Origin of the sequence: Nonomuraea sp. NPDC049158, assembly GCF_040648335.1 — a bacterium.
In the GTDB taxonomy this organism is placed as follows: Bacteria; Actinomycetota; Actinomycetes; order Streptosporangiales; family Streptosporangiaceae; genus Nonomuraea.
In genome coordinates this window covers 19,536-239,871 of sequence record NZ_JBEZDM010000013.1, presented here as the reverse complement: position 1 = coordinate 239,871, position 220,336 = coordinate 19,536, and the positions used below count along the sequence as shown (strand labels likewise).

At 68.9% G+C, this 220,336-nt stretch carries 229 protein-coding genes, 4 tRNA genes and 2 pseudogenes (1 of these 235 running past the window's edge); 125 read left to right on the top strand and 110 right to left on the bottom strand.

Features of this window, described 5'->3' with window-relative positions:
• Window positions 1-1,243: the 3' portion of a prolyl oligopeptidase family serine peptidase gene (locus AB0B61_RS28155; RefSeq protein ID WP_358437696.1), read on the top strand. It extends 524 nt beyond the left edge of the window; only the last 1,243 of its 1,767 coding nucleotides appear in the window; its start codon lies off the left edge, out of view; its stop codon occupies window positions 1,241-1,243.
• Between the two features lie 116 nt (window positions 1,244-1,359).
• Here AB0B61_RS28155 and AB0B61_RS28150 read toward each other — a convergent pair whose 3' ends face one another.
• Window positions 1,360-2,553 carry a GAF domain-containing SpoIIE family protein phosphatase gene (locus tag AB0B61_RS28150; RefSeq protein WP_358437694.1) on the bottom strand — a complete coding sequence of 398 codons (1,194 nt, stop codon included), beginning with the start codon at window positions 2,551-2,553 and terminating at the stop codon, window positions 1,360-1,362.
• 471 nt (window positions 2,554-3,024) lie between these two features.
• Here AB0B61_RS28150 and AB0B61_RS28145 point away from each other — a divergent pair, with 471 nt between their 5' ends.
• Entirely contained in the window at window positions 3,025-7,200 is a 4,176-nt protein-coding gene (locus tag AB0B61_RS28145) for a HAMP domain-containing protein (protein WP_358437691.1), read from the top strand.
• A gap of 3 nt (window positions 7,201-7,203) precedes the next feature.
• Entirely contained in the window at window positions 7,204-7,833 is a 630-nt protein-coding gene (locus AB0B61_RS28140) for a response regulator (protein WP_358437688.1), read from the top strand.
• Between the two features lie 166 nt (window positions 7,834-7,999).
• Here the strand turns inward: AB0B61_RS28140 and AB0B61_RS28135 are convergent, their stop codons facing one another.
• Both AB0B61_RS28135 and AB0B61_RS28130 read right to left on the bottom strand, forming a co-directional pair.
• Window positions 8,000-9,196: an NYN domain-containing protein gene (locus AB0B61_RS28135; protein WP_358437844.1), complete on the bottom strand. Its 1,197-nt coding sequence runs from the start codon at window positions 9,194-9,196 to the stop codon at window positions 8,000-8,002.
• Window positions 9,197-9,401: 205 nt separating this feature from the next.
• On the bottom strand, window positions 9,402-12,695 hold the full coding sequence (locus AB0B61_RS28130; RefSeq protein WP_358437686.1) for a sigma-70 family RNA polymerase sigma factor: 3,294 nt from the start codon (window positions 12,693-12,695) through the stop codon (window positions 9,402-9,404).
• Between the two features lie 225 nt (window positions 12,696-12,920).
• Between AB0B61_RS28130 and pyrE the strand changes: the two genes are divergently transcribed.
• The gene (gene pyrE, locus AB0B61_RS28125; protein ID WP_358437684.1) at window positions 12,921-13,454 is read left to right on the top strand and encodes an orotate phosphoribosyltransferase; all 534 of its coding nucleotides are present in this window, start codon (window positions 12,921-12,923) and stop codon (window positions 13,452-13,454) included.
• Between the two features lie 18 nt (window positions 13,455-13,472).
• On the opposite strand, the gene AB0B61_RS28120 is transcribed toward pyrE, so the two are convergent.
• Both AB0B61_RS28120 and AB0B61_RS28115 read right to left on the bottom strand, forming a co-directional pair.
• Entirely contained in the window at window positions 13,473-13,874 is a 402-nt protein-coding gene (locus AB0B61_RS28120) for a hypothetical protein (RefSeq protein WP_358437681.1), read from the bottom strand.
• Window positions 13,875-13,958: 84 nt separating this feature from the next.
• Window positions 13,959-14,651, bottom strand: coding sequence for a DedA family protein (locus AB0B61_RS28115; RefSeq protein WP_358437678.1), 693 nt, complete (start codon window positions 14,649-14,651; stop codon window positions 13,959-13,961).
• Window positions 14,652-14,767: 116 nt separating this feature from the next.
• On the opposite strand from AB0B61_RS28115, the gene fbaA reads away from it, so the two are divergent.
• From fbaA to AB0B61_RS28100, 3 genes are all read left to right on the top strand, one after another.
• Complete coding sequence (gene fbaA / locus AB0B61_RS28110) at window positions 14,768-15,790, top strand: class II fructose-bisphosphate aldolase (protein WP_358437675.1); 1,023 nt, start codon at window positions 14,768-14,770, stop codon at window positions 15,788-15,790.
• Between the two features lie 34 nt (window positions 15,791-15,824).
• Window positions 15,825-16,235, top strand: coding sequence for a DUF3151 domain-containing protein (locus AB0B61_RS28105; RefSeq protein WP_358437672.1), 411 nt, complete (start codon window positions 15,825-15,827; stop codon window positions 16,233-16,235).
• Window positions 16,236-16,333: 98 nt separating this feature from the next.
• Complete coding sequence (locus AB0B61_RS28100; RefSeq protein WP_358437669.1) at window positions 16,334-17,617, top strand: adenylosuccinate synthase; 1,284 nt, start codon at window positions 16,334-16,336, stop codon at window positions 17,615-17,617.
• A gap of 97 nt (window positions 17,618-17,714) precedes the next feature.
• Here AB0B61_RS28100 and AB0B61_RS28095 read toward each other — a convergent pair whose 3' ends face one another.
• Window positions 17,715-18,365 carry a GNAT family N-acetyltransferase gene (locus AB0B61_RS28095; protein ID WP_358437666.1) on the bottom strand — a complete coding sequence of 217 codons (651 nt, stop codon included), beginning with the start codon at window positions 18,363-18,365 and terminating at the stop codon, window positions 17,715-17,717.
• An 86-nt stretch (window positions 18,366-18,451) separates the two neighbouring features.
• On the opposite strand from AB0B61_RS28095, the gene AB0B61_RS28090 reads away from it, so the two are divergent.
• The gene (locus tag AB0B61_RS28090; protein ID WP_358437663.1) at window positions 18,452-18,868 is read left to right on the top strand and encodes a GNAT family N-acetyltransferase; all 417 of its coding nucleotides are present in this window, start codon (window positions 18,452-18,454) and stop codon (window positions 18,866-18,868) included.
• Between the two features lie 71 nt (window positions 18,869-18,939).
• On the top strand, window positions 18,940-19,848 hold the full coding sequence (locus AB0B61_RS28085) for a glycerophosphodiester phosphodiesterase family protein (protein WP_358437660.1): 909 nt from the start codon (window positions 18,940-18,942) through the stop codon (window positions 19,846-19,848).
• Window positions 19,849-19,867: 19 nt separating this feature from the next.
• Here the strand turns inward: AB0B61_RS28085 and corA are convergent, their stop codons facing one another.
• Window positions 19,868-20,977 carry a magnesium/cobalt transporter CorA gene (corA, locus tag AB0B61_RS28080; RefSeq protein ID WP_358437657.1) on the bottom strand — a complete coding sequence of 370 codons (1,110 nt, stop codon included), beginning with the start codon at window positions 20,975-20,977 and terminating at the stop codon, window positions 19,868-19,870.
• A gap of 372 nt (window positions 20,978-21,349) precedes the next feature.
• On the opposite strand from corA, the gene purD reads away from it, so the two are divergent.
• The 5 genes from purD to AB0B61_RS28055 all read left to right on the top strand — a co-directional run bounded on the left by purD (window position 21,350) and on the right by AB0B61_RS28055 (window position 27,432).
• Window positions 21,350-22,570, top strand: coding sequence for a phosphoribosylamine--glycine ligase (gene purD, locus AB0B61_RS28075; RefSeq protein WP_358437655.1), 1,221 nt, complete (start codon window positions 21,350-21,352; stop codon window positions 22,568-22,570).
• On the top strand, window positions 22,567-23,403 hold the full coding sequence (locus AB0B61_RS28070) for a phosphoribosylaminoimidazolesuccinocarboxamide synthase (RefSeq protein ID WP_358437652.1): 837 nt from the start codon (window positions 22,567-22,569) through the stop codon (window positions 23,401-23,403). Before purD ends, AB0B61_RS28070 begins: the two co-directional genes overlap by 4 nt.
• A gap of 78 nt (window positions 23,404-23,481) precedes the next feature.
• A complete protein-coding gene (gene murA / locus AB0B61_RS28065) occupies window positions 23,482-24,747 on the top strand; it encodes a UDP-N-acetylglucosamine 1-carboxyvinyltransferase (RefSeq protein WP_358437649.1) in 1,266 nt (421 codons plus the stop codon).
• Window positions 24,748-24,948: 201 nt separating this feature from the next.
• Entirely contained in the window at window positions 24,949-26,238 is a 1,290-nt protein-coding gene (locus AB0B61_RS28060; RefSeq protein WP_358437647.1) for a GTP cyclohydrolase IIa, read from the top strand.
• 258 nt (window positions 26,239-26,496) lie between these two features.
• Window positions 26,497-27,432: an EamA family transporter gene (locus tag AB0B61_RS28055; RefSeq protein WP_358437644.1), complete on the top strand. Its 936-nt coding sequence runs from the start codon at window positions 26,497-26,499 to the stop codon at window positions 27,430-27,432.
• On the opposite strand, the gene AB0B61_RS28050 is transcribed toward AB0B61_RS28055, so the two are convergent.
• The 4 genes from AB0B61_RS28050 to AB0B61_RS28035 form a co-directional block, all read right to left on the bottom strand.
• Entirely contained in the window at window positions 27,429-28,265 is an 837-nt protein-coding gene (locus AB0B61_RS28050) for a nitroreductase/quinone reductase family protein (RefSeq protein WP_358437641.1), read from the bottom strand. The genes AB0B61_RS28055 and AB0B61_RS28050 overlap by 4 nt on opposite strands.
• A 374-nt stretch (window positions 28,266-28,639) precedes the next feature.
• A complete protein-coding gene (gene hisC / locus AB0B61_RS28045) occupies window positions 28,640-29,701 on the bottom strand; it encodes a histidinol-phosphate transaminase (protein WP_358437638.1) in 1,062 nt (353 codons plus the stop codon).
• A 79-nt stretch (window positions 29,702-29,780) separates the two neighbouring features.
• Window positions 29,781-30,191, bottom strand: coding sequence for a MarR family transcriptional regulator (locus AB0B61_RS28040; protein WP_358437636.1), 411 nt, complete (start codon window positions 30,189-30,191; stop codon window positions 29,781-29,783).
• A 37-nt stretch (window positions 30,192-30,228) separates the two neighbouring features.
• Complete coding sequence (locus AB0B61_RS28035) at window positions 30,229-31,251, bottom strand: hypothetical protein (protein ID WP_358437634.1); 1,023 nt, start codon at window positions 31,249-31,251, stop codon at window positions 30,229-30,231.
• A gap of 130 nt (window positions 31,252-31,381) precedes the next feature.
• On the opposite strand from AB0B61_RS28035, the gene AB0B61_RS28030 reads away from it, so the two are divergent.
• Window positions 31,382-32,296: a MerR family transcriptional regulator gene (locus AB0B61_RS28030; RefSeq protein ID WP_358437632.1), complete on the top strand. Its 915-nt coding sequence runs from the start codon at window positions 31,382-31,384 to the stop codon at window positions 32,294-32,296.
• On the opposite strand, the gene AB0B61_RS28025 is transcribed toward AB0B61_RS28030, so the two are convergent.
• Both AB0B61_RS28025 and AB0B61_RS28020 read right to left on the bottom strand, forming a co-directional pair.
• Entirely contained in the window at window positions 32,297-33,748 is a 1,452-nt protein-coding gene (locus tag AB0B61_RS28025; protein ID WP_358437630.1) for an SDR family oxidoreductase, read from the bottom strand. It lies immediately after the preceding gene.
• Entirely contained in the window at window positions 33,745-34,218 is a 474-nt protein-coding gene (locus tag AB0B61_RS28020) for a sigma-70 family RNA polymerase sigma factor (protein ID WP_358437841.1), read from the bottom strand. Before AB0B61_RS28020 ends, AB0B61_RS28025 begins: the two co-directional genes overlap by 4 nt.
• A gap of 117 nt (window positions 34,219-34,335) precedes the next feature.
• Between AB0B61_RS28020 and AB0B61_RS28015 the strand changes: the two genes are divergently transcribed.
• Window positions 34,336-35,586: a deoxyribodipyrimidine photo-lyase gene (locus tag AB0B61_RS28015; protein WP_358437628.1), complete on the top strand. Its 1,251-nt coding sequence runs from the start codon at window positions 34,336-34,338 to the stop codon at window positions 35,584-35,586.
• Here the strand turns inward: AB0B61_RS28015 and AB0B61_RS28010 are convergent.
• The 5 genes from AB0B61_RS28010 to AB0B61_RS27990 form a co-directional block, all read right to left on the bottom strand.
• Complete coding sequence (locus AB0B61_RS28010; RefSeq protein ID WP_358437626.1) at window positions 35,583-36,245, bottom strand: NUDIX domain-containing protein; 663 nt, start codon at window positions 36,243-36,245, stop codon at window positions 35,583-35,585. The genes AB0B61_RS28015 and AB0B61_RS28010 overlap by 4 nt on opposite strands.
• Before the next feature lie 53 nt (window positions 36,246-36,298).
• Window positions 36,299-38,083 (bottom strand): DUF4434 domain-containing protein, encoded by a 1,785-nt coding sequence (locus tag AB0B61_RS28005; RefSeq protein WP_358437624.1) that lies wholly within the window; start codon window positions 38,081-38,083, stop codon window positions 36,299-36,301.
• A 49-nt stretch (window positions 38,084-38,132) separates the two neighbouring features.
• Complete coding sequence (locus tag AB0B61_RS28000) at window positions 38,133-39,221, bottom strand: glycosyltransferase (RefSeq protein WP_358437622.1); 1,089 nt, start codon at window positions 39,219-39,221, stop codon at window positions 38,133-38,135.
• A gap of 19 nt (window positions 39,222-39,240) precedes the next feature.
• A complete protein-coding gene (locus AB0B61_RS27995; RefSeq protein WP_358437620.1) occupies window positions 39,241-40,503 on the bottom strand; it encodes a nucleotide sugar dehydrogenase in 1,263 nt (420 codons plus the stop codon).
• A gap of 115 nt (window positions 40,504-40,618) precedes the next feature.
• Window positions 40,619-42,205: a glycosyltransferase family 4 protein gene (locus AB0B61_RS27990; RefSeq protein ID WP_358437618.1), complete on the bottom strand. Its 1,587-nt coding sequence runs from the start codon at window positions 42,203-42,205 to the stop codon at window positions 40,619-40,621.
• A 155-nt stretch (window positions 42,206-42,360) separates the two neighbouring features.
• Here AB0B61_RS27990 and wecB point away from each other — a divergent pair, with 155 nt between their 5' ends.
• Both wecB and AB0B61_RS27980 read left to right on the top strand, forming a co-directional pair.
• Entirely contained in the window at window positions 42,361-43,491 is a 1,131-nt protein-coding gene (gene wecB / locus AB0B61_RS27985; RefSeq protein WP_358437616.1) for a UDP-N-acetylglucosamine 2-epimerase (non-hydrolyzing), read from the top strand.
• 69 nt (window positions 43,492-43,560) lie between these two features.
• Window positions 43,561-45,597 carry a glycosyltransferase gene (locus AB0B61_RS27980; protein ID WP_358437614.1) on the top strand — a complete coding sequence of 679 codons (2,037 nt, stop codon included), beginning with the start codon at window positions 43,561-43,563 and terminating at the stop codon, window positions 45,595-45,597.
• A 3-nt stretch (window positions 45,598-45,600) separates the two neighbouring features.
• Here AB0B61_RS27980 and AB0B61_RS27975 read toward each other — a convergent pair whose 3' ends face one another.
• The 4 genes from AB0B61_RS27975 to AB0B61_RS27960 form a co-directional block, all read right to left on the bottom strand.
• Window positions 45,601-46,290 carry a hypothetical protein gene (locus AB0B61_RS27975; protein WP_358437612.1) on the bottom strand — a complete coding sequence of 230 codons (690 nt, stop codon included), beginning with the start codon at window positions 46,288-46,290 and terminating at the stop codon, window positions 45,601-45,603.
• A 108-nt stretch (window positions 46,291-46,398) separates the two neighbouring features.
• Complete coding sequence (locus AB0B61_RS27970) at window positions 46,399-47,766, bottom strand: SPFH domain-containing protein (protein WP_358437610.1); 1,368 nt, start codon at window positions 47,764-47,766, stop codon at window positions 46,399-46,401.
• Window positions 47,767-47,835: 69 nt separating this feature from the next.
• On the bottom strand, window positions 47,836-49,302 hold the full coding sequence (locus AB0B61_RS27965) for an SPFH domain-containing protein (protein WP_358437608.1): 1,467 nt from the start codon (window positions 49,300-49,302) through the stop codon (window positions 47,836-47,838).
• 11 nt (window positions 49,303-49,313) lie between these two features.
• Window positions 49,314-49,514 (bottom strand): hypothetical protein, encoded by a 201-nt coding sequence (locus tag AB0B61_RS27960; protein WP_225300038.1) that lies wholly within the window; start codon window positions 49,512-49,514, stop codon window positions 49,314-49,316.
• Window positions 49,515-49,646: 132 nt separating this feature from the next.
• Here AB0B61_RS27960 and AB0B61_RS27955 point away from each other — a divergent pair, with 132 nt between their 5' ends.
• Window positions 49,647-51,602, top strand: coding sequence for an NAD(P)-binding protein (locus AB0B61_RS27955; RefSeq protein WP_358437605.1), 1,956 nt, complete (start codon window positions 49,647-49,649; stop codon window positions 51,600-51,602).
• Between the two features lie 67 nt (window positions 51,603-51,669).
• Here AB0B61_RS27955 and AB0B61_RS27950 read toward each other — a convergent pair whose 3' ends face one another.
• Window positions 51,670-52,446 carry an SDR family NAD(P)-dependent oxidoreductase gene (locus AB0B61_RS27950; protein ID WP_358437602.1) on the bottom strand — a complete coding sequence of 259 codons (777 nt, stop codon included), beginning with the start codon at window positions 52,444-52,446 and terminating at the stop codon, window positions 51,670-51,672.
• A gap of 222 nt (window positions 52,447-52,668) precedes the next feature.
• Here AB0B61_RS27950 and AB0B61_RS27945 point away from each other — a divergent pair, with 222 nt between their 5' ends.
• Genes AB0B61_RS27945 through AB0B61_RS27930 form a run of 4 tightly spaced genes read left to right on the top strand, consistent with a single transcriptional unit; the run spans window position 52,669 to window position 56,030 of the window.
• Window positions 52,669-54,711: an ATP-binding protein gene (locus AB0B61_RS27945; protein WP_358437599.1), complete on the top strand. Its 2,043-nt coding sequence runs from the start codon at window positions 52,669-52,671 to the stop codon at window positions 54,709-54,711.
• A complete protein-coding gene (locus AB0B61_RS27940) occupies window positions 54,708-55,115 on the top strand; it encodes a roadblock/LC7 domain-containing protein (RefSeq protein ID WP_358437597.1) in 408 nt (135 codons plus the stop codon). The genes AB0B61_RS27945 and AB0B61_RS27940 overlap by 4 nt, the downstream gene beginning before the upstream one ends.
• Complete coding sequence (locus AB0B61_RS27935) at window positions 55,112-55,477, top strand: DUF742 domain-containing protein (protein ID WP_357957550.1); 366 nt, start codon at window positions 55,112-55,114, stop codon at window positions 55,475-55,477. The genes AB0B61_RS27940 and AB0B61_RS27935 overlap by 4 nt, the downstream gene beginning before the upstream one ends.
• On the top strand, window positions 55,458-56,030 hold the full coding sequence (locus AB0B61_RS27930) for an ATP/GTP-binding protein (protein WP_358437594.1): 573 nt from the start codon (window positions 55,458-55,460) through the stop codon (window positions 56,028-56,030). The genes AB0B61_RS27935 and AB0B61_RS27930 overlap by 20 nt, the downstream gene beginning before the upstream one ends.
• Here AB0B61_RS27930 and AB0B61_RS27925 read toward each other — a convergent pair.
• The 5 genes from AB0B61_RS27925 to AB0B61_RS27905 form a co-directional block, all read right to left on the bottom strand.
• Window positions 56,027-56,404: a DUF742 domain-containing protein gene (locus AB0B61_RS27925; RefSeq protein WP_358437591.1), complete on the bottom strand. Its 378-nt coding sequence runs from the start codon at window positions 56,402-56,404 to the stop codon at window positions 56,027-56,029. The two genes, AB0B61_RS27930 and AB0B61_RS27925, sit on opposite strands and share 4 nt — an antisense overlap.
• Entirely contained in the window at window positions 56,401-58,617 is a 2,217-nt protein-coding gene (locus AB0B61_RS27920) for a nitrate- and nitrite sensing domain-containing protein (protein WP_358437589.1), read from the bottom strand. Before AB0B61_RS27920 ends, AB0B61_RS27925 begins: the two co-directional genes overlap by 4 nt.
• Before the next feature lie 57 nt (window positions 58,618-58,674).
• Window positions 58,675-59,346, bottom strand: coding sequence for a DUF998 domain-containing protein (locus tag AB0B61_RS27915; protein ID WP_358437586.1), 672 nt, complete (start codon window positions 59,344-59,346; stop codon window positions 58,675-58,677).
• Between the two features lie 290 nt (window positions 59,347-59,636).
• Entirely contained in the window at window positions 59,637-59,825 is a 189-nt protein-coding gene (locus AB0B61_RS27910; RefSeq protein ID WP_357957558.1) for a hypothetical protein, read from the bottom strand.
• 58 nt (window positions 59,826-59,883) lie between these two features.
• Complete coding sequence (locus AB0B61_RS27905) at window positions 59,884-60,333, bottom strand: MarR family transcriptional regulator (protein WP_358437583.1); 450 nt, start codon at window positions 60,331-60,333, stop codon at window positions 59,884-59,886.
• A gap of 61 nt (window positions 60,334-60,394) precedes the next feature.
• On the opposite strand from AB0B61_RS27905, the gene AB0B61_RS27900 reads away from it, so the two are divergent.
• Together AB0B61_RS27900 and AB0B61_RS27895 are read left to right on the top strand one after the other, a co-directional pair.
• Entirely contained in the window at window positions 60,395-60,904 is a 510-nt protein-coding gene (locus tag AB0B61_RS27900) for a VOC family protein (protein ID WP_358437580.1), read from the top strand.
• A 98-nt stretch (window positions 60,905-61,002) separates the two neighbouring features.
• A complete protein-coding gene (locus AB0B61_RS27895; RefSeq protein WP_357957564.1) occupies window positions 61,003-61,242 on the top strand; it encodes a hypothetical protein in 240 nt (79 codons plus the stop codon).
• A 218-nt stretch (window positions 61,243-61,460) separates the two neighbouring features.
• Here AB0B61_RS27895 and AB0B61_RS27890 read toward each other — a convergent pair whose 3' ends face one another.
• Entirely contained in the window at window positions 61,461-62,036 is a 576-nt protein-coding gene (locus AB0B61_RS27890; protein ID WP_358437577.1) for an NAD(P)H-dependent oxidoreductase, read from the bottom strand.
• Between the two features lie 97 nt (window positions 62,037-62,133).
• Between AB0B61_RS27890 and AB0B61_RS27885 the strand changes: the two genes are divergently transcribed.
• Window positions 62,134-62,466: a helix-turn-helix domain-containing protein gene (locus AB0B61_RS27885; protein WP_358437574.1), complete on the top strand. Its 333-nt coding sequence runs from the start codon at window positions 62,134-62,136 to the stop codon at window positions 62,464-62,466.
• 12 nt (window positions 62,467-62,478) lie between these two features.
• Here AB0B61_RS27885 and AB0B61_RS27880 read toward each other — a convergent pair whose 3' ends face one another.
• Complete coding sequence (locus AB0B61_RS27880) at window positions 62,479-63,582, bottom strand: hypothetical protein (RefSeq protein ID WP_358437571.1); 1,104 nt, start codon at window positions 63,580-63,582, stop codon at window positions 62,479-62,481.
• Window positions 63,583-63,796: 214 nt separating this feature from the next.
• On the opposite strand from AB0B61_RS27880, the gene AB0B61_RS27875 reads away from it, so the two are divergent.
• Window positions 63,797-64,642: a hypothetical protein gene (locus AB0B61_RS27875; RefSeq protein ID WP_358437569.1), complete on the top strand. Its 846-nt coding sequence runs from the start codon at window positions 63,797-63,799 to the stop codon at window positions 64,640-64,642.
• 7 nt (window positions 64,643-64,649) lie between these two features.
• Here AB0B61_RS27875 and AB0B61_RS27870 read toward each other — a convergent pair whose 3' ends face one another.
• The 4 genes from AB0B61_RS27870 to AB0B61_RS27855 all read right to left on the bottom strand — a co-directional run bounded on the left by AB0B61_RS27870 (window position 64,650) and on the right by AB0B61_RS27855 (window position 67,694).
• A complete protein-coding gene (locus tag AB0B61_RS27870; protein ID WP_358437566.1) occupies window positions 64,650-65,441 on the bottom strand; it encodes an SDR family oxidoreductase in 792 nt (263 codons plus the stop codon).
• 97 nt (window positions 65,442-65,538) lie between these two features.
• Window positions 65,539-65,976 (bottom strand): hypothetical protein, encoded by a 438-nt coding sequence (locus AB0B61_RS27865; RefSeq protein ID WP_358437563.1) that lies wholly within the window; start codon window positions 65,974-65,976, stop codon window positions 65,539-65,541.
• 10 nt (window positions 65,977-65,986) lie between these two features.
• Entirely contained in the window at window positions 65,987-66,415 is a 429-nt protein-coding gene (locus AB0B61_RS27860; protein ID WP_358437838.1) for a DUF6745 domain-containing protein, read from the bottom strand.
• A 10-nt stretch (window positions 66,416-66,425) separates the two neighbouring features.
• Complete coding sequence (locus AB0B61_RS27855; protein ID WP_358437560.1) at window positions 66,426-67,694, bottom strand: cytochrome P450; 1,269 nt, start codon at window positions 67,692-67,694, stop codon at window positions 66,426-66,428.
• A gap of 163 nt (window positions 67,695-67,857) precedes the next feature.
• Between AB0B61_RS27855 and AB0B61_RS27850 the strand changes: the two genes are divergently transcribed.
• The 6 genes from AB0B61_RS27850 to AB0B61_RS27825 all read left to right on the top strand — a co-directional run bounded on the left by AB0B61_RS27850 (window position 67,858) and on the right by AB0B61_RS27825 (window position 72,612).
• A complete protein-coding gene (locus AB0B61_RS27850) occupies window positions 67,858-68,229 on the top strand; it encodes a hypothetical protein (protein WP_358437557.1) in 372 nt (123 codons plus the stop codon).
• A 159-nt stretch (window positions 68,230-68,388) separates the two neighbouring features.
• A complete protein-coding gene (locus tag AB0B61_RS27845) occupies window positions 68,389-68,922 on the top strand; it encodes a DUF4180 domain-containing protein (RefSeq protein WP_358437554.1) in 534 nt (177 codons plus the stop codon).
• A 14-nt stretch (window positions 68,923-68,936) separates the two neighbouring features.
• Window positions 68,937-69,008, top strand: a tRNA-Cys gene (locus AB0B61_RS27840).
• Between the two features lie 125 nt (window positions 69,009-69,133).
• The gene (locus AB0B61_RS27835; RefSeq protein ID WP_358437551.1) at window positions 69,134-71,245 is read left to right on the top strand and encodes a transglycosylase domain-containing protein; all 2,112 of its coding nucleotides are present in this window, start codon (window positions 69,134-69,136) and stop codon (window positions 71,243-71,245) included.
• 163 nt (window positions 71,246-71,408) lie between these two features.
• Window positions 71,409-71,825, top strand: coding sequence for a hypothetical protein (locus AB0B61_RS27830; protein ID WP_358437549.1), 417 nt, complete (start codon window positions 71,409-71,411; stop codon window positions 71,823-71,825).
• 133 nt (window positions 71,826-71,958) lie between these two features.
• Window positions 71,959-72,612: an HNH endonuclease family protein gene (locus tag AB0B61_RS27825; protein ID WP_358437546.1), complete on the top strand. Its 654-nt coding sequence runs from the start codon at window positions 71,959-71,961 to the stop codon at window positions 72,610-72,612.
• A gap of 10 nt (window positions 72,613-72,622) precedes the next feature.
• On the opposite strand, the gene AB0B61_RS27820 is transcribed toward AB0B61_RS27825, so the two are convergent.
• The 3 genes from AB0B61_RS27820 to AB0B61_RS27810 form a co-directional block, all read right to left on the bottom strand.
• A complete protein-coding gene (locus AB0B61_RS27820) occupies window positions 72,623-73,036 on the bottom strand; it encodes a DUF2871 domain-containing protein (protein ID WP_358437544.1) in 414 nt (137 codons plus the stop codon).
• A 33-nt stretch (window positions 73,037-73,069) separates the two neighbouring features.
• Window positions 73,070-73,576 (bottom strand): cupin domain-containing protein, encoded by a 507-nt coding sequence (locus AB0B61_RS27815; protein ID WP_358437541.1) that lies wholly within the window; start codon window positions 73,574-73,576, stop codon window positions 73,070-73,072.
• Between the two features lie 76 nt (window positions 73,577-73,652).
• Window positions 73,653-74,024 carry a DUF4267 domain-containing protein gene (locus tag AB0B61_RS27810; protein ID WP_358437539.1) on the bottom strand — a complete coding sequence of 124 codons (372 nt, stop codon included), beginning with the start codon at window positions 74,022-74,024 and terminating at the stop codon, window positions 73,653-73,655.
• Between the two features lie 228 nt (window positions 74,025-74,252).
• On the opposite strand from AB0B61_RS27810, the gene AB0B61_RS27805 reads away from it, so the two are divergent.
• Window positions 74,253-75,140 (top strand): LysR family transcriptional regulator, encoded by an 888-nt coding sequence (locus AB0B61_RS27805; protein WP_358437537.1) that lies wholly within the window; start codon window positions 74,253-74,255, stop codon window positions 75,138-75,140.
• 68 nt (window positions 75,141-75,208) lie between these two features.
• Here the strand turns inward: AB0B61_RS27805 and AB0B61_RS27800 are convergent, their stop codons facing one another.
• From AB0B61_RS27800 to AB0B61_RS27785, 4 genes are all read right to left on the bottom strand, one after another.
• Complete coding sequence (locus AB0B61_RS27800) at window positions 75,209-75,358, bottom strand: hypothetical protein (protein WP_358437534.1); 150 nt, start codon at window positions 75,356-75,358, stop codon at window positions 75,209-75,211.
• Window positions 75,355-76,092, bottom strand: a complete 738-nt coding sequence (locus AB0B61_RS27795; RefSeq protein ID WP_358437531.1) for an aminoglycoside phosphotransferase family protein — start codon at window positions 76,090-76,092, stop codon at window positions 75,355-75,357. Before AB0B61_RS27795 ends, AB0B61_RS27800 begins: the two co-directional genes overlap by 4 nt.
• Window positions 76,093-76,275: 183 nt before the next feature.
• Complete coding sequence (locus AB0B61_RS27790) at window positions 76,276-77,109, bottom strand: ATP-binding protein (RefSeq protein WP_358437528.1); 834 nt, start codon at window positions 77,107-77,109, stop codon at window positions 76,276-76,278.
• Window positions 77,110-77,283: 174 nt separating this feature from the next.
• The gene (locus AB0B61_RS27785; RefSeq protein WP_358437526.1) at window positions 77,284-77,838 is read right to left on the bottom strand and encodes a TetR/AcrR family transcriptional regulator; all 555 of its coding nucleotides are present in this window, start codon (window positions 77,836-77,838) and stop codon (window positions 77,284-77,286) included.
• Between the two features lie 103 nt (window positions 77,839-77,941).
• On the opposite strand from AB0B61_RS27785, the gene AB0B61_RS27780 reads away from it, so the two are divergent.
• The 4 genes from AB0B61_RS27780 to AB0B61_RS27765 all read left to right on the top strand — a co-directional run bounded on the left by AB0B61_RS27780 (window position 77,942) and on the right by AB0B61_RS27765 (window position 81,391).
• Window positions 77,942-78,598, top strand: a complete 657-nt coding sequence (locus AB0B61_RS27780) for a VC0807 family protein (protein ID WP_358437523.1) — start codon at window positions 77,942-77,944, stop codon at window positions 78,596-78,598.
• 66 nt (window positions 78,599-78,664) lie between these two features.
• Window positions 78,665-79,549 (top strand): NmrA/HSCARG family protein, encoded by an 885-nt coding sequence (locus tag AB0B61_RS27775; protein ID WP_358437520.1) that lies wholly within the window; start codon window positions 78,665-78,667, stop codon window positions 79,547-79,549.
• Window positions 79,550-79,823: 274 nt separating this feature from the next.
• Window positions 79,824-80,432: an RNA polymerase sigma factor gene (locus tag AB0B61_RS27770; RefSeq protein ID WP_358437517.1), complete on the top strand. Its 609-nt coding sequence runs from the start codon at window positions 79,824-79,826 to the stop codon at window positions 80,430-80,432.
• A complete protein-coding gene (locus AB0B61_RS27765) occupies window positions 80,432-81,391 on the top strand; it encodes a CU044_5270 family protein (RefSeq protein WP_358437514.1) in 960 nt (319 codons plus the stop codon). Before AB0B61_RS27770 ends, AB0B61_RS27765 begins: the two co-directional genes overlap by 1 nt.
• Before the next feature lie 78 nt (window positions 81,392-81,469).
• Here the strand turns inward: AB0B61_RS27765 and AB0B61_RS27760 are convergent, their stop codons facing one another.
• The 3 genes from AB0B61_RS27760 to AB0B61_RS27750 all read right to left on the bottom strand — a co-directional run bounded on the left by AB0B61_RS27760 (window position 81,470) and on the right by AB0B61_RS27750 (window position 85,231).
• Window positions 81,470-82,399, bottom strand: a complete 930-nt coding sequence (locus AB0B61_RS27760) for a type II CAAX endopeptidase family protein (protein ID WP_358437511.1) — start codon at window positions 82,397-82,399, stop codon at window positions 81,470-81,472.
• 267 nt (window positions 82,400-82,666) lie between these two features.
• The gene (locus tag AB0B61_RS27755) at window positions 82,667-82,978 is read right to left on the bottom strand and encodes a hypothetical protein (protein WP_358437508.1); all 312 of its coding nucleotides are present in this window, start codon (window positions 82,976-82,978) and stop codon (window positions 82,667-82,669) included.
• Window positions 82,979-83,470: 492 nt separating this feature from the next.
• The gene (locus AB0B61_RS27750; RefSeq protein WP_358437506.1) at window positions 83,471-85,231 is read right to left on the bottom strand and encodes an ATP-binding protein; all 1,761 of its coding nucleotides are present in this window, start codon (window positions 85,229-85,231) and stop codon (window positions 83,471-83,473) included.
• A gap of 472 nt (window positions 85,232-85,703) precedes the next feature.
• Between AB0B61_RS27750 and AB0B61_RS27745 the strand changes: the two genes are divergently transcribed.
• On the top strand, window positions 85,704-85,859 hold the full coding sequence (locus AB0B61_RS27745) for a hypothetical protein (protein ID WP_358437503.1): 156 nt from the start codon (window positions 85,704-85,706) through the stop codon (window positions 85,857-85,859).
• A 61-nt stretch (window positions 85,860-85,920) separates the two neighbouring features.
• Here the strand turns inward: AB0B61_RS27745 and AB0B61_RS27740 are convergent, their stop codons facing one another.
• The gene (locus AB0B61_RS27740) at window positions 85,921-86,253 is read right to left on the bottom strand and encodes a YnfA family protein (RefSeq protein ID WP_358437500.1); all 333 of its coding nucleotides are present in this window, start codon (window positions 86,251-86,253) and stop codon (window positions 85,921-85,923) included.
• 348 nt (window positions 86,254-86,601) lie between these two features.
• On the opposite strand from AB0B61_RS27740, the gene AB0B61_RS27735 reads away from it, so the two are divergent.
• The 5 genes from AB0B61_RS27735 to AB0B61_RS27715 all read left to right on the top strand — a co-directional run bounded on the left by AB0B61_RS27735 (window position 86,602) and on the right by AB0B61_RS27715 (window position 89,990).
• Window positions 86,602-87,015, top strand: a complete 414-nt coding sequence (locus AB0B61_RS27735) for a helix-turn-helix transcriptional regulator (protein ID WP_358437498.1) — start codon at window positions 86,602-86,604, stop codon at window positions 87,013-87,015.
• Between the two features lie 13 nt (window positions 87,016-87,028).
• On the top strand, window positions 87,029-87,835 hold the full coding sequence (gene modA / locus AB0B61_RS27730; RefSeq protein ID WP_358437495.1) for a molybdate ABC transporter substrate-binding protein: 807 nt from the start codon (window positions 87,029-87,031) through the stop codon (window positions 87,833-87,835).
• 108 nt (window positions 87,836-87,943) lie between these two features.
• Complete coding sequence (locus AB0B61_RS27725; protein WP_358437835.1) at window positions 87,944-88,705, top strand: ABC transporter permease; 762 nt, start codon at window positions 87,944-87,946, stop codon at window positions 88,703-88,705.
• Window positions 88,702-89,733 (top strand): ABC transporter ATP-binding protein, encoded by a 1,032-nt coding sequence (locus AB0B61_RS27720; RefSeq protein WP_358437493.1) that lies wholly within the window; start codon window positions 88,702-88,704, stop codon window positions 89,731-89,733. Before AB0B61_RS27725 ends, AB0B61_RS27720 begins: the two co-directional genes overlap by 4 nt.
• Window positions 89,730-89,990, top strand: coding sequence for a hypothetical protein (locus AB0B61_RS27715; RefSeq protein ID WP_358437490.1), 261 nt, complete (start codon window positions 89,730-89,732; stop codon window positions 89,988-89,990). The genes AB0B61_RS27720 and AB0B61_RS27715 overlap by 4 nt, the downstream gene beginning before the upstream one ends.
• Here AB0B61_RS27715 and AB0B61_RS27710 read toward each other — a convergent pair.
• Window positions 89,979-90,350, bottom strand: coding sequence for a hypothetical protein (locus AB0B61_RS27710; RefSeq protein WP_358437487.1), 372 nt, complete (start codon window positions 90,348-90,350; stop codon window positions 89,979-89,981). The two genes, AB0B61_RS27715 and AB0B61_RS27710, sit on opposite strands and share 12 nt — an antisense overlap.
• A 301-nt stretch (window positions 90,351-90,651) precedes the next feature.
• Here AB0B61_RS27710 and AB0B61_RS27705 point away from each other — a divergent pair, with 301 nt between their 5' ends.
• Window positions 90,652-91,038 (top strand): aldehyde dehydrogenase family protein, encoded by a 387-nt coding sequence (locus AB0B61_RS27705; protein ID WP_358437484.1) that lies wholly within the window; start codon window positions 90,652-90,654, stop codon window positions 91,036-91,038.
• Between the two features lie 33 nt (window positions 91,039-91,071).
• Here the strand turns inward: AB0B61_RS27705 and AB0B61_RS27700 are convergent, their stop codons facing one another.
• The 6 genes from AB0B61_RS27700 to AB0B61_RS27675 all read right to left on the bottom strand — a co-directional run bounded on the left by AB0B61_RS27700 (window position 91,072) and on the right by AB0B61_RS27675 (window position 101,133).
• Window positions 91,072-95,244, bottom strand: coding sequence for a molybdopterin-dependent oxidoreductase (locus AB0B61_RS27700; protein WP_358437481.1), 4,173 nt, complete (start codon window positions 95,242-95,244; stop codon window positions 91,072-91,074).
• A gap of 323 nt (window positions 95,245-95,567) precedes the next feature.
• Window positions 95,568-96,848 carry a Gfo/Idh/MocA family oxidoreductase gene (locus AB0B61_RS27695; protein ID WP_358437478.1) on the bottom strand — a complete coding sequence of 427 codons (1,281 nt, stop codon included), beginning with the start codon at window positions 96,846-96,848 and terminating at the stop codon, window positions 95,568-95,570.
• Between the two features lie 61 nt (window positions 96,849-96,909).
• Entirely contained in the window at window positions 96,910-98,178 is a 1,269-nt protein-coding gene (locus AB0B61_RS27690; RefSeq protein ID WP_358437475.1) for an extracellular solute-binding protein, read from the bottom strand.
• A 34-nt stretch (window positions 98,179-98,212) separates the two neighbouring features.
• Complete coding sequence (locus tag AB0B61_RS27685; protein ID WP_225299952.1) at window positions 98,213-99,082, bottom strand: carbohydrate ABC transporter permease; 870 nt, start codon at window positions 99,080-99,082, stop codon at window positions 98,213-98,215.
• Window positions 99,066-100,049, bottom strand: coding sequence for a sugar ABC transporter permease (locus tag AB0B61_RS27680; protein ID WP_358437472.1), 984 nt, complete (start codon window positions 100,047-100,049; stop codon window positions 99,066-99,068). The genes AB0B61_RS27685 and AB0B61_RS27680 overlap by 17 nt, the downstream gene beginning before the upstream one ends.
• Window positions 100,050-100,479: 430 nt before the next feature.
• The gene (locus tag AB0B61_RS27675; protein WP_358437469.1) at window positions 100,480-101,133 is read right to left on the bottom strand and encodes a carboxymuconolactone decarboxylase family protein; all 654 of its coding nucleotides are present in this window, start codon (window positions 101,131-101,133) and stop codon (window positions 100,480-100,482) included.
• Window positions 101,134-101,208: 75 nt separating this feature from the next.
• On the opposite strand from AB0B61_RS27675, the gene AB0B61_RS27670 reads away from it, so the two are divergent.
• Together AB0B61_RS27670 and AB0B61_RS27665 are read left to right on the top strand one after the other, a co-directional pair.
• The gene (locus AB0B61_RS27670) at window positions 101,209-101,850 is read left to right on the top strand and encodes a TetR/AcrR family transcriptional regulator (protein ID WP_358437466.1); all 642 of its coding nucleotides are present in this window, start codon (window positions 101,209-101,211) and stop codon (window positions 101,848-101,850) included.
• Window positions 101,851-101,925: 75 nt separating this feature from the next.
• Entirely contained in the window at window positions 101,926-103,185 is a 1,260-nt protein-coding gene (locus AB0B61_RS27665) for an MFS transporter (protein WP_358437464.1), read from the top strand.
• Window positions 103,186-103,522: 337 nt separating this feature from the next.
• Here AB0B61_RS27665 and AB0B61_RS27660 read toward each other — a convergent pair whose 3' ends face one another.
• Entirely contained in the window at window positions 103,523-103,789 is a 267-nt protein-coding gene (locus AB0B61_RS27660) for a hypothetical protein (protein ID WP_219534557.1), read from the bottom strand.
• Window positions 103,790-104,049: 260 nt separating this feature from the next.
• Between AB0B61_RS27660 and AB0B61_RS27655 the strand changes: the two genes are divergently transcribed.
• A complete protein-coding gene (locus AB0B61_RS27655; RefSeq protein WP_358437461.1) occupies window positions 104,050-104,787 on the top strand; it encodes a hypothetical protein in 738 nt (245 codons plus the stop codon).
• 122 nt (window positions 104,788-104,909) lie between these two features.
• Here the strand turns inward: AB0B61_RS27655 and AB0B61_RS27650 are convergent, their stop codons facing one another.
• Window positions 104,910-105,263 (bottom strand): hypothetical protein, encoded by a 354-nt coding sequence (locus tag AB0B61_RS27650; RefSeq protein WP_358437458.1) that lies wholly within the window; start codon window positions 105,261-105,263, stop codon window positions 104,910-104,912.
• Between the two features lie 62 nt (window positions 105,264-105,325).
• Here AB0B61_RS27650 and AB0B61_RS27645 point away from each other — a divergent pair, with 62 nt between their 5' ends.
• Entirely contained in the window at window positions 105,326-106,231 is a 906-nt protein-coding gene (locus AB0B61_RS27645) for a S41 family peptidase (RefSeq protein WP_358437455.1), read from the top strand.
• Between the two features lie 797 nt (window positions 106,232-107,028).
• Here AB0B61_RS27645 and AB0B61_RS27640 read toward each other — a convergent pair.
• Both AB0B61_RS27640 and AB0B61_RS27635 read right to left on the bottom strand, forming a co-directional pair.
• On the bottom strand, window positions 107,029-108,153 hold the full coding sequence (locus AB0B61_RS27640) for an ice-binding family protein (RefSeq protein WP_358437452.1): 1,125 nt from the start codon (window positions 108,151-108,153) through the stop codon (window positions 107,029-107,031).
• Window positions 108,154-108,523: 370 nt separating this feature from the next.
• Window positions 108,524-108,862, bottom strand: coding sequence for an STAS domain-containing protein (locus tag AB0B61_RS27635; protein WP_358437832.1), 339 nt, complete (start codon window positions 108,860-108,862; stop codon window positions 108,524-108,526).
• 313 nt (window positions 108,863-109,175) lie between these two features.
• Here AB0B61_RS27635 and AB0B61_RS27630 point away from each other — a divergent pair, with 313 nt between their 5' ends.
• A complete protein-coding gene (locus AB0B61_RS27630) occupies window positions 109,176-110,381 on the top strand; it encodes a DUF6328 family protein (protein WP_358437449.1) in 1,206 nt (401 codons plus the stop codon).
• Window positions 110,382-110,427: 46 nt separating this feature from the next.
• Window positions 110,428-110,640: a three-helix bundle dimerization domain-containing protein gene (locus AB0B61_RS27625; RefSeq protein WP_358437446.1), complete on the top strand. Its 213-nt coding sequence runs from the start codon at window positions 110,428-110,430 to the stop codon at window positions 110,638-110,640.
• 87 nt (window positions 110,641-110,727) lie between these two features.
• On the opposite strand, the gene AB0B61_RS27620 is transcribed toward AB0B61_RS27625, so the two are convergent.
• From AB0B61_RS27620 to AB0B61_RS27605, 4 genes are all read right to left on the bottom strand, one after another.
• Window positions 110,728-111,840, bottom strand: coding sequence for a protein kinase (locus AB0B61_RS27620; protein WP_358437443.1), 1,113 nt, complete (start codon window positions 111,838-111,840; stop codon window positions 110,728-110,730).
• A 74-nt stretch (window positions 111,841-111,914) separates the two neighbouring features.
• Window positions 111,915-112,310 carry an STAS domain-containing protein gene (locus AB0B61_RS27615; protein WP_358437440.1) on the bottom strand — a complete coding sequence of 132 codons (396 nt, stop codon included), beginning with the start codon at window positions 112,308-112,310 and terminating at the stop codon, window positions 111,915-111,917.
• A 165-nt stretch (window positions 112,311-112,475) separates the two neighbouring features.
• Window positions 112,476-112,700, bottom strand: coding sequence for an STAS domain-containing protein (locus AB0B61_RS27610; RefSeq protein WP_358437437.1), 225 nt, complete (start codon window positions 112,698-112,700; stop codon window positions 112,476-112,478).
• On the bottom strand, window positions 112,667-112,900 hold the full coding sequence (locus tag AB0B61_RS27605; protein ID WP_358437434.1) for a hypothetical protein: 234 nt from the start codon (window positions 112,898-112,900) through the stop codon (window positions 112,667-112,669). Before AB0B61_RS27605 ends, AB0B61_RS27610 begins: the two co-directional genes overlap by 34 nt.
• Window positions 112,901-113,347: 447 nt before the next feature.
• Between AB0B61_RS27605 and AB0B61_RS27600 the strand changes: the two genes are divergently transcribed.
• From AB0B61_RS27600 to AB0B61_RS27520, 17 genes and pseudogenes are all read left to right on the top strand, one after another.
• Window positions 113,348-113,659, top strand: coding sequence for a UBP-type zinc finger domain-containing protein (locus AB0B61_RS27600; RefSeq protein WP_358437431.1), 312 nt, complete (start codon window positions 113,348-113,350; stop codon window positions 113,657-113,659).
• Window positions 113,660-113,894: 235 nt separating this feature from the next.
• Window positions 113,895-114,068: a CsbD family protein gene (locus AB0B61_RS27595; RefSeq protein WP_358437429.1), complete on the top strand. Its 174-nt coding sequence runs from the start codon at window positions 113,895-113,897 to the stop codon at window positions 114,066-114,068.
• A 132-nt stretch (window positions 114,069-114,200) separates the two neighbouring features.
• Complete coding sequence (locus AB0B61_RS27590; RefSeq protein WP_358437426.1) at window positions 114,201-114,413, top strand: hypothetical protein; 213 nt, start codon at window positions 114,201-114,203, stop codon at window positions 114,411-114,413.
• A gap of 88 nt (window positions 114,414-114,501) precedes the next feature.
• A pseudogene (locus AB0B61_RS27585) lies at window positions 114,502-114,624 on the top strand (LysR family transcriptional regulator); the annotation flags it as partial.
• Between the two features lie 5 nt (window positions 114,625-114,629).
• On the top strand, window positions 114,630-115,109 hold the full coding sequence (locus AB0B61_RS27580; protein ID WP_358437424.1) for a LysR substrate-binding domain-containing protein: 480 nt from the start codon (window positions 114,630-114,632) through the stop codon (window positions 115,107-115,109).
• A 233-nt stretch (window positions 115,110-115,342) separates the two neighbouring features.
• Window positions 115,343-115,639 carry a GlsB/YeaQ/YmgE family stress response membrane protein gene (locus AB0B61_RS27575; RefSeq protein WP_358437421.1) on the top strand — a complete coding sequence of 99 codons (297 nt, stop codon included), beginning with the start codon at window positions 115,343-115,345 and terminating at the stop codon, window positions 115,637-115,639.
• 55 nt (window positions 115,640-115,694) lie between these two features.
• Window positions 115,695-115,997, top strand: coding sequence for a hypothetical protein (locus tag AB0B61_RS27570; RefSeq protein WP_358437419.1), 303 nt, complete (start codon window positions 115,695-115,697; stop codon window positions 115,995-115,997).
• 210 nt (window positions 115,998-116,207) lie between these two features.
• Window positions 116,208-116,807: a hypothetical protein gene (locus tag AB0B61_RS27565; protein WP_358437416.1), complete on the top strand. Its 600-nt coding sequence runs from the start codon at window positions 116,208-116,210 to the stop codon at window positions 116,805-116,807.
• A 6-nt stretch (window positions 116,808-116,813) separates the two neighbouring features.
• Window positions 116,814-117,311, top strand: coding sequence for a hypothetical protein (locus AB0B61_RS27560; protein WP_358437414.1), 498 nt, complete (start codon window positions 116,814-116,816; stop codon window positions 117,309-117,311).
• 118 nt (window positions 117,312-117,429) lie between these two features.
• The gene (locus tag AB0B61_RS27555; RefSeq protein ID WP_358437411.1) at window positions 117,430-118,200 is read left to right on the top strand and encodes a SigB/SigF/SigG family RNA polymerase sigma factor; all 771 of its coding nucleotides are present in this window, start codon (window positions 117,430-117,432) and stop codon (window positions 118,198-118,200) included.
• A 349-nt stretch (window positions 118,201-118,549) separates the two neighbouring features.
• Complete coding sequence (locus tag AB0B61_RS27550; RefSeq protein ID WP_358437409.1) at window positions 118,550-121,042, top strand: LuxR C-terminal-related transcriptional regulator; 2,493 nt, start codon at window positions 118,550-118,552, stop codon at window positions 121,040-121,042.
• 95 nt (window positions 121,043-121,137) lie between these two features.
• Window positions 121,138-121,230 (top strand): annotated as a pseudogene (locus tag AB0B61_RS27545) (Hsp70 family protein); the annotation flags it as partial.
• A 72-nt stretch (window positions 121,231-121,302) separates the two neighbouring features.
• A complete protein-coding gene (gene trxA / locus AB0B61_RS27540; RefSeq protein WP_358437406.1) occupies window positions 121,303-121,737 on the top strand; it encodes a thioredoxin in 435 nt (144 codons plus the stop codon).
• The gene (locus AB0B61_RS27535) at window positions 121,734-123,389 is read left to right on the top strand and encodes an FAD-dependent oxidoreductase (protein WP_358437404.1); all 1,656 of its coding nucleotides are present in this window, start codon (window positions 121,734-121,736) and stop codon (window positions 123,387-123,389) included. The genes trxA and AB0B61_RS27535 overlap by 4 nt, the downstream gene beginning before the upstream one ends.
• A gap of 5 nt (window positions 123,390-123,394) precedes the next feature.
• Entirely contained in the window at window positions 123,395-123,844 is a 450-nt protein-coding gene (locus AB0B61_RS27530) for a DUF1931 family protein (protein ID WP_358437401.1), read from the top strand.
• A 611-nt stretch (window positions 123,845-124,455) separates the two neighbouring features.
• Window positions 124,456-124,758 (top strand): tyrosine-type recombinase/integrase, encoded by a 303-nt coding sequence (locus tag AB0B61_RS27525; RefSeq protein WP_358437829.1) that lies wholly within the window; start codon window positions 124,456-124,458, stop codon window positions 124,756-124,758.
• 70 nt (window positions 124,759-124,828) lie between these two features.
• Entirely contained in the window at window positions 124,829-125,005 is a 177-nt protein-coding gene (locus AB0B61_RS27520; protein ID WP_358437398.1) for a ribbon-helix-helix domain-containing protein, read from the top strand.
• 94 nt (window positions 125,006-125,099) lie between these two features.
• Here AB0B61_RS27520 and AB0B61_RS27515 read toward each other — a convergent pair.
• A tRNA-Arg gene (locus AB0B61_RS27515) sits at window positions 125,100-125,172 on the bottom strand.
• 57 nt (window positions 125,173-125,229) lie between these two features.
• The gene (locus AB0B61_RS27510; RefSeq protein ID WP_358437396.1) at window positions 125,230-125,784 is read right to left on the bottom strand and encodes a hypothetical protein; all 555 of its coding nucleotides are present in this window, start codon (window positions 125,782-125,784) and stop codon (window positions 125,230-125,232) included.
• Between the two features lie 116 nt (window positions 125,785-125,900).
• On the opposite strand from AB0B61_RS27510, the gene AB0B61_RS27505 reads away from it, so the two are divergent.
• Genes AB0B61_RS27505 through AB0B61_RS27475 form a run of 7 tightly spaced genes read left to right on the top strand, consistent with a single transcriptional unit; the run spans window position 125,901 to window position 131,210 of the window.
• Window positions 125,901-127,193 carry a histidine kinase gene (locus tag AB0B61_RS27505; RefSeq protein WP_358437393.1) on the top strand — a complete coding sequence of 431 codons (1,293 nt, stop codon included), beginning with the start codon at window positions 125,901-125,903 and terminating at the stop codon, window positions 127,191-127,193.
• On the top strand, window positions 127,190-127,816 hold the full coding sequence (locus AB0B61_RS27500) for a response regulator transcription factor (RefSeq protein WP_358437390.1): 627 nt from the start codon (window positions 127,190-127,192) through the stop codon (window positions 127,814-127,816). The genes AB0B61_RS27505 and AB0B61_RS27500 overlap by 4 nt, the downstream gene beginning before the upstream one ends.
• A 16-nt stretch (window positions 127,817-127,832) precedes the next feature.
• The gene (locus AB0B61_RS27495) at window positions 127,833-128,141 is read left to right on the top strand and encodes a hypothetical protein (protein ID WP_358437388.1); all 309 of its coding nucleotides are present in this window, start codon (window positions 127,833-127,835) and stop codon (window positions 128,139-128,141) included.
• A 31-nt stretch (window positions 128,142-128,172) separates the two neighbouring features.
• On the top strand, window positions 128,173-128,673 hold the full coding sequence (locus AB0B61_RS27490) for a hypothetical protein (RefSeq protein ID WP_358437385.1): 501 nt from the start codon (window positions 128,173-128,175) through the stop codon (window positions 128,671-128,673).
• A 1-nt stretch (window position 128,674) separates the two neighbouring features.
• Complete coding sequence (locus AB0B61_RS27485; protein WP_357957652.1) at window positions 128,675-129,406, top strand: prolipoprotein diacylglyceryl transferase family protein; 732 nt, start codon at window positions 128,675-128,677, stop codon at window positions 129,404-129,406.
• Window positions 129,403-130,980 carry a radical SAM protein gene (locus AB0B61_RS27480; RefSeq protein WP_358437383.1) on the top strand — a complete coding sequence of 526 codons (1,578 nt, stop codon included), beginning with the start codon at window positions 129,403-129,405 and terminating at the stop codon, window positions 130,978-130,980. The genes AB0B61_RS27485 and AB0B61_RS27480 overlap by 4 nt, the downstream gene beginning before the upstream one ends.
• Window positions 130,977-131,210, top strand: coding sequence for a hypothetical protein (locus AB0B61_RS27475; RefSeq protein WP_358437380.1), 234 nt, complete (start codon window positions 130,977-130,979; stop codon window positions 131,208-131,210). The genes AB0B61_RS27480 and AB0B61_RS27475 overlap by 4 nt, the downstream gene beginning before the upstream one ends.
• Here AB0B61_RS27475 and AB0B61_RS27470 read toward each other — a convergent pair.
• Genes AB0B61_RS27470 through AB0B61_RS27460 form a run of 3 tightly spaced genes read right to left on the bottom strand, consistent with a single transcriptional unit; the run spans window position 131,191 to window position 133,408 of the window.
• Window positions 131,191-131,667, bottom strand: coding sequence for a MaoC family dehydratase (locus AB0B61_RS27470; protein ID WP_358437377.1), 477 nt, complete (start codon window positions 131,665-131,667; stop codon window positions 131,191-131,193). The genes AB0B61_RS27475 and AB0B61_RS27470 overlap by 20 nt on opposite strands.
• 11 nt (window positions 131,668-131,678) lie before the next feature.
• Entirely contained in the window at window positions 131,679-132,926 is a 1,248-nt protein-coding gene (locus AB0B61_RS27465) for a hypothetical protein (protein ID WP_358437375.1), read from the bottom strand.
• Entirely contained in the window at window positions 132,923-133,408 is a 486-nt protein-coding gene (locus AB0B61_RS27460; RefSeq protein WP_358437372.1) for a SigE family RNA polymerase sigma factor, read from the bottom strand. Before AB0B61_RS27460 ends, AB0B61_RS27465 begins: the two co-directional genes overlap by 4 nt.
• Before the next feature lie 218 nt (window positions 133,409-133,626).
• Here AB0B61_RS27460 and AB0B61_RS27455 point away from each other — a divergent pair, with 218 nt between their 5' ends.
• Complete coding sequence (locus tag AB0B61_RS27455) at window positions 133,627-134,808, top strand: ATP-binding protein (protein WP_358437369.1); 1,182 nt, start codon at window positions 133,627-133,629, stop codon at window positions 134,806-134,808.
• A 99-nt stretch (window positions 134,809-134,907) separates the two neighbouring features.
• Here AB0B61_RS27455 and AB0B61_RS27450 read toward each other — a convergent pair whose 3' ends face one another.
• Window positions 134,908-135,699: a MauE/DoxX family redox-associated membrane protein gene (locus tag AB0B61_RS27450; RefSeq protein WP_358437367.1), complete on the bottom strand. Its 792-nt coding sequence runs from the start codon at window positions 135,697-135,699 to the stop codon at window positions 134,908-134,910.
• A 5-nt stretch (window positions 135,700-135,704) separates the two neighbouring features.
• A complete protein-coding gene (locus tag AB0B61_RS27445) occupies window positions 135,705-136,646 on the bottom strand; it encodes a hypothetical protein (protein WP_358437364.1) in 942 nt (313 codons plus the stop codon).
• Window positions 136,647-136,864: 218 nt separating this feature from the next.
• On the opposite strand from AB0B61_RS27445, the gene AB0B61_RS27440 reads away from it, so the two are divergent.
• Window positions 136,865-137,371, top strand: a complete 507-nt coding sequence (locus AB0B61_RS27440; protein WP_358437361.1) for a SigE family RNA polymerase sigma factor — start codon at window positions 136,865-136,867, stop codon at window positions 137,369-137,371.
• On the opposite strand, the gene AB0B61_RS27435 is transcribed toward AB0B61_RS27440, so the two are convergent.
• Entirely contained in the window at window positions 137,328-137,822 is a 495-nt protein-coding gene (locus AB0B61_RS27435) for a MarR family transcriptional regulator (protein ID WP_358437359.1), read from the bottom strand. The two genes, AB0B61_RS27440 and AB0B61_RS27435, sit on opposite strands and share 44 nt — an antisense overlap.
• Before the next feature lie 99 nt (window positions 137,823-137,921).
• Here AB0B61_RS27435 and AB0B61_RS27430 point away from each other — a divergent pair, with 99 nt between their 5' ends.
• Together AB0B61_RS27430 and AB0B61_RS27425 are read left to right on the top strand one after the other, a co-directional pair.
• Window positions 137,922-138,485 (top strand): YceI family protein, encoded by a 564-nt coding sequence (locus AB0B61_RS27430; RefSeq protein ID WP_358437357.1) that lies wholly within the window; start codon window positions 137,922-137,924, stop codon window positions 138,483-138,485.
• A gap of 215 nt (window positions 138,486-138,700) precedes the next feature.
• Window positions 138,701-138,789: transfer RNA gene (locus tag AB0B61_RS27425), tRNA-Ser, on the top strand.
• 430 nt (window positions 138,790-139,219) lie between these two features.
• Here the strand turns inward: AB0B61_RS27425 and AB0B61_RS27420 are convergent.
• The 7 genes from AB0B61_RS27420 to AB0B61_RS27390 form a co-directional block, all read right to left on the bottom strand.
• Window positions 139,220-139,654 carry a hypothetical protein gene (locus AB0B61_RS27420; RefSeq protein ID WP_358437354.1) on the bottom strand — a complete coding sequence of 145 codons (435 nt, stop codon included), beginning with the start codon at window positions 139,652-139,654 and terminating at the stop codon, window positions 139,220-139,222.
• A 164-nt stretch (window positions 139,655-139,818) separates the two neighbouring features.
• Complete coding sequence (locus AB0B61_RS27415) at window positions 139,819-140,316, bottom strand: S26 family signal peptidase (protein WP_358437351.1); 498 nt, start codon at window positions 140,314-140,316, stop codon at window positions 139,819-139,821.
• Window positions 140,313-142,142: an ABC transporter ATP-binding protein gene (locus AB0B61_RS27410; RefSeq protein ID WP_358437349.1), complete on the bottom strand. Its 1,830-nt coding sequence runs from the start codon at window positions 142,140-142,142 to the stop codon at window positions 140,313-140,315. The genes AB0B61_RS27415 and AB0B61_RS27410 overlap by 4 nt, the downstream gene beginning before the upstream one ends.
• The gene (locus tag AB0B61_RS27405) at window positions 142,139-142,651 is read right to left on the bottom strand and encodes a hypothetical protein (RefSeq protein WP_358437346.1); all 513 of its coding nucleotides are present in this window, start codon (window positions 142,649-142,651) and stop codon (window positions 142,139-142,141) included. Before AB0B61_RS27405 ends, AB0B61_RS27410 begins: the two co-directional genes overlap by 4 nt.
• Window positions 142,651-142,833: a hypothetical protein gene (locus AB0B61_RS27400; protein ID WP_358437344.1), complete on the bottom strand. Its 183-nt coding sequence runs from the start codon at window positions 142,831-142,833 to the stop codon at window positions 142,651-142,653. Before AB0B61_RS27400 ends, AB0B61_RS27405 begins: the two co-directional genes overlap by 1 nt.
• A 73-nt stretch (window positions 142,834-142,906) precedes the next feature.
• Window positions 142,907-143,065, bottom strand: coding sequence for a hypothetical protein (locus AB0B61_RS27395; RefSeq protein WP_358437341.1), 159 nt, complete (start codon window positions 143,063-143,065; stop codon window positions 142,907-142,909).
• 348 nt (window positions 143,066-143,413) lie between these two features.
• Window positions 143,414-143,725, bottom strand: a complete 312-nt coding sequence (locus AB0B61_RS27390; RefSeq protein WP_358437339.1) for a hypothetical protein — start codon at window positions 143,723-143,725, stop codon at window positions 143,414-143,416.
• A 129-nt stretch (window positions 143,726-143,854) separates the two neighbouring features.
• On the opposite strand from AB0B61_RS27390, the gene AB0B61_RS27385 reads away from it, so the two are divergent.
• The 5 genes from AB0B61_RS27385 to AB0B61_RS27365 all read left to right on the top strand — a co-directional run bounded on the left by AB0B61_RS27385 (window position 143,855) and on the right by AB0B61_RS27365 (window position 146,985).
• A complete protein-coding gene (locus AB0B61_RS27385; protein WP_358437336.1) occupies window positions 143,855-145,168 on the top strand; it encodes an alkyl sulfatase dimerization domain-containing protein in 1,314 nt (437 codons plus the stop codon).
• Window positions 145,169-145,230: 62 nt separating this feature from the next.
• Window positions 145,231-145,494, top strand: coding sequence for a hypothetical protein (locus AB0B61_RS27380; RefSeq protein WP_358437333.1), 264 nt, complete (start codon window positions 145,231-145,233; stop codon window positions 145,492-145,494).
• A 75-nt stretch (window positions 145,495-145,569) separates the two neighbouring features.
• Window positions 145,570-145,815: a hypothetical protein gene (locus tag AB0B61_RS27375; protein WP_358437330.1), complete on the top strand. Its 246-nt coding sequence runs from the start codon at window positions 145,570-145,572 to the stop codon at window positions 145,813-145,815.
• Window positions 145,812-146,141, top strand: a complete 330-nt coding sequence (locus AB0B61_RS27370) for a hypothetical protein (protein ID WP_358437327.1) — start codon at window positions 145,812-145,814, stop codon at window positions 146,139-146,141. The genes AB0B61_RS27375 and AB0B61_RS27370 overlap by 4 nt, the downstream gene beginning before the upstream one ends.
• 241 nt (window positions 146,142-146,382) lie before the next feature.
• A complete protein-coding gene (locus AB0B61_RS27365; protein WP_358437324.1) occupies window positions 146,383-146,985 on the top strand; it encodes a hypothetical protein in 603 nt (200 codons plus the stop codon).
• A gap of 135 nt (window positions 146,986-147,120) precedes the next feature.
• Here AB0B61_RS27365 and AB0B61_RS27360 read toward each other — a convergent pair whose 3' ends face one another.
• The 4 genes from AB0B61_RS27360 to AB0B61_RS27345 form a co-directional block, all read right to left on the bottom strand.
• Window positions 147,121-147,873, bottom strand: coding sequence for an AraC family transcriptional regulator (locus AB0B61_RS27360; protein ID WP_358437321.1), 753 nt, complete (start codon window positions 147,871-147,873; stop codon window positions 147,121-147,123).
• A 46-nt stretch (window positions 147,874-147,919) separates the two neighbouring features.
• Window positions 147,920-148,222, bottom strand: a complete 303-nt coding sequence (locus AB0B61_RS27355) for an antibiotic biosynthesis monooxygenase (RefSeq protein WP_358437319.1) — start codon at window positions 148,220-148,222, stop codon at window positions 147,920-147,922.
• 143 nt (window positions 148,223-148,365) lie between these two features.
• On the bottom strand, window positions 148,366-148,980 hold the full coding sequence (locus tag AB0B61_RS27350) for a TetR family transcriptional regulator (protein WP_358437316.1): 615 nt from the start codon (window positions 148,978-148,980) through the stop codon (window positions 148,366-148,368).
• Complete coding sequence (locus AB0B61_RS27345; RefSeq protein ID WP_358437313.1) at window positions 148,977-150,344, bottom strand: hypothetical protein; 1,368 nt, start codon at window positions 150,342-150,344, stop codon at window positions 148,977-148,979. The genes AB0B61_RS27350 and AB0B61_RS27345 overlap by 4 nt, the downstream gene beginning before the upstream one ends.
• 238 nt (window positions 150,345-150,582) lie before the next feature.
• Here AB0B61_RS27345 and AB0B61_RS27340 point away from each other — a divergent pair, with 238 nt between their 5' ends.
• Window positions 150,583-151,053 (top strand): hypothetical protein, encoded by a 471-nt coding sequence (locus AB0B61_RS27340; RefSeq protein ID WP_358437310.1) that lies wholly within the window; start codon window positions 150,583-150,585, stop codon window positions 151,051-151,053.
• A gap of 88 nt (window positions 151,054-151,141) precedes the next feature.
• Here the strand turns inward: AB0B61_RS27340 and AB0B61_RS27335 are convergent, their stop codons facing one another.
• Window positions 151,142-151,690 carry a Pycsar system effector family protein gene (locus AB0B61_RS27335; RefSeq protein ID WP_358437307.1) on the bottom strand — a complete coding sequence of 183 codons (549 nt, stop codon included), beginning with the start codon at window positions 151,688-151,690 and terminating at the stop codon, window positions 151,142-151,144.
• 294 nt (window positions 151,691-151,984) lie between these two features.
• Between AB0B61_RS27335 and AB0B61_RS27330 the strand changes: the two genes are divergently transcribed.
• The 5 genes from AB0B61_RS27330 to AB0B61_RS27310 all read left to right on the top strand — a co-directional run bounded on the left by AB0B61_RS27330 (window position 151,985) and on the right by AB0B61_RS27310 (window position 156,604).
• Entirely contained in the window at window positions 151,985-152,551 is a 567-nt protein-coding gene (locus AB0B61_RS27330; RefSeq protein WP_358437305.1) for a hypothetical protein, read from the top strand.
• A gap of 226 nt (window positions 152,552-152,777) precedes the next feature.
• Window positions 152,778-155,198 (top strand): nitrate- and nitrite sensing domain-containing protein, encoded by a 2,421-nt coding sequence (locus AB0B61_RS27325; protein WP_358437302.1) that lies wholly within the window; start codon window positions 152,778-152,780, stop codon window positions 155,196-155,198.
• Entirely contained in the window at window positions 155,195-155,626 is a 432-nt protein-coding gene (locus tag AB0B61_RS27320) for a roadblock/LC7 domain-containing protein (protein ID WP_225301344.1), read from the top strand. The genes AB0B61_RS27325 and AB0B61_RS27320 overlap by 4 nt, the downstream gene beginning before the upstream one ends.
• Entirely contained in the window at window positions 155,623-156,024 is a 402-nt protein-coding gene (locus tag AB0B61_RS27315) for a DUF742 domain-containing protein (RefSeq protein WP_358437298.1), read from the top strand. Before AB0B61_RS27320 ends, AB0B61_RS27315 begins: the two co-directional genes overlap by 4 nt.
• On the top strand, window positions 156,005-156,604 hold the full coding sequence (locus tag AB0B61_RS27310; RefSeq protein WP_358437295.1) for an ATP/GTP-binding protein: 600 nt from the start codon (window positions 156,005-156,007) through the stop codon (window positions 156,602-156,604). Before AB0B61_RS27315 ends, AB0B61_RS27310 begins: the two co-directional genes overlap by 20 nt.
• Here AB0B61_RS27310 and AB0B61_RS27305 read toward each other — a convergent pair.
• The 6 genes from AB0B61_RS27305 to AB0B61_RS27280 all read right to left on the bottom strand — a co-directional run bounded on the left by AB0B61_RS27305 (window position 156,589) and on the right by AB0B61_RS27280 (window position 163,004).
• Window positions 156,589-157,626 (bottom strand): hypothetical protein, encoded by a 1,038-nt coding sequence (locus AB0B61_RS27305; protein ID WP_358437292.1) that lies wholly within the window; start codon window positions 157,624-157,626, stop codon window positions 156,589-156,591. The genes AB0B61_RS27310 and AB0B61_RS27305 overlap by 16 nt on opposite strands.
• Window positions 157,623-159,266, bottom strand: a complete 1,644-nt coding sequence (locus AB0B61_RS27300; protein WP_358437289.1) for a hypothetical protein — start codon at window positions 159,264-159,266, stop codon at window positions 157,623-157,625. The genes AB0B61_RS27305 and AB0B61_RS27300 overlap by 4 nt, the downstream gene beginning before the upstream one ends.
• A gap of 181 nt (window positions 159,267-159,447) precedes the next feature.
• Window positions 159,448-160,401: a DUF3800 domain-containing protein gene (locus tag AB0B61_RS27295; RefSeq protein ID WP_358437287.1), complete on the bottom strand. Its 954-nt coding sequence runs from the start codon at window positions 160,399-160,401 to the stop codon at window positions 159,448-159,450.
• A gap of 53 nt (window positions 160,402-160,454) precedes the next feature.
• Window positions 160,455-161,240, bottom strand: coding sequence for an SDR family oxidoreductase (locus tag AB0B61_RS27290; protein ID WP_358437284.1), 786 nt, complete (start codon window positions 161,238-161,240; stop codon window positions 160,455-160,457).
• Window positions 161,241-161,264: 24 nt separating this feature from the next.
• Window positions 161,265-162,323, bottom strand: coding sequence for a hypothetical protein (locus AB0B61_RS27285; protein WP_358437281.1), 1,059 nt, complete (start codon window positions 162,321-162,323; stop codon window positions 161,265-161,267).
• Between the two features lie 81 nt (window positions 162,324-162,404).
• Window positions 162,405-163,004, bottom strand: coding sequence for a TetR family transcriptional regulator (locus tag AB0B61_RS27280; RefSeq protein ID WP_357962315.1), 600 nt, complete (start codon window positions 163,002-163,004; stop codon window positions 162,405-162,407).
• 95 nt (window positions 163,005-163,099) lie between these two features.
• Between AB0B61_RS27280 and AB0B61_RS27275 the strand changes: the two genes are divergently transcribed.
• The 6 genes from AB0B61_RS27275 to AB0B61_RS27250 are packed head-to-tail and all read left to right on the top strand — an operon-like array spanning window position 163,100 to window position 167,749.
• Window positions 163,100-164,905: an MDR family MFS transporter gene (locus tag AB0B61_RS27275; protein ID WP_358437279.1), complete on the top strand. Its 1,806-nt coding sequence runs from the start codon at window positions 163,100-163,102 to the stop codon at window positions 164,903-164,905.
• Window positions 164,902-165,327: a hypothetical protein gene (locus AB0B61_RS27270; protein WP_358437277.1), complete on the top strand. Its 426-nt coding sequence runs from the start codon at window positions 164,902-164,904 to the stop codon at window positions 165,325-165,327. The genes AB0B61_RS27275 and AB0B61_RS27270 overlap by 4 nt, the downstream gene beginning before the upstream one ends.
• Complete coding sequence (locus tag AB0B61_RS27265; RefSeq protein WP_358437275.1) at window positions 165,324-165,563, top strand: hypothetical protein; 240 nt, start codon at window positions 165,324-165,326, stop codon at window positions 165,561-165,563. The genes AB0B61_RS27270 and AB0B61_RS27265 overlap by 4 nt, the downstream gene beginning before the upstream one ends.
• Before the next feature lie 15 nt (window positions 165,564-165,578).
• Entirely contained in the window at window positions 165,579-166,064 is a 486-nt protein-coding gene (locus AB0B61_RS27260) for a universal stress protein (RefSeq protein ID WP_358437272.1), read from the top strand.
• A gap of 44 nt (window positions 166,065-166,108) precedes the next feature.
• Window positions 166,109-166,867 carry a M15 family metallopeptidase gene (locus AB0B61_RS27255; protein WP_358437269.1) on the top strand — a complete coding sequence of 253 codons (759 nt, stop codon included), beginning with the start codon at window positions 166,109-166,111 and terminating at the stop codon, window positions 166,865-166,867.
• 36 nt (window positions 166,868-166,903) lie between these two features.
• Window positions 166,904-167,749 carry an NUDIX domain-containing protein gene (locus tag AB0B61_RS27250; RefSeq protein WP_358437267.1) on the top strand — a complete coding sequence of 282 codons (846 nt, stop codon included), beginning with the start codon at window positions 166,904-166,906 and terminating at the stop codon, window positions 167,747-167,749.
• On the opposite strand, the gene AB0B61_RS27245 is transcribed toward AB0B61_RS27250, so the two are convergent.
• A complete protein-coding gene (locus AB0B61_RS27245; protein WP_358437264.1) occupies window positions 167,746-168,102 on the bottom strand; it encodes an STAS domain-containing protein in 357 nt (118 codons plus the stop codon). The two genes, AB0B61_RS27250 and AB0B61_RS27245, sit on opposite strands and share 4 nt — an antisense overlap.
• A gap of 24 nt (window positions 168,103-168,126) precedes the next feature.
• Between AB0B61_RS27245 and AB0B61_RS27240 the strand changes: the two genes are divergently transcribed.
• From AB0B61_RS27240 to AB0B61_RS27230, 3 genes are all read left to right on the top strand, one after another.
• Window positions 168,127-168,216, top strand: a tRNA-Ser gene (locus tag AB0B61_RS27240).
• 172 nt (window positions 168,217-168,388) lie between these two features.
• Window positions 168,389-169,912, top strand: a complete 1,524-nt coding sequence (locus tag AB0B61_RS27235) for an ATP-binding protein (protein ID WP_358437261.1) — start codon at window positions 168,389-168,391, stop codon at window positions 169,910-169,912.
• 216 nt (window positions 169,913-170,128) lie between these two features.
• Window positions 170,129-170,449 carry a hypothetical protein gene (locus AB0B61_RS27230; RefSeq protein WP_358437258.1) on the top strand — a complete coding sequence of 107 codons (321 nt, stop codon included), beginning with the start codon at window positions 170,129-170,131 and terminating at the stop codon, window positions 170,447-170,449.
• A 131-nt stretch (window positions 170,450-170,580) separates the two neighbouring features.
• On the opposite strand, the gene AB0B61_RS27225 is transcribed toward AB0B61_RS27230, so the two are convergent.
• Entirely contained in the window at window positions 170,581-172,914 is a 2,334-nt protein-coding gene (locus AB0B61_RS27225; protein WP_358437256.1) for an AAA family ATPase, read from the bottom strand.
• A gap of 114 nt (window positions 172,915-173,028) precedes the next feature.
• Here AB0B61_RS27225 and AB0B61_RS27220 point away from each other — a divergent pair, with 114 nt between their 5' ends.
• Window positions 173,029-173,985 carry an NAD(P)H-quinone oxidoreductase gene (locus AB0B61_RS27220; protein ID WP_358437253.1) on the top strand — a complete coding sequence of 319 codons (957 nt, stop codon included), beginning with the start codon at window positions 173,029-173,031 and terminating at the stop codon, window positions 173,983-173,985.
• A gap of 5 nt (window positions 173,986-173,990) precedes the next feature.
• The gene (locus AB0B61_RS27215; RefSeq protein WP_225301362.1) at window positions 173,991-174,506 is read left to right on the top strand and encodes a bacterial proteasome activator family protein; all 516 of its coding nucleotides are present in this window, start codon (window positions 173,991-173,993) and stop codon (window positions 174,504-174,506) included.
• Here AB0B61_RS27215 and AB0B61_RS27210 read toward each other — a convergent pair.
• Window positions 174,497-175,303 (bottom strand): HAD family hydrolase, encoded by an 807-nt coding sequence (locus AB0B61_RS27210; RefSeq protein ID WP_358437250.1) that lies wholly within the window; start codon window positions 175,301-175,303, stop codon window positions 174,497-174,499. The genes AB0B61_RS27215 and AB0B61_RS27210 overlap by 10 nt on opposite strands.
• A 223-nt stretch (window positions 175,304-175,526) precedes the next feature.
• On the opposite strand from AB0B61_RS27210, the gene AB0B61_RS27205 reads away from it, so the two are divergent.
• Both AB0B61_RS27205 and AB0B61_RS27200 read left to right on the top strand, forming a co-directional pair.
• A complete protein-coding gene (locus tag AB0B61_RS27205; protein WP_043619750.1) occupies window positions 175,527-175,730 on the top strand; it encodes a cold-shock protein in 204 nt (67 codons plus the stop codon).
• A 354-nt stretch (window positions 175,731-176,084) separates the two neighbouring features.
• Window positions 176,085-177,107 (top strand): hypothetical protein, encoded by a 1,023-nt coding sequence (locus tag AB0B61_RS27200; protein ID WP_358437248.1) that lies wholly within the window; start codon window positions 176,085-176,087, stop codon window positions 177,105-177,107.
• Between the two features lie 91 nt (window positions 177,108-177,198).
• Here the strand turns inward: AB0B61_RS27200 and serS are convergent, their stop codons facing one another.
• Genes serS through AB0B61_RS27180 form a run of 4 tightly spaced genes read right to left on the bottom strand, consistent with a single transcriptional unit; the run spans window position 177,199 to window position 181,131 of the window.
• Complete coding sequence (serS, locus tag AB0B61_RS27195; protein WP_358437245.1) at window positions 177,199-178,461, bottom strand: serine--tRNA ligase; 1,263 nt, start codon at window positions 178,459-178,461, stop codon at window positions 177,199-177,201.
• Window positions 178,462-178,502: 41 nt separating this feature from the next.
• A complete protein-coding gene (pheA, locus tag AB0B61_RS27190) occupies window positions 178,503-179,423 on the bottom strand; it encodes a prephenate dehydratase (protein ID WP_358437242.1) in 921 nt (306 codons plus the stop codon).
• A 49-nt stretch (window positions 179,424-179,472) separates the two neighbouring features.
• Window positions 179,473-179,889 (bottom strand): DUF4446 family protein, encoded by a 417-nt coding sequence (locus AB0B61_RS27185; protein ID WP_358437240.1) that lies wholly within the window; start codon window positions 179,887-179,889, stop codon window positions 179,473-179,475.
• Window positions 179,890-179,910: 21 nt separating this feature from the next.
• On the bottom strand, window positions 179,911-181,131 hold the full coding sequence (locus AB0B61_RS27180) for a glycosyltransferase 87 family protein (RefSeq protein ID WP_358437238.1): 1,221 nt from the start codon (window positions 181,129-181,131) through the stop codon (window positions 179,911-179,913).
• A gap of 111 nt (window positions 181,132-181,242) precedes the next feature.
• Here AB0B61_RS27180 and AB0B61_RS27175 point away from each other — a divergent pair, with 111 nt between their 5' ends.
• Window positions 181,243-183,774, top strand: a complete 2,532-nt coding sequence (locus tag AB0B61_RS27175; RefSeq protein WP_358437235.1) for a hypothetical protein — start codon at window positions 181,243-181,245, stop codon at window positions 183,772-183,774.
• On the opposite strand, the gene mptB is transcribed toward AB0B61_RS27175, so the two are convergent.
• On the bottom strand, window positions 183,656-185,296 hold the full coding sequence (mptB, locus tag AB0B61_RS27170; RefSeq protein ID WP_358437233.1) for a polyprenol phosphomannose-dependent alpha 1,6 mannosyltransferase MptB: 1,641 nt from the start codon (window positions 185,294-185,296) through the stop codon (window positions 183,656-183,658). The two genes, AB0B61_RS27175 and mptB, sit on opposite strands and share 119 nt — an antisense overlap.
• 216 nt (window positions 185,297-185,512) lie before the next feature.
• Window positions 185,513-186,403 carry an NmrA/HSCARG family protein gene (locus AB0B61_RS27165; RefSeq protein ID WP_358437230.1) on the bottom strand — a complete coding sequence of 297 codons (891 nt, stop codon included), beginning with the start codon at window positions 186,401-186,403 and terminating at the stop codon, window positions 185,513-185,515.
• A gap of 114 nt (window positions 186,404-186,517) precedes the next feature.
• Here AB0B61_RS27165 and AB0B61_RS27160 point away from each other — a divergent pair, with 114 nt between their 5' ends.
• Window positions 186,518-187,231 carry a helix-turn-helix domain-containing protein gene (locus AB0B61_RS27160; protein ID WP_358437228.1) on the top strand — a complete coding sequence of 238 codons (714 nt, stop codon included), beginning with the start codon at window positions 186,518-186,520 and terminating at the stop codon, window positions 187,229-187,231.
• A 13-nt stretch (window positions 187,232-187,244) separates the two neighbouring features.
• Here AB0B61_RS27160 and AB0B61_RS27155 read toward each other — a convergent pair whose 3' ends face one another.
• From AB0B61_RS27155 to AB0B61_RS27140, 4 genes are all read right to left on the bottom strand, one after another.
• Window positions 187,245-187,706 carry an STAS domain-containing protein gene (locus AB0B61_RS27155; protein ID WP_358437225.1) on the bottom strand — a complete coding sequence of 154 codons (462 nt, stop codon included), beginning with the start codon at window positions 187,704-187,706 and terminating at the stop codon, window positions 187,245-187,247.
• 120 nt (window positions 187,707-187,826) lie between these two features.
• Entirely contained in the window at window positions 187,827-189,332 is a 1,506-nt protein-coding gene (locus AB0B61_RS27150; RefSeq protein WP_358437222.1) for a PH domain-containing protein, read from the bottom strand.
• On the bottom strand, window positions 189,329-189,832 hold the full coding sequence (locus AB0B61_RS27145; RefSeq protein WP_358437219.1) for a PH domain-containing protein: 504 nt from the start codon (window positions 189,830-189,832) through the stop codon (window positions 189,329-189,331). Before AB0B61_RS27145 ends, AB0B61_RS27150 begins: the two co-directional genes overlap by 4 nt.
• A 61-nt stretch (window positions 189,833-189,893) precedes the next feature.
• A complete protein-coding gene (locus AB0B61_RS27140; protein WP_358437216.1) occupies window positions 189,894-190,490 on the bottom strand; it encodes a TetR/AcrR family transcriptional regulator in 597 nt (198 codons plus the stop codon).
• Window positions 190,491-190,621: 131 nt separating this feature from the next.
• Between AB0B61_RS27140 and AB0B61_RS27135 the strand changes: the two genes are divergently transcribed.
• The 4 genes from AB0B61_RS27135 to AB0B61_RS27120 all read left to right on the top strand — a co-directional run bounded on the left by AB0B61_RS27135 (window position 190,622) and on the right by AB0B61_RS27120 (window position 193,736).
• Window positions 190,622-191,221 carry a sulfite oxidase-like oxidoreductase gene (locus AB0B61_RS27135; RefSeq protein ID WP_358437213.1) on the top strand — a complete coding sequence of 200 codons (600 nt, stop codon included), beginning with the start codon at window positions 190,622-190,624 and terminating at the stop codon, window positions 191,219-191,221.
• A complete protein-coding gene (locus AB0B61_RS27130) occupies window positions 191,222-191,947 on the top strand; it encodes a ferredoxin reductase (RefSeq protein ID WP_358437211.1) in 726 nt (241 codons plus the stop codon).
• A gap of 1 nt (window position 191,948) precedes the next feature.
• Window positions 191,949-192,215, top strand: a complete 267-nt coding sequence (locus AB0B61_RS27125; RefSeq protein WP_358437208.1) for a DUF6510 family protein — start codon at window positions 191,949-191,951, stop codon at window positions 192,213-192,215.
• Window positions 192,216-192,329: 114 nt separating this feature from the next.
• A complete protein-coding gene (locus AB0B61_RS27120; RefSeq protein WP_358437205.1) occupies window positions 192,330-193,736 on the top strand; it encodes an LCP family protein in 1,407 nt (468 codons plus the stop codon).
• Between the two features lie 76 nt (window positions 193,737-193,812).
• On the opposite strand, the gene AB0B61_RS27115 is transcribed toward AB0B61_RS27120, so the two are convergent.
• Entirely contained in the window at window positions 193,813-194,409 is a 597-nt protein-coding gene (locus AB0B61_RS27115; protein WP_358437203.1) for a TetR family transcriptional regulator, read from the bottom strand.
• 66 nt (window positions 194,410-194,475) lie between these two features.
• Between AB0B61_RS27115 and AB0B61_RS27110 the strand changes: the two genes are divergently transcribed.
• A complete protein-coding gene (locus AB0B61_RS27110; RefSeq protein WP_358437200.1) occupies window positions 194,476-195,762 on the top strand; it encodes a cytochrome P450 in 1,287 nt (428 codons plus the stop codon).
• Here AB0B61_RS27110 and AB0B61_RS27105 read toward each other — a convergent pair.
• A complete protein-coding gene (locus AB0B61_RS27105) occupies window positions 195,725-195,895 on the bottom strand; it encodes a DUF3073 domain-containing protein (RefSeq protein ID WP_358437197.1) in 171 nt (56 codons plus the stop codon). The two genes, AB0B61_RS27110 and AB0B61_RS27105, sit on opposite strands and share 38 nt — an antisense overlap.
• Before the next feature lie 86 nt (window positions 195,896-195,981).
• Here AB0B61_RS27105 and AB0B61_RS27100 point away from each other — a divergent pair, with 86 nt between their 5' ends.
• The gene (locus AB0B61_RS27100) at window positions 195,982-196,314 is read left to right on the top strand and encodes a metalloregulator ArsR/SmtB family transcription factor (protein ID WP_358437194.1); all 333 of its coding nucleotides are present in this window, start codon (window positions 195,982-195,984) and stop codon (window positions 196,312-196,314) included.
• An 86-nt stretch (window positions 196,315-196,400) separates the two neighbouring features.
• Here AB0B61_RS27100 and AB0B61_RS27095 read toward each other — a convergent pair whose 3' ends face one another.
• A complete protein-coding gene (locus AB0B61_RS27095; protein WP_358437192.1) occupies window positions 196,401-196,973 on the bottom strand; it encodes a hypothetical protein in 573 nt (190 codons plus the stop codon).
• A gap of 76 nt (window positions 196,974-197,049) precedes the next feature.
• Between AB0B61_RS27095 and AB0B61_RS27090 the strand changes: the two genes are divergently transcribed.
• From AB0B61_RS27090 to AB0B61_RS27070, 5 genes are all read left to right on the top strand, one after another.
• Window positions 197,050-197,562 carry a PadR family transcriptional regulator gene (locus AB0B61_RS27090; RefSeq protein ID WP_358203967.1) on the top strand — a complete coding sequence of 171 codons (513 nt, stop codon included), beginning with the start codon at window positions 197,050-197,052 and terminating at the stop codon, window positions 197,560-197,562.
• A 9-nt stretch (window positions 197,563-197,571) separates the two neighbouring features.
• A complete protein-coding gene (locus AB0B61_RS27085) occupies window positions 197,572-198,450 on the top strand; it encodes a 1,4-dihydroxy-2-naphthoyl-CoA synthase (RefSeq protein WP_358437189.1) in 879 nt (292 codons plus the stop codon).
• 53 nt (window positions 198,451-198,503) lie between these two features.
• Window positions 198,504-198,644: a hypothetical protein gene (locus AB0B61_RS27080; RefSeq protein ID WP_358437186.1), complete on the top strand. Its 141-nt coding sequence runs from the start codon at window positions 198,504-198,506 to the stop codon at window positions 198,642-198,644.
• A gap of 195 nt (window positions 198,645-198,839) precedes the next feature.
• A complete protein-coding gene (locus AB0B61_RS27075; protein WP_358437184.1) occupies window positions 198,840-199,985 on the top strand; it encodes a hypothetical protein in 1,146 nt (381 codons plus the stop codon).
• Between the two features lie 245 nt (window positions 199,986-200,230).
• A complete protein-coding gene (locus tag AB0B61_RS27070; protein WP_358437182.1) occupies window positions 200,231-201,256 on the top strand; it encodes an MBL fold metallo-hydrolase in 1,026 nt (341 codons plus the stop codon).
• Window positions 201,257-201,320: 64 nt separating this feature from the next.
• Here AB0B61_RS27070 and AB0B61_RS27065 read toward each other — a convergent pair whose 3' ends face one another.
• Complete coding sequence (locus tag AB0B61_RS27065) at window positions 201,321-201,743, bottom strand: hypothetical protein (protein ID WP_358437180.1); 423 nt, start codon at window positions 201,741-201,743, stop codon at window positions 201,321-201,323.
• Between the two features lie 2 nt (window positions 201,744-201,745).
• Entirely contained in the window at window positions 201,746-201,997 is a 252-nt protein-coding gene (locus tag AB0B61_RS27060; RefSeq protein WP_358437177.1) for a hypothetical protein, read from the bottom strand.
• Between the two features lie 68 nt (window positions 201,998-202,065).
• Between AB0B61_RS27060 and AB0B61_RS27055 the strand changes: the two genes are divergently transcribed.
• Entirely contained in the window at window positions 202,066-202,980 is a 915-nt protein-coding gene (locus tag AB0B61_RS27055) for an aminoglycoside phosphotransferase family protein (RefSeq protein ID WP_358437174.1), read from the top strand.
• Between the two features lie 11 nt (window positions 202,981-202,991).
• On the opposite strand, the gene AB0B61_RS27050 is transcribed toward AB0B61_RS27055, so the two are convergent.
• Window positions 202,992-203,852, bottom strand: coding sequence for an alpha/beta hydrolase (locus AB0B61_RS27050; protein WP_358437171.1), 861 nt, complete (start codon window positions 203,850-203,852; stop codon window positions 202,992-202,994).
• 124 nt (window positions 203,853-203,976) lie between these two features.
• On the opposite strand from AB0B61_RS27050, the gene AB0B61_RS27045 reads away from it, so the two are divergent.
• Entirely contained in the window at window positions 203,977-204,486 is a 510-nt protein-coding gene (locus tag AB0B61_RS27045) for a CGNR zinc finger domain-containing protein (RefSeq protein WP_358437168.1), read from the top strand.
• 12 nt (window positions 204,487-204,498) lie between these two features.
• On the opposite strand, the gene AB0B61_RS27040 is transcribed toward AB0B61_RS27045, so the two are convergent.
• Window positions 204,499-205,467, bottom strand: a complete 969-nt coding sequence (locus AB0B61_RS27040) for an NADP-dependent oxidoreductase (protein WP_358437166.1) — start codon at window positions 205,465-205,467, stop codon at window positions 204,499-204,501.
• Between the two features lie 153 nt (window positions 205,468-205,620).
• Between AB0B61_RS27040 and AB0B61_RS27035 the strand changes: the two genes are divergently transcribed.
• Genes AB0B61_RS27035 through AB0B61_RS27025 form a run of 3 tightly spaced genes read left to right on the top strand, consistent with a single transcriptional unit; the run spans window position 205,621 to window position 213,089 of the window.
• Complete coding sequence (locus AB0B61_RS27035) at window positions 205,621-206,154, top strand: hypothetical protein (RefSeq protein WP_358437163.1); 534 nt, start codon at window positions 205,621-205,623, stop codon at window positions 206,152-206,154.
• The gene (locus tag AB0B61_RS27030; RefSeq protein ID WP_358437161.1) at window positions 206,154-208,250 is read left to right on the top strand and encodes a flotillin family protein; all 2,097 of its coding nucleotides are present in this window, start codon (window positions 206,154-206,156) and stop codon (window positions 208,248-208,250) included. The genes AB0B61_RS27035 and AB0B61_RS27030 overlap by 1 nt, the downstream gene beginning before the upstream one ends.
• 6 nt (window positions 208,251-208,256) lie before the next feature.
• Window positions 208,257-213,089 (top strand): DNA repair ATPase, encoded by a 4,833-nt coding sequence (locus AB0B61_RS27025; RefSeq protein ID WP_358437159.1) that lies wholly within the window; start codon window positions 208,257-208,259, stop codon window positions 213,087-213,089.
• 97 nt (window positions 213,090-213,186) lie between these two features.
• Here AB0B61_RS27025 and AB0B61_RS27020 read toward each other — a convergent pair whose 3' ends face one another.
• Window positions 213,187-213,630: a MarR family transcriptional regulator gene (locus AB0B61_RS27020; RefSeq protein WP_358437157.1), complete on the bottom strand. Its 444-nt coding sequence runs from the start codon at window positions 213,628-213,630 to the stop codon at window positions 213,187-213,189.
• A gap of 84 nt (window positions 213,631-213,714) precedes the next feature.
• Here AB0B61_RS27020 and AB0B61_RS27015 point away from each other — a divergent pair, with 84 nt between their 5' ends.
• Entirely contained in the window at window positions 213,715-214,860 is a 1,146-nt protein-coding gene (locus AB0B61_RS27015) for an FAD-dependent monooxygenase (protein WP_358437154.1), read from the top strand.
• On the opposite strand, the gene dapA is transcribed toward AB0B61_RS27015, so the two are convergent.
• A complete protein-coding gene (dapA, locus tag AB0B61_RS27010) occupies window positions 214,850-215,725 on the bottom strand; it encodes a 4-hydroxy-tetrahydrodipicolinate synthase (protein ID WP_358437151.1) in 876 nt (291 codons plus the stop codon). The genes AB0B61_RS27015 and dapA overlap by 11 nt on opposite strands.
• A gap of 71 nt (window positions 215,726-215,796) precedes the next feature.
• On the opposite strand from dapA, the gene AB0B61_RS27005 reads away from it, so the two are divergent.
• Window positions 215,797-216,666: a LysR substrate-binding domain-containing protein gene (locus AB0B61_RS27005; protein ID WP_358437148.1), complete on the top strand. Its 870-nt coding sequence runs from the start codon at window positions 215,797-215,799 to the stop codon at window positions 216,664-216,666.
• A gap of 54 nt (window positions 216,667-216,720) precedes the next feature.
• On the opposite strand, the gene AB0B61_RS27000 is transcribed toward AB0B61_RS27005, so the two are convergent.
• Complete coding sequence (locus AB0B61_RS27000) at window positions 216,721-217,335, bottom strand: helix-turn-helix domain-containing protein (protein ID WP_358437146.1); 615 nt, start codon at window positions 217,333-217,335, stop codon at window positions 216,721-216,723.
• 83 nt (window positions 217,336-217,418) lie between these two features.
• Here AB0B61_RS27000 and AB0B61_RS26995 point away from each other — a divergent pair, with 83 nt between their 5' ends.
• Window positions 217,419-218,378, top strand: coding sequence for a zinc-binding dehydrogenase (locus tag AB0B61_RS26995; RefSeq protein ID WP_358437143.1), 960 nt, complete (start codon window positions 217,419-217,421; stop codon window positions 218,376-218,378).
• Between the two features lie 126 nt (window positions 218,379-218,504).
• On the opposite strand, the gene AB0B61_RS26990 is transcribed toward AB0B61_RS26995, so the two are convergent.
• The gene (locus AB0B61_RS26990; protein WP_358437140.1) at window positions 218,505-219,458 is read right to left on the bottom strand and encodes a serine hydrolase domain-containing protein; all 954 of its coding nucleotides are present in this window, start codon (window positions 219,456-219,458) and stop codon (window positions 218,505-218,507) included.
• A 606-nt stretch (window positions 219,459-220,064) separates the two neighbouring features.
• On the opposite strand from AB0B61_RS26990, the gene AB0B61_RS26985 reads away from it, so the two are divergent.
• Window positions 220,065-220,336, top strand: a 272-nt coding sequence (locus tag AB0B61_RS26985; RefSeq protein WP_358437137.1) for a hypothetical protein, incomplete at its 3' end; no start/stop codon positions are given.

The window sequence follows — 220,336 nt, the reverse complement described above, 5'->3', positions numbered from 1 at the left end:
TCCGGCGCTCCGCGTCGTACGCCAGAACGGCGACGTCGTCGGCGAGCTCTACGACGGCCCCGACAAGGGCGTGATCGGCCTCAAGTTCGCCCCGGTGCCGGGCGACCGCCGCATGCTCGCCCTGCACGAGCGCCGTCAGCGTCAGGCGCCCCTGGTCTGGGACCCGGTGACCGACGAGCAGCGCGAGATCTGGATGAAGGACTCCGGCGAGCTGACCGCCAGCTGGTACGACGACGGCCGCGGCCTGCTGATCCTGCGCGACAACCGCGCCCGCAGCTACCTGCACCGCTACGACCTCGCGGGCGGCGGCCTGACCCTGCTGGAGACGCCCCACGGCGTGATCGACGCCGCGGCCCCGCGCCCCGGCGGCAACGTCGAATACTCCTGGTCCAGCGCCTCCCGGCCACCGGTGATCCGTTCCAGCAACGGCCAGGTCGTGCTCAACTCCAGCGGCCCCTCGGCGCCGCCGAGCGTGCCCGTCGAGGACCTCGACGTGCCCGGCCCCGGTGGCAGGATCCACGCGCTGGTCTCCCGGCCCGAGTCCGGCGCCGCGCCGTTCCCGACCGTCTTCCTGCTGCACGGCGGCCCGACCACGCACGACCGCGACGCCTTCTCCCCCGAGGTCGCGGCCTGGGTGGACGCCGGCTTCGCGGTGGTGCGGGTCAACTACCGTGGTTCGACCGGCTACGGCTCGGCCTGGCGCGACGCGCTCCACAGCGACATCGGCCACATCGAGCTGGCCGACGTCGCCGCCGTACGCGAGCACGTCGTCGAGCGCGGCATCGCCGACCCCACCAGGATGCTGCTGACGGGCACCGCCTGGGGCGGCTACCTCACGCTGCTCGGCCTCGGCACCCAGCCCGAGCTGTGGACGGCCGGCATCGCGGCGGTGCCGATCGCCTGCCACCAGACCTCCTACGAGGACGAGGCCGAGAGCCTGCGCGCCTACCACCGCGCGCTGCTGGGCGGATCGCCCGACGACCAGCCCGAGCGCTACGCGGCCAGCTCCCCGATCACGTACGTGGACCGGGTGGAGAGCCCGGTGCTGATCCTGGCCGGCGAGAACGACAGCCGCTGCCCGCTGCGGCAGATCGAGAAGTATGTGGCGAAACTGGCCGAGCATGGCCGGGAGCACGAGGTGTACGCCTACGACGCCATCCGTGGCTCGCTGGTCATGTCCGAACGGATCGCGCAAATCGCACTACAGCTTGAATTCGCCCGCAAGCATGTAAATCCACACTGATAATCGACAATTTGTCAGGCCCGTTAGTCAACTGAATTGACCCGTCAAGATCGGCGGGCGCGCCCAATTCAGCGGGCGCGCCCATCAGGATCAGCGGGAGTGAAGGACAACGGGGGTCAGCGGGCGCGAAGGACCACGATCGCGAGGTCGTCCGCGCTCGGCTCCGTGGCGAAGTCGGCCGCCCCTCTGCGGATCCGCTCGGCCACCGCGCGGGCCGACAACCCGGCGCACTCGGCGAGCAGCTTGGCCAGCCCGCTGTCGTCGTCGAGCAGCCGCCCGCCTGAGCGCCGCTCGGTCACACCGTCGGTCACCGCCAGCAGCACGTCACCGTGGTCGAGGTGCAGCGTGTCGGCCTCGAAAACCACCTCGTGGAAGACCCCGAGCAGCGACTGCGGGGTCGTCACCGTCTCGACCACGCCGCTCGGCTTGAGGCGCAGCGCCTCGGGATGACCGGCCGACACCAGGCGTACCTCAAGACCGGTCGGCACCGGCGTGATGTCGCCGTGCAGCAGCGTGAGGAACCTGGCCCGCTCGCCCTCCTCCAAGATCGCCTGGTTGAGCCGGCCCAGCACCGCCGCCACGCCGTAGCCCTCGCGGGCGAGCAGGCGCAGGGTGTGGCGGGCCAGGCCCGTCACGGCGGCGGCCTCCGGGCCGGTGCCGCACACGTCGCCGATCGCGAACCGCCAGGTGTCGTCGCCGGCCTTGAACAGGTCGTAGAAGTCGCCCCCGACCTCGTTGGCCTCGCCGGCGGGCTCGTAGACCACGCCGTAGTCGAGACCGGGCACCTCGGGCTCGTTCGGCGGGAGCAGGCTGCGCTGGAGCGCCCGGTTGGCCGCGGCCTGCTGGGCGTACACGCGGGCGTTGTCAGTGGCCAGCGCGGCCCGCCTGGCGATGTCCTCGGCGAACTGGATGACCTCGTCGGGGAAGCGGTCGGGCCGGCCCAGGCACATCATGCCCAGGCCGCGGCCGCGCGCGGTCAGCGGGACCGCGAGCACCTGCGAGTCGGCCAGGTGGACGGTGGAGGTGACGTGCGCGTCGGAGATCATCGCGTCCATGTCGCCCAGTTGCTCGCGCAGCCCGTCGATCCTGGCCTCGTCGGCGTGCCAGAGATAGACCAGCCGCAGCGGTCCGACAGCGGAGTCAGAGGTGTAGACGGCACACCAGCTCGCCAGTCGCGGCACCACGATCTGGGCGATGATGGCCGGCACCATGTCGGGGTCGAGGGTGCCCGCGAGCAGGTCACTCGCGTCAGCCAGGAACCCCAGCCAATGTGGCCCCCTGGCGCTCTCCTCCAGCCATTCGGATGCCACTCTGTCCGTCGAGCCGGGTAGCGTGAGTCTTGCCCAATGGACACGAGAATCACCTGAGAAGGTGATTCCCCACTCCTCCACCCCCACAGACGGAGCCTTCGGGTCGCCCTGCGAGATGCTCCGCTGTCTCAACTCGACTTGCACGGCGTCGCCAAAATGCTTCCAGATGACTTCGAACGGCTCGTCAACCACCTGTTGTGCCAGGTCACCAGCGACCTGCTCGGCCAGATGCAGCACGCTGCCGACTGCCCACGCGGTCATCACCTCACGGGTGAACCTCATCGCAGCCGTCACAGCGGTGTCGCCGGGCGCGAACGTAGCGGCCAACACCGCATGGGGAGTACCAGTCATCGCATCGTGCCTACCACACTTCCTGCTGACTTGGGGTAAATCCAAGGACGGGACTATGAGCTACTCATCGTGACAGACTTGAATCACTCGCGGTGGCACCCCGGGAGTGAAGGAGGACCCATGACAACGGCCAAGGCCGCACTGAGCTCTGAGGAGAGGACTTACACCGAGTCGGACCTCGTCCCGATCCTGGAGACCCTTTTCTCCTGGCGGGACGGCGACTTTCGCCGCCGGGTCCCGCACGCCCCGGCCGGCATCCTCAGTGAGGTGCGGTTGCTGCTCAACGAAGTGGCCGACCGTCGCGAACATCTCGCCAACGAATTGGTGCGCGTCCGCAAGGAAGTTGTCAAGGAGGGTCGCTTCGGCGAGCGGTTGACGCCGGGGCCGGGAGTCGGCGCCTGGGCGGAGAGCGTCGAATCGGTCAACATGCTGATCGACGCCCTGGTGAGCCCGGTGAGCGGTGCCGCCGACGTGATCGACGCCGTGGCCAAGGGCGACCTGTCGCGGCGGATCGACCTCGACCGCTCGGCCCGCGGCGAGGTGCGCCGCCTGGGCAAGGCGATCAACGGCATGGTCGACCAGCTCGCGCTGTTCAACTCCGAGGTCACGCGGGTGGCCAGGGAGGCCGGCACCGAGGGCCGGCTGGGTGGCGGCGCCAACCTGCGCGGCATGTCCGGCAGCTGGCGCGACCTCACCGAGGCCGTCAACACGATGTCCTCCCGGGTGGCCGCGCAGGTGCGTGACATCGCGGTCGTGACCACCGCCGTGGCCAAGGGCGACCTGAGCCGCAAGGTGACGGTCGACGCCGTGGGCGAGATGTTCGAGCTCAAGAACACCGTCAACACGATGGTGGACCAGCTGTCCGGCTTCGCCGAGGAGGTCACGCGAGTCGCCCGCGAGGTCGGCACACAGGGCCAGCTCGGCGGCCAGGCCCGGGTGTCGGGCGTGTCGGGCGTCTGGAAGGACCTCACCGACAACGTCAACTTCATGGCCAACAACCTCACCAGCCAGGTACGCAGCATCGCGACCGTGGCCACGGCGGTGGCCCAGGGCAACCTGTCGAAGAAGATCACGGTCGACGCCGAGGGCGAGATCCTCCAGCTCAAGGACACCCTCAACACGATGGTCGACCAGCTGTCGTCCTTCGCCGACGAGGTGACCCGCGTGGCGCGCGAGGTCGGCACCGAGGGCAAGCTGGGCGGGCGCGCCGAGGTGAAGGGCGTGTCGGGCGTCTGGAAGGACCTCACCGACAACGTCAACTCGATGGCCAACAACCTCACCTATCAGGTACGCAACATCGCCCAGGTGACGACGGCCGTGGCCAACGGCGACCTGACCCGCAAGATCGACGTGGACGCCCAGGGCGAGATCCTGGAGCTCAAGTCGACCATGAACACGATGGTCGAGCAGCTGTCCTCGTTCGCCTCCGAGGTGACCCGAGTCGCCCGCGAGGTCGGCACCGAGGGGCAGCTGGGCGGCCAGGCACAGGTACGCGGCGTCTCCGGGGTCTGGAAGGACCTCACCGAGAACGTCAACTCCATGGCCAACAACCTGACCTCCCAGGTGCGCCAGATCGCGGCGGTCTCGTCCGCGGTGGCCCAGGGCAACCTGTCGAAGAAGATCACCGTTGACGCGCAGGGCGAGATCCTCCAGCTCAAGGACACCCTCAACACGATGGTCGACCAGCTGTCGTCCTTCGCCGACGAGGTGACCCGCGTGGCGCGCGAGGTCGGCACGCAGGGCGAGCTCGGCGGCCAGGCCCGGGTGCAGGGCGTGTCCGGCGTCTGGAAGGACCTCACCGACAACGTCAACTTCATGGCCAACAACCTGACCTACCAGGTGCGCAACATCGCCGAGGTGACCACCGCGGTCGCCAACGGCGACCTGACCCGCAAGATCGACGTGGACGCCCAGGGCGAGATCCTGGCGCTCAAGACCACCATCAACCGGATGGTCGACCAGCTGTCCTCGTTCGCCTCCGAGGTGACCCGAGTCGCCCGCGAGGTGGGCTCGGAAGGCCAGCTCGGCGGTCAGGCGCGGGTCGAGGGCGTGGAGGGCACCTGGAAGCGGCTCACCGAGAGCGTCAACGAGCTGGCCGGCAACCTGACCACCCAGGTACGCGCGATCGCCACCGTGACCAGCGCCGTGGCCAGAGGCGACCTGACCCGCTCGATCGCCGTCGAGGCGCAGGGCGAGCTGGCGGAGCTCAAGGACAACATCAACTCGATGGTGGCCAACCTCCGCGAGACCACCCAGGCCAACCAGGAACAGGACTGGCTCAAGTCCAACCTGGCCCGCATCTCCCGGCTCATGCAGGGCCACCGCGACCTGTTCGAGGTGGCCAAGCTGACGATGAGCGAGCTGACGCCGCTGGTGTCGGCCCGCTACGGCGCCTTCTACGGCGTCGATCCCGAGGGCGAGCACGAGCTGCTGCTGATCGGCGGCTACGGCGTACGCCCCGACCGCGGCCCGCGCCAGCGCTTCGCGGTCGGCGAGGGCATCGTCGGCCAGGCCGCGGCCCAGGGCAGGCACATCGTCCTCGACGACGTGCCGCCGCGGTTCATCACCATCGACAGCGGTCTCAGCCAGTCGACGCCCGCGCAGATCGTCGTACTCCCGATCCTGTTCGAGAACCGCGTCCTGGGCGTGCTGGAGCTGGCCTCCTTCACCCCGTTCGGCGAGGTGCACCTCGACTTCCTGACCCAGCTCGTCGAGACCATCGGCGTCACGATGAACACCATCATCGCCAACTCGCGCACCGAAGACCTGCTGACGGAGTCGCAGCGGCTCACCCGCGAGCTGCAGGAGCGCTCCGACGAGCTGCAGCGCCAGCAGGAGGAGCTGCGCAGGTCCAACGCCGAGCTCGAGGACAAGGCGGCGCTGCTGGCCAAGCAGAACCGCGCCATCGAGATCCAGAACTTCCAGATCGAGCAGGCCCGTCGCACGCTGGAGGAGCGCGCCGAGCAGTTGGCCGTGTCCTCGCGCTACAAGTCCGAGTTCCTCGCGAACATGTCCCACGAGCTGCGCACACCGCTCAACAGCCTGCTCGTGCTGGCCAAGCTGCTGACCGAGAACGCCGAGGGCAACCTGACCTCGCAGCAGGTCGAGTTCGCCAGGACGATCCACGGCGCGGGCTCCGCGCTGCTCCAGCTGATCAACGACATGCTCGACCTGTCCAAGGTCGAGGCCGGCCGGATGGACATCCATCCGATCCAGGTGTCGCTGCCGAAGATGGTCGACCTCCTGGAGGCGGCGTTCGCGCCGCTGGCCCAGGACAAGGGGCTGGCGTTCGCCGTCGAGGTGGACAGCGACGTGCCGCAGGAGCTGCGCGCCGACGAGCAGCGCCTGCAGCAGGTGCTACGCAACCTGCTGTCCAACGCGGTGAAGTTCACCCCGAAGGGTGAGGTGAAGCTGCGGGTCACGCCGGTGCCCGCGGGGGTCCAGTTCGACGACGACACCCTGCACGGCGCCTACGACCTGCTGGCCTTCCAGGTGATCGACACCGGCATCGGCATCGCGCCCGACAAGCGCGAGGTCATCTTCGAGGCGTTCCGGCAGGCCGACGGCACCACCAGCCGCAAGTACGGCGGCACCGGGCTGGGCCTGTCGATCTGCCGCAAGATCGCCAGACTGCTCGGCGGTGAGATCCACGTCGACAGCGAACTGGGCAAGGGGAGCACGTTCACCCTTTACCTGCCGGCCTCCTACACCGGCCCGCTGGCCGAGACCGACAGCGACGCCGTGGTCGAGCGCAGGCAACTGCTCGCCGTGCCGGTCGAGGAGACGGCGGCCGCGCTGCACGAGCCGCCGATGCCGCTCGACCTGCCGCTGCCCGAGCTGATCGAGCCGCCCGCCGAGAGCAGCCAGTGGCACGGCGACGACCCGCTCAACGGCGCGAAGATCCTCATCGTCGACGACGACATCCGCAACGTGTTCGCCCTCACCAGCGTCCTCGAACGGCATGGCTCCACGGTCGTCTACGCTGAAAACGGTCGGGAAGGAATCGAACAGCTCGAACGGAACGAGGACGTCGCTCTCGTGCTGATGGACATCATGATGCCGGAGATGGACGGCTGGGCCACGACCTCGGCCATCAGGCGCATGCCGCAGTTCGCCGATCTCCCGATCATCGCGTTGACCGCCAAGGTCATGCGGGGCGATCGCGAGAAGAGCATCGCCTCGGGCGCGTCCGACTACGTACCCAAGCCCGTTGACGTCGACCGGCTGCTCGAACGGCTGCGCGGTTGGCTCGGCCGAGGGCGGTCCACCGGCGAATCCACCGCCGAAGGGGCGTGATCCATGCCGGATCGTGCCAAGATCCTCCTGGTCGACGACCGCGAGGAGAATCTGATCGCCCTTGAGGCGATCCTCAGCTCGCTCGACCTGGTGCCCGTACGCGCCAGGTCCGGCGAAGAGGCGCTCAAGGCGCTGCTCAACACCGAGTTCGCGCTCATCCTGCTCGACGTGCGCATGCCCGGCATGGACGGGTTCGAGACGGCCGCCCACATCAAGCGGCGGGAGCGGACCCGCAACATCCCGATCATCTTCCTGACGGTGGTCGACAGCGCGCCCGACTACGCCTTCCGCGGCTACGCGGCGGGCGCGGTCGACTACCTGACCAAGCCGTTCGACCCGTGGGTGCTGCGGGCCAAGGTGTCGGTGTTCACCGAGCTGTACAACATGAACAAACGGCTGGCCGAGCAGGCGTCGATGCTGCGCGAGCGGCTGAGCGGCGAGCTGCCGCCGGGTGCTGGTGACCAGGCGGCGATCCTGCCCGAGCTGTCGCGGCGATTGACGGCGGCGGAGGACGAGCTGAGCAGGGTGCGGGAGCTGGCCAACAAGTCGCACGACCCGACGCTGTCCGTCCCGCTCGCCGACCTCGCCGAACGACTGGCCCATCTGCGCTCCGGCTTCGACGCCCTGTCGTAAGCCGCCGCGCCGTCCCCTAGCCGGTAGCCGTCCCTTGCCGGGGGCGTCTCTAGACCAAGCCCCGAGGCGCTGAGATCGTTCTCAGAGGCCCGCTGACGTCTGGACGTCAGCGGCCTGACCTCTGAACGTCGGAGGCCGAGAGGCACCGGCCTCAGGGCGCGTCAGGCTAATGCCTGGCGCGCTCCAAGGCATCCCAGAAGCCGCGGCGCAGCGCGTGGCGTACCTCGTCGTGCAGCAGGAAGTCGATCGGCAGGGACGACCCCTGGAGCAGGCGGGCCTCCAGGTCGGAGGGCATCCGCGGCTTGCGCGCGAGCACGGCCTCCAGCCACAGGGCCGGCGCGTCGCGGGCAACGGACTCGCCGAAGTCGTGCCCCTCCCGATGGGCGGCCTTGACGGCGTCGGACAGCGTGGTGGCTCCCGCCGTGGCGGCTGAGGGCTGCTGGGAGACCGGCGCGGGCTGCGGGCCGGTGTAGGCGCCGAGCTGCGAGGGCTGGTAGGTCCCGTTGGACTGCGGCGGCGGAGGCTGGTAGGTCCCGTTGGACTGCGACGCGAACTGCCCGGTCGTCGGCGCCTGCGGCTGCTGCGGAATGGGCCCGGTCACCGGGGCGGCCGACGGCGTCGGATCGGGCTGGTAGTTGGCGTAGCTGGGCGGCGGCTGCTGCTGGCCACGCCCCGCCGACGGCATCATGCCGTTGGTGCCGGCCTGGCTCGCCCTGTCGGCGGCGTGGCTGCCTCCGCTCGGCTGGGCGGGCGGCAGCTCCCGCTGCGCGTGGCCGGCGTGACCGTTGCTGACCGGCTGGTGGTGTCCGTTGGACGCCTCGATGGCGCCGGTCACCATGTTGACGTAGGGGCGCATGTGGACGCCGCCCAGCTCGATGAGGTCGTCGCTCTCCTGCATGAGCGTACGGGAGACCGCCCAGCTGCCGTCTACGGCGATGTGCACCACGGTCACCCGGATGCCGAGGTCCTGCGCGTCGCTGACGACCTGGGCGAGGTCCTCGTCACCGCTGACCACGACGGCGTCGCAGATGGCGCTGTTGCGGGCGAGCGTCATCAGGTCGCGGTGCACCTGGGCGTCGACGCCTTCGCGCCGGCCGGGGCGGATGCGGGAGAGACGGAGCTTGAGGCCGGGGATGTCGGCGAGCACGTCGTGCTCCGGTGTGCGGCGGCCTTCGACGGTCGCCTCGTACCAGTAGCACCGGAGCATCGGCAGGCCGGTGCGCTCGCGCGAGAGGTTTGACAGGAGCTGCAAGAGCCCTGGATAGTCCCAGGCCACGGCTTCACGATGGCGGGTGCCATGCACGGCCATCGCGCCGTCGGCCAGCAGATAGCCAGCGTCCACGAACAGCGCGCAGCGATCCACTGACACGGCCCCTTTCCTGGTGGTCCGACCTAGCAGACTGTGCACCGTCAGAGCCGGACTCGCGGGCGGCCCTCTCTCAGGGTAATGAAAGCGGGTGATCGCGCGAGGTTAATCCCGACGATTCGCCCCTGCCCTGACCATACGCCGGTGCATTCGGGCTGACCGTACCAATATGTCGGACTTTGGTCACTATCGTGCACGTACGTCACGACCGTGCACGCACGCTGACGGCGGCGATCGCGAACAACACCACATCCTTCCGCGTATCGATGGCCAGCGCCGGGTCATGGCCGAGTTCGGCGCCGAACGTGTCGACGTCGACACCGAACGTCATCCCTTTGGCACCGTTGGACGAGCCGTCGAAGACGTTGTCCGCGTCATGGTCACCTCCCGCTGGGGTGAGCGGCCCCGACCCCAGAGAGAGCCGGTCACCATCGAGATCGGCATCACCTCCCCAGGCCACCACCTCGATCCGAGCAGGCACCAACCCACCCGACGGCACCCGCCTGGGCGAGCCCCCAGAGGCCGAGCCCCCACCTGGGATCCGCGCACGCACGGCCGCAGGAGCCATGCCGTCCCGCAGACCTCGCACGCGCACGGCCGCAGGAGCCACGCTCTCTCGCAGGTGTCGGGGGCCTCGCGGGTCTCGCGGGCCTCGGGCGGGGACGGCGGCGGGGACCAGGCCGTCCAACGGGATCCGGGTCTGACCTGCCTCGCCGCCGACGACGGTCGGGGTGTCGAGCACTACGGCGTGGCTGTACGGCTCGGACGGGTCGGTCGCGATCACCACCAGGCTCCATCCGGCATGCTGCGCGACCCCTTCCCCCATCGGCGGGTCGGCCGCCCACCACATGCCTTCCTGCCTGACGCTCCCGACCAACCCGGTCACGTCGGCGAACGCCTGGTAGGCGGGCCCAGAGGGCAGCTCGCGGACCGTCACCTGCTCGGGCTTGATGAACAGGTAACGCCGCCGACCCGGCGGCCGCAGCCTGATCAGCCCCGTGTTCTCCCCACTGGCCGACCAATAGAGGCCCGCCCACACGACCCGACCACCCGGAGGCAATCGCAGCGTGGCACCGCTGGAGGCGTAGGTGTCCGGCGCCCTGTCCTCGTCGACGACCGCCATGGGCCACAACTCGTCGTCACGCCTGTCGCCCTCCCGCCGCCGCGCCTCCTCGCAGCCGTCGTCCTCCAGCGGGCAGCTCAGGAGCGAGTTGCCGACCGCCCTGACCGTCACCTTGCCGTCGGTGGCGAACCTGGCAGGCATGCCCTCCCGCCGTACCCCGGCCGCCGACCGCGCCCCGACCCGCAGCGAGCCGGACGTGATCCGTACGGCGAGCCCGTCACCCTCAGGCGCCTGAGAAGCCACCTGGACGCGCAGGAAGACGGCAGTGCGACGGCGCGCCTCAAGCGGCCCCCTGGCGCACACGGCGCCCTGCCCGGCCGGACGACACGCCCAGCCATCCACGGTCCCAACGGGCGTAACCACCGCGACACCGTGCCCATAGCCACCCGGCCGAATCGGCATCCCATCCGCCGCGACACCGTGGCCATAGCCACTCCGCTGGATCGACATCCCGTCCGTCACGGCACCGTGTCCGTAGCCACCGGGTTGGCTCGACATCCCACCCGCTGCGACACCGGGACCGTAACCACTCCGCTGGATCGGTGCGGTGCCGTGGTCGGAGCCGCGTGGCCGGGTCAGGGTTACGCCCGCTGCGGCGCCATGACGGTAATCGCCCGATGGGATCAGCGTGACGCCTGCGGGTAGGTCCACGGTGGCCGTGAGTTCGGCGGTCGGGGCGTTGCCCGAGTTGCGGAGTCGAAGTCCGATGATGCCGGGCTGGTCGCGGACCAGCGCGCCGAGCACGCCGATCGTGGCGTGCAAGCGCGCCCGGTGTCCCCTCGTTCCCGACGGGGTGGCTGGTCGCCCAGGAGGAACCCGAGTGGGCTTGTCGGCCGGCCGTACGGGCGGCGGCCCGGCTGACGCGACGGGCTTGGCGACCGGTCTCGGCATCGGCTCCTCGGCCGAGACCAGCGTGAACGCGGCGGCGGCCGCGACAGCCGCAGCCGTACCGCCCGCCACCGCCGCCTGTGCGTACGTGGGCACGCGTCCAACCCAATCGAACGCGTGCCCAGGCACCCGCCCAACCCAGGCGAACACGTGCCTGGGCACATCCCGAACCCAGCCGAGCGCGTGCCTGGGCACATCCCGAACCCAGCCGAGCGCGTGCCTGGGCATGCGCCGAACCCAGCCGAGCACGTATCCAGGCACGCGCCAGAACTGGCCGAGCACGGACCTGGGCACCCGGCCCACCTGACCGTGCACCTGCCCGGACGGCCGCCACACCCAGCCGTACACGCGCTCCGGCGCCCGCCGCACCCGACCAAGCACGTACGCGGGCACGCGCCGCACCCGTCCAGACGCCCGTTCAGACGCCCGCCCGGACGCCCGCTCAGACCCAGACATCCGCCCCGACAACTGCCCAGACCTCGGCCCGGACACGGGCCCAGACGCCTGCCACACCCTGCCGAACAACCGCCCAGGTGCCCGCCCCAGCCGGCCCAGTGCGCGCGGAAAGCCCTCCGGGTCTTCGCTCGGGGTCCTCTCCTTGGCCAGTGCCGCCGCGTACCCGGCGAAGACCGGCCCGGTGATCAGTGGTCCGATGATGACGCGCAGGCCCCGGCTCACGTCCGTCAGTTCCAGCAGGACCGCGCGGCATTCGGGGCAGCCGCTCACGTGCTCGTCCACCGCCTTGACGTCCCGCCTGGCCAGCACGCCCCGGACGTAGCGGCTCATCCTGCCCAGCGCCAGCCGGCACGTGTGGGGCAGCGGCGCGGCCAGGTGCGTTTGCAGGTACGCCTGCCGTAGGCCCGCGAGGGCTCGGCGGGCGAGGTCGGTGACGCCGTTGGCTGATAGGCCCAGCAGCGGCGCCACGTCGGCGGGTGGGGAGTGTTCGGCCTCGGTGTGCCAGAGCACCGCCCGCCACCGCTCGGGCAGCGACAGGAACGCCTTGGCGATCAGCGACCGTTCGAGGCCGATGAGCGCCGGGTCGATGAAGGGCACACCGGGATCGGGCGACTCGCTCCCGGCCATGGCCGCCTGGCGCTCAGTCCCGCCCATGGCCTCCTGACGCTCGGACCCGTCCGTGAGCGCCTGGCGCTCGGTCCCGCCCGTGGTCAGCTGGCGCTTGGGGCCGCCCATGGGTATCTGGCCGTCGGCCACCCGCGTACGGTCGCAGACGGTGCGTCGCACGGCCGTCAGCAGGTACGTCCTGAAGCCCGCCGAAGGGCCGCCGCCACGGCCGACGAGGTCGAGGATCTTGGTGAACGACTCGGCGACCACGTCGTCGGCCTCGGCCTCACCCCTGACGAGCTGGCGGGCCAGGGAGCGCGCGGCGGCCACGTGGCGGTCGTGGAGCTCGCGATAGGCGGTGGCGTCGCCGGCTCTTACCGCGTGGAGAAGATCCGCATCGCTCTGCGGCGATTCTGCACTCATAGTGACCTCACGATTACCCAGAGTTTACCTCCGAGCATTCCGCAGCCACCGTCCCGGCTAAACCGAAGGATCGGGTTTACCTTCCGCCGGCGCTCCCGAAGCTTCCGACAGTGCTCCCGGATTTTCAGACAGTGCTCCCGGACCTTCCGGCAGCGCTCCCAGCCGGCCGTACCCCGGCCGTACGCGGGCCGCCTGGACATACGCGGGGACCCTAAGCTGGGACGCATGACAGACCGCGACAACCTGCTGGCCGAGATCAAGAAGAAGGCCGTCGTGCACGGCAAGGTCATGCTCTCCTCGGGTCAGGAGGCCGACTTCTACCTGGACCTGCGCCGGATCACGCTCGACGGGGTGGCCGCGCCCCTGGTCGGCAGGGTGATGCTCGACCTGACCAAGGATCTGGAGTACGACGCCGTGGGCGGGCTGACATTGGGCGCCGATCCCGTCGCGACCGCGATGATGCACGCCGCCGCGGCGCAGGGGCGGCCGCTCGACGCGTTCGTGGTGCGCAAGGCACAGAAGGCGCACGGCATGCAGCGCAGGATCGAGGGCCCGGAGGTCAAGGGTCGTCGCGTGCTGGCCGTCGAGGACACCTCCACGACCGGCGCCTCCCCGCTGACGGCCGTCGAGGCGTTGCGCGAGGCGGGCGCGGAGGTGGTCGCCGTGGCCACGATCGTCGAGCGGGGCGCGGCGCCCCGGATGGCTGAGGAGGGGCTCGACTACCGTTCCGCGTTCACACTCCAGGACCTCGGGCTGTAAACACCTACCGCTCCGCGTTCACGCTCCACGACCTCGGACGGTGAACGCCTCCCGCGCGCCGGCCTTGCCCTGCGCGCGGGGCTTGCCGTTCTCGGTCACGATGACCGTGGCGGCGTCGCTGAGCACCACGTCGAGCTCGGGTTCGAAGTAGCTGACCTCTTCACCCCTGCTCATGTCGCGATATTGCAGTACATCGCCGCCCGGTACGCGGACCGTGACGAGGGGGCAGGTGTCCGCCACGCACTCGATGCGGACGGTCGGCACCTGGGCGCTGGCCTGCGGCTGAGCCGCGACCTTCCCGCGTTCGGGCTGCTGCTGGCGCGTGTCGAGCGAGGTGAGCAGCGCACGACCGCCGACGACCAGGAGCGTCACCACGGCCAGCGCCGCCAGAACGGCGAGCGCGAGGCGGGCGAGGCCCATCGGATCTGACCTGTGGCGTCCCACAAGGGGGAGCGTACTCGTAGGCGCGGTCGATCTCGATCACTAACGGATTGCCAGTGTGGATCAGCGCACGCGGTGGTGCTTGCCGTTGGGCTCCGGCAGTTGCTTGCCGGCCCTGCGGGACTTCACGACCTCGACGATGATCGGGATCAGCGAGATGAGCACGATGAGGAAGACGCCGGGCAGGATGTACTTGTCGATCTTGGTCGGATCGACCTGGCTGCCGAGGAAGTGGCCGATCAGCAGCATGCTCTCGACCCACAGCACGCCGCCGACCACGTTCCATATGAAGAACGTGCGGGCCGGCATCTCCAGGACGCCGGCCACCGGATTGAGGAACGTGCGGACGATCGGCACGAAGCGGGCGATGATCACCGCTCTGGCCGGGCCGAACTTCACGAAGAAGTGCTCGGCCTTCTCCACGTACTCCCTCTTGAACAGCCGTGAGTCCGGCCGGTCGAAGAGTCTCCTGCCGATCTTGACCCCTATGAGGTGGCCGAGCTGGGCGCCCGCCACCGCGCACAGCGGCGTGACGATCAGCAGCACGGGGAAGGACAGCGGCTCGATGCCAATCCCCTTCGCCGCGGCGGCGGAGCTGAAAATGCCCGCGGCGACGAGCAGCGAGTCACCGGGCAGGAAGAACCCGATGAGCAAGCCCGTCTCGGCGAAGATGATCGCCAGGACGCCGACGGTCGCGAAGGCGCCGAGCATCGTCAGCCACCACGTCGGGTCCAGGAGGTTGGAAAGCCAGTCCACGGGGTGAGCCTACCTTGGCGCGAACGGCCTCGGCCGCCGCGCGTTGTCTCTACCACGCGGGGTAGCGGACCGGGATACTGGGCTGCGCGAAGCCGTACTTCTCAGGGAGATGAAGCATGCCTATAGCAACCCCAGAGGTCTATGCCGAGATGCTCGACCGCGCGAAGGCGGGCGGATTCGCCTATCCGGCGATCAACGTGACCTCTTCCCAGACGCTCAACGCCGCGCTCCGCGGCTTCGCCGAGGCCGGGAGCGACGGCATCGTGCAGGTGTCGACGGGCGGCGCGGAGTTCCTGTCCGGCGCCACGGTCAAGGACATGGTGATCGGCGCGACGGCGCTGGCCGAGTACGCCAGGGTGATCGCCGCCAAATATCCGGTGACGGTCGCGCTGCACACCGACCACTGCCCCAAGGACAAGCTCGACGGCTTCATGCGGCCGTTGATCGACATCTCGCTGGAGCGGGTCTCCAAGGGTCTTGACCCGCTCTTCCAGTCGCACATGTGGGACGGCTCGGCCGTACCCCTGGAGGAGAACCTGGAGATCGCCAAGGAGCTCATCGACAAGTGCCACCGCGCCAACATCATCATGGAGATGGAGATCGGCGTCGTCGGCGGCGAGGAGGACGGCGTCGTCGGCGAGATGAACGAGAAGCTCTACACCACGACCGAGGACGCGCTGGCCACGGCCGAGGCCGTGGGTCTCGGTGAGAAGGGCCGCTACCTGCTGGCCGCCACGTTCGGCAACGTGCACGGCGTCTACAAGCCGGGGCACGTCAAGCTGCGGCCCAGCGTGCTGAAGGAGATCCAGGACGCCGTCGGCGCCAAGTACGGCAAGGACAAACCGTTCGATCTGGTCTTCCACGGCGGTTCTGGGTCGGCGATGGAGGAGATCCACGAGGCGATCTCCTACGGCGTGGTCAAGATGAACGTCGACACCGACACCCAATACGCCTTCACCAGGCCGATCGCGGACCACATGTTCCGCAACTACGACGGCGTCCTCAAGGTCGACGGCGACGTCGGCAGCAAGAAGGCCTACGACCCGCGCGCCTACGGCAAGGCGGCCGAGGCCGGGATGGCGGCGCGCGTCGTCGAGGCGTGTGAGCACCTCAAATCCGCTGGGACGAAGATCTCCTAGCCACTTCGGCGGCTCGGCGGGTATGACTTGTCCTATGGATAACCTTCTCGCCGGGCCGCCCCCGACTCAACTGCCGGACCTGCCCGAGGCCAGGGAGGCGCTGGAAGCCGGCGCCAAGGCCGCCGACGTGGCGGCCCGTTTCCCCGCCTACCCGGCGGCTTGGGCCACGCTCGCGGAGGAGTACTTCGCGCAGGGCCACGCCGTCACCTCCTACGCTTTCGCGCGCACCGGCTACCACCGCGGGCTCGACCAGCTCCGCCGGAGCGGCTGGAAGGGGCACGGTCCCATCCCCTGGGAGCACGAGCCGAACCGCGGCTTCCTGCGCTGCCTCTACTCGCTCTCCAGGGCCGCCCAGGCGATCGGCGAGAAGGACGAGGCCGAACGATGCTTGCAGTTCCTCAGGGACAGCAGTGAGGACGCCTACGACGCGCTGGCCAAGAACTAGCACTTGGGACGAATAGGCCGACTCGGGTAGTCTCTCTACGCAAGAGCCCCTGTCGCACTTGCGCCAGGGGTTTCGTTTTGTGCTCGGGAGACTGAACCATGCCGGCTGCCGTTCTCGTTGGTGCCCAATGGGGCGATGAGGGCAAGGGCAAGGCCACCGACCTGCTCGGTGGCGACGTCGATTACGTCGTCCGCTACCAGGGTGGCAACAACGCGGGTCACACCGTGGTCATCGGTGACCAGAAATACGCACTGCACCTTCTGCCCACCGGAATCCTGTCGCCGCACGTCGTGCCGGTGATCGGCAACGGGGTCGTGATCGACCCCGGGGTCCTGCTCAGCGAGATAGACGGGCTGGCCGCGCGCGGCATCTCCGCCGAGCGCCTGCTGATCTCCGCCGACGCGCACTTGATCATGCCCCACCACAAGGCGCTCGACAAGGTGACCGAGCGCTACCTGGGCAAGGCCAAGATCGGCACGACGGGCCGGGGCATCGGCCCCGCCTACGGCGACAAGATCTACCGGATGGGCGTACGCGTCCAGGACCTGCTCGACCCCGGCATCCTGGCCAAGAAGATCGAGGTCGCGCTGACCGAGAAGAACCAGGTGCTCACCAAGGTCTACAACCGGCGCGGCATCGAGGCCGAGGCCGTCGTGGAGGAGTACCTCGGCTACGCCGAACGCCTCAAGCCGCACATCGCCGACACCTCACTGGTGCTGAGCCGGGCGCTGGACGAGGACAAGTTCGTGCTGCTGGAGGGTGGTCAGGGCACGCTGCTCGACATCGACCACGGCACCTACCCGTTCGTCACCTCCTCCTCGCCGACGGCCGGTGGCGCCTGCGCCGGGTCCGGCATCCCGCCGATGCGGCTCACGAAGGTGATCGGCATCCTCAAGGCGTACACCACCCGCGTCGGTTCCGGCCCGTTCCCCACGGAGCTCGAGGACGAGATGGGCGAGTGGCTGCGCCAGACCGGCGGCGAGTACGGCGTGACCACCGGCCGCAACCGGCGCTGCGGCTGGTTCGACGCGGTCATCGCCCGCTACGCGACCAGGATCAACGGGGTCACCGACTTCTTCCTCACCAAGCTCGACGTCCTGTCCGGGCTGGAGCGGATCCCGGTGTGCGTCGCCTATGACGTCGACGGCACGCGGCACGACGAGATCCCGATGACGCAGACGGACTTCCACCACGCCAAGCCGGTGTACGAGGAGTTCCCCGGCTGGCAGGAGGACATCACCGGCGCCAAGACCTTCGACGACCTGCCGCCCAACGCGCAGTCGTACGTGCGGGCGCTGGAGGAGATGAGCGGCGCGCCGATCTCCGCGATCGGCGTCGGCCCCGGCCGCGACCAGACGCTGGTGATCCGCCCGCTCGTCTGATCCGCCCGGTTCACGGGTACGGCCGGGTCCGCGTCGCCGGCCGTACCCGAACGACCGTAAAAGCCCCCAGGACCTCAGCCGCCGCCCCAGGAGCCCGTCAGGAGGCCGCCAGGACGGCGGCGGTCATCGGGGTGCGGGTCGTCCAGCCGATGCTCCGGTAGAGGGCCTGACCGGCGGGCGTGGCCACCAGGATGCCCGTCCTGGCGCCACGCGAGGCGGCTGTGTCGGCCAGGGCCGTCATGACCACCCGGCCCAGACCGCGACGGCGGTGGTTCGGGGCGGTCTCGACCTGGTCCACGACCGCGGTACGCCCGGTGACCGCGATCTGCCCCCGGGCCGCGATCTCGCCCGCCGCCGTGAGCAGGCGGGCCACGGTCACGTCCGACCGGGTGGTGACGGCCAGCGTGTAGCCGTCGGGAGCCTCAACCCGGCCCCGCGCCAGCGGCCCCGTCATCATGAACTCCGGCTCGTCGATCGACCACGCCGGCGTGAGCCAGGGGACGACCGCCTCCGCGGGAGCGCAGAGCTTGAGCCAGGTGCCCGGCGTGCTGATCGTCTCGGCCAGCAGCCGCAGGTCGCCGGGGGTGGGCGCGGGCAGCACGTGGCGGGCGACGTGGCCGGGCCGGCCGACGTCCACTCGCAGGCCCCATGGCTCCCGTACGGGCTGCGGGGCGCTGCGCGAGACCACCCAGCCGTCGACCCAGGCCTGGACGATTTCCGGCCGGACCGTTTCGAGTGCCTCCGTCATGACCGCCAGCTTATTGCCACAGAGTCGCATTTATCGACCTAATAAATGCCGTGCGTGGCGCGGCGACCTGCGCTTACTCTCCGGTCATGGACATCCGTCGCGCCACCCGGCCCGAGGACGTCGAGGCGGCCGGCCACCTCTTCGACTCCGCTCCCCTGCCGGAGGCCACCGCGAGGTTCCTGGCGGACGAGCGCCACCACCTGCTCATCGCGTATGTGGACGAGACGCCCGCCGGGATGATCACCGGGGTCGAGACCACCCACCCCGACAAGGGGACCGAGATGTTCCTCTATGAGCTCGGCGTGGACGAGTCCTTCCGTGGCCGGGGCATCGGTGGGTCGCTGGTCGCGGCCCTGGAACGGCTCGCTCGCGAGCGCGGCTGCCATGGCATGTGGGTGACCACCGATGAGGGCAACGAGGCGGCCCAGGCCACGTACAGCGGCGCGGGCGGGGTGCCTGAGAAGGACCAGGTTGTCTATGTGTGGACGTTCAGCCAGGAATAGCCATACACACCACAAAAAGGGCGCGGCGTGGCACGTCGTGCTCGTGGCGCGCGGCAGGTAGTGTCCCCGGTGTGCGCGTTGAGATTCACGGTCATCGGGGAGCGAGGGGCCTCTGGCCCGAGAACACTCTTCCGGGGCTGAGCCGCACGATGGAGCTCGGGGTGCACGCGCTCGAGTTCGACGTCGCGCTCACCGCCGATCGGCGCCTCGTGTTGACCCACGACCTCACGGTCTCGGCCGTGACCAGTGCCGACACGCGGCCGGTCGCGAAGGACGACCCCCACTTCCCCTATGTCGGCAAGCCGATCAACTCGCTTGGGCTGGCGCAGCTGCGCATGCTCGACGTGGGTGTGCGGCTGCCCCGGCACGCCGACGACCCCTTCGCGCTGACGCAGCGGCCGATGCCGGAGACCCGGATGCCCACGCTGGGCGCGGTGCTCGGGCTGGTCAACGCCTACGAGGCCGAGGACGTACGGCTGCACGTCGAGCTCAAGTCCGACCCGACCAGGCCGGAGCTGACGGCCGATCCCGAGCTGTTCACCGAGATGGTGCTCGAGGAGTTCGACCGGCACGGCAGGCTGGACAACGCGGCGATACTCAGCTTCGACTGGCGGATCATCGGCCACGCCGCCCGGCTGGCGCCGGGCACGCGGCGCTTCGCGCTGATCGAGCTCGACACCCTGCACTGGAACGGCCCGCTGGGCGACGACATCCCGGCCGCCGCCCGCGAGGCGGGGGCCACGACGCTGTCGCCCGAGCACGTGATGGTCGATGAGGACCTGATGGCCCAGGTGGCCGCGGCGGGGCTGGACGTGGCGGTCTGGACCGTCAATGACAAGGCGCTGGCGGCCCGGATGCTGGACCTGGGGGTGGCGGGGATCGTCACCGACTATCCCGACCGGATGCGCGAGCTGTGGCGGGAGCGCGGGCTGGGACTGCCCGGCCCCGTCGGACCGCTCAAGCGGCCCGTCGGGGTTTGATGCCCAGGCGGCACAAGGTCTAGAGCCAGCCGTTGCGGCGGAAGCCGCGGTGCAGCAGGACGCAGGCCGTGATCATCACACCGAGCACCGCCGGATAGCCCCACACCTGGTTGGTCTCCGGCATGAAGTCGAAGTTCATGCCGTAGATCCCGGCGATCATCGTGGGCACCGCCAGGATGGCCACCCAGGACGAGATCTTGCGCATGTCCTCGTTGGCCAGGGCGTTCGAGCGGGCCAGCGCCGCCTGCAGGATCGAGCTGCACAGCTCGTTCGACGACTCGACCTGCTCGCACACGCGGGAGAGGTGGTCGCCGACGTCGCGGAAGTATTCGCGCATCTCCGACGGGATCACCCGGCGCTGCGGCAGCGCGGCCAGCGGGGCCTGGAGCGGCGTGACGGCCCGCTTCAGCTCCAGCATCTCCCGCTTGAGCTGGTAGATGCGGTTGATGTCGCGGGAGCTGACGTCGGCGAAGACGGTCGCCTCGACCTCTTCGAGTTCGAGCTGCATGAGGTCGGCGACCTGGAGGTAGCGGTCGACGACGTGGTCGGCGATGGCGTGCAGCACGCCCGCCGGTCCGCGGTCCATGAGCTCGGGCTTGTCCTCGAGCCGCTCGCGCACCTCGGTGAGGGGACAGTGCCGGCCGTGGCGTACGGTCACCACGAAGTCGACGCCGAGGAACACCATGATCTCGCCCGTGGCGATGATCTCGCTGGTGGCGGTCAGCTCGTCGTGGTCCAGGTAGGCGATGGACTTGAGCACCATGAACAGGGAGTCGCCGTAGCGCTCGACCTTGGGGCGCTGGTGGGCCTTGACCGCGTCCTCGACGGACAGCGGGTGCAGGCCGAACACGCCGGCCAGCCACTCGACCTCGGGGGCGGCGGGCTCGTGCAGGCCGACCCAGACGAACGCCTTGGCGCCGTCGGAGCGGCTGTTGTGCTCGCGGACCAGCTCGAGCGACTCCTCGATGCCCGGGGCGGCGACCTTCCGGCCCTTGATGTAGGCGCCGAACTCGACGATGGAGTCAACGGGAGGCACGCAGATCTCACGTACCGGCTTGGTGAGCTGGCGCGAGACGTGCTGCTGTACGGGGTGACGGGTGGTGCGACGGAAAAGCGTAGACGTGCGCATGGCAGTCCCTTTCCGCCCGACCTGGCACGCTCCACGCGCGACGAAAAGTCACCTCAATCAACGAAAGTACGTGGAGGCACGATCAGGCTGCCGGATTGGAGTGGTCGGGGGCATACAGGGTGTACGTGAGTGAGCACGTACTGCTGGGATCACCAGGTTTCATCCCGGACCACCTCCAATCACAAGAGATGCCATAAAGCCGCCCTAAGCTACCACAGGCGGATGGACCCGACTGACGATACTCCCCGAGGCATCCTCAGAGCAGGTAGAACTCCACAAAGATTCCCGCCTATTCCCACATTTCGAGTGCCCAGCCCCTCCTGTCGCGGGTGCGCCGGGGAGCCGCCGGGCCGTCCCTGCCACAATGGGGCGGTGCGCGTTCTAGTCATCGGCTCCGGCGGGCGTGAACACGCCCTGTGCCGCTCACTCATGCTCGATCCCCAGGTCACCGAGCTCCACAGCGCCCCCGGCAACGCGGGCATGGAGGAGATCTCGGCCCCGCATCCGGTCACGGCCACCGATCCCGCCCAGGTGACCGAGCTGGCCCTACGACTCGGCGCCGACCTGGTGGTGGTGGGCCCCGAGGCGCCCTTGGTGGCGGGCGTGGCCGACGCGGTGCGCGCCGCGGGCATCGCCTGCTTCGGCCCGTCGAGCCAGGCGGCGATGATCGAGGGCTCCAAGGCGTTCGCCAAGGAGATCATGACGGCCGCCGACGTTCCCACGGCCAGGGCGCGGGCCTGCGTCACGCCCGAGGAGGCCGCTCAGGCCCTCGACGAGTTCGGCGCCCCGTACGTGGTCAAGGACGACGGGCTGGCCGCCGGCAAGGGCGTGGTCGTCACCGGCGACCGGGAGCAGGCGCTCGCGCACGCGGCGGCGTGCGAGCGGGTGGTGATCGAGGAGTTCCTCGACGGGCCCGAGGTCTCGCTGTTCGCGCTCTGCGACGGCAAGACGGCCGTGCCGCTGCAGCCCGCCCAGGACTTCAAGCGCGCCTACGACGGCGACGAAGGCCCCAACACCGGCGGCATGGGCTCCTACACGCCGCTCACCTGGGCTCCCGAAGGGCTCACCGAGCAGGTCATGCGCGAGGTCGTCCAGCCGACGATCGACGAGCTGGCCCGGCGCGGCCACCCGTTCCAGGGCGTCCTGTACGTGGGCCTGGCCCTGACCGCCAAGGGGCCGAAGGTGATCGAGTTCAACGCCCGCTTCGGCGACCCGGAGACCCAGGTGGTGCTCGACCGCCTGGAGACCCCGCTGGCCGGGCTGCTGGCGGCCTGCGCCACCGGGCGGCTGAGCGAGCATCCGGCGCCGGTGTTCCGCGCCGGGTCGGCGGTCGCCGTGGTCGTCGCGGCCGAGAACTACCCCGACGCCCCGGTCAAGGGCGACGTCATCGAGGGGCTCGACCCCATCGGCGGCGCCTACGTCCTCCACGCCGGCACGAAGCGGGTCGACGGCCAGGTGCTGTCGGACGGCGGGCGGGTGCTCAACGTGGTCGGCACCGGCCCCGACCAGGAGACGGCCCGCCGCAACGCCTACGAGCTGGTCTCTCGCGTACGGTTGCGCGGCTCGCACCACAGGACGGACATCGCCCGATGAAGCACCTGCACTCCGGCAAGATCCGCGATCTCTACCAGACCGACGACGGACAGCTGCTGATGGTCGCCTCCGACCGGATCTCGGCCTTCGACTACGTGCTCGAGAGCGAGATCCCCGACAAGGGGGCGATCCTCACGCAGATGTCGCTGTGGTGGTTCGAGCAGCTCGCCGACCTGGTGCCCCATCACCTCATCGGGCCGGGGCCCGACTCCCGCAGCGTGCTGTGCCGGCCGCTGACGATGGTGCCCGTCGAGTGCGTGGCCCGCGGCTACCTGACCGGCTCGGGCCTGGTCGACTACCGGCGCGAAGGGGCGGTCTCGGGGATCGAGCTGCCGGCGGGCCTCGAAGACGGGTCCCGGCTGCCCGAGCCGATCTTCACGCCCTCGACGAAGGCCCCGGTCGGTGAGCACGACGAGCCGATCTCCTTCGAGCGGGTCGTCGGCGACGTGGGCGCGGAGACGGCCGAGGAGCTGCGCCGGATCACGCTCGCCGTCTACACGCGCGGCGCCGAGATCGCCCGCGAGCGGGGCATCATCCTGGCCGACACCAAGATCGAGCTGGGTCGTGACGCCGACGGGGTGCTCACTCTGGGGGACGAGGTCCTGACGCCCGACTCATCACGATTCTGGCCGCTTGACCAGTGGCAGCCGGGACGCTCCCAAGCGTCATTTGATAAGCAATATGTAAGGGATTGGTTGTTGTCGCCCGAATCGGGATGGGACAAAAGCTCCGGAACTCCCCCACCTCGCCTTCCTGACAAGGTTGTGGAACAGACCAGACAGCGTTATCTGGAAGCCTACGAGCGCATCACCGGAGCTCCCTTTAGGGGATGATTCGGCTGGGGCAGCAGTGGTTAGCGGCTACTCTTGGCCCGGTCCAGCTCAGACCGAGACCTCCGAGGAGCCGCACGAATGGTCCGTTACCGCGTGCGCGGTGGCAACCCACTGCGTGGAACCGCCTTCATCCAGGGCGCGAAGAACGCCGTGCTGCCCATGATCGGTGCGGCTCTGCTTGCCCCCAAAGGCCGCACCGTTCTGCGCAACGTACCGATCATCGAGGACGTGCGGCGGGCGGTGGAGCTGGCCGAGGCCATCGGCGCGTACGTCGAGCTGCACGAGGCCGAGCGCACCCTGGTGATCGACGCCTCCCGGCTCACCAGCGCGGTGCTGCCCGCCGACATCGCCAGGCGCTTCCGCGGCTCGGTCCTGTTCACGCCCGCCCTGCTGCACCGGCTGGGCGAGGCGATCGTGGAGGGGGTCGGCGGCTGCAATCTCGGCAGTCGCAACCTCGACTTCCATTACCTGGGCTACAAGCGGCTGGGCGCGATCGTCGACGAGGGCGAGACGGTCATCCATGTGAAGGCGTCGGGCCTGACGGGCGCGACCCTCTACCTCGACACCCCCTCGCACACCGGCACCGAGAACCTCATCATGGCCGCCGCCCTGGCCAAGGGCGTCACCGTGATCGAGAACGCGGCGCTGGAGCCCGAGGTGCTCGACGTCATCGACATGCTCACCAAGATGGGCGCGCGGATCAGCGGCGGCGGCACCGGCTTCATCACCGTCGAGGGCGTCGACGAGCTGCAGGCCGTGGAGCACACCGTGATGCCGGACCGGCTCGACGCCGGTGTGTTCGCGATGGGCGCGGCGATCACCGGCGGCGACCTCAGCCTCGTGGGCACCGGCCTCGACCTGGGCGTCGTCCGCTACAAGCTGGAGCAGATGGGCGTCGACTTCGCCCGGCCAGGCGCGGTTCTTCACGTACGGTGCGAGCGGCCGCTACGGCCGATCAACATCATCACCGACACCTACCCGGGCTTCGCCACCGACCTCCAGTCGCCGATGATGACGGTCGCCGCCCTGGCCGACGGCACCAGCTACATCCACGAGCGCATCTTCGACGGCCGCTTCGCGCTGGCCGGCGAGCTGAACAAGATGGGCGCCGACGTGGAGGTCGAGGGCAGCAGGGCCATCGTCAGGGGCGCCACCCCGCTGAAGGGCACCCGGGTGACGGCGCACGACCTGCGTTCCGGAATCGCGCTGGTGCTGGCCGGACTGGCCGCCGAAGGCGAGACCGTCATCGAGTCCGGATACCTCATCGACCGCGGGCACGCGCATCTCGCCGAGCGAATGCGGGCACTGGGGGCGGACATTACACAAGAGATTTCCGACCGCTAAAAAGCGTTAGGAATACCTCGTTGAGCTGCTGATATACCTTCACAGCGAGTCAACCAGAACGACTTTCCGGAAAAGTCGGGCGTGACATTATGGTCCCCGCGAGCGATCGTTCCAAAAGAGAGCACTGCAACAGACAGCAGGATGGGACGAACATTGGTCGAGAGGGCCGAAGAAACTCCCCGAGTGTCACGCCCGGGTGCCATGACACCGGACCTCACCATTGGTGTGGTCGGACCCCACGATCTGGTCGAGCGGGTCATGCTGATGGGGCACGCTGCTGCGCCACTTCCGTGCCGCCTGGTGGCGGCCGCCTACCGCGATGAGCAGGAGGCGCCCGACAAAGTGACGCGGCTCGGGCCCGGCGTGGACGCATGCCTGTTCGCCAGCCCGGTCCCCTACGACCTGGCCAGGCGCTCGGGTGTGCTGACGATGCCCGCGACCTACGTGCAACTCGGCGGGGCGGCGCTGGTCGCCGCGCTGGCCAAGGCGGCGTTGGATTCGCGCATCGATCCGCAGCGGGTGAGCATCGACGTGGTGGCCAGGGCAGACGTCGAGGAGGCGTACACAGACCTCGGGATTACCGCAACGGATGTCCACAGCCGCGACGAGCCGGGCGCCACCGGCACGATCGCGGCTTACCACGAGCGCCTGGCCCGCCAGGGATCCACCACGGGCGCGCTCACGTGCCTGCCGGCGGTCGCCGAACGCCTCCAGGCGTCCGGTGTCCCGGTCATCAGGATCAGGCCGACCTCCGCGGCCGTGCGCACCGCGCTGCACACCGCAGCGCTGCTCGGTGCGCACCACCGGCTGGAGGAGTCACAGCTGACCGTGGTGCTGGTCGAGGTGCCGACGCTACGCGAGCCGGTACGCCGCGCCGCGCCGCGTTACTGGCGCGACGAGCTCCGGCTGTCGCTGCACCGGCTGCTGGTCCAGGAGGCGAACCGCATCAACGCCACCGTCTGGCCGATCGACGATCACAGCTATCTGGTCACCGCGACCAGGGGCTCGATCGCCGCCGCGACCGACGGGTTCAGGGTGCTGCCGTTCGCCGCCAGGATCCGCGACGAGCTGGGGCTGGCGGTCGAGGTCGGGGTGGGCATGGGACGCACCACCCACGACGCGGAGTCGCACGCGCGGGCGGCTCTGGCGCGTACACAGGCCGGTAAACAGGCCCAGGGCTTCGCCGTGGACCGGGAGGGCCGAGCGCTCATCCCGGCGCCGCGGATGCCCCCTCAGGGCTCCACCGCGCTCAAGCCCAAGGGCGTGGAGGTGCTGGCCCGGCTCGCCGCCAAGCTGGAGGGCGGCGACACCGTGGTTGACGCGGAGGGCGCGGGGAAGATGCTCGGGGTGACGCCGCGTACGGCTCGGCGGTTGCTGCGCACGTTGGTCGACGAGGGACTCGCGTGGCCGCTGCCGCCCAACCGTACGCCTCAGCCTGGCCGGCCGCGCCAGCTCTACCGCCTCATCGTGGAGAAGCTCGGGCCTCGCTGATCGCGCCCAGGTACGGGTCCGCCGTCCCCCCTTCCCCTTTCCTGGGGCGGCGGGCCCCCTGCCTCTTCTGCCGGGTGTGTTTTTGGTCATGTGAACTAGTGATTGGCCGCGTCCGAAGAGGGTATGTATTGCGTCGCCCCCGATCGACGGGATTCGGACGGGGGCACCAAAGCCTCTTTCTCGTCAGCCTCTCCCGTCGACTTCGCTGTCCGGGACCCGCCAGCGTTCTGTCGGGAACGCCCGCTATTGTCATGGGCTATGGCATCGGACACCCCTGACCGCCCTCCCTTGCTCGTCTGGAGCGCGCTGGTCATCGTCTATGTGGTCTGGGGTTCGACGTACCTCGGCATCAAGATCGCTGTCGAGACCATCCCCCCGATGCTCAGCGGAGCGCTGCGGTTCGTGACGGCGGCGGTGATCCTCGGCGGATTCCTGGTGGCGCGCAAGGGCTGGGCGCCGTTCCGGATGACCCGGGCCCAGTTCGGCGGGGCCGCGCTGGTGGGGCTGCTCCTGCTGACCACCGGCAACGGCCTGCTGGCCGTGGCGGAGCGGAGCGTGTCCAGCGGGCTGGCCGCGCTGCTCGTCGCCTCCGTGCCGCTGTGGCTGGTGGTGTTCAGGATCGTGGCCAGGGATCGGCCGAAGGTGCTGACGCTGGCCGGCGTGCTGGTCGGGTTCGGCGGTGTGGCGGCACTGTCGCTGAGCGGCGGTGGCGGGTCGGCGAGCACCAGCGGGATCGTGGTGGTCCTGGTGGCGTCGCTGTCGTGGTCGGTCGGGTCGTTCCTGTCGGCCCGGATCCCGATGCCGGCCAACTCGTTCGCGGCCAGCACGATCGAGATGCTGGTCGGCGGGGCCGGGCTGGCCGTCACGGGTCTGTCGGTGGGCGAACGGCTGGACGTCACCGTCGTCTCCGGCCGGTCGTGGGCCGGGCTGGTCTACCTGATCCTGGTCGGATCGCTGGTCGGTTTCACCGCCTACAGCTGGCTGCTCAGCAACGCGCCGATCTCGCTGGTGTCGACCTACGCGTACGTCAACCCGGCGGTGGCGGTGCTCCTCGGCGCGCTCGTGTTGAGCGAGCACGTGACCTGGCAGATCATGCTGGGCGGTTTGGTGATCCTGCTGGGCGTCGCTCTCGTGGTGTCCACGGAGCGACGGCCCAAGGCGAAACGGCTCACCCCTGAACAGGTCAGGGCTTAAGGGGTCATGGCGTTCAGGATCGGGACGAGCTCCCGCTCCTCGTAATCGAGATGCGCTTCGAGCTCGGTCACGAGCCGATCCACCTCCGCGAGCACCTTCGGGGCGGGCGCGGCCGGCTCGCCGTCCGCGAGCAGTCGCTGAAGCTCGTCGAGGAGCCGGGAGACCGTCCCGTGCTCCTCGCGCAACCGGTCCACCACGAGGGTGAGCTCGGGATGCCGCCCTTCGACCCAAGGGAACATCCCGGCGTCCTCGAACCTGTGATGCTGATGGAGCCCCTGGCACAGGGTCAGGCAGTTGACCCGCAACTGCACGCCCAGGCCGCCGGTCCCGGAGGCGGCGACCTCCTTGCGGATCAGCCGCAGCTCCCGGCGGAACGCGTCGTGCACCCGCACCAGGAAGTCACCCCCTCGCGTGCCGTCCGGACCGCCGCCGCGCGGGGTCAGCGCGACCACGGGGATGATCCGGCTCGTCTTCGCCTGGTAGGCCGCCCAGCCGGGGTCCATCTCGACCGCCCGCGCGAAGGCGCTGTCGCGTTCCTCGCCTTCGAGGACGGCCGCGTCAGCCGGGTAGGTGAAGATGCCGTCCTCCACCGTCACCCGCGGCGTGGCCAGGAGGTTGTGATACCAGGCCGGGTGCTTGGGCGCCCCGCCGGCGGAGGCGATGATCAGCATGCGCTCGCCGTCCGGCAGGTAGCCGACCGGAGTGGTGTGCTCGGCGCCGGTCCTGGCGCCGGTGGTCGTCAGAAGCAGCAACCGGGCGCCGTCGAACATGGCGACCTGTCCCTGGTTGGCGCGGAACTCGTCGATGATCTGCTGATTGAAGTCTTGGGGCATGCTCTGCTTGCTCTCCAGATGTGAGAAAGGGTTACGACGGGCGGGATGCGCACGGCACGCCGTACCGGCCTCGGGCGGAGAGCCTCGATGAGCACGCGAGGGGAAGGGCGGTCAGGCGATCGCCGGACCGTCAGGCAGCACACCGGTCAGGCGATGGCCGGACCGTGGGGCAGTGCAAGGGATCGCGTGCGACGGTGGTGCGGGGCACCACCGGGCGTGGGGACGACGCGCGGGCGCGCGATCAGATCAGGCGCTGCCTGTGAAGTGAGAAGTCACGACATCATCCCCTACAACCGGTGCCTCCATGCCGCCGACGTCCTCCGGCCGGCGACACGCGACAAGAGGCCCATTACAGGCCCAAGACTCGTATGCTGTCAACTCGCCTTGAAGGCCGCCGTCGCCGCGAGGAACGTGTCGTTCGCCTCCGGGTCGCCGATCGAGACGCGGGCGCCCTCCCCCGCGAACGGCCGCACCGCCACGCCCACGGCCGCGCACGCCGCCGCGAAGTCGAGCGTGCGCTCGCCGAGCCGCAGCCAGACGAAGTTGGCCTCGGTCAGCGGGACGGTCCAGCCCTGGGCGATGAGCGACTCGCGCACCCGGGTCCGCTCCTTGACCACCGTGTCGACCCGCTCCATCAGCTCGTCCTCCGCGCGCAGGGAGGCGATGGCCGCGATCTGCGCGAGGTGGTTGACGGCGAACGGGATGATCGTCTTCCGGATGGCCGACGCCACCGGCTCGTGTCCCACCAGGTAACCGACACGCAGCCCCGCCAACCCGTAGGCCTTGGAGAACGTACGCAGGACGCAGACGTTCGGCCGGTCGCGGTAGAGGGTGAGACCGTCGGGCACGTCCTCGTCGCGCACGTACTCGCGGTAGGCCTCGTCCAGGACCACCAGCACGTCGTCCGGCACCCGGTCGAGGAAGGCCACCAGCTCGGCCCGGCGGATCGCGGTGCCGGTGGGGTTGTTCGGGTTGCAGACGAAGATCATGCGCGTCCGGTCGGTGATCGCCTCGGCCATGGCGTCCAGGTCGTGGTCCTCCCCCACCAGCGGCACCCTGACGGACACCACCCCGGCCAGGTCGGCCAGCAGCGGATACGCCTCGAACGACCGCCACGCGTAGATCACCTCGGCGCCGGGCTCACTCACGGCCTCGAACAGCTGCTGCGCAACGGTGACGGACCCCGCCCCGAGCGCGATGTGCTCGACCGGCACCCCGAACCGCTCCGCGATGGCCTCCGTCAGCTTGATCGCCCCCGGGTCGGGGTAGCGGTGGACCTGCCGCGCCCCCTCGGCGATCGCCTCGACCACGGACGGCAGCGGGTCGTAGGGCGACTCGTTGGAGGAGAGCTTGTACGAGCGGCCGTCAGGAGACGTCACCGCCTTACCGGCCTTGTACGCCGGCATGGTGTCCAGAATCGTGCGGAAACGAGGCATGGCTTCACCCTAAAAGAAGCCGGCCGGCAGGGCGGCATCGGGAGGCATACGTCACCGGCATGCGGTGAGCACCGTGCGGTCAGACGGTCGTGATGAGCTTGACCAGTTGCTGCCTGAACTGCTCATAGTCGTCGACCGCGCCCATCAGGTGCTCCGATTCTCGCTCCGCTTCGTAGGCCAGGGCCAGGACCTGGGACCCCGCGGGCGTGATCGTCACCAGCACGCGCCGGCGGTCCTGGCCGTCGACCTGCTTGTCGACGTAGCCTGCCCGTCGCAGGCGCTCGATGGTACGGCTCATCGTCTGGTCGGTGACCCGGCACAGCACCGCCAGGCGGCGTTGCGCCAGCGCGCCCTCGGCCAGGTGATGCAGGGTGATGAGCCCGGCGTGGGTCAGCCCATGAGAGGCGAGGAAGTCGTAGAAGCGCCCTTCAACCAGTCGCGCGGCCACCGACAGCAACCGGCCGGTGGGCCAGGAGTCGATGTCGGCCACCGGCTCATTGTCGCAAAACCTCGCGCCGCCGCGAGCATCACGACCTTGGGCGCCCACTGGCGCGGACGGCCGGACGCGAACGCAGGGCCTGTGCGGCGGCGAGGCCCAGCCAGATCAACCCGGCGCACACGGTCACCAGCACGTACTCGATGGCCGGGATGCGTCCGGCCGCCAGGACCCCTGCGACGTCATGGCGTGCGGCGTACACCGTGATCGCGCTCGAGGTGTAGGCCAAGGCGAGTACCCACCTCAGCACGCGCGGCAGGCCGAGCCCGTGCATCTGCGTGATGATGAGGACACCGAGGAAACCGAACAGGAACATCGGCCAGAAGCCGCGGGGACCGCTGGTCATCACCGCCACGAGTGTGCCGTGGACGGCGACGGCCAGTTCCATCGTCACGGTCCACCAGCGGTTGGTGTGTGCGCGAGTGAGGAAGAGGCTGCCCTGTAGGAGCAACAGGAACATGTAGAAGAACCCGATCAGGTGGCCGCTGGTGGCTTCCATGGGGTGATACCAGAAGGTGTAGACGGCGGCCCAGCTGAACAGGTAGCCGTGGTAGCGGCGGGCGAAGTCCACCATCTGCTCGCCGATCGGCGCGGGCTTGCCGAAGAACAGGCCGCGACGCCGGTTCTCCATGATGAGAACGAAGACCAGGAGGAGGATCACCGACCCCTGGGAGCTGAAGATCGACACATCCTGGGCGAGGCCGTCGTAGAACAGCTGCGTCTGCGCCATGTGCAGGACGATGAAGGACGCATTGACCGCCAGGGCGGCCACGTTGACCCGATGTAATCCGCTGGTGGGTGTCCGCACCCTGGTCTGGGCGTAGTAGATCAGACCCCACAGCGCGAGCTGGTGGGCGGCGTACGGGATCCAGGCCGACAGCCGGGTCCAGAGGGTCGGCTCCGGCAGTTTCCAGTAGTACCAGGACGCGCCCTGGTCCGGCAGGTGCGCGATGCCGTTCAGGCGCTGCCCGAGCAGCCACACCACTCCGGTCAGGACGGCGCAGGCCAGAACTCCCAGCACGAGGGCGCGACCTGACCGCCATTTGTTCAGCATGCTGAACATTATGCGATTCCTCAGCCTGCTGAACAAATCTGGCGAGATCCGCACCCGCGAGGCCATCGGCGCCGAATACCCGGTTCGCTGCAACCGTGGAGCCCGATCGTTCGAAAGAATGGGCGGAGCCATGGCTGAGCATCAGGATTCGGTGGAAACGGGATATGGCATCGGTGCCGTGTCCCGGCGGCTCGGCGTGCCCGCGCCCACGTTGCGCACCTGGAACCTGCGGTACGGCATCGGCCCGAGCGGCCGCAGCCGGGGTGGGCACCGCCGCTACGACGCCACGGATCTTCTCCGCCTGGAGGAGATGAACAGGTTGATCCGGGAGGGTGTCGCACCGGCGGAGGCGGCGCGGGCGTCGCTGCGTCTGCGACCGGGGGCGGACCAGCGCGAACCGGCCGAGCCCGCCGCACCCGGAGCCGGGGTGACCGGGCCGGTGCCCACGACGGCGATGCTGGCCAGGGCCGCGACAAGGCTGGACGGCGGGGCCGTCGGCGCGGGGGTCACGGCCGCGATCGCGCGGCACGGCCCGGCCTGGACGTGGGAGCGGCTCGTCCTGCCCGTCTTCGCCACGATCAGCCGCCTGCAGCGCAGGACGGGGGCGGGCATCGAGGTCGAGCACCTGTTCTCCGACGGCGTCCTGGCGGCGCTGCATCCGCTGCTCGAACCGCCCGCGGCGCCGGTCAACCACCGGCCCGTGTTGCTGGCGTGCGCGGAGGAGGAGCAGCACAGTCTGCCCCTGTACGCGGTCGGCGCCGTGCTGGCCGGGACCATGGGGGTGGCGGTGCGGCTGCTCGGCGCGCGGACGCCGTACGGGGCGCTGGCCGGTGCGATCCGCACGCTGGGGCCGTGCGCGGTCTTCCTCTGGTCACAGCGGGCGCCGACGGGAGATCCGGCCCCGCTGGCGGCGCTGCCGCCGGTGCGGCCGCCGTGCCGGGTGGTGGTAGGCGGTCCCGGCTGGTGGGATGGGCTGCCACGCGGAGTGACAAGGGTGGGTTCGCTCGAAGAGGCGGTGACCCGGCTGGTGGCGGCGGCGAGCTGATCAGGAGGCCGCGGTGACCAGGTTCTTGGGCAGTCGTCCGAAGATCAGCCGGTGGAAGGGGACCAGGGTCCACCAGTAGAGGTGGCCGAGGAGCCCGTGCGGGTAGAAGATGGCGCGCTGCTCGTAGACGGTTCTGCCGTCCTCCTGCCGTACGGCGAGCTCGAGCCAGGCCAGGCCGGGCAGCCGCATCTCGGCGCGCAGCCGCAGCAGGCGGCCGGACTCGATCTCCTCCACCCGCCAGAAGTCGATGGAGTCACCCACCCTGAGCCTGCCCGGGTCCCGTCGCCCGCGGCGCAGCCCGACGCCGCCGGCGATCCGGTCGAGCACGCCGCGGGCCCGCCAGGCCACGGGAAGGGAGTACCACCCGTTACCGCCGCCGATGCCCTCGATGACCTTCCACAACGCGCCCGGCGGGACGTCGCAGGCGAGGGTGCGGCGGTCGATGTAGAGGCTGCCGCCCGCCCAGTCGGGGTCGGTGGGCAGGGGGTCGCTCGGGGCGCCTGGGGTGGAGGCGGAGGACCAGCGGGTCGCGACGTCGGCCTCCTTGATCTTCCGCAGGGCGAGGGCGACCGCGCGGCGGAATCCGATCAGGCCTTCCGGCGGATCGGGAACGAGGGCGGCGATGTCGTGCTCGCGACAGACCGCCTCGTTTCGCAGCGACTCCACCAGGGGTCGCGCGATGGTGGCGGGGACCGGCGTGACCAGGCCGACCCAGTGGCTGGACAGCCACGGGCTCAGCAGGGGCACCGGGATGATGAATCGCGGCGGCAACCCGGCGGCGGCCGCGTAGCCGCGCATCATGTCGGCGTAGGTCAACACGTCCGGGCCGCCGACGTCGAAGGCGCGGTTGACCTCCTCGGGGATGGACGCGCACGCCCGCAGGTAGCGCAGCACGTCACCTACCGCGATGGGTTGCGTACGGCTGCGCACCCAGCGCGGCGTGGTCATCACCGGGAGCCGTTCGGTGAGGTGGCGCAGCATCTCGAACGAGGCGGAACCCGAGCCGATGATCACGGCGGCGCGCAGCACGACGGCGGGCACCCGGCAGCCCAGGAAGATCTCGGCGACCTCGGCGCGGGAACGCAGGTGCGGTGACAGGTTCTCGTCGCCGGTGAGCCCGCCGAGGTAGACGATCCTGCGTACGCCCGCCGCCTCGGCGGCGGCGGCGAAGACCCGCGCGGCCCGGCGGTCGGCGTCGGCGAAACCCCTCCCGCCACCCATGGTGTGGATCAGGTAGTAGGCCACGTCGACGCCGTCCAGCGCGGCGCGCGTGGCAGCGGCGTCCAGGGTGTCGGCCGCCACGATCTCGGTGCTGCCCGCCCAGGGCAGGTCACGCAGGCGGGCAGGGGAGCGGACCATGCAGCGCACGCGATGCCCGGCGTCGAGGAGCTCGGGCACGAGTCGCCCGCCGATGTACCCGGTCGCGCCCGTCACCAGCGTGGGCCTGGTCACGCCGCCTCCAGCAGAGCGTGCAGGCGGTGCAGGCCGCGGGCAGTCCTGGCCTTGACGGTGCCGAGCGGGACGTCCAGCCGTTCGGCGATCTCGCGCTGGCTCAGGTCCTCCCAGTAGGCGAGCCGGATCGCCTCGCGTTGGGCCTGCGGCAGTTCGGCGAGCGCCCGGCCGATCAGGTCGCGGTTGGCCAGGTCCTCGCCGTCGTCGCGGCCGTCCCGCCCCGGTGGCTCGGCGACGGACTCCAGCGGCACTGTCGCCAACCGCCGTGCCCGCAGGTAGTCGACGGCCCGCCGGTGCGTGATGGTCAGCAGCCAGCTCTCCATGCCTCTGGACGGATCGTAGCCGAGCCGGCAGCGCCAGACGTCGGCGAAGACGGCCTGCGTGACGTCGTCGACGTCCTGCGCGGGGATCAGGCGTCGCAGGTAGGCGCGCACCATCGGCCGATGGATCGCGAAGCATTCCTCGATCATCACTCCCCCAGACGATAAGCGATTCAAAATCTATTCAATCTCGCCATGCGGAGGGCCGACAACCAAGAACACGGAGATCGTGCAACCGCTCCGGCTCCCGCCCGCGAAAACCTAGGAGTGGAGACGGTAATCGTGCTGTTCAACCGGGACCTGCGGGTCCACGACCATCCGGCGCTGAGCGCCGCGTGCGAGCGCGCCCGCCGCGTGATCCCGCTGTTCGTCCGGGATCCCGCCGTGCCCGCGGGCCGACGCGGGGAGTTCCTGACCGGGTGCCTGGCTGACCTGCGCGCCTCACTGCGGGCGCGCGGCGGCGACCTACTCGTTCGGCAGGGCGACACGGTCGCGGAAACCTCGCGTCTGGCGCAGCGGACCGGCTCCGAGGCGGTGTTCGCCAGCGCGGACGTCAGCGAGCTGGCCAGGGCCAGAGAACGTCGCCTGGCCGGAGCGGGCGCGCTCAGGCTCTTCCCCGGAGTCACTGTGGTTCCACCCGACCTGCTGCGCCCGGCCGGAGGCGACCACTACCGCGTCTTCACCCCCTACTGGCGCGCATGGCAGCGGGCGCCCCGCCGTACCGTCCTGGCCGCGCCCCAACGGGTGCCTACGCCGCGAGAGCTGGAACCGGGCCCGCTGTCCGAGGGGGGCCAGGGCGGGGAGACGGCCGCGCGGCGTCGGATGAGCGAATGGGCCGCCCGCCACCTGGACCGCTACGGCGAGGGCCACGACGACCTGGCCGGTGACACCACCTCCAGACTCAGCCCCTACCTGCGCTTCGGCTGCCTGTCGCCGCTGGAGCTGTCGAAGCTGGACAACGAGGACTTCGTCCGGCAGCTGTGCTGGCGTGACTTCCACCACCAGGTCACCTTCGCCTTCCCGCGCATCAACAGGGACGACTACCGCCCGCGCGGCCATCGGTGGCGCGACGACGAGGACGCGCTCCAGGCGTGGAAGGCGGGGCAGACCGGCATGCCGATCGTGGACGCGGGCATGCGCCAGCTGCTCGCCGAGGGCTGGATGCACAACCGAGCCCGCCTCATCACCGCCTCGTACCTGGTCAAACACCTCAGGATCGACTGGCGGGCAGGCGCGGCGCACTTCTTCGAGCTGCTGCTGGACGGCGACGTGGCCGACAACTTCGGCAACTGGCAGTGGGTGGCGGGCACGGGCAACGACACTCGCCCCAACCGCACGTTCAACCCGATCCGCCAGGCCAGGCGCTTCGACCCGGAAGGGAGGTATGTCCGCGCCCACGTGCCAGAGCTGGCCGGAGTCCCCGACGCGTACGTGCACGAGCCCTGGCACTCCCCCTCTCCGAGGAGGGGCTACCCGCCGCCACTGCGCCTCGCCGGGCGCGAATCGACCCTCTTCTAAGGGCGGCCGCGCAGCATCGGGGGGTGAAGGAGCTCGGCGGGGCCGCGGCGGTGGAGTTTGGCCGGGCGGCCGCCGTCGCGGGTGGTGGTGTCGCCCGTCTCGACCAGGAAGCCTTCCGCCTTGGTGACCTTGCGGTGGAAGTTGCGCGGGTCCAGGGGGCGGCCCCAGACGATCTCGTACACGCGCCGCAGGTCCGCCACCGTGAACTCCGGCGGGCAGAAGGCGGCGCCCAGCGAGGTGTATTCGAGCTTGGCCCGCGCCCGCTCGATGCCGTCCAGCATGATGCGCCGGTGGTCGAAGGCCATCACCGACAGGGTGTCGACGGGCTGCCAGCTCATGTGGGCCTTCTCCGAGGCCGGCAGGTCCGGGGCCAGGCCGAGGTAGGCGACGCTGACCACGCGCTGGCGCGGGTCACGGTCCGGGTAGCCGTAGGTCTGGAGCTGCTCCAGGTGCACCGGGGCGCCGGGGAGGCCGGCGCGTTCGGCCAGGATGCGCTGGGCCGCGGCGGGAAGGTCCTCGTCGAGCTGGATGAAGCCGCCGGGCAGCGACCAGCGCCGCAGGAACGGCGGGTTGTCCCGGCGCCACACGAGGGCGCACAGGGCCTGGCAGCGCACGGTGAGCACGACCAGGTCGACGCTCACCGGGATGCTCGGGACCATGGCAGGCACGTTACACGCCGACCGGCCCAGGGCGCCCTCAGCGGCGGGCGCGCTCACGCCGCGATGCGGACGTGGAGCGGCTCAGTGGTGGCCTTCCCCGTGGGGAGTTTCACGCCGACCTTGACCCATTCGTCCGGCGGCACCTGGGCCCAGTCGAACGGTACCCACGCCGTCTGCATGCCCTCCGGCAGATCCTCCAGCGGGTCCTCGTCGAGCCAGCCCACCGCGGAGACCACCAGTTCCTTCACCTCGTCCCCGTACTGCAGGGTGACCGTGCCGTCCTTGAGGTGGTATCCGCGCACCTCCAGGCCGTCCTGGATGTCGCGGGAGCGCCGGATGGCGTCCACCGCGATCGGACGCTGCCAGTCCTGGGTGATCTGCGTCTCCAGCGAGGGGGAGCCACAGGTCAGGAAGTCGCTCCACATGTAGGAGACGATTTTCTGAACGTACCGGCCGGCCATGGTGACGGCCTGGTCGAGGCGTTTCTTGTCGGTCTGGCCGCGGGTGCCCTGCGGGGCGCACGGGCGCTCGCCGGAGGGCTCGAACGCCTCGACGTTCGCCCAGAGCTCCACGTTGAAGCCCGCCTGGAGCATCTGGTCGCGGGCGATCGACATCTCGCGGTAGTAGTCGCGGGTCGAGCCGTGATAGGCGGTGCCGTACGTGGTCTCGCCCACGACGGAGCGCAGCCGCTCATCGACCTCGGTGTCGCGCTGGTCGGGCCAGAACAGGCCCACCTTGCCGGTGCCGCGGCTGTCCTGCGGCGCGATGATGCCCACCCCGGTCTTGGCCAGCGCCACGAACGCCGCGGCCACCTGCTTGGGCGTCTGCCCGAACGGGACCCGCTTGCGGGCGTCGAGGTAGGGGCTGATGAGGATGGGCTTGCCCAGCTCCTGCTCCACGATCTGGTGCTGCTCGGCGTACACCTCAAGGGTGGGGTTGCCGGCGAGCGTGTCGGCCATCTGCACCTCGAACGGCTGGTAGACGCCACCGAGCGAGGCGCGCCCGGCGAAGCGCGCACCGTAGTCCTGCAGGATGCGGCGGGTCAGCGTCCGAAGTGTGTCGATGTGCTTTTTGTTGGCCCTGGTCGGGGTCACGGGGTCGCGCGGCGCGAGCGGCAGCGCCGGGAAGACCCGCACACCGAACTGCTCGCCGAGGTCGAGGAGTTGCGTCAGGCTGTCGGTGTCCGAGCCGGCGACGAGGATCAGGTCGTACGGCTTGGGCTTGGTGAAGTCGCAGGTGGCGTCGTCGGAGCCGTCCATCGGGGTGAGCACGCGGAAGTAGACCCGCTTGCCCACGGTGATCTTGCGTTCCATCTGGGGGCAGCGGAACAGGCCGGGCCCGAACGACTCGTCGGTGCGGTAGGCGTACGTACGGGCGATCCGGTTCTTCGGGTTCGCCGCTCGCAGGTCCCGCTCGGCCGCGTCGCGGCAGCTCCGGCCGTCTTCCTCGCAGTCCTTGTAGAGCGGGTCGAGCTGCTCATCCTTGGTCATGACGCGGCCCTGGTCGTCGGTGGGACGGAACTGCAGGCCGTAGCCGATCCTGATGACCGTGTCGCCGCCGAGGTTGTGGATGTCCTCCAGTTGGTGGCGCCAGGTGCAAGGGTTGGACTTGGGGGTGATCCAGTAGCCGGTGACGGCGTAGGGAGCCTTCTCCTTGGTCTCGAACGTTCCACACCGGTCGGTGACCTCGCTCACCTTAGGCGTGGGCTCGACGCGGGTAGGCGTCGCCTTGACCTGCTGGGCCGCCTTCTTGGGAGGATCGCTCTTGGGCAGCACGACGATCACGGCCGCGACCGCGGCCAGGATCGCGGCGCCGAGGAGCACGAGAAGCCAGCGCACGTTGAGGAACCTACCGCCCTAGTGGTCTGCCGAAAATAAGCCGCTAGTTCTAGTTCTTGACGCCAGCCCATGATTCGAGCTGGGCCACGAACCTCTTGGCCGAGTTGGGCCAGTGGTGGTTCGCGCGGGCCGCCGCGTAGCCGCGCGCGCCCTGCGCCCGCCGCTCCCGTACGTCGTCCCTCAGCGTCAGTACGGCCTGGGCCACGGCCTTCGGGTCCTCCCACGGGACCACCACGCCGCTGTCGTACCGCTCGACCAGTTCGACCGCGCGGGGGGAGGGCGTCGTGATGACCGGGATGCCGTGGGCCATGTACTCGACGATCTTCGTAGGCATCGAGTGACGGTAGTTCGGCTCGTCGTGCAGCAGCGAGAGCCCGGCCAGCGCGCCGTCGAGCCGCTTCAGCGCCTCGTCGTTCGGCATGAAGTCGCGCCACTCCAGCAGGCCCTCCGTGACGGCCTGGTTGAGCATCGGACGGCTGTAGGGGTCGGCGTAGCCGATCAGCTCCACCGCCACCCGGTACGGCTGCAGCAGCCGGGCCACCTCGACGGCCTCGAGCACGCCCCGGGCCCTGGACAGCCAGCCCAGGTACACCACCCGGTCGTCGCCGGGCGGCGTGACCGAGTCGGGGACCCAGGTCTCGTTCGGCACGATCAGGTGGGCGTGCTTGAACCGGCCCGCGTAGGCGGTCTCGGCCAGCAGCAGGTGCAGGTGCCGTTCGGCCGTGCCCTCCAGCATGCGGGCGAGGAAGCGTACCGGGGGCCGCAGCAGCGACGGCAGCCACGGCTTGAGGGAGAGCGTCGCCGGGGTGTCCTCATGGACGTCCCAGACCACGGGCGGGCGGTTACGCACGCCCCAGATCGCGAACAGCAACTCCGGATCGTGGATCAGCACGATGTCGACCTTGCGCCGCATGCGCTTGAACAGCCTGCGGGCGGCCCAGACTCCGGCCATGCGCTTACGCTGGGCGGCCCTGGGCAGATCGACGCCGTTGACCCAAGGACGAGGCACGACCCCGTGGGCGGTGAACGAGGCGGCATACGTGACCTCATGACCTGCATCCACGAGGGCACGGATCTGCCTATGCAGGATCCTCGCGTCCTCGGGGTTATGCACCACCGTCATGACGAGCACGTGCACTGCGCGCAGCCCTCCGTCGCTACAGCCGCTCGACGCGTTCACCCTCGGTGAGAACACCGCGGGTGTCGAGCACGAGCCTGGCCTTAGCCTCGACCATGTCCAGGTCGAACGCGGCGTGCTGCTGCATCAGCAGCGTCACGTCGGCGCCGACCACGGCCTCGGCCAGGTCCTCTTCACGGGGCACCGGGGTGCCGTCGACCGACCACTCCTTGACATGCGGGTCCGCGAACGTGAGCTCGGCTCCCAGTTCCAGCAGCGCACGCGCCACCGGCAGGGCCGGGGTCTCCCGTTCATCCGCGATGTCCGGCTTGTAGGTCACGCCGAGCATAACCACTTTGGCGCCATTAACGGCCTTTTTATGCCTGTTGAGCAGACGCTGTACCCGTGCCACCACATAGGACGGCATCCGCTCGTTGATCTCCTGGGCCAGCTCGACGAACCTGAAGGGGTAGCCGAGCTTGCGCACGGTGTACGACAGGTACGACGGGTCGACGGGGATGCAGTGACCCCCGACGCCCGGACCGGGCAGGAACTTCTGGAAGCCGAACGGCTTGGTGGCCGCGGCCTCGATCGACTCCCACAGGTCGATCCCCAGCTCGTCGCAGAAGATCGCCATCTCGTTGACGAGGGCGATGTTGACGTGCCGGTAGGTGTTCTCGAGCAGCTTGGCCATCTCGGCCTCGCGCGTGCCGCTGACCGGCACGACCTGCTCGATGAACTCTCCGTAGAACGCCGTCGCGCGGTCGCGGCAGGTGCTCGTGTAGCCCCCGACCACCTTGGGCGTGTTGCGCAGCCCGAACTTGGGGTTGCCCGGGTCGATCCGCTCCGGCGAGAAGGCCAGGTAGAAGTCTTCCCCCGCGACCAGCCCCGAGGTCTCGAGGATCGGGCGGGCCACCTCGTCGGTGGTGCCCGGCCACGTCGTGGACTCGAGGACGACCAGCGTGCCCTTGCTCAGATTGCGCGCGACCGACCCCGTGGCGCCCTCGACGGCGGAGAGGTCCGGTCGGTGGTCCTCGTCCAGCGGGGTGGGCACGCAGATGACGATCGTGTTGCTCTTGGCCAGCACGGACTCGTCGAGCGTGGCGCTGAACCCGTTGGCCAGCATGTGCTCGAGATCGGCATCGGTCAGGTCATCGATGTAGGACTGTCCGGCGTTGAGCGCGTCGACCTTGCGGGGGTCGACGTCCACGCCGACGACCCGCATACCGGCCGCGACCGCCTCCTTGGCGAGCGGCATGCCGACGTAGCCCAGACCGATGACAGCCAAGTCGATTTCTGTCACAGCAGTGCCTTAGAGAGCCGGAAACAACACTTCATGGTCGCAAAGGCTATCTCAAGTCCACCTAGCTCACGCCTAATGCTGCCGAACCCGTCACAACAGACAGCCAATCTGAAGGTCATCGTTCGGTAATGGAGCGGTAGAGGGACCGGTAAGTTTCGGCAACTCGGCCCCAAGTACGCTTGGCGGCCACCTCGGCACGACCCGCCTCACCCATCGCCGCGCGCCTGGCAGGATCCTCCCTGAGCGCGGCGAGCGCCTTGGCCAGCGCCTCCGGGTCGCCCGGCGGCACCAGCAGCCCGGCGCCGTCGGATCCGACCAGCTCCGACAGCGCGGGCAGGTCGCTGAGCACGACCGGCTTGCCGAGCGCCATCGCCTCGACGGGCTTCAGCGGCGTGACGAGCCGGGTCACCCGCAGGTCCTCGCGGGGGCAGGAGAAGATGTCGATGGCCGCCTGGGCCTGGAGCGCCTCGTCCGGGCCCACACGGCCCGGCAGGAGCGCGCTCGTCAGCCCCAGCTGGCCGACCAGCTCCAGCAGGTTCTCGCGCTCGGTGCCGTCGCCCACGATGAGCACCCGCACCGGCGTGCCCTCGTCGCGCAGCAGCGCGGCGGCCCGCAGCAGCGTCGCGAACCCCTCGTAGCCCACGATGCTGGACACCGACCCGACGACGATCTCGTCCTTGCCGATGCCCATGCCCGCTCTGAACGCCTCGCCGTCGTAGGAGGCCGTGAGCAGCGAGTCGTCGACCGCGTTGGGCGCCAGGAAGATCCGCTCCCTGGGCACGCCCCGCTCGACGATCTCCGTGGCCATCGTCTCGGCCAGCGTGACGACCGCGTCGGCCTCGCGCATCAGGAACGCCTCGCGCTCGCGCTGGAGCACGTGGCGCTGGCTGCCGATCCGGCCGGGGTCGCGGGAGGCCCAGGTCTCCTCCAGGAAGCCGCGGACCTCGTAGACGAACGGCGTGCCGGTCCTTTCGCGTACGGCGTGCGCGATGGAGCCGTTGCGGTGGTCGGTGGCGGCGTGCAGCACCTGGGGCCGCAGCTCGGCGACGAGCTTGGTGACCCCCTCGGCGCCCTTGATGATCCGCCCGCGAGTCTCGAACGGCATCTCGCCGTGGCCGTCGGGCAGCAGCCGGTAGTAGGGGATCCCGTCGAGCTCCTCGAACGGCGGCGCGTCGGCGTGCCCCTGCAGCATCGGCCAGCCCCAGCTGGTCACCACGTGCGGATCCAGGCCCTTGGCCTGCTGCGCCATGACGATGCGGTGCGTACGGACCGTGTAGCCGGCCTGGGTGTAGGGCAGGGCGTTGGTCACGCAGTGCAGAACCCGCCCCGCCACCCGGTCGGCGACGGCCACCTTGGGCTGCGGCGGGATCGGGTCGGGGCTGATCGCGGCCAGCTCACCCCGGTAGTAGGCGGCCCTGCGCTTGACGAAGGGGTATTTGGTGTGCGCTTCGAGCACGGCCGCGGCCTCGGTGACCCGGCCCTGGTCCCAGTGCTCCTTGGCCTCGTTCCACGGCCCCTTGAGCACCCGCATGCTGAACTTGCGGACCGCGCGCCTGGCCCGGCGGGCGGCCGGCCAGGCGACCTTGCCCACGACGGGACGGAGCGCCGGCGGGAGCGACTCGGCCGCCGCCTGTGCCACGCGCACCGGATCGGCCTTCACCTTCGTCATGACGACGCGGGAGACGATGATCGGGTGTTGCACGAAGCCCCTGATAAGGCCGCCGACACCGGCTCTAGCGGACTTGGCGGAAACCTTGCCGTTTGGTCTTGGGGAGTCTTCACGACTGGCGTCGGATGCCACGCGGTGACCGTACCATAGGCAGCGTTTTTTCCCTTCCGCTATGAAAGGCGAGGTCAATGAGGGAGAACCCCCTGGTCCTGCACGTTCTGGGCGCTCGTCCCAACTTCGTGAAAGCGGCCCCGGTGGTGCGGGCACTCGGTGAACTCGGCGTGCGGCAGGGCATCATCCACACCGGTCAGCACTATGACGCGCTCATGTCGGACGTGTTCTTCGCCGACCTCGGGCTGCCGGAGCCGGTGGCCAATCTGGGTGTCGGCTCGGGCAGTCACGCGAAGCAGACCGCGGCGCTGCTCGTCGGCCTGGAGGAGGTCGTTCTCCAGCACGATCCCGACCTGGTGGTGGTCTACGGCGACGTGAACTCGACGCTGGCCGCGATCCTGGTCTGCGCCAAGCTGGGCGTACGCACCGCGCACGTCGAGGCGGGCCTGCGCTCGTTCGACCGGGGCATGCCGGAGGAGGTCAACAGGATCGTCACCGACTCCCTGTCGGACCTGCTCTTCGCCACCTCGCCCGACGCGCTCTCGCACCTGGCCGCCGAGGGCGTGCCCGCCGCCAAGGTGCACCTGGTGGGCAACCCCATGATCGACAGCCTCTTCTCCGCGCTGCCCTCGCTGGACCCGGCGCCCGTGGTGGCCCGGCTGGACATACCGGCTCGTTATGCCGTGGCGACCCTGCACCGCCCGGCGAACGTCGACACCCCCGAGGCGGCCAAGGAACTGGTCTCGGCCGTGCTGGACGTCGCTCGCCAGATCCCGATCGTGGTGCCGATCCACCCCAGGGGACGTACCCGGCTGGCCGAGGCGGGCCTGGTCGACGGTCCCTCGGTCAAGGTGATCGAGCCGCTGGGCTATGTGGACTTCCTCTCACTCGTCCGGGGCGCCGCGCTGGTGGTCACCGACTCGGGCGGCGTGCAGGAGGAGACGACGATGCTGGGCGTACCGTGCCTGACGGTCCGGCCCAACACCGAGCGGCCGATCACGATCACGCATGGGACCAACCGCCTGGTCACCCCGGCCCTGCTGCCGGCCGCGGCCGGGAAGGCGCTGGCCGACGGGGCCTCGACGCCGTCGGGTGAGCTGCCGCCGCTGTGGGACGGCGCCGCCGGGCCGCGAATCGCCCGGGTCATCTCGGCCTGGCTCAAGGGGGACAATCTCTCGCCCGCCGCACAGGGTGCGCGTTCCGAATAACCCCCTCATTCCGTACGGTCCCCGCCGTACCATGACATACCTCCGCTAAGCGATAAGGCGTGCATCCCCATGGCCGAAACCCCCGAAGAGCCCACATACCAGCGACTCGGCCCCGTGAACTGGCTGCCCGAGGAGCGCAAGCTCGTCGAGCGCTACGAGGCGGACATCAGGGAGCTGCGCCGGAGGCTGGAGATCGCCGAGGCCAAGGCCGCCTACGCGAACTGGAAGCTGGAGGCCACCCAGGCCAAGCGGACCTTCAAGCTGGGTGAGGCGCTGGGGTCGAAGAGCCCGGGCAAGGTGCTGGAGGCGGTCAGGTCCAAGGACCGGGCGCCCAAGGCCCCGATCCCCGTCACCTTGGCCGTCGCGGCGGCCAACCACCGGTCGCCGCTGGTCGAGGTGCCGACCGTGAAGTGGCCGGTCGGGCCGGTGAACCGGCCGGACCTCAAGGTCGCCGTCATCCTGGACGACTTCTCGCGGCTGGCGTTCAGGTACGAGTGGGACCAGATCGAGTTCGGGCTCAAGGACTGGCCGGAGATCTTCGCCGAGAAGCGTCCTGACCTGCTGTTCTGCGAGTCGGCCTGGCACGGGAACCAGGGCCGCTGGCGCTACCAGATGACCGGGACGAACGCCCCCAAGGACCCGCTGCGCGACCTCGTCGCGTGGTGCCGCGCCGAGGGGATCCCGACGGTCTTCTGGAACAAGGAGGACCCGCCGAACTTCGAGTTCTTCATCGACACGGCCAAGCTGTTCGACTACGTGTTCACCTGCGACGGTGACATGGTTCCGAAATATCGTGAAACTTTGGGCCACGATCGGGTGGACGTGCTCCAGTTCGCCGCCCAGCCCCGCGTGCACAACCCGATCCAGCAGAAGCAGGGCCGCCTGCACGACGTCGTCTTCGCCGGCATGTACTTCCGCGACAAGCATCCCGAGCGCCGCGAGCAGATGGAGACGGTCATCGACCCGATCCGCGAGCTGGGCCTGCACATCTTCGCCCGCAACGGCGAGGTCGACGAGAAGTACGCCTGGCCGGAGAAGTATCGCCCGCACATCGTGGGCGAGCTCCCCTACGACCAGATGCTCGCGGCCTACCGGATGTACAAGGTCTTCCTCAACGTCAACTCGGTGCTCGACTCGCCCACGATGTGCGCGCGCCGCGTGTTCGAGCTGTCGGCCTGCTCCACGCCGGTCGTCTCCGGGTGGTCCAGGGCGATCGAGGAGACGTTCGGCGAGCTGCTGCCGATCGCCCGCGAGCCGGTCGAGTCGTACAACCAGGTGCTGCACCTGATCAACAGCCCGGAGCTGCGGGCCCGCATGGGGCACCTGGCGATGCGCGAGGTGTTCGACAAGCACCTGTTCACGCACCGGGTGGACCAGATTCTCCGGTTCCTGGGGCGGCCCGTCTCCACCCAGGCCCGGTCGATCTCCGTGGTGCTGCCGACCAACCGGGCCGCGCAGATCGAGCACGCGATCTCCTCGGTGGCCAAGCAGATCCACCGGCCGCTGCAGCTCGTCATGGTCCTGCACGGCCTGGACATCGACCCCGTGGTGGTGGCCGACAAGGCCCGCATGGCGGGCATCTCCGACGTCGTCGTCCTGCCCGCCTCGGCCGAGCTGTCGCTCGGCGCCTGCATGAACCTGGGCATCGCCGCCGCCGAAGGCGACCTGATCGCCAAGATGGACGACGACAACCTGTACGGCGAGCACTACCTGTCGGACCTGGTCAGGGCCTTCGACTACACCGACGCGGAGCTGGTCGGCAAGGGCGCCCACTACTCCTACTTCGAGGGCCTCAACACCACGATGCTGCGGCTACCGGGGCTGGAGCACCGGTACTCCTTCCTCGTGCAGGGCGGGACGTTCCTCGGCAAGGCGGACATGTTCCGGTCGTACGGCTTCGCGGACATCACCCGGGGCGAGGACACGCATCTGGTCCGCAGGCTGAAAGAGGACAGCGTCAAGATCTACTCCGCGGACCGGTTCAACTTCGTCTATTGGCGCAGCGCCGACGCCTCCATGCACACCTGGCAGGCCGACCACATCAAGCTGACCAGGAACGCCCAATTCTCCTTTGTGGGCCGGCCGGACGATCACGTGCTCGTTTGACGCTCACCTGGTGATGCGGGCCAGATTCTGGTCGGCCAGGCCGGCGAGCTCGAACAGGTCGGCGGGCGCCACCTTCCGGCCGACGACGAGCATGCTCATGATGACCTTGCCGCGCCGGATGACGACCGAGCCGACCTGCGCGGCGCCGTGGCCGCCCGACACGGTGGTCAGGTAGGCCCGGGACTCCTCGCCCCGCGTGGGCATGTCCAGGTCGCGCGTACGGTAGGTCACCCGCGTGCCGCGCACCTCGGCCCCGTAGGCGGCGCACTGCGCGGGCAGCGGCGCGGGGAAGGCGGAGGCGGGCATCGACACCAGCGCCTGGGTGATCGAATCGCTGCCGGAGGAGAACGCGACCACGGCGGCGGGCGCCTCCGCGACCTCGGGCTTGCTCAGGTCCAGCTGACCGGCCCCGCCGCACTCGGGCCGGTCGAGCTTGGCCTGGCGCACGGCGGAAAGACCCTGCCTGGTGGACTTGAGCGAGCCGAACGCCCCGGCCTCCGGCCCGTAGGCCAGGCTCATCCCCTTGGGGGTGGGCAGCAGGCCGGCCCGGAGCCTGGCCGCTCCGGGCGCGGACCGGGACGGGGTGGCGGACGGGTCGGCGGGCGTGGTGGCGGACGGGTCGGCGGCCGGGGGCACGTCCGGCAGGGGCGCTCCCACCACCTCGTCGGCGGCGCATCCCGATATGGCCATCATGCTCAGACAAATGAGAGAAAGAGCCTTAAGCATGAATTCTCCACTCCCCTCAAGCGACTTACGATAAAACGCTAGAGGAAGCGCGGAGTAACGAGCCGAGCAACGGCGCTATTCGCGTAATTCAGGTGATTCGCGAACAACCTCGGAGTTTGCTCCATTGGGAGTGGGGGCGGGGGCGGGTGCCACGGGCGCCTCCGACGCGGGCCGGTTGAGCAGCGTCCTGGCCAGGCCCAGACCGGCGCCGCCGAGCGTGAGCGCCTTGGCCAGCATCTCCTCCACGCCCTGGGCGCCGTTGAGCACCACCATGTGCTCGACGTTGCCGAACGCCTTGGCGCCCGCCTCGACCACCTCGGGCCAGCGCTCGGCCAGCTGCTGGGCGACGACCGCCTCCTGGTTGGACGCCAGCGCGTCGGCGCGGGCCTTGATGGCGTCGGCCTGCGCCAGACCCTTGGCCCGCGCCGCGTCCGCCTCGGCCATGCCGCGCAGCCTGGTCGCCTCGGCCTCGGCCTCCCCGAGCAGCCGGATGCCCTCCGCCTCGGCCTGGGCCCGGGCCACGGCGGCCCGCCGATCCGCCTCGGCGATGGTGACCTGCTCGTAGGCCCGCGCGTCGGCCGGTCGGCGTACCTCTCCTTCCAGCCGCTTCTCGGCCAGCACCGCCTCCAGCTCGGCGGCCGTCGTCTGCTGGACCACGACCTCCTGCCGCGCGGTGGCCTCGGCGAGCGGCCCGGCCTGCTTCGCCTTGGCCGCGGCCCGGTCCATCTCCGCCTGGTAGCCGGCCTGCTGGATGCGGGCCTCGCGGATCGCGGCGGCCTTCTTGATCTGGGCCTCCTGCTCGGCGGTGTTGGCCTCCTGGTCGCGCTGCGCCTCTGCGGTCCTGGCCAGTGCCGACACGGCGGCGGCGTGCGGGCGGCCGAGGTTGACGATGTAGCCGGTGGCGTCCTCGATCTCCTGGATCTGCAGCGAGTCGACGATCAGGCCGAGCTTGCTCATCTCGTCGGAGGAGGAGGTGCGGATCTCGTTGGTGAGCGCGTCGCGGTTGATGATCAGGTCCTCGACCGTGAGGTTGCCGATGATCGAGCGCAGGTGCCCGGAGAAGAGCTGGTGCGTCTTGTCGTCCACGGTCTTCTGCTGGTCGAGGAAGCGCCGCGCCGCGTTGGCGACGGAGGCGAAGTCGTCGCCCACCTTGTAGATGACCACTCCCCGTACGTGTACGGGGATGCCCTGCTTGGTCACGCAGTTGACCTCGAGCGGCGAGACCCGGCTGTCGAGGGAGATGCGGCGCGCGGTCTGGAACCCCGGCACGACCAGCGCGCCCTTCCCCGTGACGATCTTGAAGCCGAGCGTCTCCCGGCCGCGCGCGCCTAAGCCGGAGATGATGATCGCCTCGTTCGGCTCGGCGACGCGCCAGATCAGTTTGAAGGCGACAATGGTGATGAGTGCGATAGCGGCGATGACGCCGATAAGGACCAGGTCCATGGCTACTCCCAGGAAGAAGTGTCTGCCGACCAGACTTCCCGGCTCACCTATTCGTGATAGTACGCCGGGTTATTGCGCTTTTCCAGAAGATTCGGAACCGTTCGGGGCCGCGCCGTTGAGCAGCGCCCTGGCCAGGCCGAGGCCGGTGCCGCCGAGGGTGAGCGCCTTGGCCAGCATCTCCTCCACGCCCTGAGCGCCGTTGAGCACCACCATGTGCTCGACGTTGCCGAACGCCTTGGCGCCCGCCTCGACCACCTCGGGCCAGCGCTCGGCCAGCTGCTGGGCGATGACCGCCTCCTGGTTCTCCTTCAGCGCCTGCGCCCGCGCGCTGATCGCCTGCGCCTCGGCCAGACCCTTGGCCTGGGCGGCCGCCGCCTCGGCGAGCCCGAGCGCCTTGGCCGCCTCGGCGTGCGCCAGCCCGCGCGCCTGAGCGGCCTGGGCCTCGGCCTCTCCCGCGACCTTGGTGGCCGCGCCCGCCGCCTCGCCGCGCAGCCGTACGGACTCGGCTTCGGCCGCGGCGGCCTGCTTGACCTGAGAGGCCTGCGCGACGGCGCGCAGCTCGGTCTCCCGCGCCTCCGCCTCGGCCTGGGCGATGCGGGCGTCCCGCTCGGCCTGGGAGAGCGTGACGGTCTCGTACGCCTTGGCGTCGGCGGGCTTGCGGACCTGCGACTGCAGCCGCTGCTCCGACAGCTGCGCCTCCAGCTCGGCGGCCCTCGTCTCCTGGACGACGACCTCCTGCCTGGCCGTCGCCTCCGACAGCGGCCCCGCCTGCCTGGCCCTGGCCGCCGCCTGGTCCATCTCCGCCTGGTAACCGGCCTGCTTGATCTTGGATTCGCGGACGGCGGCCGCCTTGCGCGCGGCGGCGGCCTGCTCGGCCTCGGTGGCCTCCTGGTCGCGCTGGGCCTCGGCGATGCGGGCGACGGAGGCGACCTTGGCGGCGTGCGGCTTGCCGAGGTTGACGATGTAGCCGGTCTCGTCGTCGATCTCCTGGATCTGCAGCGAATCGACGATCAGGCCCAGCTTGCTCATCTCGTCGGCGGCCGACGCCCTGGTCTCGCTGGTCAGCCGCTCGCGGTTGAGGATCAGGTCCTCGACCGTGAGGTTGCCGATGATCGAGCGCAGGTGGCCGGTGAACAGCTCGTGGATCGCGCCGGTCATGAAGTCCTGCTGGTCGAGGAAGCGCCGGGCGGCGTTGGCGATCGAGGACAGGTCGTCGCCCACCTTGTAGATCACCACGCCGCGGATGTGCACGGGGATGCCCTGCTGGGTGACGCAGGAGACCTGGAGATTGGCGGCCCTGGTGTCCAGGCGCAGCCTCCTGGACGTCTGGAAGCCGGGCAGCACCGCCGTACCCTTGCCGGTGATTATCTTGAAGCCGAGGCTGTCCGGGCCCTCGCCGCGCCGGCGCGCGCCGAGACCCGAGATGATCAGGGCCTCGTTGGGCTCGGCGACCCGCCACACGGCCTTGAAGAGCAGGATCAGCACGATGACGGCGACGAGGATGCCGCCGCCGAGAAGTAGGAGCTCGGGGGACATCGGGGGCCTCCCTAGACGAGTGCTCGGGCCACATAGACCGTTCGCGGTGGGAAGTAGTCCACCACGATCACGATCGTTCCGACGGAGAACTCCTCGTCAGGCACGGTCGGATGGGCGTAGAAAGCCTCCACGCCGCCTCTGACCGGGACCATGACCTCGCCGACGAGGCCAGGGCCGATCTTGCCAGTGACCCTGCCCTGCTTGCCGACCACCCGGACTCCCCCCGTCGTGATATTTCGGACGCTACTCCAAACAGGCATTCGCGGTAATAGGTCACGCAAAATGTTTCTCGAAGCACTGCGCGGCAGGACGCGGCTTTTACCCGGAGTCCTGAGGATCGGCGCATGAGCGACATGAACGCGCGCTCGGCGCGCGACCTCGGGATGGACCGGCCTATTTCGCGCCGCGACTTCTTGGACGGCGTCGCCATGGCGGTGGGCACGCTGGCTCTGGGAGCGTCGGCGGGCTGTACGTCGCGACCGGGCCCGCCGGGCACCGTCGAGACCTTTCCGCCGGGCGTGCCCCGGGCCGAGGTCTCTCCGCCCAGCCTGACCGGACTGCGGGGCGGCACCCCGGAGTCGCTCAGCGTCGCCCACGCGCTCCGCGACGGCCGCTTCTGGCAGTACGCGGGCACCCCCGTGCCCACCGGCGAGCACTACGACCTGGTGGTGGTCGGCGGCGGCATCAGCGGGGTGAGCGCGGCCTTCGAGTGGCACCACCAGAACCCCGGGGCCCGCATCCTCATCCTGGACAACCACGACGAGATCGGCGGGCACGCGCGACGCAACGAGTTCCACCCCGCCGGACGCGGCGGGCCGCTGGTCGGCTGCGGCGGCTCGCGGTCGATCCGGACGCCCTCGGTGTGGACGCCCGAGGGCAAGGAACTGCTCCACCGGCTCGGCATCGAGCTCAAGCGATTCGACCGGTACTTCGACCAACGCCTCTACAGCGATCTCGGGATGCACCGCAGCGTGATGTGCGACCGGGAGACGTTCCGTAAGGACGCTCTCGTCCGCATCACCCCCAAGACGCGGACCGAAGAGTGGGTCAGGCGGCTGCCGATCGCCGAGCAGGCCAAGAAGGACCTCGTCATGCTGTTCGACAAGCCGCGCGACTGGTTCCCCGGCCTGTCGCAGGAGCGGAAGGAGGAGCGTCTGGCGGCGCTGACCTACTCGGACTTCCTGCTGAAGGTCTGCCAGGTGCACCCCGACGTCGAGCTGTTCTGCCGGACCATGCCGAGCGTCATGTGGGGGTACGGCACGCAGACGTTCGGCGCGATCGACGCCTGGGGCAGCGACTACCCCGGTTTCGCGGGTCTGAAGCTGGAGGCCGGCAAGCCCTCGCGGTTCAGCTCGCCCAGCATGAAGAAGGAGTGGAAGGCGGCCGACCCGAACATCTACCACTTCCCCGAGGGCAACCAGGCGCTGGTCCGCATGATGGTCGGCCGGATGATCCCCGGCTTCACCGACTCCACCTCCATGGACGGCATCACCACCGCCTCCTTCGACTACGGCCGGCTCGACCTGCCCGCGAACCGGGTCCGCTTCCGGCTGTCGAGCACGGTCGTCAGCGCGCGCAACGACGGCCCGCCCGACACGGCGGGCACCGCGACCGTCGGCTACTTCGACGGCCACCGGGTGCGTACGGTCCGCGCCGGAGCGGTCGTCCTGGCCTGCTGGAACATGGTCATCCCCTACCTCGTCCCGGACCTGCCCGAGGACCAGAAGCAGGCGCTGCGCGACGCGGTCAAGATGCCGGTGGTGGACGCCATGGTGCAACTGCGCGACTGGGAGGCGTGGCAGCGGCTCGGCATCGACCGCACCCGCTGGACGGGCGCCTACTGGTGCCTGTCGGAGCTCGACCACCCGGTCACCATGCCCGGCTACGACTGCCCGACGAAGCCCGGCAACCCGATCAACGTCCGCATGCTGGCCGCCACGTGCCGCTCGGAGCTGGGTCCGGCCGCGGGCGCCGCCACGGGCCGGAACGAGCTGCTCAACACGCCCTACAGCCGCCTGGAGTACACCATCCGCGACCAGCTCGCCCGGCTGCTCGGCCCCGGCGGCTTCGACCCGGCCAGGGACATAGAGGCGATCACGGTCAACCGCTGGGGCCACGGGTACGCCCCGGAGTACTGCCGCCCGTGGAACGCCTTCTACCCGGACGGCCCGTTCCCCGCCGACCTCGCGCGCCGGCGCTTCGGCAGGATCGCGATCGCCAACTGCGACTCGGTGCCGGCCTCCCGGGCCGACGCGGCCGTCACCGCCGCCCACCGGGCCATCAGCGAACTGCCGACGTGACACTCAGGGCGCTGAGGCCGCGCCCTGTCGACGTGACGCTCAGGGCGGTGAGGCCGGCCTGGCGGTGTCAGCCCTTCAGGGCGGTGAGGCTGGCCTGCCAGAGGCGTTCGGCCAGGGCCGGGTCGGACATCGCGGAAGGGACCTGCTCCGGAGCCCGCTTCGCGAAGTAGCCTCCCGCGCGCTGTTCGCCGTCGGCGTGCGTGGCCAGGTGCACCAGCGTGCGCGCGCCGTACTCGGGCGGCTTGGCGTAGCCGGGCACGGCCAGGAACATCCGCATGATCCACGTCTGCGCCGCGAACCCGGTGCGGATCACGCCGGGATGGAAACAGGTGGCCGCCACTCCGCGCGCCGCCAGCGCGACGGTGAACAGGGCGTTCGCCTGTTTGGTGTCGCCGTACTGGAGCCAGCCGTTCCATCGGCGCCGCTCACGCGACAGGTCGTCCGGGTCCAGCCGGCCGCTTCTGCCCGCCCGTGAAGAAGTGGTGACTACCCTGTCGACCCGATCTGTTAGAGAATCGGTCAGCAGAAAGGGGGCGAGATGGTTGACCTGAACCATCAGCTCGTGACCGTCCACAGTAATCTGGCGCCCCGGACTCATGACGCCCGCGTTGTTGGCCAATACGGCAATTCGGTCATAACGCTCACGCAGCACCACCGCGAGCCTACGAACGTCGTCAAGCGATGTGTAGTCGCAGGTCAAAACATCGGCTTCCGGCCCGCTCAACCCGTCGGCCACGGCTTTGAGCCGAGCCTCGTCCCGACCGACGAGCACTACCCGGTGCCCCCGTCGTGACAGCTCGGCCGCCGCCGCGGCGCCGATGCCGGCACTCGCCCCAGTAATCACGCTAATCAACGCGTTCCTCCCACTGCGCCGGAAGCATAATCGGTGCTAGTCTCCTGTGCGATCTTCCGGAGGTGTGTTTACACAGAGTGTGCAAATACCCCTCGACTCCGAGGTTGGGACATGGGCTCGCATAACCGGTCAATTCGGTTCAAGATCTTCTTATTGCTGCTGCTACCCCTCCTGTCTCTGAGTGCGCTCTGGGGCTTTGCCCTCAATCTCACCGTGGGTGACGGCCAGGCCCTGCTAAGAGCCAACACGCTTTATCAGACGATCGGCCTCACCTCCACCGACCTGGGCTTACAGCTCCAAGCCGAGCGGGCCCAATCGGCCGTGGCGGTCACCACCCGTCAACTCACCCAAGAGCTCGGGTCACAGCGCGCCCGCACCGACAAGTCCGTCGCCGACTTCCAGAAGTCCGCCGTGACGGCCGGTGACGCGATCAAGGACAACCTGCGCGCCTCTCTCGACACCCTCACCGGAGAGCTGAACCGGCTCGGCTCCATCCGCGCCGACATCGACGGCGGCATCAGCTCCCGGCTGACGAGCCTCAACGAGTACAACCGGGTCCTCGACGCCATCTTCCGGCTCTACGACCACCTCGTCTCGGTGCCCGACCTGCCGCTCTTCCAGCAGGCGTCGTCGCTGCAGGCCATGGGCAACGCCCGGGAGATCATCGCCCGCGAGCACGCGCTCCTCAGCGGCGCGCTCATCGACCACCGGCTCACCGAGCCGGAGCTCACGGCGTTCACCGAGTACGTCGCGACCCGGAGGTTCCTCAGCGCCCGTGGTCAGGCCGGGCTCGACACGGCGCTGCGCAGGCCGTACGAGCAGATCTTCGCCGGCGAGCCGTTCAGGGACTTCACCGCCATGGAGGCGCGCATCATCGCGAGCGGCGCCCCACCCGCCGACGGCGCGACGTGGAACGCGACCGTGGACCGGCTCACGACGCAGCTCGACAAGCTCGGCGCGTCGTCCGGCGAGGTGCTGAGCGAGCGCGCGCTCGACGCCGCCACCAGCACCATGGTGAAGATCGGCACCGCGGGCGGTCTCGGGCTGATCGCCGTGCTCGCCTCGATCATCATCTCCGTACGCTTCGGCCGCCGCCTGGCCGGCGAGCTGGCCGCGCTCAGGTCCGCGGCCGTGGAGCTGTCCGACAACCGGCTGCCCGCCCTGGTCGACCGGCTGAGCCGGGGCGAAGAGGTCAACGTCAAGAAGGAGGCCAAGCCGCTCAAGGTCAGCGGCGCGGCCGAGATCGTCGACGTGGCCAAGGCGTTCGGCTCCGTGCAGCGCACCGCCGTACAGGCCGCCGTGAGCCAGGCCGCGATGCGGCGCGGCATCGGCCAGGTGTTCCTCAACCTCGCCCGGCGCAAGCAGGGCCTGCTGCACCGCCAGCTCGCGCTGCTCGACGGCATGCAGCGCCGTACGCACGACCCTGACCGGCTGGAGGAGCTCTTCCGCCTCGACCACCTGACGACGCGCATGCGGCGCCACGCGGAGAGCCTGATCATCCTGTCCGGCTCCGCTCCCGGCCGGGCCTGGCGCAAGCCGGTGCCCGCGGTCGACATCGTCCGGGCGGCGATCGCCGAGGTCGAGGACTACACCAGGGTCACCGTCGAGGCCATGCCCGGCAGCGCGCTCGACGGAGCCGCCGCCGCCGACCTCACCCACCTGGTCGCCGAGCTGGTCGAGAACGCCACCATCTACTCGCCGCCGACCACCACCGTGGTCGTCCGCGGCGACCTGGTGAGCAACGGCTACGCGATCGAAGTGGAGGACAGGGGGCTGGGGCTGTCTCCGGGCGAGTACGCGGCGTTCAACGCGCTGCTGACCAACCCGCCGGAGTTCGACCTGGCCGACAGTGACCGGCTCGGCCTGTTCGTGGTGGCCAGGCTGGCCGAACGGCACGGCATCCAGGTGCTGATGCGCCGTTCGCCCTTCGGCGGCACCACCGCGATCGTGCTGGTGCCGCGCGGGCTGGTCCACGACCAGGCCGCACTCGAGGCGGGTGGCGACGGCGAGGCGCCGGCGCTGCCCAGCCGTACCAAGAAGAAGACGCTCGCGGTGGTGAACGGCACGCATGCCGGGCTGCCGAGGCGAGTGAAACAGGCAAACCTGGCACCCCAGCTCAAGACGGACGAGCCGCCTGAGCCGGAACCGGAAGAGAAGACAGAGCGCTCTCCCGATGAGGTACGGGACCTGTTCTCCGCCTATCAGCGGGGAACCCAACGCGCCCGAGAAGAAGCTAATGAGGAGGGGGAGGCATGAGTGTGCCGACGACCAACACCGGTGAGCTGAACTGGCTCCTCGACGACCTGACGACCAGGGTCGGAGCAGTACGGCAGGCCGTCATCTTGTCGACCGACGGCCTGGCGGTCGGCTACTCCAAGGGACTGATCCGCGAGGACGCCGAGCACCTGTCGGCCGTGGCCGCCGGGTTCCAGAGCCTGGCCCGCGGCACGGGACGGCACTTCGGCGGCGGCGACGTACGCCAGACCATCGTCGAGATGGAGTCGGCGTTCCTCTTCGTGACGGCGGCGGGGAAGGGCACCTGCCTGGCCGTGCTGGCCGACGCCAACGTCGACGTCGGCCACATCGCCTACGAGATGGCGATGCTCGTCAAGCGGGTGGGGCAGCACATATCCACCAACCCCAGGGCGACATCGTCATGAACGAACCCCCGCGGTGGCTTGACGAGGACGCGGGGCCGGTCGTCCGGCCCTACGCCCTCATTCGCGGGCGCACCAGAACCTCCGGAGAGGCGTTCGACCTCATGGCGATCGTCTCCGTCGTCAGCGACACGGAGGCGTACGATCTCGAACCCGAGCAATTGCTCATCCTGCGGGCAGCGCGTAACCCGATCACGGTGGCCGACGTGGCCGTCGAGCTCGATCTGCCCGTAGGCGTCGTCCGGGTGCTGCTCGGCGACTTGCGTGACCACGGCCTCATCTCGGTGACGTCCCCCTCGGAAAAGGGGCCGCGTCCGAATGAGCGCATTCTCAAGGAAGTGATCAATGGACTCCGTGCTCTCTGAGGACCCCGTCGCGCTGAAGATTCTGATCGCCGGGGGGTTCGGCGTGGGCAAGACCACGCTGGTCGGCGCGATCAGCGAGATCCGGCCGCTTCGCACGGAGGAGGTGCTCTCCGATCGCGGCGTCGGCGTCGACGATCTCGACGGTGTGGAGGCCAAGACCACCACCACCGTCGCGATGGACTTCGGCCGAATCACGATCCGCGAAGGTCTGGTCGTCTACCTGTTCGGCACCCCGGGGCAGGAACGGTTCTGGTTCATGTGGGACGAGCTGTCCTACGGCGCGCTCGGGGCCGTCGTGATCGCCGATACCCGGCGGCTGACCGACTGCTTCCCGTCCGTCGACTACTTCGAGCAGCGCGGCACGCCGTTCGTGGTGGCCGTCAACTGCTTCGACGGCGCCGACCGGCACAGCGTGGACGACGTGCGGATCGCACTCGACCTGGACGAGGACGTGCCCGTGCTGCTCTGTGACGTGCGGCGGCGCACTTCGGCCAAGGAGGTCATGGTCACGCTGGTCGAGCATTCGCTGAGGACGATGACGTCGGCGAACTAGAGCGCCCGTAGACCGTTGATGACCTCTCTGAGCAGGCTCTCCGTAGGGGTCGTCGCTTTGGCGAGCGGCGGCCGGGCCGACACCAGGCCGTAGTCGAGCAGATCTCCGAGCAGTACCCTGGCCACCCCCACGGGCAGGTTCAGCTCGGCGGCGATCTCGACGACCGGCCTGGTCTGAGCCATGACGCAGTCCATCATCCGGCGGTGCTGACCGCTCAGCTCCGCCTTGGCGGGCACTGGCAGGCCGGTCGCCGACACGGTCGCCAGGAGGTCGAGCTCGGGCGCCGAGGACTTGGTGCGCCCCCTGGCCACCGCGTACGGCCGCACAACCGGGCCGGCCTCCTCGTCAACCCACTCGTCTGGCCCATGGGTCACGACTGGGATCCCCCATCCTGATCGCTGTCCTGCCGCCCGCGCTGCCAACCCGACTGGAGCGAGGACAACAGGGCCCTGGCCTCCTCCGGTGAGCGGCTCTCGGACGAGCGTGCCTCAGTCTGCTCGGGGGGTGGCGACTGCTTGAGCTGCTCCGGCAGGTTGGCCTGTCGCACCCGGCGGGGCAGCGCCGACTCCTGGGTCCTCTCAGGGCCGTGCTTGGCCGTGCGCTGGCGGCGGGGCAGCTGGCCGGGGGCCGTCGTGTCGTGCGGCGCCCTGACGTCCTGAGGCGTCCTGACCACCGAGACGGACACCGACTCCAGCTCGGGCATCCGCACCGGCGTCGGGAGAGCCTGGATCAGCGCCGTGGGCACCAGCACGATGGCGGTGGTGCCGCCGTACGGAGACGGCTTGAGCGTGACCGTGATGCCGTGCCTGGCGGCCAGCATGCCGACCACCGAGAAGCCGAGCCGCTCGGTCTGCGACGCCTCGAACTCGGGCGGGCTCTCCAGCTTCTCATTGACGGCCTGCCGGGCCTCGGGGGTCATGCCCAGCCCGCGGTCCTCGACCTCGACGGCGAAGCCCCTGCCGACCAGCTCGCCGCGGACCGACACCTCGTTGCCCGGCGAGGAGAAGGCGGCGGCGTTCTCGATCAGCTCCGCGAACAGGTGCATGAGGTCGGCCACGGCCGCGCCGGAGACCCCGCACTCCGGCATCGGGTAGACGCGGACCCGGGTGTACTCCTCGACCTGCGCGGCGGCGCCGCTCAGCACGTCCTCGACCGGGATGATGCCGCGCCACCTGCGCCCGGCGGAGCCGCCGGACAGCAGCACCAGGCCCTCGGCGTGGCGGCGCATGCGGGTCGTCAGGTGGTCGATCTTGAACAGCCGCGACAGCGCCTCCGGGTCCTCGGTCTCGCGCTGCATCTCATCCAGCAGCTTGAGCTGGCGCTGCAGCAGCGACTGGCTGCGCCGGGCCAGGTTGCGCAGCGCCTCGGAGACGCCCTGGCGCAGCTTGGCCTGCTCGACGGCCGCGTCCACGGCGGTGTACTGGACGCTGTCGAACGCCTTCGCCAGGTCGTCGATCTCGCTGGTCGCGCCGTCGCACATCTTGATGGGCGGCACCTCGGCCGCGATGTCGACGTTCTTGCCCTGCCGCAGCTTCGTCACGACACTGGGCAGCCGGATCTCGGCCAGGTCGAGCGCGTTGCGGCGGAGCGCCGCCAGCTCACGGCTGACGCGCCGGCCCACCCGGATGGAGATGAAGATGGACAGGGCGACGGCGATGAGGCCGAGAACGCCCGCCACGCCGGCCCGTACGAGGATGGCGATGCCGGCCGGGGTCATCCGGGCCAGCAGCCGGTCGCCGTTGTCCCAGATGACCTGGGTGTAGTCCTTCAGCTCGGGGTCGGCCATGCCGCGCCAGACCGCCGGGTCGAGCATCCGGCCCGAGACGTAGCCGTCCAGCGCGCGCTCCATCGCGGCCCAGCGCGCGGACTTGGTGACCTGCTCGAACGGGGCCCGCAGCTCGGCGTCGAGGTTGGCCATGGCCTTGGGGAACATGTACGTCCGCGTGCCGTCGATCTTCGCGAGCATGTGCATGTCGCCCATGGACGGCTTGCCGTTGGCCGCGATGATCAGCGCGTGCTCGCGGCTCAGCAGCTCGCGGACCTCGCTGGCGGCGATCAGACCCTGCGCCTGCTGGGCCAGCTCGACGTCCGTGCCGAGGGTCAGCGATGGGTACAAGTGATGGACCGCGTCGCTGACCGCCGAGTATTCGGTGATCAGCGCGCCGGGGGTCAGCTTGCGGCTGTCGACTTTCTTCCTGATCTCAGGCAGGCGGTCGACGGCCGTGAAGACCTCTTTCAGCCGCCCCCGCATCTCAGGGGTGAGGGCGGCCTGCGTCGTCTCCGACAGGCCCCCGTCGGAGAGCCGCTTCTTGACCTCGTCGACCTTGCCGCGCGTGGCGGCCAGCTGGGCGGGGTCGGCGACGCCGCCGGAGATCACCTCGGCGGAGGCGAGGCGCTCCTGCTCGATGGTGTAGACCAGGAAGTCGGCGTGGCTGATGACTCCGGACCAGATCGTGTCGACCTTCAGCAGGCCCATGGCCTCACCGGTGGTGGTGCTCGCGGCGAAACCCCAGAGTCCGACCAGAGAAACCAGTGGGAGAACCAGCAGCGTCGAGATCTTGAATCTGATGGATCTGCCAGATGCCATGACGCCCGCTCCCGGATAGAAGATCGCGGGAGAGAATAGCACCAAATGAGGCGGTTCTTAAGATCGACTCGCGACAAATCTATGATATGTCCGGAAACCCGCAGGTCGTTCGACGGCCCGTCGCCATGCCAGCCGTACCAGCCACGCGGCGAGTACCGCCAGCAACGCCACCTCCGCGCCCAGCAGCAACCGCTCCACCAACCCGATCATCACCCGCTCGCCGGGCAGCGCCACGTAGGTGATCGCCAGCACCCCGAGCCCGCCCGCCAGGGCCACCCACTCGACGGTCCGCGCGATCGGCTTCCACACCTCGTCGGCCGCCAGCCGGGGCACCAGCAGGGCCGCCGCCGCGGGCAGGCTGACGAACGCCGCCACGGACACGTAACGGTGGATCTCCGCCGTCAGGGTCAGGTCGGCGCCGATCGGCGAGGTCGGGATGACCGCGGCGACGATCAGCGCCCCCGACCACACCCACAGCAGCCGCTCCGGTAGCCCCCGCACCGGTGCGTCCGCCGCCTTCAGCGCCTTCAGCAGGATGAGCGAACCGAGGCCCAGGACCATCATCGCCGCTTCCGTGACGCCCCCGCGGTCGGACACGGCGTATTCGCTGACGGTCGTGTTGAGAGGGTTCAGGCCGGGGCCGGGCACCAGCTGCCCGACCACGATCCCGACCACCGCGAACACGATCGACCCGCAGGCGATGATGGGATAGAGCCTCTTTGCGGTCATGGCCCTACTTTCCCTCCTGCGGTCCACCCCCACATCAGGCCCCGCCCCTGACCCGACCCTGAGGTGATCTCGGGGTTTATTTAGGGTCTTTTTTATTACGGCAGGCACGGGAGGGCCCGTCCGCCGACCGGGGTCGGCGGCATTCCAGGGGCACGCTCCTCCGCCTCACCGGCTGGGCGCCGTGACGTGCGTCTTCTTGACCAGCACGGTCCATCGCTGCTCGCCGCTCGGGAGTGGAGGGCCCACACGCTCCGTCGGGATCTGTCGTGGTCCCTCGTGGCCCCTCGTGGTTACAAGCCCGAAGGGTCTCTGCCGACGCTGATTTCCTCGGCGATTCGGCGGAGTTCGGCCATGTCCAGGCCGGGGGCCTTGGGCAGTTGGCGTAGCAAGGCGTCCATCACCACGGGGACCGGCTGCCCGGCCAAGCGGCCGGCGATCCCGTGGACTGCCCTGAACAGCGCCTCATCCGTGTCGTGCATCCGCTCTCCTCGTTCGACTTCCGGGAGAACCGTACGGCGTCGCGGGGACAGTTTCGCGCTACGGCTCCAGCGTGTTCCGCACCGCCGCGCAGATCTCGGCGAGCTGTCCCAGCTGCTCGGGGGTGAGGACGTCGAACAGGCTCCGCCGTACCTCCGCCACGTGGCCGGGCGCGGCGGCGGCCAGCGCGGCGAACCCCTCATCGGTGAGCGCGGCGAAGCTGCCCCGGCGGTCGGAGTCGCAGGGGCGGCGCCGCACCCAGCCGCGCTCCTCCAGCCGGGCGACCGCGTGGGAGAGCCGGCTCTGCGAGCTCTGCGCCCTGGCGGCCAGCTCGCTCATCCGCATCGACCGCTCCGGCGCCTCCGAGAGGGCCACCAAGATCATGTAATAGGTGTGCGGCATGCCCGCCTCGCGCTGGAGCTGGCGGTCGAGCGCCTCGTTCACCAACTGGGTCGCGGCCATGAAGTCACGCCAGGTGCGCTGCTCGTCATCGTCCAGCCATCGGGTCATGCGCCCATTTTAGTTGAACTCTCATATACTCAGAGGTAGCTTCCGCCGAAAGGGGTTCACCATGCCGGTCCAGCGGCTCAACCACGCGGTCCTGTACGTGCGCGACGTCGAGCGCAGCGTCGCCTTCTACCGGGAGGCCCTCGGCTTCGAGGTGATCATGGGCATGCCCGGCGCCGCCTTCCTCCAGGCCCCCGGCTCGACCAACGACCACGACCTCGGCCTGTTCCAGATCGGCGAGCGGGCGGGGCAGTCCACCGCCGGCCGGTCCACCGTGGGCCTCTACCACCTGGCCTGGGAGGTGGACACGCTCGACGAGCTGGAGCGCATCGCGGCCAAGCTGAGCGAGCTGGGCGCGCTGGCCGGGGCCTCCGACCACTCCACCACGAAGGCCCTGTACGCGCACGACCCCGACGGCCTGGAGTTCGAGGTCTCGTGGCTGGTGCCCGCCTCGCTCCTCACCGAGGAGGTGCTGACCGCGCGCAGCGGCATCCGGCCGCTCGACATCGCGGCCGACAAGGAGAGGTACGGCGGCCAGACGCGCGGCGGTGTGGGCGTCTCGATCCCCGCCTGACGTCCTGGCGCCTCCATTCCCGTCTGACGTCCTGGCGTCACATTTCGCACTGGATGTACCGTGGCCTTATCCCACTCCCGCGCTTTTGGAGGAGGGCCATGCCGAGCGATCCCGACCATGTTCTCGACGCCATCGACGGTGTCGTCGACGAATGGGAGACGTTGAGCGCCGACGCGATGCGCTGGGCGCCTCCCGAGAGCAAGTCCGAAGACCTGATCCACGAGGTGACGGAGATCTTCGGCCCGCTCGCGAACGCGCTCAGCCAGGCGTTCCGCCCACTGGGTGACGCCGTGACCCGCGTGCTCGACAACCTGATCGACAACGACGACGAGTCCTGAAATAACCCGAATGACCCGAATAACCTGACACAACCCGCCATAACCTCGCCTGCCGCATCGGCCCGGCAGGCCGTACCGGCTGCTTGGCTCGCTCGCCGTCGCTCGCGACGGGCGGGTCAGGCTGTGGGGCCGGTGGGGTGGGCGGGTGATCGGATACGCCAGGCGGGTCGGGCGAGTGGTCAGACGGGCGATCCGACGCGCCACGCGGAGCGGGCGGGTCAGGCGGCCGAGAGGCGCATGGGGCGCAGGGCGCTCGTGAGCTTGGCGAGTTCGGCCAGCATGGCGTCGGCGGCGGCGGTCATCACGTCGTTGGGCTTGACCGTGCCGTCCTCGAGGAACTGCGGAACGAACGGCAGGTTGACGGCCTCGACCACCGGGATCATCTTCAAGGTGCTGACCACCTGGCGCAGGCTGTTGACCGCGCGGGTGCCACCGGAGAGGCCACCGTAGCTCACGAAGCCGGCCGCCTTGTGCTGCCACTCCTGGTGCAGGAAGTCGAGGGCGTTCTTGAGCACGGCGTTGAAGCTGTGGTTGTACTCGGGCGTCACGAAGACGTAGGCGTCGCCGCGCTCGACGAGGGCGCTCCACTCCTTGGTGTGCGCGTGCTCGTACTGCTTGAGCCTGGGGTGGTTCGGCTCGTCCAGGAAGGGCAGGCCGACCTCGGCCAGGTCGATCAGCTCGACGTCGAAGTCGCCGCCGGCCACGGCCCGCTCGTAGAACCACTCCCCGATCACCCTGCCCACGCGGCCGGGGCGGGTGCTGGCGACGACTACCTGCAGTACGGGCTTGGACATGTGACGCTCCTCGGTCTCAGACGGCTAGCTTCTCAACATTATTGAGTAACTACACATTTCTTAGCAAATGAGGTCGCGGTTGGGTAAGATCTACGGCGTGAGCAATGATTCGGTGTGCGTCCGGTTCCACACCGCCCTCGAACTGATCGGCGCCCGATGGTCGGGCGCCGTGCTGCAAGTGATCTTCAAAGGCGCGCACCGCTACGCCGCGCTCAAAGCGGCCATCCCCGGAGTCAACGACACGATGCTCGCCCGGCGCCTGCGGGAGCTGGAGGCGGCCGGGCTCATCGAGCGGCGAGTGCTCGACACCTCGCCGGTCAGGGTCGAATACCACCTGACGGAGATGGGCGAGGAGCTGCGCCCGGTCATAGACGAGCTGGTCGTCTGGGCGCACAAGTGGATCCCGCTCCCGGAGGAGAAGGCCTCCTGACCTTGGGGGGCGTCAGGCGGCTCCCACATGTTCGGCGATGGCCTCGGTGACCGGTATGACCGTGGGCAGGGGCCGAGCGGTGAAATGTGCTGGCTTGTGGGTGCGCAGCAGCAGCTCGCCGCTGCGCTCCCAGTCGAAGCCGCGCTTGTTGAGCAGTTTCGCGAAGACCGCGCCGGCCTTCTCGGGATCGCGTTCGGCCAGCCGCCGGATCGGCACCGGCGAGACGGCGTCGCCCCGGAGGTAGGCGCTGACCAGCTCGCGATAGGGCCGCCGGGCGACCAGACCGGGGTCCAGGAAGACCTCCTCCAGCTTGCCGAAGTCGGCGTAGTAGCCGAGCCCCGCCACCTCGTCGAAGATCAGGGCCACCGTCTCGACCCCGTCCATCCGCACGGGCAGCTCCCGCGTGGTCGGCGGCGCGCCGCCCAGGCGACCCGACTGGTAGGCCAGGTAGCCGCGCATACGGTCGGGCAGCTCGGCGGGCCGCAGCACGACCAGGTCGGCCCCGAAGTGGCCGATGAAGCACCGGCGCTGCTCGCTCTGCAGCTCCCTGGCCCGCGTCAGCAGCACCGGGTTGCGGAACACCCAGTCGGGATGCTCCAGCGCGATGTGCGCGGCCACCGACAGGAGCGTGTCGCGCGTGCCGGCGGCGTGCACGGCGGGCGTGCCGCTGATCAGCCAGTCGAGGCCGAGCGGCACCAGCCTGCCCACCACGTACATCCCTGGGCGCAGCTCCTCGAACGCCGCCTCACCCAGGCTGGAGAACGCCCGGTAGACCAGCTCGTCCACGAGGTTGAACAGCCGCACGGCCGCGCCGTCGACCACCCGCACCTCGAACACCCCCTCGACCACGTCCTTCCAGCTCGTCAGCAGCTCGACCTCGGCCCTGGCCAGGTCGGGCCGCTCGCGCAGGAACCGGTCGATGACCGTGTCGCCACTGGTCAGCAGGTGCTGGTGGGCGAAGTAGTCGATGGGCAGGAAGGCCGCGGCCTCGTCGGCGGGCGGGTCGTCGGCGTAGAAGCGGTCGAGCACCTCGCTCAGGTCGCGCTCGAACCTGCCGGAGGTGGCAAAGTGGATCAGCTCGGCCTTGAGCTCAACGGCCCGCGCCAGCATGGTCATCGTCACTCCTCGTGTCCGAAGTGACACTAACCGTCCCCGGGGCTGTCGGGACGGCTCTTCCGCCAGTTGGGGTCACCACCTGCCGCCTGTCCGGACCAGTTGGGGCGACCACCTGCCCTTCGTCGCCTGCCTCGCCGATAGCCTCGTACCGATGAGGTGCCGGGCGAACCGCTGCCGTGGTGGCCCGGTCGCGCACTCAAGAGGTGGTAGGCGAATGACGCTCTTGGATTACCTACGCGACTGGCAGCCCAAGCCCGTGACCAGCGAAGACATCATCTCGCCCCAGCCCGCGGCGGCCCTGGCGGCGGTCCTCGACGCGCCGCCGCCCGCCGGTGAGGCGCTGCCGTTGCCGTGGCAGTGGCTGTACTTCCTGGAGTGGCCGCCGCAGGCCGCCCTCGGCCTCGACGGCCATCCGGCCGAGGGTCGCTTCCTGCCGCCCATCCCGCATCGGCGGCGGATGATCGCGGGCGGGCGGATGCGGGCGCGGCGGGGGCTGGAGATGGGGCGGCCCGCCGTACGGACCGCTGAGCTGACGGCCGTCACGCCGAAGGAGGGGCGGACGGGAGAGTTGTTGTTCGTCACGGTGCGGTACGAGTACCGGCAGGCTGGGGAGCTGCGGCTGGTCGACGAGCAGGACCTGGTCTACCGCTCGGACCCGCCGACCGAGGGGGCGACTCCCGGCGAGACGCTTCCGCCGCCCGGAGCTGGTCCTGCGGATGCTGATGCCGCGTGGCGGCTAGCGGTTACCGCGACTCCGCCGCTGCTGTTCCGTTTCAGCGCGCTCACCGCCAACGCCCACCGCATCCACTACGACCAGCGCTACTGCACGGACGTCGAGCGCTACCCTGGCCTCGTCGTGCACGGCCCGCTGCTCGCCGTCCTCATGGCCGAGCTGCCCCGACGGCACGCCCTGGGGCGGCGGATCACCGGGCTGACCTACCGCCTGCGCCGTCCCGTCTTCGAGGGGGAGCCGTTCGTCGTCTCCGGCTCACCGGAGTCGGGGCAGCTGAGCGTCCAGGACACCTCCGGCAGGCTACGAGCCGAGGCGCACTTCACCTGACCCCGGCTCATACCGTCTTGAGCATCCCGCCGTCGACGAAGTAAGTGGAGCCCACCGAATAGCCGGCCCGCTCCGAACACAGGAAGACCATGAAGTCCGCCACCTCCTCCGGGGTGGCGAACCGCTTGATCGGCGCGTGCTCCCGCGCGACCTCGTCGAGGTGCGCCTGCCAGTCCCCGCCGCTGTCCGCGGTCAGCTGCTTGGCGGTCTTCACCCAGTCGGGGGTGAGGACCAGGCCGGGGTTGACGCAGTTCACCCGGATGTTGTGGTCGATGACCTCCGTCGACAGCGTCTTGGAGAACATCATCAATGCGGCCTTCGTCACGTTGTAAATGGGTTCGTACCACAGTGGCTGCACGGCGCAGATCGACGCGTTGTGCAGGATCACCCCGCCACCGCGCCGCCGCATGCCGGGCACGAGTCCGCGGGCCAGGCGTACCGCCGCCATGACGTGCAGGTCCCAGTACGCCTGCCACTTCTCGTCCGGGGCCTCGAGTATGGTCTCGTTGGACCCGGCTCCGGCGTTGTTGACCAGGATGTCCGCGCCCCCGAAGCCCTCTTCGGCCGCCTCGATCAGCATCGCCGTGCCGTCCGCGGTCGCCACGTCACACGGGACGGGCACCACGCGCACGCCGTGGGCTTCGCGGATGCCGCGCGCCGACTCCTCCAGGCGGTCGCCGACACGGGCGGCGAGTACGAGATGCGCGCCCTCTGCCGCGAGCCCCTGTGCCACGGCCAGGCCGATCCCGGAGCTGCCACCGGTGATGACGGCGACCTTGTCCCTCAACCCGAGTTCCACCGAACCTCCCGCAGACTGTCCACACGTGCCCCTCCATCATCGGGCACCGCCTGCGGCGCACCGGGTTCGCGTGCGCCGCAGGGGTGTCGGCGTGGATTCAGTCCGCCACGAGGCGGCTCCTCTGGCCCTCGTGCTCGCGCTGCCGCCGGATGACGTACGTGCCCGGCGTGCAGCCCGTGGCCCCGTGTTCGGGATGCAGCAGGTAGGCGACGGCGGAGGTCTCGAAGATGCCGATCGCCAGCCGGTCGGAGTCCATCACGTCAACCGTCCAGCGGCAGGTGCCCGGGTCGGCGACGAGCGTGTGCGGGTTGCCGCCGGCGGCGCCACGCAGGAGTTCGACCCCTTCGGGCGGTACGTCCGTCCAGGTGGTCGGGATCCATGGCCGTACGGACGACGCGACGACGGAGAGCGGGATGACGATGAGGTCGCCCTGGGCTTGGAGCCCGTCGACGACGGGGATGCTCACCGACTGCTCGAGATGGTCGAGCACGGCGAGTCCGGTCCGCTGGGAGAGGGAAGCGAGAGTCACAGTCATGGGGATCACCTCAGGTTCGGCGTACGAGAAGGGAGTACTGCTCGGCGGACAGCCCGTAGGTCCAGCCGGCGGCGTCGAGCGGGTCGTTGAGGAACCCCGGCACGGTCAGCCCGTACCGGCGGCGGTGCCCGTCGCGTTCGACGGACCCGTTGACCGCGAGGAGCACCTTGGTCTCCTTGCGCATGTCGTACAGCCGCAGTTCCGACCCGGGGTTGCCGGGGTCCGGCGCGGCGGCGATGAGGCGCAGGCCGGCCTGTTCGATGTACGAGGCCCAGCCGATGCGCTCGATCGCGCACCGCCTGACCTCGACGTTGGCCTCCTGGGCGATCCGGTGGACGTCCGGACCCGTGATCACCCAGGAGGGCACCTGGGTGCCGTGCCAGGCGTACACGTCCCACCCGTCGGCGTAACGCACCGCCGGGCCGTCGGCACAGTGCAGCCAGACCCCCCTACCAGGTGAGGAGGAGCGCCTCGGGAGAGCGGTGGATGAGGGTGGGGGCCATCGTGATGTCGGTGCGGGCCAGGCGCAGGCCGGGGAGTTCGCGGATCAGGATTTCCAGGGATATCCGGACCTGTTCCTTGGCGAGTTGCGAGCCCGGACACCCGTGCGGACCGTGGCCGAAGGACAGGTGGCGGAAGGCTTCCCGCCCGATGTCGAACTCGTCTGCCCGCACGTCGCCGTCCGCCTGCACATCGCTGTCCGCCCGTACGTCGGTGTCCGCCCGTACGTCGGTGTCCGCCCGCGCGGCGGCGTCAGCGTCGCGGCCGGCTGAGGCGAAGGACACGAAGACCACGTCGCCCTCGTGCAGTTCGGTGCCGCTCAGCGTCACCGGGGTGGTGACCGTACGCCGGAAGCCCTGGACCGGCGCCTCGAACCGGAGTGCCTCCTCGATGGCCGCGGCGATGAGCCGCGGCTGCTCGCAGAGCAGTTCCCACTGGCGGCGATCACGCAGCAGGTTCAGCACCACGGTGCCGAGCAGCGCGGTCGTCGTCAGGTGGCCGGCCAGCAGCAGGTTCTGGACGTTGGACACGATCTCCTTGCGCTGGTCGAGCGTGAGGTCCTCGGAGCCGGGGGCCAGGTCGCGGACCATCTCCGTGAACAGGTCGTCACGCGGATCCCGCCGCCGCGCGCGAGCGTAGCCGTCGAGCAGCCGCTGCGTGTCCACGATCTCGTTCGCGACCTCGACCTGCTCGGTCTCCGTCAGTTCGGTGAACACCAGCCTCTCCGCTCCCTGCACCCCGCGAATCGCGCCAGGTACGTCGGCGGGGTCCAGGCCGACCAGGTGGCCGATCACGGCGGCGGGCAGCGGCCTGGCGTACGCCTCCATCCACTCGACCTGGCCGTCGCCGGCGAAGGAGCCGATGAGCGCCTCGGCCCGCTCGGTGACGAACGGGAGCGCGGCGGCCACCTTGGCGTGCGACAGCCCTCTGACGAGGGGCCGGCGCAGGCGCCGGTGCGCGTCGCCATCGGCGCCGAGCACCGTCCGCGCTCCGCCGAACCCCTGGCTCAGCACCGAGAGCGCGGCCTTGCTCGGCAGGTGGTCGGGCCGCAGCGCGCCCGCCGATGAGAACTGCTCAGGATTGCCCAGCACCTCGCGTACGTCTTCGCGCCTGCTCACCAGCCAGGCGTCCAGCTCGGGTACGAAGGTAAGCCCTTGCGTCCGGCGAGCCTCGGTGTAGACGGGGTACGGGTCGCGGTAGAACGCCTGTGGGTTCACGTGCCTATGGTCGCGGGTGGGATATGCGCCGGACAAGCTTTGCCCAAAGGCTCGATACGTTGCCGTTTAGTGGGAAATTTCCTCATTAATGTCGCCTCGCTTGCGCTTTGTCGCATTTGAGGTCTAGTGAGAGGATCTGCGGACGATGCCAACAGATATTGTTGTGATCCTCAATGATCAGCCGGGTGAGCTGGCCCGGCTTGGCAGGATCACCGGCGAGGCGGGCGTGAACATCCAGGGCCTCGCGGCTTTCACCGGAGAGGGCAAGGGTGTCGTACACGTGCTCGTCGATGACGAGGCCGCCATCAGATGCCGGGAGGCGTTCGAAGGCGCCGGGATGGGGATCGCCGACGAGCGCTCCGTACTCGTGGCGGACATGGACGACCGTCCAGGCGCCCTCGGCGAGCTGACCCGGCAGCTCGCCGACGCCAACGTCAACATCGACCTCGCCTACACGACCTTCGGCGGTGTACGGATCGTCATCGCCACCGACGACATGGCGAACGCGCAGTCGGTCCTCGAAAGCAGGCGCTGATCCTCCTCGCGAGTTGCCGCGATTGACGTCGCCGATATCCGTCGCTATTGTCGTTTTGGAAAATGACAACCAGGCGTTAATTCACCCACCGCCTGAAGACGAAGGTCAGGAGCCGGACGATGGACAGGAAGGTAGCGGCCATGATGGTCTGCTCCACCTGTGATCCGGCCGCTTCGTCCTGTTGTCGCTGTTGTCGCGCCTGACGCGCAACCCTCCCTCACACACCGCCCCGCAGGCGGTTTCTCGCCGCGCAGCCGAATAACCTCCGCGCGCACTTTTGATTTTCTTCCCTTTTCGAAAAGAGCGGATACTTTCATGCCCGAAACTCTTTCCCTTATTCAGGGATTCCGTGTTCTCTCATGCGCCCCTGATGGCGAACCGATCAAGGACGAACGCGCCGCCACCGATCTGGTGGGCGAGGCATGGGGGCAGCGCGCCGAGGTGATCGTCATACCGGCGGAACGGCTCGACGACGCCTTCTTCCAACTCCGCACCCGGATCGCGGGTGACATCATGCAGAAGTTCACGACGTACCGGCTGCTTCTGGTGATCATGGGTGACATCTCCCAGCACACGACGGCGAGCTCGGCCTTGCGTGACTTCGTTCATGAGACGAACCAGGGTGATCACGTCTGGTTCCTGTCCAGCCCGGAGCACCTCGACGAGCGTCTGGCCCGGCGCGCCGGCGCCTGACCGTTCGTCTGCTTGGCCGTGTGCCCGAGTGGTTCAGGGAATCGCCTGCAAAGCGGTGGACGCCGGTTCGAATCCGGTCACGGCCTCTCTCTTCTGCCCCTTGACCAGGGCTCATACCGAATTGGATATTGATCCCGACCATATAGCGCTATTAGACATCTTTCGCTCAGTTCTGATTTGCTCCTGCCCTCTGTCAACAAGAGGAGCATTGGTGGCGCGTCGGGGGACGAAGATCGTACGGCTTACTGCGGCCGGGGTGGCCGCGGGTCTGCTCGTAGCGGGGATCGCGGTTCCGGCCGTGGGGGGTGCGGCGCTCGGGTTCGTGTCGGCGGTGGGCGAGGCGGATCTCGAGCCGGTCGCCCTCGTCGAGCCGCCGCCGGCCGAGGTGACGATCGTGCAGGACGCCAAGGGGAGCGAGATCGCCCGCTTCTACGAGGAGTATCGCGAGGTCGTCGGCCTCGACCAGGTCGCCGAGGTCATGAAGACGGCGATCGTCGCGATCGAGGACTACCGCTTCTACGAGCACGGCGCGATCGACATCGAGGGCACCGTACGGGCACTGGCCAAGAACCTGCGGGCGGGCAAGGTGAGCCAGGGCGGGTCCAGCATCACCCAGCAGTACGTCAAGCAGGTGCTGCTCAACTCCGCCGACACGGACGCGGAGCGGAACGCGGCCTTGGAGGCCAGCTACGGGCGCAAGCTGAACGAGCTGCGGTACGCCATGGGGGTCGAGAAGAAGTACACCAAAGACCAGATCCTCGGGAAATATCTGAACATCGCCTACTTCGGGGCCGGTGCCTACGGTGTCGAGGCGGCAGCCAAGCGGTTCTTCGGCGTCAAGGCCGACCGGCTCACCCTGCCACAGGCGGCGACGCTGGCGGGAGCCGTACAGGACCCGAACGCCACCGACCCGAACATCGACAGGAAGCACCGCGACAGGCTCCTGAACCGCCGTAACGTCGTGCTGAACCGGATGGCCGAGCTAGGCAAGATCACCCCGGCCGAGGCGGCCGCGGCGAAGGCCACCAAACTCGGCTACAAGGGCACCAAACTCCCCGGCGGCTGCGAATCCAGCAAATACCCGTACTTCTGCCTGTATGTCCGGCAGGAGATCCTCAACAACCCCGACTTCGGCAAGACCGCCGCGGCGCGCCTGGCGATGCTCAACCGCGGCGGCCTGACGATCAGGACCACGATCGACCCCGGCATGCAGCGGGCCGCGGATCGGGCGATCAAGAAGTACGTGTACGCCTCCGACGACCCCGTCGCCGCCGAGGCGCTGGTCCAGCCGGGCACCGGAGCGATCAGGGCCATGGCCGCGAGCAGGCCGTACGGCGGCGACCGCGCCAAGAACGAGATCTCCTACAACCTCGTCGCGGACGCCGTGCACGGCGGCGGCACCGGGTTCCAGGCCGGCTCCACGTTCAAGACCTTCACCCTGATCAGCGCGCTGAAGAACGGCATGAAGCTCGACGACGGCCTGAGCGCGGGCGCCGGATACCGGGCCCCGGGATATTCGACGTTCAAGAACTGCAAGGGCGAGAACATCGGCGACCCGACGCACACGGTCACCAACGACGAAGGCTCACCGGGCTGGAAGACGCTGCGGACCGGCACCTGGGCCTCGGTGAACACCTTCTTCATGGAACTCGAGCGGCGGGCCGGGCTCTGCGAGACGGTCACCACGGCCAAGTCACTGGGCATCCGCCGCGCGGACGGGCGGAAGCTGCAGGAGTACGAGACGTTCACGCTCGGCATCAACGAGATGGACCCGGTGACCGTGGCCACCGCGTACGCGGCGATCGCGGCCCGCGGCAAGTACTGCGCGCCGACGGCGATCACCCGCGTCACCGACCGCGACGGCAAGGCCACCCGGTACCGGCCGAAGTGCCGTCAGGCGCTCGACCCCGCGATCGCCGACGCGACGGCCGACGTGCTGTCCGGCGTGCTCACCAAGGGCACGATGCGCGACGTCGGGGGCATCGGGCGGGACGCGGCGGGCAAGACCGGCACCACTGACAACTACGCTTCGGCGTGGTTCGCCGGGTTCACCCCGGACCTGGCGGCCGCGGTGAGCATCGGGGACCCGCGCGGCTCCCAGGACCACAAGCTGACCGGGGTGACGATCGGCGGGCGGTACTACGGGATGGTGGCGGGTGCCACCCTTCCCGGGCCGATCTGGAAGGACACGATGATCGGCGCGTTGGCGGGCGTGCCCCCGACGTCGTTCTCCCCCACCGACACCGCGCGATTCGGAGGCTGCTCCCAGGGTTGCCGACCGGCGCCGACGTCAGCCGAGGACGACAGCACGCCTGACCCCTGAAGCGAGCGGGCGTTCGCGCGAAACCGCTGGTTGGATGTCCCGTACGCGTGTGGTGCTGATCACCTTGGATGTGTGGATTTCTCCACAGTTGATCGCTGGCCGTCTCCCTAATGTCTGTCCTGCCGGACGAACCCGGCAGCACCGAATAAGGGGGAGGGACCCAATGCGTAAGACCTTTGCGATCGCGGCTCTGGCCGGCTCGATGGCCTTCACCGGTATCGCTCTCAGCCCGGCCGCCCAGGCGAGCACCCAGACCACGACCACCACGGCGAGTGCGACCACCTTCACGGTGAACTGGGGCAAGTTCTTCTCCAGTGACCGCAAGGCGTACACGTTCGGCAGGACGTGGAAGAGCGGTGGGACGGTCTTCACGACGTGGCACGGGGTGGACAAGGTCGGCGGCAAGAAGGGCTGGGTGTGGTTCGAGTACTACAAGAACGGCGGCTGGCACAAGTTCAACCAGTCGTGGGACGGCAAGGTCGTCGGCCGCTGGAGCGGGCGTGGGATCAAGAAGGTGTACACGTTCACCTGCTGGGCGGGCAAGTTCGACAACTGCGGCCGCAAGTACCGCATCTACTAAACCGGGCGACGCGGCGAGCGATTCCTCCCACACGGTCCGTCAGCACCACGGACCTGTGGGAACCGTCGTCGCTCCCGCAGTGTCTCTGCGCTGAATATCGCGGTCGGCGGGAGTAGCTGGTAAGGGTAGAGGCATGATCTTTTTGAGGCGGACGGTGGGGGTCGCCGTACTCACCCTTCTGGCCATCCCGATCACGGCTGCCACGGCCACGCCCCCGGCGGCAGCCGACGTGCGTAAACGGTCGCAGACCGAGGGCGGGACGGCGGGCCGCCGCATGCTGGCCCAGCTGAAAATCGCCAGGCCCTTATCCATCCGTGGTTACAGCCACCGGCGGTTCATGCCCCGGTGGGCGCACCACAAGGGCAGGTGCGACGCGCGAGAGGCGGTCCTGGCCCGCGACGGGCGACACGTACGTAGAAACGCCGCCTGCCAGCCGGTCAAAGGCGTCTGGTACAGCCCGTACGACGGAAAGCGGCTGAAGAGCGAAAGACTGGTCGACGTCGACCATGTCGTGCCGTTGGCGTACGCCTGGCGTTCCGGTGCCAGCAAGTGGAGCCAGGCGCGGCGCCGCGCCTTCGCCAACGACCTCACCCGCCCCGAGCTGCTGGTGACCAGCCACTCCGCCAACATCGCCAAGGGCGGCCAAGGTCCGCAGAGCTGGCGTCCGCCGCGCCGCGCCTATTGGTGCCGGTACGCGACCTCGTGGATCACCGTGAAGCATCACTACCGGCTCCGCGTGACCCGACGGGAGAGGGTGGCCCTGCTCAACATGCTCCGCACCTGCTGAGTCGGCCCCGTCAGGATGAGTCTTTGGCAGGGATCCGCTTGCCGAGGTTGATGAAGAAAAGGACCAAGCCCACGGTCAGCACGATGTGCCCCAGCCCGGCGAGGCCGGAGATCATCTCACTGGTCTGGGCGCCCAGGACCGTCTGGGTGCCGTGAATGATCATTATCAGCACGGTTAACGCGAGACCGGCGTTGTACACCCAGAAGGACCAGTTGAAGAGCCTGCTGGCCGACAAGGTGAACAGCTTCTCCAACGCCAGCACGACGAGGTAGAAGAGCATGCCGAGCGCGAGCAGGTGCGTGTGCACCACTCCGAGCTGGGTGTCTCCCGTGAAGTCGGTCAACTTGGTGAGCTCGCGATAGTACAGACCACTGATCACGCCAATGATCATGTAGGTGTGCGCCGCATAATAGAGCTTTTTCACGATTACCACCTTTGTTCTAGAGGTTGATCAGCTTCAGGGCCTGGCGTCGTTCCAGGTCATACTGGTGAGGAAGTAGGTGTCGTAGAGCTCCTGCACGTCGAGGAGGCTTTCCGGCGGCACCTTGCCGTACGCGATGCGTTCCAGGTGGCGGAAATACTCAAACCGCTCGACGCCCGGAGTGATGACGATGAGGATGTCGGCGTCCTCTCCCGGCGCCGCGGCGAAGGCATGGGGAAGACCGGCCGGCACGATCACGAGGTCCCCGCGCTCGGCGGTGACGACCTGCTCGCCGGACAACAGCTGCGCGGTGCCGTCGAGCATGTAGAACAGCTCGGCGGAGCCGTCGTGGCGGTGCGGTTTGGCGCCGTCCGCGCCGTTCGCGAGCGTGACCCGCTGGGTCGACAGCGCGCCACCGGTTGAGCTGCTGTCGGCCAGCAGCCGGATGGTGGTGGGGGCCTGGCCGATCACTTCGGCGTCCCCGGAGCGGACGATGACGGACTTGTTCGCGTTCTTGTCGGAGCTGGGCAGGATGAGCGACATTTCGATGACTCCTTCAGGCTCGGGACTCAGGCTCAGGCTCGGGGCTCAGGCTCGGGACTCGGGCTCAGGCTCAGGCTCAGGCGAGGAACAGCAGGACCGCGCAGATGAGCACGACCACGGCAGTGGCGAAGTGGATGCCGAACGCCACCGCCTTGGTGCCGCCATTGCGCAGGACGATGAGGGTGTCGGTGAGGGGGAGGAGGGCGACGACCAGCATGAACCAGGCCTCAGCGCGGACCCCCACGAAGAAGAGCAGGACCAGGCCGACGATGCCGTAGACGGCGTCGCGTTGGCCCTTGACGGTCAGGTAGACGGCGTCCCCGTCTTTCTTGGCAGGCACGCCGTAACCGGCGGCGGCGGCCTGCGGCGCCCGTAGGAACCGCAGGCCGATGAAGAGGATGAACAGGTCGAGCACGACAGCGAATCCGTAAGCGATGGGGGTAAGCACGATGCACTCCAATTTCTAGCGCCGCTAGTTGCAGGAGTGACGCTAACATAACGGCGACAGATACGCTAGCGGCGCTAGAATCACGGTCGAGCGGGGCTGATCCTCATGGCCGAGCGGCCGCCGGACTTCCCCTCGGCCAGGCCTCCAGCATCGAATACGCTTTCCATCTGGAACAACGCCAGATCCGACAACGGAGCATCAACCTCGACTTAACGATCCAGAGGGATCATGGAGCTTCGCGACATCGAGATCTTCTTGACACTGGCCGACGAGCTGCACTTCGGGCGCACCGCCCAACGGCTGCATCTCACCACCGCACGCGTCAGTCAGGCGATCAAGAAGCAGGAACGTGCTCTCGGCGCGGCGCTCTTCGACCGGACCAGCCGCACGGTCCGCCTCACACCCTTCGGCCGTCAGCTACGCGAGGACCTCCGGCCGATCTACCTCACACTGGCCGACACGGTTCGACGGGCCAAGGACACCGCCCTCGGCAGGACCGCGCGGCTGAGCATCGGGATGATGCCGGTGAACGCCCACGAGCTCCGTCCCTTCTGGGACGCTTTCCGGGCCCGCCACCCGCACTGCGAGCTCCGCCTCCGCCACGCCTCCTTCGTCGACCCGTTCGCCGGCCTGCGATCCGGCGAGATCGACATCCTGGTCACCTGGCTGCCCGTCGAAGAGCCCGACCTCAGCGTGGGCCCCATCCTGTTCAAGGACCGCCGCGTACTCGCCGTGGCCGCCGACCACGAGCTGGCGCCGCGGGCATCGGCTTCCGTGGAGGACATCGCGTTCTACCAGCACTCCGGCGCCAGGCGCACTCCCGGCTACTGGGAAGACAGCTTCATCCCCTTCCACACCCCCCGAGGCCGCACGATCGAACGCGGACCTCTGGTAGCGAACATGGACGAGCTGCTCTCGTTGGTCAGTAACGGGGAGATCGTCAATCTCCTGCCGGCCCACTCGACTCGCTACTGGCCACGTCCCGACATCGTGTGGCTGCCGATCACCGACATGGAACCTCTCGCGTACGGCATCGTGTGGCGTACGGAGACGGAGAACGACCTCATTCGCGCTTTCGCGCAAGTCATCACCGACCTGGGCGCCCCGGCTCTCTGACCGCGTGCCGACTCAGTCCGCCGGCTTCCTGGATCGACGCCAGAACACGGACTCAGTCCGCCGGCTTCCTAGATCGACGCCAGAACACGGCCGAGCGTCGAGCGGCCCGCGGGCCCCCAGGTCGGCTTGCCGCCGGGGAGGCCCCGGTCTCCGGCCCGGCCGATGCTGATGAGCATCAGGGCGCGCAGGATCGCCCATCCTCGTGCGCGCCGGATCATCGCCTCGTCCGCGTCGGCGTACGCGGCGAGGAATCCGGTGTCCGCCCTGAGGGCAGGAGCACCCACGCGGCCGCGAGGTCCGACGCCGGATCACCGGCGCAGAGGGCGCCGAAGTCGATGATGCCCGCGAGGGTGCCGTCCACGGTGACGACATTCGCCGGATGCAGATCACCGTGGACCCATGTCGCCGGCCCTTGCCAATCGGGGGCCGAGATGGCGTCGTCCCAGACCTCTCGTAGGTGGTCGCCGGTGCCGTTGACCAGATGGATCCACTGTTCGAAGCCGCGTGTGAGCGCTTTGAGGGGACCTCCGTGATCCAGATCGGCCGGCGCCTCGGCCGGCGCACGCTGATGGAGCGCTCGCAGGAAGCCCGCCAAGCTGTCGGCCGCGTGCCCGCCATGGGTGATGGCGGCCCGGTCGGCCGGCTCGCCGGGAACCCAGGCCGTAATGGTCCACGGCCACGGAAAGGGTTCGGACGGTTCACCGATCCGCACGATGGCCGGCACCGGAAGCGGAAGGCGAGGCGCCAGGACGGGCATCCACTGGTGCTCCTTGCGCACGAAAGTCGGTGCGTCCGGCGTACGCGGCATGCGCACGGCCAACTCGTCCCCGAGGCGCCACATCTGGTTGCTCCAGCCGCCGTCCACCTCACGCAGGTCCAGCCCGGCAAGGTCCGGGTGCTGCTCGCGTACCAGGGAACGGACCAGGTGCTCATCGATCTCTAAGTTGCCCACGCCCTTACCCAACCATCGATGGCCTGGCAAACGCGGCCCCTGCCGCCGCCCTCTACCGCAAACTCGGCTGGCAAGGAGCCGAAGACCTGCCGGCCGACTTCTACCCCCAGCTCAGGCTGTCGGTCTTCGCGCCGGCCAGTGGCTGATCCAGACGTACTTCATCCCCGCCACAGGCCACGGCCGTCAACGCCGTACGGTCGGCACCTCGTCCTGGTGCGACAGCCGTCCGCCGGTGAAACACAGCCGGTACGCCGGCGACGGCGAGCTCGCCCTGATCCGGTAGAAGCGGCACTCGTCAGCACCCCGCGGATCCGCAGGCGCGCCCCTCGGCCGCCCGCCGTCGTTCACCTGGTACGCCGGCAGCCGTGACCCGAGCGACGCCAGGCTCTGACCGACGCGCAGCTCCGTGTACACCCCGGTGTCCAGCACCGAGCGGTCCGCGGTGTAGAGGTCGTAGCCGGAGGTCAGCAGCATCAGGGCGGTGGCCGCCGCGATCGGCATCCAGATCGCGTCGATCACTCCGCGCCGTACCTTGCGGCGGGCCAGGGCGAGCTCCCGCTGGGAGTCGGGCGGCGTGGCCGCGGCCCCCGCGGTGAGCGGCAACCGAGCGCTGACGGCGAAGCCGCCGTCGGCGGGCCGCGCCCGCAGCGTGCCCCCGGCCAGCCGTACCCGCTCGTCCAGACTGATCAACCCGTAGCCACCGCCCGCTTCCCGAGCGAGAGCCGTCGGCAGTGGCCCGGCCGGGGGCGCCGCGTTGACCACGATGACCTCCGCCTCGCCAGACGCGTGATCCCTGCCCAGCCGTACGGTTACCGCCGCGCCCGGCGCGTGCTTGGTGGCGTTGGTCAGGGCCTCCTGAACCACCCGGTAGACCGCCCGATCGGCCATCGGCGGCAGCGGGCCCAGCTCGCCGTGGAGCGTCACCGCCATCCCCGACGCGGCGGCCCGCTCGACCAGCGCGGCCACGGTGTCGCCGGACGGCAGCACGGGCGCGCTCTCGCCATCCTCCCGTAGCACCCCGATGATCTCGCGCAGCCGGCTCGCACACCCACCCGGACGAGGACCTCGTCGTCGGCGAGCAGCACCTTGATCACGCCCCAGACGCTACCGCCGCGTCCCGCCCCACGAATCCGAGTTTCGGCACAGCCGTGAAACCGGCAGGCGCGCACTGGTCATCCGCCGAGCGGCAGGTCACTTTCTGAGACGGAGCAGGCGGTCCACGAGGGTGCGGGCGTGGTCGGGGCCGATGGGGCGGTTGAAGAACATCGCGTGGTAGTAGACCGGCGCGATGATCACCTCCATGAACTCCAGCAGGTCGGTAGAGCCCTCCCCGCGCTTGGCCGCCCGCTCCAGCATGTCCTGCAGTTGGACGGCCCGGTCGGTCAGGTAGGTCTGGTGCTCGTGGGTTCGGGTGCTGATCTGCGCGGCGCGTACGTACAGGGCGCCGAGCGGCCCGGCCACGTCCGCCGCCAGCTGGACCGCGTAGGCCTCCAGGTCGCCGCGCAGCGAGCCCGTGTCGGGCACCGGCGACTCTTGCGACAGCCGTTCCATCACCACGTCGTCGACCAGCGCCTCCAGCGTCCCCCAGCGGCGATAGACGGTGGCCTGGTGGACGCCCGAACGCTCGGCGATCTGGGGGATCGACAGGCTGTGCCAGTCCTGTTCTGACAGGAGGTCGAGGACCGCTTCGTGGACCTGCTGGCGGACGCGTGCGCTGCGACCTCCTGGCCTTCGTGCCTGTTGCATGCTTCCACTTTAACGCGAAATTCCTTGCGTTAGCCCTTTCAAGGGCTTATCTTGAAGCGAAATTCTTCGTGATAAGGAGCCCGGCTATGGAAAGGACCTGGTCATGAAAGGCGGCTTCGTCAAGACGATCCTGGTTGATGTGGCACCGCCCATCGCCGCGTACTACCTGCTGCGCGCGTTCGACGTGAGCGAGTACACCGCGCTGCTGACCGCCACTGCGGTCGGCCTCGCCCGCACCGCCTACGTCGCCCTCCGCGAGCGCAAGCTGGACGGCTTCGCCGCCTTCACCGGCCTGGTCTTCGGCATCGGCTTGGTGCTGGCCTTCTTCACCGGCGACGAGCGCTTCATGCTGGCCATCAAGTCCGTCAGCACGTTCGCGATCGCCGCCGTCCTGACGGCCACCTGCCTGATCGGCAGGCCGGCCGCGTTCGCGCTGGCCATCCGCTTCGGCGCCGAGGACGAGAAGACGGCGGCCCGCTGGCGGGTGCTCTACCAGGCGGAGCCGGCCTTTCGGCGCATCTATCTAGTGATGACCCTGACCTGGGTGATGGCCCTGGTCGCCGAGTCGCTGATCCGCATCCCGCTCATCTACCTGCTCCCCGTGGACGTGATGACCGGGCTGTCGACCGCTCTGCTGGTCGGCACGCTCTGCCTGATCGCCGCCTGGAGCGCCTGGTACGGCAAGCGCGGCGAACTCGCCGCCCTCGCCGAACCCGCCGGGGCCAGTACGGATTCACCAGACAGCTCCGCCCGCCCTTGATACCAGGGTCGGCGCGACATTCCTGACTGACGCCGCCATCATCGACGGCTATCAAGGAGAGAGTGCATGAGTGATCAAAATGGGCCAATATTAGTCATCGGGGCCACCGGACAGCAGGGCAGCGGAGCCGTACGAGAACTGCTCGACCGGGGTCGCGCCGTCCACGCGTTCGTCCGCGACACCGACGCGTCAGCCGCCAAGACGCTGCGCGAGGCGGGGGCCGAGCTCATTGTCGGCGACCTGGACGACCCGGCGTCGTTACGGGCCGCGATGCGCGGGGTCCATGGGGTCTTCCTCGTGCTGACCATGTTGGAAGGCCGGAAGGTGACCGCCGGGGGCATCGCGGCCGAAGCGCGGCGCGGCAGGTCCGTGGTGGACATCGCCCGGGAGAGCAGCGTCGGTCACCTGGTCTACAGTTCCGTCAGCGGGGCCGACCGGGACACCGGGATCCCCTACTACGCCAACAAGCTGATGATTGAGCAGTACATCGCCGAGGTCGCGGTTCCGGCGACGATTCTGCGCCCGTTCTTCTTCATGGACAACTTCACGACCCTCACCCGGCCAGTGCTGGGCGACGGCGAAGTCGTTCTCAGCCTCGCGCTGCGCCCCGAGACCCGGCTGCCGCTGATCGCCACCCGCGATATCGGCGCGTTCGCCGCGATCGCGTTCGAGCACCCCGACCGGTTCCTCGGCCGCACCCTCAAGATCGCTGGCGACGAGCTGTCGGCCGCCGAGATGGCCGAGGCATTCGGCCGCGTCACCGGCCTGCCCGCCAGGTTCCAGCAGTTGCCGATCGAGCACGTGCGGGCCTTCGACGAGCAGGTGGCCAAGTCGTTCGAGTGGTTCGATCAGGGTGCCGTGCAGGCTCCCGACTTCGCGGAGCTGCGGGCCGAGCACCCCGGTCTGATGACCCTGGACTCCTATCTGCGCACGACTGGCTGGCGGCCGTGATGACCGATGGACACCGGCCGGGACGAACATGAAGCTGCCGAGAGTTCGCCGAGTTCCTTCAGGTAGTGCTCGTGGACTGTCGGCCGGTGGCCCCCCGGACCAGGCCGAGATCATGGCCCTGCGGGTCCGCCATGACATCCACCAGCTCACCCCGCTCACCCTCCACAGATGACGTCCGGGATGTGGATGGGAACCTTTCTCCTGTATCCGGATAAGTACGGCTGTGACACCCATTCCAGATAAGGAGCCGACCCCGGCGGCCCTGGCGCTCCGCATGGCGACACCCGCGGTTCCGGCGGCCTTCGACGCGCCGGACCCGACGGAGGACTCGGCGATCATCGAAGCGTCGTTACGCGAGCCGGAGCGTTTCGCCGAGTTGTTCAACCGGCATGCCGCCGTACTGCACCGCTACGTCGTCCGGCGTCTCGGTCCGGATCACGCGGAGGACGTGGTGGCCGAGACGTTCACCAGGGCGTTCGAGAAGCGGCGCAAGTACGCCTTCGACCGCTCGGACGCCTTGCCGTGGCTGTACGGCATCACCACGAACATCATCGGCACCCACCGCAGGGCAGAGGTACGCGGCTACCGGGCCCTGGCCCGAACCGGCGAGGACCCCGTGGCGGTGGCCTTCGACGAACGGGTGGCCGCCCGGGTCTCCGCCTCGGCGACCCGGGAACGGCTCGCGGCCGCCCTGGCCAAGCTGGGTCGAGGCGAGCGCGACGTACTGCTGCTGATCGCCTGGGGCGATCTCAGCTATGAGGAAACGGCGCAGGCGCTAGGTGTGCCCATCGGCACCGTGCGGTCCCGGCTGTCCCGAGCCCGCCGCAAGATCGCCCACGCGCTAGGCGGCAGCAACCCGACCGACGTCACCGAGGAGGTCTGATGAACGATTTGGACATGGTCCGCGACCTGCGGTCACAGGTGCGGCAGAGCGAAGAACGCGATCTCCAGGGCGCCCGGCGGCGGATGCTGGCCTCGATGGCTCAAGAGCGGCGGGGTCGCCGACTCCCCCGCATGGCGCTGCGTGTGGCCGCCGTCGGCGTCCTCGGCGTCACGATCGCGGTCGGCGTCACAGTGGTGCAGTCCGTCCGTATGGATGACCCGGGGAAGGGAGGCACCGCCACTGCCCCGGCATGGCTGGCCGCGGCGAACGCGGAGACCCTGGCCAAGCACGCGACAGCGGCGGCGGCCCGCCAGACGGACGTCTACCCGCGAGCCGATCAGTGGGTCTACACCAAAAGGGACTTCTACCGCTCACCCAAGATCGCCTCGACGAACTCGCGGTCCACCGTGGAACTGTGGACCCGGGGGGACGGCAAGGAAAGGGCCATGCGGGAGCAAGGCAGCAAGACGATCACAAGGCGCAAAGGCGGGGAGGATCCCCGCGTACGGTTCGACCCCGCGTACCTACGCTCACTCCCCTTGGATCCGGCCGCTCTACTGGAACGCCTGAAAAAGGACACAGCGGGGGTGATCCCTCTGCCCGAGGCCCGGGCGGTCTCCCATCAGATCCTGATGATCCTGCAAGAAGGCGCTCCAGCGGCTCGCCTGCGCGCCGCCTTCTACACCGTCCTGTCGAAGGTGGACGGGGTCGGCGTGGAGAAGGTACGCGATCTGCTGGGCAGAGAAGGCTTGGCCGTCTACACGGACGACGCCGACGAGGGGATTCGCCAGGAAATCATCATCGACCCGAACACCTTCGCCCTGCTCGGCGGGCGCCGCGTCTACATCGGCGGAGCGGATGCGCGGTCCCCGTACGGCAAGCTGCCCAAGGGCGAGGTGGTCCTCTCAGTGGCTCAGGTGGCCGTCGGCATCGTGGACCAGGCGGGGGACGTTCCGTAACCGGGTCCGAGGTATAGACGCACAGCGGGCGTGGGACCGCTTTCCGGTCCCACGCCCTCGCCCCCGCGGTGCGGTCGTTCAGCTCTGATGGGTGACCTCCGGTGCGGGTTCCTCGGTCTTGCGGTATCCGAGGCGGCCGCGGGTCGCGACGAGGATGATGATCGCTGCCGTACCGCTCGCCAGCAGGGTGACGTGGGATGTCTGCTGCGCGTTGGCGATCGACGGGAACATGTCCGCGTAGGCGAGCGACATGAAGTTGTTGACGCTGACGTGCAGCACCATGACCAGCGGCAGGCTCTGGCCGGTCCGGTTGAACACCCAGGTGACGATCACGCTGAACAGGCAGGCGAAAGCGATGAACTCGGCGACCGTGAGCCAGGTGACGTTCGGCCACCCGCCCCACTCGCTCAGGAACAGCGGCACGTGCCAGAAGCCCCACAGCGGGCCGAGGATGAGGGTGCCGACCAGCGGACCGAACTTGCGCTGCAGGCGGGGCAGGGCGAAGTCACGCCAGCCGGGCTCTTCCGCCAGACCGGTCGTGACCATCTGGAGCAGCAGACTCGGCAGATAGGCCACCAGCACGGCGACGGGCGGCAGGTGGATGTCTTCGTTGGACACCGCGAAACCGCTGATGATGATGGCTGCGGGAACACCGGCGGCGGCTCCGAGGTACCAGATCCAGCTGACCCGCCACTTCATCATCCGCCCGACCCACCGACGAAGACCCGCCCTGCCGTCCGCGACCGCGGTCACGATGAACGCGGCGAAGATGGGTCCGAGATAGGCGCCGGGAAGGACACCGGCGAACTGCGTGGTCCCGAGCACCGAGGGGAAGGTGAAATCTAAAACCCCCAGGCCGGTCGCCGAGAGGATGTAGGGCGTCCAGGCGAGCCAGCTCATCAGATTCGCCAGTACGAAGAAACTGAGCAGCGGACGGCGACGGATGAAACCCCGTAGCCCGGTCTGACTCGCGTAATGCTCGCTGCCCCGCCGACTGTCGACTGTCATTTCATTTTCTCCTGAGAGACGCGCTTGACTGACAGTGATCAGCACACCAGTCAGGGGCCCTCCCGGTCGTTCCCATGTACGCCCCAATGGAGGTATAGCTAGGGGTACCTGGAGAGAATGCAGCCGCCCCACCTGGGCATACAGGCGTCTCGATACCCGTCGTCGGCCACGGAGCCTCTCGGCCCGGGGCCATCCAGACCCGTTGCCGGCATCCGTGTTAGCAAGATCGCCTGCTACACGTAGGGTGCCCGGCCATTGGAGCTCGGCTTAGAGCAAGGTCTCCGGCCGAAGGACCTCGCCGCGCAAAATCCGATGAATCTCGCTGACGTCAGCGTTGTGGTTCGTCTGGCGTCGAAGTTCTTTGCGTATTGCGTCGGACACCACGTCGGACAGAAGCACCTGTGCCAAGGATTTTGGTGACGTTGCGGCGCGAGCCCTCCATAGGTCGTCGATCAGGCGGCGCTTGAACGCCTCCTTCGTCAAGTAGAAGAGCGCGTCGGCCTTGACGGCCGGGCCGGTGTCACTGAGCAGGTCCACTTCAAGGACCAGGTCGATAACCACAGGGAGGCCAGCGGTCATGTGATATGCCTGCCACACCGATCGTCGTATTTGTCGTATCCTAGTCCTGCACATAGGAAATCGGTGATAAGCAGTCGCGTGTCCCCTTCGTTAGCATCACGCGCTACGAGGTCGTTGAGGGGCTTGGCGTAGCGCCGTATCGCGACTCGAACACGATCCCGCGCATCCGTCTCCCACTTCGGAACCGATCGCGCTCCTCCCGCCTTCCTTCCAGAAGTGCTTTCGACCCCCTTGGGCACCCCGACCGACTCATTGCCGACAATCGCCTGTGCTGTCTGCTCGCTCATGCTTCCACCCGTGCATCTAGTAGAGACAAGGCAGGTTAAGCACTTCTAGAAGATCAACAGCATCGGTCGGTCCAAATCGATATAAAAATGACTCTTAAAGAGGGCGACATATCACAAAAATCGCCAATACTGCGAATTGCAAAGAAAGTCCTATATGACCAAAATCGCCCGGGGGAGTCACATGTTCCAGCATCGTCCGAGTTCGCTACCGGGACTCGGACGGTGAGAAAAGGGATCCTTGCCTTGTTCGGCGATACCGGGCGATCGAGCTTCTCGGCGAGCTTCCGATCAACTCCACGGCGCCTTCGTCGCGCATGATCGAGAGCCAGCGCCGTACAGTCTGATCGGTTAGTCCGGTACGCCGGGCCAACTCGGCTCGCGAGAGAGTCTCGTCACCAAGCGCGTCCAGCAATTGGGGGCGTCGATCGGTCCGCGTGGTTACTGATGCAGCCCCCGAGGGACGGCGGTGCTCCCGCTGGGTCAACTCGTATTGTGCCCATCGCCTGCTCCCAGCCTGGGTCACGAGTTCACGTGCCACGAGATCCCGTAGTTCTGCCGTGGCGACACGCGAGTCCACGCCGGTCGTGCTCCGGTAGGAGCGGTTGTCCAAGATCTCTCCATCGCGGAGCATCGCCAGCGCGATGCACTGGCTGTCGGTGAGGCCTCCTTCACCCAGACCTTCGATCCATCTCACGACTTCCTCATTCAGCAAGGCGTGGTTGGGGATGGTGACGGTGAAGGAGGACACTCGGTCATCGAACTGGGGCGGGCTCATACCAGCCGCTCGTAGGGCGGAAACCATGGCGCGGATTCCAGAGCCTCGATTCTCGCAGACGGTCCGGGTCTCGCCCGGCAGAGGAACGTCTTCAAGCATCTTCATCAGGGTCGCGTTGCGTGCAGATGAGATCCCCTCGTCGGTGAGGTTGTCGATGGTGACCGGGCCGAACAACCCACCTGGGCTTCGCATTGTCAGCCTGTCGGGATACATCTCGATCTGTATCTGAGTGCCACGGGCGGCGCTGGACAGATCCCTGTGCACGAGCGCATTCACCACGGCTTCCCGAAGGGCGGTCTCCGGGTATTCCCAGACATCCTCTCGGCCGGCTCCTCCGATGACTGCTCTCCTTGACATATTACGCCGGATCGCTGCGAGTGCGTCGCGGACCATGACGGGGATGGGTCCCTCGACGGTGAGGTTATCCAGAAAGCGGGTGCCGGTCGCTGATGGTTGGCCGGTCACCGACGGATAATGTACAAAGCTAATCATCAACTGGGGAAAATACTCCTGCGGATAGGAGCCGAGCGCGAGCAGGGCTGCCAGAGAGAGCGTTTCCGTGCCGTCATGGCCAGTTACTAGAATCTTGGCTCGTCTTAGCAGATTGTCATGATCAAGATCTTTGAAGGCGTAGGGCCTGCTTGTCCGGAGCCTCGCGATGAACGACTCTAGGGCGATCGGGTCGAGTAGTTCGAGGCCGGTTCCTGGAACGGCCATTTCGTCCTCGCGAGGCTGCCCGCGTGAGGAGAGCATGATCTGAACCTCATAGCTCGACAGTCGCTGATCGCCATCGCCCACGCGTACGAAACTGCCCCTGGTCATCCCGGCGCCTTTGTAGAAACATGGTCGCTGGGCCGGATCCAGTTCTGGGACTTCCGCCACGATGATTTTCACGCCTTCGAAGTCGTGGACGCGGATCAACGGCCGCAGAGCGGGTTCCATGTCTGTGGAGCAGAGCGAGGCTAGGTCGTTGGACAGCTTCGAAGCATCATGGACACCGGTCGCTGTGAATCCTGTGCTCTCGCTCAGGCCGAGGATGAGCACTCCGCCGTGGGTGTTGGCGAAGGCCGACAGGGTCTCCCGGATCGTCTTCGGCAGCTCGCGCTGAGACTGCTTCACTTCCACGTCGGAGACGTCCCCACCGAGTACGCGGAGGTTCGCAACGATCTCGGAGAGCTCTTCGTCTAGCACCGTATTCTCCCTGAGCGGCACGGACTAGCATGCGAACAACATGCTAGCTAGCATGTTAGTTAGCATGTCGAGATCAGAGGGCGGGAATGCCCAGGCCAAGGGCCTGCCCGAGAGGTCCTGGGCGGCCAATTGGAGACGAGGTCGATCTGAGGACCGCGTAGGGGCGTCCGAGAAGTTCAGCCAAGCCGCAGAAACAACAAGCAGAACCCTCTCAGCTTGATCGACAGATCTACGCCGGACGTCCTGCTATCCCCACCGGCAGCCTCATCATCGACGCACTGGCCGACTTCCCACTCATCGCGGGCACCGGCCAGTCATCCCCGGCCATCCCACCACCCATCGACCTCCAACTCCGCCTCCTGGACCTCTTCGGCATCGATCCACAAGACCTCTGGCTGAAGATCACTCACATGCGGAAAACAGGGTTGGTACGTCCCAGCTTTCCCGGTCAGGCTCGTTTCTGTATATCGGGGTGATTGGGTGTCTCCGGCTCGATGTCTGGCCGGCCGCGCGGTATGAGCTCGCCATCGCGACGCTGGGCTGTCGCCTCGGCGCCATGGCCTACGCCTGGGTGGGGCTGCTGGCGTCGGGCGGGCTGACGAAGCTGCCCATGCCGCGAACGGTGTAGATAGCCCCCTCTTCGTGGAGGGCTCTCATCGTCTTGGCGCAGGCCCTTTCTGCCGTGCCGGTCAGCCGCGGGGCGCGTACATGATCACCAGGACGCCCGCCAAGCAGATCAGCGCGCCGATGACGTCCCAGCGGTCGGGGCGGAAGCCGTCGGCGATCATGCCCCAGAGCAGCGAGCCGGCCACGAACACGCCACCGTAGGCGGCCAGGATGCGCCCGAAGTGGGCGTCGGGTTGAAAGGTGGCGACGAACCCGTACAGCCCGAGCGCGATCACGCCCGCGCCGACCCAGATCAGGCCGCGTTGCTCGCGCACGCCTTGCCAGACCAACCAGGCGCCGCCGATCTCGAACAGTGCGGCCAGACCGAACAACAGCAGAGAACGGGCGATCGTCATAGCAGCCATTGCACCAGGCCGGGCCGGAGTGGGTCCGTGCCGGGGCTGGTCAGCATCCGCGTGCCATGAGGACGACCGTGCCGACGGCGCTCTGTTTGGCGGAGGATGGACCGGCAGCGACCGCGGCCATGGCTGTGGTGGCGGGCGTGAGCGTGGCCGGCAGGGCGGCGGTGAGCGCGGATGTGACGGCTCAGCGGCGGGAGAAACCAAGGCCCACGTGGGAGGAACCGAGGCTCATAGGGTTGTTCTCCGATCTCGTGGATGCCAGGGCAGAACCGTAGGTCGTGCCGCTGCTGCGGCGGAAGACGGGTATTCAGGCTTGAATGTGCGGAAGGTATCGTGATGCTTGTGACGACGTTTCGGATCAGCGAGGCCGCGGCACTGCTCGGGGTCAGCGCCGACACCGTTCGCCGGTGGGTGGACGCGGGTCGGCTGGGAGCCGAGCGGGACGAGCACGGCCACCGGCGGGTCAACGGCGCCGACCTGGCCGCCTTCGCCCGCTCGCAGATCGAGGAGAGCGACGGCGGTAGTCGCTCCTCGGCGCGTAACCGCTTTCGCGGGATCGTGACCGAGGTGATCCGCGATGCGGTGATGGCGCAGGTGGAGATCGCCGCCGGGCCGTTTCGGGTGGTGTCGCTGATGAGCCGCCAGGCCGCGGATGAGTTGGGCCTGGAGGTGGGGGTGGTGGCGGTCGCCGTGATCAAGTCCACCAACGTCGTCGTGGAGATTCCCGGTCACGAGCGCGTGGCCAGTTATTTGTGAGGAGCCCTCCTTGGTGTTCAGGCGTCTTTCCCGATGGGCGATCGCCCTGCCCGTCGCGCTCGCGCTGGCGGGCCTGTCCGGTTGCGGCTCCGGCCAACCGGCCGCCTCAACGGCGTCGGCTTCGAGCTCGGCTTCCGCCGGTGGCGGGGCCAAGGAGGTGACGGTGTTCGCGGCGGCGTCGCTGACCGGGACGTTCACCGAGCTCGGCAAGACCTTCGAGGCCGCGCACCCGGGTACGACGGTGAAGTTCAACTTCGGCTCCAGCGCGACGCTGGCCCAGCAGATCGTCCAGGGGGCGCCGGCGGATGTGTTCGCCGCGGCGAGCCCGGCCACAATGAAGACGGTGACCGACGCGTCGCTGGCGAGTGCGCCGACCACGTTCGTGCGTAACAAGCTGGAGATCGCCGTACCGAAGGACAATCCGGCCAAGGTGGATGAGCTGAAGGATCTGGCCGACAGCAAGGTGAAGGTGGCCTTGTGCGCCGAGCAGGTGCCGTGCGGGGCGGCGGCGGTCAAGGCGCTGGACGCGGCCGGGCTGAAGGTCAAGCCTGTGACGCTGGAGCAGGACGTCAAGGCCACGCTGACCAAGGTCGAGTTGGGCGAGGTGGACGCGGCCCTGGTGTACAAGACCGATGTGATCGCCTCGGCGGGCAAGGTTCAGGGGCTGGAGTTCCCTGAGGCGGACAAGGCGATCAACGACTATCCGATCGCCACGCTGGCCAAGGCGCCGGCCGGCGACCTGGCCAAGCAGTTCGTGGATCTGGTGCTGTCGCAGCAGGGCAAGGACGTGCTGACCAAGGCCGGCTTCGAGGCTCCCTGATCGCTCATGAACCCTTCCGTGCCGGAGCAGGTCGACCTGTCGAGCTCGCCACGCGGGCCCGGCGGTCGGCCGGCCGCGGGGCGCGAGGTCTCCGGGCGCCTGCCGTGGATGCTGGTCGTACCCGCCGTCCTGGGTTTGGTCTTCCTCGTGCTGCCGCTGGCCGGGCTGCTGATCCGCGCCCCCTGGCCCACGCTGCTGCAGCGGCTGGCCGAGCCGCAGGTGCTGGAGGCGTTGCGGCTGTCGCTGGTGTGCGCCACCATCGCCACCGCCGTGTGCCTGCTGCTCGGAGTGCCGCTGGCCTGGCTGCTGGCCCGGGTGTCGTTTCCCGGGCGGCGGCTGGTCCGGGCTCTGGTCACCGTCCCGCTGGTGCTGCCGCCGGTGGTCGGCGGTGTCGCGCTGCTGCTCGTACTGGGGCGGCGCGGGTTGGTCGGGCAATGGCTGGAGGCCACGTTCGACATCACTCTGCCGTTCACCACCGCCGGGGTGATCATCGCCGAGGCGTTCGTGGCGATGCCCTTCCTGGTGATCAGCGTGGAGGGGGCGTTGCGTGGTGCCGACCGGCGTTTCGAGGAGGCTGCGGCCACGCTCGGCGCCTCGCGGTGGATCGTGTTCCGGCGGGTGACGCTGCCGATGGTCATGCCGGGTGTCGTGGCCGGGGCGGTGTTGTGCTGGGCGCGGGCGTTGGGCGAGTTCGGCGCGACGATCACGTTCGCGGGCAACTTCCCCGGCACCACCCGCACCATGCCGCTGGCGGTCTATCTGGCGCTGGAGACCGAGCCGGAGGCGGCCATCGTGCTCAGCCTCGTTCTGCTGGCCGTCTCGGTGATCATTCTGAGCAGCCTGCGTGACCGGTGGGTGAGCGCGCCATGACCCTGTACGCCCGGCTGGTGGTCACCCGCCCCGCCTTCACCCTCGACCTGACCCTGGAGGTCGCCCCGGGCGAGGTCGTGGCGCTGCTCGGCCCCAACGGCGCGGGCAAGACCACCGCCCTGCGCGCCCTGGCCGGGCTCACCCGCCTGTCCGACGGGGAGATCATCCTGCGCGACAGACCGCTGCACACCTTGCCCGCCGAGGAACGCCCGATCGGCATGGTCTTCCAGGACTACCTACTCTTCCCGCACCTGACGGCGCTGGACAACGTCGCGTTCGGGCCGCGCTGCCACGGCGTGCCCAAGGCCGAGGCCCGCCGTACCGCCGCCGCCCTGCTGGAGCGCGTCGGCCTGGCCGAGCGCGCCGCCGCCAAGCCACGGCAGCTGTCCGGCGGACAGGCTCAGCGGGTCGCGCTGGCGCGGGCGCTGGCCGTACAGCCCGATCTGCTGCTGCTGGATGAGCCGCTGGCCGCGCTCGACGCCCACACCCGGCTGGAGGTCCGCTCCGAGCTGCGCCGTCACCTGGCCGACTTCGACGGTGCGACCGTACTGGTCACCCACGATCCCCTCGACGCGATGGTGCTGGCCGACCGGCTGATCGTGATCGAGAACGGCGCCATCGTCCAGCAGGGCAGTCCGGCCGAGGTCGCCCGCCGCCCCCGTACCGACTACGTGGCCCGCCTGGTCGGGCTCAACCTCTATCGCGGCGTGGCCGACGGATCCCGGGTCAAGGTCGGCGAGCTGTTGCTGCACACCTACGAACACCTCGACGGGCCCGCGTTCGTCGCCTTCCCGCCCTCCGCCGTCGCCCTCTACCGGACCCGCCCGGACGGCAGTCCGCGCAACCTGTGGCAAGCCCGCATCGAGGGCATCGAACGCCACGGCGACAACGTACGCGTACACCTCGACGGCCCCGTCACCGCCTTCGCCGACATCACCACCGCCGCCGTCGCCGACCTCGACCTGACGCCGGGCCAGCAGATCTGGGCCTCGGCCAAGGCCACCGAGACCCACGCCTACCCCGCATGAACCCGCCCGCGCCGGACGAGCGGCATGACTGCAACGCCATCTGCCTCGGCGGGCCGTGCCACGGTCTGCTCACCCACGTCGACCAGGACATCGGCATCCTGACCATCCCCGTCCCGCGCCGCTCACCTGACGAGCCCGAGCAGCGCGCCGGCTACCGCGTCACCCGCGAACGGGTCCGCTACTGTGGCCAGACCGAGCCGTACATCGCCCTGCACTGGGCCGGCCCGCCCTGCTCCTGGGAGTGCTCAGTCCCATAACCGGTCGTCGGCGTACACCCTGATATCGGTGACCTGGCTGATGTGCCGGCCGCCGCACCGGTCACCCGGCATCACCAGGTGCGGCCCCTCGTCGTCCAGCCCCCGGCAGTCCATGCTGACGGCCAGTAGCGCCGCGGTGCCACCGAAGTCCGGGTCGATCTCGCCCCACGACAGCACCGCGCGGTGGCCGTCCCGGCCCAGTACCGAGATCAGGAAACGCAGCCGGTCCTTGCGCTCGGCCGGATCGAACATCGGCTCTGCCGCCCGCAGCACGTCGAGGAGCAGCGGCCCGGAGAAGTAGTGCCGCCGCGGCCCGGAGGTGCGGCACTCGAAGCTCACCGTGGTCTCCCGCTGCGGCATCGAACGGAGTGTCGCGACACTCAACCAGGCAGGTACGCGTACGTCGCCCGACAGAGCCACCTGGCCGTCCGTTGGAAGATCGGTTGACGTGGGCTGCACAGGCACCCTCCTCGTCTCGCCCCATCTGCTCTTCGCATGCCCGCCGCCGAACAAGGTCACACTCATCTGCGAGGCCATTTCATCTTTCTCGTGGCAGATGAGAGGACGATCGCCTGATCCATGCCGCTCATGCCCTCTTGCCTTCGGCCGCCGTCGGTAGTCTCATAGGGACTACCAAGCGCTGGCTCGGATTACCAAGCGCATGTTCATCGACAGGAAGCCGAGGCTGATGACGGTGACCTTGGACAAGAGCGTCGAAGACTTCGTGGCGACGCCTCGGCAGCTCTTCATCGACGGCCGGTGGGTGGACGCCGCCTCCGGCAAGACCGGCTATCTGGACTCCGGATACCGAGAAGGGGCGCACACCGTGGTCGGCGGCGCCCGGCATGGTGACCAGGGCTACTTCGTCCAGCCCACCGTGCTCATCGGAGCGCACCCGTCGATGAAGGTGGTCCGCAAGGAGATCTTCGGGCCGGTCGTGGTGGCTTCGCCGTTCTCCGACCTGGACGACCTCGCCGCCCAGGCCAACTCAACCGGATCACGAGGGACTCACGACCGTTGCTGGAGGCGCAGGCGGCCCTGCGCCTGATGCAGACGGCCAGAAGGTGATCGTGAGCCGTCGTCAGTACACATCGCGTACGTAGCGCTTGCTCGTGGCCAGTTGCTTGACGTACGCGGTCGCGTCATCAGGAGAGAGGCCGCCATAGCGGGCCGTGATGTCATGCAGAGTCTGGTCGACGTCCTTGGCCATCCGGCCGGCGTCGCCGCACACATATACGTGGGCCCCGTCCCGCAGCCAGGCCCAGAGCTGGGCACCGTGCTCGCGCATCCGGTCCTGAACGTAGACCTTGGCCCGCTGGTCGCGAGAAAAGGCCAGGTCGAGGCGGGTCAGCAGCCCGTCATCGTGCATTGCGGCGAGTTCGTCGCGGTAGTAGAAGTCGGTGGCCCGGCGCTGCTCGCCGAAGAAGAGCCAGTTAAGGCCGTGGTGGCCGAGGGCACGGCGTTCGTCGAGGAAGCCGAGGAAGGGCGCGACGCCGGTGCCGGGGCCGATCATCACCATCGGGGTGCCCGGGTCCGAGGGCGGGCGGAAGTGTGTGGTGTGCTGGACGTACACCGGCACCTGGGTCCGTTCCGGGTTGTCGGCCAGGTAGGCCGAGCACGCGCCGGTACGTGGGCGGCCACGCAGGTTGTCGAAGCGGACCACCGAGATGGTCAGGCGGATCTCGTCCGGGCTGGTCAGCGGGCTGGAGGAGATGGAGTACAGGCGCGGCTGAAGCCGTTTGAGCACGCCGAGCCATTCCTGGGCGGCGGCGCGTACCGGGAGTTCGGCGATGACGTCGATGGCCTGACGGCTCCATGTCCACTTGGCCAGCTCACCCTTGTTGCCTGGACGTAGCAACCGGGACAGATCGCGGTCGCGAGTACGTTCGGCGACGAACTTGAGCAGGCCCGAGGTGATCTTGGTGATGTCCAGATGGCGGTGCAGCGCCTCGCTGAGGGGAAGCGAGCCGAGTCCGGTGAGCTCCACGTTGTCGACCGGGCTCAGACCGGTCACCGCCAGCCATTCCATGACCAGGTCGGCGCTGTTGACGGGCATGACGCCGAGGGCGTCCCCGGCCCGGTAGGCCAGCTCGCCGCCGGTGTCGAAGGTGAACTGGCGGACCTCTTTGGCCGAGCCGGGCAGGCTGAGCAGCCGGTTGCCCGACAGCGTCGCGGTGAAGGGGGCCGTCTTGCTGGGGCTCGGCGTGGGCGCGGGAGAACCGACGGGCGCGGCCGGCACGGACAGCGAGGCGGGCGTCGTCTCGGTGAGTGTCGTCTCGGTGAGTGTGGTCTCGGTGCGCGTCGTCTCGGTGAGCGTCGTGAGCACCTGGTCGAGCCAGCTCAGGGCGCGTTCCTGGTCGTCGGGCTCGCAATCGGCGCGCGGCGCCAGGCGTACCGCGCCGAGCTCCTCCAGACGCCGGTCGAGCTGGCGTCCGTGACCACAGAAGTCGTCGTAACTGGAGTCGCCGAAGGCCAGCACCGCATAGCGCACGCCGTCGAGCCGTGGTGCTGCGGGCTCGGCGAGCGCCGCCCAGAAGGCGGCACCGTTGTCGGGTGCTTCACCGTCGCCGAACGTACTGGAGATGACGAGCAGGTCCGCCGCCGCGGGAAGAGCGGCCGGGGTGCAGTCGGCCATGTCGACCAGCCGCGCCTTGCGGCCCGTATCGGCCAGGCGGCGAGCGCTGGCGGCGGCGAACTCCTCGGCGTTTCCGGTCTGCGAGGCCCACAGGACGATGAGCTCGCGCACCGGCGCCTCGGGCGGCGCGTCCGGTGCGAGGGCAGGGGCCGCGACGCGGGAGAAGGCGCCGGCCAGCGCGCCGTTGATCCACAGAGCGTGGCTCGGGTCGATGGGGGCATGACTCGGCAAGATCGGTACGGCCGTACCGGCGGGCGGCGCATCGCTCAGACCGGCCAGAAAACCGGCCAGATACTGACGCTCGTGATCTGCGAGCACCGGCGGGGGCAGCTCGCCCAGCCCGAACAACCCGGCCAGCGCCGCGACCGGACCGGGCACTGCGACCGGACCGGGCACTGCGGCCGGCTCGGGCACTGCGGCCGGCTCGGGTGCTCGTGAGGGAGCGTCGTCTGTGGCCACCCTGGCCAGGGCGACCGCGCACACCTTCAGCTCGGGCTGGAACGAGATCGGGTCCACGGCGTCGCTGGTGACGGCGTTGACGCTGAGGTACTCGCCGAACAGGTCGTTCCAGTGGAACGGCGCGAAGCTGTTGCCCGGCATCACCCGGTCCGTCACGACCGCGGGCAGCACGGCCCGGCCGCGCCGGGAAGAGATGGCCACCAGATCGCCCTCGCCGATGCCGAGCTCAGCCGCGTCCCGCGGGTTGATCTCGACGAACGGTCCCGGGTTGAGCTTGTTCAGCTTGGCGACCTTGCCGGTCTTGGTCAGGGTGTGCCACTGGTGCTGCAACCGACCAGTGTTGAGTATGTACGGGAAGTCGTCATCGGGCAGCTCGGCGGCGGGCAGGTGCGGGCGCGGGAAGAAGACGGCACGACCGTCGGCGGTGGCGAAGGCCAGGCGCGGGCGGCTGCCGTCCTCCCGCACGAGCGGCGCCTGGCTGAGACCGTCGTTGAGATAGCGGATCGGGTTGCGCGCGCCGGAACCGGGCGGGCTCGGCCACTGCAAAGGCGTCTCCCGCAGCCGCTCGTAGGTGACGCCGCGCAGATCGTAGCCGGTCGCGGGATTACCCGCCCGCTTGATCTCCTCGAACACCTCCTCCGCGCTCTCATAGGAGAAGCCGGCCTCGAACCCCATCTCGCAGGCGACCCTGGCGATGATCCGCCAATCCGGCAGCGCCTCCCCGACCGGCTCGACGGCCTGCTGGAGCAGGGTGAGGTTGCGCTCGGAGTTGATCATCACGCCTTCGGACTCGGCCCACAGGGTGGCCGGGAGTACGACGTCGGCGTAGGCGTTGGTCTCGGTGGCCGCGAACACGTCCTGGGTGACGACGAACTCGGCGGCCTCCAGACCGGCGATCACGGTCTTGCGGTTGGCGACGCTGGCGATCGGATTGGTGCAGATGATCCAGCACGCCTTGATCTCGCCCTCGGCCATCCGCGAGAACATCTCGATCGTGCCCTGCCCGACCTCGGTCCGAAGCGTCCCGGGCGCGATCCCCCACAGGTCCTCGACGAACCGGCGGTCCTCCTCCACCAGCGCCGATCGTTGGCCGGGCAGGCCGGGCCCCATGTAGCCCATCTCGCGCCCACCCATCGCATTGGGCTGGCCGGTCAGCGAGAACGGGCCGCTGCCGGGGCGGCAGATCGCGCCCGTGGCCAGGTGCAGGTTGCACAGCGCGTTGGTGTTCCAGGTGCCGTGAGTGCTCTGGTTGAGCCCCATCGTCCAGCAGCTCATCCACTCGCCGGCTTCGCCGATCCACTGAGCCGCCCGACGCAGGTCGGCCTCGGGTATGCCGGTGATCTCCGCGACGGTGGCGGGCGGATAGTCGAGCAGGAAGCCAGGCATGGCTTCCCAGCCGTTGGTGTGCTCCGTGATGAACTCCTGGTCGATGTGGCCACTCTCGACCAGGAGGTGCAGCAGCCCGTTGAGCAGGGCCAGGTCCGTACCCGGCCGGATCTGCAGGAACAGGTCGGCCTTGTCGGCCGTGGCCGTGCGGCGCGGGTCCACCACGATCAGCTTGGCCCCGGCCTTGACCCGGTCCATCATCCGCAGGAACAGGATGGGGTGGCAGTCGGCCATGTTCGCGCCGATGACGAAGAACACCTCGGCGTGCTCGAAGTCCTCGTACGAGCCGGGCGGGCCGTCCGAGCCCAGCGACAGCTTGTAGCCGCTGCCCGCGCTGGCCATGCACAGCCGCGAGTTCGACTCGATCTGGTTGGTGCCGACGAACCCCTTGGCCAACTTGTTCGCCAGATATTGGGCCTCCAGCGTCATCTGCCCGGACACATAGAACGACAGCGCGTCCGGCCCGTGCTCGTCCAGGATCGCGCGCAGCCGCCGGGCGGTCGCCGTGATCGCCGCGTCGACACCGGCCTCCTCCGGCTCCGCACCCCGATCCGGCCGGACGAGCGCCCGCTCCAGCCGTCCCGGAGCCGCGAGCATCGCCGCGCTGGTGGCTCCCTTCGTACACAGACGCCCGGCGTTGGCCGGGTGGCTCTTGTCCCCCGAGGCCTTGACCACCTTCCGCCGCCCATCGGCGCCGCGCGTTACGTCGAGCACGATGCCGCAGCCGACGCCGCAATAGGAACAGACGGTCTTCACCCGGTCCGTCGCCGTCATCGGCCCTTCTCCTCTACAGGGCCTGAACGCTGTCCCGGGCAGTGGGCGCGTCGCAGCCGCAGCGGGCAGATCCAACGCGCAAAAGGTAAGAAGCTGGCGTTACAGGGACGTCACATCAGCCGACTGCGGCCGGTTACATTCAGATCACCACCGATCCCTGCCCGCCACACACCTGCTACATCCGGCTCGACCCCGCCTGCCGGTGATAGCAAGAAGCCCCCTGTGATGATCACAGAGGGCTTCTGACCTGGGAGCCTCGCCGAGTGCCTGCCGGCGGATGGCCTTCCGGGCCGACCGGGCCGACCGGGCCGACCGGCCGTCGGTCAGGCGTCGGCCAGGCTGGTGCCGTCGGCGGTCAGGCGGACGGCGCGGCCGGTGGCGGCCGAGCGGGTGGCCGCGGCTCCCACCAGCACACTGCGGATCCCGTCGCGGTACCCGGCAGGGCGGCCCAGCGGGTCCTCGCTCGGACCGCGGAAGACGTCGTTCAGTAGCAGCCGGTCGCCGCCGCCATGGCCACCTTCCCCCTGCTCGATCACGATCTCCTCGCGTTCCTGCCAGTGCCGGTGCAGCGTGAGCCGCTCCCAGGCGCCGGCCGCGTGCTGCTTGGTGGCGGCGCTCGGGTCGATCGCGGCGTGCGGCGGCGTCCAAGATCGCTCGCACACCTCCAGCTCGATCCGGCCCTCCGTACCGTTGAAGACCACGCGGTAGCCCTCGTACGGGGCATGCGCGGTGAGCGAGTACGTGAGCATGGCCCGGTTGGCGTAGCGCACCAGAACGGACATGTTGTCGTCGATCGTCACGCCCGGCCCGAAGACGTCCTGGTCGCGGATGTAGCCGTCCTCGTGCTCGGCGTCCAGGTAGAGGCGCTTGAGATGCTCGTCGGCGGAGATGTCGAGGATGAACGGGTCGGTGCCGAGGCCGGGCGCACCCTGGCCGCGGACGGGGCGCGGGCCCCTGGGCAGGGCCTGGCCGTAGAAGCGCAGGTCGGTCTGGGCGAAGACGAGCTCGGGCGCCGCCGCCAGCCACCAGTTGACCAGGTCGAAGTGGTGGGTGGACTTGTGCACCAGCAGGCCGCCGGAGTTGGCTCGCTCGCGGTGCCAGCGGCGGAAGTAGTCGGCGCCGTGGATGGTGTCGAGTGCCCAGTCGAAGTGGACGGAGGTGACGTCGCCGATCGCGCCTTCGCTGATCAGCTTCTTCACCGCCGAGTTGCGCGGCGAGTAGCGGTAGTTAAAGGTGACCACCAGCTTGCCCGGGTTGCGCTCGGCGGCGGCGGCGATGGCCTCGCAGCCCTCGGCGTCGATGGTGAGCGGCTTCTCCACGATGACGTCGAGGCCCGCGTCGAGGGCGGCGACGACATAGCGGGCGTGCGTCACGTCCACCGTGGTGACCACGACGGCATCGGCCAGCTCCAGCAGCTTGCCGAACTCGTCCGGATGGAAGCGGGGCACGTCGTCGCCGATGCGTTCGGCGTAGTAGTCCATGCGGGTCCGGTTGGTGTCGCAGAGGCCGACGATCGTACCGGTGTCCCGCCAGTCGCCCAGCAGGGCGTCGATGTACATCCGAACGCGGTGACCAAGGCCGACGAAGGCGTACCTGGTGCTCAACTTCTCTCCCCGAGTCGTGGCGGAGGCTGGGGGCTGTCGCGCCCCCAGCCTGGATCGGACCTCAGCCGGCGAGAGCGGCGTTGGCTTCGGTCAGGAACTTCTGCGCGGCGGCGTCCGGTGTCGTCTTGGCGAAGACGACCTCCTCGGTGACGCGCTTGAGGATGTCATCCACCTGGAGGGCGCCCTTCGGCGGAGCGGCGATCGGGCTCAGCTCGCTCCTGACCTCGTCGATGAAGCCCAGCGTCTTCTGGTCGACGGCCGGCAGCTTGTCCTTGACGGCCGCGAGCACCTTGGCGTTGGTCGGCAGGCCACGGTCGCTCAGCAGGATCGAGGCCGCGTCCGGGTCGTTGACCATGAAGTCGATGAACTTGGCGGCTTCCGCCGGATGCTCGGACTTGGCGGCGATCGTGTAGAACATCGACGGCTGCAGGAACATGCCGCTGGTGGTCGCCTCCTTCGCCTTGGGCATGCGCAGCAGGGTCAGCTCCTGACCGGACGCCTTGGTCAGGCCGCCGAGCTGGTTGCTCCACCACATGCCTGTCGCACCGGTGTTGGTGCCCAGCGGCGACTGTTCGACCCCGCCCGCGATCAGCTCGGAGCTCTTCGCCGCGTCAGGCGAGCCCTTGGTCTGGATCAGCTGCTGGTGGATGGCCCACCAGGCCTTCAGCGTGTCAGGCGAGACGCCCAGCTTCTTACCGTCGTACAGCTTCTCGCCGCGCTGGGCCGCGAAGATCTGCAGCCAGGCCGGGTTGTAGTTGTACTCGGCTCCCGTGATGCCGCCACCGCTCGCGCTGATCTGCTTGGCCAGGTTGGTCCAGTCGTCCCAGGTCCAGGACTTGTCGTCGGGGACCTTCTGCTTGGCCTTCTCGATCGTCGCCTTGTTGACGAGCATGGAGAAGGTGTTGACGCCGCTCGGGATGGCGTACTGCTTGCTGTCGATGTTGCCGGCGGCGAGCGCCTGCTGGTCGAGGTCGGTCGTGACCACCTTGCCCGCCAGGTCGGCCAGGGCGCCGCGCCCGGCGTACTCGCCCAGGCCGCGGATCTCGATGCTCATGACGTCGGGGGCGTCGTTCGCCGCCACCTTGGTGGCGAGTTTCTCGTAGTAGTTGTTGAAGTCGGAGAAGTCGCCCTCGACGTTGATGGTCGGGTTCTTCTCCTCGAACTTCTTGATCACCTGATCGGTGAGCTTCTGCCGGGAGTCGCTGCCCCAATAGGAGAAGCGGAGTTCGACCTTGCCACTGTCCGCCTTGTCGCCGCCGCCACAGCCGGCCGCGCCCGTCATGACGGCCGCCGACAGCAGGGCGACCGTCCACATCATCCTAGGCTTCACAGCTCTACCTCCTGGTGAAGAGTTACGGGGGGTGTTACTTGAGTCCGGTGGTCGCCATGCCACGGATCAGGTATTTCTGGCCGGCCAGGAAGAATCCGAAGATCGGCCCCAGCGACACGATCGACATCGCGAACATCGGCCCCCACGAGGACTCACCGCTGGAGTCCAGGAACTGGCGCAGCGCGACGGCGACCGTGAGGTTGTCGGAGTTCGTCAGGTACAGGTTCTGGCTGAAGAAGTCGTTCCACGTCCAGATGAAGGTGAAGATGCCGGTCGTGGCGAGCGCCGGGGTGCAGAGCGGGAGGATCACCTGGAGGAAGACCCGCCAGTAGCCGGCGCCGTCGATGGAGGCGGCCTCGTCCAGTTCCCTCGGCAGGGTCCTGATGAACTGCACCATCAGGAAGATGAAGAACGCGTCCGTGGCCAGGAACTTGGGCACGATCAGCGGCCAGATCGTGTTGATCCAGTCGAGCTTGGAGAACACGATGTACTGCGGCACGACCGTCACATGGTGCGGCAGCATGATCGAGCCGAGCATGACCGCGAACCAGAGCTTCTTCAGCGGGAAGTTCAGCCGGGCGAAGGCGTACGCGGCCAAGGAGCAGGCGATCAGGTTGGCCGCCACCGACAGGCCGGTGATGACCGCCGAGTTCCACAGGTAGAACCCGAAGGTGTGCTTGAGCGAGGTCCAGCCGTCGCTGTAGTTCTCCAGCGTGAAGGTGCTCGGCCACAGGCCCGGCTCACGGAAGATCAACTCCTCCGGCTTCAGCGAGCTGGACACCATCCAGAGCAGCGGGTACAGCATGACCAGGCCGAAGCCGATCAGCAGGATGTGCTTGAGCAGGCGGCTGCCCCGCGGAAGCGGGCGGAACAGCAGCGGGACGGCCTTACTTGGTGTCGCCATAGAAGACCCAATACTTCGACGCGAGGAAGTTGACACCGGTCAGTCCGGCGATGATGAGCAGCAGCACCCAGGCCATGGCTGCCGCATAGCCCATGTCGTAGCTCTTGAAGCCCTTCAGGTAGAGATAGAGCGTGTAGAAGAGCGTGGAGTCGACCGGTCCGCCGGTGCCGCTGCTGACGATGAACGACTGGGTGAAGGACTGGAACGACTTGATCACTTCGAGTACGAGATTGAAGAAGATGATCGGCGTGAGCAGGGGCAGCGTGATCGACCGGAACTGGCGGAGCTTGCCGGCCCCGTCCACCTGGGCCGCCTCGTAGTAGCTCTGCGGAATCTGCCGTAGCCCCGCCAGGAAGATCACCATGGGCGCGCCGAACGTCCACACGTGCAGGAGGATCAGCGTCCCCAGCGCGGTGTCGGGATCGGAGACCCAGCCCGCGCCCTGAATGCCGAAGACATCCAGCACGGCGTTGACCAGGCCATCGCTACCGAAGATCTTCCGCCAGAGGATGGCGATCGCCACGCTGCCACCCAGCAGGGACGGCAGGTAGTAGATCGAACGGTAGAACGACAGGCCGCGCAGCCCCCGGTCGAGCGCCAGCGCCAGCCCGAGCGCGAAGGCCAGCTGCAGCGGCACCGACACGACCACGTAGATCGTGGTCACCTTCAGCGAGGTGAGGAACCGCGTGTCCTCGGTGAACATCTTCGCGTAGTTGTCGAGCCCGATCCACTTCGCCGTTTCCAGCATGTTGAAGTCGGTGAACGACAGATACAGCGACGCCAGGATCGGGCCGACCGTGATCACGAACAGGCCGATGAACCATGGGGCCAGGAAGAGATAGGCCGTACGGGCCTCTCGCCGCTTGTGAGCGTTCACCCGCTTGGCGCGCCCCGCACCCGGCGGCTTGGCGTGGGCTCGCCGGCGAGCGCGCGCCCGTTCCGGGGTTACCGCGATCGAATCGGACATAGACGCATGTGTCCCTCATTCCTGGCCGTCCGGGCACGGCGGGATCGGATAGCGCTTTCCTATAGGTGCACCAAAAGTTTCGTCAACCCTTTGCAGGCGTTACGTAGATGTTACCGATATATCGTGATCTATGTTTTCCCAGTTCACCTGGCTATCCGAGCCGTCTGGCCGCCAGCTAAATTTTCCGGCGAACTACAACCGGTTGCACTCTTCGGCCCAGCCGGCTCCCTGACGTGAAGACACCGTCCACTCGGTCGTACAGCGGCTCGCTCAGGCCGGATTCGCTCAGTTCGGTGGACGAAGGCCCTACAGCCGTTGCTCTGCAGTCGGCCCCCAGAAACGACTCAGGGAGTCCCTTGAGATCAAGGAACTCCCCGGTGGTACTTGAACCCCCCAACCCGCTGACCTGCGGGGAAGGGCAGACGCCTCGTCAGCGTCCGGCGAGCAGGGCGTCGAGCACGTGCATGGCGCGCCATGCCTTGGTCATGCCGAACTGCGCGGAGAACCGTACGACGGCACGGACCTCCTCCGGCGTGGCGCCGGCGGCGAGGGCGCGCGTCAGGTGGGCGCGGAAGCTCTCCTCCAGGGTCTGGAAGAGCACATCGACGGTCATCGTGATGAACGCGCGCTCACGGACCGACAGCAGTCGCATGTCGGCGCGCATCCGCGACTGCAGATCCATGTAGATCCCGAACGGTGCGTCGAGGGCGGCCACGGCCTGCCGCATCGGCTCGGGGATCGGGCTGCCCGTGCCGTTGGCGTTCACCTCGTGGCCCTGACCGGTGGGGGCGGGCAGGGCGTGCTCCCGCTCCAGGTCGGTCAGGCGGGCGAGCGCCGCCAGGGCGGCGGGATATCCGCTGTCGTAGGCGACGAAGCGGAGCACTTCGCGCAGGTCGTCGGCCGATAAGCCGCAGTCTGCCGCCATCGTCACATGCTGCTGGAAGGGCAGGCCGAGGGTCTGCTGGCAGACGTCGGCCGTGAGGCACAGCAGGACCTTCTCGCGTGCGGTCAGCTCCGGGCTCTCGTCCCAGAGCAGGCGGTCGGTGGCGGCGCTCATCTCGGCGAACACCGAGTCCAATTTCATAGGAAATCCTCTATACGTGAACAGCTGTAGTGCTACGACTGTAGCGCTAAAGTTGTTCGCCTACAATGGGCCACCATGGACACGACCCCCTCCGCTCCGGCCGGCCCTTCCGGTGGCAGGCGGGGCCGCAACCCGCGCGGCCAGGGCGAGCGACTGCGCGAGGACATCGTCGGCGCCGCCCTGCGACTGCTGGACGAACACGGCGACGACCAGGCCCTGTCCATGCGCGCGGTGGCCCGGGAGGTCGGCGTCGCGGCGACCTCTGTGTACATTCACTTCGCCGACCGGGACGCGCTCGTCCTGGCCGCTCTGGAGAGGTTCCATCGCGAGCTCTTGGAGGCCGTCGATCAGGCGGAGACCGGTGCCGCCGAGCCGGCGGGGAAGCTGCGGGCCCGCGTCCTGCTGCTGGGCAGGTGGGTCCAACGGCACCCCGGCCTGTACAAGGTGCTGCACGAGAGCACGCTCAACCAGCGTGCGGCCATGTCGTTCAAGCAGGAACTGGCCGAGCGCACCACCGCCGCGGTGCAGCGGTGTATTGACGCCGGGCTCGCCCCGGCCGACGACGCCGCGGTGGTCTCACTGGACCTGAGGGCGGCGGTTCACGGGGCCGTGTCGATGCGGGTCAATCAGCCCGACCTGCCATGGCCGCCGTTGGAGGAGCAGATCGATCGCTTCCTGACCAAGCTTGTCGGCCTCACACCCGCCATCGGCCGCTGACCGGAACGACCGCGGCCTGGTCGCCTTTCGCGGAGCGCCTTGCCGGGGTCGGCGACCGAGCACCATGCTCTGTGCGTGGACATCCGACAGGACAGGAACGCGCGGCGGATGCCCGCCGGGTTGGTCGCACTCGCGCTCGGCAGCTTCGGGATCGGCCTGACCGAGTTCGTGATCGCGGGCCTGCTGCCCCAGGTGAGCGACAGCCTGGACGTTTCCGAGGCCGCGGCCGGATGGCTCATCTCGGGATACGCCCTGAGCGTCGCGATCGGCGCGATCCTGCTGACCGCCGCCACCACCCGCGTTCACCGCAAGGCCGTCCTCGTCGCTTTGGTGGCATTGTTCGTCCTCGGCAACCTGCTGTCCGCCGTCGCGCCCAGCTACGCCGTGGCGCTGCTCGGCCGCGTCATCGCCGCCCTGTGCCACGGCTCTTTCTTCGGCATCGGCTCGCTCGTCGCCCGCCGCATGGTCCCGCCGGAGCGGGCCTCGCAGGCAGTGGCCGTGATGTTCGCCGGGCTGACGGTCGCCAATGTGCTGGGCGTACCGTTCGGCGCTCTGGTCGGCGAACGCTGGGGCTGGCGCGCCACATTCTGGGCCATCACCGGCATCGGCGTGCTGGCCCTGGCCGCCATCGCCGTGTGCGTCCCGGCCTGGGCGGGCGCCGTACACGAGACCCACCGGCCGGCCGGTCTGCGCCCTCAGCTGCGCGCCTTCCGCTCCTGGCAGGTCTGGCTGACCCTGGCCGCCACCGCCCTCAGCTACGGCGGCATGTTCGGAGCGTTCAGCTACATCGCGTACACCTTCACCGAGGTCACCGGCTTCACCCCCGCGGACGTCGCCTGGCTGCTCGTCGTCTACGGCAGCGGCCTGGTGATCGGCAACATCGCTGGGGGCCGGGCGGCCGACCGCGACCGCGACCGCACGCTGATCGTGTCCCTGGCGGGACTCGCCGCCACGCTCGCGGCGTTCGGGCTGCTGGCCGACGGGCGGATCGCGTCAGTGGTCCTGGTCTTCCTGATGGGCGTCTTCGGGTTCGCCAGCGTCCCCGGCATGATCACCCGCGTCACGGACGCCGCGGGCGGCGCGCCACTCGCCGCCAGCGCCAACGTCGCGGCCTCCAACGTCGGCAACGCCCTCGGCGCCTGGCTCGGCGGCCTCGCGATCAGCGCCAGCCTGGGTTACACCGCGCCGCTGTACGTGGGCGCCGCGGTCGTGGCGCTCGGCCTCGCCGTGATGGTGGTCACCGCGCGCACCGCCTCATCACCGCCGGCCGGCCCTGACCAGGCGACTGGTCCCGCCTGGCTGGACCAGGAACGCCGGCACGACACGATCCGGTAGCCGCCTGGACCCTTTTGACGGTGTCCTTCACCGAAATTCACTGGCTTACGCCCAGATGAGCTCGGAACCGAACTCATCCGTCGGGCGACGGCAGCCGCCAGGAACGCCGGCTGCGAATGGCTGCACGTGGACTTCGAGCCGCACCTACGAGGCTTCTACTTCGACGCATGCGGGTTCAGACCGACCGACGCCGGGCTGATACAGCTCCAAGACGCCTGAGCGCTTCTCCCCAACGCTCGCTCAGCCCTTCGACGCCGAAGATCGGCTGCATGCACGGAAAAGGCGTGGACATGAAAACCATCGGTGAGCAGAATCAGGCTGCGCGTCGCCTATCACCTCACCACTGGTGACGGCGAAACACGCACACGAAAAGGGGACGATCCCCAGTCATCTTGTCTACTTTGAGGGTGTTCACGGTGTCGAGCTTCCACCCCTGGGCTTCAACTACCTCGATGCCACGGCCGAGCTTCTCGATCTCACCGGAAACGTTGAGATGCCCGATCTCACTGATGATCTGAGCCGTGAACACCGTACGTCCCTCAGCTGCGGCGTTTCGGGCGCTGGCCGCCAAGGCGTCGTTCGTGGCCTGCTTGAAGATCCCCATACCTACTCCCCTCTCCACTGGATCCCACAAGGGACCATGGAAATGCCCCAGTAACTCAGACAGCGCAACTTCGTTCAATGCATTGGACGCGCCTCTCATTCAAACGGTTGAGAGCGTCCGGAAATTACTCGAGATGTGAACAGCGGGGCCGCTCGACGCGTACTCGCCTTAAGGCTCCGTCTCTCCGTACACCTATCGCCGAACGCCCCCAGGCCGTAGGCCTGCGATCGGTCGGGACACCATGATCAGGAGGATTCCGCGTGACGAGCACGAGAGTGCGCCCCCATGTCGCCCGCGTCCTGGAGCGGACCCGCGCCGTACTGTTCGCCGTCAACGGCGCAACCTGCGATCTTTACCCCGAAATGGACGCTGCGGCGGTCGCCGGCGACATCCGCGACCGACTCACCGCCCACGGGCACAGGATGTCGCTCCTGACCCTCATCGTGGCCGACCCGCTGTGGATGCTGGACTACGCCCACAAGGTCAGGCGGGACTACGGGACCGAAGCAGAGGAAACCCTGCGAGAGGCCGAGATGGCGGCAGCCTTGACGGCCGTACCGACACCAGGGGCGTCCGAGGTACTGGCGGCCTGCAAGGCCAGTGGCAGACCCGTCGCCATGGTGGGTGACACCTGCACGGCCGCCATCGAGAGCTACCTCGACGCGCACGATCTGCGACACCTGGTGGGGCCGGTCATCGGACGCGAGCAACGCCAGCCCGCTACGCAGGAGCCGGGCCTCGAACTTCTGTGGCAAGCGGCGCTGATGCTCAACGCGGAACCGTCTGACTGCACGCTGATCAGCGTGTCTTCTCAGGAAATGTTCGTGGCCTCGGATGCCGGCGTCCAGGCCATCGGCGTGGTCAGCAAGTACGGCAAACGCAAGCATCTCGCTGACGTCGGGGGGTCGGTCGCGGTTTCCTCGATGCGTCAACTCGCTGAGGCGCTCACAGCCGTCCCCATCACGAATGATTCCGGAACCTCGCCTCATCGGCACTAGCCCCTACTAAGGCAGGCCCCAACGCCGTCGCGGTCACCATGCAGAGGCCCTTTTGGCCTGCTCATCGCGTGTGGTGAGAGGTGGCAGCGGATAGAGCCGTGCGGCTCTATCGCTGTACATCATTACCTCCATACGTCCAAGACGTCCTGGCCCCCCTTCGGCCCCGGCATCAGGTCCACGAAGTGACCGACGGCCTCCACTGACATCAGCAGGCCGCCGATCCCGCCGAGCACCGCGATGAAGGCGTTCAGCCGCCACAGCAGGAGTGCGGCCACCGCTGTCACCACGCCCAGCAGGACGGCGGGGCCGATCGCGAGCAGCACCCCGGGCAGGTCGTCATCGGCGTCCAGGACGAGCCCCCAGAACAGGAAGGCCAGAGCCAGCGGGATCACCAGCGCCATGCTGATCGCCGAAGCCGCGCCACACCGCCACACCGCCACGCAGAAGGCGGGAACCGCATCGAAGCGGCTGATCACCCATATCGAAGGTTTCTCAACGTCTTTGATGTTTTCGTCAGGGCAGTGATCTACTCCCTGCCATGACGACTCTGACGAACCTTCAGCCCGCCCCTGTCATCGACGAGACAGCCCGGCTGCTGACCGAGCACTACGTTTTCCCTGAGATAGCCGAGCAGCTCGCCGACCTGCTACAACGACGCCTCGCCCAGGGCGCCTATGACGTCGACGGCGCCGAGGAACTCGCCCGTCTGGTCACCGCGGACCTGCAGTCCGTCAACAACGACAAACACCTGAGACTGAAGCACCACGCCGACCCGGTGTCCCCCGAGCAGGGCGCGGCAACCCTGGACTCCATCCGCCGGGACTTCGACACCTCGCTGGGCGGTGCCCCCCGGGTGGAGTTGCTCGAGGGAGGGGTCGCCGTGGTGGAGCTGGCGCCGATGCTGTTTCCGCTGGAGTGGGCCGCCGAACCGCTGAGCGCCGCGCTCACCCTGGCCTCCCGCGCCCAGGCGCTGATCGTGGACCTTCGCAACAACCGGGGCGGCGACCCGGACACCGTCGCCTTCGTCTGCAGTTACCTCCTGGACGAGCGCACCCACCTCAACACCATGTACTGGCGCAGCGGCGAGCGCAGCGAGCAGTACTGGAGCCTGCCGCACGTTCCCGGCGCGCGTTTCGGCGGTAGCAAACCGTTGTACGTGTTGTCCAGTGACAGCACCTTCTCCGCCGCTGAGGAACTGGCCTACGACCTGCAGCAGCTCGGCCGCGCCGTTGTCGTCGGCGAGCGCACCCGCGGCGGCGCACACCCGTGCAAGGGCTGGACCGTCCACCCCCACCTGGAAGCCACCGTCCCCACCGGCCGTGCCATCAACCCCGTCTCCGGCGCGAACTGGGAGGGCACCGGTGTGCAGCCGGACGTCCCTTGCGCTGCCGCGGAATCCCTCGACCAGGCACACGCACTGGCACTCGCCCGACTGGCAGGCTGACGCGGTCCAGCTCATCGACAGTGCGGTACCAAACGTTGTTCGTGATCAAGGCGACTGGAGCTCCGGGCCTGGTACCAGACCGCGCTGTGGGCCGATGGAGTGCGAAGTGATCAGCTTTCACCTCAACCACTCCACGAGCTTTACCCGAGAGAGATGATCACTTCGAGGCCGGAGATCCCTGCCGGAGGCATGATCTAACGGTCATCGCCTGTGGTCTGTACTTCGGTCGCTGAGCCGAGCGGACAAGATAGCTGAGGTCCCCACCTTCAGGTTGTCGAACGCGGTCTCCATCAGGCACTGGCCACTCCAGCGGCCGGACCTCGCGTAGGTACAACTCCGTGGGCTGGTCATGCGGATCGCCACCGAGGGAGACGAGCAGCCGTTCGACCGTGGCGCGGGTCAGCGAGTCCTTGTCCAGGAACGCCCACCCTGTGTTGTCGGACAGGAGCCCGCCTCCGTCAGCAAGATCCCAAGATTGCCAGGACAAACACGAAGGCCCGTTCCAGGTTTCCCTGGTAACGGGCCTTGATGCTGTGTGCGGCCGGAGGTACTCGAAACCCCAACCTTCTGATCCGTAGGGAAGGGCACCTTGTCAGCAGTTTCCCGCCCCGGCCTACCAGCCCGCAGCCTGCGCGCACGAACGGACAGCCCGGCAACACGAGGCATGCGCCGACCTCGACATCGGCGACGTCAGCGAACACCGCGAGCGGGCCGTCTGGCACCACGCGGCAGCTGAGCGAGCTCGGAAGTCCGCGGCGGCTAGGGCGACCATGGCGATTTGATCGCGGCAAGGGATGCTATAAGACCGAGTGGGTGATGGTGGCGGTGTAGGCTCCGGCGACGATACTGGCGGGCAGGGTCACGGTGATCGTCGGGTTCCAGGTGGCGGAGTTGTCCCCCGTGCCGTTGGAGGCGGAGAAGGCGGTGCGCGTGGAGCCGAGATCGCCGGCGGTGCCGGGGGTGAACGTCGCGCTACCAGTCGTGGACGTAGCCGCGCCGGGCGAGTAGCGGATGAGGCTCTTCGCGATGGTCTCGGAGGCGGTTGCGCCGCCGGTGGTGAACTTCGTCGAGCTGACGGTCGCGGTCCAGCCGGTGCTCGGGCCACCGCGCGTGTCGGTCACGGTGACCGCGCCGAGCGAGCCCGACACGTTGGCGGCGTCGGCTGTCGCGGAACCCAGGTTCGCGGTTCCGGGCACGGTGATGGTCAGGGCGCCGGTGGAGGGCCGGGTGATGCTGTTGGTGTCCAGGGTGACGGCGCCGTTGCGGGCCAGGACGCGACCGTTCACGCTCACACCGGTGGTCACGGTGATCGAGGTCAGCGCGAGGATGTTCCCGGCGAGGCTGGAGCCGGTTCCCAGCGTGGCCGAGCTGCCGACCTGCCAGATGACGTTGGCGACCTGGGCGCCCCCGGTGAGGGTCACCGTGCTGGAGGAGGCGGTGATGAGGGTGGAGGCGGCCTGGAAGATGAAGACCGCGTCCGGGTCTCCTTGGGCGTCGAGGGTCAGGTTTCCAGTGATGCCGAAGGTGCCTGCGGCGGAGTTGTAGACCCCTGGCGTCAGGGTGGTGGCGCCGAGCTCGGTGGGCACGGTGGTGGCGGGAGTCCGGGCAGCGGCGTCGTTGTAGGCGGTGGTCAGGTCGCTCTGGGCTTGGGCGGCGGAGGCGTCGGCCGCGTGGATGGCTCCGGCGACCACGGTGCCGGGCGGGAAACCGGTCACCGACGTACCCGGGCTAAGTCCGAGGTCGCCGGTGATGATGCTGTTACCGGTGTTGGTGACAGTGCTGGCCCCCAGAACGGCGAAGCTCGCGGCCGTGCCGAGCGGCACTGGCGGTTGCGGGGCGCTCGCGCCGGACTGCGCGGTGAGGAGCATGGTCATGACGGGAATGAGCGCGAAACCGGCCGCCAGCCGGGAAGAGTTGGGCAAGCGGACCTGCGGCGGGGCAGTTACCGTGGCGGAAACCGATGTCGGCGCCCCTATCGATCTCGAGCTCCTGGCGCGTCGCAGCTCAACCGAGGCGAGTTTCCTCATCCGTCCCCCTCTACAGGTAGAGCCAAGCCTGCAGCCCTGACTGCGGATCTAGGCTCAGACAGCGGGGCCAACTCGGCTCGCCGAAGCCCTCGCCACCCCCGAACTGGAGATCGGCTGGCGCAAGGGCCCGATCTGCGACTACATCCCCGCGAGCCAACGTCACCTTAATCCAGCCGTCGCCGATCAAGCTGCACGCCACGCGGGCGACGATCTCGCTCTGTGGGGGCAGATCCACCAAGTGCGCCGGAAGGGGATAATGGGCTGGTCAGTGCCTGGATGTGGGCTTCTTGCAGCACCTGACGGGTGCAGTTCGGCTGTTGCCGCGGTGGGAAGACAAGGTCGCGACTGAACGGTCGTCCCGGTGGCGACAAAGTGAATAGGTATATGCCGTATGAGGTCTCAGCGCGCTCTCGCGGTGCTGGGCCCCCTTGCCCGAGCCGGGGTGGTGGCCGTACATGGGGAAGCTGCGGTCCAGGCCGGTGAGGCGCAGTACCTTGGCCACATACGGGCGGGGCGCGGCCAGGCCGAGGGCGATGTCCAGGGATGTGGCCTGGCGTTGGACGCCGATCAGAACGCCCAGCCCGCGGGCGTCGCAGAACGACAAGGTCCGCGGAACGGGAGACAACTCACGATCCTGTCGTTGGACTGTCCACGGTCAACTACCGGCATGTGCGCATCGTCCAGATCTTCGATCCGGCCTGGCGCGGATCGAGGATGATCTCGACGTCGCCACGGTGCCGGCCCTGGGTCGAGGCGACAGTTCAGCCTGTGAGGGGCGTTAGCTGTGATCAGCTCCCGCGATGAGCTTTGCTTGAAACGCCCATATCCGTCTTTGGGTAAGCGGTGTTGACTGAAGTGTCCAGTTACCTGTCTTCGGGCGGGATGCGCTGTCGGCGATACCCGGGGCGGAGGCGGTCGTGTCCGCCGAGGCAGTGATGTGGGTGGCCGTCATCAGCGGGGTGATGGTGGTGGCGTCGGCCGTCGGCTGCTTCTGGCTGCGAAGGCGTCGAGGTCGCCTTCGCGAGCGATTCGGCCCCGAGTACGAACGCACTGTTGCCGCTGCGGGCAACCGCAGGGCGGCCCAGCGTGAGCTGCCAGCCCGTCGAACGCGATCGGGTCCACTCGACATAAAGCCGCTCGATCCCGACTCACGCCGCGGTTATGCCGACAGGTGGGCCGCGGTTCAGGAGCGTTTCGTGAATGAGCCGAGTCCCGCGGTCAGCGAGGCCGATCTTCTGGTTCGGGCCGTCATGGCCAAGCGCGGCTATGCCACTGAGGATTTCGCGCAGCAGGCGTCCGACTTGTCGCTGCGACACAGCCGCACCCTGGAGCACTACCGCCAAGCTCATGAGATCAGCGGGCGCGCCGGGGACGGTTGGGTGTCGGTACAGAAACTGCGGCAGGCCATGACGCACTATCACGCCTTGTTCGACGACCTCATCGGCGGTGATCGGCGGGCTCTCGCCGAGAACACGATCGATGGATCCCCCCGTGGCGGTGTCACGGAAGACTCACGGAGGTGTCAGCCGATGGCGTTGCCCCGGCAGGAAAGCCAAAGCCGCCTTCTCGCTGATGGCGAATCTTCTGCTGTGAGCGCCGAGGAGAGCAGCGCCGACGAGAGTCACAAGGAACGCATCGACCGCGAGCTGTCCGAGCTCCTGCAGGGGCTGAGGGTCATGGTGACCGGCGTGCAGGTGCTTTTCGCCTTTCTGCTGGCGATGCCGTTTCAGAGTGGCTTCGCCAAGGTGGACACCTCGGGCCATTGGCTGTTCTTCATCGCGTTGACGGGGTCGGCCACCGCCTCGGTCTGTTTCATCACGCCCGCTGTTCAGCACCGGTTGCTGTTTCGTACCGGGCTGAAGGAGAAGATCGTGCATCGTGCCAACGAGCTGGGGCTCGTCGGCGCCGTATCCCTGGCGGTCGCGATCACCGCCGGGGTGGTTTTGGTGGCCGAGGTTGTGCTCGGCAATTGGCTCGCCATCGTGTTCGGTGCCGCGGCGGCGCTGGCGACCTGCTGGCTGTGGCTCCTGCAGCCGATCATCGACCTGCGCCGCCAGGCAACGGCCAACCCACCGCAGACAACACACAACGAGGACAGCCGGGCGGCGGTGAGCAGGCCCTGAGGTGCTCGGCGAGATACGCCCTTCAACCCCTTTGGTGGGAGAATACATGGACATTGATGTCGCCGAACGTGAACACCTGGCGGTGGATGAACTGAAGGCACGGTTGGCCGGAGCCTTCGCCCGCAGCCATTCGGCTGAACGGGTACGTTCTGCGGTGGTGGTGGCCCACCACCGTTTCGATGGGCGGCCAATCCGTGACTTCGTTCCGATCTTCGTCGAGCGAATCGCCAAAGAAGACCTGCGCCGGTCCGCCTCCTAGCGCTGATGTCTCTGCACGCCCGAGGAAAGCCAGGTGGCCGGGCACTTCCCGTCAACGCCTCCCGCTGGGATGCGGATACGGGCGTTGTCAGCCCAAGGCCCTGCGCGCCCAGCCGAGCGCAGCGGTGGGGTCCATCCCGTGCGGGATGCGGTCGGTGGGGGTGTAGCTGAGCCACTGGTCGATAAGCCGGCCGAGGTGTTCGGGGACGTTCGGGGTGAGGTGATCGGCGCGTTCGGGCCGGGTGCCGGCTTGCATCAGGTGGCGGACCTGCAGCAGATCAGCACCGGCGTCGGTGCCGATGGCGGTTTCGATCTCGCGTCGCAGGGGTGCCAGGCCGGTCAGTAGCCAGTAGGCCAGGGCGCCGACGCCGTACAGGTCGGACAGGCCGCTGGGGGCGGCGTCGGTGGCGCCGAGCTGCTCGGGGCTGGCGAACCATTTGGTGCCGCCGGGGGACACTGTGGAGACGCTCTTGCCGGCCTGGTGCAGCTGGGACATGCCCCAGTCGATGATCCTGATGTTGGTGGAGCCGTCCAGCACGATGTTCTGCGGCTTGATGTCCAAGTGGATGATGTTGCTCAGAGCGGCGGCCTGCAGCCCGGCCAGCACCTGATCCAGGACCTGCAGGCCCCACGGCAGCGAGACGCCGGCGCCTGCCCGCTGCTGGAGGTGGAGGTTGAGGCTGCCCGGTTGGTAGAGGGGGGAGATGAGGTAGACCGCTTGGGATCTGCGATCCTGGCCGGAGTCGATGATCTGCCCAATGTGCGGGTTGTGCAGGCGCATGCCGCGTACTTCCCGCAGGAAGGCGCGGAACCGCTGAGAGTCGCTGTTGGCCTGGTGGAACACCTTGGCCACGACGGTGGTGGCGGAGTCGGCGAGTTCGTAGGCCTTGTACAGGGCGGCCATGGCGCTGGCGTCGGCGTTCAAGGGGGCGTAGATGCGCCAGCGGTCGTTGAGCACCATGATCGGCGCGGGGCCGTCGAGGGGTGCGGGCGCCGGCTGCGTGGCCTGGCCCGCCTGGCTCCTCCTCCGCCGCGGCAGGTGCTGGCCGCGCGCACGCTGCAGCTTGGCCGAGGCGATGATCTGCGCTGAGGTGATGATCTGCTCGGCGTCGGAGCGGGCCTGAGCGATGATCGCGGCGGCCTCGATCTGGGCTTCGCGCACCACCTGATGGCGTAGCCGGGCCAGCCCGGTTGTTGCCACGGCGGGTAGATCAGGGCGAGGCCGAGCGGTCGTTCCGCTGTCGGCTGGGAGAACAGACATAGGCACACGAAGTCTTAGCGCGCTGCCGCAGGGCCGGACCCGACCCTGACCCAGACCTCGCCCGTACCCGTGCCGGGGTTGGTGCTGTACATCGGGAAGCTGCGGTCCCGGCCGGTGAGGCGCAGCACCTTTGCCAGGTGCGGGCGGGGCGCGGCCAGGCCGAGGGCGATGTCCAGGGATCTGGCCTGGCGTTGGACGCCGACAAGGACGCTCAGCCCGGCGGCGTCGCAGAACGACACCCCGGACAGGTCGAGGATGAGCAGGCCGGCGCTGTGTCGCAGGGCGCGCAGCAGGCGTTCGCGCACCGCCTCGCGAGTGGCGAGGTCGAGCTCGCCGCGCAGGCGAACGATGGTGGCGGAGGCAGGGATGAGCCACAGACCTGCCCCGAGGCGGGAGTGGAGGGTGGTCATGGGGTTTCTCCGATCGGGGGCATCACAGGATGCGGGCCTCGCGGCGATAGGGCTTCGCGATGAGGTCGAATGAGGTCGGTGACCGTGCTGCGCAGGTGGTCGGCGGCACAACGTCGGGGCATCCCACGGGGCCGGTGAGCTCATGAGTGAGCTGAGCTTGGAGAGTTAGCCGGGGTGCGTCTGTGCCTGCAAGTGGAGGCCGGGCGTCTGGTACCAGCCGGTGAGCTGGAGCAGGCGTCGTACATGTGGGGGCGCCGACCGCAGCGTCAGAACATGGTCGCCGCCGCCGTCGTGCAGAGCGGCGGCGGCGCTGACCAGGGCGCGCAGTCCGCCGACGTCGATGAACGTCAGGCCGCTCAGGTCGACGCAGAAGCCGCGGCCGCTCGCCATCGAACCGAGGCGGGCAGGGTGGAGTGGTCGAGCTCGCCCTCGACCCCCAGGCCCGCACGATCGGCAAGCGGGATGACGCGCAGGAGCTGGTCGGTGGCCGTGATGGGGGCGGCCCTGACGGGGGTGAGCGCGGTCACGAGTCGTTCGACCAGGGCGGCGATCACGGAAGCGGGGGCGCTGGCGGCGTCCTTGGTGCTCATGCCGGGCTCCTACAGGAGAGTACGGGTGACAAGAGGGCCGCGAGGTCGAGGCGGCGTGAACACGTTGCGAGGGTGCCAGCGTGAGCGGTGTCGTACGGTGCAGTGCCCTGATCATCTAGCAGTCTCGCCGGAGCGGAAACCCCCGATGTCAGCCAGGCTTATCACCAGCGGCGATCACCGGCCAGGTGCTGGTCGGTGAGGGTGGCGGGGCCTCACCCCGAGGAGTGCCGATCTCCCGCCCCAGGGCCCGGGGTTCCTCGGGTTCGGCTTCGCGTTCGGGTTCGCGTTCGGGTTCGGGTTCGGGTTCGGGAAGGATGCTCCGACTGGCGATCGCGGCTGGTGATGGGGCTTGCTGCGATTGCGCGTTTCCGCTGGTGAGCCGATCGGGTCTACTGAAGGCGATCAGTCGGCACACCTCGTGCCGGCTGTCGCCCGAGGAGGGTCGTCATGACCCTGAAGATCGATGGCATGGAGGTGAGCGCACGCGGCAGCCTGAACGGTCAGGCGCCACGGTGCGAGCATCTTGATATAGCTCCGGGAGCTGAGCAAGGATCGCCGCAGTGCGCAGGATGCCTGGTTCTCGGCCTGTCCTGGACACGCCTGCTAGTGTGCCTGACGTGCGGTTGGGTGGCCTGTTCCGACGATTCGCCGGGCGGGCATGCCAGGGAGCACTACCGGGAGACCGATCATCCGGTGGTCGGGGCGCTGGAGCCTGAAACAACCTGGCGCTGGTGTTACGTCCACGAACGGATCGTGTGAGCAGCATCTTCCCGGCACGGCACCGGTCGTGACCCGACCCCGACGTACGCTCATCGATTCCAGTGATAACCGACCTCATCATGGCTCGTTTCCCACCACAGACCAGGAAGGACACTGAGAATCCAAGCCGCCTGAGCGCGGTGAGTGTCCGCCTGCACGAGGTCATGGCTGACGGGCGGGCGGATCAATGGTCTGCCTGGGTGGTGGCCGAACGGGGCGGTGAAGGAAAATCACGATGGGCCTTGGTAGAAAGATCAGAGATAAGGCGCAGGCCGTCAAAGGCTGGGCTAGGCAGCGTTTGGGCCGCGCCACCGGCAACCAGCGCCTGCAGGCCGCGGGCAAGACCGATCGGGTTGTGGGCAACCTGAAGCAGGCCGGCAGGAAGGTCAAGGACGCCTTCAAACGCTGACTCCCCTTGTCGGCGAGCCCGGTGGGTTCAGGCCGCGAACCGGTCCCGCCCGGACTCCGCCGCACCCACGATGAGTTCGTGGGACTCGCCGTTCCCCTCATCGCCTCCGACACTCCCCGCGCAATGACAAGGATGGAGACAGAAGCGATGCGCTTCGCCTCGATAGTGCTGGTCCTGTGGCTGATCGCCGGTGCCGTCGCGGCGGCCCAACGCGGCTACTACACAGGACCGGTCGAGAACTGCAACCAGGTGGCCACGATCGCCGTGACGATCGTGGCCGGCCCGCTCAACTATCTCGGTATGAACCCGAAGATCGCCTGCCAGACGCCCAAGCCCAGCAAGTAGCGTCAGGGCTGCCCAAGGCTCGCGAGGATCTGAAGTGCAGGAAAGATGGCCTACATCGGTGCCGCCCGGTCGAAAAGGGGTGGCGGCCATGGAGCTGCGCCAACTGCGCTATTTCGTGACGCTTGCCGAGGAACTGCATTTCGGCCGGGCGGCGGCCCGGGAGCACATCGTGCAGTCCGCGCTGAGCCAGCAGGTGCAGCGGCTGGAGCGCTCGGCGTGCTGGTGCCCGACGACCACCGCTTCGTCGGCCTGGACGCCGTACCCGTCGCTGCCCTGGCCGACGAGTTACTGCTGCTCGGCGAGGAAGGGCAGACACCCGAGCTCAACCAGCTCGTCATCGAGTTGTGCCGCTCGGCAGGTTTCGCACCCACCATCTACAAGGGGACCGTGGAGAGCACCCGGGCCGCCGCCGACCTCGTCCTCCAGCACCGCTGCGTGTACTGCATCCCCTCCTCCTCCCACACCTCCAACCGGCCGGGCACCACCTGGCGGCCCCTGACCGAACCCGTCACGCACTATCCCTGGTCACTGTTGTGGCACAACGCCAACTCCTCGCCTCACATCGCCGCCGTCATCGACAGCGCCCGGCAACTCGCCCAGCGGCTCGGCTGGCTGCAATCCGTCGCCCGGCCCACCGAACCGATACCCGGCGAAGATGCTCCGACAGCCACCAGCCGCAGAGATGAGCCGGTGTAATGCGCCGGGTTTCAATGCCGGTCGCGCCACGGAGCCCCTTCTCCTGCTGATCGGTTCTGGAGATGGGTCCTTTCCGGATCGCCTGTTTCCGCCCCGTACGCGGGGGTGTTGGCTCGGGGCGAACGAGTACGACCGTCGGCGCCGACAATCCTGCGACGGCCGGCCCCTGCTTCGACCGGTCCGGAAGACCGATCCCGTGCAGACATCGATGCACCGCCAAAGGGAGTTCGGTCATGGGCATCATCGCTTGGATCATCCTCGGACTGGTCGCCGGGCTGGTGGCCAGAATGCTGGTCCCCGGTAAAGACTCGCAAGGACTGATCATCACCCTCGCGCTCGGCATCGCTGGGGCGCTGCTGGGCGGCTTCGTGGCCACGCAGGTGTTCCACGTCGCCGGCATCCAGGGCTTCTTCAACCTGTCCACCTGGGTCTGCGCCATCGTCGGCGCGGCAGTCCTGCTGCTCGGCTACAACCTGATCACCGGTCGGCGTTCGGGTCGGCGTTCGGGTCGCTGGGCCGGCCGCCGATGACCCCGCCCAACTCACCCCGCAGCTCAGGCGCCTGCCGCGGCAGGGGTGATGTGTGATGCCCATCGCCGCAGCCATCGCGGCCATCGTCTTCGGCGCCATCTTCACCTTCGCCTTGGCGGGCGGCTCGGCGGGCGGCTTCGACCTGCGCATCGTAGGTGTCATCTTGATGCTCGGCGGCGCCGTCGGTCTCATGCTGCCTCTGCTGCTGCGCAACAGATCACGCGGGAGCCAGTCGACCGTCCGCAGCCAACAGGACGTCATCGACGACCGGCCGCCACCCACCCTGGTGGACCCTCCTGACTATGACGGCAGACGGGGTGGCACTCGCAGGGCGACCCCGGACGATCGTCGCCTGTGAAAAGGGAAGCGCCAAGGCCATCCGGGTGACCGTATCCGGTCTGAAGCCGTGCGGTCCGCCTGTGCGGCGGCGGCCGGTATGTGCCGTCAGGACCGGTCGGCACACCGGTCTCGGCGTGCCTCTGCCGCCCATCAACCCGTGTCCAACTCACTGCCTTTGACCCGTCCTTGCCGGGGCGCGCGAAGAGATCGACATCTTCAGGAGGATGACATGTCCACCATGACCTGGTTGGCCGTCGCTCTGGCTGTGGTCCTGATATTGGCCATCGGCTTCGTTGTGCTGCGCCAGCGCCGGCAACGCCTTCGCCAGCGTTTCGGCCCCGAATACGAACGCCTCATCAATGATCGGGACAACCGGGGCGAGGCCGAGCAGGAGTTGCGTGCCCGAGAGAAGCGGGTCGCCACGCTCGACATCACGCCGCTTACCCCCGAGTCCCGGCAGACTTATGCCGAACAATGGACCAACCTCCAGGAACGGTTCGTCGACGCACCAGGTCCCGCCGTCACGGAGGCCGACAAACTGGTCACGGCCGCCATGGCCGAGCGCGGATATCCCACCGAAGACTTCGAGCAGCAGCTGTTGGACCTGTCGGTGGCGCACGGCCGTACCCTGCACCACTACCGCCAGGCCCACGAGATCAGCGGGCGCGCCGCCCCCGGCGAGGCCTCCACCGAGGACCTGCGGCAGGCCATGGTGCACTACCGCGTCCTGTTCGAGGACCTCCTCGACAACGGCGACGAGCACCACCGTCAACCCGCCGAAGCCCGTCACGAGCTACCGGCACTCCAGGACGACTCCCAGCAAAGGTGACTCGATATGGACATCCGCAACGACCACGAACGCCTTGATGACCGCCCCGACGAATCCGCCGACATGCCGCCGCTCCGGCCCGTACCCGTCCCCGCTCTGGAACACGACAGCGCTGACGATGCCCCGCCGACGACACCATCTGACAAGCTCGTCTTCGACCTGTCGGCCCAGCCACCGCCCGCCCTGCCCACATCGCCGGCACCAGCGGCGTCTCTGCTCGACAGCGACCCGGCCGGTGTCCATGACCGCTGGCGCGACCTTCAGACGTCCTTCGTCGACGATCCCCGCGATGCGGTGCAACGCGCCGACTCGCTCCTGGACGAAGTGATGGCCTCAGTCCATCAAGCCCTGGAAAGCCGCATCCGTGAGCTGCAGGACCTGTGGAAGAACTCCGGCCACAACGACACCGAGCAGCTGAGAATGGCCCTGCGCTCCTACCGCGACACCCTGCACCGGTTGCTGCCACTCGCCGACGCCCCCGACCGTGACGGCGCGACACGGTAACCCCGTCCCGCTGGTGCGGGGAACGCTTGCCCGGCCGTCCTCCACATCCCGCCGATCTTGGCCGCCCTTGTCCACCGGCGGACCGCCGGGCGTCTGCAAGGCACCGGAAAGGAAAAGGATGACCGTCCTGGACACTGGCCTGGAACAGATGACCGCCGAAGAGCTCCTGATCGAAATGGTCCTGCCGCAGACCTCGGAAGCGCACAAGGTACGGCTGCGCGAGCGGCTGGTCGAGACGCACGCCTGGATGGCCAAATCCCTCGCGCGCCGCTACCGCAACCGGGGCGAACCCGTGGAAGACCTCCTGCAGTCCGCCTACGTCGGCATGGTCAAGGCCATCAACGGGTTCGACGCCAAGCTCGGGCACGACTTTCGCCGCTACGCGGCCGTCACCATGGCGGGCGAGGTCAAACGCCATTTCCGGGACCGTGCGTGGGCCATCAGGGTTCCCCGCGTCTACCAGGAACGCCGCTCGAGGCTGAACAAGTTGTCCGCCGACCTCAGCCAGAGCCTGGGCCGCCCGCCTACCGTCGCCGAACTGGCGGCCGAAATGGGCCTCTCACAGGAAGACGTCCTGCTGACGATGGACGCCTTGGCCGCCTACCGCACCCTGTCGCTGGATGCCCCCATCCACAACGACGGCGACTCCGCCAGCCTGGGCGACTTCCTGCCACAGAACGACGAATCACTGGACACCGTCATCGGCAGGCAGTCCGTCAAGGCGCTCATCGACGCCCTGCCCACGCGCGAGAAGCACATCCTGCTGCTGCGCTTCCATGGCAACCAGACCCAAGCCGAGATCGCCGCTGAGTTCGGACTCTCCCAAATGCACATCTCCCGCATTCTGCGCAACGTCCTGGGCCAGCTACGCAAGGCACTGACCGACTAACCGACCGATTAACCGCATCTGAAGGTCTGTGATGACGGTGAAGGACGGGGTCAAGTTCGCGGGCCGCCAGCCGGCCTCAAGCCGCTGGCTTGAATGGCCGGCCCGGGGCGGGTTCGTGGCGTGCGGCGAGCCGCAGGCCTCCTCGATCTCGTGCAGGACGCGGTTGGTCTTGTCCACTGTCCGGTTGAACGGCGGGTAGCCGGTTTCTACCATTTCGCCGACTCCTTTCCGGGCATCACCTCGACACTCCTCCCGGCTGCTCCCCGGCCACATCCCCGAGACGTGTAGTGGCGTGAAAGATCCCCAGGAGCATGGGCTTCACCGTTCCCCGTCGGGGAGGCGGTCTGACATGCGGGGACGCGAACTGGAATGGCATGACGTGGGCGGCCTGCTCGACGCCGTTCAGGCGGGCAAGGCCGCGACCCTGCTGGTGGACGGAGCGCCGGGGACCGGCAAGACCCGGCTGCTCGACGAGACCGCCGCCGCCGCCGGCGAGCGCGGCATCGCTGTGCTCCGGGGCGCGCCGGAGGAGCTGGGCGAGCTGGTGCCGTGCGGCATCCTGTTCGAGACCCTGGACCTGCGGCTCGACCCGGGCTCGCGGGCGCGGACGCTGGAAGCGTTGCGAACGGGCTTTGAGGAACGGGCCACGGCGCCGGTCCTGGCCGTGCTCGACGACCTGCAGTGGGCCGACCCGGCGACGCTGGTCGCCCTGCGCACCCTCCACGGCCTGCTCGAACCCCGGCCGATCGGCTGGCTGCTGAGCCGCTCGACCGCCGACGAACAGGACCAGTCCGCTTCCCTGTTCGACCTGCTGGAGCGCCACGGGGCCGACCGGGTGCGGCTCTCGCCGCTGTCCCCGGCCGCGGCCGTCGCCCTGGCCACCGACACGCTCGGGGTCGCGCCGGGACCGGCGACGCTGGCCCTGGTGGACGCCGCGGGCGGCAACCCGCTGCTGATCATCGAGCTCGCCGGCCTATGCGACGAAGGCCAGGTCCTCGACGGCGCCGCCCTGCGCGTCCCCGACCGGTTCACCAGAGTGGTGCGGCACTGGATCGACGGCCTGAGCACGGCCGCCAGGAACCTGGTGGAGACGGCCGCCGTGATCGGCCGGTCGTTCGACCCCGAGCAGGCCGCAGCTCTGCTCGGCACGAAACCGGCCGCGCTGCTGCCCGCGGTGGAGGAGTCCATGGCGGCGGGCATCCTGGCCGCTACCGCGCACGACCTCACCTTCCGCCATGAGCTGGTCAGGCTCATCGTCGTCGAGCGGGTCCCGCCGCCCGTACGGCAGGCGCTGCTGGGCCAAGTCGACCTGGTAGCGGTCATCGACACCGCGATAGTGGAGGGGCGGCTGCGGGAGGCCGAGCAGCTGGTCCGCGGCGGCCTGGCCGAGCACTCCTTCGCGCACGCTTCGACGCACAGTGTGGCCGAGCTGCGAGGCGTGCTTTCGGACGTCATGTGCCTGACCGGCAGCCTCGAGGAGGCCATGCGGGAGGCCGAGACGGCGCTGGCCGTGCCCGACCTTCCCGGCCACGTGCGCGACCGGGCGCTGCTTGTGCGCCTCTACACCATGACGCGCCTGCGCAGCGACGGGGCGTCCGTTCGCGCGTACGCGCACGAGGTCGTCGAGGCGGGCTCCCGGCACGGCGCGGCGCTCACGGCGGCGGCCCTGATCGCGCTGGCGGAGGCGGAGCGGGACGAGGGCCGCCTGTCCGACGCGCTGGCGCTGGCCGCCGAAGCCAGGCGGCTGACCGGGGCGGACGTGTCGGCCGTGCATCCGTACGAATCCCGGCTGGCCTCCGCCGCGATGCTCATCGACATCCACCGCCTGGACGAGGCGCGGCTGCTCGTCGAGGACGCTCGCGAGGACATGTGCGCCCGCGGCCACCTCGCCTGGGAGGCCGACGTCTCCGCTCTCGTGGCGCGCTCCGAGCTGCTCGAAGGGCGGCTGGACAGCGCCGCGAGCGAGGCCGAGCGGGCGCTGAGCCTTGCCGCGGACCGGGCCACGCCCCTGCCCGCCGCGGTGGCCACCGCCGTCCTGGCCACGGTCACGCTGCGGCGCGGCGACCTGCGGGCGGCCGCCCGGCACGTGGCCGGCCTGGACGGCGACTCGCCCGGCCACGCCCTGCTGACGGCCCAGGTCATCGAGGCGAGCGATGGGCCGCTGAAGACGATGCCCCTGCTGGCCGGCCTGCTCGAACGGCAACGCTCGACGCTCGCCGTCAACCCCACCGCGAGCGCCTGGCTGGTCCGCGTCGCCCTCGCCGTGGACGCCCGCGAGATGGCCAAGACGGTCGTCGCCACTGCGGAGGAACTGGACTCCGTCAACCCGGATGTGCTCGCCCTGACCGCGTCCTCCGCGCACGCGCGCGGCCTGCTCGACGGCGACCGCGAGGCGCTGGCCCGGGCCGCCGGGCGCTCCGACGACGTGTGGGGGCAGGCCTCCGCCACGGAGGACCTCGGCGTCCTGCTGGCCGCCGACGGGCGGCACGATGACGCGGTGGGAAGGCTCGACCGCGCGCTCGCGATCTACCACGAGATCGGATCCGTCCGGGATTCGGCCCGCGTCCGCAAGCGGCTGCGCGCCATGGGCGTGCGCCACCGCCACTGGAGCTACGCCGACCGGCCAGTCTGCGGCTGGGACAGCCTCACCGAGACCGAGCTCAACGTCTCGCTCCTGGTCGCCGACGGGTGGTCCAACCGGGAGGTGGCGGAGCAGATGTTCATCAGCGCGCACACAGTCGCCTTCCACCTGCGGCACGTCTACTCCAAGCTGCAGATCAACTCCCGCGTCGAGCTGACCCGCCTCGTGATCGTCCGGGGGCGGGACGACACCGACGACTGAGGGATTTGCCGCAGAACTACACGCATGGGGGATGTGACCCCGGAGCGCCAGGGAAAGCCTGGAAAACGGTGTGAGCCACAGCGAAGGCAGTCGGCATCGACCTCGGCACGACCAACTCGGTGATCGCCGCCACGGAGGACGGACATCCGACGGTGATACCAAACGCAGAGGGCGCCCGTACGTCCCCGACGGCTCGACCGTGACGGTGGACGTCGACCACGGCGAGCTGAGCGTCACCTTCGCCGGACCAGGGAGCTGACATGATCTCGACCACCGTCGCCTGCTCGAACTGCGGCAAACGGAACAGGGTCCCGGCCGCGGCCGACGGCGTGCCCCAGTGCGGGAACTGCCACCGGCCGCTGCCGTGGATCGCCGAGGCGGGCGACGACACGTTCGCCGAGGTCGCCGAGCGATCGGCGCTGCCGGTCATCGTCGACTTCTGGGCGGACTGGTGCGGGCCGTGCCGAATGGTCACGCCCGCACTCGAACAGATCTCCCAGGACCTGGCCGGCCGCGTCAAACTCGTCAAAGTCGACGTGGACCGGTCGCCCCGCCTGTCCGAGCGCTTCACGATCAAGCACATTCCGACGCTCATGATGATGGTCCACGGCGAGGTCGTCGCCCAGCGGGCGGGCGCCTCGCCCGCCCACGAGCTGCGCCGATGGGTCGAGGACGCGGTCAGGGCGCGCACATGACGCCGGTTCCCGAGACGCCGGATCTATACGGCGCCTTCCCCCGGCTGAGCGAGGCGCAGCTCGCCGAGCTCTCGCCCCACGGCGAGCGCCGGGCCGTCTCGCTCGGCGACGTCCTGTTCAGGGAAGGGGAGCCCACCACGGAGTTCATCGTCGTGCTGAGCGGCAAGGTGGCCATGGTCGAGGGGCACGGCTGCGGCCCGGACGAGAAGACGATCGCCGTCCAAGGCCCGGGCCGCTTCCTCGGCGAGCTCAGCCTGCTCACCGGCCAGGCGGCATTCCTGACCGCCGTCGTCCAGGAGCCAGGCGAGGTGCTGGCCGTCCCGGCCGACGAGGTGCGCGCGCTCGTGGCGCACGACCAGGCGCTCGGCGACCTCATCCTGCGGGCCTACCTGGCCCGGCGGTCCCTGCTGATCGGGCTGGGCACCGGCTTCCGCATCATCGGCTCCCGCTATTCGGCGGACTGCCGGCGGCTGCGCGAGTTCGCCGCCCGCAACAGGGTGCCGCACCGGTGGATCGACCTGGAGGAGGACGAGGAGGCGGACGCGCTGCTGCGCGAGCTGCGTATCCCGCCCGAGGACACCCCGGTCGTGATCTGGCGCGGCGACAAGGTCCTGCGCAACCCGACCGTCGCCGAGCTGGCGAAGGCGATCGGCCTGCCCGCCCCGGTGCCCGGCGACGGCGTCTGCGACCTGGTCGTCGTGGGCGCCGGCCCGGCCGGCCTGGCCGCCGCCGTGTACGGGGCCTCGGAAGGGCTGACGACCGTCGTACTCGACGCCGTGGCCGCGGGCGGCCAGGCCAGCACCTCCTCCCGCATCGAGAACTACCTCGGCTTCCCCTCCGGCATCTCGGGCGCCGAGCTCGCCGAGCGCGCCGTCATCCAGGCGCGGAAGTTCGGCGCTGCGCTGACCGTCCCGGCCGAGGCGACCGGCCTGCAGCCGGACGACGGCTTCTACAGCGTCCTCGTCGAGGACGGCAACACCATCAAGGGCCACGGCGTGATCATCGCCACCGGCGCCCGCTACCGGAAGCTCGACGTCCCCGAGCTGGAGAAGTACGAGGGATCCGGCGTCTACTACGCGGCGACGCCCTTCGAGCTGCGCATGTGCAGCGACTCGCCGGTGGTCATCGTCGGCGGCGGCAACTCCGCCGGTCAGGCGGCACTCTACCTGGCCAGGAATGCCTCGTCGGTGCGCGTGATCGTACGCGGCGACGACGTGCGCGCGAGCATGTCCCACTACCTCGCCGACGAGCTCGACCGCACGCCCGGCATCGAGATCATGCTCAACACCGAGGTACGCCGGCTCATCGGCGACGGCACGCTGACCGGCGTCCGCGTCCACAACCGGCGCACGGGGAAGTCCCTGGAGATCGCCACCAGGGCGATGTTCGTCTTCATCGGCGCCGACCCACACACCAAGTGGCTGGAGGGCGCCGTGCCGCTCGACGACCGCGGCTTCATCATCACGGGACAATCCACCACCTGGAATGCGCTGCTTCCCCTGGAGACCGACCACCTGGGCGTCTTCGCTGTGGGCGACGTCCGCAGCGGATCGGTCAAGCGGGTCGCCTCCGCGGTAGGAGAGGGCGCCATGGCCGTACGCCTGGTGCACGAGAGGTTCACCACCACAGAAAATCGACAGAGAAGACGGTGATCCACATGCCGGTCATGGCACACTCCAGGTTCGAGCGCTTCTTCCGCGCCGCCGCGGGACTCAACGTGGACAAGAACGACCTCAAGCGCTTCAACGACTTCGTCAACCGCAAGCTGTACGACATGCTCGTCGTCGCCGAAGCCGCGGCCAAGGAGAACAGGCGCGACATCATCCAGCCATGGGACCTGCCCATCACCAAGGGCCTGCAGGAGAACATGCACGACTTCCGCGACTTGGACGAGGAGCTGGACCTGACGCCGATCCTGGAGCAGCTCACCGCGCTGCCGCCGCTCGACCTGTCGCTCAGCGTGGACGCCGAGGCCCGGCTGCCGGCCGTGGCGGGCGGGCTGTCCATGGCGCTCGCCCAGGCGTTCAAGATCGTCGAACCCGACCTCAAGAACCCCTCCAGCGAGCACTGGGAGCGCATGACCCGGCTGTTCGGCCTGCTCCTGTGACCATGACGCGGAGCGGCGAGCGGCGGACACCCTCCGCAGGGGCGCGTGCTGTCGTGCCAGCTCGCCGGTGTCGCCGTCGCCGACGGCTGGCCTCATCGGCCCGGATTGGAGGCAACCCGCAGATCGACGGTGAAGACATCATCGGAGACGGGGTGACCGAGTTCGCGGCCGAATTCGTCCAGGACGCGGACATAGTCGAGCTCGCGAGCAAGAATCTCGTCCTCGGAAAGCAGCCGTTGCGCTCAGCGAAGGAGCCGAGCACACTGAGCAGGACGTCCAGGCCGACGCGCACGTCGCCGCCGGCGCGAGCCGTGTTGAGCGCCGACATGACAACCACCGACGCGGGGTCGAAATAACCGGACGTGTGAGCCGCGCGACAGCCGCGCACATGGCGCGGGCCTGATCCTCGGTGAAGTAGCGCGAGGCTGCTGCGTGGGTGGCCAGGCTCATCAGATTTTTGGCCGTGGCGTGCTCCGGCATGGGGCCCACGCGTTCTGGATGTTCGAGAAGCGCCACACCCCTCTCTCCGCAAGCATCGGCTCTGTCCAGATCCAGCAGAACACGCGCAGAGCCGTGTGGCGGGTGCTCGTCGATTCCGGTGATCCACAAGGCTGCGTCGATCGCGGCCTGGGGCTCGCGGGACGGCCGTCATCGAGCACGGGCGAAGCCTGTGCGACGAGGTCGGCATCGCGCGGCCGGGCGGCAAGCGGGTGAGGATTCACGATCTCCGGCACACCGCGGCGACGTGGCTACATGGGCAGGGCGTCGACATGAAGACCATCCAGGGCACGCTGCGCCACAGCCGACTCGCCATCACCTCGGAGATCTACACCCACCTCACCGAGGAGGTACAGCGGCGCGCGGCCGATTCCATGGACGGAGCGCTGTCCCGGTTCGGGCGGCTCGCCCAGTGAGCGCGTACCTGTGACCACCGCCACAGGGCACGATGTAGTCGAATGTAGTCACATGTATTACGATCTTGTGGTGGCGAAGGAACCGACAAGCATCCGGCTGACGGACGCGCAGAAGGCGGGGCTCGACGCGATCGGCAGACGCCAGGACCGAAGCCGGTCCTGGCTCGTCTCGAAGGCCGTGGACGAGTACATCGCGCGGAATCTACCCAGTGACGAGACGACCACGAACGGGGGCGAACCTCAGTGAACAAATGGGCGTTGCTACAGCCGTGGCTACAGTCGGCCCCTGGAAACGACTCAGGGAGTCCCTTGAGATCAAGGAACTCCCTGGTGATGCTGTGTGCGGCCGGAGGTACTCGAAACCCCAACCTTCTGATCCGTAGTCAGATGCTCTATCCATTGAGCTACGGCCGCTCGCTGCGTAAGCCAGCATAGCGGGTCTGGAGCCGTGCCTCGAACCAGATACCGCCCTCACGCCCCACTAGATTCCACCTTCTTCGGCCAAAGGGTGTAGCTCAGGGGCCAGAGCAGGGCGATCAGCGGCACCTTCAGCATGCCGTACATGAAATCGATCAGTGCGCCCGTGCGGGATGGTTCGTTGACGAGCCAGATCAGGGCGAGCAAGAGGGCGCAGGCGATGGCGTACGCGAGGACGATGCGGAGCCAGAAGATCCACTCGTAGCGGGCGCGGGCCATGCCGCCCTCGGGTGGCTTCCAGGGAGGTGGGCCGTCGGCGAAGCGGTGGCGGAACTTGGCGTCGGCCCAGCGGATCGTGCTGTGGCCGAAGACGATGGAGTACGCCAGGTACGCGGCCGCTATGCCGTGCCTCAGGTCGGCCGTGGCGCCGCCGCGCATGTCCATGACGGCTGCCGCCAGGAGGATCACGTCCAGGAGCGGTACGCAGATGAGGAGCGCGGTGCTGAGTCGGTGGCGGTTCCAGAGGTAGCGGCTCGCGAGGCCGAGTCCGAGCAGGAGCCAGAAGCCGATTTCGCAGCCGATCAGGATGGCGACAATCACGCTTCCCATCCTTGGGGGCTCCTCCGGCCGGCGCATCGTCAGTGAAGACGAGCCTGTGGATACATCGAAGTGTTTATCCACAGGCAGACCCTCGAAGGAGGGAGCCGGGTCTGGACGGTGGTGGGATGGGGGGCATGCAACGCGAGGCGTCGTGGGCCGGGCTGGCCTTCGTCGGGGGCCTGCTCCTGATCGTGGGCGGAGCCTACACTCATCGCGAGGTGCCCGAGGGGTGGCTCGCGATGCCCCTGGCGTTCGTGTGCCTGGGGGTGGTGGTACGGCAGCGGGCGCCGTTGGTGGGGCTGGCCCTGGGGACCGTGGGGATCGGTGTTGATCTGGTTGTGGGGCCGTCGTTGCCGACTGTCCTGATATTTACGGACAACGTGTATGCGGCGGCGTTGTACGGGCCGGCGTGGTTCTCGCGGTGGCTGCTGGGGGCCGCCACTGTGCTGGCGGTGTTGGCCGGGGGTGTGACGGGGGTCCTGTCGGGTGACTGGCGTCCGCTGGCGGTCAACGGGATTCAGGCGGGGCTCGTGCTGGTGACGCCTGTGACCACGGCGATGGTGTTACGCCAGCACCGTGAGCAGGCCGTGGCCGAGAGGGCCAGGGCGGAGCAGGTGGTGCGGCTGGCCGAGCTTGATCGGCAGGCGGCCATCGCGACGGAGCGTACGCGGATGGCTCGGGAACTGCACGACATGATCGCCAACCACTTCAGCGCGATCGCTATCCAGTCGACGGGGGCGTTGTCGCGTACGGATCTGGACGCCGTGGCCGTACGGAAGATCATCGAGTCTGTTCGGGAGAACAGTCTGAAAGGTCTGGCCGAGATGCGGACCATGATCGGACTGTTGCGGCAGGAGGGGGATGAGGCCGAAGCCACCCGGCCACGGCTGGCTGACGCGGAGAGTCTGGTCGAACGGTCGCGGCGGGCGGGGATGGCGGCTGATTTCCGTGTCGAGGGGGAGCCGCGGGAGCTGTCTCCGGCGGTGGATTTGGCTGGATACCGGATCTTGCAGGAGGCGCTGACCAATGCGCTCAAGCATGGGGGGCGGGCGGCTGTGGTCAAGGTCGTTTATGAGTCGGGGCAAGTGACGGTGGCTGTGGACAACCCTGTGGATAAGTCTGTGGGTAACCCTGTGGATGACGGACGTACGGCTCGGCTTCTCGGGGCGAGAGAGGTTCCGGAGACGGAGAGCCTTCCCGGCGCTGGGGCCGGACTGGTTCCCGGGGCTGGGGCCGGACTGGTTCCCGGGGCTGGGGCCGGACTGGTTCCCGGGGCTGGGGCGGGGCTGGTGGGGATGAGGGAGCGGGCCGTGTTGGTCGGCGGGTCGTTCGAGGCCGGGGTGGACGGGGGTTTGTGGCGGGTCAAGGCCGTGCTGCCCATGCCGAAGGACGGGAAGGGGCAGTGGGAGGCGGGATGACGATCAAAGTGCTGGTCGCGGACGATCATGCGGCTGTCAGGGCGGGGCTGGTGCTGATTCTCGGTGGGGCCCAGGACATCGAGGTCGTCGGGGAGGCGGCCGATGGGGAGCAGGCGGTGGAGTTGGCCCGCGAGACCCGGCCCGACGTGGTGTTGATGGATGTGCGGATGCCGAAGCTCGATGGCATCTCGGCGACCAGGGAGCTCGCCGGGGTGGCCGATGTGTTGATCTTGACGACGTTCGATGTGGATGAGTATGTGTTCGGGGCGTTGCGGGCGGGGGCGGCCGGGTTCCTGTTGAAGAACACCGACGCGGAGTCGCTGGTCGCGGCTGTCCGGCTGGTGGCCAGGGGGGATGGGCTGATCTCGCCTACGGTCACGCGGCGGTTGATCTCCGCCTTCGCCGAGCAGCCGGTACGCAAGGAACAGCAGGTGGAGGGGCTGACGCCGCGTGAGCAAGAGGTGTTGGCCGGGATCGGTCGCGGGCTGTCCAATGCGGATATCGCCAGGGAGCTCGACATGGCTGAGGCGACCACGAAGACGCATGTGAGCCGGGTGTTGAACAAGCTGGGTCTCAAAAGCCGGGTCCAAGCGGCGATTTATTACTCAGAAGGCCCCCGCTAGTCTGAAGGTCGTGACCATGTCTCCTCCTCCCCCGCCGCCACGGCCGACGGGCTTGATCGTTGGCCTGGCCTTCGCCGGGGCCTTTGGTTACTGGATCCTCAATGTGATCGTCGGACTCATCGTGGTGAGCATGGCGTCGACGGTCGCGATCGGGGTCGCCGCGGGGTTCCTGGCCGTGGTCGGGCTCGGCGCGGGGATCGTGCTCGTGGTGCTGCGTAAGCCGTGGGCGCTGGGGCTGGGGCTGGGGCTGATGATCGGGTGGGCGCTCGCCTCCATCGTCTCGGCCGGCTATTGCACGGGACTGAATCCGGGCATGTACGCATGACCGGGCCAACGCCGGATCCGGGCATGTTCACATGACCGGGCCCGCACCGGGCGATCGTGACGAGGGGCTGCCTCCTCAGGGAGGGAGCACCCCGACGCGGGTGGAGGGGAGCGGCGACCCGTCTCCCGGACAATCCGCTTCCCCACCGTCCGGGCAGATCAGCATCCCGCCGTCCCCCGGCGGGCCAAAGCCGCCGCCTAACGGCAGGTCCAACAGCAGGCCCAAGGGCAGGTCCGTCGGGCTGATCGTCGGACTAGCGTTCGCGGGGCTGGTCGCCTACAGCATCGTCAACGCCATCCTCGGCATCCTGATCTTCGTCAGCACCCTCGACCAGAACGGCACTAACTACCCCATCATCATCTCCTGCACGATCTTCCTCGCCCTCTTCGGTCTCGGGGCCGGGGCGGGGCTGCAGTTCCTGCGCAAGCCGTGGGCCACCGGTCTGGGCCTGGGGTTCCTTGTCGGCTGGGCGTTGTGGTCGATCCTGTCCGCCGGGATCTGCACCGGCATCAGCCCGGACCTGTACGCCTGACATGCCGCTCCACGAGATCTTCGTCGGCCTGGGAGTGCTCGTCGCGTCCGTGGTCTTCGTGCACGAGGCCCGCCGCCGCGGCGCGCTCAACGAGCAGTCGCTGGTGGCCGTGACCGGTGCGCTGGTGGGCGGGGCGATCGGCATGCGACTGGCGGGCTGGCTGGAGACGCTGAACCTCTCCGACCTCTGGCTGTACGGCTCGCGGAGCATCCTCGGGGGCTTGACCGGCGCCTACATTGGCGTACTGATCGCCAAGAGGATCATCGGCTACAAGCAGCGGACCGGCGACCTGTTCGCCCCGGCGGTGGCGCTGGGCATGGCGGTGGGCCGGATCGGCTGCCATCTGACCGAGGCGCCGGGCCGTCCGACCGAGTTGCCCTGGGGCGTACACGCTCCCCCGACGACGCCCGAGTGCCCCGGCTGCCTGAGTGGCCAGGCCATGCACCCGTCGTTCGTCTATGAGATCGTCTTCCAGCTCGCCGTGTTCGCCGCGCTGCTCTGGGCGCGCAGGCGGCTCACCGAGCCGGGCGAGCTGTTCACGCTGTACCTGGCCGCGTACGCCGTCTTCCGCTTCCTCGTCGAGTTCACCCGCGCCAACGAGACCGTCTGGCTCGAGCTCACCAGGCCGCAGTGGTTCCTGATCCCCGGCCTGCTGCTGCTCGCCCTGAGGCTGCGCTACGGCTGGCGGCGCGGCCACTACGATCCCCTCTTCAAGCGGAAGGTCATGACATGAGCACCGGAATGGGCCTGCGGGGTGACCGCATCCTCAGGTACGTCAACGCCTTCTGTCCCCACTGCCACGGCCAGGACCTGGAGCGGGTCGAACGGCTGAGCGGCTACCTGACCGTCCGCGACGAGCGCGTGTGGCTGGAGCGCGGCTGCCGCGAACACGGACTGATCAGGACTTTGTACGACGAAGACCCAGAAATCCTGACCTATCTGGAAGAGTGGACCGCTCCCACAAAGCTCCACATGCCGGATATTTCGGGGAATTTCGACCCCATCCCCGCGGCCTACCTCCAAGGGCTGCCCGAGATGCAGACCCAGCACACCTGCATCCTGCTCGAAGACATCGTCGAAGCCTGCAACCTGCGCTGCCCCACCTGCTTCGCCGACAGCTCCCCCGATCTGACCGGCATCGTCCCCATCACCGACATCCTGGCGAACGTCGACCAGCGCCTGTCCCGCGAGAACGGCAAGCTCGACGTCCTCATGCTGAGCGGCGGCGAGCCCACCCTTCACCCCGAGCTCGCCCAACTGCTCGCCGAGCTCCACCAGCGCCCTGTCACCCGCATCCTGATCAACACCAACGGCGTCCTCATCGCCCGGGACGACGCCCTGCTCGACCTGCTCACCGAGCACCGCGAGCGGGTGGAGGTCTACCTCCAGTACGACGGCGGTTCGGCCGAGGCGTCGAAGCACCACCGGGGCGGTGACCTCAGACAGCTCAAGGCGCAGGCCGTACAACGGCTGTCGGAGCGGGAGATCTTCACCACGCTGGTAATGACCGCCGCACTGAACGTCAACGACGGGGAGATCGGCGACGTCGTACGGCTGGCGCTCGACACGCCGTTCGTCGGCGGGGTGTCGCTGCAGCCGCAGTTCGGCTCGGGCAGGTCGGGGCCGATCGACCCGATGAACCGCCTCACCCACACCGGCGTGCTCAAGCGGCTCGGCCCGCAGACCGACGGCCTGGTGACCTGGCGCGACCTCACCGCGCTGCCCTGCTCACACCCGCACTGCTGCTCGGTCGGCTACCTGATCCGCGACGACTCGCGGCAGTGGCGTTCGCTGGTCGCGCTGATCGGCCATGACCGGCTCAAGGCGAACCTGGGCCTGGTCTCCAATCGCATCGCCGATACCGAGATCCCCCGCGAGCTGCGGATGGCCGTACAGGAATCGCTGCTCGGACTGCTGTCGGAGCAGTCGTCGTTGTCACACCCGCAGATCGGCGACCTGTGGCGCGACATCTGCGAGAACTGCGACCTCGGCGTGTCCACACTGCTCATGCTGGCCTCCTCGGCACTGCCCGGCCGGCGGAAGAGGCTTCGCAAACTGCTCGGCGAGCGGGTGGTGCGGGTGACGGTCAAGCCGTTCATGGACATATCAACCATGATCGAGGAGCGGCTCACGCAGTGCTGCGTGCACGTCGGCACGCGGGCCGAGCAGGACCAGTGCGCGCCGTTCTGCGCGGTTCAGGCGTGGCCCCAGCTCTCGGGACAACGGCTGTCGGCGGTCGCCGCCACATCCCAGCTCTCGGGGCAACGACCGGCCGCGACCGCATCCCAGCTCAAGGTGATCAGGTGAAGGATCCGCTCCGGTTGTGCGTGTACGCGACCGTCGCGCTGCTGGCCTGGCTGCTGGGGCCGTGGGCGGTGCTGGGGTTCGCGGTCCTCGGGTTCGCCGGGTACTGGAAGGCGTGGCGGGCCGGGCTGACCCGTAGCAAATGCTTGCTCAAGGACACCCGGCTCGTCCTGGCCTATCTCGGGTTACTGGCGCTCGTCGCGGCGGCGGCGATCATCCACTCCCTGCTGTGAGCTCCACGGGGATGTACAGGCTGAGCGTCTCGGCGATGCAGGCCGGGCGCTTCTCGCCCTCGACCTCGATCGTCATCTTCAGGTTGGCCAGGTAGCCGGCGGGCGTGCCCTTGACGTCGCTCAGCTCCCCCAGCGCCCTGACCCGCGCGCCCACCGGCACCGGCCTGGGGAAACGCACCTTGTTCAGGCCGTAGTTGACGCCCATCTGGATGCTCTCGACGCGTACCAGCTCCATCATGAACGACGGCAGCAGCGACAGGCTCAGGTAGCCGTGCGCGATCGTGCCGCCGAACGGTCCTTCCTTGGCCCTCTCCACGTCGATGTGGATCCACTGGTGGTCGTCGGTCGCGTCGGCGAAGAGATTGACCTGCTCCTGAGTGACTGTGCGCCACTCGGTCGGGCCGAACTTCTCGCCGACGGCCGCCTTGAGTTCCTGTACGTTCGCGAAGGTCCGCATGGCTCCGAACGCTATTGCGCGGGCGGGACGGCTGCCAAGTTGAGCACCCAGTACTTGTCGGGTTTGTCGCCCTTGGTGGTACCCCAGTAGATGATCGTGCTGGGCTCCGACGAGGTGCCGACACCGCTCCAACTGCCGGACCCGCCCATCCTCGCCAGCTTGTCGGTGTTCAGGTCGTACACGCCACCGAACCTTTGCAGGAAGCGGTCGAGGATGGGGTACGGCCTGAGTCCCATGAATCCGAACCCCTGCTTCTTATCTCCTGTCCCGTCGATGCGCTGGACGAAAGGAACGCTGCCGCGGCGGCCGACACACCAGACCGATCCGCATCGCAAGCCCTTCGTCCCACCCTTGATCGCGATCTTTGTCACGGTCCCGTCTGCCAAGTTGACGATCTTGGATTGGTTGCGCTCGCCCTCGTTCGTGCCCTCGCCGACATCGCTCGCCCACGGCCAGCCGATCAGGTGCAGCCCCTCAGCCTTCGGCACGCGAGAGGGGGTGCCGCCGGTGAACGGCACCTGGAACACGCCACCCTTCCGCATCGACCAGACGATGTTCTCGCCGTCCACCCCGACGGCGTCGACGGCGGCGTCGCCGCCGGTCAACGTGGCGGCCCGCTTGGCCTTACCGCCGGGCAGCGGCGCCCACCAGAGTTCGGCGATCGGGGTCCCGTTCTTCGAGGCGGTGGAGTACCAGACGACGTTCTTGCCATCGGTCGAGGCGGCCTGCTGGAAGTTCCGCTTCAGCCCCGGCGTCGCCGTTACCTCCGTCACCACCCGGGACTTGCCGGTCTTGGTGTCGTACACCTCGATCTTGCCGGCCTTCTCGAACGAGGACTCGGCGTTGAGCAGCACCTCGGTGGCGTTGATGCCGGTGATCGGGCGGTAGCGCCAGCCGTCGGCGTTCTTCGCGGGCATCTGGAAGAGCGCCTGCGGCCAGAGCTTGCTGATCGGTGTCCCCATCGCCTGGGTCGTCGGCCTGGGAGTCGCGGTCACGGTCCTCGTGGGGTGGGGCTTCGTGACAGTCATGGTCGTGGTCGGCATGGCGGCCGCCTCTTCTCCGCCCCCGCTGGAGAAGACGCCCTGGGCGACGACCGTACTCGTGCTCACCACCCCGACCACCGCGGCCGCCGCGAGCAGTTGCGCGCGCCGCCTGGTCCGCCGCCGCCTGCGCTCGCCGACCCCGGCGAGCAGGTCGAGCTCGGGAGCTCGGTCCGCCGCATCGCGCAGCGCGCCGCTCAGTTCGTCCTCTGTCCTCATGCCCGTCCCCTCTCCAGCACAGCGGGCCGAACCCGGAGCGTGGCGAGCGCCCGGAACGCCTGGCTGCGTACCGTTCCTCGGGAGATGCCGAGGATCGCGGCGATCTCCTCATCCGGCAGGTCCTCGTAGTAGCGCAGGACCAGCACGACCCGCTGCTTCCTCGGCAGCGTCGCGAGCTCCTTCCAGAGCTCGCCGAAGGAATGCGTGTCGTGGTGGACGCCTTCGGGGACGTCGTCGGTCGGCTGCTCTCTGCGCCGCCTGCGCCACCAGCTGATGTGCTGGCGGGCCATGGTCGTGCGCACGTACGCCTCGGGGCTGTCCTTGTTGCGGACCCGGCCCCAGTTGTCGCTCAGCTTGAGCAGCGCCTCCTGGGCCAGATCCGCGGCGTCCTCGGCGTTGCCGGTGAGCACGTAGCCGTACCTGACCAGCGCCGCGCCCCTGGCTCGGACGAAATCCTCGAACTCCACATCACCGGGACGCACGAGCCGCTCGCTCTGTTGCAAAGATCTTTACTCGAAACCATCGCGCACGTGTTCGAGTGCGCGCTACAGTTCTAGGGACCGAATCGAACAAGGGTTCGGCCTGGTGGGAGGGGGTGCGTCCGATGACGATACTGGCGACGGCCCCTGCTCGGACACGCCGTAGCGCTTTCTTCCCAAATCTAAGACGGCCGCTATATCCCGCAATAAAGTCCGAGAGCGTGGACCCCGTGCGCAATCCTTACGCCCCCGGAGCCGGACAGCGCCCGCCGGAGCTCGCCGGGCGCGACCGCGAGCTGCAGCAGTTCGAGGTCGTGCTGGAGCGGGTGGCCCGTGGCCGTCCCGAGCGCAGCATGGTCGTCACCGGTTTGCGCGGCGTCGGCAAGACCGTGCTCCTCAACACGTTCAAGTCCATGGCGATGCAGCGGCTGTGGGGCACGGGCAAGATCGAAGCCCGGCCCGACCAGTCGATCCGCCGTCCCGTCTCGGCCGCGCTGCACATGGCGATCCGCGAGCTGGCTCCCCGGCATCGCGCGCCGGAGCGCATCGAGGCGTTCCTGGGCGTGCTCAAGGCGTTCGCGATGCGCGATCCGGCCGCCGCCAAGGGCACCTCGCACTGGTCACCCGGCATCGAGGTGCCGGCCAGCCGTGGCCGGGCCGACTCCGGCGACCTCGAGATCGACCTCACCGAGCTGTTCGTCGACGCCGCGAGCGTGGCCACCGACCTGGGCGTCGGCATCGCGCTCTTCATCGACGAGATGCAGGACGTGCAGCCCGCCGACGTCTCGGCGCTCTGCGCCGCCTGCCATGAGCTGTCGCAGTCCGGTGGGCCACTGATCGTGGTCGGCGCGGGCCTGCCGCATCTGCCCAGCGTGCTGTCGGCCAGCAAGAGCTACTCCGAGCGGCTCTTCCGCTATGCCCGCATCGACAAGCTCGACCGCGAGGCGGCCGACCTCGCGCTGATGCTGCCGGCGCGGGAGGAAGAGGTCGAGTTCACGCAGGACGCCCTCGACGCCTTGTACGAGGCGGCCGACGGTTACCCCTACTTCGTCCAGGCCTACGGCAAGGTCGCCTGGGATCTGGCGCCGCGCAGCCCGATCACCCTCGACGACGTCAAGGTGTCCGCGCCCGAGGCCGAGGAGGAGCTCGCGGTGGGCTTCTTCGGCAGCCGCTACGAGCGGGCCACTCCGGCGGAGCGCGACTACATGCACGCCATGGCGCAGATCGGCGACGAGCCGGTCGCCACCGCGGAGGTGGCCGACGCGCTGGGGCGCAAGCCGTCCAGCCTGTCACCCGCCCGCGACAGCCTCATCAAGAAGGGGCTCATCTACAGCGCTGAGCGCGGCCTGATCGCGTTCACCGTGCCGCATTTCGGGAGGTTCCTGCGTGCCCAACCGATCTAGGCGACACCCCTAGTCCTCTATTGGGCTGTCTAGTGGGGAAGCTAGATAGCCCAATAGAGTCATATCTTGCTGTCGAGGGTTCTATAGCGCTGTCTAGCGTCAGGCCGATACAGGCGTATAGACCGGCAGAGCGCCGCTGTCCTCGTGGTCGACCACGGCCACCCGTACGGCCGGACGCCGCCCGCTGAGATAGACCGCGAACACGACATCGGCCCCATCCCGCCGCTCGAAGGCGAAGAAGCGCCAGCACAACTCACGCCAGCTGTCGTACGGCTCGACCGCGGCGAGCTGCTCATGGTGCTGCCGCCAGGGCCCGCTCGACCGAAGCCTGGCCAGCGTGACCTCCATGGCCGGCCCGGGGCGCTGCTCGCACGGCGCGCGGTAACGCAGCCGATCCACCATCTCCTCAAGCTCGGGCGACAGTACGAGGAGCACGACCACCCCGGCGGCCATGAACCACGACGGCTGCATGAAGACCGGCCAACCAGGCCCCTCAGCCCATAGCGACAGGACGGCCATCCCGGTCAGCGCTACGGTCCTGGCGATCGAGCGCAGCCCGACGGGCGCCGCGCTCACCTCGCCGAAGCATCCGCACCCCGCGTCGGGCCGCCGCCGTCGTACCTCCAGCAGGACATAGGTGCACATGGCGAAGAACGCGACCGCCATCCACCTGAAGATCGGAGACGTGCTCACCAGCAGCCCGGTCGCGATCACCAGCTCACCGACCGCGCAGACGACCAGCACCGGAACCTCGATACGGGCGGGCACCAGCGCCGCCGGCCCCAGCCGGGCCAGCGTGCCCATCTCTCCGCCCGAACGCACGGTGGACACCTTCGCCACCGCCCCTAAGACGAGCAGCACGATCAGCGCGGGCAGTTGCGATGCCAGCACGAGCGTCACCCCAATCCGATCTGCGCGTTGAAGCACCCTTTGACCAGGTCGCCGCCCAGCTCCACGTACGAGAAGGGCGACAGCTCGGCGATCCGCCCGCGAGGAGAGGTGTCGCACTCGACGCAGCGGTCGCAGAAGCGCCCGGCCACGCAACCGCAAGCCACGATCGGCACGTTAGCGGATCGATCGGTGCAGATGTTCCGTACCTGCAGCATCGACCCGAGGGCGAGGTACGGCAGGCCCGTGCACGACACCTCGGCGTCCGGGCAATCCACGTCAGAGCGTTCCACCATGGGGTACGCGGCCCCCCGATCCTCTTCATCGAAGACGTCGGACCAGGTGGCGGTCCCGGAGACGCGTGACTGCAGGCCCCCGTAGGCGGGCGGCGGAGCCGGCACGGCCCGCGCCGGATAGGCGGGCTGCGAGGTCGCGGGCAGCAGGGCCAGACTCGCCTCGCCCTTTCTGATACCGATCGCGTCGAACAGGAACCCCGGCTCGAACCGCGCATGTCGCACCATGATGCGACCGGTCGCTCGGTAGGGGATGACGATGGTCCGGCGCCCCCGATGCGGCCCGCAGTCGAGCTGGACCGACAGGTCCTTGCGTCCCTCCACGGACAGGATGGTCCCGGTCAGCCGCGTGATGTCGGCCCAGAGGCGCTCGACCACCCGGCCGTCGCGCAGGGTACGCATGATGACCGTCGAGCCCACGGGCAGATCACTCGGCGCCTGGTCGCCACCGTGCCAGGCGGTGGCCCAGGGCGCGATGACGAGCCGCTCCTCGGCGCCCTCGGGGGTCTCGATGGTGATCAGATGTGGGCTGATGTCGAGGATGTCCCCCATGACCGCGCGTAAAGGGTCCCCCTCGCCGGAGCCCGGAACCCCGGCCTCTCGGCCCAGCGCCGCGGCCGCGAGCACCCGGCGGCGTTCCACGCTCGGATACCCCATCAGTCCCTCCCTTGTCGCGCTAATAGGGTCACACGACTCCGGGGGCTGCTTCGTCGCGCTCATGCATTCGAGAGCAAAATACGCACCCCTCGGGGCAGAAGTTGACCCCCAGCGACGTACAAACCGCCACCGACCTTGACCTACCTTTATCGTCGGCGGGCCGAATCCTGAATTCCGGTTACGCCCTATCTTGGCCTTTGGCTGCGATTCTGGCCACGATGCAGACCGCCAGATGGGAAGAGGAGTTCCGCGAGTACGTCGTTGCGCGCGGAGCTGCCCTGCTGCGCACCGCCCACCAGCTCACGGGTCATCCGCTGGACGCGGAGGATCTCCTGCAGAACGCCCTGACCAAGACGTACCTCGCCTGGGACCGCATCCAGGACAGAGCCGCGCTCGACGGATATGTACGGCGGGCGATGGTCAACATCAACATCTCGCAGTGGCGGCGGCGCCGGCTGGAGGAGTACCCGTCGGAGGACCTGCCGGAGATCGCCCCGGAGGCGGAAGCCAGCGGTGACCTGCACGAGCTCCTGGAGCAGGCGCTGATACGGCTGCCCACCCGGATGCGGGCCGCGATCGTGCTGCGTTACTACGAGGACATGACCGAACCGGAGATCGCCAGAACGCTGGGCATCAGCCTGGGCACGGTCAAGAGCACGATGTCACGGGCCATGGCCAAGCTCAGAGTTGAGCTGGGCATTCCCCCTCAACAGCTCCGGCCGTAGCGCAGGGCCGTACGACATCCCGGATCGTCCGCAACGTGGCCAGGAAGGCCTCCAGCTCCTCCGCGCTGAGCAGGCCGGTCAGGCACTTGTCGATGTCCTCGAGGTGCCGGGGCAGCACGACTTCGAGCTTGTCCCGCCCCGCGTCGGTGAGCGTGGCGTAAGAGGCCCGGCGGTCGACGGCGCAGGCGACCCTGGCCACCAGACCGTCGCGTTCGAGCCGGTCGACGACCCTGGTCACACCGCTGGTGGACAGGCCCGTCTGCGCGGCCAGATCACTCATCCGCAAGCTCTCCCGCGGCGAGCGCCCCAAGCGGAGCAGCGTCTCAAAATCGATCTCGGACAGCCCGGCAGCGCCGAACACCGGCTGCATCCTGGCCGCGAGACCTGCTTGCACCTCCGAGAGCAGGCCCATGGCCGTCAACCGGGGGTCATCAATGTTGACCACGTTCATAGCTTAACCGACGATTGTTGACGAGAGGAATATTCCTCGTGTAGACATTTGTTGCCGCAGACATCCGCACAGCAATCATCTTCCGAGGAGAACCCCACCATGAGCACCCGCACTTGGGAAGGCCTGACCGTCCCCGCCGCCGGCACCTACAACCTCGATGCCGCTCACACCACGATCGGTTTCGTGGTCAAGCACATGATGGTCAGCAAGGTGCGCGGCAGCTTCGGCGACTTCACCGGTTCCGTGACGATCGCCGACAACCCCCTCGAGTCGTCGGCCGAGCTCACGATCAAGACCGAAAGCCTCACCACCGGCGTCGCCGACCGTGACGGCCACCTGCGCGGCGACGACTTCCTGTCGGTCGAGAAGTTCCCGACGCTCACCTTCACGAGCACCCGCGTGGTGAGCCACTCGGGCGACGAGTTCACCGTCGTCGGCGACCTGACCATCCGCGACGTCACCAAGGAGATCGAGCTCACGGTCGAGTACGGCGGCGCCGGCACGAACCCCTGGGGCCAGGCGGTGTGGGGCTTCTCCATCAGCAGCGAGTTCGACCGCGAGGACTTCGGGCTGACCTGGAACCAGGCCCTGGAGACGGGCGGCGTCCTGGTGGGCAAGAAGATCAAGGTCGAGATCGAGGGCGAGGCCAACCCGGCTGCCTGACTCGGTTGACCTCGCGTTTTGTACACCGGACCCGCGTGGCGGGTCCGCGTGCTGAGCCCGCCCCCGCCGCGCCTTGGGGCGGGCTTGCTGTCCGGCCCGTTGTCCACAGGAGGTTATTCACAGGCAGTGGATAACCTTTGGACAGGCCGAGACGGGCAACCGCTTTGCTGCCTTGGCAGAAGGCCGGTACGCTGTCCTGAGCCGCGTGGCTACCAGGAGGATTCGCCTAGTCAGGTCTATGGCGCCGCACTGCTAATGCGGTTTGGTGGCAACACCATCCGGGGTTCAAATCCCCGATCCTCCGCACGTCGAAGGCCCTTCCCAGATTCTGGGGAAGGGCCTTTTCGATCTCTGTGGGACTCAGGGTTGCAGTTGGCTTCTAGCCAGGGCCCCAGAGCGCCTCGTCCATGCGGTCGCCGGCGTCTCTCATCTGCATCGTTGTTACGTGGGTGTAGCGCTCTGTGGCGGTGACGCGGGTGTGGCCGAGGGTCTCCTGGACGCTGGTCGCGGCGGGCCTGGAGGTCAGCGCGGAACTCGACCAGCCACAGCTGATCGCCTGTCGGCTCGTCCCGGGCGATGGCCCGCTCATGGTCACCGTCGAAACGCACTTCGCCGGCTTGTGGTCATGGCCCGCGACCCGGCGGACGGTTCTGCACGAACCGATCGACCAGCTTGGAGAAGTGCGGCGCAGCCGGCGCGTAGTCGTACTTCTCAGGATCGACGGGCGCCTGGCTTCACAAGGTGACGGACCAACTGCGGCCGGGGCGACGGCGCACGTGGTAGGCGTAGGCCAGGGCGAGCACTATCGGGCCCCACAGCGCGAGCGGGGTGATGCACACCATGGCCAGTGCCTGCCACCAGCCGTTCTCGTACGCCATGCGGCCGGAGACGCCGATCCAGGTGAGCGCCATCCACACCGAGACCGCGGTCAAAAGCAGCCCACCGACCACAGCAGGGGGTACCGCCGCCATGGGCGGCACACGTCTGCCGCCGATGACGGGGATCCAGTTCGGGACCACCTCGCCCCAGCCGCGTACCAGACCGATACTGAGCAGCGCCGCCAACTCCGTGAGCACACTGAGCCCGAAAACATAGGGGATGGTGATCCACAACGGTGACAAAGGGGCGTCGTTGAGCTGGCCCATGTCGAAGGGGAAGGCAAACGGCAATCTCCACAGGCACGAGGGGAGCAGCAGCCAGCGGCGCCCACTGGCAACAAGGCGTTCGGGCCGCCTCGCCAGGGTGGAGTGCCTCCGGCGGGGCACTCCGGCTCCGGGATGATCGCTACAAGCCGAACATGGTCAGTGGCTGAGGTGGACCAAGCCTCAGGCGGTCATCGCGATGGCAGGCGGCGCATCATGACGCCGATGAACTGGTCGCCCCGCACGAAGCCGAACTCCCGGGAATCCCAGCTGGTGTCCCGATTGTCGCCCAGCACGACCAGGGCGCGAGGGGGCACGACGGTCTCCGGTACGTCGCGGAGCGACGGGAATTCCTGTCTCGGCACAGGTTCGCCGGACACCGCGACCGCCCGCTTGACGAGCAAGTGCCAGCCAGGATCGAATCTCTCCGGCGCCTTGTCCTCGTCGCCGGGCTCGATACCCGGCGGCAGGCCGTCCAACGGCGGAGGATTCGGGATCCTGACGACCACGATCTGGCCGGCACGGACTCGCCTCGTCTTGCGGACGAGCAGTCTGTCGCCGGAACGCAGGGTGGGTTCCATGCTGGGCCCGCTGACAGTGGCGACCAGATACCGCCGGCGGATCCACCACAGCGACATTCCCAAGGTCAGCAAGCCGGATGCCGACAGGAGCAGACTGCCTGCCTTCATCGCACCTCCTGGTATCCCGAGGCCTGGAGCCGGAACAGCCGGGCGTACTGTCCGTCTGCGGCAAGCAGCGTCTCATGCGGTCCCTGTTCGGCGATCCGCCCGTCGTGGAGCACGGCGATGAGGTCGGCATCCCGTACGGCGCTGAGCCGGTGGGAGATCAGCAGGCTCGTGCGGCCCGCCCGATGCTCCCGGATGCTGGCGTGGACCTCGTGCTCGGCCTCCGGATCCAGGCCGGAGCTGGGCTCGTCCAGGATCATCAGGTCTCTGCCGTCGCGGACGAGGGCTCTGGCCAGCGCGAGGCGTTGCCATTGTCCGCCGGACAGCACCACTCCCGTCTCGGGATCGCCCTTGTCGGCCTCGGAGAAGAAGATGCGGGTGAGCAGCGTGTCGTAGCCTCGCGGCAGCCCCGAGAGCGTCTCGTGCACTCCCGCGCGGACGCCCGCCTCCGCGATCCGGGCCGGGTCGTCCAGGGCGGGCAGGTCACCGAGTCCGATGTTCTCGGCGGCGGACATGTCGTAATTCATATGGTCCTGGAATACGGCGCTGATCCGCTCGCGAAGATCGGCGGGCGGGATGTCCCGCACATCCACGCCGTCCCACAGGATCCGGCCGCGCGTCGGGTCGTACATCCTGCACAGCAACCTGATGAGGGTGCTCTTACCGGCGCCGTTCAATCCCACGAGGGCGACCGAACGGCCGTGCGGAATCGTCAGATCGACCCCGCGCAGCACCCATGGATGGTCGTCGCTGTAGCGGAACCAGACGTCCCGCAGTTCGATGCCCCGACGCAGCGCGGGGGCCGTCCCCTCGTTCACGCTCACCAGGTCCGGCTCGGTCCTGATCACCGCGACGTAGTGCGAGAAGGTGAGGAGCCCCTCGTGGACGGACGCCATCGAGGAGACGAGCATGTTGAGCGCGACCTGCACCCCGCCGACGGCCGCCACGAACATGGCGACGTCGCCGACGCTGAGGGAACCCTGACGGGCGGCCGTGATCGCCCACCACAGACCGGCACCCGCGACCGCCGCGCTCAGCGTGGTCAGACCGCCCTGAGTGACCAGTTCCCGGCGGTCCATCCGGCTTTCGGCGGTGTCGGCTTTGCGCCGCTCGGCCATCATCCGTGTACGAAGGTACGCGCCGATGCCGAACAACCGGATCTCCGTGGCGGCCTGGACGCCGGTGAGCAGCCGGCTGTAGAAGAACTCGCGGCGGTGGATCTGCTCGATGTCCCACTGCATGGTGGCCCGCCTGCGCGACAGCAGCACTTCGGCGATGAGTGCTGGGACGGCGGCCAGCAGTACCAGGGCGGTCATGGCGGGGCTGAGGATCAGAAGGGAGCCCACGAATCCGATGAGGGACAGGACTCCGCTCAGGCTTCCGCAGACTCCGCTGACGAGGTCGCCGGTGCCCCCGGCGCCCTCTTGGGCTAGACGCAACCGGTCGAGGAACACCGGATCCTCGAAACGCCGGAGGCCGACCTGTCGCTCGGCCGCCGCGAACAGCCCGTCGATCGCTTCGGCTCGCGCGAGGCGCCCGGTCTGGGCGCGCAGATAGCGGCCGATCCCCGGAAGCGCGGCGGCGGCCAGACCGGCCGCGGCCAACCCGAGCGCGAGACCCGCGACCGCGCCGTCGGGAGTCGTCAGCCGGTCGATGACCGATTTGGTCAGCCATACGGTGGCGATCGGGGCCGCCGCCTCGGCGAGCGTCAGAAAGACGTAGCCGGTGACCCCTCCTGGTGCCGACCGCCAGGTCAGCGACATGGCCTCCACGGCGGACGAGGCCAAATCCCGGATCCCGGCCCGTCGGCTCGTACCCAGATCACTCATGCCGTCGATGCGACGGAAAGGTCCTCCACGCGTCCACCCGTGGCGACGACGCGGTGATCGGACCCGAGCAGGTAGAGCGCCGGGGTCCACGTGTTCTGGAACGCACCTGCCACCGGGCCGTCGAAGTCCTCCACGATCACCCGGGCCACCGGCGCGAGCGCTTCGACCGCCTCCGTGTCGTCCCCGGCGACCACCGCCAGCACGTTCTCCCGTCCGAGGGTGCGGGCATGCTCGCTGAAGCGGGGAAGCAGCTTGTGGCAGGGTTCGCAGCCGGCGGAGAAGAACCCGACCAGGCCGGCGACCGTATCGTGGGACACCGGCTCGCCGTCGACGGTCACAGCGGCGAACTCGCCGACAGGCGAGCCAGGCTGCAACGCGATGGGAGGCCCGGCATGCTGGACGCCTCCCCCACCCATCTGCCTCATCCGGCGGATCAGGCTGAGGGTGAGTAACAGATTCAACAGACAAAGCAGACCGATGAACACGACGGCGGCGGTCAGATAAGACATCAGGCGTTCCTCGCGAAGAGATCGACGAAGTCGTCGAAGGAGGCGATCAGGATCGCCCCGATGAGCCCCGCGGCACCTGCCAGGGCCGCCCCGCCGAGCGCGGGCAGGCCACCAGGCAGCAGTACGCCGAGCGCGGCTGCGATGATCATCAGGCTGTTACGGACCAGTTGACGGGCATACATATTCCATCCACGCACCTCCACCCCGTGCGGGCGGCGGCTGGCCGCCACCCGCGGGACGCCTACTACGGCCGCATCAGCACTTGCCGACCTTGACCGTCTGGCAACCCTCGTCCAGGCAGCACTGACGGAGGTACCTGATTCCACCCGAGCAGTAGTAGTAGTTGCTGCAGCCGGCCTCCACGGTCACCTTGTGGGCGACGCGCGTCAGCAAACGGTCCACGAGACCGAGCATGATGTCTCCTCTCTGGCCTTGCGGGCGAGATGATGGTGATCACGATGATCCGGTTTTCCGAATTACGGCGCAACGGTCGGAATTATTTTCATCGACAATGATCAAGAGGTACAGGTTTTCGTAGTTTCGGCCAGGAGATATCGTGCCGAAAATTGACCGAAAGATGCTGTGCTGGACGCGACAGACTGCATCCTCAGGCCCATCACGACGCCGACGATGATCATGTAGCCGCGAGCGCCCGTCCCGTCTCTGCGCCTGTGGTCGGCAGCAGTGCGGCGGCGGCACTGCCGAGACCCATGCTCGCCATGGGGTACGACCTGCAGGAACCGTTCGCCCTCCTGGAACGGGCTACTCCGCCACCTGGCGCCTGCCCACTATGCGGGCTCCGCCATCGTCGAATCTGTCGATCACCTGCACTGACTGGCCGGGGGCCCCGACCGTGACGCACCGGGTGCAGTTTGGGTTGCAGTTCAGCACCGTCCTATGCCGCTCGGGGAAGACCGACCCCGGCATATTGGTCCAGATTTGAACGATCGGGTCGGCTCGGTCGGCTCCGTCGGGCGACAGCGCGACGAGGACCTCGATGCCGAAGTCGGGGGCGCCGTCCAGGAGCCGCTTCCACAGCGTCGGGCTCACGCTGGTCAGCGCGCTGTTCAGCAAGCCGTCGCTGCTGGCGATGACCGCCTTAACCGTCGTGGTCGTACGCCGGGCCTGTACGCCGCTGGCGCGGCACCGCGATCATCAAGTGGTGACTGTCACGCCCGAAGGCCGCTGTAGAAAGGACCCGTCATGACCTCCTCGATTCTCAAACTGGCCGATGAGATGTGGGGCAGGCGCGAGCCGACCTCCATAGTGGCATCCATCTTGACTGGCGCCGAGGAGGTCGCCGACGGGGTACTGATGGTGCCCGGCTTCGGGCACGCCTTCGCCCTCCGGCACGAGCACGGAGTCGTACTCTTCGACACCGGCGTCAAGCTGCTCGCCGACAAGCTGCACGAGCAGGTGACCGCGTGGGACTCCGGGCCGGTCACCCACGCCGTCTACTCCCATGGTCACGTCGACCACGTTGGCGGACTCGGCCCGTTCGACGCCGCTGCCGATGCCCGCGGCGTGCCTCGCCCGGAGGTGATCGCGCACGACAACGTACTCGCGCGCTTCCGGCGCTACGCCGACACGCGGGGCTACAACACGATCATCAACCGCCGCCAGTTCCGCATCCCCGACCTCGTCTGGCCGACCGAATTCCGGGAACCGGACGTCACCTTCTCCGACACCCATACGGTCGAGGCCGGTGGCCTCCGCCTCGAACTCACCCACCACCGGGGCGAGACCGACGACCACGTGGTCGGCTGGCTCCCCCGGCAGCGGATCCTCTTCCCCGGCGACCTGTTCCTCGGCGTCGCCCCGAACGCCGGCAACCCGCAGAAGGTGCAGCGCTACCCCGTCGACTGGGCCGCCGCCCTGCGCTGGATGGCCTCGCTCGACGCCGAGCTGATGCTCGGCAGCCACGGCATCCCCATCGTTGGCGCCGATCACGTACGCGAGGCCCTGGAGAACACCGCCCGCTACCTGGAGACCCTCGTCGACCAGACGCTCGCTTGCCTCAACGACGGCGCGACACTGGTCGAGACCCTGCACCGGGTGCGGGTGCCGGACGATCTGGCCGCGCTGCATTACCTCCAGCCGCTCTACGACGAGCCGGAATTCATCGTCCGCAACGTATGGCGCCAGTTCGCCGGCTGGTACGACGGCAACCCCGCCCACCTCAAGCCCGCCACCGACGCCGCCCTCGCCGCCGAACTCGCCGCGCTCAGCGGCGGCGCCCAGGTTCTCGCCGACCGCGCCCTGGAGCTGTCCCGCGCCGGCGAGCACCGGCTGGCCTGCCACCTCGCCCAGCTCGCCGGCGACGCCGCCCCGGAGGACAAGGCCGTCCACACCGCCCGCGCCGAGGTCTACGCGCTCCGCGCCGCCCAGGAGCGCAGCACCATGTCGATCGGTATCTTCAGCTGGGCCGAGGCCGAATCACGGGACGTCCTGAACGGCCCTGACGCAATCGCCGAGCCCGCGCCGGACCGGGTGCCGCCGCGTGATCGTCGCGCTTGATCGAGCGGATCACCACCAGTTCCGCGAGTTCCTCAGACGGACTTCACCCAGGAGCGAGCGGCATGCACCGGCATCCCCAGCTCGCTCTGAACGAGCTGGACCGCTTGCTCCTCTCGCCCCCTGACCTTGAGCTGACGGACACGTCCGGTGAGCTCCTCTGCTCTTATCCGATCGGTGTACCGGAGTACGCGACGCTGTCGGAACACCCGGACCATGCCCACCGCCCACACGACGACGCAGCAGACGAAGAGCGCCGGAAAGGCTACTCCGAGGATTTCGGGGAGCGAGAGATCGGACACCAGATGATCATAGGCTTTCTGCCGTGATCAAGCTGTGCGGCGAAGGGCAATCATCGTTTCGTCGTCATTCTTGAGGAGAACGTCCTTCACGGCATCATCCCGTTGAGCGCGAACAGGTCGAGCATATGGCCCGCCGAAGCGTTCTTCGTATTCGACGAGGAGGTGGCGGCCACGCGGGCGCACGAGATCGCGATGTACTCCCGCACCTTCTCCGAACTGGCCGAACTGGCTGTGTACGGCAAAGCCGCCCGCACGCCGATAACGAGGGCAATCCAAGTACAAGTAGTGGACGAGCAGAGCTATGCGGCGAGGGACCCAGCCGGTGTCGTGCCTGCAATCATCCGGTGACAGGGCCGATATCAGCGGTCGACGAAGATGATCCCATGAGAATTTTATGCGCGTTGCTGGGCGTCCTGGCCCTGCTGCTCACATCGCCTCTGGCAAGCGCGGCGCACGCCCAGGCCACCGGTTCACTGGCTCGGGCGATATCCGCGCTCAAGGGCGAGTTCGCAAAAAAGAGCAGCGTGCTGTTCTCCCAGAAGACCCGCGATGGCTTGGGCTCGGACGTCGGCCTGACGGCCACCCATGGTAAGCACCAGTTCGCCGCCAACACCGGCGTGTACGCCAGCTCGGGGTTGACCTGCACGATACGGCCGAAAGCGAGGTTTCGCTGAGCTGGTTCGAGGGTGCCATCACCATCAAGGGCCGTTTCGCCGGAGATCCCTACCGAGAGTTCGGAGCCCGTGGCGTGCCCGATGGAGCGGGAAACAAGGGGAACAATGGGGACTCACGGGGAGTGGATCAGTGCGCTGAGCTGTATTCGCGCCGATGCGGCGTGTCTTTGCGAGCAGGAAGTCAGGAGTTCGAATCTCCTGGGCGCCACCTCGAGAACCGTGTGCCTTACACTCATCGCGCATGCGACTGAAGACGATCTTCGCGCTGTTCGCCGTCTACGCCGTCACAGCGGCGCCCGAGTTCCTGCCGGGCGAGTGGCGGGTGATCGTACAACCCGCTACGAATGACGCGGTCGAGGTCTACTACCAACCTATGTCCCCCGTGTTGCTCAGGTCGTACGAGGGCATCGGACCGTTCCGGCGCGCTCTGGAAACCGCCGAGCAGCGGGCCAAGACCTACCCGAACGATCTTGCCCCGCCGTACATCCTGCACGAGCCATACCGGCTCGTGGCCCCCTACGTCACCGCGCGGGGACGCGAGCTGGCCTTGCCGTCGATCTCGGGAGTGGACCCAGCGGACGGAAAGTCCATCCCGTACACGGTCGTGCCCCAGGTGCGGCCTGCGGAGAACAGTCAAGCTGAGCTGACCGCGTTGATGGAGAGTGATGGTGGGCCGATCGACGAACCCGAAGTATTCGGCATGGGGATCGAGCCGGAGCTCAACCGAGTCGTCCTCCAAACGAACACCTTCGACCAGGACCTGCGCCGTAGGTTGGCCCAGCACTATGGCGGACTCACCGTCATCGAATGGAATCCTCTTGGCCAACCGCCGCGCCTCGACTGAGCAGGATCGGAATCGGAAACGAGCAGGTGGTGGACTTCCAGGATTCTCATCTTCTGAAGGCCGCCCGACTCTGCTCCGCCGATATCCGGACTGAACGTGGCGTCGGTGATCGTCTGTAGATCAAGGGCACCCCGGTCAGGGTCGGAAGCTGGCTCGGTACTCCGTGGGCGTGCGGGCCGTCAGCTGTCGGAATGCGGCGTTGAACGCCGACAGCGACGTGTAGCCGACCGTGAACGCGATCTCGGTGATCGGAGCATCGCCCGCAGCCAGCTCCTCGATCGCGCGTAGCACCCGCATCCGGCGCAGGACTGCCCGCCACGTCATGCCCGTCTCGTCCTCGAAGCGCCGGGCCAGCGACCGTGGTGCCAGGCCTACCTCGTCCGCCACGTCCTCGAAGCGGATCTCGCCGCCGAGTCGCTGCTCGGTCAGCCGCAGAGCTCCGCGTAGTTCCGGTGAGCGCCCCACCGGTACGACGACCGGACTCGGTCGCTCGGCGAGCCGCCAGGTCACCGCGGCGAGTGCGGTGAAAAGCGTCTCCGCGTACGCCGTGAGAGGTTCGTCGCTCTCGCCCCAGGTGCCGCACTCGGTCACCAATGCGCGTGCCAGAGGACTGAGGTCGAATACGGTCAACGGCGCCGGCGGGGTCGCGGTGAATCCGGTGTCGAACAGTACCGACGCGGTCGTGACCGGCTGCGGGATGCTCACCTGGATCGCCTGGCCCGCCTCGATCAGGGCCGCCCGGGCCGGCGGTAGGAGCCACGACTGGCCCTGCGCCTCGAGCCGGAGGGCACCGGCCGAGGCGCAGAGCAGGTAGTGGCGGTCCGTCTTGAGCTCGCGGGCGGGCTCCCGCGGGAACGTACGGACGAAGCTGTACGCGTTCCGGGTCATCCACAGCCTCGCATGAACCAATCGTAGGGAGCCGCCATGACGCCGGTCAGGCGACGGTCTCCAGCAATTCCGCGTGGAAACGCCGACTCACCGGCGACCCGGTCAACATCGGGCGAATCGCCTTGCCAGAACGTACGAAGGAGTCCGACTTCTGGTAGCCGGCGAACGACTCCTCGTCGTCCCACTCGTGGACCACGGTCACCCGGGTCTCGTTCTCCCGGGAGGCGTACACCCGGTAGGCAACGTTACCCGGCATCGCGCGTACCTCGTCGCGTTCGCTGTCGAGCTGGGCCAGGGCAGCCGCACGGTCAGCAGCGGCGGTGTCGAAGTCGAGAATGGCAATAAACAAGAGGACCTCCTGAATCAGGGGCGGCGACTGCCGCGAGCGGATGTCTCGATCATCACACCGCCCCGGTCCGGTCGGCTTCCGCGAGCCGGACGCGTTCACGCTTCCAACGGACACGCCCCATGCGGGCCCTGATCTCACCGGTGTCAGGCTGGTGTACGACCAGCGGAGTCTGAGAGCTTCTCCAGATGGGCGAGCGCGCTGTCCAACGCCGCCGGGGCATTCAGCTCCGGGTTCTTGGCCCAGTCCAGCCAGACCGACAGCAAAATGCCGAACACCGCGCCTGCGACGGCCCGTACTCGGTCGTCGTGTTGCGGACGATCGAGCCTGGTTGCGACCAGTTCGGTGAGCGTCTGCTTGGTCCTGGTGATGTTGGCGAGGCTGGCCGCCCACAGCGAGGGAACGCTGAGCACCAGCGCCTGGCGCTCCCGCTTCGCGGTGACGTCCGCGTCGGTCAGGTCGGTGAACACGGTCCGGAAGGCGTTGCGCAGCGCCGGCACCGGGCCGAGCTCCGGCGGCTGGGCCGCGTACGCCTCGGCGATGAGGGTGTCGTAGTCATCGAGGGTGACCAGCGCTTCCTTGGTCGGGAAGTAGCGGAACACCGTCCGGTGCGAGACGTCGGCCGCCTGGGCGATCTGCTCGACGCTGGTGGCGTCGTAACCCTGCTCACGGAACAGGCGCAGCGCGTGCCGCTGAATGGCGGCGCGAGTGCCGGCCTTCTTGCGCTCCCGCAGTCCGGGCTGCTCGGAATCTGACATCATGCGAAATCCTTCAGCGGGATGACCGCCCGATACTTTCCGCCGGGGGATTGCTGCGGCGGCTCCTCAGCGCGTTCCAGGATGACATGGTCCAGCTTGTGGTCGGCGAGCAGACCGCTGATCCCGTCACACACCGCCCGCCACACCGCTTCCGGGTCCGCCCCGGGCGAGGGCCGCATCCGTATGCGCAGGCTCGCCGGGCTGGTTTGGACGATCTGGTACAGCTGTACGCCAGGCGTACGGTCCACCAGCGTGTTGAGCATCAGCGGCGCGATGACGACCTCGCCTCGCCCGGTGGCGAACGTGAGCACGTTGGCCACGCGTCCCTGTACCTGGATGGCGCGCAGGGGGTTGCCGCATGGGCACGGGTCAGGCCGTTGCAAGACGCTGTCGCCGAGGTCGTAGCGCAGGATCGGCTGTACGCGGTTGGCCAGATTGGTCACCAGAACGGTGTGGGATCGCCTGCCCGGCGGGGTTGGGGAGTAGTCGGCTTCGACCGGTTCGACCACGGCCCAGTCGCTGTTGACGTGATACCAGCCGTACGCGCAGCCCTCGGTGAGGAAGGGACACTCGCTGGCGCCGTACGTGTCGCGCACCTTGGCTTCGAAGGCGCGGGCCATCCGCTCGTAGTCACCGCTGGTCAGCGTCTCGCCGGCGGGTTCGACCAGCACCGGCGCGATGCGCAGCCGTCCCGACTCCTGCTCGGCGGCGAGCATGTTGAGGACACTGCCGTATCCGAGCAGGAGGGCCGGGCGGAACTCGTTGAGCGCCTCGACCAGTTCATCGAGCGGGGTGTGCACGGAGAAGAGGCGGATGGACTTGCGCTGTAGCCGGTGACCGCGCATGCGGGCGGCGCCGGCTGAGACCAGGAAATGGCCGTTCGTCGCGGCCACGATGGCCATCCGTCCACCGCCGGCAACGATCCGGGTGATATCGGCGAGGTCCAGCCAGGAGCTCATCATCCGCATACTGAGGGCGTAGTTGACGGCGATGTCCCGATCGTCCTTAACGAAGATCGCCGGGTTTCCTGTGGTGCCCGAGGTGGTGACCAGCAGGTATCGGTCGAGGAACCGTCCACCTACCAGTTGCGGATCCGCGGCGAAGGCGCGCGCCCGGGCCAGCGTTACTTCGCGGTCGGTGGCCCAATGGTCGTAGTGCGCCATCAGCGCCTGCTTGTCGGTGATCGGCAGCGATGCGGAGTCGTCGACGCGGGGAGGCAGGCCGCTGTAGAGGTCCCGGTAGTAGGGCGAGTGGGTGCGGGCGTGCTCGACGATCTCGGCGAGCCGCCGTCGCTGGACTGTCACCCAGTCGTGGTGCCTTCTGGTGCGGCGTGCGTCTTGCAGCAGCCGTGGAACGCTCTCCTTCATGCCGAATATTCTGTCACATGAATGTCAAAAGTTAGCCACATGACAGATTTTTCGGCCGTCCTGTGAGACGGGAAGGCCGTGCTCCCCCGCTCCGGTGGCCCTGACGAAGGGGTCGGTCAGCCGGGGTTGCAGTCGTGCGCAGCCGACGCCTGCGTCCCGCCAACCCCCGCATCTCCGTCTGGCGCCTCGTTAGAGTGTTAGCTCTGGATCGCTCTCCCCGTTGCGAGGACGGACAAGCATGGCGGATGAACCGGCCAAGCCACGACGGCTCACTGTCTACGCCGAGGTTGCCGCCGTTCTAGCCCTTGTCGTGGCGATCGTTGGCGTGGTCGTCGCCCTGTTCGCGTTCGAGCACGACAAGGAAGTCGCCGATGGCGGCCAAGGGGCCACTCCAGTGGTCACGGTCACGCAATACTCGCCAAATGTCGGTAGCCAAGAGTCCGCCGAGCCCGACTCTTCTTCCGGCTTCTGGGGTACGGCCGGAGTGGTGGCTCTGACCATCATCACTGGCCTGATCTCCAGCTTCCTGGTCTTCAAGTCCTGGGAAGAACTTGTCATCTCCGACGTCATCGTCGTCCTCATCACGGCAGCGATCGCCGGAATGCATACCTTCATTCTTTCCCTGATGGGCATCACCTTGGTTTGGGCGATCGTGCTGGCCGTGATATTCGCGGTGATCGGGTTCTTCGCCAACGTGTTCGCCGCTTAGATCGAGCCGTCCGTGTAATACGGCCAGCGGCCTGGCGGCGGCCCTGCCGATCGCCGCGGTGCTCGGCCGCGATCGAGAGGACGATGGTTTAGAGCAGGCGCTCCAGGAAGACCATGATCGTCATGACCATGATGCCGGTGACGATCAGGTTGACGGCCCAGCGCAGATTGCGGTGTTTGGTGCGCGCGATCCGCGCGATCCGCAGAGCGTCGGTGGCCAGGAACAGCTCGTAGTCCCTGGTCTCGGTGTTCATCCGCTCGATCAGGGCTTCGGGCGTGGGCTCCTCGGCGTAGAGGAGGATTCGCTGTCCGCCCTGTTGGGGCGACGGCGGGCGGATGGTGATCAGGATCAGCAGGACCGCCGCGGACAGCAGGATCAGCGCCAGGATGACGCCGAAGCGCCCGACTCCCGGGAACTGGGCCGGACCGGTGAGGATGAGGGTGACCATCACGCCGTACGCGACGCCCGCCCAGGACAGCAGCAGGCCGGCTCGCTTCTCGCTGGCGCTGATCAGCTCGGCGCGGGCCGCGGTGGTGGCGGCATCGAGCCGATCCCTGAGGAACGGGGACATGGACGCATGCTGCGCGCCGCTGTCCTCTTCGGAGGGGCCGCCGGATGTCGCCGGTTCGTGGTTCATGGTGGCGGGTCCTTTCCGTCGGGATCGTGGGCCGATGGGGCTGACCAGCGAGGCAGTCGACGCTTGAGACGTAGGCGGGTGTGCGTTCGCCTACCTTCGACTGTAGGCGTGCGGCCAGAACAGGAACCGGTGCACCCGGACGTGTCACGCACCGGCCTGCTTGAGGATGGCCGTCCAACTCGCGGGTCGTCCTGCGCGCCGCTTGAGCAGCCTAAAACCACCCAAAACCTGCCATGATCTCAGCATGATACGGCGAGTCATTCCATTGCGGCATCGGGTTTATGCAGGTCATCCGTGAGCGATGCGATCTTCGCCGCTATTGGGGTGGCCGTGTTGCTGGCCATTATCGCGGCGCTTGTGTGCGGCTCCGCGGTGCTCGCGGCGCAATCAGCCCCGAGCAGCCGTCACACCCGCGTGACGGATGGCACGGGAGCCGCCTACGTGGAGCGGGGATTCCAGGCTTCAACCGGCTGGCGGCCCTTCGCAGCGGTGGCGGTCTTCGACGCCCTTGGCGGTGCATGGGCCGCGACGGGCCGGGCAACCACCCGCTCCCGGTCGAGACGCGTACTGCTGCGGGTCGGCGGCGGCTCGACCGCGACCTTGCGGTTGTTCGCCGCGTGCCGTGCGGGATTCGGCGCGGCCTGCGGCACGGTGATGGGCGCGGCCGCCGGATGCGCCATCGGCCTGTTGCTGGTGTGGCCGATGACCGCCTCGGTCGACTGGGAGCCGATGCCACGGGTGGCCTTCGACACCCCGTGGTCGACGATCATCGCGTTGGTCCTCGGATTGCCCATTGTCGCCGCCGTTATCGCCGGCCTCTCCCCAGCAACAAAACAGACAAAAAAGACAAAGAAGATATAAAACTGACAAAACAGCAGACGAACCGTTGGTCCGGTCGTTGACGCCCGTCAGGAGACGTCTGACGTACGGGTAGGCCGATGGCCGTGGATCTTGCGCTTCTTATGGCACGGCTCCGCGAAGTAGGGGGCTTTCGACGCCAACTGCCCTATCGCTACTATCAGGCCACTAATCGCCTACTTTGGCGATTTGCGAAGGACGCGCCGATCGGCAAGGAGAGTGCCCGCACGTGGCTGGTTTGGGCAGGATCGGGCGGCGACGGACGGGACCAGCGGACGATGGGGACGGGTCACCGGAGTCGACCAGCGGCCGGCCGCGGCGACTGGCCGGTGCCCGCCGACTGCCCCTGCGTACCGTACTGATCATTGTGGTCTTCGTGCCGAGCATCACCTTCGCCCCGGTGCTGGCTTCGGGGATGTTCCAGCTGTTCAAGCAGTGGCAGTCGGAGAAGGCCCAGATGGATCTGGCCACCACCAGCGCCGGTAGGCCCGCGGCCAACCTGTTCTTCAATCTTGGGCAGGAGCGGCTGCTCACCGCGGAGGCGCAGGCCAACCCGCGGGGCGCCGCCCGCGACAAGCTGGCCAAGCAGCGGGCGCTGACCGACCAGGCGGTGACCGCCTTCCGCCCGCTGGCGACCCTGGACACCAGCCACGGGCAGGAGGGGATCCCCGCGGCCGTCGCCCGCGTCGAACGGGGCCTCGACCTTCTCGACCAGCAGCGCCGGGCGGTCGACGCCGGGTGGTCCAACGAGCAGAAGGCGTTCGACTACTACACCGGCGTCCTCGAGTCGGATCTCGGCCTGCTGACCGTCCTCAGCCACACCGAACACGGCGAGGTGAACACCAAGGCGCAGACGCTGGTCGACCTCTTCTGGGTGCTCGACATGCTCGGCCGCGAAGACGCCATCCTGGCCCGTGGCTGGGAGAAGGGGCGTCTGACGGCGGAGGAGCACGACCTGGTCGCCGACGCCATCGGCACCAAGGAGCATCTCCTGCAGTCCCGGGTGGCCCCCGGCCTCCTGGAGAACGAGAGCCAGTACGGAAAGCTGACGGCCAGCAAGGCGTGGCAGACCATGGTCGCTCTGGAGGAGCGGCTGGTCACCTCCGGGACCGGCGAGAGCAGCCAGGTGGCGCTCCGCGAGGTCAGCGCGTCGTGGCGCTCCTCGGTGGACACGATCACCCCGCAGCTGGTGAAACTCCTGCAAGTCCGGCTCACCAACGTCGCCACGATCGGCTACACGCACGCCGGCACCCTCTTCATCATCTTCCTCAGCGTCAGCGCCGTGGGCGTGCTCGCCTTGGGCCTGGTCATCTTCACCAGCTGGCGCCTCACCAGCATCCTGCGCCGGCGCATCCTCCACCTCCGCGAGGAGGCCCAGGAGCTCCAGGAGCGGCTGCCCGACGTGGTCGCCCGGCTGGAGCGCGGCGAGGAGGTCGACGTGGACGCGGAAGTGCACATGGTCGAGCCCACCCCCGACGAGCTCGGCGAGCTCGGGCATGCCCTCAACCTGGCCAGCCGCAGCGCGGTCTACACCGCCGTACGCCAGGCCGAACAGCACCGTGGCTTCCAGCGCATGCTCCAGCGCATCGCCCGCCGTACCCAGATCCTCATCGGCCTTCAGCTGAAGAAGCTGGACGAGCTGGAGCGCAAGCACGAGGACCCCGAGGTGCTGGAGGGCCTGTTCGACCTCGACCACCTCACCGCCCGGCTGCGCCGCTACGAGGAGAACCTGGTGATCCTCGGCGGCGGCCAGCCGCAGCGCCGCTGGCGCAAGCCGGTCCGCCTGCTCGACGTCCTGCGCGCCGCCCAGGGCGAGGTCCAGGACTACCGGCGGATCTCGATCGAGGTCGAGGGCGATCCCTGGGTGGCCGAGCGGGCGGTGGGGCCGCTGGTCCACGTCCTGGCGGAGCTGATGGAGAACGCCACCGCCTTCTCCAAGCCGATGACCCCTGTCGAGGTGCGCGCCGCGCTGGTCAGCCGGGGTCTCGCCGTGGAGATCGAGGACCGCGGCCTGGGCATGGAACCCGCGCAGTACGCCGCCGCCAACGCCCTGCTGAAGTCGCCGCCGCAGCTCGACGTGATGACGCACGCCGACGATGTGCGCCTCGGCCTGTACGTGGTCGCCCGGCTCGCCATGAGCCTCGGACTCCAGGTGGAGCTGCGGCCGTCCGCCTTCGGCGGCACCCGGGTCATCGTGCTGCTCCCGGAACCGCTCGTGGTGGACCGCCCCCGCGCGGTACCTGGGCCGACCGCGGTACCCAAGGAGGCTCCCCCCGCGCCGCAGCCCCGTCCCCAGGAAGTCCCGCCCCGCGAGGACGACGCGCCGCTGCCGACCCGGTCCAGGGGACGCGCGATGGCCTACGTAACAGCACCGGATCGAGACGACGCGCCCCCGTCCGCCGAGCGTCCGCCGCTGCCCCAGCGGGTGCGCCAGGCCAATCTGGTCACCGAGTTGAAGGCCCCGGCGGACAGGGATGAAGATACCGATCAGGAAACCTGGGCAGTACGCGACCAGCCCAGCCGATCCAGTGCCACGATCGGTGCGTTCCAGAGGCAGTCCCGCCGGCGCCGGACCGGTGACGACGCCTTCCAGCCCCGGCCGGACGGGTCCCCCGAGCCCGGTTCCCCTACGACGGAAGACCGAAGATGACGCAGCGAACCACCGCCACCGACGCAGACCTGGACTGGCTCCTGGACGGTCTGGTCAATCAGGTCGCGGGTACGCGGCACGCCATCGTGCTGTCCGACGACGGCCTGGTGGTCAGCCGCTCCCGGACCATCGAACGCTCGGACGCCGAACGCCTCGCCGCGATCGCCACCGGCCAGCAGAGCCTGGCCCGCGGTGTCGGACAGCTCTTCAGTGGTGGCCCGGTCCATCAGGTCATCATCGAGATGGCCGACCTGTGGCTGTTCGTCACAGCGGCCGGCCGTGGCACCCATCTGGCCGTGGTCGCCTCCCAGGAGGTCGACGCGGAGTTGATGAGCGTCGCGATGCACACCCTGGTCCAGCAGGTCGGCCAGAAGCTGGGCACCGACACGCGCGCCCCGGAAGCCGATGACGCGGGGAGACACGGATGAGGCATTGGACGGAGAGCTTCGACGACGATGCCGCCGATGAGCCCCTTGTCCGTCCCTATACGATCACCGGCGGACGAACCACCCCCGAGCGGGACGACCTTACGCTGATCACCCTGGTGACGGCGTTGTCCGAGGCGACCTCTTCGGAGTCCGGACACGGCATGCGGAGGATGCAGCCGGAGCACCGCACCATCCTCGCCCTGTGCACGCGGCCCCTGGCGGTGGCCGAAGTGGCCTCCGCGCTGAACCTTCCGGTTTCCGTGACCAAGATCCTCATCGGCGACCTGATCGAGGCCGGTCAGCTGCGGGCCCGGCCGCCACTGGCCTTCGCGCAGGCGGGCGGCCTTCCCGGTATGACAATCCTTGAGGCGGTGCGGGATGGGCTACGCAATCTCTGACCAGAAGGACACCGCTCCCCTGGCAGTGAAGATCCTTATCGCCGGTGGTTTCGGCGTCGGCAAGACGACCCTGGTCGGCGCGGTGAGCGAGGTCGCCCCCCTGCGTACCGAGGAGTACCTGACCCATGCCAGCGTCGGCGTGGACGATCTGGAAGGGGTGGGCGGCAAGACCACCACGACCGTCGCCCTGGACTTCGGGCGTATCACCATCAACCGCGAAATCGTGCTCTATCTGTTCGGCACGCCCGGGCAGGAGCGTTTCTGGTTCATGTGGAACGACCTCGTCAACGGCGCGATGGGCGCCGTCGTCCTGGTCGACACCCGCCGGCTGGACGTCAGCTTCGCCTCGATCGACTTCTTCGAGAGCCGCCGGATCCCCTTCATCGTCGGCGTCAACTGCTTCCACGGCGTCAAGGACCGGACACAGGAGGAGATCCGCAAGGCCCTCGACCTCGATCCGCAGGTGCCGCTGGTGCTCTGTGACGCCCGCGACCGGGCGGCGGGCCGCGATGTCCTCCTGGCGCTCGTCGAGCACCTGATGGCCACGCAGGCCCGCGCGGCGGCTCACCCCGTAGGCTGACCTGGCGTCCAGGTCGTGGACAGCAGACTGGGCACGGCGCCGTTCTGGGCCGTGACGACGACGAGGATCGGTGCGCTCGTGGGCGCCGGGAGCCGGAGCTCGGTGATGGCGCCGCTCGTGGACTGGGTCGGCGCCGCCAGCTCGCCGTCCTGAACGCTCACGATCTGCCGTACGGTCGGCGCGGCCGCTTTGAGCGCCCAGCCGTTGCCCCCGGGCCGGGCCTTCCGGATCAGTGCGCGAAGTCGCCGGCCGGCCGTACCCCCCGCCCGGCCGCTGAGGCGAATGGTCAGCTCGCCCCCCGAGCCGAAGACGCCCGGTGGTACGGGGTTGACGACGAACAGGCCGGAGCGCAGAGAGCGGGTGCCCTGGCGGCCGGCGAAGCCACCGCAGCTGATCAGGGATGAGGTCTCGCTGCGCACGCCATCCCGCGTCTGCTCGGCGGCGGCCACGGCCTGCTCCCCAGCCGGACTCACGATGAAGTCCACGCTGTCGATGCGCAGCCCGGCCACGCCATCGTGCATGACGGATCCCGCCAGGCTTTCGCGGAGTACGCCGGAAATGCCGCGCCCCTCCATGATGTCCAGCGCCTCGACGCAGATCAGGCCGTCGTCCGGCATCTCCTCGGGCAGCAGGTCGAAGACGGCCACGCTCTTCTTGAGGTGGCCGCCGCCCTTCAGCAGCACGCACTGGCGCAACCGCCCCTGGGAGCGAATCTGGATGAGCCGCGGCAGGCCCTTGCCGGCCTCCGCCGGTTGCTCCGGCTCCCCCTCGTGCCAGCCGCGTACCGAGGCGGCGTCCACCGACAGCGAGACCGTCACGCGCAGCCGGCGGCCCGCGGCGGCCACCTTGAATCCGGCCAGTCCCGAGCGCTCGAACCGGCCCACGATCTGTACGCCACGATGCACCTGGTCGGCCACCCGCAGCGCCGCGTCGTGGCCGCTGATGATCCCGATCGGCGCCTCGGCGGGGACGGCCGGCCGGTCGAAGTCGGTGCCCGGGCCAGTGGTCAGCAAGGTGCTCATGACGCGCTCCTCGAAGCCGTCAGGGCCGTGGCGAGGCCGTGGGAATCCCGGAAGTCGAACCGGCACAGCAGCGGGTCGCGCCGCTCCCACATCCTGCGTACCGCGCAGTGCAGCGGGTCGCCGTCGCGCTCCACGTGCCGCAGACCGGCGACGAGCGTGTGCAGGTACTCGTTGCCCTGCCCGACCTCCCAGTGCGGCACCACCGGCGAGGGCACGTCGGCCCCGCTGCGGTAGAGCCACAGCCACAGCCGGGCCCGCTCCCGCTGCTCGGTCCCCAAGATGGACTCCCCCTTCGCGTGCTTGGCGACGGCCTCGCCGAGCAGCCGCCAATAGTCGTCCCGCGTGCGGGCGACGTGCGACAGTCCGCATTCGCTCCATTCGGACCAACCGGCCTGGATGACGGGGATGCCGAAGGCGGGCAACTCGTTGGAGACGCTCCCGCGCACGGTCACCCCGACGTCGGTCATGCTCCACAGCGCGTTCTTCGACAGCGCCAGGCTGGGCATGAAGGCCATGTGCTCATGCGCTGAACGGCGGGCCGCCACCGCCGCGAAATGGCCGGTCGTGTCATACCGGAACTGGCTCGGATGATCCAGGAAGAGCCAGCTCACGCGGTCGTTCGTGGCGGCGAAATCCGCGGTCTCCTCGAACCACCGCGCCAGATCGTCGAACAGCTCCCTGTTGGCGCCGACCGCGTCGGAGACGGCATGGTGGAAGACGGTGAAGACCGGCCGGTCCGGGTCGATCCCGAAGCGTTCGCAGGCGTGCTGGCGGAGCTGGCGGCGTTCGGTCTCGGTACGTACTTCGTAGTCGCTCACGTTTCCGGCCCGCCACCAGCTCGGCCGACCCAGGTTGACCTTCGCCCGCCAGGCCACGAGCTCGGCGTTCGGCCTGATGAGGTCTCGGTGCGGCCAGACGTACTCCTCGAAGAACTTGGCGATCTGGCCGGTCAGCTCCTCCCGGAAGGTGCCGAGCCCCCTGCGGTGCTCCGGGAAGAGCGCGTACGCCTTCAGAGCCCCGGTGCTCTGTACGTGCACGACCGGGATCTCCCGGCGCATGGCCGTGTCGACCGCCAGCCCCCACTGGTCGTAGTCGACATGGCTGGTGACCAGCGCGGCGGGCGACCGCTCCGCGAACAGCTGGTCGTAGACGGCGGAGAAGGCCCTGGTACGGGCGCGCCGCGACTGATGCCAGGGCTCTTCGCTGTCCGGCAGTCGCGGCACCCGGCCCAGCCGGATCAGCGTCGCCTTCTCCACGGCGGCCAGTGTCTCGGAGTCGCTTCCCTCCGCCGGGCTGTCGCCTCGGTCGGCCAGCCGGCGATCCACGAGGCCGTGCACGTCGAGCACCTCGGTGGCGCCGAACGCCTCGGCCAGCCGCCGGACCCGCTGGATGTCGTACTCCTGCCAGAGCGTCTCGCGCCAGTCCGGGTCGGTGCCGGTGAGCACGAGCAGCCGGGCCGACAACAGATCGCAGAGCGCGTTCGCCACCAGCAGGTTGCGCACGATGACCCTGATGTCCTCATGGAACGCCTCTGCCACGACCAGTGGCCCGCTGTCATCCCGAGGAGGGCGATGTCCCCAATACGCCCGCGCAGCGATGAGCAGCCGATCGAACTGCTCGTCATCCCCGACAAGGTTCATGCTCTCCCCGACCCCAGACCCCGAACCCGAACCCGTACTCCGTACCCGTCGCCCGATCAGCACGGCCGCGTCGACCCTGCCAGACCTGACAACCGGGCGGGGCGACCTTTGCCCCTGGATCACGTGATCCTTGCCGCGAAATGGTTCCGCACGGCGACGTCGTCGATCGCCGCGATCTCGGTCAGCCGAGCCTCAGGACGGGGTCGCTCGGCGCGAGCAGGGACCAGCTTCGGTCGTCTCCCCAGATGGAGAACGCGTCCACGTACGGTCGGAGCAACGCCGTGACCTCCGCGTCGCCTTGGCCGGTGAGCTCGTCTTCCGCTATTTTCCGCGCGGCTCCGGCGAGGAGGTCGGCCACCTGAACCCGCGGGTCCGTGCGCGAGTCGACGAGCCGCAGGCCGGCCAGCCGGCCTTGCGCGGAATGCGCCTCCTCCAGCTCGTCGATTCGCGCCTGCGTGAGGAGGGTCTGCCGGTCGTGCACGACCGAGACGGGTCTTCCGGTTCGGCTCCAGTAGACGATGGCCTGGCTGATGGCCGGGAACAGCGGGTTCAGCGTGAGCGATCGCTCCCGGAGAGCGTCCATCTGGGATCGGGATTCCCAGAGCAGGTCCATTATTTCGCCGGCCCGGCTTCGTGGAGTGGCGCGGCGAAAGGTGTCGACCATGGCGAACACCGCTTCGACGGAGGCTCTTGGGCCCCGGCCGTTATTGGTGCGCATCAGGTCGTTGAAGGAGTCCAGAAAGGCGTTCCAGCTGTCGGGGCCGAACGTCTGGCCGCCCTCTCGGTAGAGGGTGTCGGCGATGGCTTCGCGGTCCGGTACGGCGAGCAGGTCGGTGAGCCTGCTAATGGCGAAGAAGGTCTTGTCGATGAGATAGACGTGGGCGTTGTCGAGGAGCGCCGACGATGGGCCGAGCAGCCACTTGAGGGCGTTCAGGTGTTTCTTACGGCGGATGATGCCCGACTTGTATTCCGTGGTGGGAGAGGGGGCTCTGCTCCGTACTTCCTGGATACAGTCCGCCGCCGATTCGACGTCCAGTCGTACGCTCGCGTGGGCGAATACAGCGGTATTTCCGCCAATGAGCTTCTCCCCTTCTGAGCCGGACTCGTCGCAGGCGATTTCGAAGGGTTGTGCCACGGTCAAGTCTCTCAAATCGCCCATTGCGCCTTCAACGGGATTTCGGACCAGGTTCAGAGGTCGGGTATCCCGAGGTCGAGGTTGGGCTGGTCGATGCCGCCGTCGACCTCCAGCACCTTTCCGGTCAGGTAGCGCCCGGCCGGCGACACCAGGTAGAGCACCGTGGCCGCCACGTCCTCCGGCTCGCCGATCCGCTTCAACGGGGTGGCCTGCTCCATCTGGGTACGCAGGTTCTCGTCGGTCATGACGATGTCGAGGGCCGAGGTGGCGACCGCGCCGACGGCGACCGCGTTGACCCGCACCTTGGGCGCCAGGTCGCGCGCGGCCAGCCGCGTGTAGTGCGTGAGCGCCGCCTTGGCACTGCCGTACGCCAGATAGCCCCGGCCCGCCGTCCGGCCGACGGCCGAGGTGATGTTCACCACCGAGCCACCGTTCTTCAGCAGGTGCGGTACGGCCGCCCGCGTCAGCTCGTGCGCGATTCCGACGTTGAACTGGAACGCGTTCTCAAGATGCTTCCGGGTGGTGTCGAGGAAAGCGCGGGGCATCGCCCCGCCCACGTTGTTGACGATCACGTCCAGCCGGCCGAAGGCGTCGGCGGCCTGCGCCGCGAGCCCCTCCATGGCGCCCGGCACGCTCAGATCGGCGGGCACGATCAGTGCCTGTCTGCCCGCCTCCTCGATCTGAGCCGCGACGGCGCGCAGCTGCTCCTCCGTACGGGCGGAGATCGCCACATCCGCGCCCGCCTGAGCGAGGGCGATGGCGGTCGCCGCGCCGATGCCCCGGCCGGCGCCGGTGACGATCGCGGCGTGGCCGGTGACGCGGAAGCGGTCCAGGATCATGTCATGACCTCCGACGGGATGGTCTCATATGTGACTCGACTTCCGGCGCTTCGCTACTTTCTTCCGGTTCGCGGTTTTCTTGCGGGCCGCGGCCTTCTTGTGGGGCGAAGCTCTCTTGAGCGGCACCTTCTCTTCCTTCCCGGAGCTCTCGTCGCTGGATTCGCCGTCCTCGGAGCTGGACAGTTCCCGATCCTCCGCCCCCTCCTCGTCGCCGCTGTCGCTGCTCATGTCACTGTCGCGGGCTCTCTCGCTGTCGTCCCCGCTGTCATCCGACGAGGGCGCGGAAACGAGTTTCCGCCGCTTGTTGGCAGTGAAGGGAACCTCGTCATCGCTGACAGTCAGGGGCTTGGCCATCTTCCGGATTTTTCCGGTCTTCTCGGCAGTGCTGTCGGCAGCAGCGTTACGGGCCTTGACGTTCGGGTCCATCAAGGTGAGATTGCCCGCTTTCGGGCGTGAGACGAGGTATTTTCCCTCCTTTATATCAAGCGCCGTCACTCTCGTCCCGTCGGCCGCCATCTTGATGATTTTCTTGAGCTCTTTACGCTGCGCGTCAAGGGCGTTCTCCTTGACCGCCGTACCGTATGCCACTGGCATGAATGGATCGCACCACGCCACCTGGCTGGCGCCCTCGATCTTCGACTTGGCGTTGGCGTTGACGTCGCGAAGGCCGTACGCCTCGAGCGCGTCCTTGCAGAAGCCGCAGTTGGCCGAGGTGCAGCGGATGTATTTCACATTTCTCACCCCACAGGCGGCCAATATGCACATCTCAGCGTGATTGCTCTGATTATCCGGGGTGAACGGGCCCGCCGCGTAGACTTGGTAACCGCGATACGCGCGGTTGCCCTTGAGGTGATCCATGATCTTCTGCCCGGGCCCGTCCTTACTTCTCCGGCCGCCGGCAGAGAGACCGCCTACTTTGGAGACGACCAGCACGGTGGCGCTCATGACCGCCACCGTAAAGTTATTGTCCGCGCTGAAAGGCTGTCCGCCGATCCACCCGATGAGCGCGTCGGCCGCGGCTTTCGCGGCGGCGAAGGGGTCTTTCGCCTTCGCCCGAGGCTTGGGATTCCGATAGGGCTCCATACAGCGATCACGTCCTTTCGGTCGCCCTCAGCCAACATGGGGGCGCTCGCGAAATCGACTCACCAGCAAGTAAGGGCAGCGTCACCGAGCCGGCGCGGCTGACCGGTCGTCAGGAAGGGACTCCAGGCCCAGGCAGAGTTCGAACACCGCCGTGAGCCGGTCGACGTCGGCGGGTGACGGCGTCTCGGGGCCGATGAGGCGGCGGACCGAGCCGATGCCCAGGAAGACCGCCGTCGCCATCCGGGCCCGCGCGTGCGCGTCCGGGCCGCCCAGGAGCGCCGCGATGGGCTCCAGCACGGCGGCGTGCAGGCGCTCGCGTACGAGGGCCTGGATCTCGGGGTCGCCCGCCGAGCGTTCGAGCGAGCGCAGGATGGGGGTCTCCGGGTCGTGGCTCATGCGTTGGGCGGCGTACTCGGCCAGCCGCCTGGGCAGGCCCGCCCGGTCGCCCTCGACCACGGCGCGGACCGTCGGCTCGCCCGCCAGCACCTCGCCGAACAGGCCCGACTTGGAGCCGAAGTAGCGGCCCACCAGGGCGATGTTGGCGTCCGCCGCCGAGGCGATCATGCGGACCGTCACCTGCTCATAGCCGTATTCGCCGAACAGCATGCGTGCCGCCTCCAGCAGCCGCTGGCGGGTGGCCGCGCGATCTCGCGGCCGGGCGTCAGTCACCTGCGCTTCCATGCCCGAACTCTACTCAGCGGACCCCACTTGCCGCGCGGCTAGTAAACGGACGTATACTCGCCGAGGAGAAAACGGTAAGAAGGGGATGTGGTGTCTTGGTAGCCCAGACACAGGCCGCGGCCCCCGCGAGGCGGCATTACACCCACCGCGAAATCCTCGAGGTCATGTCCGGGCTCATGCTCGCCATGCTCACCTCGATGATCTCGACCTCGGTGGTTGGCACGGCACTGCCGACGATCGTGGGGGAACTCGGCGGCCAGGACCAGTATTCGTGGGTGGCGTCGGCGACCATGCTGACGATGACGGTCTCCACGCCGTTGTGGGGCAAGCTGTCGGACCTCTGGGGCCGGAAGCTGCTGTTCCAGAGCGCCTTGGGACTGTTCGTCGCGGCGTCGCTCGTGGCCGGTCTGTCGCAGAACATCGGGCAGCTCATCGCGGCGCGCGCCATCCAAGGTCTGGGTGTGGGCGGTCTGTCGGCCCTCGCTCAGGTGATCCTCGGCGACATCGTGTCGCCGCGGGAGCGCGGCCGCTACTCGGGATACATGGGGGCCGTCTTCGGCATCTCCACGGTCGCGGGGCCGCTGCTCGGCGGGTTCATCGTGGACACCGACTGGCTCGGCTGGCGGTGGTGCTTCTACGTGGTCGTCCCGTTCGCGGTGATCGCGTTCGCGGTGATCCAGCGGGTGCTGAAGCTGCCCAAGGTACGGCGCAACACCTCCATCGACATCTGGGGCGCCACGACCATCACGGCCAGCGCTAGCGGGTTGATGCTGCTGCTGACGCTGGGGGGCACGGAGTTCGAGTGGAACTCCTTCTGGACGTACGCCTTGGGGGCTTTCAGCCTGCTCATGCTGGCTCTGGCGGTGCTGTCCGAGCGGACGGCGCGGAATCCGATTCTGCCGCCCAGGCTGTTCAGGAACCCGACGTTCGTGCTGACCAGCATCGCCTCGCTGTTCGTCGGCATGGCGATGTTCGGCGCGATGATCTACCTGCCGCAGTATCTGCAGATCGTCAAGGGGCTGAGCCCCACCGAGTCCGGGCTGATGACGCTGCCCATGGTGGTGGCGTTGTTCCTGGCCGGTGTGATCTCCGGAAAGATCGTCACCCAGACCGGCCGGTGGAAGATCTTCCCGGTGGCGGGCCTGCTGATCGTGGCCGTGGGACTGTTCCTGCTGTCGCGGCTGCACGTGGAGTCGAGTCAGTGGCTCATCGGGTTCGACGTGGGCGTGCTGGGCATCGGGCTCGGCCTGTCGATGCAGATGCTCATCCTGGCCGCGCAGAACGGTTCCGAGCTGCGGGACATGGCCTCCACCACGGCGGGCGTCTCCTTCTTCCGCTCACTCGGCGGCGCCGTGGGCGTGGCCGCGTTCGGCGCGATCCTCACCAACCGCCTCAAGAACGAGATGGCCGACATGCTGCGGGCCGCGCACATCGCGCTGCCCGGCGGCTCCTCACCCAAGCTGGGCAGCCCCAGCTCCATCCAGGCGCTGCCCGGGCCGATCAAGCACATCGTGCTCGAGGCCTTCACCCGCGGCCTGGAGACCGTCTTCATCGTCGGCGTGCCGATCGCGCTGCTCGGCTTCGTGGCGACGCTCTTCCTCAAGGAGCTGCCGCTCAGGGGCGGCGCGGCGCCCGCGCCGGAGCCCAAGCCGCTCAGCAAGGACGACCTGGTCCTGGCCGGACTGCTGCTGGAGCTCATCGCCCAGCGGATCGAGCGGGTCACCGACCAGCCGTCCGCACTGCTGTCCGCGGTCGCCAGGATGGCGCCGCCCGATGACCGAACAGAACGGGAGCGCGCCAGATCGGTCGCGCAGAGCGTGCTGCGTCCCACCTCGCGCGCGCTGATCGCGCAGGCCGCGCCGCCACGGAAAGACCTCGTCACAGGAGGAGTGTCATCATGATTCGCAAGTTCGTGGGCGCCGTCGCCGCTGCCCTGGCCCTCATGGCCGGGCTCTGGCTGATGATCGCCCCGTTCGCCCTCGGCACCCAGCCGGAGAACACCGACTGGACCGACCCGACCACATCCGAGTTCTTCACCGGCCTGGGCGTCGCCCTCGTCGGGCTCATCGGCGTGGCCGCCTTCGCCGCCGCCATCCACGAGGAGCTCGTGGTGCGCGGCCTGGTGGCCGTACGGCAGAAGCAGGCCGAGCCGGAGCCCGAGCCGGTGGCGGCCGCGCCGCAGGCGTCGTCGGCGGAGCTGGCGAGCCTGCTCGCCCCGCTCGTCGAGGCGCTGCGTGAGGACCTGAACACCGCCGGACGCGGCGGCGGCGAGCACCGCCAGAACGGCAAGACCGCCCTGGTGGGAGTGGAGGACAACCGATGAAGGCCAAACTGGGCGTGTCCGCCCTCATTCTGCTGTTCCTGGCCGGCGTGTGGCTGATCGCGGCGCCGTTCGCGGTGGGCTACCAGCCCAGGGGCGCGCTCTACGCCGACGCGACGGTCAATGACCTGTGGGTCGGCGGCGCGCTGGCCGGCCTCTCGTTCGTCGCCCTCGTGATCTACGCGGCCGACGCGCTGCGCGAGCTCGCCGGCCGCGGCAAGCACGTCGCCGACGGCTGACGTGCGAGGCATGCCGTGTTCGGCGAGAGCACAGACGACCGGTGGGAGCCCCTGCTAGGCAAGCTCCCCAGCGGGCAGTTCGAGATCGGCAAGGACGGCACCGGGCTGCTGGTGGTCGGCTTCGACGGATCGGGCCCGAGCCGCAACGCGCTCGCGTACGCGGCCGGGCTCGCCCGGCGGGACAACGCCGCCCTGCTCATCGCGTTCGTGGAGACGCTCACCAGCGCCACCTTGTGGTTCTTCGCGGGCGCGCCGATCATCCCCGACTCGGCCGGGGACCTGACCGAGGATCTGCGGACGGAGCTGAGCGGGGTCGGGGTTCCGTGGCGGTTCGTCTCGGTACGAGGAGACACCGCGCGGGAGCTGGAGACGCTCGCCGCCTCCTGCATGGCCGACGCCATCGTGGTGGGCCGGTCCCGCTCCACGTGGCACACCTTCGGCGGCTCGGTGGCCGTGGGGCTGGCCAAGCGGGCTCGGCGTACCGTGCTGATCGTGCCCTGACCTCGTACGACGTCGCTGATGAGGACGTCGCGTAAGGTGGCCGCATGAAACGTACTGCCGCTGCCTTTGTGGTGTTCGCGTCAGTTTCGTGCGGCGGGCAGGCGCCGGTCGCCTCACAAGAGGGACCCCAGCAGCCCCCGGCCGACGCTCAGGCCGCCGGGGCTCAGACCCAGCCGCCCGTGCCCGCGACGCCCACCCCGACGGCGAAGACCGCCTCGCCCAAGCCCGCGGAGCCGCCCAGGTTCAGTGCCAAGGTCACCAAGGTCTCGCGCAGCCGGCTGCCCTACTCGTGGAAGCCCGGCTGCCCGGTCTCCTACCAGGACCTGCGCCTGATCACGATGACCTACTGGGGCTTCGACGACAAGGCCCACACCGGCGAGCTGGTCGTGCGCAAGACGGTCAGCGGCGACGTCGTCAAGGTCTTCGGGAAGCTGTACGCCATGCGCTACCCGATCAAGCAGATGCGGCTCGTCGACGTCTACAAGGGCGACGACTACGACTCCATCGACGCCGACAACACCTCGGCCTTCAACTGCCGCGCGGCCACCGGGTCCAGCAACTGGTCCAACCACGCCTTCGGCGAGGCGATCGACCTGAACCCGCGCGAGAACCCGTACGTCACCGCGAGCGGCAGCACCGCCCACCCGAACGCCAAGAAGTTCGCCAAACGCCCCGCGAAGGGCGAAGGCGTGATCAACTCCGGCGACCGGGTTGTCAAGGCCTTCGCCTCGGTGGGCTGGGGCTGGGGCGGCGAGTGGTCGGGCACCAGGGACTACCAGCATTTCAGCCGCAACGGCCGGTAACAGCCGGTACGGCCATCGGGCTGACAGAATCAAGTCATGGCGGCTAAGGACGGCGACGGTTGGACCCAGTGCGCCCGGGGGCACCGGCACTGGGGGCTGCACGGGGCTTCGGGACTCCTGGCCGTACACCATGACGAACACGGCGTTCCGTACGTGCTCATGCAGAAGCGCTCATGGTGGAGCCACCACGGCGGCACGTGGGGGCTGCCGGGAGGCGCGCGCGACAGCCACGAGGACGCCGTGGCGACCGCGCTGCGCGAGGCGCACGAAGAGGCGGCCGTACGCGGCGACGGCCTGCGCGTGCAGGGTGTCTACCTGGACGATCACGGCGGGTGGGCGTTCGAGACGGTGATCGCCGAGTCGGCCGAGCTGCTGGCGGCGGCGCCCGCCAACAGCGAGAGCACCGAGCTGCGCTGGGTGCCGCTGCCCGAGATCCCGAGCAGGAAGCTGCACCCCGGCTTCGCCGAGTCGTGGGACAAGATCCAGCCGGAGCTCACCCCCGAGACGCTGGTGCTCGACGTCGCGAACATCGTCGGCGCCCGGGCCGAGCACGGCTGGTGGAAGGACCGGCTCGGCGCGGCGACGCGACTGCTGACCGAGGTGGCGACGCTGCGGCTGCGGCATCAGGTGCTCGCGCAGTGGTACCCACGGATCGTGGCGGTCGTGGAGGGCGCCGCGAAGAAGGCGCCGGACGTGCCCGGCATCGAGGTGGTGGCGGCGACGGACAGCGGCGACGACGCGATCGTGGACGTCGTACGGCGGGCGCGGCCGTGGGAGCGGGTGGTCGTGGTGACGGCGGACAGGGGGCTCAAGGAGCGCGTCAGCAACCTGGGAGCCAGGACCGTGGGCCCCAAATGGCTGCTGTCACAACTGGACGACTAGGACGCCGCCGATGGCTGGACGCTGTCGAAGGCGGCTTTCAGACCGGTCACCTCGAGCACCCGGCGCAGCACCCCCTGCACGCCTGTGAGCCCGAGCGAGCCGCCGCGCTCGCCGACCTTGCGCTGGTGCTCGACCAGCACCCATAAACCGCTGGAATCGCAGAACGCCAGCCCGGCCGTGTCGATGACGATCGAGACATGGCCGGCCGCGATCAGCTCGGCGAGGACCTTCTTGAGCCGGGGCGCGGTCAGCTTGTCGAGGTCACCGTCGAGGCGCACGTTCGCGGCGCCCTCGGCCCGGTCCACCTCAACGCTGAGATCCGCCACCTCCCGAACGTACACCGCTGTCACCACAGCCGCTATGGTGGTGTGCGCACTGGAGGGTTCGCATAGTGGACGAGTGCAGCCGCCTTGAAAGCGGCCAGGTCAGCGATGGCCTCGTGGGTTCGAATCCCACACCCTCCGCCACGCTTGCGGGCAAGGCCGAGTAGCCCAGACGCGAGTGACAGGGCGATGGCAGAATGTGACCATGCGGCCACCCCGAGCGAGATCTTTCAACACCGCAGGCCCCTGCGACCCGCGACGCCATTACATGCTGCCCCCCACGCTACGGCTCCCCGGGGCACGGGCACTCATCGAGATGGATCGCTATTTCGTGCTGCACGCGCCCCGGCAGACCGGGAAGACGACCGCGCTGCGCACCCTGGCGTCCGAGCTGACCGCCGAAGGCGACATCGCCGCTCTGATGCTCTCCTGCGAGCGCGCCAAGTCGGCCGGCGACGACTACGCCGCCGCGGAGTCACTTCTGCTGGATGCCCTCCGTGAGGCCGCCGAGTGGTCGGGATGGCCGGACGAGCTGCTGCCTCCGGATCCCTGGCCGCAGGTCACGCCGGGCAGCCGGTTCGGTTCGGCGTTGACCGAGTGGTGCCACCGCTGCCCGCGCCGGGTGGTGCTGCTCCTCGACGAGATCGACGCCGTGCAGGGCAATAGTCTGGTCAGCATCCTCAGCCAGCTTCGCGACGGTCACAACGCGCGGCCGGGAGGCCGCCCGTTCCCCGTCTCGGTGGTGCTGTGCGGGTTGCGTGACCTGCGTGACTACAAAGTCGCCTTGGGCGGCGACCCCGGCCGGTCCAACCCGGCCAGCCCGTTCAACATCATCACCAAGTCACTGCGCCTGGGCGACTTCACCACCGATCAGATCGCCGAGCTGTACGACCAGCACACACAGGCGACCGGCCAGGAGTTCACCAAGGACGCGGTGGAACGGGTCTTCGAGCTGACCCAGGGACAACCGTGGCTGGTCAACGCCCTCGCCAATGAGGTCATCATTGAGATGAAAGTGAGCGGCACCATCACCACCGCTCAGGTCGACGAGGCCAAGGAGCGGCTGATCCGAGCACGTGCCACCCATCTGGACGCCCTCGTAGCGCGGCTGCACGAACCCCGGGTGGAACGAGTGATCGAACCGATCGTGGCGGGAACGTGGCCAGGCATGGACACTTCTTTCGACGATGACGTCTCCTACGTCCATGACCTGGGTCTCATCCGAGGGGCCAGGGAACTGGAGATCGCCAACCCGATTTACCGAGAAGTCCTGCTACGGGTCCTGGGCGCTCGCACGGAGCGGTTCGTGCGGGCCGATCCGTACAGCTTCGTGCTGCCGGACGGCCGTTTCGATCTGCCGCGCCTGCTGGAGGAGTTCGTCGTGTTCTGGCGCGAGCACGGCGAGGTGCTCATCCGGCAGGAGGGCTACCACGAGGCCGCCTGCCAGATCATCCTCATGGCCTTCCTGCACCGGCTGGTCAATGGCGGAGGCCAGCTCGACCGGGAGTACGCCGCGGGCACCAAGCGCCTGGACGTACTGGTCCGCTGGCCCTACAACGGCCCCGAAGGCGAGCGGCTGGTGCAGCGGGAGGCGATGGAGCTGAAGGTCTGGCGAGCCAGCGAAAACGACCCTAAGCCCGACGGCCTCGCGCAGCTCGACCGATACCTGAACCGCCTCACCCTCACCACCGGCGTGCTAGTGATCTTCGACCGCGCCCCGAAGCCCCACCGTGGAAGGAACGCGGCGGTTTCGAGCAGGCGGCCACACCGTCCGGCCGCCAGGTCACCGTTCTGCGCGTGTGACGGACGGCGGCCGGCCCCGCACTCATTCCCCCTGTGAGACAGCCTGGTAATCAGCGCCACTGAACGCCTCGGACACCGACGGGTCACGGCACAAAGTACGCGTCACAAGACATGGGCGGACCCGACTCGGCTGAGCCCCGGCCGCGCCTCCTGCCGCACGAGAACTTGTCCGCATCCGGACATGCGTGGTGGTCAACCGAGCGCATGTTCAACGCGTCAAACACTGTTCCCGTCGTCTACTTGGAGTCGTGCCATGGGCTACCCCCCGCAGCCGCAAGGCCCGTACGGCGGCCAGCCGTATCAGGCTCAGCCACACAGCCAGCCTCAGTACGGGCCGCCGTCCGGCCCTCAGTACGGGCCGGTGCAGACCAGAATCGTGAAAGAGCGCGGCTTCAACCCGGTCACGTTCGGCGTCCACCTGTGCCTGTGGATCTTCGTGCACTCCTGGTTGACGTTCTTCACGATCGGTTTCTGGCTGCTGGTCGCGATTCCCGTCACGTTCATCGGGTGGCGGGTGAAGCGCACTGTCCCGGTGCAGCATTATCAGCAGGGCCCGTACCCGCCGCGGTATTGAGTCCCTTCGACGCCCATCGGGCTTCGAAGCGAGAGCCGGCATTACGACAACGGCACCTTCCCAGGAGAAGGTGCCGTTTCTGCGGTGTCGGGAGTGTTGAAAGCAGCCGAGCCAGGCAAGGTCCCCCGGGCTCACTCCCCTTGCGCGGCGAATCCGTCGCCGACGCAGGCGGCCAGTTGCAGGTAGGCCTCCCTGGTCGGTTCCTGGAGGCGTTCGAGGTCGATCTCGGCGCCTTCTTCCAGATGCGGGTCGTACGGCACGCGGATCACCGCGCGGCATCGCGCCGCGAAGTGGGCCTCCAGCTTGGAGATGTCGACCGCCGACTTCGAGCGCGGCCGGACGCTGCAGAGCACCACGGTCGCCTCCCGCACCAGGTTGCCGTAGTGGTGCGCCTCCAGCCAGTCGAGCGTCGCCGACGCGGCCCTGGCACCGTCCACGGACGGCGAGCTGACCAGCACGATCTGGTCGGCGAGACCGAGCACGCCGCCCATGGCCGAGTGGAGCAGGCCGGTGCCGCAGTCGGTGATGCAGATCGAGTAGAAGTTCTCCAGCACCTGTGAGACAGCCTGATAGTCGGCGCCGCTGAACGCCTCGGAGACCGACGGGTCACGGTCCGACGCGAGCACCTCCAGCCGCGAAGGCGCCTGCGAGGTGAACGCCCTGATGTCCACATACCTCTTGACCTGGTCGCTCTCGTTGAGCAGGTCGCGTACGGTCGCCGAGGTCTCCAACGTGAGCTTGTCGGACAGCGTCCCGCGGTCGGGGTTCGCGTCGACCGCGATCACCCGGTCGCCGCGCATCGCGGCGAGGGTGGCGCCCAGGCCGACCGTGGTCGTGGTCTTGCCCACACCGCCCTTGAGACTCAGTACGGCCACGCGGTGGTGGCCGGTGGCGACCGGGGTGCGGGCCCTGGTCAGCAGCTCACGGCGGCGGCGGACCTCTGGCGGCTCGCCCGGCTTGATCCAGCCGCCCGACGCCTTGTAGATCAGCCGGCGCCAGCCTTTGGAGGGGGCGTTGCGGCGGCCGCGCAGCAGCGACTCGGGGTCGAGGCTGTCGGCCGTGGGCCTGCCGGTGATCGGGGGGCGGGGCGGGGCGTTGAAGACCGGTACGGGGGCGGGGCGGCGGCGCGGAGCGGGGGGCTCCGGCTCTTCGAAGGCGCGCGGCTTCGGCTCTTCGAACATGCGCGGCTTCGGCTCTTCGAAGGTGCGCGGCTGCTCGTAGGCGCGGTCCTGGTCGTAGGAGCGCGGCTGGTCCCACGAGCGGTCCTGCTCGCGTGAACGGTCCTGCTCAAAGGAACGGTCCTGCTCGTGGGAACGGTCCTGCTCGTAGGCGCGGTCCCGCTCGCGGTTCTGCTCGTACGGCTTCGGCTCGTCGAACAGCCGGGACGGCGGCTTCGGCTCGTCGAAGGCGCGAGGGGGCGGCTCGTCGAGGGTCCGCGACTCCTCGAAAGCGCTGGGCTCCTCGAAAGCGCGGGGCTCCTCGAAGGCGCGCGGCTGCGACGGCTGGTCGAGGGCCGACGGCTTGTCCAGAGCGGACGGCTTGTCCAGGGCCGATGGCTTGTCCAGGGCCGATGGCTTGCCGAAGGCGGACGGCTGGTCGGCGGCCGAAGGCTTCTCGGCGGCCGGCGGCTTGTCGAAGCTCAGCGGCAGATCGAAGCTCAGCGGCTTGTCCGAGGCGGGCTTGTTGAAGAGGGGCTTCTTCTCGGACACGGGCTTGTCGAAGCCAGGCGTGTCGAAGGCAGGCGGGGGGTCGAACGCGGGCGGGTCGAACGCGGGCGGCGTGTCGAAGTTCAGCGACTTGTCGAAGGTCAGCGGGACCTCCAGCCGTGGCTCCGTGGCGTCCTCCGGGGGCGGCGGCTCGAAGGTGCCCGGAGAGGGCTCCTCGGCCCTGTCCGCCTTCTCGGCCGGGCGCGGCTCGTCGAAGGTCTCCGCTGGGCGCGACCACTCCGGCGGCACGGGCCAGGCGGACTTCGTCTCCTCCTCCGCCTCCTCGGCCACCGGCTTCTTCGCCGGCTCCGGGAAGGACAGCAGCGAGTAGGAGTCGGTGTCGTCGGGCCGGGGCAGCGGCTTGAGCGGCGCCAGGAACCCGTCGTCGGACTTGCCCAGGCTCACCGGCGGCGAGACGGGCTGGGCCTCGTCCTTCGTGCCGATGTCCGGGCGGCCGATGTCCGGCTTGCCGAAGTCCCTCGTACCGAGGTCCTTCGTGCCGGACGGCGAACTCCCCGCGTCGGCGAGCTCCTCCGCGGGCGCAGTGCCGTACACGGAGTCGACCGCGGCCCTGAACAGCGGCGTCGGCGCCTCGTGTTGGGTCGGCACCGAGAGCCAAGGGTCCTGGGGGTACGGCGAAGCGACGGAGTCCTCCGAGGCAGAGGCGCTGACCGAGATCGGAGCCTCTTCCGTCTCCTTGATCGCGTCCAGCCAGGCCAGCTGTTCCTCGAGAGATTCCTCTCGATCGTGTCTTGCCACCGTGTTTCTCCCCCTGGTGGGTGTAAAGGGGCAGCAAATACATTGCAGGTTAACGCCATGACTCGCGGCAGTGGTCGCCAACCTATAACTTCCTTGCCCGGCTACGGTGATTGCATGCGAGCCATCGAGATCACCAGGCCCGGACCACCAGAGGTTCTGGAGTGGCGGGAGGTACCCGATCCACGTCCTGACCGGGGGGAAGTCCTCATCGACGTGGTGGCTGCCGGGGTCAACCGGGCCGACCTCCTTCAACGCCAGGGATTTTACGATCCGCCGCCCGGCGCGCCACCGTACCCGGGGCTGGAGGTCTCCGGCGTGGTGGCCGAGATCGGCGAGGACGTGGAGCATGTCACGCCGGGCGACGAGGTGTGCGCGCTGCTGGCCGGGGGTGGCTACGCCGAGCGGGTGGCCGTGCCGTGGCAGCAGGTGATGCCCGCGCCCGAGGGTGTACGGCTGGTCGAGGTGGCCGGGCTGCCCGAGGTGGCGTGCACGGTGTGGTCCAACGTGTTCATGGCCGCCCGGCTGCGGCGCAGCGAGACGCTGCTGGTGCACGGCGGGGCGAGCGGGATCGGGACGTTCGCGATCCAGCTGGCCAAGGCGTTCGGGTCGCGGGTGGCCGCGACGGCCGGGTCGGCGGCGAAGCTGGACCGCCTCAAGGAGCTGGGCGCCGACGAGACGGTCGACTACCACGAGGAGGACTTCGCCGAGCGGGTGACGGCCGACGTGATCCTCGACATCGTCGGCGCCAAATACCTGTCCAGAAATATCCGGACACTTCGTACGGGCGGCCGGCTGGTGATCATCGGGCTCCAGGGCGGTGCCAAGGCCGAGATCGACCTGGGCGCCCTGATGGCCAAGCGAGCGACCGTCCACGGCTCCACGCTGCGCGCCCGCCCGGCCGATGAGAAGGGCGTCATCGTGCGCGGCGTCGTCGACAACGTGTGGCCGCTGATCAGCGCGGGTGCCGTACGCCCTGTGGTGTACGCGGAGGTGCCCATGGCGGAGGCCGCGGAGGCACACCGAATGATGGAATCGGGAGAGCACATCGGCAAAATCCTGCTAGTACGGTGAGTGTTATGAATGCTGAGGACAACAACACCCCCCACATCGTGGTGGTGGGCCCGGACTTCCAAGGTCAGGGCGATAACGGCGAGGATGAGCGCTCGGTGACGAACCTCGTCGAGCAGCCCGCCAAGGTGATGCGCATCGGCAGCATGATCCGGCAGCTTCTCGAAGAGGTCCGGGCGGCTCCTCTCGACGAGGCCAGCCGTAAGCGGTTGAAGGAGATCCACGAGTCGTCCATCAAGGAGCTCGAGGACGGCCTGGCCCCCGAGCTGGTCGATGAGCTGGAGCGGCTGTCGCTGCCCTTCACCGACGAGAACGGCACGCCGCCCAGCGAGGCCGAGCTGCGCATCGCGCACGCCCAGCTCGTCGGCTGGCTCGAAGGCTTGTTCCATGGCATCCAGACGACGCTGTTCGCGCAGCAGATGGCGGCGCGGGCCCAGTTGGAGCAGATGCGCAGGGCGCTGCCCGGCGTGCCCCACGGTGACGACTCGCAGCGGCCGCACGGCGGCTCGGGCCCCTACCTGTAAAGCTCTTCGAGTACGAGCGCGACACCGTCGTCGTTGTTGGCCGCCGTCACATGGTCCACGGCGGCCAGCACGTCAGGGTGCGCGTTGGCGACCGCGTAGGACGTACCGGCCCAGCCCAGCATGGGCAGGTCGTTTGGCATGTCACCGAATGCCACCACCTGTGATGGTTTGATCTCATACCGTGCGGCGAGCGCGGCCAGGGCCGTGGCCTTCGTCACACCGTGGGCGCTCATCTCGATCAGCCCCCGGCCGCTGGAGTGCGTGGGGGTCACCAGGTGTCCCACGAGCCCGCACACGGCCTCGTGCAGCGGGTCGGGAGCCATGTCCGGGTGCAGGGCCAGCAGCTTGGCACAGGGTCGTGAGGTCAGTGTCGCCGCGCCGACGCGGAGTCCGCCGATGGCCTTGCTGTCCCACCCACCGAGTGGGAAATCGGACTCATGCGCAAAACCACCTTCATACTCGACCGAAAATGCGAGTTCGGGCACGTTCGCTCTTAGCTGAGCGACGACTCGCTCCAGTACCTCGACCGTGATGAGGTGAGATTCCACTATCTGTTCGGTATGCAGATCGTAGATCAACGCACCGTTTGCACAGATTGCCAACCCTCGGTGACGCACCGCACCCGCCACACTGCTCATCCATCTAGGCGGGCGACCCGTGACGAACACGAGGACGGCACCAGTTTCTTCGACTCTCGCGAACGCCGCTGCCGTACGGGGAGAGACGGTTCCGTCGGTCCGCAGAGCGGTTCCGTCGAGGTCGGTGGCCACAAGACGCGGCGTTGCAAGGCTTCGCATAACAGGTTCCAGTTTGCCCGGTCATGCCGCCGGCCAGAAATCTTCCTGGGGAGGGGAACACCAACGCGCCAGAATGGTGTTAGATGTGATGGCGTTGTATTAGCTGATCCCGTTGTGAAAACCAGCATGACTTTGTCTGAGCCACCCCGGGTGCTTGCTGTACGACACACCGGGACTCGCGAGGTGCGGGTCCCATAGATTCACATCCTGAGGGAGAGCTTTTATGGCTCAGGGAACCGTCAAATGGTTCAACGCCGAGAAGGGCTTCGGCTTCATCGCCCCGGACGGCGGTGCGCCGGACGTGTTCGTGCACTTCTCCGAGATCGTCGGCAACGGCTACCGCAGCCTTGAAGACGGCCAGCGGGTCGAGTTCGAGATCACGCAGGGACAGAAGGGGCCCCAGGCCTCGCAGGTCCGTGCCATCTGACCTGTAGCAGCGAGATAGACCGGGGTTCGCTTCCAGCGGGCCTCGGTCTTTCGCTTTCCTGGGCCCTGCTGTGGTGACAGCCCGGTCACAGGTGTGACTCAACTCACACAGCGGTCGAACCACTGATGCTTCACCGCCATCGGCCCATACATGAGGTACGCATGGCTATGTCACCCAGCGACCTTGGTCGCCGTGTTCGTGCTGCTACTCAACGATCATCTGTTCAAGCGGTGGGCTCGCCGAAGGCTCACAGGGCCCTCAGAGCGCCTGACAGCGCCGCTGGAGCGTCGGGCGGATCACTGGCCGCTTCCAGGGCTCTCGGAGCGTCTGGCTAGGCTTCCGGAGCGCCTGAGGGTGATCTCCGGGCGGCTGCCAAGGCTTCCGGAGCGGTGGCGGGTGGTGGCCGTGGTGCCGCTGGCCGGGTTCGCCGTGGCGGCGACGGCGGCCGCTGAGCCGCCTTCCGTGGCCGACTCCGTACAGGTGGAGGGAGATCAGATCGTCGTGCTGATCGCCGGCCGCGATCAGGGCTCCACCACGGGGATCTCCTCCGTGGACGGCGGGGTCACCTGGTCCGACTACTACGGCAGGCCGGTGCGGCCGCCGCAGACCGCCGCCTGCGTGCCCGGGCAGCCGCAGCGGTGCTACCGGGTGCTTCCCGGACGGCCGGCGGTCGCCGAGTCCGACGACGGGGGCAAGACGTGGCGGCCCTCCTGGAGCCTGTCGGACGACCAGTACGACCGGTTGGCCAGGCGGTACGACCCGAGCTCCACGGCCGGGCCCAGGTCCCTGGCGCTGGCCGTACAGGCTCGTCCCGGAGGCCATGTCGTGGTCGTCGCCAACGGACTGGACGGCGTGCTCGTACGGGACGTCGCCGGAACATGGCGGCGGGAGGGATGGCCGGAGCCGCTCGCCTTCGTCGGGGACGAGACGGCCAACCTGGATCCCGAGCAGCGCGTGGCGCTGGTCCTCGCCGCTCTGATGCTGCTCGGCGCCGTCGGGACGGGGATGCGGCGGTTCGGCGGTGTCTATGCCGCGTCCGCGTTGGTGGTGTGCGTGGGGCTGTACGTCGCGCTCGGCGCGGACGGCGATCCGGCGGCGCTGGCGACCGGCATGACGCTGCTCGGGGCCATGGTGTGCCTCGCCGTCGCCATCGCCGGGCTGGCGAGTGGTGTGGCGGTGGCCGTCGGGTTCGGGGCGGCGCCGCTGGTGTACGCGGCCGTGTACGTGCCGTTCTACGGCTGGGTCCACGGGATGCCGGGCTCGTACGCCATGGCGGTGGGGGCCGCTGTTGTCATGACGGCGGGGGTGGTGGCGGCGAGTGGCGCGCTCATCAAACGCGACATCCACCACCGCACGGCCACCTACGGACCGGCCTGAGCCTCAGACCCGACCGCTTGAGCCGGCCCAGGCCCCGGACCCTTTAAGGCCCGGACCGGCTCAGACGCGGACCGCCTGAGCCGGCAGAGGTCTACTTGGGTGGCTCCAGGACGTCGAGGCCCACATACGGGCGCAGTGCCTCGGGCACCACGACCGAGCCGTCGGCCTGCTGGTGGTTCTCCAGGATCGCGACCATCCAGCGGGTGGTCGCCAGCGTGCCGTTGAGCGTGGCCAGGTGCTGGGGCTTGCCGTCCTTGTCGCGGTAACGCACGCCCAGCCGACGGGCCTGGAACTCGGTGCAGTTGGACGTGGAGGTCAGCTCCCGGTAGCGCCCCTGGGTCGGGATCCACGCCTCGCAGTCGAACTTACGAGCCGCCGACATCCCCAGGTCTCCGGCCGCCGTGTCGATGATGCGGTAGGGCACCTCGATCTTGGCGAGCATGTCCCGCTCCCAGGCGAGCAGCCGCTGGTGCTCCTCGCGCGCCTCCTCGGGGCGTACGTAGGAGAACATCTCCACCTTGTCGAACTGGTGGACACGGATGATCCCGCGGGTGTCCTTGCCGTAGGAGCCGGCCTCCCGGCGGAAGCACGACGACCAGCCGGCGTAGCGGAGCGGCAGCTCGTCGCCGCCCAGGATCTCCTGGGCGTGGTAGCCCGCCAGCGCCACCTCCGAGGTGCCGACCAGGTAGAGGTCGTCCTCGGGGAGACGGTAGATCTCCTTGTCGTGGGCCACGTGGAAGCCGGTGCCCTGCATGGTCTCCGGCTTGACCAGCACCGGAGTGATCATCGGGGTGAACCCGTTGGCGATCGCCTGCTGCATGGCCATGTTGAGCAGGCCGAGCTGCAGCCGCGCGCCGACGCCCTTGAGGAAGAAGAACCGCGAGCCGGACACCTTGGCGCCGCGCTCCATGTCGATGGCGCCGAGCAGTTCGCCCAGCTCCAGGTGGTCCTTCGGCTCGAAGTCGAACACGCGGGGCTCGCCATGGGTCTCGAGCACGACATAGTCGTCCTCGCCGCCATGGGGCGCTTCCTCGTCGACGATGTTGGGCACCGACTGCACGAGCTCGTCGAGCTCGGCGCCCAGCGTCTCGGCCTCCGCCTCGGCCGTCTTGACCTGGCCGGCCAGGTCCTTGGCCCGCTGAAGCAGCGCGGCCTTGTCCTCGCCCTGCGCCTTGGAGACCGACTTGCCCAGACTCTTCTGCTCGGCGCGCAGGGACTCGAACGAGGTCAGCGCGGCGCGGCGGCGCTCATCGAGGTCGAGCAGCGTGTCGACGATCGAGTCGTCCTCGCCGCGGGCACGCTGCGAGGCCCGTAGCCGGTCGGGATGCTCACGAAGGGTACGCAGGTCAATCACGGATAAAGGCTACCGGCGCCCGGCCACCGCCCGCCTCAGGATTAGACGCGTCCGGCGCGGATTCGCGCCAGCCACTCGCCCGCCTCGGCGAACTCCGGGTCGGCCGTGCCCTTCTTGATCTGCGGCGCGACACCGTCGGCACGCGGGTAGCTGCCCAGGAAGCGCACGTCGCCGCAGATGCGGTGCAGGCCCGAGATCGCCTCGCCCACGCGCGCGTCGGCGACGTGTCCCTCGAAGTCGAAGTGGAAGAAGTAACGGCCGATGCCGCCGCCGGTGGGCCGCGACTCGATGCGGGTCAGGTTGACCCCGCGTACGGAGAACTCCGTCAGCATCTCCAGCAGCGCGCCCGGGTGGTCGTCGGCCAGGAACACGACGAGCGTGGTGCGGTCGTAGCCGGTCGGCGCGGGCAGCTCTCCCCCGCGGCTCACCCGTACGAACCTGGTCACGGTGTCGTTGCGGTCGCCGATGTCGTCGGCGAGCTCCACCAGCCCGTAGTGCTCGCCCGCGATGCGCGCGGCGATGGCCGCGTCGTACGGCGAGCCGGGCAGCGCGACCTCCTGAGCCGCGGCGGCCGTCGAAGGCGCCGCCACCACGACCGCGTCGGGCAACTCCCGGGCGCAGAACGCGCGGCACTGCGTGATGGCCGCGGGATGCGTGTAGACCCGCTTGATGTGCACGATCTCGGTGTCGGGCCGGGCCAGCAGCGAGAAGCGCACCGGCAGCAGCAGCTCCGCCGTGATCAGCAGCGGCTCGCCCCAGGCGAACTCGTCGAGCGTCGTGGTGATCGCGCCCTCGATCGAGTTCTCCAGCGGGACGACCGCGCCGTCGGCCTCGCCGTTACGGGCGGCGGCCAAGGCGGCGCTGACGTTGGCGCGGGGCAGGCGCTCGGCTTCGGGCGCGAGGAGCCGCAGGGCCTCTTCGGTGAAGGTGCCTTCCGGTCCGAGATAGGCGAGTCTGGGCATGCTTACAGAGTATCCGCAGGTAGTCGGGTAGTGCGGACCTTTCCGGCCTTTACCATCGGCCCGCCTGCGCGTCGATCAGCGGGCCGTGTCCCAGCCGGGCCGCTCGCACCGCCTGCTCCTCCTCCGGAGACAGCGGCTCCTCTCCCTTGCCGCTCACCACCGGTCGTACATAGGTGCGGGTCTCGGATCGTCCGTTGATCGAGGTCAGTACGATGCCGTCGCCCAGTCCGTTGATCATCGCGATCGAGAACGACAGCCGCCCGGTCATCTCCGCCAGCGCGTCGTATCGGCACACGGCGACGTCCCGGATGGCCTTGAGATCGCCCTTGCCCTCGCTCGTCTGCATGACCAGCGTCTGCCGGCACTCGTCCAGGGCGGCCCTGGCCTGCTTGAGCGCTCTGTAGCCGATGGTCACGCCACTCACCCCGGCGACGAGGCCCACCAAGACCCATACGGTAATCAGCACGTAACAGAGGGTAATCGTTCGTCAAGCCAGGTCGCGCCGTTTCGGCAACCAGGAGACCAACAACCAGACCAGACCCAGCGCGCCCAGCCCGTAGCCGTCCTGCACGATCTTGTCGAGCACCGGCACCCCCGCCACCTTCAACGCCACACCCCACCAAGGGATGGGCAGCACGTAGTACAACCACACCCCCACGGCCACCCGCACCCTCACCGGATCGCGCCCGTCACCCACGATGGCCCCGAGCACCACGACCACCCAGGCGAGATGGTGGATCCAGGCGACCGGGGAGAGCAGCACGGCCATGAGCCCGACCAGCGCGACGGCGGTGATCGGGTCCTTCGCCTGGTACGCGGCGCGCGCCCCGCGGAAGCCGTACCAGCCCACGACCGCCACCAGGGCGATCCAGATCACGGACGTCACCGCGTCGGGCAGGTACAGGCGGATCAGCATGCCGCGGATCGACTGGTTGGTGGTGGCGGCGTTCGCGCCGAGCCGGTTGGGATCGAACAGCGCGGAGAACCAGAAGTCGGCCGCGTCCTGCGGAATCACCACGAACGGCAACAACGTGAGCAGCGCCGCGGCGAACGCCGCCATGAAGAACGTCCGCCACTGCCGCGTCACCAGCAGGTAGATCAAGAAGACGCCCGGCGTGAGCTTCACCGCCGTGGCCAGCCCGATCAGGAACCCCCGAGGCCACCACGGCCTCCTGGCCACGCAGTCGGCCAGGCACAACGCGACCAGCAGGATGTCCACCTGCCCGAACCGGACCTGGTCGCGGATCGGCATCAAGTACGTGCAGGCCACCATCAGGAAGGCGAAGAGCCACGGCGCGTACCGCGCCAACCCGTCCCGGTGTGCCGCCTGCCCCTCCTGGTGCGCCGCCAGCACCCCTCTGAAGGAGTACGCCACCACGACGGCCAGCGACACGAAGACCCCGGCGGTCCACACCCACTGGGCGGTATCCCAGGACATCTTGGCCAGCAGGACGGCCAGCATCGCCGCCACCGGCGGGTAGGTGAACGGCAGCAACTGAGGCGCGGGCGTGGCGAACTCGTAGACGGCCCGGCCGTCGAGGATCATCTGCCCGCCGGTCCGGTACACATCCAGATCGACCAGCCGCTGATCGTCGGGATTGGTCAGCCACTGCTGCACCAGCGGTGCGACGGACACCGCGATGAGCAGGGCGGCAATCGCCCACGCCCACCACTGCCGCCGGATCGTCGTCGCCCTGCCACCTGTCACGGTGTGGCACGTTACCGTGGCTGTTGTTGATCGAGCGCGTCGATACTGGGGGTCCCGCACATGCCGCACGCCACTTTCAGCGCGGCCTCCCCCGCCTCGGACCGCCCTCCCATGCCACGAGAAACCCCCGCCTGGCCGCCTCAAGAATCCCCTGCCCGGCGCGGCCACCGCCGGGCCGTCCTGGTCTTCGTCGCGGTGCTCCTCGCCACCGTTCTGACGCCCGTCATCGGCGCCGGCCCGGCCGCCGCAGCCTCGATATCTGTTTCGGGTCCCGTCCCGGCATCGTCCGCGCGCGGTCGTGTGGCGATCATCGGGGTGCCGGGGCTCCAGTGGAGTGACCTGGACGAAACGCGTACCCCCAACCTGTGGAAGCTGGTCGCCCACGGCGGCTCCGCCTCGCTGTCCACACGTGCCGTGCCGCCGCCCGACCGCGGCATCACCTGCCCGATGGCCGGATGGCTGACCGTGTCGGCGGGCCAGCGGGCCGGGACGGCTGGGCGTGGGTGCCCCGCTGTCCCGACGCCTCAGGTCATTGGCGAGGCCGCCACGGTCCCGGGCTGGTCGGCGCTGGTCGCGAACCAGGCCGAGACCGGGTACGACGCACGGCTCGGCACCCTGGGCCAGCTCGTGACGTCCTCGGGCGGTCATGTCGCCGCCATCGGGCCAGGCGCCGCGGTGGCCGCCGCCGATACGACCGGAAAAGTCGCCAGATACGTCGACACGCCGGAGGCTCTCGGCGACCCGACTCCCTACAACCTGATCGTCATGGACGCCGCCGACCTGGCCGATGCCTGGGCCCACCAGCCGCTCGACGAGCACGGCGTGCACACCCCGCTCCCCACCGCGACGCGTCAGGCCGCCGCCGCGCGGGCGGATCACCGCATCGGCGACCTGCTCGGCAGGCTGCCGGGTGACACGACCGTCCTGGTGGCGGGCGTCTCCGACCTCACCCCGGACCCCCATCTCCACGTCGCCATCGCCACCGGCCCCTCCCCGAGCGGCCGGCCGTACCAGCACGGCTATCTGACGGCGACCTCTACCCGCCAGGACGCCCTGGTCACGATCACCGACCTGACCGCCACCGCGATCCAGTTGCTGGGCCTGGAGGCGCCGCGCGAGGTGGTCGGGCGCGCCTGGCAGAGCGACGGTACGGCGGGCGCGACCCCACCCGTCGACACGGTCAACGAGCTGTCGGACAGCGACCTGGCCAGCCAGGTGCTTCGGGAGGTCCGCGGGCCGTTCTTCGCGGTGTTCGTGACGCTACAGCTGCTCTTCTACGCCTTCGCCGCCCTGGCCCTGCGCCGCCGTCGCCGCTCCGCCTCCGTCTCCGCAGGTGAAACGGCCACCGACGCCACGCCTGTGGGGGCCGCGTCCGGTGAGGCGACGCCCACTGAGGCGGGGTCCGCTGAGAGCGAGTCCGCTGAGGCCCGGCCCGCTGAGAGCGGGTCCGGTGTCGCCGCGTCCGCTGAGGCCGGGCTTGCGGAACCCACCTCCGCGGGGACTCACGGTGACGCCGGAGGGTCGTCGGCGGAGTCGGCGGGGGCTCTGTCGGGGTACGAGGCGGCGAGTGCTTCTCGGCTGCTGGCCGTCGTGCAGGTGGTGGCCGTGGTCAGTGGGTCCATCGCGGTCTCGACGTTCCTGGCGCAGCTGGTGCCGTGGTGGGCTCTCCCGCTGCCGATGCTCGGCGTCATCGTGACCATCCTCGCCTTCGCCGCCGTGATCATGGGGCTGGCCTTCGCCGGGCCGTGGCGGGCGCACGTGCTCGGGCCCCTGACCGTGGTCGCCGGCATCACCTCCGTCGCCCTGCTCATCGACGTGATGACCGGTTCGAAGTTGCAGGTCAACGCGGTGACCGGCTACGAGCCTGTCACCGGGGGGCGGTTCTACGGGTTCTCCAACATCGCCTTCGCCGTGTACGCGACGGGGACCGTGCTCGCGCTGGCCGGAGTCGCTCAGTGGCTGCTCAGGAGGGGGGTGTCCAGGTTCGTGACGGTGCTGGTGTGCGGGGCGTATGGGGGGTTGGCGGTGTTCGCCGATGGGTGGCCGTCGTGGGGGGCGGACTTCGGCGGGGTCCCGGCCTTCGTGATCGGGCTGGCCGTCTTCCTCATCCTGCTCGCCGGGCGGCGGGTCTCGGTCGTGAAGCTGCTGCTGGTCGGGGTGGCGGGAGCGGTGCTCATCGGAGGCATCTCGCTCTTCGACTGGCTGCGGCCGGCGGCGCAGCGTACCCATCTGGGCAATTTCGTCCAGCAGATCATCGACGGTCAGGCGTGGACGGTGATCGGGCGCAAGTTCGGCGCGATGATCGGCGTCACCGTCGGGAACTGGTCTCTCACGCTGCTCACGCTGGTCGCGCTCGCGTTCCTCTTCTGGGTGCTCAACCGGCCGTCCCGGTGGGGTGCTCCGGCGCTCGGTCAGGCGTACGCGCTCGCGCCGACGCTCCGGGCGGGCCTGTTCGGGGCGCTCACGTGCGCGTTCATCGGGTTCCTCATCAACGACTCGGGCATCGCCATCCCGGCCATGGCGCTCACCGTGGCGGTGCCGTTGACGCTCGCGGCGTCCGTACGCGCCCTGCGGCTCGCCACGACCACCACACCAGAGCCGCCGTCAGCGCGAACAGGGCCCACGGAGCGATCCGCGACCTGACCACCGTCTGGAGCCAGTCGAGGTCCTGCGGCATGACGTCGTTGTCGAGGACGCGGGCGGGCAGGTAGGCCAGGGACAGGACGAGCAGGTGCGTCAGCAGCAGCCCGTCGAGCGCCGACGCCCCGATCAGGGCGAGCATCCCGAACGCCAGGCCGTCGTACCAGGGCAGGATGTACGGCGTCGCGAACAGGTAGGCGATCACGATCACGGCGGAGACGACGGGGGCACTCAGCCCCGCCGGCCCGTGGGCGCCCGCATGGCCCTGGTAGCCGTCGCGCCTGGACACCAGGCGGAACAGTGACCACGCCACCAGGGCGAGCACCAGCAGCGAGCCGATCTGGATCTCGCCTCGGTAAGCGCTGCCCGCGCCGACGATCGACTGCAGCCAGCCCTGGACCAGTTTCCAGAACGAGGCCAGCGAGATCGACTTGCTGGTGCGGGTCATCGGGCCGATCGCCTCGGCCCCGACGATCACGTAGCCGACGACCACCACGGCCAGAGCGGTACCCGCCATCAGGGCCAGGCGGCCGGGGCGCCGGCGCAGCTCCCAGGCGGGGCCGAGCGCCACGAGACCCGCGTTGATCTTCACCGCCACGCCGAGGCCGAGCAGGAGCCCGGAACCGACCGGGCGGCTCCGGGCCAGAAGGGCGGCGACCATGCAGGCGATGGCCAGGGTGTCAACGTGCATACCGGCGACCAACTGGTAGAGCAGCAGCGGGTTGGCGGTCCAGAGCAGAGCCGCCCGCAGCCGTCTGGCGGGATCATCCCGGGTGAAACGGTCGATCAGCAGGCCCGTCGCGATGAACGCGACCGCGTTGACCAGAGCCAGCACGAAGATGGTCAGCCGGAGCGAATCGCCGCCGATCCAGCTCGCCAGAGCCTGCACAGCCGTCGCCACCGGGCCGTAGACGCTCGGCTCCTCACGCCAGGGGGCCTCCACCGCGCGGGCGATGGGGTCGATGGGCAGGTCGACGGCTCCGTGCGTGTACGGGTTGACGCCCAACGTCACCATGCGTCCGTAGGCGGCGTAGTTGAGGTGGTCGCCGGAGCCGGATGGAGGCAGGAACGCCAGCAGCGCGGCGGCCAGACAGCCCAGGCGCACCAGCAGCCGAGGGTCCGGCAACCACTGACCGCCGTCGAACGACCACTGACTACCGCCGAACGACGTGAATCTGCCGCTGGCGGATAGCGGGGCGGCGGGTGAGGGGGTGACAGGTGAGGAGTTGGCGGGCGAGGAGGTGGCGGGCAGCGCGGACGCACGGGAGAGGGCGAGCAGCAGGCCTAGCGAGCCGAGCGCGCCGAGCACGATCGCCGCCGCGCCGAGCCCCACCACGAGGTGGGGGGCGGGGTGCACGTTCAGGGAGTAGGGCGGCTGCCAGGTGGGGCCGCTCAGAGCAGGGACCATGACGGACGGGCCGAGGAGGCCGATGGCGATCGTCAGCAGGGCCGAGGCGCCGATCGCCGCCGTGGCCGACTGGGCGAGCCGGCCTGGCGCCTTTCCGCGCCGCGTCTCCGAAGTCACCCGCAAATTCCAGCACACTCGCCGGAACGCTCAGGCCCGAGCCCGCCAGGCCGCCTGCGTCGACGGGCCCTCGCTCCACCTGGCGAAGAGGCCCCAACGGGCGATCTGCCGGCGGCCTGCTGCCCACCTAGCGGGGGCCCAGCAGGTCGGGCGCCCACCTGGCGAGGGACCCCCGGCAGGCGGCCTGCCAAGGCCAGTGAGGGCGGGCGAGCGCGGTCAGGCCGGCTGGGAGTCCAGTTGCGTCAGGAGCCGTGCCTTGCCCGAGCGGTCCAGCCAGGTGTTGAAGTCCGTGAGGGTGGCGTTGGCCTTGCGCAGGGGCTCGAGGTCGGTGTCGTAGTAGGTCTCGTTCGCCCAGGTGAAGACCTTCGCGACCTCGGGGTCGTGCTCCCAGAGGACGTCCAGCGGAATCCGGGTGTGCGGAATCTGGCGCCCGGCCGCCTTGCCGAGCGCGGCGGCGATCTGCGGGGCGGTCAGCCGGTCGCCGGTGATCTCCATCGCCTGCCCCAGATAAGTGTCCGGGTCCGCGAAGGCCAGCGCGGCGAAGGCGCCGGTGTCGTCGATGGCGATGAGCTGCATGACCAGGTCGTCGTGCCAGGGCACGTTGAGCGAGCCGTTCTGGAAGAACCGCGCCGGGCTGGTGAAGTCCTCCATGAACCCGGCGGGGCGCAGGATCGTCGCGGGCACACCCAGCTCGCGGATGCGCTCCTCGATCTGCCACTTGTCGATGGCGCCCCAGCCGTGCTCCACGTAGAAGCTGTTCTGGCTCTCGACGCCGCCGACCGAGGAGTACACCAGGTGCCGCACGTCCGCGGCCTTGGCGGCGTCCGCGACGTTCTTGCCCTGGGCGATCTCGTTGTCGTTGGCGGACTGGACGCTGTAGATGCCGTACACACCGCGGGCCGCCGCGTCGATGGAGGCGCGGTCGTCCAGGTCGCCGCGGACGAGCTCGGCGCCGGCGGCGGCGAGCGCGACGGCCGCGGGGGCGCTCTCGTCCCGGACGAGGGCGCGGACCCGCCAGCCGTCGGCGAGCAGGTGACGGGCGGTGGCGCCGCCCTGGTTCCCGGTGGCGCCGGTGACGAGGACGGTCTTGTCGAGGGTGCTGTTCATGACTCGCTCCAGGTGTTGCCGCTGTGTCGAGGTGACTGTATGACGAAATTTGAAAGTTAGTCAATCGATAAATATGAGTTGACCAGATCTCGTATGGGGTCATACGGTTCCTACGTGAGCGCCAACGCCGAACGACTCCGAGACCCGCAGCAGCGCGCCGAACGGGCCACCCGCATCCTCGACGTGGCAGCCGACCTGCTGCTGCGCCACGGCTACCGGCGGGTGACCATCGACGACGTGGCCGAGGGAGCCGGCATCGGCAAGGGCACGGTCTATCTGCACTGGAAGACCCGCGAGCAGCTGTTCAGCGTGGTCTTCGCCCGCGAGGTGCTCTACGCCATGGACGAGCTACGGCAGGCGCTGCGGCAGGACGCGACGGTATGCCTGCTGCACAACTTCGCGCGCGCCTACTTCGTGGCCATCACCAACCGCCCGCTGCTGCGCGGGTTCCTCCTGGCCGATCCCCACCTGCTCGGCAAACTGACCAGCTCGCCCGACACCGCCCGCGACGAGCGGCACGGCACCATGGCGAGCGACTACCTCAACCTGCTCACCGAGTACGGACTGCTCCGCGATGACATGCGCACCGACGAGATCGGCTACGCCTACCAGGCCACGTTCGAGGGCTTCCTGCGCGCCGAAGGCGATGCTCCCGCCGATGGTCCGGAGCAACGGGCGGACCTGCTCGCGCGGACCGTCCAACGCGCCTTCGAGAGCGAGGCGGCCATCCCCGAGGCCAGGCTGCGCGACCTCGCCGCGGCCACCGTCACCCTGCTCAGCGACCTGATCGACGCCGATCGCGCCGAGTCCGGCATCCCCGAGGGCTGACGTCCAAGGACACCTACCGCAGATAGGGCAGGACGGTTCGGAAGTCCCGCGCACCGCGGCCCTCTTCGACGGACGCGCCGCCGGAGCCCGCCCCACGCTTCCGTCCCCGCTCCCGCTCGATCATGATCTCCGCCACCGTCTCCTGGACGCCGTCGCGGATCTCGACGTACTCCAGCAGACCAGTACGTTCCAGAGCGGTGAGCAGCCGGTCGGGAGGGCTGGCCAGGATGACGCGGCCGCTGCGCGTGGCCCGTACGCGCTGCAACGCCACCGCCAACGCCCCGATCAGGGAAGAGTCGTAGAACACCACGTCAGTCAGGTCGAACACCAGGATGGGCCCGTCCGACCAGTCCCAGACCTCCCGGATGCGCGCGCTCAGGCGCGCACGGCCAGCGTGATCCAGCTCGCCGCTCGCTCGAAGAACTGTGCAATGAACGTGTCGGATAGTGTCGATTCGCACCGCACGCGCGCTCATGGTTCGCACTCACTTCCAGTAGCGTCACCTTTCTTTCTGCCCGGAAAAGCGGCATTCAACGGCTGGGCGGCGTGAAGGCCATCACACCCCGCGGAACCCCCTGGCGCCTGGATGCCCGTGCTAAACCAGGAATTCGGTGAGGATGCCCGGCGCGGCCCCCTCCGCCAGCGCGGGAGCCTCGCCCGCGGCGAGGTCGGGGATGCGGTAGCCCTGCTCGCCCGCCGCCACCGCGGCCGTCAGCGTCACGACGCCGGCCCGCCTGCCGAACGGCGAGGAGCTGAAGGTCCAGGCGACGATGCCGGTACGGCGCAGCGCGAGCGTGTCGCGGCTGAACGTGCCGGACCGCGCCACCAGATAGTCGCCATCGACGGCGTGGCCTAGGTTGCGGTAGGCGTCCCGGGCCAGCCACCAGACGATCGGCGTCGCCACGACCAGGAAGATCCCCGCGACGAGCGGCAGCCCGAGCACGGCCAGGGCGACGGCCACGGGCAGGACGACCAGCGTCAGGCCGCGCAGGACCCGGCGCCGCAGCGCGACCCGGGGATGGCGGAGCATGGGCCGGTCGGCCGCCTTGCCGGTGAGCCGCTCGACCACGCGCAGGGCCTCGGCGCGGGGCGCGGGCGGCAGCAGCGAGCTGCGGCGCCGGTTCTCCTCGTCGTCGCCGAGCCCGCCGGCCACGGCGGTGACCTTGGCGCCGCCACCGGCCCGGAGCAGCAGCGGCTCGCGCAGGAGTACGCCACGCAGCCGCTCGCGGTCCATCGACACCGATCGGGTCGTGAACAGGCCGCGGCGCACCGCGAGCGTGCCGGAGTCCGCCCATTCCAGGCGGTAGTTCCACCAGTTCTCGGCGTACAGCGCGGTCGCCCCCAGGCTGCCGACGACCAAGAAGGCCAGGAGCGTCAGCGGGATCGTCACCCAGACCGCGCCGGCCGCGAGGTCGCGCAGGAAGCCGAGGCGCCACGGCTCGATCCCGATGTCGTTCAGGATCCGGTACGCGGTGCCGAGGACCACGAACACGCCGCCGATCGTCCAGAACGTCAGCGGCGCGTAACGCAGCCACCGCCGATCGAACATGGCCAGCACCGGCTCGGCGCTCTCCCGTGTATCGGCCCGCCGCAGCAGCTCGCCGCGCAACCGGGCCGCGTCCTGCCGGGCCAGGGCCTCCAGCCGGAGCTCGTCGCGGTCGGCGGTGCCCGCGCGCACGACGGCGAGGCCGAGGAGACGGTGCACCGGGTTCGCGGTCAGGTCGACGTTGCGGATCCGGCTCAGCGGCACCGAGCGCAGCCTGCGGACGAACAGCCCCGAGCGCACCTCGAAGTGCTCGCCGGTCACCCGGTATCGGGTACGCAGCCAGCGCGCCAGGCCGTTCGCGCTGATGACGGCGAAGGTCAGGGCGATCGAGCCGAGCGTGATCCAGGCGCGCAGGTCGAACCGGCCGCCGGTGGCGAGCGCGGTCAGCCCGAGCGATACGAGCGGCGCGACCAGCCAGAAGCAGTGCGCCGCGATGACACGCCCATCGAGCCGCCGCCACCGCCCGTCCGCCTGCGCGCCCGATCCATCCACCCGCGCGCCCGGCTCGTCCGCCCGCGCGCCCGGCTCGTTCACGCGCTCGTCCGGCCCGTTCACGCGGCATCACCCGGTACGGCCTGCGCCGCGGCGCCGATGCGGCGGGCGAGCTCCTCGGCGTCGGCGTCGGACAGGCCGGCGATCTTCACGTTGCCGGCCGTCGAGGCGGTGGTCACGGTCACCGTGGCCAGCCCGAGCGACTGCTGGATGGGGCCGCGCACAGTGTCGACCGTCTGTACCCGGGACAGCGGCGCGATCCGGCGCTTCTGCCAGAACCACCCGCTGGCCGAGTAGACGGCGAGCTCACCCAGCTCCCAGGCGTGCACCCGGTAGCGCCAGCGCGGCATGACCGCCAGATAGACGACCGCGGGCAGCACCAGGACGACCAGCAGCAGCGGCCCCAGCCAGACCAGCGCCCCGGGGAAGAACAGCAGCGACAGCACGAACAGGCACAGCGCCGTCAGCAGCGCCGGCCCCGACAGGACCACCAGCGCCTGGAGCGTCCACCATCGTCTGGCTCTGGGATCGACCCTGTGCAGCGGAGGGCGGAGGTTGTTCACGCGGCGCGTCCTTTCCAAGTCAGCTGTATTACTTCGACCATAGCAAGACAGCTGACTTGGATCAACCGCCGAAGAGCCGGTCCAACTGCCCGTCCATCAGCGCCACCGTCTCCTCGGCGGTGTGCACGCCCAGGTGGAAGTTGGCGCGCAGCCCGTCGGCCAGGCTGACCAGCAGCGCCGCCTCGGCCGCCGGATCGCGGGACCCGTCGACGTCGCCCGCCCGCATGGCCAGCGCGATCTGGCCCTCCAGCACGCCACGCAGCGCGAGCGCGCGCTTGCGGGCGTAGTCGCGCAGCGGCTCGCTGCGCGCGGCCTCCAGCAGGAAGCTGATGTTGATCAGGCTGCCCGCCTCCGCCGCCTGGTCGACGGGGAGCATCTCCAGGACGATGGCCCGGAGCCTGGCCCGCGGCGACTGCGAGCCGGCAGCCAGCATGCGCTCGGCCACGCGCTCGACGTTCTTCCTGTTCATGAACTCGACCGCGAAGACCATCATGTCCTCACGGTTGGTGAAATAGTGCTGGAGCTGGCCGAGCGACATGTCCGCCGCCGCGGCGACCTCTCTCAGGCTCACCCGGTCGAGCCCTCGGGCCTGCGCCACCCGCCACAGCGCCTTGGCGATCTGGGTACGCCGGGCCTCGTGGTCCACCTGCTTGGGCACCCGTACTCCTCTCTTTTTACGTCCCCCAACGGTACTCAATACGTATGACTTGGCATAACCAAAGCGAGGAGAAGTGCACCGCGTACCCGAACGTGCGAACGTGATCTGGTGCATCGCTGAAGGGAGTGCCGGTGGGCATCATTTCGCGCGGCTTCCAGGGTCGGCGCAGGGGCGACGACGACCGGTTGCCGCCCGGCCAATACCTGGTCGACGACTTCCCGGTGCTGTCGACCGGGCCGACGCCGCGGATCCCGCTGGAGCGGTGGGAGTTCGCCATCGACACCGAGGCCGAGCAGACCCACCGATGGACCTGGCCGGAGCTGATGGCGCTGCCGCAGGAGACGCCGACGGTCGACATCCACTGCGTCACCAAATGGTCCAAGCTCGGCACCGGCTGGCAGGGCGTCTCGCTGGACACGCTGTTCGAGAACGTCGAGTCGGCCGCCGAGTACGCGCTGGCCTACTCGTACGGCGGCTACACCACGAACCTCCCCCTGGAAGACCTGCTCGACGGCAAGGCGTGGATCGTCCACAAGTTCGACGGCGAGGAGCTCGAACCCCGGCACGGCGGCCCGGCCCGGCTGCTGGTGCCGCACCTGTACCTCTGGAAGTCGGCCAAGTGGATCCACGGCATCCGGCTGCTCGACGAGGACTGGCCGGGCTTCTGGGAGACCGCCGGCTACCACAACTACGGCGACCCGTGGCGCGAGCAGCGCTACGAGGGCGACTAGGTGCGCCGCCTGACCTGGCTACCCGCCAGGCTGACCGCGCTGCGTGACGAGAGCGCCAGCGCCCGCACGCTGGTCTTCCAGGTGCCGGGCTGGCCGGGGCACCTGGCCGGCCAGCACGTGGACGTGCGGCTGACCGCCGAGGACGGCTACAGCGCCCAGCGCAGTTACTCGTTGTCCGCACCGGCCGACGGCGACACGGTCGAGCTCACCGTCGAACGCGTACCCGACGGGGAGGTCTCGCCGTACCTCACAGAGGTCATCGAGCCCGGTGACCAGGTGGAGATCCGTGGGCCGGTCGGCGGCTGGTTCGTCTGGCGGCCCGAGAGCACCTCGCCGGTGCTGCTGGTCGGCGGCGGCTCGGGCATCGTCCCGCTGATGGCCATGATCCGCGCGCGTCGCCGGGCGGGCAGCCGGGTGCCGTTCCGGCTGCTGTACTCGCTGCGCGAGCCCGGCAGCCGCTATTACGCCGAGGAACTACGCCGTCCCGACGCCGGGCTGGACGTCGGCTACATCTACACGCGGGCGGTGCCGGACGGCTGGCCCCGCCCGGCCGGCCGCATCCTGCTGGACGACCTGGCGGAAGGCGGCTGGCCCGCCGGCTTCGAGCCGGAGTGCTACGTCTGCGGCCCGACGGGGTTCGTCGAGTCGGCCGCCGACCTGCTGCTCGCGCTCGGGCACGCGCCCAAGCACATCAGAACCGAACGCTTCGGCCCGACCGGAGGCTGACATGACCGCCGAACACCTGGACGGCAACGCCCTCGCCGGCCCGCTGAGCGAGATCTTCGCCGTGGACGTCACCGCGGCCATCGGACGGTGCGCGAGCTGCGGGCTGACGGGCTCCGTAGCCCAACTCCGCGTGTATGGCCCCGAACCGGGGCTGGTCGCCCGCTGCCCCGGCTGCGACGAGGTCGTGCTGCGTCTGGTACGCGGGCCGGGCGCGGCGTGGCTCGACCTGCGCGGCGCCGTGTCGTTGCGCGTGCGACTGCCTGAATAGCGGATCTCACTCGATCCGGCTTAGTACACTCGGGCACGTCCAACCGGCCGAGATCTGTACGGCGGAGGTCTTGGCCATGGGCGGCGGCCCACGGCCCTGTCCCATGGGAGTCACGTGAACAGCGGGCTGCTGGACGCGCCACCATCCCCACAAGCGCCGGCCCGCGGCCGTAAACGCTGGCTGCGGTGGACGATCGCGATCGTGATGACGATCGTGCTGGTGATCGCGGGCGTCGCGGTCGGCGTCTACCTCAAGCTGTACGGCAACGTGAAGCACGACGCCGTCACGGCCGATGACCTCGGCGCGTCCCGTCCGCCCAAGGTGGCGGACACCGCGATGAACGTGCTGATCGTCGGCTCCGACCAGCGCGACGGCAAGAACGCCAAGTACGGCCGCCGCGTCGCGGGTGAGCGTACCGACACGATCATGCTGGCACACGTCTCGTCGAAGCGGGACAACGCCATGGTCGTCAGCTTTCCGCGCGACTCTCTGGTGCAGTTGCCCGCCTGCCGCGCCAAGGCCGGACTGACCGGCCAGCAGCCGCACCTGGGCATGATCAACGAGTCGTTCAACTCCGGCGGCATCGCCTGCACCTGGAAGACGATCGAGTCGCTCACCGGCATCCGCATCGACCACTTCGTCAAGGTCGACTTCACCGGCTTCAAGAGCATGGTCGACGCGGTGGGCGGTGTGGAGATCTGCCTGCCCGAGGCGGTCAACGACAAGAAGGCGCTGCTCCACCTGGCCGCCGGGCGGCAGACGGTCAACGGCGAGCAGGCGCTCGGCTACGTCCGTGCCCGCTACAGCATGGGCGACGGCTCCGACATCGGGCGGATCCAGCGCCAGCAGATGTTCATCGCGTCGATGGTGAAGAAGGTCATGAGCGGGCAGACGCTCACCGACCCGGGCAAGCTCTTCAACTTCCTCGACGCCGGCACCAAGGCCGTCACCACCGACCCCGACCTCACCCCCGGCGTGATGAAGGACCTGGCCACCAGCCTGCAGGGCCTCAATGTGGGCAAGATCCGCTTCGTCACAACGCCGTGGCACTACTCGCTCACCCAGCCGGGCCGGGTGGAGTGGGTACAACCGCAGGCCGGGAAGCTGTTCCAGATCGTGTCCAAGGACGAGAGCGTGCAGGGCGTCAAGGGCGGGCAGACCAAGGTGTCCAGGTCCAAGATGCAGATCGAGCTGCGCAACGGCACCTACCGCACCGGTCTCGGCACGCAGGTGGCCGCCTCGTTGGAGCAGCGGGGCTACCACATCACCAAGATCGGCGACACGGCCCGCAAGCCGAACGCCAAGACGACGATCTTCTACGGACCCAAGGGCGAGACGGGCGTCCCGACCCTGACCAAGGACCTGCTCACGTCCACGACGCGGTTGGTGGCGGGAGCGCAGACGAGCCGCTTGGTGCTGGTGATCGGCGACGACTGGAAGGGCACCAAGCCCCTCCGCATCGACGACACCGAGGCGCTGAAGGGCTTCGACGCGACCCACGACACCTGCGCGGCGTCCTGACCACGCGACTCGCGACCCACGACACCCGCACGGGCTGATCAGGCGATCAGGCGATCAGGAGTCAGGCGATCAGGGGTCAGGCGATGAAGGCCGACAGTGCGGCCAGCGCCTCCACCACCTGGTGGGCGTCGGGGGTGCTCTCCGGGTCCAGGAGCCATTGGATCATCAGGCCGTCCGAGATCGCGATCAGCACCGCGATCAGGGCGTCCGGCGCGAACCCGAGCTCCACCCCCAGCTCCGCCGCCGCCCTGTTGATCATGTCGACGCCCGCCTTCCTGGCCCTGGCGTAGACGGCGGCCAGCTTCTCTCTCAGCACGTCCTCGCGCAGAGCCGCCGGGTATGCCTCCACGGCCAGGACCAGTTGCGGCCGCATCTCCGCGAAGACGTCGACCAGGGACACCATGGCGCGTTCGAGCATCTCCCTCGGGCTCGCCAGCGGCCCCCCGAAGACCGACTCCTCCACGTGCTCGATCCAGGCGTCGTAGGCGGCCACGATCGCCTCGTTGAGCAGGGCGTCCTTGCCGCCGAAGTGGTAGCCGATGGAGGCCAGGTTGGTGCCCGACGCGGCGACCAGGTCGCGGGCGGTCGTACGGGCATAGCCCTTCTCCTGCAGGCAGTTGACCGCCGCCGCCAGGAGTCTCTCCCGGTATCCACCGAGCTCTGTTCTCGACACGTGTTCTATGCTATCGATATATACAAGCGTATATGACGTACGTATATATACACGAAGGGTCGAACGATGCTCCCCCCTGGACCGAGGCTCCCCGCGCTGCTCCAGACCGCCTGGCTGCTGAGCAACCCGCTTGGCGCGCTCGAGAAGTGCCGCCGCAAATACGGCCCGATCTTCACCGTGCGCCTCTTCGGCTTCCCACCCGAGGTCTACGTCGCCACTCCCGAGCTGGCCGAGCAGGTCTACCGGCTCGACCAGGGCGGCGGACGGGCCGGTCGCGTCCGGCGCGACTTCCTCGAGCCGATGGTCGGCGCGCACTCCCTGCTCACCCTCGACGACGAGCCGTGGTGGCGGCACCGGCGGCTGCTCACCCCGCCGCTGCGCGCCAAGCAGATCGCCGGGTACGAGGGCGAGATCGCCGCCATCGCCGCCGAGAAGATCGCGACCTGGCCGCTCGGCACCCCGTTCGCGCTGCGCGACCGCATGCAGGAGATCACGCTGGAGGTCATACTCCGGCTGGTCTTCGGCATCCGCGACGCTCAGCGGCTCGACCGGCTACGCGTACTGCTGCCGAAGCTGATCGAGGTCGGCGGCTCGCCGGCGATGATGGTGCTGCCGCCCCGATTGCGCGAGGCCACGCGGCGCCTGCCGTTCACCCCGTACGCGCGGTTCCTGCGGCTGCGCGCGGCCGTCGACGAGATCCTGTTCGACGAGATCGGCCGGCGGCGCGCCGAGCCGGGCGGCACCGACGTGCTGGGCAGGCTGCTCGAGACCGAACTCGGGGACCAGGAAGTGCGCGACGAGCTGATCACCCTGCTCATCGCCGGTCACGAGACGACGGCCACGGGGCTGGCGTGGGCGTTCGAACGGCTGCTACGCACCCCAGAAGTGCTCGACCGGCTGCCGCACGACGAGGAGTATCTCGATGCCGTGGTCAAGGAGGCACTGCGCGTCAGGCCGGTCGTCTTCGAGGCGCCCCGGCTGGTCGACGCCCCGCTGCGGCTGGGCGACTATGAGGTGCCCGCCGAATGGTACGCGGCACCGCTCATCGCACTCATCCACCAGGACCCGTCGATCTGGCCGTCACCTGAGGAATTCAGGCCCGAACGCTTCCTGGACGGCGCGGACGCCCACGGCAAGGCGTGGATGCCCTTCGGCGGCGGCCGGCGCTTCTGCGTCGGCGCCCAGCTCGCCCTCCTGGAGATGCGCGTCATCCTCCGAGAGGTGCTGGGCCGCCTGGAGCTCTCCGCGCCGAATCCGGCGCCGGAGGCCAGGCGGCTCAAGCTCGTCACCCTTGCCCCTGCGAAGCTGACACGCGTCAGCGCGCGTGCTCGGACTCCTGCTCGGACGCCGTAGTCGGGTGCATCTCGTCATGCGGCGAGTCGGCGCCCAGCTCCTTGCGGAGCCGGTCGTAGTCGATGTTGTGATCGGTGTACTTAAGCTGGCGAGCGACCTTCGTCTGCTTCGCCTTGGCTCTTCCTCGGCCCATGGCTACTCCCTAGTCCCCGCTGTCATCTTAGCCAACAACGTTACGACTTGAAGAACTATGCAAGTGCGCTGGATTAGTCTGACACTATGCACGTGGAGGTCTACCAGGCCAAGGCCGATTTCTTCCGAACTCTCGGCCACCCCGCTCGCATCAAAGTGCTGGAGCTACTCCAGGAAGGCCCGCTTCCGGTCCGGGAACTCCTGGCCCAGATCGACATCGAGCCGTCGAGCCTCTCCCAGCAACTGGCCGTGCTGCGAAGAGCCGGGATCGTGAGCGCCATCCGCGAGGGCAGCACCGTCGTCTACACGCTGGCCACCCCCGAGCTGGCCGACCTGCTCGGGGCCGCTCGCCGCATCCTCACCGACATGCTCGCCGACCAGGGCGAGCTGCTCGCCGAGCTACGAGCCGAGGTCCCCTGACAGGGCTCGGTGGGTGATCAATCCGGGCTCGGTCTTCGAGGACGCCGCGGCTGAGCATGCGCTTGCGAGCTATAACGTGCTTGTCGCTACTTGTCGGCGGCGGCCGCGCGGCGGGCGCGGGCCTGGACGACCTTGGGGTAGCGGGCGGTGAAGACGGCCGGGGCGGCGAACGTGACCACCTTGATGGCGATGACCACGGCTGTCGCGTGCGGCGCGGCGGCCAGCACGAACGTCAGCGACACGGCGGCGACGGTGAACGCGCTCGCCCAGACCGTGGTGATGACCGCGTTGACCCGGTAGAAGGCCGGGGTGTTCCAGGCTTCCTTGGGCGCCATGGTCCGCGCGATGCCGAGCGTGAACGGCCGGCGGATGGCCAGCGAGCCCCAGGCGGTGCCCGCCAGCCAGACGTTGACCAGCGCCGGGCCGTACGGCGTGAGGAACGAATGCGGATCGATCAGCGACAGGACCGTGAGGCAGGCGAAGAAGACCGCGGCGCTCGACTCGATCACCATCTCGTCCCAGGCCCGCCCCGCTCGGCGGTCCACGACGACGAGGACCAGCGCGATGACGAGACCGGTGATGGCGCCCCAGCGCCACTCGTCGCCGGTGGCGATGATCGCGTAGAGGATCCAGGGGGCGAATCCCAGCAGACCGCGCATGTCAATCTCCCAACGACATTCCTATGCAGACATGTCGAAGGTAGAACCTGCGAGCTCGATATGTCAATATAGGAATATGAGTCTTCGACACGCCGCGCTCGGCCTGCTTTCCGAAGGACCCGCGAGCGGCTATGACCTGATGAAGATGTTCGACGTCTCCCTCGCGAACGTCTGGCCGGCCACGCAGAGCCAGCTCTACGCCGAGCTCGGCAAGCTGGCCGACGCCGGGTTGGTGAGCGTGGCGGCCGAGGGGCCGCGCGGCCGCAAGGAGTATGCCATCACCGAAGAGGGCCTGGCCGAACTGCGCCACTGGCTCATCGAGGTGGAGCCGGTCCGGAACGTACGCAGCGACATGCTGTTGCGCGTGTTCTTCCTGGCCCAGGTGGATCCGTCACAGGCCAAGGACTACCTGCGGCGGCAGGCGGAGATGGCGGCCGAACGGTTGGCGCACCTGGAGAGCATCAGGGAGTTCGTGGAGTCCGGGCAGGACAATCTGTCGGTGTACGGGAGGCTCGTGCTGGAGTACGGCCATCACCTGAGCACCACGGCGCGGGACTGGGCCGAATGGGCCGAAGGGCAGATCCGTTAGGCTCGCCCCATGGTCTCCGAACTGTTCGATCCGAAGGCATGGCAGGTGGTCGAGGGATTCGACTTCACCGACATCACCTATCACCGGGCGGTCGACCAGGGCACCGTACGGATCGCCTTCGATCGCCCCGAGGTGCGCAACGCGTTCCGCCCGCAGACGGTCGATGAGCTCTATCGAGCGCTCGACCATGCCCGGCAGACCACGGACGTGGGCTGCGTGCTGCTCACCGGCAACGGCCCCTCGCCCAAGGACGGCGGCTGGGCCTTCTGCTCGGGCGGCGACCAGCGGATCAGGGGCAAGGACGGCTACCAGTACGCCGACGGCTCGGCGTCCACCGGCCGGCTGCACATCCTGGAGGTGCAGCGGCTGATCCGCTTCATGCCAAAGATCGTCATCTGCGTGGTGCCCGGCTGGGCCGCGGGCGGCGGGCACAGCCTGCACGTCGTGTCGGACCTCACACTGGCCAGCGAGGAGCATGCCCGCTTCAAGCAGACGGACGCCGACGTGGCCAGTTTCGACGGCGGCTTCGGGTCGGCGTACCTGGCCCGGCAGGTGGGGCAGAAGTTCGCCCGCGAGATCTTCTTCCTCGGCGACACCTACTCCGCCGCCGACGCGCACCGGATGGGGATGGTGAACGCCGTCGTCCCCCATGCCGAGCTGGAGCAGAGAGCGCTGGAGTGGGGCCGCAAGATCAATGGCAAGTCGCCCACGGCCCAGCGGATGTTGAAATATGCCTTCAACATGGTCGATGACGGGTTGGTGGGGCAGCAGGTGTTCGCCGGTGAGGCGACGCGGCTGGCGTACATGACGGACGAGGCCGCCGAGGGCCGCGACTCGTTCCTGGAGAAGCGCGCACCCGACTGGTCCTCCTTCCCCTGGCATTACTGATCCGCCGTCCCCGCTGCCGCGGAATTCCGTCCCGGATTATCTAGAGTGACGGTGTGAGCGGAGTGCTCGGCGCGCGAACGTTCGGCGAGGCCGAGCCGTTCGTCGCCGACCTACCAGGGAGCCGGCCGACTGCTCGTTCGGCACCAGCGCCGCTTCTGGCGCTGGCGGTGGTGACCACCTCGGCCGATCTTTAGGGCCTTTGCCCGTCTCTACCCAATCGTGACCAAGAGCTGGAATTCTGATACGTCCTTTGACTTAGTCGTGGGATGGGGATGAGACAGTTGCCGGCATCCGGGGTGTGGCGCCGCTTCGTCAGGCACGCGTCCGCTCTGTGGCTCGTCAGCGCGGTGATCGCGTTATGCCTGCCATCTCCCGCGCAAGCGCAAGCCATGGCCGACAAGACCCTCACCCTGGCCTACACCTGTACCGGCGGCCCGTTCAGCGACACAACGCTCAGCGTGCCGCTCACCATGCCCGACACGGCGAGTGGCACCTTCGACGTCAAGTGGCGCATTCCCGCCCTGACGCTGCGCACGGCACCGACCACCACCACGCAGGTCCACGTCGCCGGAAAGCTCATGGTGACCGGCGGAACCCACACGGATCTCAGCAAGACCGGGGCGAGCGTCACCTCCGGATCCACCTCCGTGCTCGCCGGACAGGTCACGAGCACGGTGTCGGTGACCGCCACGACGGGTGGCGAGATGACGGTCCAGGGCTCCACCGAGCAGGGCAGCCTGAAGCTGAGCCTGGCCAGTGCGCCGTCGGAGGTGACCTCGTGCACGACCACGAGCACGACCAGCGTGGTGATCACGGTCGGCCAGGGCGGCACCGGCAACGGCACCGGTGACGTGGTGACCTACTCCTGCAAGACCGGCACGGAGGCCACCCCGCAGACCGTCAAGGTCAAGGTCACGCTGACGATGCCGACGACCACCCCCAAGACCGGCGAACAGTTCTCGATCGGCTGGGCGGGCACCTATGAGACAGGTTACGAACTAGAGGCCCCGTCCACCGCTCTGCCCGCCGGCAGCAAGCTGTACGCCTATGCCGCGATCTCCGGCATCTCCCAGCTGACCTCCGCGACCGGAGTGGCCGACCTGACAGCGGTCACCGACGGTGACCCCATCACGCTGCCCACCAGCGTCGAGATGAAGACCACCTCGAAGAACTCGGGCTCGGCGACGGTGAAGGCGGCCGCCATCAACATCGGCACTTCACCGACCGCCCCGGTCATCGAGTGCGAGGTTCAGGACGCCACCAGCCTCAAAACGTACCCCCTCACCATCGGGGCAGGCAGCGGCAGCAGCCCCTCGCCGACCCCCACGAAGTCCAAGTCCCCGACCCCCAAGTCATCGTCCAAGACCTCCTACAAGTCTGAGCCTTCCGCCACCCCGAAGGCGGGAGCCGACACGGGCGCGGGCGGCGACGCCGGTCCGGACGGCCGCCTGTTCGTACTGACGGGCTCCGCTCTGATAGCAGCGGCGGGCGCGGGCGGCCTCCTCATGCGCCGCCGATCCGCGACCAGGCCCTGACCGGAGGCACCATTTCCGATCGACGACCTGGACACCGAGATCGTCGCCTCCTTCGTCGAGCTCGTCCCGCTGGCCGGCGGCTGACTGGTGCCTGATCAGCCTTGATATCTACTTCCTTATCGATGGACGATAGATAGCAATATTGGACGCAAGGAGATCGGTTCTGGTCTGCTAAGCGGGCATTGACGTCCATCGGGGTCGTGATCGCCTCCAGGTCTCTGGCCCGTGAAAGCAGGTGTTCGCCCATGTCCTTCGGGCAGTCCAGCCCGTCCCGCCGCGCGTTGCTGGCCGCCGCGGCCCTCCTGCCGCTGGCGGGACGCGGGGCCGAGGCATCGGCGGCATCGGCCGCCGCTCCCAAGAGCGCACAGCACTACTACGACCGCGCGGCCAAGCTGGCCGGCGACGACCCGGTGCTGCGGGCCCTCGTCAAAGTGCTCACGCCGGGCCTCCCGATGCCGTCGGCGAAGCCCCTCGCGCCACTGAGGATCTTCGACGATGTCGCGGTGGTGGGCACCAGCTTCGTCCAGGCCACGGCCCTGCTCACCTCCCAGGGTGTCATCCTCATCGACGCGATGGGATCACCGGACGACGCCGAAAAGATCATCGTTCCCGGGCTGCGCTCTGTGGGAGTGGATCCAGCGAAGATCAAGTACGTGGTGGTCGCCCACGGCCATAGCGATCATTTCGGCGGCGCCCAGTTCCTCGCCGACCAGTACGGCGCCCGAGTCATGATGAGCCGAGCCGACTGGAATGTCATCGCTGCCGAACGTCCGGCCAATGCCCCCAAGCGAGACCTGGAGATATCCGACGGACAGCGGCTCACCCTCGGAGACACCACAGTCGCGTTCCACCACACGCCCGGGCACACGCCGGGCACCGTCTCGCCGATCTTCCCGGTGCGCTGGAAGGGGCTACGACACACCGCGATGTTGTGGGGCGGGACCGCGCCACCCGCCGCGACCGCGGACAAGCGCACCAATCTCTCCTCTGTGCTCGCCTTCGCCTCCAGGATGAGGCAGGCGGGGGTGGACGTCGAGCTGAACAATCATGGAGGCTGCGACAACAGCCTGGCGCGCATCGAGGAGTTGCGGGCCGGGTCCACGGGAGCGGCGAATCCGTTCGTCATCGGCCGTTCCAGGACGCAGCGCTTCATGAAGGTCATGGAGATCATGCTGCGCGGCCGCATCGTCCAAGACCAGGAGGCGAGCGCCGGCACGTCTTCAGGCGCCGCGAGCGCCTCACCCGGACGATCGACCAACGTCTGCTGCTGAAAGACGACCGAGCGCCTGGGAACGCCACGCATGCCGCGCGTGCGCTGTCATGTGCCCTTCGGGGTCAGAGCCAGTTGACCGGGACGTCCGGGCAGAGTCGCTGGTAGGGGCCGGCGTCGCGGGTGATGATGCGCCAGTCGGTGGCGTTGCCGACGTCGGTGCGGCGGTGGGACGCGGCGAGTGCGGTGTGGGCGGCGGGCAGCGAGGCGACGTCGTGCTCCGCCGCCAGTGAGCCGACCGTGACGGCGTCATCCCTGTCGAGCGGGTCGACGTGGTGGGCGATCATGTACAGCAGGCCCTGCAGGCGTTCGCGGGCGGGTTCGGTACGGACCTGACGTGCGGCCTCGGCGGCGACGATCGTGGGGATGACGATGGGGTAGCCGCGGCGGACGGCTTCACCGATGATCACTTCGATCTCGATGTCCTTGGCCAGCCAGTCGGTGAGGGCGGCGTGGTCGAGGACCAGGCCGGTGTCCAGAAAGCGCACGGCTATCGGCGGCTCTCCTCGATACGGTCGAACATGGCGCGGACGCGCGCGAGCGTGTCGGCGGGGGCGTCGTTGAGGTTGTAGCCGACGAGCTCGCGCCAGACGGCCATTCTGCGATCTCGATCGAGTTTCTCGGCGACGGCTTCGTCTACGTAGGTGGAGACGGTGACTCCGTGGGCGGCTGCGGCTTGCTTGAGTTGCCTGCCGACGTCCTCGGTGTGGGAGAAGCTGGTCCGCTTGTCCTTCGTCTGCATACGATTGAGGGTAGCAACTGCATACGTTCCTGGGTATGACCTGCCGGGGCTTGCGGCAGACTGGGTGGGTGGAGATCGTGGTGCCCGCCGCTTTGACCGAGTCTCACGTGACGTACGACGGAGAGGCCGGGCGGGCCTGGTCGGCGGGGTTGCCCGCGCTGGCCGAGCGGTATCTCGAGCAGTGGGACCTGCGGCTCGATGGTGCGCCCGCGCACGGGTTCGTGGCGCTGGTGCTGCCCGTGGTGCGGGCCGATGGGACGCGGGCGGTGCTCAAGCTGCAGCCCGTGACCGACGAGACCGCCGGCGAGGGGCTGGGGCTGCGGGCCTGGGCGGGTGACGGGTCGGTGTTGGTGGTCGACGAAGATCCTGCCACCGGCACCCTGCTGCTCGAACGGCTCGACGCCGGGCGGCCGCTGTCGTCCGAACCCGATGTCATGAAGGCGCTGGAGATCCTCACCGAGCTGCTTCGGCGGCTGGTGGTGCTGCCCGCTCCCCAGGGGATGCGCCAGTTGGGGGACATCGCGGGTGGCATGCTCGACCGCGTTTCCGACGCGGTGGCGGTGCTGCCCAGGGAGCGGGATCGGCGCTGGTTGGAGATCTGCGCGGGGGCGGTTCGTGAGCTGGCGGGCGAGCCGGGCGATCGGTTGCTGCACTGGGATCTGCACTACGACAACGTGCTGGCCGGGGTACGGGAGCCGTGGCTGGCCATCGACCCCAAGCCGCTCGCCGGGGACCCCGGGTTCGACCTGATGCCCGCGCTGCGCAACCGGTGGGAGGAGGCCGTGGCGACGGGGGATGTGCGTCGGGCGGTGTTGCGGCGGTTCGACCTCATGGTGGACGGGCTCGGGCTGGATCGGCGACGGGCTGCGGGGTGGACGCTCGGCCGGGTGCTGCAGGACTCGCTCTGGGACGTGGCCCGGGGCGAGCCGGAGCTCAACGAGATCCAGCTCGCCGTGGCCGAGGCGGTCCGTCACCGCCTGTAGGACAGCCGGGGTCAATCCGACAGGCTGTGGAGGAAGGCTCGTACGAGAGCGGCGATCTGGGGACGGCGGGTTTCCAGGGCGAAGTGGCCGGCGTCCAGGAGGTGGACGCGGGCGTCCTTCACGTCGCGAGCGAACGCCTTGGCACCTTCCGGGGCGAAGATCTCGTCGTTGCGACCCCAGACGGCGAGCACAGGGGGCTGGTGGGTGCGCAGGTAGTCCTGCCATTGCGGGTACGCGGCCACGTTGGCGGCGTAGTTCAAGAAGAGCGTGAGTTGGATCTCATGACTGCCCGGACGGTCGAGCAGGGCCTGGTCGAGAGCCTCCTTGTCGGGGTTGACCAGGGAGACGTCGGGGACACCGTGGGTGTACTGCCAGTGCGTGGCCTCACGGGTGTAGTTGGCGCGCAGTGGTGCGAGGTCGGCTTCGGTGGGGTTCGCCCAGATCTCGCGGAGGTCCTTCCAGAAAGGGGCCAGTCCGTCCTCGTAGGCGTTGCCGTTCTGGCTGATGATGCCGGTGATCCGCTCGGGGTGGCGCAGGGCGAGCCGGAAGCCGACGGGGGCGCCGTAGTCGTGTACGTAAATGGCGTACCTGGTCAGGCCGAGCGAGTCGAGCAGCCGGTCGACGACGTCGGCGAGATGGTCGAAGGTGTAGTCCCACTCCGAGGCGGCCGGGGCCGAGCTGTGCCCGAAACCGGGGTAGTCGGGGGCGATCAGGTGGAACTCATCAGCGAGGTCGGCGATCAGCTCCTGGTAGGCGATCGAGGAGGTGGGGAAGCCGTGGAGCAGTACGAGCGTGGGGGCCGACGGGTCGCCTGCCTCACGGTAGAAGACGTCCAGGCCGTCGATGACGGTGGTGCGGTAGCGGGTGGCCATGGCGACTCCTCTTAACCGTCTAAATCAGCTTTGATGGTTAAGTGGTAGCATGAGACTGGTTAACCGGTCAAATCGATTTGAGAGGTTAGAGCCTGTGAGAGTGCGGCCGCTTCGTGGGGAGTCTGTGGCCTTCGACCTGGTGAACACCATGTGGTCGGAGCATGGGGTGCCGCTCGATCAGTTCGACGACCTCGATGGCGTGCGGGCCTGGCTCGACGATCACGGGCTGCCGGGTGGCGACGAGCCGGAGCGCGTACGGGATCGGCTGATGGAGGCTCGTGCCGCCCTGCGGGCCGTGCTGGACGGGCGCGGGCCCGAGCGGCTCAACGCCGTGCTCGGCCACGGCAGCCGCCGCCCACTGATCCGCGCCGCCGACCCGCACCAGCCGCATGAGCCGTACGAGCTGGTCGTCGTGGACGAGGCGGCGTGGCATGCGGCGTGGGTGGCGGCGGCGGACCTGGTGCGGATCCTCCGTGAGCGGCCCGAGCGGGTGCGCAAGTGCGCGAACCCGGAGTGCGTGCTGTGGTTCCTCGACACGAGCAAGAACGGCAGCCGCCGCTGGTGCTCGATGGAGGCGTGCGGCAACCGGGCGAAGGTGGGCCGGTTCAACCAACGCCAGCGCACCGCGGGCTGACCGGCCCGAAGGTCAGATGAGGAGGGCGAGCTTGCCGCGGCCGTGGCGGGTTTCGATCTCGCGGTGCGCGTCCGCCGCCTCCTCCAGCCGGTACGTCCGGCGGATCAGGAACTTCAGCTCCCCCTTCGCGACAAGGGCGGCATACCGGGCCAGACGCTCAGCCGTGCGGACACCCTTCGTGACCATGATGCCCAACTCGTCCGCCTTGCCATGGTCGACCATGGTCAGAATGCGGCCACGGTCCGGGACCAGCTCCAGGGAGACGTCCAGCGCCGCGCCACCCGCTCCGTCCAGGGCCGCGTCCACACCGCCGGGCGCGAGCGCGCGTACCCGGGAGGCCAGGCCGTCCCCGTAGGCGACGGGGACAGCGCCCAGATCGCGTAGGTAGGCGTGGTTCTCCTCGCGAGCGGTGCCGATCACGGTGGCGCCCCTGCGGACGGCGAGCTGTACGGCGACCGAGCCGACCGCTCCGGCGGCGGCGTGGACGAGGAGCGTCTCGCCCGCGACCGGGTTCAGCTGGCCGATGGCGATGTCGGCGGTCTGCACCGCGGCGGTCAGCGCGCCGGCCACCTCCCAGGGAATCTCCGGGGGCTTGAGCGTGACGTCGGTGGCGGGGACCACGATGTACTCGGCGTAGCTGTTCAGCAGCGAGAAGCCGAGCACCTCGGCGCCCACGTCGAGGCGCACACCCGGCTCCCCTTGGCCGACCACGCCCGGACTTCCTTGATCGACCACGCCCGGCCCCACCTGGTCGATCACGCCCGCGAACTCGTTGCCGGGGATCCGTGGCAACGGGTCGGTCAGGCCGGGCGGCGTCCAACCGGCCCGCACCGCCGTGTCGAAGGGCTGCATCCCGGCGGCCTTGATCCGGACCCGGACCTGGCCCGGCCCGGCCTCCGGCATGGGCCGGGACATCACGCTGAGCACCTCAGGTCCGCCGAAGTCAGCAAACGCCGCCGCTTTCATGAAATTTCCACTCATGGGGACGACTGTGCATCCTCAACTGCACTTGAGGTCAAGTCAGATCGCATTTCGGGAACTTTCGGCTTTAGTCCCGCTTTATCTGTATAGAGTCCGACGGACATCACAGGGGGACGGGGTATCCGGGGTTCGATGACCGAGTTCTTACATGTCGTGCTGAGCTTCCCGACGGTGGTATTCACCTTCCTTCTCGTCGTGGTCGCCGCCTACTGGTTCATTGTCATAACCGGCCTCTTCGACTTCGAAGACGGCGAGGCGCCCTGGCTGGGATTGGGCGGAGTGCCCGCCGGGATCGCGCTCTCACTACTGATCGCGTTCGCGTGGCTGCTCACCTTGATCGGCAGTCAGGTGACGCCGGGGATCGCGCTGCCGGCCGTACCCATCATTGCCCTGCTTGGGGCCTGGTTGGGCACGCGGGCGCTGCTCAGCCCGCTGCGGCGGCTCCTTCCCGACGCTCGGCGCCCGTCGCGCGGTGACTTCGTCGGGCAGATGTGCGTGATCCGCACCGGCCAGGCGACCGCCGACTTCGGCCAGGCCGAGGTCACCGCGCCCGACGGCTCCACGGCCATCGTCCAAGTCAGGACGACCGGCCAGGACCGGCTCGCGCGCGGCGACAACGGGCTCATCTTCGAATACGACACCAATGGCGAATTCTTCTGGGTCATGCCTTACGAAAGCGAGCACTGATGGACGTCATCTCCACCGGATTCGGGGTATTCCTTGCCGTCGTGCTGGTCATCGTGATCGGCTTACTTGCCGTCATCAGCCGCCTTTTCCGGAAGGTCGAGCAGGGCAAGGCCCTGATCATCTCGAAGGTCAACAAGGTCGACGTGACGTTCACCGGGGCCACCGTGCTCCCCGTCTTTCACAAGGCCGAGATCATGGACATCTCGGTGAAGACCATCGAGATCGAACGGACCGGCCGCGAGGGGCTGATCTGCCAGGACAACATCCGGGCCGACATCAAGATCACCTTCTTCGTACGCGTCAACAAGACCGCCGAGGACGTCATCAAGGTCGCCCAGGCCATCGGCACCGTCCGGGCCAGCGACGAGTCGACCCTGCAGGCGCTGTTCAACGCGAAGTTCTCCGAAGCGCTCAAGACCGCCGGCAAGCAGCTCGACTTCGTCGATCTCTACACCAAGCGTGACGAGTTCCGTGACCAGATCGTCCGGCTCATCGGCACCGACCTCAACGGCTACAGCCTGGAGGACGCGGCCATCGACTACCTGGAGCAGACCTCGCTGGCCGCGCTGGACAAGAGCAACATCCTCGACGCGCAGGGCATCCGCAAGATCACCGAGCTGACGGCGATCGAGCACGTACGGACCAACGAGTTCCAGCGCCGCGAGGAGAAGGAGATCACCCGCCAGAACGTGGACGCCCGCGAGGCGATCCTGGAGCTGCAGCGCCGGCAGGCCGACGCCGAGGTCAAGCAGCGGCGCGAGATCGAGACGATGAAGGCCCGCGAGGAGGCGGAGATCGCCCGCGTGGCGGCCGAGGAGCGGCTGAAGTCGCAGTCGGCCAACATCAAGACCGACGAGCAGCTCGGCGTACAGCACGAGAACCGGGCCCGTGAGGTCGCCGTCGCGGAGAAGAACCGCGAGCGGGTGATCGCGATCGAGACCGAGCGGATCGAGAAGGACCGCATGCTGGAGATCATCGCCCGCGAGCGGGAGACCGAGCTGTCGCGCATCGCCAAGGACAAAGAGGTCGAGACCGAGAAGCGGTCGATCGCCGAGGTGGTGCGCGAGCGGATCGCCGTCGACAAGACGGTGGCCGAGCAGGAGGAGAGCATCAAGCGGCTGCGCGTGGTCGAGGAGGCCGAGCGTACCCGCCAGAGCGTGATCATCGCCGCCGAGGCCGAGGCGCAGGAGAACCTGGTCAAGGGCATCAAGGCGGCCGAGGCCGCGGAGGCGGCCTCGAAGTTCAAGGCCCGCGAGGAGCTGACGCTGGCCGAGGCCAGGCAGCAGGCCGCCGAGCTCGACACCCGAGCCAAGATCAGGCTGGCCGAGGGCATCCAGGCCGAGTCGGCGGCTGCCGGGCTGGCCGAGGTACAGGTCAAGGAGCGTGACGCGGAGGCGATCGAGAAGGTCGGCCGCGCGGAGGCGGCGGTCCTGGCCGAGAGGCTGCGGGCCGAGGCGGAGGGCGCCAGGTCCATGGCCATGGTCGAGGGCGACCGGCTCAAGGCGCAGGCGGAGGGCGAGCAGGCGATGGCCCTGGCCGCCGCGACGGCGGTGGGCGAGAAGCTCAAGGCCGAGGCCGAGGGTCTGACCGAGAAGGCCGCCGCGATGGCCGCGCTCGACGACGCGAGCCGGGGGCACGAGGAGTTCCGCCTGCGGCTGGAGGCCGACAAGGACGTACGCCTCAAGCAGATCGACGTCACGCGGCAGGTGGCGGAGTCGCAGGCCAGCGTGCTGGCCGCCGGTCTGGCCAAGGCGAACATCGACATCGTCGGCGGCGACACGATGTTCTTCGACAAGGTCGTGGGCTCGATCACCGCGGGCAAGGTGGTGGACGGGTTCGTGGAGCACTCGCAGGTGGCCGGCACGCTGGCGGCGCCGTACCTCAACGGGTCGGCCAGCCTCGCGGGTGACCTCAGCGCGCTGATCAACGGGGTGAGCACCGAGGACCTGAAGAACCTGACCGTGTCGGCGCTGCTGCTCCGGCTCATCCAGAACGGCGGCCCCGACTCGGGCCCGCTGGGCGAGCTCCTGGAGACGGCCCGCCGCCTGGGCGTGGCCGACTCCCCGGTGGCCGCGCTCACCGCCGCGAAGGTCTGATCGCGCGTGACCGACGACGTACAGACGGCGGAGCCCGGCACCAGCGGGTCGGCCGGGCTTGAGGCCGGGACCTACGAGGTGCTCAAGTCCCGGCTGGAAGCCCAGGCCAAAGCCCTCGCCGCGGCCACCGAAGGGGTCAACGCCCAGCGCCTGACCGTCTTCGGCGGCACGGAACTGCGCCTGCTCGGCACCGAGCGCATTCGTACGGACAACAACTGCGTTCCCCGGGACATCGTCTCCCTGGGCGGCGTCATGCTGTTCGGCTACAACGTCTTCATCGGGCTGAAGCCGGAGACCACGGTCGCCGACGTCTTCTCCGTGCACCGCTTCACCAGGGACGGCGACGCCTTCAGGTTCGACCCCGACCGTCTTCCCGCCCTGGAGGAGCCGGCGTTCCAAAAGGACTTCGCCGAGCTGTACCGCTACTACAAGGAGTCCAGGCTCCACCACCTGAGACGCGTCGAGGGCAAGCTGCTGGCCGTCTTCCAGACCGGCCCGGCCGACACCCGGGTCTTCAGATGGACGGCCGACTCCCAAGGAGTCACGAAATATCAGGACAACAGGGGTGAGCGGGACCATGCCTTCCCGCCTTCGCATGACTTCGCGTGGATCCCGGCCACCCGCGACCACCACGTGCTGGGCCGCCACCCGCACATCTCCATCCGCGACGAGGTGTTCGTCGAAACGGTCGGCGGCGACCTCACCATCAAGATCGAGAACAACACGGAGACCGGCGAGGGCATCTACGCCGAGCCCGTGGCCGAGCCCCTCCAGAGCCTGGCCGACGCCGACGTCGAGCACGCCGTCATCGGCCCGCTCATCCTGATCAGGATCCGGCCGTACAAGGAGCCCGACTGGCGCCACCTGGTCTTCAACACCCGTACCAAGGCCGTGACCAGGCTCGACGGCATCGGCCAGGCCTGCCAGCGCCTCCCCGAGGACCAAGGGTTGATCTTCCCCGGCGGCTACTACCTGGCCACCGGGGTCAGCAAGACGTTCGACACGGACGTCACGGACCTGGAGTTCGACCGCGTGGTCCGCTCCCCCAACGGCGAGGACGTCCTGTACGTCTTCCACGCCAGAGGCGACGGCCGCTCCCTGCTCCTGCCGTACAACGTCATCAGGAAGGAGGTGGCCAACCCCATCGTCTGCCACGGCTACTCCCTGTTCGACGACGGCACGATGGTGGTCTTCCGCGCCACCTCCGAGGAGCCGACGCGGGTCCACCCCATGCAGGTCTGGCAGACGCCGTACGTCTCCGACACCTACGCCGCCGCCCAGCCCACCGGCACCGGCCCGCTGGAGCGCATCGGCAACGCCGAGCTGGTACGCGGCATCTCCGACTGCCTGTCGGTGGCCCGCATGATCGGCGAGATGGCGCCGTCGGCCGCCACGTTCGAGGCGCTGATCGCCGCCTGTACGCGGGCCTTCGACCACTACCACTGGCTCGGCGAGCAGGGCCTGCGCGCCCCGCTCTCCGAGGTGCGGGCCACCGCCGAGCAGGTCCTCGACGAGTACGAGCACGTCGAGGCGCTCACCCGCCAGGCCGCCCGCACCCTCGCCGAGGCCGCGGAGGAGACCACCCGGCTCGTCCGCCAGGCCCGAGGCGACACTCCCGCCACCGCCGACGCCTGGGTGACGCTGCTGGCCACGTTGCGCCGGGCCCAGGGCCGCCTGGTGACGCTGCGCGAGGTCCGCTACCTCGACCTCGCCCAGCTGGACAAGCTGTCCGGATCGCTGGCCGACGAACTGGTCTCCGTGGGGCAGCGGGCCGTCGGGTTCCTCCAGGGGGCCGACGCGTTCACCGGCTACCACGAGGCGGTCGAGCGGCTGGCCGCCGAGGCCGCCGCGATCACCACCGTCGCCGAGGCCGAGCCCGTCACGGAGCGCCTGGCCACCCAGTCCGAGGGGCTGGAGGTCGTCACCGAGGTCGTGGGCTCGCTGGAGATCGCCGACGCCACCGTACGCACCTCCATCCTGGAACGCATCGCCGAGGTGCTCGGCGGCGTGAACCGGGCGCGGGCCCTCCTGGACGGCCGCCGGCGGGAGCTGCTCGGGGCCGAGGGACGGGCGGCGTTCGCGGCCGAGTTCGCGCTGCTCGGGCAGGCCATCACCGGCGCGCTGGCGGTGGCGGACACGCCGGAGCGGTGCGACGAGCAGCTTGGCAGGCTGATGCTGCGGCTGGAGGCGCTGGAGACGCGCTTCGGCGAGTTCGACGACTTCGCCGCCCGGCTCGCGGCCAAGCGGGACGACGTGTACGAGGCGTTCTCGGCCCGCAAGCAGACGCAGCTGGACGAGCTCGCCCGCCGGGCCGACCGGATCTTCGCCTCGGCCGAGCGCATCCTGGGCAGCATCACCAGGCGGCTGCCGTCGCTGGGCTCGCTCGACGAGGTCAACACCTTCTTCGCCACCGACCCGATGGTGGCCAAGCTCCGCTCGGTCGCCACCGAGCTGCGCGGGCTCCGCGACGCGGTACGCGCCGAGGAGCTCGACGGCAGGGTCAAGGCCGCGCAGCAGGAGGCGGGCCGGGCCCTGCGCGACCGCCTCGACCTGTTCTCCGACGGCGGCGAGACGCTGCGCCTGGGCCGGCACCGGTTCGCGGTCAACACCCAGCCGATCGACCTCACGCTGGTGCCGCACGACGGTGACATGCACTTCGCCATCACCGGGACCGACTACCGCTCCCCGGCCCCCGCCGCGTTCGCCGACACCCGTCCCTTCTGGGACCAGCTGCTCGCCTCGGAGACCCCGGAGGTCTACCGCGCCGAGCACCTGGCCGCCTCGCTGCTCGACGTGGCGGTACCGGGCGGGCCGCTCCAGGACCTCGTACGGCAGGCGGCCGAACAGCGCTACGACGAGGGGTACGAACGCGGCGTCCACGACCACGACGCGGCCGCCATCCTCGACACGCTGCTGCGGCTCCGGGAGGGAGCCGGGCTGCTGCGGTACCCACCGGACGCTCGGGCGGCGGCGCAGCTGTACTGGGCGTTCGGGGTGGACGAGGTTTCACGTAAAACATTGGCCACACGGGCTCTGTCGCTGGTGCGCGCCCGCACGATCTTCGGACCGACACCGGAGATTGCCGCTCTCGCAACGGAATTGGGCGCGCAGATCGCCGCATTCCACCCTGGGCCCGGCGAGACGGCGTCGCTCGCCGGGGAGTATCTCGTCGAGGAGCTCGCCACCCAGCCCACCGGCTTCGTGACCAGCGCGGCGGCCCGCACCCTCCTCCAAGGCTTCCACCAGACGCTCGGCCCGGCCAGGTCACGCGAGTTCGAGGAGGATCTCAAGGCCGTGGCGCTGCCCGAGCGGCTGGAGCTGGCCCGGGCCTGGATCGGCGCCTTCGGCAAGGGCCCCGAGGTGCCCGAGTCCATCGCCGTACAGCTCTGCGACCTGCCCCGCCACGACTCCAGCGCCACCCTGACCGCCACGGTGGAGGGCCTGCTGGGCACCCACCCGCGCGTCGCCGACCGCAAGCTGGAGCTGCGGCTGGACGAGACGCTGGCCAGGACCCGCCGCTTCCGTACCGAACGCGTCCCCGCCTACCGGGCCTACCAGAAGCGGCGCACCGAGCTGGTGACCGCCGAGCGGGCCCGGCTGCGGCTGGAGGAGTACCGCCCCAAGGTCATGAGCGCGTTCGTCCGCAACCGGCTGCTCGACGAGGTGTACCTGCCGCTGATCGGCGACAACCTGGCCAAGCAGCTGGGCGCCGCCGGCGGGGACAAGCGGACCGACCAGATGGGCCTCCTGCTGCTCATCTCGCCGCCGGGCTACGGCAAGACGACGCTGATGGAGTACGTCGCCAGCCGGCTCGGCCTGGTCTTCGTCAAGGTGAACGGCCCGGCGCTCGGCCACGCCGTCACCTCGCTCGACCCGGCGGAGGCGCCCGACGCGACGGCCAGGCAGGAGGTCGAGAAGATCTCCTTCGCCCTGGAGACCGGCAACAACACGCTGCTGTACCTGGACGACATCCAGCACACCTCGCCCGAGCTACTGCAGAAGTTCATCTCGCTGTGCGACGCCCAGCGCCGGATCGAGGGCGTCTGGAACGGCCGCACCCGCACCTACGACCTGCGTGGCAAGCGGTTCGCGGTGTGCATGGCGGGCAATCCGTACACCGAGTCGGGCCGGCGCTTCCGCATCCCCGACATGCTCGCCAACCGCGCCGACGTCTGGAACCTCGGCGACGTGCTGTCGGGCAAGGACGAGCTGTTCGCGCTGAGCTACATCGACAACGCGCTCACCTCCAACCCGGTGCTGGCGCCGCTCTCCGCCCGTGACCGGGCCGACGTGGAGCTTCTGGTACGGCTGGCGCGCGGCGACCAGAGCGCCCGGCCGGACCAGCTCCGGCACCCGTACGCCAAGACCGAGCTGGACCAGATCCTCAGCGTGCTGCGCAAACTGGTGCGGGTGCAGGAGGTCGTGCTGGCCAACAACCAGGCGTACATCGCCTCGGCCGGACAGTCCGACGCCGCCCGTACCGAGCCGCCGTTTCGGCTGCAGGGCTCGTACCGGAACATGAACAAGCTGGCCGAGCGGATCGTGCCCGCCATGAACGAGGCCGAGCTGGAGGCGGTCATCGACGACCACTACCTCGGCGAGGCGCAGACCCTGACGAGCGACGCGGAGGCCAACCTGCTCAAGCTCGCCGAGCTGCGCGGCCGGCTCACCCCCGCCCAGGCCGCCCGCTGGAGCGACCTCAAGGCGGCCTACCTGCGCGCCAAGGCGCTCGGCGGCGCCGAGGACGACCCGATGACCAGGGCCGTGGGCGCCATCGGCCTGCTCGCGGACCGGGTGGGCGAGGTCGGCACGGCCATCAGGGAGAACACGGCGGACTGACGCGCGGTCACCGCGACTTCGCGGTGACCGCGGCGAACGGACGGGCCTTCGCGATGACGCGGCGGACAGAGGGACCATCAGGCGACTGACGGGCGCGTCACGGCGACGAGGTCAGCTGCGTCGTGCACTGTCGCTGGATGGCCGTGGCCCGGGTGAGGAAGTCGAGGATCAGCTCCAGCTGTTCGTCCGAGTAGCCGGCGTAGAGCTCGGACAGCCCGGTCACCAGCGGCTCGAAGACCTCGGCGCCGCCGGCCAGCGCCTCGTGGTTGACCTCGACGATCACCCGCCGCCGGTCCTTGGTGTCGCGGGTGCGGCGCACCAGCCACTTGCCCTCCAACCGGTCGATCAGCCCGCTCACCGAGGCGGGGGCGAGGCCGGTGTGCTGCGCCAGCTCCCCCGCCGTCAGCGGGCCCAGCCGTTGCAACAGGTCGAGCGCCTTCTCCTCGGTCATCCCCACCCCCAGCAGCTCGCCGACGGCGCTGTGGAACATCACGGCGGCGTTGCTGTTGTCCCGCCCGGCCATGAACAGGGCTTCGAGCAAATTCTTTCGGTGTTCCGAAATATCTCTGGACACGGTCCTCCTCCCCGGCATATATTTCGTTCGACCGAACGAAAGGTTATCACCATGAAGGCTCTGATCATAGGATGCGGCATCGGCGGCCCCGCCACCGCGATGGCCTTGCGCAAGACCGGCATCGACGCCGAGATCTTCGAGGCCTACCCGGACACGGCCGAGAGCGTCGGCTCGTTTCTCAACGTCGCCTCGAACGGCTTGGACGCCCTGCGCGTGCTGGGTGCGCACCGCCGGGTGCTGTCCGCCGGCATCCCCACCCCGAGGATGGTCATGTGGAGCGGCACCGGCAAGCGCCTCGGCGAGGTGGCCAACGGCCTGGCCCTGGACGACGGCACGGTGAGCCACACGATCCTGCGCGCCGACCTCTACCGCATCGTCCGTGACGAGGCCCTCTCCCATGGCATCAAGATCTCGTACGGCAAGCGCCTGGTCTCCTTCGACGACACGGGCGACCAGGTGACGGCCCGCTTCGAGGACGGCACGCAGGAGACGGGCGACATACTGATCGCCGCCGACGGCGTCCACTCGCGGACCCGCGCCCAGCTCGACCCGAGTGCCCCGAAGCCGCGTTACAGCGGCCTCTACAGCCTCGGCGGACTCGTGCACGACCCTAAGTTCACCGGCGAGCCGGGCGTCTACAACATGGTCTTCGGCAAGCGCGCCTTCTTCGGCTACACCGTAGCCGCCTCCGGCGAGACCTGGTGGTTCGCCAACCTGCCCCGCGAGCTGGGCGACGTTCCCGCGGACTGGAAGCCGGTGCTGGTAGAGGCGTTCCGGGACGACGCGAACTTCTCCGCCGAGGTGATCGAGCGGAGCGAGGTGGCGTCGGCGCTGCCGATCCACGACCTGCCGCCCCTGCCGACCTGGCACAAGGGACGGGTGGTGCTCACCGGCGACGCCGCGCACGCCACCTCGCCGAGCGCCGGGCAGGGCGCCTCGCTGGCCATCGAGGATGCCGTCGTGCTGGCCAGGTGCCTGCGTGCGACGAAGGACCACCGGGCGGCGTTCGAGCGGTTCGAGAACGAGCGCCGCGGGCGGGTGGAGAAGGTCGTCGCCTATTCGCGGACGATCAGCAACAACAAGGCCGCGGGCCCGGTCGCCCGGGTGTTCCGCGACCTGATGATGCCGCTCTTCCTGAAGAAGCTGGCCAGCCAGGAGTCACTGTCCTGGATGTACCGCCACCAGGTCAGCCTGTGACACCGGTCGCCAGGTCAGCTTGTGACACCGCCTCCGCTCTCGCGGGCAGCAGCGGCAGGCGCACGTCGGGGGTCGGGATCAGGCCTCTGGCGTGCAGGACCCCCTTGATGACGGTCGGGTTCGGCTCGGCGAACAGCGCGGCCGACAGCCGGGCGAGCCGATGACCCAGCGCCCGGGCCCTGACCGCATCACCCGCGCGCCACGCCGCGGCCAGCTCGACGAACCGGTCGGTGGCCAGGTGCGCCGAGGCCAGGATGCCGCCCGCGGCGCCCAGCGCCAGTAGCGGCGAGATGAACAGGTCGTCACCCCCGAGCACCTCGAACCCCTCGGGCAGGTCCCCGAGCAGGTCCACGGCGTCCTGGTCGATCCCGCCCGTCGCGTACTTCACTCCGGCGATCATCGGGTGCCCGCCCAGATGACGCAGGGTCGCGGCACTGACGGCCTGCCCGGTCCGGTAGGGAATGTGGTACATCACCAGCGGCACCGGCGTCTCCTCCGCCAACGCCTCGAAGTGCGCGATGACACCGCGCTCCGAAGGACGCAGGAAGTACGGCACGGTCAGCAGCGCGGCGGAGACCCCCGAAGGCAGCTCCTTCAACGCCGCCGCCGTCGAGCGCGTGTCGTTGCCGGTGATGCCGACGGTCAGCGGCACCTCGCGTTCCGCGCAGACCGCGACGCAGACCTCGATCACCCGAGCCCGCTCGGCGGGCGTCAGCGCCGCGACCTCTCCGGTGGTGCCCAGCGCGACCAGCCCGGCGGCGCCCTGGTCGAGAACGTGGCGGGCGAGCTTGTCGATCGCCTCGACGGCCACCTCGCCGTCCTGGGTGAACGGCGTGACCAGCGGCACATGGATTCCTGTCAGCATGCTCTCAGCCTGACTGGGATCAATACGTTAGGTCCAGCGCGGATTTCTGCTGACGAGCTTAAGCTTGTCTGATGCTCGACCCTCGCAAGCTCCACCTCCTGCGCGAACTCGCCCAGCGCGGCACCATCGCCGCCGTCGCCGAGGCGCTCAGCTTCACCCCGTCGGCGATCTCCCAGCAGCTCAGCGCCCTGGAACGGGAGGCGGGCGTACCGCTGCTGGAGCGTACGGGCCGGACGGTCACCCTGACGCCCGCCGGCCACCTGCTCGTCGAGCACGCGCAGGACGTACTCGAACAGCTGGAAAGGGCGTCCGCGGCGCTCGCCGCGGTGCGGAGCGGCCCGTCGGGGCCGCTGCGGGTCGGCGCGTTCCCCACGGCGGCGCGCGTGCTGCTGCCGCCCGCGCTCGCCGAGCTGTCCCGCGCGCATCCGGGGCTGCGGCCGATGGTCTCCGAGATCGACCCCGCCGACGTCTCCGCCGCGCTGCGGGCGGGTGAGCTGGACGTCGCGCTCGTGCACGAGTACGACTTCGTGCCGCCGGTCACCGACGCGTCGCTGGAGACGGAGCCGCTGTTCGGGGAGCAGATGTACCTCACGGACCGGGCCACGATCGCCGACGCGCGCGATGACGCCTGGATCGTCGGCAAACCGGGGACCCTGTGCCACGCGATGGCGATCCGGGCCTGCCAGGCGGCCGGTTTCGAACCACGGGTCCGTCACCAGATCGACGACTTCGACACCGTGCTCGCCTTCGTCGCCGCCGGTCAGGGCGTGGCGCTCGTCCCCCGTCTGGCCGCGCTCGCGCCGCCGCACGGGGTGACGCTGACCGGACTGCCACTCAGCCGCCGCACCCTGGCCGCCTTCCGCAGGGGGTACGGCGAGCATCCCGCGATCAAGGCGGCCGTCGCGGCCTTCCACACAGCGATCACCCACCTCCCCCTCTGAGCGGCCGTCGCGATCTTCGCGCCACCGTCACCCGCCTCCCGCTCTGAGCGGCCGTCAGCCGCCCTCTTTTCTGAGCGGACCCGCTGTGTCGCCGAGTAGGCCCCTGGCCAGGTCGCCCAGGGTGGCGGCGACCCTCGCCGACTCCCCGGCGTGCAGCAGGCCGCCGATCGGCTCCGTGTGCAGCGTGCCGAGCAGCACGTGCGCGGCCAGGTCGGCGTCGACATCCGGCCGCGCCTCGGCGATCAGGGCCGAGACGTGCCGGTGCCATGACACGTAGATCGGATTGGCCAGCCGCGTCCCGCCCCCGGCCTTCTGGGTCAGCCGGGCGTGCTCGTGCGCGGCGATCAGCCCCGCGCTTCGGGTGGCCATCGCGACCACCGCGTCAAGGAAGGCCACCAGCCGTTCCCGAGCCGACGCGCCCGGCCCCAGCGGCGGCGGCCCCTCCAGGACGGCCTGCTCCAACGCGTGCGCCCGCTCCGACATCAGCTCCTGCATGAGCCCGACGCGGCTGCCGAACCGGTGGAACACCGTCCCCTTGCCCACCCCCGCCGCGACGGCGACCCGCTCGACGGAGACCTCCTCCGGCGGATGCTCCCGCAGCAACTCCTCGGCGGCCGCCAGGATCGCCCGCCTGTTGCGTGCCGCGTCGGCCCGTTCCCGCCGTTCCATCGGATCATTGTCCCCCATGGACAAACTTGACCACCGGTCCATATATTAACTGGACCAAAGGTTCACTTACGAGGAGTGTGTCCATGCGCGCGATCGTTGTCCACGAACTGGGCGGTCCCGAGGTGCTCAAGGCCGAGGACTGGCCGGAGCCGAAGGCGGGAGAAGGGCAGCTGGTCATCCGTACGCAGGCCATCGGCGTCAGCTACGCGGAGACCCAGCTGCGGGCGGGCACGATGCCGTTCCCGATGCCGGTGCCGCTGCCCGCGGTGTTCGGCGCCGAGGTGGCCGGCGTGGTCACCGAAGTCGGGGCCGGAGTCGACGAGACCCTGCTGGGCACCATCGTCGCCGGCGTGACCGGCGGAGTCGGCTCCTACGCCGAGTACGCGGCGGTGTCCTCGTCACTGATCTGCCCGGTGCCCGACGGCGTGTCGCCGGTCAACGCCGTCGCCGCCGCCGCGCCGGGCGCCATCGCGCTGGGGCTGCTGCACCGGGCCGGGCTCAAGGGCGGGGAGACCGTACTGGTGGAGGCCGGAGCGAGTTCCGTCGGGACGTACCTGCTGCAACATGCCAAGGAGTTCGGCGCGGAACGGGTGATCGCCACCGCGGGCGCCGCGCCGAAACGGGAGCGGGCCCGGCAGATGGGGGCCGACGAGGTCATCGACCACCGGGAGCCGGACTGGACCGGCCAGTTGCCCGACGTGGACGTGGTCTTCGACTCGATCGGCGGGCCGTCGGCCAGGCAGGTGCTCGATCACCTCACGCCCGGCTCCGGGCGCATGCTCTGCTACGGCTCGCTGAGCGGCGAACCCGCCGCAGTGGGCGCCGCCGATCTCTGGGCTCGCGGCGTGACCATCGTCGGGTGCGGCGGGCCCGCATGGGGCGCCGGGGTGTTCGGCGTCAGCTACCCGGAGATGCTGGCCAGGGTGGCCGACGGACGCAGCCGCGCGTACGTCGAAGCCACCCTGCCACTGGAGTCGGCCGTCGAGGCCCACCGCCGCCTGGAAAGCCGCACGGCACTGGGCAGGCTGATCCTGACACCCTGACGGCCAGGCGGGCCAGGCGGGTCAGGCGGGTCGGGCAGGTCAGGCGGGTCGGGCCCTCGGAGGACCGCCGTCGGCCAGGTCCCGCCGAGGACCGCTGAGGGTCAGGGCGCGGAGAACTACCGGCGGTCAGGCCCCTTCGAGGACCGCGTCGAGCACGGCCGCGGCGCTGAGCTGTTCGAGGTTGTACTCGCCCGCCGTCACGGCCACGACCAGCCCGCGCTCGGGTGCCACGTGGATCGCCTGGCCCCCGTTGCCATGCGCGGCGATCGAGGGGCGCTCGCCGGTGCCGACGTACCACTGGAAGCTGTAGTGGGACCTGTCGTCGATCTTCACCCGGGGTCGCCACAGCTCCTCGATCCAGCTCCGCGGCACGATCCCACGCCCGCCGTCGAGCACGACCGTACCGATGGCGGCCAGGTCGCGCGGCGTCAGCCGCAGGCCCGACGCCGCCATCTCGTCCCCGTCGTCACCCTGCGACCACTCGAACGCGCCGATGCCCAGCGGCTCGAACAGCGCGCTCCTGGCGAACTCGGCCAGCGACCGGCCGGTCCCCTTGACGACGATCCGCCCGATCAGCGCCGTCGCCCCGCCGGAGTAAACCCGCCGCTGCCCCGGCTCCTCCACGATGGGCCGCTCCAGTACGAAGCGGTAGCGGTCGGGCGCGTACTCCATCGCGAGTTCGCTGTTGGCGGTGCTGGTGTACGGAACGCTCTCGTCCCACTCCATCCCGAGCGTCATCGTCAGGGCATGCTCGATGGTGAGACGGGCCCGCTGGGGATCAGCCGCCAGATCCTGATATTCCGGGAATTGCGCGAGTAGTCCCTCCTCCGGGGGCGCCACCAGCTTCTCGGCCAGCGCGATGCCGTACAGGAGCGAGACCACGCTTTTGGTGACGGATCGGACGTCGTGCAGCGTGTCCGGCCCGAACGTGACGTGCCCGAGGGGTTCGTTGAGCTTGACGTCCTGGCCCGCGCCGTAGCGTTCGAGGATGACCTGCCCGTTCTCGACGACCACGAGACCGTGCAGATTCGGCGCCTTGCCCGCCTGTAGGACGGCATCCACCCGATCCGCCAATGCCATGACAACCTCCTCTTCGTTGGGACTTCCCGGTCTATGACCTGACACCGTGTGAGAGTCAACCGCGCTCATGGTGCCAGACCGCCCAGGACCTCACTCCCAACGAGCCGTCCCGCTTGCGGCTCGGAAACTATGATCGCGTCATAGTTTGATCGGATCATAGTTTGGCGCTCTCTCGATCGTTCCGGGCTGCCAGGCACCTTCGAACGCAGTCGAGCCGTCTGCTCGCTTCAGTGGTGAGCAGACGGCTCGAGAAAGTGGGAGCCGGAACCGCGCCGGGCGTCAGGTCAGGCCCGGAGCGGTTCCGTTGAGTCGCGGGTCGGACCGTCACCACGGACGATGGGACCCGCGCCCGTGCTCATCTCACAGCGGAGTTACCTCGTGGCGATCGCCCATGCGCGCTCGGATCCGCGCGCCGAGTCGCGCTCCGAACGATGCCATCCAACCGCTCCAGCCGGCGGTCCGGATGCCGTTCCAGGCGGTGGACTGAGAGGAGGACTGGGCCGGCGTGCAGTCCTCGGCGCGGCCGGTGTTCAGGCGATGGCGACGGTGGGCCGGACCGCGGTCGACACGGAAGCCCAGCCCGTACCCACGACGGAGGGGCGGACCGTGATCGCGTTAGCGGTCCAGGCCGTACCCACGATGACGGGGCGGACCGTGGTTGTCGTGTTGGCGGCCCAGGTCGTGCTCACGTTCACCGGACGGACGGTGATCGTGCTGGAGGGGCAGGCCATGGTCACCACGGCGGGGCACGCCGAGCTCACGATGACGGGGTGGACGGTGGTCGTCGTGTTGGCGGCCCAGGTCGTGCTCACGTTCACCGGACGGACGGTGATCGTGCTGGAGGGGCAGGCCATGGTCACCGCGGCGGGGCACGCCGA

Excerpts from the sequence above, each read along its gene's own strand:
- AB0B61_RS27075 (WP_358437184.1), top strand. The coding sequence starts at position 198,840 with ATGGCCGACAAGACCCTCACCCTGGCCTACACCTGTACCGGCGGCCCG.
- AB0B61_RS27005 (WP_358437148.1), top strand. The coding sequence starts at position 215,797 with ATGCTCGACCCTCGCAAGCTCCACCTCCTGCGCGAACTCGCCCAGCGC.
- AB0B61_RS27775 (WP_358437520.1), top strand. The coding sequence starts at position 78,665 with ATGAGTGATCAAAATGGGCCAATATTAGTCATCGGGGCCACCGGACAG.
- AB0B61_RS27715 (WP_358437490.1), top strand. The coding sequence starts at position 89,730 with ATGAACCCGCCCGCGCCGGACGAGCGGCATGACTGCAACGCCATCTGC.
- AB0B61_RS27760 (WP_358437511.1), bottom strand. The coding sequence starts at position 82,399 with ATGACAGTCGACAGTCGGCGGGGCAGCGAGCATTACGCGAGTCAGACC.
- AB0B61_RS28060 (WP_358437647.1), top strand. The coding sequence starts at position 24,949 with ATGACACCGGACCTCACCATTGGTGTGGTCGGACCCCACGATCTGGTC.
- AB0B61_RS27575 (WP_358437421.1), top strand. The coding sequence starts at position 115,343 with ATGGGCATCATCGCTTGGATCATCCTCGGACTGGTCGCCGGGCTGGTG.
- AB0B61_RS28130 (WP_358437686.1), bottom strand. The coding sequence starts at position 12,695 with ATGAGTGCAGAATCGCCGCAGAGCGATGCGGATCTTCTCCACGCGGTA.
- AB0B61_RS27685 (WP_225299952.1), bottom strand. The coding sequence starts at position 99,082 with ATGGCGACACCAAGTAAGGCCGTCCCGCTGCTGTTCCGCCCGCTTCCG.
- AB0B61_RS27015 (WP_358437154.1), top strand. The coding sequence starts at position 213,715 with ATGAAGGCTCTGATCATAGGATGCGGCATCGGCGGCCCCGCCACCGCG.
- AB0B61_RS27435 (WP_358437359.1), bottom strand. The coding sequence starts at position 137,822 with ATGAACGTGGTCAACATTGATGACCCCCGGTTGACGGCCATGGGCCTG.
- AB0B61_RS27970 (WP_358437610.1), bottom strand. The coding sequence starts at position 47,766 with ATGGACCTGGTCCTTATCGGCGTCATCGCCGCTATCGCACTCATCACC.
- AB0B61_RS28145 (WP_358437691.1), top strand. The coding sequence starts at position 3,025 with ATGACAACGGCCAAGGCCGCACTGAGCTCTGAGGAGAGGACTTACACC.
- AB0B61_RS27380 (WP_358437333.1), top strand. The coding sequence starts at position 145,231 with ATGCACCGGCATCCCCAGCTCGCTCTGAACGAGCTGGACCGCTTGCTC.
- AB0B61_RS28020 (WP_358437841.1), bottom strand. The coding sequence starts at position 34,218 with ATGATCGAGGAATGCTTCGCGATCCATCGGCCGATGGTGCGCGCCTAC.
- AB0B61_RS27125 (WP_358437208.1), top strand. The coding sequence starts at position 191,949 with ATGACCGCCGAACACCTGGACGGCAACGCCCTCGCCGGCCCGCTGAGC.
- AB0B61_RS27935 (WP_357957550.1), top strand. The coding sequence starts at position 55,112 with ATGAACGAACCCCCGCGGTGGCTTGACGAGGACGCGGGGCCGGTCGTC.
- AB0B61_RS27490 (WP_358437385.1), top strand. The coding sequence starts at position 128,173 with ATGACCGGGCCCGCACCGGGCGATCGTGACGAGGGGCTGCCTCCTCAG.
- AB0B61_RS27720 (WP_358437493.1), top strand. The coding sequence starts at position 88,702 with ATGACCCTGTACGCCCGGCTGGTGGTCACCCGCCCCGCCTTCACCCTC.
- AB0B61_RS28070 (WP_358437652.1), top strand. The coding sequence starts at position 22,567 with ATGAAGCACCTGCACTCCGGCAAGATCCGCGATCTCTACCAGACCGAC.
- AB0B61_RS26995 (WP_358437143.1), top strand. The coding sequence starts at position 217,419 with ATGCGCGCGATCGTTGTCCACGAACTGGGCGGTCCCGAGGTGCTCAAG.
- AB0B61_RS27105 (WP_358437197.1), bottom strand. The coding sequence starts at position 195,895 with ATGGGCCGAGGAAGAGCCAAGGCGAAGCAGACGAAGGTCGCTCGCCAG.
- AB0B61_RS27955 (WP_358437605.1), top strand. The coding sequence starts at position 49,647 with ATGAGCGACATGAACGCGCGCTCGGCGCGCGACCTCGGGATGGACCGG.
- dapA (WP_358437151.1), bottom strand. The coding sequence starts at position 215,725 with ATGCTGACAGGAATCCATGTGCCGCTGGTCACGCCGTTCACCCAGGAC.
- AB0B61_RS28090 (WP_358437663.1), top strand. The coding sequence starts at position 18,452 with ATGGACATCCGTCGCGCCACCCGGCCCGAGGACGTCGAGGCGGCCGGC.
- AB0B61_RS27315 (WP_358437298.1), top strand. The coding sequence starts at position 155,623 with ATGAGGCATTGGACGGAGAGCTTCGACGACGATGCCGCCGATGAGCCC.
- AB0B61_RS27615 (WP_358437440.1), bottom strand. The coding sequence starts at position 112,310 with ATGACCACCCTCCACTCCCGCCTCGGGGCAGGTCTGTGGCTCATCCCT.
- AB0B61_RS27110 (WP_358437200.1), top strand. The coding sequence starts at position 194,476 with ATGCTCCCCCCTGGACCGAGGCTCCCCGCGCTGCTCCAGACCGCCTGG.
- AB0B61_RS27535 (WP_358437404.1), top strand. The coding sequence starts at position 121,734 with ATGACGCCGGTTCCCGAGACGCCGGATCTATACGGCGCCTTCCCCCGG.
- AB0B61_RS27250 (WP_358437267.1), top strand. The coding sequence starts at position 166,904 with ATGGCGGCTAAGGACGGCGACGGTTGGACCCAGTGCGCCCGGGGGCAC.
- AB0B61_RS27335 (WP_358437307.1), bottom strand. The coding sequence starts at position 151,690 with ATGAACCACGAACCGGCGACATCCGGCGGCCCCTCCGAAGAGGACAGC.
- AB0B61_RS27385 (WP_358437336.1), top strand. The coding sequence starts at position 143,855 with ATGACCTCCTCGATTCTCAAACTGGCCGATGAGATGTGGGGCAGGCGC.
- AB0B61_RS27610 (WP_358437437.1), bottom strand. The coding sequence starts at position 112,700 with ATGGCGAGCGGCCGCGGCTTCTGCGTCGACCTGAGCGGCCTGACGTTC.
- AB0B61_RS27470 (WP_358437377.1), bottom strand. The coding sequence starts at position 131,667 with ATGCGGACCTTCGCGAACGTACAGGAACTCAAGGCGGCCGTCGGCGAG.
- hisC (WP_358437638.1), bottom strand. The coding sequence starts at position 29,701 with ATGCCTCGTTTCCGCACGATTCTGGACACCATGCCGGCGTACAAGGCC.
- AB0B61_RS28100 (WP_358437669.1), top strand. The coding sequence starts at position 16,334 with ATGCCGGCTGCCGTTCTCGTTGGTGCCCAATGGGGCGATGAGGGCAAG.
- wecB (WP_358437616.1), top strand. The coding sequence starts at position 42,361 with ATGAGGGAGAACCCCCTGGTCCTGCACGTTCTGGGCGCTCGTCCCAAC.
- AB0B61_RS27510 (WP_358437396.1), bottom strand. The coding sequence starts at position 125,784 with ATGGGAAGCGTGATTGTCGCCATCCTGATCGGCTGCGAAATCGGCTTC.
- AB0B61_RS27255 (WP_358437269.1), top strand. The coding sequence starts at position 166,109 with ATGAAACGTACTGCCGCTGCCTTTGTGGTGTTCGCGTCAGTTTCGTGC.
- AB0B61_RS27940 (WP_358437597.1), top strand. The coding sequence starts at position 54,708 with ATGAGTGTGCCGACGACCAACACCGGTGAGCTGAACTGGCTCCTCGAC.
- AB0B61_RS27220 (WP_358437253.1), top strand. The coding sequence starts at position 173,029 with ATGCGAGCCATCGAGATCACCAGGCCCGGACCACCAGAGGTTCTGGAG.
- AB0B61_RS27980 (WP_358437614.1), top strand. The coding sequence starts at position 43,561 with ATGGCCGAAACCCCCGAAGAGCCCACATACCAGCGACTCGGCCCCGTG.
- AB0B61_RS27400 (WP_358437344.1), bottom strand. The coding sequence starts at position 142,833 with ATGTATGCCCGTCAACTGGTCCGTAACAGCCTGATGATCATCGCAGCC.
- AB0B61_RS27410 (WP_358437349.1), bottom strand. The coding sequence starts at position 142,142 with ATGAGTGATCTGGGTACGAGCCGACGGGCCGGGATCCGGGATTTGGCC.
- AB0B61_RS27165 (WP_358437230.1), bottom strand. The coding sequence starts at position 186,403 with ATGAACAGCACCCTCGACAAGACCGTCCTCGTCACCGGCGCCACCGGG.
- AB0B61_RS27300 (WP_358437289.1), bottom strand. The coding sequence starts at position 159,266 with ATGAACCTTGTCGGGGATGACGAGCAGTTCGATCGGCTGCTCATCGCT.
- AB0B61_RS27590 (WP_358437426.1), top strand. The coding sequence starts at position 114,201 with ATGGAGACAGAAGCGATGCGCTTCGCCTCGATAGTGCTGGTCCTGTGG.
- AB0B61_RS27265 (WP_358437275.1), top strand. The coding sequence starts at position 165,324 with ATGAAGGCCAAACTGGGCGTGTCCGCCCTCATTCTGCTGTTCCTGGCC.
- AB0B61_RS27340 (WP_358437310.1), top strand. The coding sequence starts at position 150,583 with ATGGCGGATGAACCGGCCAAGCCACGACGGCTCACTGTCTACGCCGAG.
- AB0B61_RS27230 (WP_358437258.1), top strand. The coding sequence starts at position 170,129 with ATGGGCTACCCCCCGCAGCCGCAAGGCCCGTACGGCGGCCAGCCGTAT.
- AB0B61_RS27755 (WP_358437508.1), bottom strand. The coding sequence starts at position 82,978 with ATGACCGCTGGCCTCCCTGTGGTTATCGACCTGGTCCTTGAAGTGGAC.
- AB0B61_RS27560 (WP_358437414.1), top strand. The coding sequence starts at position 116,814 with ATGGACATCCGCAACGACCACGAACGCCTTGATGACCGCCCCGACGAA.
- AB0B61_RS27595 (WP_358437429.1), top strand. The coding sequence starts at position 113,895 with ATGGGCCTTGGTAGAAAGATCAGAGATAAGGCGCAGGCCGTCAAAGGC.
- AB0B61_RS28010 (WP_358437626.1), bottom strand. The coding sequence starts at position 36,245 with ATGGTCCCGAGCATCCCGGTGAGCGTCGACCTGGTCGTGCTCACCGTG.
- AB0B61_RS27975 (WP_358437612.1), bottom strand. The coding sequence starts at position 46,290 with ATGATGGCCATATCGGGATGCGCCGCCGACGAGGTGGTGGGAGCGCCC.
- AB0B61_RS27565 (WP_358437416.1), top strand. The coding sequence starts at position 116,208 with ATGTCCACCATGACCTGGTTGGCCGTCGCTCTGGCTGTGGTCCTGATA.
- AB0B61_RS27875 (WP_358437569.1), top strand. The coding sequence starts at position 63,797 with ATGACGCTCTTGGATTACCTACGCGACTGGCAGCCCAAGCCCGTGACC.
- AB0B61_RS27205 (WP_043619750.1), top strand. The coding sequence starts at position 175,527 with ATGGCTCAGGGAACCGTCAAATGGTTCAACGCCGAGAAGGGCTTCGGC.
- AB0B61_RS27235 (WP_358437261.1), top strand. The coding sequence starts at position 168,389 with ATGGATCGCTATTTCGTGCTGCACGCGCCCCGGCAGACCGGGAAGACG.
- AB0B61_RS27910 (WP_357957558.1), bottom strand. The coding sequence starts at position 59,825 with ATGCACGACACGGATGAGGCGCTGTTCAGGGCAGTCCACGGGATCGCC.
- AB0B61_RS27670 (WP_358437466.1), top strand. The coding sequence starts at position 101,209 with ATGGACACGACCCCCTCCGCTCCGGCCGGCCCTTCCGGTGGCAGGCGG.
- AB0B61_RS27090 (WP_358203967.1), top strand. The coding sequence starts at position 197,050 with ATGAGTCTTCGACACGCCGCGCTCGGCCTGCTTTCCGAAGGACCCGCG.
- AB0B61_RS27705 (WP_358437484.1), top strand. The coding sequence starts at position 90,652 with ATGTTCATCGACAGGAAGCCGAGGCTGATGACGGTGACCTTGGACAAG.
- AB0B61_RS27320 (WP_225301344.1), top strand. The coding sequence starts at position 155,195 with ATGACGCAGCGAACCACCGCCACCGACGCAGACCTGGACTGGCTCCTG.
- AB0B61_RS27555 (WP_358437411.1), top strand. The coding sequence starts at position 117,430 with ATGACCGTCCTGGACACTGGCCTGGAACAGATGACCGCCGAAGAGCTC.
- pheA (WP_358437242.1), bottom strand. The coding sequence starts at position 179,423 with ATGCCCAGACTCGCCTATCTCGGACCGGAAGGCACCTTCACCGAAGAG.
- AB0B61_RS27865 (WP_358437563.1), bottom strand. The coding sequence starts at position 65,976 with ATGACTGTGACTCTCGCTTCCCTCTCCCAGCGGACCGGACTCGCCGTG.
- AB0B61_RS27495 (WP_358437388.1), top strand. The coding sequence starts at position 127,833 with ATGTCTCCTCCTCCCCCGCCGCCACGGCCGACGGGCTTGATCGTTGGC.
- AB0B61_RS27095 (WP_358437192.1), bottom strand. The coding sequence starts at position 196,973 with ATGCGCGGTCTGCTGGGATTCGCCCCCTGGATCCTCTACGCGATCATC.
- AB0B61_RS27815 (WP_358437541.1), bottom strand. The coding sequence starts at position 73,576 with ATGTCGCTCATCCTGCCCAGCTCCGACAAGAACGCGAACAAGTCCGTC.
- AB0B61_RS27440 (WP_358437361.1), top strand. The coding sequence starts at position 136,865 with ATGCAGACCGCCAGATGGGAAGAGGAGTTCCGCGAGTACGTCGTTGCG.
- trxA (WP_358437406.1), top strand. The coding sequence starts at position 121,303 with ATGATCTCGACCACCGTCGCCTGCTCGAACTGCGGCAAACGGAACAGG.
- AB0B61_RS27770 (WP_358437517.1), top strand. The coding sequence starts at position 79,824 with ATGGCGACACCCGCGGTTCCGGCGGCCTTCGACGCGCCGGACCCGACG.
- murA (WP_358437649.1), top strand. The coding sequence starts at position 23,482 with ATGGTCCGTTACCGCGTGCGCGGTGGCAACCCACTGCGTGGAACCGCC.
- AB0B61_RS27050 (WP_358437171.1), bottom strand. The coding sequence starts at position 203,852 with ATGGCCACCCGCTACCGCACCACCGTCATCGACGGCCTGGACGTCTTC.
- AB0B61_RS27680 (WP_358437472.1), bottom strand. The coding sequence starts at position 100,049 with ATGTCCGATTCGATCGCGGTAACCCCGGAACGGGCGCGCGCTCGCCGG.
- AB0B61_RS27415 (WP_358437351.1), bottom strand. The coding sequence starts at position 140,316 with ATGAAGGCAGGCAGTCTGCTCCTGTCGGCATCCGGCTTGCTGACCTTG.
- AB0B61_RS27645 (WP_358437455.1), top strand. The coding sequence starts at position 105,326 with ATGACGACTCTGACGAACCTTCAGCCCGCCCCTGTCATCGACGAGACA.
- AB0B61_RS27485 (WP_357957652.1), top strand. The coding sequence starts at position 128,675 with ATGCCGCTCCACGAGATCTTCGTCGGCCTGGGAGTGCTCGTCGCGTCC.
- corA (WP_358437657.1), bottom strand. The coding sequence starts at position 20,977 with ATGCGCACGTCTACGCTTTTCCGTCGCACCACCCGTCACCCCGTACAG.
- AB0B61_RS27675 (WP_358437469.1), bottom strand. The coding sequence starts at position 101,133 with ATGAAATTGGACTCGGTGTTCGCCGAGATGAGCGCCGCCACCGACCGC.
- AB0B61_RS27785 (WP_358437526.1), bottom strand. The coding sequence starts at position 77,838 with ATGCAACAGGCACGAAGGCCAGGAGGTCGCAGCGCACGCGTCCGCCAG.
- AB0B61_RS27725 (WP_358437835.1), top strand. The coding sequence starts at position 87,944 with ATGCTGGTCGTACCCGCCGTCCTGGGTTTGGTCTTCCTCGTGCTGCCG.
- AB0B61_RS27605 (WP_358437434.1), bottom strand. The coding sequence starts at position 112,900 with ATGAGCACCAAGGACGCCGCCAGCGCCCCCGCTTCCGTGATCGCCGCC.
- AB0B61_RS27085 (WP_358437189.1), top strand. The coding sequence starts at position 197,572 with ATGGTCTCCGAACTGTTCGATCCGAAGGCATGGCAGGTGGTCGAGGGA.
- AB0B61_RS27405 (WP_358437346.1), bottom strand. The coding sequence starts at position 142,651 with ATGTCTTATCTGACCGCCGCCGTCGTGTTCATCGGTCTGCTTTGTCTG.
- AB0B61_RS27155 (WP_358437225.1), bottom strand. The coding sequence starts at position 187,706 with ATGAGCGCGCGTGCGGTGCGAATCGACACTATCCGACACGTTCATTGC.
- AB0B61_RS27290 (WP_358437284.1), bottom strand. The coding sequence starts at position 161,240 with ATGATCCTGGACCGCTTCCGCGTCACCGGCCACGCCGCGATCGTCACC.
- AB0B61_RS26990 (WP_358437140.1), bottom strand. The coding sequence starts at position 219,458 with ATGGCATTGGCGGATCGGGTGGATGCCGTCCTACAGGCGGGCAAGGCG.
- AB0B61_RS27100 (WP_358437194.1), top strand. The coding sequence starts at position 195,982 with ATGCACGTGGAGGTCTACCAGGCCAAGGCCGATTTCTTCCGAACTCTC.
- AB0B61_RS27280 (WP_357962315.1), bottom strand. The coding sequence starts at position 163,004 with ATGGAAGCGCAGGTGACTGACGCCCGGCCGCGAGATCGCGCGGCCACC.
- AB0B61_RS28055 (WP_358437644.1), top strand. The coding sequence starts at position 26,497 with ATGGCATCGGACACCCCTGACCGCCCTCCCTTGCTCGTCTGGAGCGCG.
- AB0B61_RS27345 (WP_358437313.1), bottom strand. The coding sequence starts at position 150,344 with ATGAAGGAGAGCGTTCCACGGCTGCTGCAAGACGCACGCCGCACCAGA.
- AB0B61_RS27800 (WP_358437534.1), bottom strand. The coding sequence starts at position 75,358 with ATGATCCGGCGCGCACGAGGATGGGCGATCCTGCGCGCCCTGATGCTC.
- AB0B61_RS27505 (WP_358437393.1), top strand. The coding sequence starts at position 125,901 with ATGGGGGGCATGCAACGCGAGGCGTCGTGGGCCGGGCTGGCCTTCGTC.
- AB0B61_RS27175 (WP_358437235.1), top strand. The coding sequence starts at position 181,243 with ATGCCACGAGAAACCCCCGCCTGGCCGCCTCAAGAATCCCCTGCCCGG.
- AB0B61_RS27765 (WP_358437514.1), top strand. The coding sequence starts at position 80,432 with ATGAACGATTTGGACATGGTCCGCGACCTGCGGTCACAGGTGCGGCAG.
- AB0B61_RS27625 (WP_358437446.1), top strand. The coding sequence starts at position 110,428 with ATGGACATTGATGTCGCCGAACGTGAACACCTGGCGGTGGATGAACTG.
- AB0B61_RS27930 (WP_358437594.1), top strand. The coding sequence starts at position 55,458 with ATGGACTCCGTGCTCTCTGAGGACCCCGTCGCGCTGAAGATTCTGATC.
- AB0B61_RS27895 (WP_357957564.1), top strand. The coding sequence starts at position 61,003 with ATGCCGAGCGATCCCGACCATGTTCTCGACGCCATCGACGGTGTCGTC.
- AB0B61_RS27215 (WP_225301362.1), top strand. The coding sequence starts at position 173,991 with ATGAATGCTGAGGACAACAACACCCCCCACATCGTGGTGGTGGGCCCG.
- AB0B61_RS27550 (WP_358437409.1), top strand. The coding sequence starts at position 118,550 with ATGCGGGGACGCGAACTGGAATGGCATGACGTGGGCGGCCTGCTCGAC.
- AB0B61_RS27830 (WP_358437549.1), top strand. The coding sequence starts at position 71,409 with ATGCGTAAGACCTTTGCGATCGCGGCTCTGGCCGGCTCGATGGCCTTC.
- AB0B61_RS27395 (WP_358437341.1), bottom strand. The coding sequence starts at position 143,065 with ATGCTCGGTCTCGTGGACCGTTTGCTGACGCGCGTCGCCCACAAGGTG.
- AB0B61_RS27570 (WP_358437419.1), top strand. The coding sequence starts at position 115,695 with ATGCCCATCGCCGCAGCCATCGCGGCCATCGTCTTCGGCGCCATCTTC.
- AB0B61_RS27030 (WP_358437161.1), top strand. The coding sequence starts at position 206,154 with ATGGACGTCATCTCCACCGGATTCGGGGTATTCCTTGCCGTCGTGCTG.
- AB0B61_RS28035 (WP_358437634.1), bottom strand. The coding sequence starts at position 31,251 with ATGCTGAACAAATGGCGGTCAGGTCGCGCCCTCGTGCTGGGAGTTCTG.
- AB0B61_RS27480 (WP_358437383.1), top strand. The coding sequence starts at position 129,403 with ATGAGCACCGGAATGGGCCTGCGGGGTGACCGCATCCTCAGGTACGTC.
- AB0B61_RS27740 (WP_358437500.1), bottom strand. The coding sequence starts at position 86,253 with ATGACGATCGCCCGTTCTCTGCTGTTGTTCGGTCTGGCCGCACTGTTC.
- AB0B61_RS28030 (WP_358437632.1), top strand. The coding sequence starts at position 31,382 with ATGGCTGAGCATCAGGATTCGGTGGAAACGGGATATGGCATCGGTGCC.
- AB0B61_RS27350 (WP_358437316.1), bottom strand. The coding sequence starts at position 148,980 with ATGATGTCAGATTCCGAGCAGCCCGGACTGCGGGAGCGCAAGAAGGCC.
- AB0B61_RS27465 (WP_358437375.1), bottom strand. The coding sequence starts at position 132,926 with ATGAGGACAGAGGACGAACTGAGCGGCGCGCTGCGCGATGCGGCGGAC.
- AB0B61_RS27660 (WP_219534557.1), bottom strand. The coding sequence starts at position 103,789 with ATGGGGATCTTCAAGCAGGCCACGAACGACGCCTTGGCGGCCAGCGCC.
- AB0B61_RS27905 (WP_358437583.1), bottom strand. The coding sequence starts at position 60,333 with ATGACCCGATGGCTGGACGATGACGAGCAGCGCACCTGGCGTGACTTC.
- AB0B61_RS28050 (WP_358437641.1), bottom strand. The coding sequence starts at position 28,265 with ATGCCCCAAGACTTCAATCAGCAGATCATCGACGAGTTCCGCGCCAAC.
- AB0B61_RS28140 (WP_358437688.1), top strand. The coding sequence starts at position 7,204 with ATGCCGGATCGTGCCAAGATCCTCCTGGTCGACGACCGCGAGGAGAAT.
- AB0B61_RS27210 (WP_358437250.1), bottom strand. The coding sequence starts at position 175,303 with ATGCGAAGCCTTGCAACGCCGCGTCTTGTGGCCACCGACCTCGACGGA.
- AB0B61_RS27900 (WP_358437580.1), top strand. The coding sequence starts at position 60,395 with ATGCCGGTCCAGCGGCTCAACCACGCGGTCCTGTACGTGCGCGACGTC.
- AB0B61_RS27070 (WP_358437182.1), top strand. The coding sequence starts at position 200,231 with ATGTCCTTCGGGCAGTCCAGCCCGTCCCGCCGCGCGTTGCTGGCCGCC.
- AB0B61_RS27305 (WP_358437292.1), bottom strand. The coding sequence starts at position 157,626 with ATGAGCACCTTGCTGACCACTGGCCCGGGCACCGACTTCGACCGGCCG.
- AB0B61_RS27600 (WP_358437431.1), top strand. The coding sequence starts at position 113,348 with ATGACCCTGAAGATCGATGGCATGGAGGTGAGCGCACGCGGCAGCCTG.
- AB0B61_RS27880 (WP_358437571.1), bottom strand. The coding sequence starts at position 63,582 with ATGACCATGCTGGCGCGGGCCGTTGAGCTCAAGGCCGAGCTGATCCAC.
- AB0B61_RS27360 (WP_358437321.1), bottom strand. The coding sequence starts at position 147,873 with ATGACCCGGAACGCGTACAGCTTCGTCCGTACGTTCCCGCGGGAGCCC.
- AB0B61_RS27530 (WP_358437401.1), top strand. The coding sequence starts at position 123,395 with ATGCCGGTCATGGCACACTCCAGGTTCGAGCGCTTCTTCCGCGCCGCC.
- AB0B61_RS27445 (WP_358437364.1), bottom strand. The coding sequence starts at position 136,646 with ATGGGGTATCCGAGCGTGGAACGCCGCCGGGTGCTCGCGGCCGCGGCG.
- AB0B61_RS27000 (WP_358437146.1), bottom strand. The coding sequence starts at position 217,335 with ATGGAACGGCGGGAACGGGCCGACGCGGCACGCAACAGGCGGGCGATC.
- AB0B61_RS27780 (WP_358437523.1), top strand. The coding sequence starts at position 77,942 with ATGAAAGGCGGCTTCGTCAAGACGATCCTGGTTGATGTGGCACCGCCC.
- fbaA (WP_358437675.1), top strand. The coding sequence starts at position 14,768 with ATGCCTATAGCAACCCCAGAGGTCTATGCCGAGATGCTCGACCGCGCG.
- AB0B61_RS27805 (WP_358437537.1), top strand. The coding sequence starts at position 74,253 with ATGGAGCTTCGCGACATCGAGATCTTCTTGACACTGGCCGACGAGCTG.
- AB0B61_RS27915 (WP_358437586.1), bottom strand. The coding sequence starts at position 59,346 with ATGACCGCAAAGAGGCTCTATCCCATCATCGCCTGCGGGTCGATCGTG.
- pyrE (WP_358437684.1), top strand. The coding sequence starts at position 12,921 with ATGACAGACCGCGACAACCTGCTGGCCGAGATCAAGAAGAAGGCCGTC.
- AB0B61_RS27825 (WP_358437546.1), top strand. The coding sequence starts at position 71,959 with ATGATCTTTTTGAGGCGGACGGTGGGGGTCGCCGTACTCACCCTTCTG.
- AB0B61_RS27710 (WP_358437487.1), bottom strand. The coding sequence starts at position 90,350 with ATGCCGCAGCGGGAGACCACGGTGAGCTTCGAGTGCCGCACCTCCGGG.
- AB0B61_RS27500 (WP_358437390.1), top strand. The coding sequence starts at position 127,190 with ATGACGATCAAAGTGCTGGTCGCGGACGATCATGCGGCTGTCAGGGCG.
- AB0B61_RS27920 (WP_358437589.1), bottom strand. The coding sequence starts at position 58,617 with ATGGCATCTGGCAGATCCATCAGATTCAAGATCTCGACGCTGCTGGTT.
- AB0B61_RS27890 (WP_358437577.1), bottom strand. The coding sequence starts at position 62,036 with ATGTCCAAGCCCGTACTGCAGGTAGTCGTCGCCAGCACCCGCCCCGGC.
- AB0B61_RS27965 (WP_358437608.1), bottom strand. The coding sequence starts at position 49,302 with ATGTCCCCCGAGCTCCTACTTCTCGGCGGCGGCATCCTCGTCGCCGTC.
- AB0B61_RS27700 (WP_358437481.1), bottom strand. The coding sequence starts at position 95,244 with ATGACGGCGACGGACCGGGTGAAGACCGTCTGTTCCTATTGCGGCGTC.
- AB0B61_RS27310 (WP_358437295.1), top strand. The coding sequence starts at position 156,005 with ATGGGCTACGCAATCTCTGACCAGAAGGACACCGCTCCCCTGGCAGTG.
- AB0B61_RS27365 (WP_358437324.1), top strand. The coding sequence starts at position 146,383 with ATGCGACTGAAGACGATCTTCGCGCTGTTCGCCGTCTACGCCGTCACA.
- AB0B61_RS27285 (WP_358437281.1), bottom strand. The coding sequence starts at position 162,323 with ATGGAGCCCTATCGGAATCCCAAGCCTCGGGCGAAGGCGAAAGACCCC.
- AB0B61_RS28095 (WP_358437666.1), bottom strand. The coding sequence starts at position 18,365 with ATGACGGAGGCACTCGAAACGGTCCGGCCGGAAATCGTCCAGGCCTGG.
- AB0B61_RS27060 (WP_358437177.1), bottom strand. The coding sequence starts at position 201,997 with ATGCAGACGAAGGACAAGCGGACCAGCTTCTCCCACACCGAGGACGTC.
- AB0B61_RS27040 (WP_358437166.1), bottom strand. The coding sequence starts at position 205,467 with ATGAGTGGAAATTTCATGAAAGCGGCGGCGTTTGCTGACTTCGGCGGA.
- AB0B61_RS28120 (WP_358437681.1), bottom strand. The coding sequence starts at position 13,874 with ATGGGCCTCGCCCGCCTCGCGCTCGCCGTTCTGGCGGCGCTGGCCGTG.
- AB0B61_RS27430 (WP_358437357.1), top strand. The coding sequence starts at position 137,922 with ATGAGCACCCGCACTTGGGAAGGCCTGACCGTCCCCGCCGCCGGCACC.
- AB0B61_RS28105 (WP_358437672.1), top strand. The coding sequence starts at position 15,825 with ATGGATAACCTTCTCGCCGGGCCGCCCCCGACTCAACTGCCGGACCTG.
- AB0B61_RS27270 (WP_358437277.1), top strand. The coding sequence starts at position 164,902 with ATGATTCGCAAGTTCGTGGGCGCCGTCGCCGCTGCCCTGGCCCTCATG.